Annotated in this window: 181 protein-coding genes, 4 tRNA genes, 1 other RNA gene and 6 pseudogenes (2 of these 192 only partly in view); 107 read left to right on the top strand and 85 right to left on the bottom strand. The window is 73.2% G+C overall.

Features of this window, described 5'->3' with window-relative positions; all coding sequences use genetic code 11:
* Nucleotides 1-205, bottom strand: partial view of an NADPH-dependent F420 reductase gene (gene npdG, locus ABZ261_RS05745; protein WP_356855662.1) — the beginning only. Its footprint begins 500 nt before the window's first position; only the first 205 of its 705 coding nucleotides appear in the window; it begins with the start codon at nt 203-205; its stop codon lies beyond the left edge, outside the window.
* Nucleotides 206-261: 56 nt separating this feature from the next.
* Nucleotides 262-1,335 carry a sialidase family protein gene (locus tag ABZ261_RS05750; protein WP_356855664.1) on the bottom strand — a complete coding sequence of 358 codons (1,074 nt, stop codon included), beginning with the start codon at nt 1,333-1,335 and terminating at the stop codon, nt 262-264.
* A gap of 103 nt (nt 1,336-1,438) precedes the next feature.
* Here ABZ261_RS05750 and ABZ261_RS05755 point away from each other — a divergent pair, with 103 nt between their 5' ends.
* Entirely contained in the window at nt 1,439-2,035 is a 597-nt protein-coding gene (locus tag ABZ261_RS05755) for a hypothetical protein (protein WP_356855666.1), read from the top strand.
* A gap of 95 nt (nt 2,036-2,130) precedes the next feature.
* On the opposite strand, the gene ABZ261_RS05760 is transcribed toward ABZ261_RS05755, so the two are convergent.
* On the bottom strand, nt 2,131-2,364 hold the full coding sequence (locus ABZ261_RS05760) for a hypothetical protein (RefSeq protein ID WP_356855668.1): 234 nt from the start codon (nt 2,362-2,364) through the stop codon (nt 2,131-2,133).
* Nucleotides 2,365-2,422: 58 nt separating this feature from the next.
* On the opposite strand from ABZ261_RS05760, the gene map reads away from it, so the two are divergent.
* Nucleotides 2,423-3,280, top strand: coding sequence for a type I methionyl aminopeptidase (gene map / locus ABZ261_RS05765; protein ID WP_356855670.1), 858 nt, complete (start codon nt 2,423-2,425; stop codon nt 3,278-3,280).
* A gap of 30 nt (nt 3,281-3,310) precedes the next feature.
* Here map and ABZ261_RS05770 read toward each other — a convergent pair whose 3' ends face one another.
* On the bottom strand, nt 3,311-3,955 hold the full coding sequence (locus ABZ261_RS05770; RefSeq protein WP_356855672.1) for a PhzF family phenazine biosynthesis protein: 645 nt from the start codon (nt 3,953-3,955) through the stop codon (nt 3,311-3,313).
* Nucleotides 3,956-4,157: 202 nt separating this feature from the next.
* Between ABZ261_RS05770 and efeO the strand changes: the two genes are divergently transcribed.
* The 4 genes from efeO to ABZ261_RS05790 are packed head-to-tail and all read left to right on the top strand — an operon-like array spanning nt 4,158 to nt 8,391.
* Complete coding sequence (gene efeO, locus ABZ261_RS05775; RefSeq protein ID WP_356855674.1) at nt 4,158-5,294, top strand: iron uptake system protein EfeO; 1,137 nt, start codon at nt 4,158-4,160, stop codon at nt 5,292-5,294.
* A gap of 18 nt (nt 5,295-5,312) precedes the next feature.
* Nucleotides 5,313-6,563, top strand: a complete 1,251-nt coding sequence (efeB, locus tag ABZ261_RS05780; RefSeq protein WP_356855676.1) for an iron uptake transporter deferrochelatase/peroxidase subunit — start codon at nt 5,313-5,315, stop codon at nt 6,561-6,563.
* A 3-nt stretch (nt 6,564-6,566) separates the two neighbouring features.
* A complete protein-coding gene (efeU, locus tag ABZ261_RS05785; RefSeq protein WP_356855678.1) occupies nt 6,567-7,439 on the top strand; it encodes an iron uptake transporter permease EfeU in 873 nt (290 codons plus the stop codon).
* The gene (locus ABZ261_RS05790; RefSeq protein ID WP_356855680.1) at nt 7,399-8,391 is read left to right on the top strand and encodes a hypothetical protein; all 993 of its coding nucleotides are present in this window, start codon (nt 7,399-7,401) and stop codon (nt 8,389-8,391) included. Before efeU ends, ABZ261_RS05790 begins: the two co-directional genes overlap by 41 nt.
* 64 nt (nt 8,392-8,455) lie before the next feature.
* On the opposite strand, the gene ABZ261_RS05795 is transcribed toward ABZ261_RS05790, so the two are convergent.
* The 4 genes from ABZ261_RS05795 to ABZ261_RS05810 form a co-directional block, all read right to left on the bottom strand.
* Nucleotides 8,456-9,196, bottom strand: a complete 741-nt coding sequence (locus tag ABZ261_RS05795) for a bifunctional DNA primase/polymerase (protein WP_356855682.1) — start codon at nt 9,194-9,196, stop codon at nt 8,456-8,458.
* Nucleotides 9,197-9,461: 265 nt separating this feature from the next.
* Nucleotides 9,462-10,457 (bottom strand): small ribosomal subunit Rsm22 family protein, encoded by a 996-nt coding sequence (locus ABZ261_RS05800; RefSeq protein ID WP_356855684.1) that lies wholly within the window; start codon nt 10,455-10,457, stop codon nt 9,462-9,464.
* A 100-nt stretch (nt 10,458-10,557) separates the two neighbouring features.
* Nucleotides 10,558-11,739, bottom strand: a complete 1,182-nt coding sequence (locus ABZ261_RS05805) for a serine hydrolase domain-containing protein (RefSeq protein WP_356855686.1) — start codon at nt 11,737-11,739, stop codon at nt 10,558-10,560.
* Complete coding sequence (locus tag ABZ261_RS05810; protein WP_356855688.1) at nt 11,679-12,986, bottom strand: multidrug effflux MFS transporter; 1,308 nt, start codon at nt 12,984-12,986, stop codon at nt 11,679-11,681. The genes ABZ261_RS05805 and ABZ261_RS05810 overlap by 61 nt, the downstream gene beginning before the upstream one ends.
* A gap of 222 nt (nt 12,987-13,208) precedes the next feature.
* Between ABZ261_RS05810 and ABZ261_RS05815 the strand changes: the two genes are divergently transcribed.
* Nucleotides 13,209-14,267 (top strand): Gfo/Idh/MocA family oxidoreductase, encoded by a 1,059-nt coding sequence (locus ABZ261_RS05815; protein WP_356855690.1) that lies wholly within the window; start codon nt 13,209-13,211, stop codon nt 14,265-14,267.
* On the opposite strand, the gene ABZ261_RS05820 is transcribed toward ABZ261_RS05815, so the two are convergent.
* From ABZ261_RS05820 to ABZ261_RS05830, 3 genes and pseudogenes are all read right to left on the bottom strand, one after another.
* The gene (locus ABZ261_RS05820; protein ID WP_356855692.1) at nt 14,254-15,894 is read right to left on the bottom strand and encodes an alkaline phosphatase D family protein; all 1,641 of its coding nucleotides are present in this window, start codon (nt 15,892-15,894) and stop codon (nt 14,254-14,256) included. The two genes, ABZ261_RS05815 and ABZ261_RS05820, sit on opposite strands and share 14 nt — an antisense overlap.
* 1,046 nt (nt 15,895-16,940) lie before the next feature.
* Nucleotides 16,941-18,164, bottom strand: a complete 1,224-nt coding sequence (locus ABZ261_RS05825; RefSeq protein WP_356855694.1) for a serine hydrolase — start codon at nt 18,162-18,164, stop codon at nt 16,941-16,943.
* Nucleotides 18,165-18,403: 239 nt separating this feature from the next.
* Nucleotides 18,404-18,596 (bottom strand): annotated as a pseudogene (locus ABZ261_RS05830) (hypothetical protein).
* Nucleotides 18,597-18,732: 136 nt separating this feature from the next.
* On the opposite strand from ABZ261_RS05830, the gene ABZ261_RS05835 reads away from it, so the two are divergent.
* From ABZ261_RS05835 to ABZ261_RS05855, 5 genes are all read left to right on the top strand, one after another.
* On the top strand, nt 18,733-19,278 hold the full coding sequence (locus ABZ261_RS05835) for a DoxX family membrane protein (protein ID WP_356855696.1): 546 nt from the start codon (nt 18,733-18,735) through the stop codon (nt 19,276-19,278).
* Between the two features lie 349 nt (nt 19,279-19,627).
* Nucleotides 19,628-20,092: a hypothetical protein gene (locus tag ABZ261_RS05840; RefSeq protein ID WP_356855698.1), complete on the top strand. Its 465-nt coding sequence runs from the start codon at nt 19,628-19,630 to the stop codon at nt 20,090-20,092.
* A 7-nt stretch (nt 20,093-20,099) separates the two neighbouring features.
* Nucleotides 20,100-20,354, top strand: coding sequence for a hypothetical protein (locus tag ABZ261_RS05845; protein ID WP_356855700.1), 255 nt, complete (start codon nt 20,100-20,102; stop codon nt 20,352-20,354).
* Between the two features lie 379 nt (nt 20,355-20,733).
* A complete protein-coding gene (locus ABZ261_RS05850) occupies nt 20,734-23,172 on the top strand; it encodes a SpoIIE family protein phosphatase (protein WP_356855702.1) in 2,439 nt (812 codons plus the stop codon).
* A gap of 250 nt (nt 23,173-23,422) precedes the next feature.
* On the top strand, nt 23,423-25,453 hold the full coding sequence (locus tag ABZ261_RS05855) for an N-6 DNA methylase (RefSeq protein WP_356855704.1): 2,031 nt from the start codon (nt 23,423-23,425) through the stop codon (nt 25,451-25,453).
* Between the two features lie 5 nt (nt 25,454-25,458).
* On the opposite strand, the gene ABZ261_RS05860 is transcribed toward ABZ261_RS05855, so the two are convergent.
* Nucleotides 25,459-26,937: a serine/threonine-protein kinase gene (locus ABZ261_RS05860; protein WP_356855705.1), complete on the bottom strand. Its 1,479-nt coding sequence runs from the start codon at nt 26,935-26,937 to the stop codon at nt 25,459-25,461.
* Nucleotides 26,938-27,088: 151 nt separating this feature from the next.
* Between ABZ261_RS05860 and ABZ261_RS05865 the strand changes: the two genes are divergently transcribed.
* From ABZ261_RS05865 to ABZ261_RS05915, 11 genes are all read left to right on the top strand, one after another.
* The gene (locus ABZ261_RS05865) at nt 27,089-28,732 is read left to right on the top strand and encodes a PD-(D/E)XK nuclease family protein (RefSeq protein WP_356855706.1); all 1,644 of its coding nucleotides are present in this window, start codon (nt 27,089-27,091) and stop codon (nt 28,730-28,732) included.
* Nucleotides 28,729-29,904: a hypothetical protein gene (locus ABZ261_RS05870; protein WP_356855707.1), complete on the top strand. Its 1,176-nt coding sequence runs from the start codon at nt 28,729-28,731 to the stop codon at nt 29,902-29,904. Before ABZ261_RS05865 ends, ABZ261_RS05870 begins: the two co-directional genes overlap by 4 nt.
* Nucleotides 29,897-33,502, top strand: a complete 3,606-nt coding sequence (locus tag ABZ261_RS05875) for a hypothetical protein (RefSeq protein ID WP_356855709.1) — start codon at nt 29,897-29,899, stop codon at nt 33,500-33,502. Before ABZ261_RS05870 ends, ABZ261_RS05875 begins: the two co-directional genes overlap by 8 nt.
* Before the next feature lie 24 nt (nt 33,503-33,526).
* Nucleotides 33,527-36,496: a DUF3962 domain-containing protein gene (locus tag ABZ261_RS05880; RefSeq protein WP_356855711.1), complete on the top strand. Its 2,970-nt coding sequence runs from the start codon at nt 33,527-33,529 to the stop codon at nt 36,494-36,496.
* 327 nt (nt 36,497-36,823) lie between these two features.
* On the top strand, nt 36,824-37,756 hold the full coding sequence (locus tag ABZ261_RS05885; RefSeq protein WP_356855713.1) for a serine/threonine-protein kinase: 933 nt from the start codon (nt 36,824-36,826) through the stop codon (nt 37,754-37,756).
* Nucleotides 37,757-37,767: 11 nt separating this feature from the next.
* Entirely contained in the window at nt 37,768-39,414 is a 1,647-nt protein-coding gene (locus ABZ261_RS05890) for a serine/threonine-protein kinase (RefSeq protein WP_356855715.1), read from the top strand.
* A gap of 124 nt (nt 39,415-39,538) precedes the next feature.
* Nucleotides 39,539-42,784, top strand: coding sequence for a DISARM system SNF2-like helicase DrmD (gene drmD, locus ABZ261_RS05895; protein ID WP_356855717.1), 3,246 nt, complete (start codon nt 39,539-39,541; stop codon nt 42,782-42,784).
* On the top strand, nt 42,784-47,208 hold the full coding sequence (locus ABZ261_RS05900; RefSeq protein WP_356855719.1) for a hypothetical protein: 4,425 nt from the start codon (nt 42,784-42,786) through the stop codon (nt 47,206-47,208). Before drmD ends, ABZ261_RS05900 begins: the two co-directional genes overlap by 1 nt.
* 107 nt (nt 47,209-47,315) lie before the next feature.
* The gene (locus tag ABZ261_RS05905; protein ID WP_356855721.1) at nt 47,316-48,683 is read left to right on the top strand and encodes a competence protein CoiA family protein; all 1,368 of its coding nucleotides are present in this window, start codon (nt 47,316-47,318) and stop codon (nt 48,681-48,683) included.
* A gap of 17 nt (nt 48,684-48,700) precedes the next feature.
* Complete coding sequence (locus ABZ261_RS05910; protein ID WP_356855723.1) at nt 48,701-49,405, top strand: hypothetical protein; 705 nt, start codon at nt 48,701-48,703, stop codon at nt 49,403-49,405.
* 76 nt (nt 49,406-49,481) lie between these two features.
* The gene (locus tag ABZ261_RS05915) at nt 49,482-50,039 is read left to right on the top strand and encodes an ATP-binding protein (RefSeq protein ID WP_356856138.1); all 558 of its coding nucleotides are present in this window, start codon (nt 49,482-49,484) and stop codon (nt 50,037-50,039) included.
* Between the two features lie 21 nt (nt 50,040-50,060).
* Here ABZ261_RS05915 and ABZ261_RS05920 read toward each other — a convergent pair whose 3' ends face one another.
* Nucleotides 50,061-51,632, bottom strand: a complete 1,572-nt coding sequence (locus ABZ261_RS05920; RefSeq protein WP_356855725.1) for a hypothetical protein — start codon at nt 51,630-51,632, stop codon at nt 50,061-50,063.
* 223 nt (nt 51,633-51,855) lie between these two features.
* Here ABZ261_RS05920 and drmA point away from each other — a divergent pair, with 223 nt between their 5' ends.
* From drmA to ABZ261_RS05945, 5 genes are all read left to right on the top strand, one after another.
* Nucleotides 51,856-55,695, top strand: coding sequence for a DISARM system helicase DrmA (gene drmA, locus ABZ261_RS05925; RefSeq protein WP_356855727.1), 3,840 nt, complete (start codon nt 51,856-51,858; stop codon nt 55,693-55,695).
* Nucleotides 55,692-57,623: a DUF1998 domain-containing protein gene (locus ABZ261_RS05930; RefSeq protein WP_356855729.1), complete on the top strand. Its 1,932-nt coding sequence runs from the start codon at nt 55,692-55,694 to the stop codon at nt 57,621-57,623. Before drmA ends, ABZ261_RS05930 begins: the two co-directional genes overlap by 4 nt.
* A gap of 12 nt (nt 57,624-57,635) precedes the next feature.
* On the top strand, nt 57,636-58,406 hold the full coding sequence (gene drmC / locus ABZ261_RS05935) for a DISARM system phospholipase D-like protein DrmC (RefSeq protein ID WP_356855731.1): 771 nt from the start codon (nt 57,636-57,638) through the stop codon (nt 58,404-58,406).
* A gap of 144 nt (nt 58,407-58,550) precedes the next feature.
* A complete protein-coding gene (locus tag ABZ261_RS05940; RefSeq protein WP_356855733.1) occupies nt 58,551-59,903 on the top strand; it encodes a hypothetical protein in 1,353 nt (450 codons plus the stop codon).
* 129 nt (nt 59,904-60,032) lie between these two features.
* The gene (locus ABZ261_RS05945) at nt 60,033-62,183 is read left to right on the top strand and encodes a UvrD-helicase domain-containing protein (protein WP_356855735.1); all 2,151 of its coding nucleotides are present in this window, start codon (nt 60,033-60,035) and stop codon (nt 62,181-62,183) included.
* 88 nt (nt 62,184-62,271) lie between these two features.
* Here ABZ261_RS05945 and ABZ261_RS05950 read toward each other — a convergent pair whose 3' ends face one another.
* The 4 genes and pseudogenes from ABZ261_RS05950 to ABZ261_RS05965 all read right to left on the bottom strand — a co-directional run bounded on the left by ABZ261_RS05950 (nt 62,272) and on the right by ABZ261_RS05965 (nt 66,713).
* Nucleotides 62,272-64,854, bottom strand: coding sequence for a DUF262 domain-containing protein (locus tag ABZ261_RS05950; protein ID WP_356855737.1), 2,583 nt, complete (start codon nt 64,852-64,854; stop codon nt 62,272-62,274).
* A gap of 320 nt (nt 64,855-65,174) precedes the next feature.
* A pseudogene (locus tag ABZ261_RS05955) lies at nt 65,175-65,976 on the bottom strand (IS5 family transposase).
* Nucleotides 65,977-66,088: 112 nt separating this feature from the next.
* An RNA gene (rnpB, locus tag ABZ261_RS05960) (RNase P RNA component class A) lies at nt 66,089-66,490 on the bottom strand.
* 82 nt (nt 66,491-66,572) lie between these two features.
* Nucleotides 66,573-66,713: a hypothetical protein gene (locus tag ABZ261_RS05965; RefSeq protein WP_356855739.1), complete on the bottom strand. Its 141-nt coding sequence runs from the start codon at nt 66,711-66,713 to the stop codon at nt 66,573-66,575.
* A 202-nt stretch (nt 66,714-66,915) separates the two neighbouring features.
* Between ABZ261_RS05965 and ABZ261_RS05970 the strand changes: the two are divergent.
* A pseudogene (locus tag ABZ261_RS05970) lies at nt 66,916-67,510 on the top strand (MerR family transcriptional regulator); the annotation flags it as partial.
* 1 nt (nt 67,511) lies between these two features.
* On the opposite strand, the gene ABZ261_RS05975 reads toward ABZ261_RS05970, so the two are convergent.
* Nucleotides 67,512-68,963, bottom strand: coding sequence for an RNB domain-containing ribonuclease (locus tag ABZ261_RS05975; protein WP_356855741.1), 1,452 nt, complete (start codon nt 68,961-68,963; stop codon nt 67,512-67,514).
* Nucleotides 68,964-69,037: 74 nt separating this feature from the next.
* Here ABZ261_RS05975 and yaaA point away from each other — a divergent pair, with 74 nt between their 5' ends.
* Both yaaA and eda read left to right on the top strand, forming a co-directional pair.
* Nucleotides 69,038-69,820 (top strand): peroxide stress protein YaaA, encoded by a 783-nt coding sequence (gene yaaA / locus ABZ261_RS05980; RefSeq protein WP_356856140.1) that lies wholly within the window; start codon nt 69,038-69,040, stop codon nt 69,818-69,820.
* Nucleotides 69,821-69,900: 80 nt separating this feature from the next.
* Nucleotides 69,901-70,563: a bifunctional 4-hydroxy-2-oxoglutarate aldolase/2-dehydro-3-deoxy-phosphogluconate aldolase gene (eda, locus tag ABZ261_RS05985; RefSeq protein WP_356855743.1), complete on the top strand. Its 663-nt coding sequence runs from the start codon at nt 69,901-69,903 to the stop codon at nt 70,561-70,563.
* On the opposite strand, the gene ABZ261_RS05990 is transcribed toward eda, so the two are convergent.
* From ABZ261_RS05990 to ABZ261_RS06000, 3 genes are read right to left on the bottom strand one after another with little or no spacing between them, the layout of a single operon-like run.
* The gene (locus tag ABZ261_RS05990; protein WP_356855745.1) at nt 70,535-72,181 is read right to left on the bottom strand and encodes a bifunctional RNase H/acid phosphatase; all 1,647 of its coding nucleotides are present in this window, start codon (nt 72,179-72,181) and stop codon (nt 70,535-70,537) included. The genes eda and ABZ261_RS05990 overlap by 29 nt on opposite strands.
* A 16-nt stretch (nt 72,182-72,197) precedes the next feature.
* Nucleotides 72,198-72,941, bottom strand: coding sequence for a C4-type zinc ribbon domain-containing protein (locus ABZ261_RS05995; protein WP_356856142.1), 744 nt, complete (start codon nt 72,939-72,941; stop codon nt 72,198-72,200).
* Nucleotides 72,942-72,954: 13 nt separating this feature from the next.
* Complete coding sequence (locus ABZ261_RS06000; protein ID WP_356855747.1) at nt 72,955-73,794, bottom strand: Nif3-like dinuclear metal center hexameric protein; 840 nt, start codon at nt 73,792-73,794, stop codon at nt 72,955-72,957.
* Nucleotides 73,795-73,981: 187 nt separating this feature from the next.
* Here ABZ261_RS06000 and ABZ261_RS06005 point away from each other — a divergent pair, with 187 nt between their 5' ends.
* On the top strand, nt 73,982-75,229 hold the full coding sequence (locus ABZ261_RS06005; protein WP_356855749.1) for a hypothetical protein: 1,248 nt from the start codon (nt 73,982-73,984) through the stop codon (nt 75,227-75,229).
* Nucleotides 75,230-75,326: 97 nt separating this feature from the next.
* Nucleotides 75,327-75,491: a hypothetical protein gene (locus ABZ261_RS06010; RefSeq protein WP_356855751.1), complete on the top strand. Its 165-nt coding sequence runs from the start codon at nt 75,327-75,329 to the stop codon at nt 75,489-75,491.
* Nucleotides 75,492-76,397: 906 nt separating this feature from the next.
* Here ABZ261_RS06010 and ABZ261_RS06015 read toward each other — a convergent pair.
* Nucleotides 76,398-77,321, bottom strand: coding sequence for a MaoC/PaaZ C-terminal domain-containing protein (locus ABZ261_RS06015; RefSeq protein WP_356855753.1), 924 nt, complete (start codon nt 77,319-77,321; stop codon nt 76,398-76,400).
* Nucleotides 77,322-77,718: 397 nt separating this feature from the next.
* On the opposite strand from ABZ261_RS06015, the gene ABZ261_RS06020 reads away from it, so the two are divergent.
* The 6 genes from ABZ261_RS06020 (at nt 77,719) to ABZ261_RS06045 (ending at nt 84,405) form a co-directional block, all read left to right on the top strand.
* The gene (locus tag ABZ261_RS06020; RefSeq protein ID WP_356855755.1) at nt 77,719-79,224 is read left to right on the top strand and encodes a histidine kinase; all 1,506 of its coding nucleotides are present in this window, start codon (nt 77,719-77,721) and stop codon (nt 79,222-79,224) included.
* A 5-nt stretch (nt 79,225-79,229) separates the two neighbouring features.
* Complete coding sequence (locus ABZ261_RS06025; RefSeq protein ID WP_356856144.1) at nt 79,230-79,862, top strand: response regulator transcription factor; 633 nt, start codon at nt 79,230-79,232, stop codon at nt 79,860-79,862.
* A gap of 145 nt (nt 79,863-80,007) precedes the next feature.
* Nucleotides 80,008-81,753: an MFS transporter gene (locus tag ABZ261_RS06030; protein ID WP_356855757.1), complete on the top strand. Its 1,746-nt coding sequence runs from the start codon at nt 80,008-80,010 to the stop codon at nt 81,751-81,753.
* A 117-nt stretch (nt 81,754-81,870) separates the two neighbouring features.
* Nucleotides 81,871-82,521 carry a class I SAM-dependent methyltransferase gene (locus ABZ261_RS06035; RefSeq protein WP_356855759.1) on the top strand — a complete coding sequence of 217 codons (651 nt, stop codon included), beginning with the start codon at nt 81,871-81,873 and terminating at the stop codon, nt 82,519-82,521.
* A 22-nt stretch (nt 82,522-82,543) separates the two neighbouring features.
* On the top strand, nt 82,544-83,536 hold the full coding sequence (locus tag ABZ261_RS06040) for an N-acetylmuramoyl-L-alanine amidase (protein WP_356855761.1): 993 nt from the start codon (nt 82,544-82,546) through the stop codon (nt 83,534-83,536).
* A gap of 83 nt (nt 83,537-83,619) precedes the next feature.
* Nucleotides 83,620-84,405 carry a DUF5336 domain-containing protein gene (locus ABZ261_RS06045; protein ID WP_356855763.1) on the top strand — a complete coding sequence of 262 codons (786 nt, stop codon included), beginning with the start codon at nt 83,620-83,622 and terminating at the stop codon, nt 84,403-84,405.
* An 89-nt stretch (nt 84,406-84,494) separates the two neighbouring features.
* Here ABZ261_RS06045 and ABZ261_RS06050 read toward each other — a convergent pair whose 3' ends face one another.
* The gene (locus tag ABZ261_RS06050; RefSeq protein ID WP_356855765.1) at nt 84,495-85,064 is read right to left on the bottom strand and encodes a hypothetical protein; all 570 of its coding nucleotides are present in this window, start codon (nt 85,062-85,064) and stop codon (nt 84,495-84,497) included.
* A gap of 154 nt (nt 85,065-85,218) precedes the next feature.
* Here ABZ261_RS06050 and ABZ261_RS06055 point away from each other — a divergent pair, with 154 nt between their 5' ends.
* Nucleotides 85,219-85,509: a hypothetical protein gene (locus ABZ261_RS06055; RefSeq protein WP_356855767.1), complete on the top strand. Its 291-nt coding sequence runs from the start codon at nt 85,219-85,221 to the stop codon at nt 85,507-85,509.
* Between the two features lie 44 nt (nt 85,510-85,553).
* On the opposite strand, the gene ABZ261_RS06060 is transcribed toward ABZ261_RS06055, so the two are convergent.
* The 7 genes from ABZ261_RS06060 to ABZ261_RS06090 form a co-directional block, all read right to left on the bottom strand.
* Nucleotides 85,554-86,624 (bottom strand): prenyltransferase/squalene oxidase repeat-containing protein, encoded by a 1,071-nt coding sequence (locus ABZ261_RS06060; RefSeq protein WP_356855769.1) that lies wholly within the window; start codon nt 86,622-86,624, stop codon nt 85,554-85,556.
* Entirely contained in the window at nt 86,621-87,373 is a 753-nt protein-coding gene (locus ABZ261_RS06065) for a class I SAM-dependent methyltransferase (protein WP_356855771.1), read from the bottom strand. The genes ABZ261_RS06060 and ABZ261_RS06065 overlap by 4 nt, the downstream gene beginning before the upstream one ends.
* Nucleotides 87,367-88,788: a glycosyltransferase family 4 protein gene (locus ABZ261_RS06070; protein WP_356855773.1), complete on the bottom strand. Its 1,422-nt coding sequence runs from the start codon at nt 88,786-88,788 to the stop codon at nt 87,367-87,369. Before ABZ261_RS06070 ends, ABZ261_RS06065 begins: the two co-directional genes overlap by 7 nt.
* A gap of 1,130 nt (nt 88,789-89,918) precedes the next feature.
* Nucleotides 89,919-91,331 carry an FAD-dependent monooxygenase gene (locus ABZ261_RS06075; protein ID WP_356855775.1) on the bottom strand — a complete coding sequence of 471 codons (1,413 nt, stop codon included), beginning with the start codon at nt 91,329-91,331 and terminating at the stop codon, nt 89,919-89,921.
* Nucleotides 91,324-92,529 carry an MAB_1171c family putative transporter gene (locus ABZ261_RS06080; RefSeq protein WP_356855777.1) on the bottom strand — a complete coding sequence of 402 codons (1,206 nt, stop codon included), beginning with the start codon at nt 92,527-92,529 and terminating at the stop codon, nt 91,324-91,326. The genes ABZ261_RS06075 and ABZ261_RS06080 overlap by 8 nt, the downstream gene beginning before the upstream one ends.
* Complete coding sequence (locus tag ABZ261_RS06085) at nt 92,529-93,158, bottom strand: hypothetical protein (RefSeq protein WP_356855779.1); 630 nt, start codon at nt 93,156-93,158, stop codon at nt 92,529-92,531. Before ABZ261_RS06085 ends, ABZ261_RS06080 begins: the two co-directional genes overlap by 1 nt.
* Entirely contained in the window at nt 93,151-93,744 is a 594-nt protein-coding gene (locus ABZ261_RS06090; protein WP_356855781.1) for an XRE family transcriptional regulator, read from the bottom strand. The genes ABZ261_RS06085 and ABZ261_RS06090 overlap by 8 nt, the downstream gene beginning before the upstream one ends.
* A gap of 248 nt (nt 93,745-93,992) precedes the next feature.
* On the opposite strand from ABZ261_RS06090, the gene ABZ261_RS06095 reads away from it, so the two are divergent.
* From ABZ261_RS06095 to ABZ261_RS06125, 7 genes and pseudogenes are all read left to right on the top strand, one after another.
* A complete protein-coding gene (locus tag ABZ261_RS06095; RefSeq protein ID WP_356855783.1) occupies nt 93,993-95,036 on the top strand; it encodes a hypothetical protein in 1,044 nt (347 codons plus the stop codon).
* A 722-nt stretch (nt 95,037-95,758) separates the two neighbouring features.
* Nucleotides 95,759-96,976: a prenyltransferase/squalene oxidase repeat-containing protein gene (locus ABZ261_RS06100; RefSeq protein ID WP_356855785.1), complete on the top strand. Its 1,218-nt coding sequence runs from the start codon at nt 95,759-95,761 to the stop codon at nt 96,974-96,976.
* A pseudogene (locus ABZ261_RS06105) lies at nt 96,973-97,611 on the top strand (SCO2322 family protein); the annotation flags it as partial. The gene ABZ261_RS06100 and the pseudogene ABZ261_RS06105, both read left to right, overlap by 4 nt.
* A gap of 121 nt (nt 97,612-97,732) precedes the next feature.
* The gene (locus tag ABZ261_RS06110) at nt 97,733-98,839 is read left to right on the top strand and encodes a CbiQ family ECF transporter T component (protein ID WP_356855787.1); all 1,107 of its coding nucleotides are present in this window, start codon (nt 97,733-97,735) and stop codon (nt 98,837-98,839) included.
* On the top strand, nt 98,836-100,653 hold the full coding sequence (locus ABZ261_RS06115; protein WP_356855789.1) for an ATP-binding cassette domain-containing protein: 1,818 nt from the start codon (nt 98,836-98,838) through the stop codon (nt 100,651-100,653). Before ABZ261_RS06110 ends, ABZ261_RS06115 begins: the two co-directional genes overlap by 4 nt.
* Nucleotides 100,650-101,474 carry an ECF transporter S component gene (locus ABZ261_RS06120; RefSeq protein WP_356855791.1) on the top strand — a complete coding sequence of 275 codons (825 nt, stop codon included), beginning with the start codon at nt 100,650-100,652 and terminating at the stop codon, nt 101,472-101,474. Before ABZ261_RS06115 ends, ABZ261_RS06120 begins: the two co-directional genes overlap by 4 nt.
* Before the next feature lie 364 nt (nt 101,475-101,838).
* On the top strand, nt 101,839-102,252 hold the full coding sequence (locus ABZ261_RS06125; RefSeq protein WP_356855793.1) for a transglycosylase SLT domain-containing protein: 414 nt from the start codon (nt 101,839-101,841) through the stop codon (nt 102,250-102,252).
* Between the two features lie 128 nt (nt 102,253-102,380).
* Here ABZ261_RS06125 and ABZ261_RS06130 read toward each other — a convergent pair whose 3' ends face one another.
* Nucleotides 102,381-104,414, bottom strand: coding sequence for a bifunctional glycosyltransferase 87/phosphatase PAP2 family protein (locus ABZ261_RS06130; RefSeq protein WP_356855795.1), 2,034 nt, complete (start codon nt 104,412-104,414; stop codon nt 102,381-102,383).
* A 393-nt stretch (nt 104,415-104,807) separates the two neighbouring features.
* Here ABZ261_RS06130 and proP point away from each other — a divergent pair, with 393 nt between their 5' ends.
* Nucleotides 104,808-106,211 (top strand): glycine betaine/L-proline transporter ProP, encoded by a 1,404-nt coding sequence (gene proP / locus ABZ261_RS06135; RefSeq protein ID WP_356855797.1) that lies wholly within the window; start codon nt 104,808-104,810, stop codon nt 106,209-106,211.
* Between the two features lie 234 nt (nt 106,212-106,445).
* Nucleotides 106,446-107,117: an O-methyltransferase gene (locus ABZ261_RS06140; RefSeq protein WP_356855799.1), complete on the top strand. Its 672-nt coding sequence runs from the start codon at nt 106,446-106,448 to the stop codon at nt 107,115-107,117.
* A gap of 15 nt (nt 107,118-107,132) precedes the next feature.
* Here ABZ261_RS06140 and ABZ261_RS06145 read toward each other — a convergent pair whose 3' ends face one another.
* Nucleotides 107,133-107,525: a hypothetical protein gene (locus tag ABZ261_RS06145; protein ID WP_356855801.1), complete on the bottom strand. Its 393-nt coding sequence runs from the start codon at nt 107,523-107,525 to the stop codon at nt 107,133-107,135.
* Between the two features lie 100 nt (nt 107,526-107,625).
* On the opposite strand from ABZ261_RS06145, the gene ABZ261_RS06150 reads away from it, so the two are divergent.
* Nucleotides 107,626-108,060 carry a DUF1992 domain-containing protein gene (locus ABZ261_RS06150; RefSeq protein WP_356855803.1) on the top strand — a complete coding sequence of 145 codons (435 nt, stop codon included), beginning with the start codon at nt 107,626-107,628 and terminating at the stop codon, nt 108,058-108,060.
* Here the strand turns inward: ABZ261_RS06150 and ABZ261_RS06155 are convergent.
* Nucleotides 108,049-108,813 (bottom strand): hypothetical protein, encoded by a 765-nt coding sequence (locus ABZ261_RS06155; protein ID WP_356855805.1) that lies wholly within the window; start codon nt 108,811-108,813, stop codon nt 108,049-108,051. The two genes, ABZ261_RS06150 and ABZ261_RS06155, sit on opposite strands and share 12 nt — an antisense overlap.
* 5 nt (nt 108,814-108,818) lie before the next feature.
* A complete protein-coding gene (locus tag ABZ261_RS06160) occupies nt 108,819-109,472 on the bottom strand; it encodes a hypothetical protein (RefSeq protein WP_356855807.1) in 654 nt (217 codons plus the stop codon).
* 129 nt (nt 109,473-109,601) lie between these two features.
* Between ABZ261_RS06160 and ABZ261_RS06165 the strand changes: the two genes are divergently transcribed.
* Nucleotides 109,602-110,111 (top strand): GNAT family N-acetyltransferase, encoded by a 510-nt coding sequence (locus ABZ261_RS06165; protein ID WP_356855809.1) that lies wholly within the window; start codon nt 109,602-109,604, stop codon nt 110,109-110,111.
* On the opposite strand, the gene ABZ261_RS06170 is transcribed toward ABZ261_RS06165, so the two are convergent.
* From ABZ261_RS06170 to ABZ261_RS06180, 3 genes are all read right to left on the bottom strand, one after another.
* Nucleotides 110,104-112,143, bottom strand: a complete 2,040-nt coding sequence (locus ABZ261_RS06170) for an MFS transporter (RefSeq protein ID WP_356855811.1) — start codon at nt 112,141-112,143, stop codon at nt 110,104-110,106. The genes ABZ261_RS06165 and ABZ261_RS06170 overlap by 8 nt on opposite strands.
* 325 nt (nt 112,144-112,468) lie before the next feature.
* On the bottom strand, nt 112,469-113,137 hold the full coding sequence (locus ABZ261_RS06175) for an HAD-IA family hydrolase (protein WP_356855813.1): 669 nt from the start codon (nt 113,135-113,137) through the stop codon (nt 112,469-112,471).
* Nucleotides 113,138-113,294: 157 nt separating this feature from the next.
* Nucleotides 113,295-113,876 (bottom strand): TMEM165/GDT1 family protein, encoded by a 582-nt coding sequence (locus ABZ261_RS06180; protein ID WP_356855815.1) that lies wholly within the window; start codon nt 113,874-113,876, stop codon nt 113,295-113,297.
* Nucleotides 113,877-114,262: 386 nt separating this feature from the next.
* On the opposite strand from ABZ261_RS06180, the gene ABZ261_RS06185 reads away from it, so the two are divergent.
* The gene (locus ABZ261_RS06185) at nt 114,263-114,907 is read left to right on the top strand and encodes an HNH endonuclease family protein (protein WP_356855817.1); all 645 of its coding nucleotides are present in this window, start codon (nt 114,263-114,265) and stop codon (nt 114,905-114,907) included.
* Nucleotides 114,908-114,955: 48 nt separating this feature from the next.
* Here the strand turns inward: ABZ261_RS06185 and ABZ261_RS06190 are convergent, their stop codons facing one another.
* The 3 genes from ABZ261_RS06190 to ABZ261_RS06200 form a co-directional block, all read right to left on the bottom strand.
* Complete coding sequence (locus ABZ261_RS06190; protein ID WP_356855819.1) at nt 114,956-115,570, bottom strand: VTT domain-containing protein; 615 nt, start codon at nt 115,568-115,570, stop codon at nt 114,956-114,958.
* 134 nt (nt 115,571-115,704) lie between these two features.
* Entirely contained in the window at nt 115,705-116,148 is a 444-nt protein-coding gene (locus ABZ261_RS06195) for a DoxX family protein (RefSeq protein WP_356855821.1), read from the bottom strand.
* Between the two features lie 332 nt (nt 116,149-116,480).
* Entirely contained in the window at nt 116,481-116,711 is a 231-nt protein-coding gene (locus tag ABZ261_RS06200) for a DUF2277 domain-containing protein (protein ID WP_356855823.1), read from the bottom strand.
* Between the two features lie 70 nt (nt 116,712-116,781).
* Between ABZ261_RS06200 and ABZ261_RS06205 the strand changes: the two genes are divergently transcribed.
* Complete coding sequence (locus tag ABZ261_RS06205; RefSeq protein ID WP_356855825.1) at nt 116,782-117,126, top strand: hypothetical protein; 345 nt, start codon at nt 116,782-116,784, stop codon at nt 117,124-117,126.
* Nucleotides 117,127-117,185: 59 nt separating this feature from the next.
* Here the strand turns inward: ABZ261_RS06205 and ABZ261_RS06210 are convergent.
* Nucleotides 117,186-117,257: transfer RNA gene (locus ABZ261_RS06210), tRNA-Val, on the bottom strand.
* Between the two features lie 259 nt (nt 117,258-117,516).
* Here ABZ261_RS06210 and ABZ261_RS06215 point away from each other — a divergent pair.
* Together ABZ261_RS06215 and ABZ261_RS06220 are read left to right on the top strand one after the other, a co-directional pair.
* Complete coding sequence (locus tag ABZ261_RS06215; protein ID WP_356855827.1) at nt 117,517-118,923, top strand: hypothetical protein; 1,407 nt, start codon at nt 117,517-117,519, stop codon at nt 118,921-118,923.
* 89 nt (nt 118,924-119,012) lie between these two features.
* Nucleotides 119,013-119,606, top strand: coding sequence for a DUF4383 domain-containing protein (locus tag ABZ261_RS06220; RefSeq protein ID WP_356855829.1), 594 nt, complete (start codon nt 119,013-119,015; stop codon nt 119,604-119,606).
* On the opposite strand, the gene ABZ261_RS06225 is transcribed toward ABZ261_RS06220, so the two are convergent.
* The 3 genes from ABZ261_RS06225 to ABZ261_RS06235 form a co-directional block, all read right to left on the bottom strand.
* On the bottom strand, nt 119,594-120,697 hold the full coding sequence (locus ABZ261_RS06225; protein WP_356856146.1) for an amidase domain-containing protein: 1,104 nt from the start codon (nt 120,695-120,697) through the stop codon (nt 119,594-119,596). The two genes, ABZ261_RS06220 and ABZ261_RS06225, sit on opposite strands and share 13 nt — an antisense overlap.
* Before the next feature lie 187 nt (nt 120,698-120,884).
* Nucleotides 120,885-122,180, bottom strand: coding sequence for a hypothetical protein (locus ABZ261_RS06230; RefSeq protein WP_356855831.1), 1,296 nt, complete (start codon nt 122,178-122,180; stop codon nt 120,885-120,887).
* Between the two features lie 43 nt (nt 122,181-122,223).
* Nucleotides 122,224-124,422, bottom strand: coding sequence for a transglycosylase domain-containing protein (locus ABZ261_RS06235; RefSeq protein WP_356856148.1), 2,199 nt, complete (start codon nt 124,420-124,422; stop codon nt 122,224-122,226).
* Between the two features lie 211 nt (nt 124,423-124,633).
* On the opposite strand from ABZ261_RS06235, the gene ABZ261_RS06240 reads away from it, so the two are divergent.
* The gene (locus ABZ261_RS06240; protein WP_356855833.1) at nt 124,634-124,858 is read left to right on the top strand and encodes a zinc ribbon domain-containing protein; all 225 of its coding nucleotides are present in this window, start codon (nt 124,634-124,636) and stop codon (nt 124,856-124,858) included.
* A gap of 104 nt (nt 124,859-124,962) precedes the next feature.
* On the opposite strand, the gene ABZ261_RS06245 is transcribed toward ABZ261_RS06240, so the two are convergent.
* Genes ABZ261_RS06245 through ABZ261_RS06255 form a run of 3 tightly spaced genes read right to left on the bottom strand, consistent with a single transcriptional unit; the run spans nt 124,963 to nt 129,507 of the window.
* Nucleotides 124,963-125,829, bottom strand: a complete 867-nt coding sequence (locus ABZ261_RS06245) for an HAD family hydrolase (RefSeq protein WP_356855835.1) — start codon at nt 125,827-125,829, stop codon at nt 124,963-124,965.
* Entirely contained in the window at nt 125,829-128,315 is a 2,487-nt protein-coding gene (locus tag ABZ261_RS06250; RefSeq protein WP_356855837.1) for a phosphoribosyltransferase, read from the bottom strand. The genes ABZ261_RS06245 and ABZ261_RS06250 overlap by 1 nt, the downstream gene beginning before the upstream one ends.
* 25 nt (nt 128,316-128,340) lie before the next feature.
* A complete protein-coding gene (locus ABZ261_RS06255) occupies nt 128,341-129,507 on the bottom strand; it encodes an HpcH/HpaI aldolase/citrate lyase family protein (RefSeq protein ID WP_356855839.1) in 1,167 nt (388 codons plus the stop codon).
* A gap of 176 nt (nt 129,508-129,683) precedes the next feature.
* Here ABZ261_RS06255 and ABZ261_RS06260 point away from each other — a divergent pair, with 176 nt between their 5' ends.
* Nucleotides 129,684-130,541: a TerD family protein gene (locus ABZ261_RS06260; RefSeq protein WP_356855841.1), complete on the top strand. Its 858-nt coding sequence runs from the start codon at nt 129,684-129,686 to the stop codon at nt 130,539-130,541.
* A gap of 40 nt (nt 130,542-130,581) precedes the next feature.
* Here ABZ261_RS06260 and ABZ261_RS06265 read toward each other — a convergent pair whose 3' ends face one another.
* From ABZ261_RS06265 to ABZ261_RS06290, 6 genes are all read right to left on the bottom strand, one after another.
* Nucleotides 130,582-131,319 carry a Tellurium resistance gene (locus ABZ261_RS06265; RefSeq protein ID WP_356855843.1) on the bottom strand — a complete coding sequence of 246 codons (738 nt, stop codon included), beginning with the start codon at nt 131,317-131,319 and terminating at the stop codon, nt 130,582-130,584.
* A 152-nt stretch (nt 131,320-131,471) separates the two neighbouring features.
* Complete coding sequence (locus tag ABZ261_RS06270; RefSeq protein ID WP_356855845.1) at nt 131,472-132,617, bottom strand: DUF475 domain-containing protein; 1,146 nt, start codon at nt 132,615-132,617, stop codon at nt 131,472-131,474.
* Between the two features lie 76 nt (nt 132,618-132,693).
* Nucleotides 132,694-133,272: a TerD family protein gene (locus ABZ261_RS06275; protein ID WP_356855847.1), complete on the bottom strand. Its 579-nt coding sequence runs from the start codon at nt 133,270-133,272 to the stop codon at nt 132,694-132,696.
* Nucleotides 133,273-133,364: 92 nt separating this feature from the next.
* The gene (locus tag ABZ261_RS06280) at nt 133,365-133,940 is read right to left on the bottom strand and encodes a TerD family protein (RefSeq protein WP_356855849.1); all 576 of its coding nucleotides are present in this window, start codon (nt 133,938-133,940) and stop codon (nt 133,365-133,367) included.
* A gap of 142 nt (nt 133,941-134,082) precedes the next feature.
* Entirely contained in the window at nt 134,083-134,541 is a 459-nt protein-coding gene (locus ABZ261_RS06285; RefSeq protein ID WP_356855851.1) for a peroxiredoxin, read from the bottom strand.
* A 126-nt stretch (nt 134,542-134,667) separates the two neighbouring features.
* Nucleotides 134,668-135,105 carry a DUF3052 domain-containing protein gene (locus ABZ261_RS06290; RefSeq protein WP_356855853.1) on the bottom strand — a complete coding sequence of 146 codons (438 nt, stop codon included), beginning with the start codon at nt 135,103-135,105 and terminating at the stop codon, nt 134,668-134,670.
* Between the two features lie 414 nt (nt 135,106-135,519).
* Here ABZ261_RS06290 and aceE point away from each other — a divergent pair, with 414 nt between their 5' ends.
* Both aceE and ABZ261_RS06300 read left to right on the top strand, forming a co-directional pair.
* Nucleotides 135,520-138,267: a pyruvate dehydrogenase (acetyl-transferring), homodimeric type gene (aceE, locus tag ABZ261_RS06295; RefSeq protein WP_356855855.1), complete on the top strand. Its 2,748-nt coding sequence runs from the start codon at nt 135,520-135,522 to the stop codon at nt 138,265-138,267.
* Between the two features lie 134 nt (nt 138,268-138,401).
* Entirely contained in the window at nt 138,402-139,142 is a 741-nt protein-coding gene (locus tag ABZ261_RS06300; RefSeq protein ID WP_356855856.1) for a potassium channel family protein, read from the top strand.
* A gap of 113 nt (nt 139,143-139,255) precedes the next feature.
* Here ABZ261_RS06300 and ABZ261_RS06305 read toward each other — a convergent pair whose 3' ends face one another.
* A complete protein-coding gene (locus ABZ261_RS06305; RefSeq protein ID WP_356855858.1) occupies nt 139,256-139,561 on the bottom strand; it encodes a small hydrophobic protein in 306 nt (101 codons plus the stop codon).
* Between the two features lie 230 nt (nt 139,562-139,791).
* A complete protein-coding gene (locus ABZ261_RS06310) occupies nt 139,792-141,396 on the bottom strand; it encodes an MFS transporter (protein ID WP_356855860.1) in 1,605 nt (534 codons plus the stop codon).
* Between the two features lie 132 nt (nt 141,397-141,528).
* Between ABZ261_RS06310 and ABZ261_RS06315 the strand changes: the two genes are divergently transcribed.
* The 3 genes from ABZ261_RS06315 (at nt 141,529) to ABZ261_RS06325 (ending at nt 144,408) form a co-directional block, all read left to right on the top strand.
* Entirely contained in the window at nt 141,529-142,155 is a 627-nt protein-coding gene (locus ABZ261_RS06315) for a TetR family transcriptional regulator (protein ID WP_356855862.1), read from the top strand.
* A 120-nt stretch (nt 142,156-142,275) separates the two neighbouring features.
* Nucleotides 142,276-143,493, top strand: a complete 1,218-nt coding sequence (locus ABZ261_RS06320; RefSeq protein WP_356855864.1) for an alpha/beta hydrolase — start codon at nt 142,276-142,278, stop codon at nt 143,491-143,493.
* A 66-nt stretch (nt 143,494-143,559) separates the two neighbouring features.
* Entirely contained in the window at nt 143,560-144,408 is an 849-nt protein-coding gene (locus ABZ261_RS06325) for a DUF4429 domain-containing protein (protein WP_356855866.1), read from the top strand.
* Nucleotides 144,409-144,430: 22 nt separating this feature from the next.
* Here the strand turns inward: ABZ261_RS06325 and ABZ261_RS06330 are convergent, their stop codons facing one another.
* Nucleotides 144,431-144,886 carry a MerR family transcriptional regulator gene (locus ABZ261_RS06330; protein ID WP_356855868.1) on the bottom strand — a complete coding sequence of 152 codons (456 nt, stop codon included), beginning with the start codon at nt 144,884-144,886 and terminating at the stop codon, nt 144,431-144,433.
* A 133-nt stretch (nt 144,887-145,019) separates the two neighbouring features.
* Here ABZ261_RS06330 and ABZ261_RS06335 point away from each other — a divergent pair, with 133 nt between their 5' ends.
* Nucleotides 145,020-145,841, top strand: a complete 822-nt coding sequence (locus ABZ261_RS06335; RefSeq protein ID WP_356855870.1) for a serine hydrolase domain-containing protein — start codon at nt 145,020-145,022, stop codon at nt 145,839-145,841.
* 65 nt (nt 145,842-145,906) lie between these two features.
* On the opposite strand, the gene ABZ261_RS06340 is transcribed toward ABZ261_RS06335, so the two are convergent.
* The gene (locus tag ABZ261_RS06340) at nt 145,907-146,560 is read right to left on the bottom strand and encodes a pirin family protein (protein WP_356856150.1); all 654 of its coding nucleotides are present in this window, start codon (nt 146,558-146,560) and stop codon (nt 145,907-145,909) included.
* 98 nt (nt 146,561-146,658) lie between these two features.
* Here ABZ261_RS06340 and fasR point away from each other — a divergent pair, with 98 nt between their 5' ends.
* From fasR to fabF, 5 genes are all read left to right on the top strand, one after another.
* Nucleotides 146,659-147,864 carry a fatty acid biosynthesis transcriptional regulator FasR gene (gene fasR / locus ABZ261_RS06345; RefSeq protein WP_356855872.1) on the top strand — a complete coding sequence of 402 codons (1,206 nt, stop codon included), beginning with the start codon at nt 146,659-146,661 and terminating at the stop codon, nt 147,862-147,864.
* 89 nt (nt 147,865-147,953) lie between these two features.
* Complete coding sequence (locus ABZ261_RS06350; RefSeq protein ID WP_356855874.1) at nt 147,954-148,880, top strand: ACP S-malonyltransferase; 927 nt, start codon at nt 147,954-147,956, stop codon at nt 148,878-148,880.
* 10 nt (nt 148,881-148,890) lie between these two features.
* Nucleotides 148,891-149,922, top strand: a complete 1,032-nt coding sequence (locus ABZ261_RS06355; RefSeq protein ID WP_356855876.1) for a ketoacyl-ACP synthase III — start codon at nt 148,891-148,893, stop codon at nt 149,920-149,922.
* Nucleotides 149,923-150,002: 80 nt separating this feature from the next.
* Nucleotides 150,003-150,251: an acyl carrier protein gene (locus ABZ261_RS06360; RefSeq protein ID WP_014672482.1), complete on the top strand. Its 249-nt coding sequence runs from the start codon at nt 150,003-150,005 to the stop codon at nt 150,249-150,251.
* An 81-nt stretch (nt 150,252-150,332) separates the two neighbouring features.
* Nucleotides 150,333-151,595 carry a beta-ketoacyl-ACP synthase II gene (gene fabF, locus ABZ261_RS06365; protein ID WP_356855878.1) on the top strand — a complete coding sequence of 421 codons (1,263 nt, stop codon included), beginning with the start codon at nt 150,333-150,335 and terminating at the stop codon, nt 151,593-151,595.
* Between the two features lie 101 nt (nt 151,596-151,696).
* Here fabF and ABZ261_RS06370 read toward each other — a convergent pair whose 3' ends face one another.
* Complete coding sequence (locus tag ABZ261_RS06370) at nt 151,697-152,191, bottom strand: DUF3145 domain-containing protein (RefSeq protein WP_356855880.1); 495 nt, start codon at nt 152,189-152,191, stop codon at nt 151,697-151,699.
* A gap of 253 nt (nt 152,192-152,444) precedes the next feature.
* Between ABZ261_RS06370 and ABZ261_RS06375 the strand changes: the two genes are divergently transcribed.
* Nucleotides 152,445-153,326 (top strand): SGNH/GDSL hydrolase family protein, encoded by an 882-nt coding sequence (locus ABZ261_RS06375; protein ID WP_356855882.1) that lies wholly within the window; start codon nt 152,445-152,447, stop codon nt 153,324-153,326.
* Between the two features lie 389 nt (nt 153,327-153,715).
* Nucleotides 153,716-154,975, top strand: coding sequence for a pyroglutamyl peptidase (locus ABZ261_RS06380; RefSeq protein WP_356855884.1), 1,260 nt, complete (start codon nt 153,716-153,718; stop codon nt 154,973-154,975).
* 51 nt (nt 154,976-155,026) lie between these two features.
* Here ABZ261_RS06380 and ABZ261_RS06385 read toward each other — a convergent pair whose 3' ends face one another.
* Nucleotides 155,027-155,830, bottom strand: a complete 804-nt coding sequence (locus tag ABZ261_RS06385) for an EI24 domain-containing protein (RefSeq protein ID WP_356855886.1) — start codon at nt 155,828-155,830, stop codon at nt 155,027-155,029.
* Nucleotides 155,831-155,868: 38 nt separating this feature from the next.
* The gene (locus ABZ261_RS06390) at nt 155,869-156,306 is read right to left on the bottom strand and encodes a MarR family transcriptional regulator (protein ID WP_356855888.1); all 438 of its coding nucleotides are present in this window, start codon (nt 156,304-156,306) and stop codon (nt 155,869-155,871) included.
* An 88-nt stretch (nt 156,307-156,394) separates the two neighbouring features.
* Between ABZ261_RS06390 and ABZ261_RS06395 the strand changes: the two genes are divergently transcribed.
* Complete coding sequence (locus ABZ261_RS06395) at nt 156,395-157,429, top strand: NADP-dependent oxidoreductase (RefSeq protein ID WP_356855890.1); 1,035 nt, start codon at nt 156,395-156,397, stop codon at nt 157,427-157,429.
* Nucleotides 157,430-157,588: 159 nt separating this feature from the next.
* Here ABZ261_RS06395 and ABZ261_RS06400 read toward each other — a convergent pair whose 3' ends face one another.
* Complete coding sequence (locus ABZ261_RS06400) at nt 157,589-158,491, bottom strand: hypothetical protein (protein ID WP_356855892.1); 903 nt, start codon at nt 158,489-158,491, stop codon at nt 157,589-157,591.
* Between the two features lie 202 nt (nt 158,492-158,693).
* Between ABZ261_RS06400 and ABZ261_RS06405 the strand changes: the two genes are divergently transcribed.
* The 7 genes from ABZ261_RS06405 (at nt 158,694) to ABZ261_RS06435 (ending at nt 167,737) form a co-directional block, all read left to right on the top strand.
* The gene (locus ABZ261_RS06405; protein WP_356855894.1) at nt 158,694-159,851 is read left to right on the top strand and encodes a mandelate racemase/muconate lactonizing enzyme family protein; all 1,158 of its coding nucleotides are present in this window, start codon (nt 158,694-158,696) and stop codon (nt 159,849-159,851) included.
* Complete coding sequence (locus ABZ261_RS06410; RefSeq protein ID WP_356855896.1) at nt 159,848-160,852, top strand: alcohol dehydrogenase catalytic domain-containing protein; 1,005 nt, start codon at nt 159,848-159,850, stop codon at nt 160,850-160,852. Before ABZ261_RS06405 ends, ABZ261_RS06410 begins: the two co-directional genes overlap by 4 nt.
* Before the next feature lie 110 nt (nt 160,853-160,962).
* Entirely contained in the window at nt 160,963-161,940 is a 978-nt protein-coding gene (locus ABZ261_RS06415) for a hypothetical protein (RefSeq protein ID WP_356855898.1), read from the top strand.
* A 104-nt stretch (nt 161,941-162,044) separates the two neighbouring features.
* Complete coding sequence (gene chvE / locus ABZ261_RS06420) at nt 162,045-163,154, top strand: multiple monosaccharide ABC transporter substrate-binding protein (protein WP_356856152.1); 1,110 nt, start codon at nt 162,045-162,047, stop codon at nt 163,152-163,154.
* Between the two features lie 37 nt (nt 163,155-163,191).
* On the top strand, nt 163,192-164,751 hold the full coding sequence (gene mmsA, locus ABZ261_RS06425) for a multiple monosaccharide ABC transporter ATP-binding protein (RefSeq protein WP_356855900.1): 1,560 nt from the start codon (nt 163,192-163,194) through the stop codon (nt 164,749-164,751).
* On the top strand, nt 164,748-165,992 hold the full coding sequence (gene mmsB / locus ABZ261_RS06430) for a multiple monosaccharide ABC transporter permease (RefSeq protein ID WP_356855902.1): 1,245 nt from the start codon (nt 164,748-164,750) through the stop codon (nt 165,990-165,992). The genes mmsA and mmsB overlap by 4 nt, the downstream gene beginning before the upstream one ends.
* 119 nt (nt 165,993-166,111) lie before the next feature.
* Nucleotides 166,112-167,737, top strand: a complete 1,626-nt coding sequence (locus ABZ261_RS06435; RefSeq protein ID WP_356855904.1) for a histidinol-phosphate transaminase — start codon at nt 166,112-166,114, stop codon at nt 167,735-167,737.
* A 21-nt stretch (nt 167,738-167,758) separates the two neighbouring features.
* Here the strand turns inward: ABZ261_RS06435 and ABZ261_RS06440 are convergent, their stop codons facing one another.
* The gene (locus tag ABZ261_RS06440) at nt 167,759-168,220 is read right to left on the bottom strand and encodes an ATP-binding protein (protein ID WP_356855906.1); all 462 of its coding nucleotides are present in this window, start codon (nt 168,218-168,220) and stop codon (nt 167,759-167,761) included.
* A 122-nt stretch (nt 168,221-168,342) separates the two neighbouring features.
* Here ABZ261_RS06440 and ABZ261_RS06445 point away from each other — a divergent pair, with 122 nt between their 5' ends.
* Together ABZ261_RS06445 and ABZ261_RS06450 are read left to right on the top strand one after the other, a co-directional pair.
* A complete protein-coding gene (locus ABZ261_RS06445) occupies nt 168,343-169,173 on the top strand; it encodes a helix-turn-helix transcriptional regulator (protein WP_356855908.1) in 831 nt (276 codons plus the stop codon).
* Nucleotides 169,170-169,352: a DUF397 domain-containing protein gene (locus tag ABZ261_RS06450; RefSeq protein ID WP_356855910.1), complete on the top strand. Its 183-nt coding sequence runs from the start codon at nt 169,170-169,172 to the stop codon at nt 169,350-169,352. Before ABZ261_RS06445 ends, ABZ261_RS06450 begins: the two co-directional genes overlap by 4 nt.
* A gap of 35 nt (nt 169,353-169,387) precedes the next feature.
* Here the strand turns inward: ABZ261_RS06450 and ABZ261_RS06455 are convergent, their stop codons facing one another.
* Nucleotides 169,388-170,038, bottom strand: coding sequence for a DUF4360 domain-containing protein (locus tag ABZ261_RS06455; protein WP_356855912.1), 651 nt, complete (start codon nt 170,036-170,038; stop codon nt 169,388-169,390).
* A gap of 165 nt (nt 170,039-170,203) precedes the next feature.
* Nucleotides 170,204-170,662, bottom strand: coding sequence for an Rrf2 family transcriptional regulator (locus ABZ261_RS06460; RefSeq protein WP_356855914.1), 459 nt, complete (start codon nt 170,660-170,662; stop codon nt 170,204-170,206).
* Nucleotides 170,663-170,736: 74 nt separating this feature from the next.
* Between ABZ261_RS06460 and ABZ261_RS06465 the strand changes: the two genes are divergently transcribed.
* From ABZ261_RS06465 to ABZ261_RS06480, 4 genes are all read left to right on the top strand, one after another.
* Nucleotides 170,737-173,691, top strand: a complete 2,955-nt coding sequence (locus ABZ261_RS06465) for a beta-galactosidase (protein ID WP_356855916.1) — start codon at nt 170,737-170,739, stop codon at nt 173,689-173,691.
* 130 nt (nt 173,692-173,821) lie between these two features.
* Entirely contained in the window at nt 173,822-174,451 is a 630-nt protein-coding gene (locus ABZ261_RS06470) for a toxin-antitoxin system, toxin component family protein (protein WP_356855918.1), read from the top strand.
* Complete coding sequence (locus ABZ261_RS06475) at nt 174,448-175,677, top strand: MAB_1171c family putative transporter (protein ID WP_356855920.1); 1,230 nt, start codon at nt 174,448-174,450, stop codon at nt 175,675-175,677. The genes ABZ261_RS06470 and ABZ261_RS06475 overlap by 4 nt, the downstream gene beginning before the upstream one ends.
* Nucleotides 175,670-177,064 carry an FAD-dependent oxidoreductase gene (locus ABZ261_RS06480; protein WP_356855922.1) on the top strand — a complete coding sequence of 465 codons (1,395 nt, stop codon included), beginning with the start codon at nt 175,670-175,672 and terminating at the stop codon, nt 177,062-177,064. The genes ABZ261_RS06475 and ABZ261_RS06480 overlap by 8 nt, the downstream gene beginning before the upstream one ends.
* Before the next feature lie 953 nt (nt 177,065-178,017).
* Here ABZ261_RS06480 and ABZ261_RS06485 read toward each other — a convergent pair.
* Together ABZ261_RS06485 and ABZ261_RS06490 are read right to left on the bottom strand one after the other, a co-directional pair.
* Nucleotides 178,018-178,863, bottom strand: a complete 846-nt coding sequence (locus tag ABZ261_RS06485) for an SMP-30/gluconolactonase/LRE family protein (protein ID WP_356855924.1) — start codon at nt 178,861-178,863, stop codon at nt 178,018-178,020.
* Nucleotides 178,860-179,633 carry an IclR family transcriptional regulator gene (locus tag ABZ261_RS06490; RefSeq protein ID WP_356855926.1) on the bottom strand — a complete coding sequence of 258 codons (774 nt, stop codon included), beginning with the start codon at nt 179,631-179,633 and terminating at the stop codon, nt 178,860-178,862. Before ABZ261_RS06490 ends, ABZ261_RS06485 begins: the two co-directional genes overlap by 4 nt.
* A gap of 181 nt (nt 179,634-179,814) precedes the next feature.
* Between ABZ261_RS06490 and ABZ261_RS06495 the strand changes: the two genes are divergently transcribed.
* Nucleotides 179,815-180,372: a hypothetical protein gene (locus tag ABZ261_RS06495; protein ID WP_356855928.1), complete on the top strand. Its 558-nt coding sequence runs from the start codon at nt 179,815-179,817 to the stop codon at nt 180,370-180,372.
* 19 nt (nt 180,373-180,391) lie between these two features.
* On the opposite strand, the gene ABZ261_RS06500 is transcribed toward ABZ261_RS06495, so the two are convergent.
* Together ABZ261_RS06500 and ABZ261_RS06505 are read right to left on the bottom strand one after the other, a co-directional pair.
* The gene (locus tag ABZ261_RS06500; protein WP_356855930.1) at nt 180,392-181,225 is read right to left on the bottom strand and encodes an oxidoreductase; all 834 of its coding nucleotides are present in this window, start codon (nt 181,223-181,225) and stop codon (nt 180,392-180,394) included.
* 94 nt (nt 181,226-181,319) lie between these two features.
* Complete coding sequence (locus ABZ261_RS06505) at nt 181,320-182,195, bottom strand: hypothetical protein (RefSeq protein ID WP_356855932.1); 876 nt, start codon at nt 182,193-182,195, stop codon at nt 181,320-181,322.
* Nucleotides 182,196-182,412: 217 nt separating this feature from the next.
* On the opposite strand from ABZ261_RS06505, the gene ABZ261_RS06510 reads away from it, so the two are divergent.
* The 3 genes from ABZ261_RS06510 to ABZ261_RS06520 all read left to right on the top strand — a co-directional run bounded on the left by ABZ261_RS06510 (nt 182,413) and on the right by ABZ261_RS06520 (nt 186,028).
* Nucleotides 182,413-183,906 (top strand): acyl-CoA synthetase, encoded by a 1,494-nt coding sequence (locus ABZ261_RS06510; protein ID WP_356855934.1) that lies wholly within the window; start codon nt 182,413-182,415, stop codon nt 183,904-183,906.
* 494 nt (nt 183,907-184,400) lie between these two features.
* Nucleotides 184,401-184,844 (top strand): CU044_2847 family protein, encoded by a 444-nt coding sequence (locus tag ABZ261_RS06515; RefSeq protein WP_356855936.1) that lies wholly within the window; start codon nt 184,401-184,403, stop codon nt 184,842-184,844.
* Nucleotides 184,845-184,990: 146 nt separating this feature from the next.
* Nucleotides 184,991-186,028, top strand: a complete 1,038-nt coding sequence (locus tag ABZ261_RS06520) for a rod shape-determining protein (RefSeq protein WP_356855938.1) — start codon at nt 184,991-184,993, stop codon at nt 186,026-186,028.
* Between the two features lie 26 nt (nt 186,029-186,054).
* Here the strand turns inward: ABZ261_RS06520 and ABZ261_RS06525 are convergent, their stop codons facing one another.
* The 6 genes from ABZ261_RS06525 to ABZ261_RS06550 form a co-directional block, all read right to left on the bottom strand.
* On the bottom strand, nt 186,055-187,008 hold the full coding sequence (locus ABZ261_RS06525) for an anti-sigma factor RsbA family regulatory protein (protein ID WP_356855940.1): 954 nt from the start codon (nt 187,006-187,008) through the stop codon (nt 186,055-186,057).
* Nucleotides 187,005-187,373 carry an STAS domain-containing protein gene (locus ABZ261_RS06530; RefSeq protein ID WP_356855942.1) on the bottom strand — a complete coding sequence of 123 codons (369 nt, stop codon included), beginning with the start codon at nt 187,371-187,373 and terminating at the stop codon, nt 187,005-187,007. The genes ABZ261_RS06525 and ABZ261_RS06530 overlap by 4 nt, the downstream gene beginning before the upstream one ends.
* Nucleotides 187,374-187,890: 517 nt before the next feature.
* Complete coding sequence (locus ABZ261_RS06535; RefSeq protein ID WP_356855944.1) at nt 187,891-189,183, bottom strand: serine/threonine-protein kinase; 1,293 nt, start codon at nt 189,181-189,183, stop codon at nt 187,891-187,893.
* A 99-nt stretch (nt 189,184-189,282) separates the two neighbouring features.
* Nucleotides 189,283-189,359 (bottom strand) — tRNA-Ile (locus ABZ261_RS06540).
* A 178-nt stretch (nt 189,360-189,537) separates the two neighbouring features.
* Nucleotides 189,538-189,610, bottom strand: a tRNA-Asn gene (locus ABZ261_RS06545).
* A gap of 6 nt (nt 189,611-189,616) precedes the next feature.
* A tRNA-Asn gene (locus ABZ261_RS06550) sits at nt 189,617-189,689 on the bottom strand.
* A gap of 159 nt (nt 189,690-189,848) precedes the next feature.
* Between ABZ261_RS06550 and ABZ261_RS06555 the strand changes: the two genes are divergently transcribed.
* From ABZ261_RS06555 to ABZ261_RS06580, 6 genes and pseudogenes are all read left to right on the top strand, one after another.
* Nucleotides 189,849-190,154 carry a YtxH domain-containing protein gene (locus ABZ261_RS06555; RefSeq protein ID WP_356855946.1) on the top strand — a complete coding sequence of 102 codons (306 nt, stop codon included), beginning with the start codon at nt 189,849-189,851 and terminating at the stop codon, nt 190,152-190,154.
* A gap of 85 nt (nt 190,155-190,239) precedes the next feature.
* Nucleotides 190,240-191,697 (top strand): FGGY family carbohydrate kinase, encoded by a 1,458-nt coding sequence (locus ABZ261_RS06560; protein ID WP_356855948.1) that lies wholly within the window; start codon nt 190,240-190,242, stop codon nt 191,695-191,697.
* Nucleotides 191,698-191,826: 129 nt separating this feature from the next.
* The gene (locus ABZ261_RS06565) at nt 191,827-193,560 is read left to right on the top strand and encodes an ABC transporter ATP-binding protein (RefSeq protein WP_356855950.1); all 1,734 of its coding nucleotides are present in this window, start codon (nt 191,827-191,829) and stop codon (nt 193,558-193,560) included.
* A complete protein-coding gene (locus ABZ261_RS06570; protein ID WP_356855952.1) occupies nt 193,560-195,488 on the top strand; it encodes an ABC transporter ATP-binding protein in 1,929 nt (642 codons plus the stop codon). Before ABZ261_RS06565 ends, ABZ261_RS06570 begins: the two co-directional genes overlap by 1 nt.
* Nucleotides 195,489-195,525: 37 nt before the next feature.
* A pseudogene (locus ABZ261_RS06575) lies at nt 195,526-195,664 on the top strand (IS5/IS1182 family transposase); the annotation flags it as partial.
* A gap of 81 nt (nt 195,665-195,745) precedes the next feature.
* Nucleotides 195,746-195,909 (top strand): annotated as a pseudogene (locus ABZ261_RS06580) (TetR/AcrR family transcriptional regulator); the annotation flags it as partial.
* A gap of 186 nt (nt 195,910-196,095) precedes the next feature.
* Here the strand turns inward: ABZ261_RS06580 and ABZ261_RS06585 are convergent.
* Nucleotides 196,096-196,947, bottom strand: coding sequence for a helix-turn-helix transcriptional regulator (locus tag ABZ261_RS06585; RefSeq protein WP_356855954.1), 852 nt, complete (start codon nt 196,945-196,947; stop codon nt 196,096-196,098).
* Between the two features lie 87 nt (nt 196,948-197,034).
* Between ABZ261_RS06585 and ABZ261_RS06590 the strand changes: the two genes are divergently transcribed.
* Nucleotides 197,035-197,826: a glucose 1-dehydrogenase gene (locus ABZ261_RS06590; protein WP_356855956.1), complete on the top strand. Its 792-nt coding sequence runs from the start codon at nt 197,035-197,037 to the stop codon at nt 197,824-197,826.
* Nucleotides 197,827-198,095: 269 nt separating this feature from the next.
* Here the strand turns inward: ABZ261_RS06590 and ABZ261_RS06595 are convergent, their stop codons facing one another.
* The 5 genes from ABZ261_RS06595 to ABZ261_RS06615 all read right to left on the bottom strand — a co-directional run bounded on the left by ABZ261_RS06595 (nt 198,096) and on the right by ABZ261_RS06615 (nt 205,342).
* A complete protein-coding gene (locus ABZ261_RS06595; RefSeq protein ID WP_356856154.1) occupies nt 198,096-199,199 on the bottom strand; it encodes an RNA polymerase sigma factor in 1,104 nt (367 codons plus the stop codon).
* A gap of 594 nt (nt 199,200-199,793) precedes the next feature.
* Nucleotides 199,794-201,689, bottom strand: coding sequence for a DNA primase (gene dnaG, locus ABZ261_RS06600; RefSeq protein WP_356855958.1), 1,896 nt, complete (start codon nt 201,687-201,689; stop codon nt 199,794-199,796).
* Nucleotides 201,690-201,744: 55 nt separating this feature from the next.
* Entirely contained in the window at nt 201,745-203,010 is a 1,266-nt protein-coding gene (locus ABZ261_RS06605; RefSeq protein WP_356855960.1) for an FAD-dependent oxidoreductase, read from the bottom strand.
* A gap of 104 nt (nt 203,011-203,114) precedes the next feature.
* Nucleotides 203,115-204,416, bottom strand: a complete 1,302-nt coding sequence (locus ABZ261_RS06610) for a deoxyguanosinetriphosphate triphosphohydrolase (protein WP_356855962.1) — start codon at nt 204,414-204,416, stop codon at nt 203,115-203,117.
* A 128-nt stretch (nt 204,417-204,544) separates the two neighbouring features.
* On the bottom strand, nt 204,545-205,342 hold the full coding sequence (locus tag ABZ261_RS06615; protein WP_356855964.1) for a sirohydrochlorin chelatase: 798 nt from the start codon (nt 205,340-205,342) through the stop codon (nt 204,545-204,547).
* Nucleotides 205,343-205,637: 295 nt separating this feature from the next.
* Between ABZ261_RS06615 and ABZ261_RS06620 the strand changes: the two genes are divergently transcribed.
* The 8 genes from ABZ261_RS06620 (at nt 205,638) to nirD (ending at nt 216,094) form a co-directional block, all read left to right on the top strand.
* Nucleotides 205,638-206,318: an ElyC/SanA/YdcF family protein gene (locus ABZ261_RS06620; RefSeq protein WP_356855966.1), complete on the top strand. Its 681-nt coding sequence runs from the start codon at nt 205,638-205,640 to the stop codon at nt 206,316-206,318.
* 155 nt (nt 206,319-206,473) lie between these two features.
* Nucleotides 206,474-208,942 carry a molybdopterin-dependent oxidoreductase gene (locus tag ABZ261_RS06625; RefSeq protein WP_356855968.1) on the top strand — a complete coding sequence of 823 codons (2,469 nt, stop codon included), beginning with the start codon at nt 206,474-206,476 and terminating at the stop codon, nt 208,940-208,942.
* Nucleotides 208,943-209,000: 58 nt separating this feature from the next.
* Nucleotides 209,001-209,834: an arylamine N-acetyltransferase gene (locus ABZ261_RS06630; RefSeq protein ID WP_356855970.1), complete on the top strand. Its 834-nt coding sequence runs from the start codon at nt 209,001-209,003 to the stop codon at nt 209,832-209,834.
* A gap of 483 nt (nt 209,835-210,317) precedes the next feature.
* A complete protein-coding gene (locus ABZ261_RS06635) occupies nt 210,318-210,878 on the top strand; it encodes a hypothetical protein (RefSeq protein WP_356855972.1) in 561 nt (186 codons plus the stop codon).
* Nucleotides 210,879-211,026: 148 nt separating this feature from the next.
* Complete coding sequence (locus ABZ261_RS06640) at nt 211,027-211,653, top strand: class F sortase (protein ID WP_356855974.1); 627 nt, start codon at nt 211,027-211,029, stop codon at nt 211,651-211,653.
* A gap of 162 nt (nt 211,654-211,815) precedes the next feature.
* The gene (locus tag ABZ261_RS06645) at nt 211,816-213,126 is read left to right on the top strand and encodes an FAD-dependent oxidoreductase (protein ID WP_356855976.1); all 1,311 of its coding nucleotides are present in this window, start codon (nt 211,816-211,818) and stop codon (nt 213,124-213,126) included.
* Nucleotides 213,123-215,747, top strand: a complete 2,625-nt coding sequence (gene nirB / locus ABZ261_RS06650; RefSeq protein WP_356855978.1) for a nitrite reductase large subunit NirB — start codon at nt 213,123-213,125, stop codon at nt 215,745-215,747. Before ABZ261_RS06645 ends, nirB begins: the two co-directional genes overlap by 4 nt.
* Nucleotides 215,744-216,094, top strand: coding sequence for a nitrite reductase small subunit NirD (nirD, locus tag ABZ261_RS06655; protein WP_356855980.1), 351 nt, complete (start codon nt 215,744-215,746; stop codon nt 216,092-216,094). Before nirB ends, nirD begins: the two co-directional genes overlap by 4 nt.
* Before the next feature lie 45 nt (nt 216,095-216,139).
* Here the strand turns inward: nirD and ABZ261_RS06660 are convergent, their stop codons facing one another.
* The 4 genes from ABZ261_RS06660 to ppdK form a co-directional block, all read right to left on the bottom strand.
* Nucleotides 216,140-216,973, bottom strand: coding sequence for a carbohydrate ABC transporter permease (locus tag ABZ261_RS06660; RefSeq protein WP_356855982.1), 834 nt, complete (start codon nt 216,971-216,973; stop codon nt 216,140-216,142).
* Entirely contained in the window at nt 216,966-217,868 is a 903-nt protein-coding gene (locus ABZ261_RS06665; protein WP_356855984.1) for a sugar ABC transporter permease, read from the bottom strand. The genes ABZ261_RS06660 and ABZ261_RS06665 overlap by 8 nt, the downstream gene beginning before the upstream one ends.
* On the bottom strand, nt 217,865-219,112 hold the full coding sequence (locus ABZ261_RS06670) for a sugar ABC transporter substrate-binding protein (RefSeq protein WP_356855986.1): 1,248 nt from the start codon (nt 219,110-219,112) through the stop codon (nt 217,865-217,867). The genes ABZ261_RS06665 and ABZ261_RS06670 overlap by 4 nt, the downstream gene beginning before the upstream one ends.
* A 283-nt stretch (nt 219,113-219,395) precedes the next feature.
* Nucleotides 219,396-222,116 carry a pyruvate, phosphate dikinase gene (gene ppdK, locus ABZ261_RS06675; protein WP_356855988.1) on the bottom strand — a complete coding sequence of 907 codons (2,721 nt, stop codon included), beginning with the start codon at nt 222,114-222,116 and terminating at the stop codon, nt 219,396-219,398.
* A gap of 862 nt (nt 222,117-222,978) precedes the next feature.
* Here ppdK and ABZ261_RS06680 point away from each other — a divergent pair.
* Nucleotides 222,979-224,547 carry a CDP-alcohol phosphatidyltransferase gene (locus ABZ261_RS06680; protein ID WP_356856156.1) on the top strand — a complete coding sequence of 523 codons (1,569 nt, stop codon included), beginning with the start codon at nt 222,979-222,981 and terminating at the stop codon, nt 224,545-224,547.
* Here ABZ261_RS06680 and dusB read toward each other — a convergent pair whose 3' ends face one another.
* Nucleotides 224,548-225,681 carry a tRNA dihydrouridine synthase DusB gene (gene dusB / locus ABZ261_RS06685; RefSeq protein WP_356855990.1) on the bottom strand — a complete coding sequence of 378 codons (1,134 nt, stop codon included), beginning with the start codon at nt 225,679-225,681 and terminating at the stop codon, nt 224,548-224,550.
* A 161-nt stretch (nt 225,682-225,842) separates the two neighbouring features.
* Here dusB and ABZ261_RS06690 point away from each other — a divergent pair, with 161 nt between their 5' ends.
* The 3 genes from ABZ261_RS06690 to hemA form a co-directional block, all read left to right on the top strand.
* A complete protein-coding gene (locus tag ABZ261_RS06690) occupies nt 225,843-227,294 on the top strand; it encodes an MFS transporter (RefSeq protein ID WP_356855992.1) in 1,452 nt (483 codons plus the stop codon).
* A 1,297-nt stretch (nt 227,295-228,591) separates the two neighbouring features.
* Nucleotides 228,592-230,106 carry a 3-hydroxyacyl-CoA dehydrogenase gene (locus ABZ261_RS06695; protein WP_356856158.1) on the top strand — a complete coding sequence of 505 codons (1,515 nt, stop codon included), beginning with the start codon at nt 228,592-228,594 and terminating at the stop codon, nt 230,104-230,106.
* 30 nt (nt 230,107-230,136) lie between these two features.
* Nucleotides 230,137-230,686 carry the 5' portion of a 5-aminolevulinate synthase gene (gene hemA, locus ABZ261_RS06700; RefSeq protein ID WP_356855994.1) on the top strand. It continues 662 nt past the right edge of the window, so the window shows 550 of its 1,212 coding nt (coding positions 1-550); its start codon is at nt 230,137-230,139; the stop codon falls past the right edge of the window.

Consider the following 230,686-nt stretch of genomic DNA (forward strand, 5'->3'; position numbering starts at 1 on the left):
GGCCGAGCTCCCCGGCGGCGGCCCGGGCGCGCTCGGCGGACCGGGAGCCGATGATCACCTTCTGGCCGGCCCGGGCGAACCGGTAGGCGAGGCCCTTGCCCTGCGGGCCGGTGCCGCCGAGCACGCCGACGACGTACCCGGAGACGTCGGGCAGGTCCCAGGGGTCCTTGGCGGGGGCCTTCTGTGCGCTGTCGGTAGAGGTCATGGCCCGACTCTACGTCCGCCGCCGCCGGGCCCGCCGCCCGGCGCCCGCGCACCGGCTCAGGTCAGCCGGTGCACCGGCACCCGGCGGAAGGAGATCGTCTCGTAGGCCCCGAAGTCACCCGTCTCGTACAGCAGTCCGACCGTGCGGCGGTCGACGCGGACCAGGTCCGAGTAGGCGGCGGGCAGCCCGTCGACGGTGAAGGCGGTGCGCCAGGTGGTGCCGCCGTCGGCGGAGGCGCGGACCGTCATCAGGGCGCGGGCGGCGGGGTCGCCGGGGCCGGAGAAGAGGAGCAGGTCGGGGTCGCGGAGCTGGAGGACGGAGCCCTCGCAGACGGGGGCGGTCAGGCCGGCCTGGGGCCGGAAGGGCTTCACCAGGGTCCGCCCGCCGTCCGCGGAGTGGGCGTCGGCGCGGTTGCCGGGCGAGGGCGAGTCGTTGCGGGTGTTGAGGTAGACGCGGCCGTCGGGCAGTTCGGCGGCGGTGGTCTCGTTGACGTTGACGTAGCCGTCGGTGTTCTCGTCCAGGTAACCGAGGTACCAGGTCGCGCCGCGGTCGTCGCTGAGCAGGCAGTGCCCGCTGTTGTACTTCGCCTCCGCGCCGGTGTCGGCGCCGGTGGGCGGCAGGGTGTGGTTGGCGGGGACGAGGACGCGGCCGGCGCTCAGCTGGAGGGCGTGCCCGGGCGTGGTCGCGTACCAGCGCCAGCCGGGCCTCTTCACCTGCGCGGTGATCTCCTCGGGCGCGGACCAGGTGACGCCGTCGTCGTCGCTGTGCCGCACCCACACCCTGCGCCCGTCGGCGTCCGTGACCTGGCCGCGCACGATGGCGGCCTCGGTGGCGGAGGCGGCGGCGCGGATGTGCACGAGCAGGACCCGGCCGGTGTCCAGGACCACCGGGGCGGGGTTGCCGGCGAGGCCGCCGCCGTTGCTCGCGGCGACCTGCAGCGGCCCCCAGGTGCGGCCTCCGTCGGCCGAGCGCTTGAGCACGACGTCGATGTGCCCGTGGTCGGCGGCGGAGTCGGCGCGGCCCTCGCAGAAGGCGAGCAGCGTGCCGCGGTGCGTGGCGACGACCGCCGGGATGCGGAAGGCGGCGTACCCCTCCTGGCCCGCGCGGAAGGGGACGGTGGTGTCGGTCATGGCGGCTCCTCACGGCCGGGGCGGGCCGTCACCCTCCCCAGGACGGGCGAATTCCGGGTGAACCGCGCGTGACGGGTGGCCGGTTGCGGCAGGATGCGGGCGCATGGACGCCGTACGGGTCGCGTTGCTGCGGGAAGTGCTCGCCGGGACCGAGTGGGTGGGGGCCACCCGCAGGTTCGCGGGGGTGCTGCGCGGGTCGGTGGTGGCGCACGGGGGCGGGCTGCTGCTGGTGGGGACGCCGGAGTACGAGCCCTGGCACCTGGCCGCGCATCTGGTGGACGAGGCCGCGTGGTCGGGCACGCCCGAGCTGGCCCCGACGCTGGTACGCCATCACGCGCGCCCCACCGACCCCGCGCACCTGGCCGTCGGAATGGGCCGGATCGCGGCGGCGCGGCGCGGGGAGACGCTGCTGGTGGTGGCCCCGGACGAGCCCGCGCCGCTGCTGGAGCGGGTGTGCGACGCCCGGCGGGCCGGGGTGACGGTGCTGGCGCTGGGCGCGGGCGGCGAGCTGGCCGCGCTGGCGCACGACGCGCTGGCCGTGCCCGAGGGGGCGGAACTGGACCTGGACTGCGTGCAGCACCTGGTCAGCGCCGCCGCCGGGGAGAACGCGGGGGTGCCCGCGCGGGGGCGGCGCGGCTTCCGGGACCGGCTGGCGAGGCTGACGGATGCGCTGACGGCGCCGCCGCCCGCCCCCTGGTGACGCCGGGCCCGCCCCCTGGTGACGCCGGGCCCGGCCCCGCCTGCCCGCCCGCCCGGACGGGCGGGCGGGCGGGCGGGACGGGCGGGGCCGGGCGGTCAGCTCTCGTCGGTCCGGCCGCCCGCGGGGGCGTCGTGCCAGCGCGGGTCGTTCTCCCACTCCAGGTTGCGCTCGCGGGCGGTCTCCATCGCGTGCCGGGCCTCCTCGGGGGAGGCGTACGGCCCGAAGCGGTCCTTGCCGGGGCAGTCCGGCCCCTCCTCGACCGTGCGGTGCTCGAGGCAGTAGTACCACTCACCCGGCTTGCCGGCGGTGCGCTTCTTGAACAAGGCCATGGACAGCTCCTCTCGCCACCCACATGTTCCCCCGTGCCCGCTGGTTAGACTCGCTGGCATGTCTGGCCAGTCGCTGCTCGTACCAGGGGAGCTGTCTCCCACCCGTCCGGTTCCCGGCAACATCCGCCGCCCCGAGTACGTCGGCAAGCCCGCGCCGGCGCCGTACACCGGGCCGGAGGTGCAGACCCCCGAGACCATCGAGGCGATGCGGACCGCCGGCCGCATCGCCGCGCGGGCGATGGCAGAGGCCGCGAAGATCATCGCGCCCGGGGTGACCACCGACCAGCTCGACAAGGTCGCCCACGAGTACCTGTGCGACCACGGTGCCTACCCGTCCACGCTCGGCTACCGCGGCTTCCCGAAGTCGCTGTGCACCTCCGTCAACGAGGTCATCTGCCACGGCATCCCGGACTCGACGGTGCTCAGGGACGGCGACATCGTCAACCTGGACGTGACGGCGTACATCGGCGGGGTGCACGGCGACAACAACGCCACCTACCTGGTCGGGGACGTGGACGAGGAGTCGCGGCTGCTGGTGGAGCGCACCCGCGAGGCGCTCGACCGCGCGATCAGGGCGGTCAAGCCGGGCCGGCAGATCAACGTCATCGGACGGGTCATCGAGTCCTACGCCAAGCGCTTCGGCTACGGCGTCGTCCGTGACTTCACCGGCCACGGCATCAACTCCGCGTTCCACTCCGGCCTGATCATCCCGCACTACGACAGCCCGCACGCGACGACCGTCATGCGGCCGGGGATGACCTTCACCATCGAGCCGATGCTGACGCTGGGCACCCACGAGTACGACATGTGGGACGACGGCTGGACGGTCGTGACCAAGGACCGCAGGCGCAGCGCGCAGTTCGAGCACACGCTGGTGGTCACGGAGACGGGCGCGGACATCCTGACCCTGCCGTAGCGCGGGGCCGGCCCGGGCCGGCCCCGCGGATCAGCGTTCGAGGCGGACCCGGCCCCCGACCTCGGTCCACCCGGCGGGCTGCGGCGCGGTCAGGATCTGCGAACCCCTGCCCTGGACGATGTTCAGCGCGCGGCCGAGCCGCTCGGTCAGCAGCAGGGCGGCCGCGCCGGTCGCCTCGTCCTCCTCGACGCCGTCGCCCCGGCCGGGGAAGGCGCGGGCCCGCACCCGCCCGGCCGCCTCGTCCTCCCACGCCCAGGCGTACAGCCACTCCCCCGGCGGCGGGACGTCGAGCGCGTCCACCTCGGCGGCGGTGGCGTACCGGCGCAGGGTGCGCGGCGGCGCCCACTCGGCCCGGGCCTCGATCCAGCTGAACTCGCCGTCGAGGCGGACCCCGACGACTCCGGCGGGGGTCACCAGCTCGGGCACGTCGAGCAGCCAGGCCGTGCCGACGCAGGGGTGCCCGGCGAAGGGCAGGCGCAGGGTGGGCGTGTAGATGTCGATCAGCCCGCGCTCGGGGTCGTCCACGAACACGGTCTCGCTGAAGCCGAGCTTCGCCGCGAGGGCCTGCCGCTCGTCCCGCTCCGGCAGCCGCGAGCCGTCGCGGACGACGGCCAGCTCGTTGCCGTAGCCGCCGTCCGGCCCGCAGAAGACGCGGAGCACGTCGTAGTCAGTCACCAGGGCATTGAAGCATCGCGGGAACCCGAGCCGTCCTTGACCGGCCCTTTACCGTTTTGTGGCGTCTCTTCTCAGCCATCGGGATCGAGCCACGTCGGTGATCTTCCTGTGAGAGGTGAATCACGATCCGCCCGGGTATCGGCGAAGTGTGGCTCAGGTAAGTTAGGTGAGCCTCACCAGACCAGATCCGCTTGGAGCCTGCATGCGAGCCGTCCGACTGACCGTCACCGCCGCCGCCACCGCGGCCGCTCTGACCGCCCTCTCGGCCTGCACCGCGAAGAGCGATGCCAAGGACGGCGACGCGATCCGGGTCACCGCCGCCGACACGACGTGCGACACCTCCGCCACGTCCGTCCCGGCCGGCCAGGTCACCCTGAAGATAGAGAACAAGGGCTCCAAGGCGACCGAGGTCGAGATCCTCTTCCCGGACGACCGGATCGTCTCCGAGAAGGAGAACATCGGCCCCGGGACCAAGTACACGCTCACCGCCGAGGTGAAGGCCGGATCGTACGAGATCGCCTGCCGCCCCGGCATGAAGGGCCACGGCGTCCGCCAGAAGCTCACCGTCACCGGCGGCGGCGGCACCGCGAAGCGCGACCCGAAGCTGGACGGGGCCGTCGCCGAGTACCGCCGGTACGCCCAGGACCAGGCGGACGAGACGCTGCCGCGGGTCGAGACCTTCGCGAAGGCCGTCCAGGACGGCGACCTGGACGCCGCGAAGAAGGCCTACGCCCTCTCCCGCCTCGGCTGGGAGCGCACCGAGCCGGTCGCCGAGTCCTTCGGCGACATCGACCCGAAGGTCGACGTCCGCGAGGACGGCCTGGAGGACGGCCAGAAGTGGACCGGCTGGCACCGGCTGGAGAAGGCCCTCTGGAAGGACAAGAAGATCGGCGCCGAGGAGAAGGCCCTCGCCGGCCGGCTGGTGCGGGACCTGAAGGACTGGCAGGGCCGGGTCGGCAAGGCCGAGATCACCCCGACCTCCATGGCCAACGGCGCCAAGGAACTGCTGGACGAGGTCGCCACCGGCAAGGTCACCGGCGAGGAGGACCGCTACGCGCACACCGACCTGGTCGACTTCAAGGGCAACGTCGAGGGCGCGCAGAAGGCGTACGAGCTGCTGAAGCCGGTCGCCGCGAAGAACGACCCGGCGCTGGCCGAGGAACTCGACAAGCAGTTCGCGGCGCTGAACACCCTGCTGGACAAGTACCGCAAGGACAAGACGTCCTACGACTTCGTCTCCTACGACAAGGTCACCGGGGACCAGCGCAAGGAGCTGTCGGACGCGGTGAACGCGCTCGCCGAGCCGCTGTCCAAGCTGGCCGCCGCGGTCGTGAAGTAAGCGAGGGGGGCGAGGGCGATGAGCGAGACCCAGGGGACCAATCCGTCGCGGCGCGCGCTGATCGGCTGGGGCGGGGCCGGGCTCGCGCTCGGCGCGGCCGCGGCCGGCGGCGCCGTGGCCATGACCCGGGCGGGCGACGACGTGGACCCGGTGGCCGCCGAGACGGGCGGCGCGGTGGAGTTCCACGGCGTCCACCAGGCCGGCATCGCCACCCCCGTGCAGGACCGGCTGCACTTCGCCGCGTTCGACGTCAAGACCGACGACCGCGACGCGTTCGTCCGGATGCTGAAGGACTGGACGGAGGCGGCCCGGCGGATGACCGCCGGGAAGCCGGTCGGCGAGGGCGCGTACGGCGGGCTCGCCGAGGCCCCGCCGGACGACACCGGCGAGGCTCTCGGGCTCAAGCCGTCCCGGCTGACCCTGACCATCGGCTTCGGGCCGTCGCTGTTCGACCGGTTCGGACTGCGGGACCGGCGGCCCGACGCCCTCGTCGACCTGCCGAAGTTCCCCGGCGACAACCTGGACCGGGCCCGCACCGGTGGCGACCTGTGCATCCAGGCGTGCGCCGACGACCCGCAGGTCGCCGTGCACGCCGTCCGCAACCTCGCCCGCATCGGCTTCGGCAAGGTGGCCGTGCGCTGGTCCCAGCTCGGCTTCGGCAAGACCTCCTCCACCACCCCCGACGCGCAGACCCCGCGCAACCTCTTCGGGTTCAAGGACGGCACCCGCAACATCGCGGGCACCGAGACCGAACGGCTGAAGAAGTTCGTGTGGGTCGGCGACGGCGACGGACCGGACTGGATGACCGGAGGGTCGTACCTGGTCGCCCGGCGCATCCGCATGAACATCGAGACCTGGGACCGCACCTCGCTGCAGGAGCAGGAGGACGTGTTCGGCCGGGACAAGCGCGAGGGCGCCCCCGTCGGCAAGGCCGGGGAGCACGACGAGCCGTTCCTGAAGGCGATGAAACCGGACGCGCACGTGCGGCTCGCCCACCCGGACTCCAACAACGGCATCACCATCCTGCGCCGCGGCTACTCCTTCACCGACGGCACCGACGGCCTCGGCCGCCTCGACGCGGGCCTGTTCTTCCTCGCCTACCAGCGGGACGTGCGCAAGGGCTTCATCCCGCTGCAGCGCAACCTCGCGGCCCACGACGCGCTCAACGAGTACATCCAGCACGTGGGTTCGGCGGTCTTCGCGATCCCGCCGGGCGTCCGGGACTCCGGCGACTGGTGGGGCCGCACGCTGTTCTCGAAGGAGGCGTAGCCCGTGTTCTCCAACTACCTGATCGGCCTGCGGGAGGGTCTGGAGGCGTCCCTCGTCGTCTGCATCCTCATCGCCTACCTGGTCAAGACCGGCCGCAGGGACGCCCTGAAGCCGATCTGGACGGGCATCGGCATCGCCGTCGCCATCGCCATGGGCTTCGGCTGCGCCCTGGAGTTCGGCTCGCAGGAGCTGACCTTCCAGGCGCAGGAGGCGCTCGGCGGCACCCTGTCGGTCGTCGCCGTGGCCCTGGTGACCTGGATGGTGTTCTGGATGCGGCGCACCGCCCGGCACCTGAGGTCGGAGCTGCACGGCAGGCTGGACACGGCCCTCTCCCTGGGCACGGGCGCACTCGTCGCCACCGCGTTCCTCGCGGTGGGCCGCGAGGGCCTGGAGACCGCGCTGTTCGTGTGGGCGTCGGTGCACGCGGCCTCCGACGGCACCCCGCGCCCGCTGCTCGGCGTCGCCCTCGGCCTCGCCACGGCCGTCCTGCTGGGCTGGCTGTTCTACCGCGGCGCTCTGAAGATCAACCTGGCGAAGTTCTTCACCTGGACCGGCGGCATGCTGGTCGTGGTCGCGGCGGGCGTGCTGGCCTACGGCTTCCACGACCTGCAGGAGGCCGACTGGATCCCCGGCATCAACGACCTGGCCTTCGACATCAGCGGCGCCGTCCCGCCGGACAGCTGGTACGGCACCCTGCTCAAGGGCGTCTTCAACTTCCAGCCGGACCCGACGGTCGTCCAGGTCACGGTGTGGGCGCTGTACCTGGTCCCGGTGCTCGCCCTGTTCCTCTCCCCGGTAGGGTTCGCCTCCGGAAAGGGGAAGGTGAAGCAGCCCGATGACCAGGGAACGCAGCCGTCGACGGCTTCCAAGGCGTGACCGGAACGCAGCTCTGGCGGCCTCGCTGACCGCTCTGTCGCTGACGGTGAGCGGCTGCGTGGTGGTGCACGGGGAACGCGTGGTGCTCCCCGCCGCCACCCGCGCCGAGGCCGCCGCGGCGCTCACGGCGTTCACGGACGCCTACAACCGGGCCGACAAGGCCTACGACAGCTCCCTGGACGCGCCCTACGTCACCGGCGCCCTCGCCGACATCGACTCCGCCCGGCTGCGGGCCGGACACACCAACAGCCCGTCCGGCAACCCGAACCACACCCCGCTGACGCTGACGGACGCGAAGTTCACCATCCCGGCGAAGGCCGGCTGGCCGCGCTGGTTCGTCGCCGACGCCCGGGGCAGCAGAGGCGGGGACGCCCGCTGGGTGCTGGTGTTCACCCGCAACGGCATGGGCGAGCGGTGGCAGGTGGCGTATCTGACGCTCATGGCGCCCGGGACCGTGCCCGAGTTCCGCAAGGACAAGGACGGCTGGGCCGAGGCCGTGCCCGCGGACACCACCCGGCTCGCCGTCCGCCCGGACGAGTTGAGCACCTCGTACGCGGCCTACCTGAAGGACGGCGGGAAGACCTTCGCGGACGGCCGCGACACCAGCCGGCTGCGCGCGGACCGCAGGAAGCTGGCCGAGAAGCCGGGCCTGGTCCGGCAGTACGTCGACGAACCGCTCACCCACGGCGACTACGCGCCGCTCGCGCTGCGCACGGCGGACGGCGGGGCGCTGGTGTTCTTCGCCACGCGCCACTTCGAGAAGCAGACCGCCGCCGCGGGCGCCACCGTGCCCGTCGCCAACAGGGACGTGCAGGCCCTCATCAAGGGCGAGGTGAAGCAGTCCCTGACCCTGCAGTCGATCGCCAACGAGGCCGTGCTGGACCCGGCGGGCACCGGCCCGGTGCGGATGCTCGGGCGGATCCAGGGACTGACCTCCGCGCAGGGCGAGTAGACCGCGGGGAACAGGCCGGAGGCGCAGGCGGGGGGCGCAGGCGGGGTGACCGGGGGGCCGGTCGTCAGTGGCGCAGGGGCCAGGCCGCGTCCTGGTGTCCGGCGTCCGCGCCCGGGTGCCGGGCGCAGGCGTCGGTGAGCGCCTCCAGCAGGCTCAGCGGATCCGGCAGCGCGTGCTCCGGGCCGCGCACCCAGCGCACCCGCCGGTCCTCGTCACCGGGCAGCCGGGCGGGCGGCACCAGGACGTAGGAGCCGCGGCAGTGCCAGCGCAGGCCGGGGTGCTCGTCCATCGTCTCCGGGTGGCAGTCCAGCTCGCACGGCCACCACTCGTCCTCGTCCTCGGGGGTGCCGCGGGTGAGGGTGAAGAACAGCATGCGGCCGTCGTCGCTCTCGGCGACCGGCCCGACCTCGACGCCGGAGGCGAGCAGCCGCTCCAGCGCCTCCCGGCCGGCCTCCAGGGGCACGTCCAGGACGTCGTGGACCATGCCGGTGGCGGTGATGAAGTTGGCCTGCGGCTGGTGCCGGGCCCAGCGCTCGATCTGGGCGCGGTCGGTGGTGGACTGCGTCTGCCAGGCGAACGACACCGGGTGCCGGGCCGGGGTGGGGCAGCCGACCCGGTCGCAGGAACAGCGGTAGCCGGGGGCGGGGTGCGCGGCGGGGGCCAGCGGCAGTCCCGCACCGGCGGCGGCGAGCAGCAGGGCCTCACGGCCGTCGGCGTCCGCCGCGGCCTCCTTCGGGCGGCGTCCGAGGAGCCACCGGGAGAGTTTGCCCTGCAGGCCGCTCCGGCCGCCGAACGTCTCGCTCATCTGTCCCCTCGGTCGGTGGTCGCCTCGCTGGTGTGCGGACAGCATGCCCTATCGTCCCATCTTCCTGCGCTTCGGGGGGCCGCGGGACGGTTCGGCCGGTACCGGACGTAACGAGCCTCACAGCCCGGCGGCGCCCCGGCGGGCCGCGAGCCCGTGCAGTGCGTACGCGACCGGCGTGTCGGTGTACTCGACTCGCACGGGATCGGCCCGGTCCGTCGCAGCCGGCGGTGCGCGAGCGGGGGGACGAACAGCCGCGGGCGGCGGGCTACGACCCGGACCCGGGCGGCGGCCAGGCGTCGCCCCAGTCGGCGTCCCGGGCCGCCTTGTACAGGTCGCCGTGGCGTTTGGTGACCGTCGTACGGCGCAGCCGCTCGTCGCTCCCGCACAGGTCGAGCAGCACCTGGCCCTTGCGGATCTGCGGGCGCCGGACCACGCGGGCCGGGGCCGGCCCGGCGGGCAGCCGGGTCGCGGCGACGTAGGCGAACTTCTCGTCCTCGTAGGCCAGCGAACCGCCCTTGACCTGGCGGTGCAGGGAGGAGCGGCCGACCCGGGCGGAGAAGTGGCACCAGTCGGCGCCGGGCGCGATCGGGCAGGCGGCGCTGTGCGGGCAGGGCGCGGCGATCCGGAAGCCGGCCCGGACCAGCCGGTCGCGGGCCTCGACGACCCGGCCGTAACCGGCCGGGGTGCCGGCCTCCACGATCACGACGGCCTGCGCGGCGCTCGCGGCGGCGTCGACGAGAGCGGCGCGGCCGTTCTCGGACAGCTCGTTGAGGACGTACGACACCGTGACCAGGTCGACGCCGTCCAGGGCGAGGTCCGCGCCGATCCGGGCGCGCTGCCAGCGGGCGTCTCGCAGGGCGGGGTTCGCGGCGGCCAGCTCCCGGCCGAGGGCCAGCGCGGGCTCGGCCCAGTCCAGCACGGTCACCGGCCGGGTCCCCTCCCAGGTGGCGGTCACCGCCCAGGTCGCGGCGCCGGTGCCGCCGCCCACGTCCACGTGGCCGGCGGGCGTCCAGCCGGGCACGGCGTCGGCGAAGGCGGCCAGCGCCGAGCGGACCGCCTCGAAGGTGGCCGGCATCCGGTAGGCGGCGTACGCGGCGACGTCGGCGCGGTCGCGGAGGATCGGGGCGTCGGTGGGGGTGTCGCCGCGGTAGTGGCCGATCAGCCGGTCCACGGCTGCGGCGACCTGGGTGGGCGGCAGCCCGGCGAGCAGCTCGGCGAGGCTCCTGCGGAGGGCTTCGGCCGGGGATACGGGGTCGTTCACCCGCCGATTCTAGATTCCCCCGGCCCACCCCACGCGCCCGCCCGGACGCCCGCGGACGGGCACGGGCGAAGCGGCCGCGGGTCGTGGGCCGGGGTCGGGGTCAGATCACTGCTCTGGCCAGGTGGGTGGCGAGTCTCGCCCTCGGCCGGCTGTCGGGTGGGCGGCGTCGGGGGTGGACGGTGTTGGCCAGCAGGACGAGGAAGGTGTCGGTCGCCGGGTCGAGGACCAGCGACGTGCCGGTGAAGCCGGTGTGGCCCGCCGCGCCGCGGCCCGCCAGCTCGCCCATGAACCAGGGCTGGTCCAGGGCGAAGCCCAGTCCCGGCGGGGTGAACAGCAGCTCCACGAAGTCGGGGCCGAGGATGCGCGCGGGGCCGTAGGCGCCGCCGGCGAGCAGGGCGCGGCAGAAGACGGCCAGGTCGGGCGCGGTGGAGAAGAGGCCCGCGTGCCCGGCGACCCCGCCGAGCGCCCAGGCGTTCTCGTCGTGGACCACGCCGCGCAGCATCCCCCGGTCAGCCTTGGCCCACGGCCGCCGCTGGTCCTCGGTGGCCGCGGCGCCGGGACAGGGCCCGAAGGCGGTGGAGGTCATGCCGAGCGGCCGGGTGATGCCGTCCTGGACGAGGACGTCGAGGGTGCGGCCGGTGATGCGCTCCAGCACGAACTGGAGCAGGAGCATGTTCAGGTCGGAGTACCGGTGGACGCCCGGCTCGGAGGTCGGCGCCTCGGCCCGCAGCAGCTCCAGCCGGGCCCGGTCGTCCGGGCAGTCGTGGAGCGGGAGGTCGGGGCGCAGCCCGGAGGTGTGGGTGAGCAGCTGCCGTACGGTGACGCCGTACGCGGCGGCGGCGCCGAATTCCGGCAGGTAGTCGCCGACGCGGGCGTCGATGCCGAGGGTGCCGCGCTCGATCTGCTGCACGGCGGCGACGGAGGTGAACAGTTTGGTGAGGGAGGCCAGGTCGAAGGGGGTGTCGACGGTGGCCGGGACCCGCGCGGCGGGCGGCAGTTCGACGCCGGCCCCGGTGTCGGGGTCGCAGGAGGCGTAGCGGACCGCCCAGCCCGAGGCCTCGGCCACGGCGATCACGGGGCCGCGTCCGGCCAGCACGACGGCGCCGGCCGCCCAGGGGCGGTCGCCGGCGGTGAGGGCGTGCAGCTCGCCGACCAGCCGTCCGAGCTCGACGGGGTCGAGCCCGGCCCGTTCCGGTGCGTCGGCGCGCAGTCTGGGTGCGCTCAGTTCTCGTCTCCCTCCGACCCCGCACGGGTGGCGGCCCGTGCGGTCCAGGGACGGCACATTCCCACGAAGCAGGCCGCCGCGACCAGCGCTCCCGCCAGCTGGACGACGGCCATGGGCACGGCGGTGCGCTCCCCCGCGATCCCGACGAGCGGGGAGGCGACCGCGCCGACGAGGAAGGAGCAGGTGCCGAGCAGCGCGGAGGCGGAGCCGGCGGCGTGCCGGGTGCGCAGCAGGGCGAGGGACTGGGCGTTGGGGAGCGTGATGCCCATCGCGGACATGAGGACGAACAGCGCGGCGGCGACGGGCACGAGGCCCGTCTCGCCGAGGACGCCGGACGCCATCAGCAGCAGCGCGGTCGCGGCGAGCACGATCACCGCGAGGCCCGTGCCGAGCACCTTGTCCAGGCTGACCCGGCCGACCAGCAGCCTGCCGTTGACCTGCCCGGCGGCCACCAGGCCGACGGAGTTGAGCCCGAACAGCAGGCTGAAGGTCTGCGGGGAGGCGCCGTAGATCTCCTGGACGACGAAGGGCGAGGCGCTGACGTAGGCGAACAGCGCGGCGAAGGCGAAGCCGCCGGCGAGCATGTAGCCGGTGAAGGGCGGGTCGGCGAGGAGGCCGCGCATGGCGCGCAGGGCCTCGCCCACTCCCCCGGCGCGGCGGCCGGCGGGCGGCAGGGTCTCCGGCAGCCGCAGCCAGACCAGGGCGGTGAGGAGCGCGCCGACGACGGTGAGGACGACGAAGACGCCCCGCCAGTCCGTGACCCGGAGGATCTGGCCGCCGACGAGCGGCGCGACGATGGGGGCGGCCCCGGAGATCAGCATCAGGGTGGAGAAGAAGCGGGCCATGGCGACCCCGTCGTACAGGTCGCGTACGACGGCCCGCGCGATGACCACGCCGGCCGCGCCCGCGAGGCCCTGCACCAGCCGGCAGGCGATCAGAGTCTGCGCGGTGGGCGCGACGGCGCACAGGGCGGTGGCCGCGAGGTACACGGCGAGTCCGGTGAGCAGCGGGCGGCGCCGGCCCCAGCGGTCGCTCATGGGCCCGATGACGAGCTGCCCGAGGGCCAGCCCCGCCATGCAGGCGGTGAGGGTGAGCTGGACGGTGACGGCGGGGGCGTGCAGCGAGCGGGTGACCTGCGGCAGGGAGGGGAGGTACATGTCCATCGCGAGCGGGGTCGTCGCGGTGAGAGCGCCGAGGAGGAAGGTGACGAGGGATCCGGTGCGGCGCGGGACGGGGGCCGGCGACGCCGCGCAGGCGCCCCGCTGGTCCTGTTCCGGCGTCGGTGCCGCCGCGTGCTCCGGCATGTGTCCCTCCCTGGCTGTTCCGGCTGTTCCAGCCGTCCGGCCGTCCTCGCTCCCTGACCGCGCCGACCGCCCCGAGCGGCCCGAGCGGCCCAAGTGTCCTTGGATGTCCCGAACACCCTGGTTCTCCGGCCGGCTGACATCGGTGTCACCGACGTGACCGGCACCTATGCTCTCAGCTCGTACACACTGCTGAAGCACACGTGAGCGAGGGCGGGGCGGGGAATGGCGGAGCGGCGCGTGCGGTGGGGGATCCTGGCGACCGGCGGGATCGCGGCGGCGTTCGCGGCGGATCTGGTGGATCTGCCCGACGCGGAGATCGTGGCGGTGGCCTCGCGCCGCCGGGAGTCGGCCCGGGCGTTCGCCGAGCGGTTCGGGGTGGAACGGGCCTACGGCGACTGGGAGTCGCTGGCCGCGGACGCGGACGTCGACGTCGTGTACGTCGCCGCTCCGCACGCGGTGCACCGGGCGGCGGCGGGGCTGTGCCTGGAGGCGGGCCGCAACGTGCTGTGCGAGAAGCCGTTCACGCTGAACCTGCGGGAGGCGGAGGAACTCGTCGCGCTGGCACGGGAGCACGACCGCTTCCTGATGGAAGCCATGTGGATGTACTGCAATCCGCTGGTGCGGCGGCTGAAGGCGCTGGTGGACGACGGCGCGATCGGCGAGGTGCGCACGGTGCAGGCGGACTTCGGGCTGGCCGGCCCCTTCCCGGCCGCGCACCGGCTGCGGGACCCCGCGCTGGGCGGCGGGGCGCTGCTCGATCTGGGCGTGTACCCGGTGTCGTTCGCGCACCTGCTGCTGGGCGAGCCGGACGGGATCGCCGCGAGCGCGGTGCTGTCGGCGGAGGGCGTCGACCTCCAGACGGGCGCCGTGCTCTCCTGGGAGAGCGGCGCGCTCGCCGCCCTGCACTGCTCCATCACCGGCGGCACGGCGGTCACCGCCTCGGTGACCGGCTCGCGCGGCCGGATCGACGTCCCGTCCGGTTTCTTCCACCCCGACCGGTTCGTGCTGCACCGCGACGGCCGCGAGCCCGAGGAGTTCGCCGCCGATCCGGCGGACGGGCCGCGGACCAGCCTGCGGCACGAGGCGCGGGAGGTCATGCGGGCGTTGCGGGCGGGTGAGAAGGAGTCCGGGCTGGTGCCGCTGGAGGGCACGCTCGCGGTGATGCGCACGCTGGACGCGATCCGGGACCGCGTCGGCGTGCGCTATCCCGGCGAGGCGGGACGCACCGGGGCAGCTCCCGCCGGTGGCGCGGCCCCCGGTACGGGGCTCACGCCGGTGTGAGGCCCGGCTTTCCGGCCTCCGTGACGAAGGAGGCGGCGGTCGCGACGGGCGCGCCCGGCCGGGTCACGTACGGCACGGTCCGGAAGTCGGCGCGGGCGTGCTCCCGGCCGAGCGTGACGGTGACGTAGCCGCGCCGCCCGTTGTAGAACCTCATGTGCGGATTGGCCGTCATGTACGTGTTCCAGTTGGCGGGCTTCTCGGCGCCGTCCTTGCCGCTGGAGACGGACGTGGCCACAATCTCCGTGCCCAGGGTGCGGGAGGCCGGGTCGTCGAAGTCCTCCTTGACGTCGAAGGCGTAGGCGACGTGCACGTCGCCGGTGAGGACCATGAAGTTGTCGATGCCGGTGGAGCGCACCGCGTCGAGGATGCGGCGGCGGGAGGCGCGGTAGCCGTCCCAGGCGTCCATGGACAGCTTGGCGACCGGGTTGAGGTCGAGCTTGCGCTGGGAGAAGGCGACCTGCTGCGGAACGACGTTCCACAGCGCCCGCGAGCGGCGCCAGCCGTCGGTCAGCCAGCGCTCCTGCGCCTCGCCGGTCATCGTGCGGGCCGGGTCGTCGATGTCGGGGCCGGGCAGCTGGGCTCCGTCGCCGTAGGCCTGGTCGGAGCGGTACTGACGGGTGTCCAGGACGTCGAACTGGGCGAGCCGGCCCCAGTGCAGGCGCCGGTACATCCGCATGTCGGGGCCGGAGGGCCGCTGCGGGCGGCGCAGGGGCTGGTTCTCCCAGTAGGCGCGGTAGGCGGAGGCGCGGCGCAGCAGGAACTCCTCGGAGGGGCCGCCGTCCTCCGGCACGTCGTCGGCGTAGTTGTTCTCGGTCTCGTGGTCGTCCCAGGTGACGACGAATGGGTGCGCGGCGTGCGCGGCCATCAGGTCCGGGTCGGACTTGAACAGGGCGTAGCGCAGCCGGTAGTCCTCCAGCGTCACCGTCTCGCGGTTGTAGTGGGCGGGGAGGGTGCGGTCGGTGTAGCCGCGGGCGTTGCCGGTGGCGTCGACGGCGTACTCGTACAGGTAGTCGCCGAGGTGGAAGACGACGTCCACGTCGTCCTCGGCGAGGTGGCGGTGGGCGGTGTAGTAACCGTCCGCGTAGGCCTGGCAGGAGACGGCGGCCACGGTGAGCGCGGCGGGGCGGCTGCCGGGCGGCGGGGCGGTGCGGGTGCGGCCGGTGGGGCTGACCCAGTCGCCGGCGCGGAAGCGGTAGTGGAAGACGCGGTCGGCGGGCAGGTGCGGCACCTCCACGTGGACGCTGTGGTTCAGCTCGGGGTGGGCGTGGGCGGTGCCGCGTCTGACGATCCGGCGGAAGCCCTCGTCGTGGGCGAGTTCCCAGTGCACGGTGACGCGTTGCGCGGGCAGCCCGCCGTCGGGCTGGTACGGCTGCGGGGCCAGCCGCGTCCACAGCAGCACCGAGCCGGGCAGCGGGTCGCCGGAGGCCACGCCCAGGGTGAAGGGGTCGTCGGCGATCCTCCGGGCGTCGAACTCGGCGGCGGCCGCGGCGCCGGCGGCGGGCAGGTTCACGGCGAAGGCGAGCGCGGCGGCGGCCCCGGTGGCGGTCAGGAAGCGGCGCCGGCCGATGTGGCGGGCGGCGGCGCGGAGTTCTGGGGCGTGCTGGGACGGGTGTGCTGCGGGTGTCATCCGGTCCTCCCCTGTCGCGATGGATCCAGGGGGTAGTTGACAGGCCCATAACAACCTCGACGGGGCAGCCGCCTGGCGGGGGCGTGACGTTCGGGTGGCGGAATGACGGGTTCCGGCAGTCGCGCGCCGACGGGGCGCACGGATGCGGTGCGCGGTGTGCGGTGCGGTGTGCGGTGTGGGTGCGGTGTGCGGCGGGCGGTGCGGTGCCCGGCGGGCCCCTGGACACGGGTGCGGCATCGCCTTCTTCGGCTGCGGGCGCTCGGCTGCATGCTTGGGCCGGGGGTGCTCGGCTGCGGGCGCTCGGCTCAGGCTTTGACTACGGCCGCTCGACTGCGGGAGTTCGATTGCGGGCGCGGGGGCGCCGGGTTGCCCCGGAGCCGGTGACGGGTGCGACCGAGGCGGCGCGGGACTGGTGCGGCGCGGAGCCGAGTTGCCGCCGGAGGCGGACGCGCAGCCGGCGCCGGTGACGGCGCTGCGAGGCCGCGTATCGGACCGGCCCGCGACCGGCTTCGCGCCCGCACAAGTGGAATTTGACCGTCCGCGGTATTGCGGCCGCTCGCGCGAGTGTGCTCAACTCTTCTTCATCAGAGCTTCACAGTTGACACACGGGAGTTCCGCAGCCACTCCGAGGGGGGCGGCGGCGGTCGTTCCGCCGAACCGGAGTCAGGGGTGGGCCCCGCGGCGATCGCGGGGTGCGCACCGGTGGGCGGAACGACCGCCGCGCACATCGGGCGACGGAACCCGCGTCGGACGGACGGCGTCGCACCGAGGGCTCGCGATGCGGGCCCGGCGGGTGCCGGGGGCCGCGCGTGCCGTCGGCTCGCCTTGAGGTTGGAACACCGCCCGATCCGACCCGATCCGACCCAATCCGCCACGGACGGCTCCCCGTGTTCGACGGCCGCTGCGGCGGTCGCACGCATCGTCCGGTCATCCAGGTCCCGTGGGCGGGCGGCCGGCTGCCGGATGCTCGGCTCGCCGCCCGGCCCGCCCAGCTTCCGCGGACGGACAGCCGGCAGGCGCCGGGGCCGGGCGATCGGCCGGGCTTTTCAGCTCCCCTGGCTGTCCCCGCTGTCCGGGACGGTGTCGCGCGCCGTGCCCCGCGCGGTCTCCCGCCGGGCGCCCCCGGAGTCGGCCGCCGCTCGGGCCCGGCGTCGGCGCACGGCCCAGACGCCGGCGCCCAGCAGGGCCGCCGCCCCGGCCGCACCCCCCGCCAGGTACCGCGCCGAGCCGCCGCCGGACCCCACGCCGGGCGCGCCGGCCGCCGCATGCACCGACTTCCGGGTGGGCGCCGGAGCCACGCTCGCCCCGCCCTCGCTGAGCGGATCGACCAGCGTGCCCACGGGCCGTGCCGAACTCCCCTGCGTGAAACCCCAGTCCAGCAGCGCGGCGGTCTGCTCGTAGACGGCGTTGCCGCCGGCGTCGGGGTGCATCACGGTGACCAGGAGGGTGCGCCCGCCGCGGGTGGCCGCGCCGGTGAAGGTGTTGCCCGCGTGGCTGGTGTAGCCGTTCTTGACGCCGATGAGACCCTCGTACGTCTTCAGGCCCCACGCCCCGGTCAGCAGGCGGTCGGTGTTCTGGATCTGGAAGGTCTTCTTGCCGCCCGCCGGGAAGTCGGCGGTCCGGGTGCCGCAGTACCGGCGGAAGTCGGCGTCCTGAAGGCCGTGGCGGGCGAAGAGGGTGAGGTCGTACGCCGAGGAGATCTGACCCTTGTGGTCGAAGCCGTCGGGGCTGACCACATGGGTGTCCAGGGCCTGCAGGTCCACCGCCCTGGCCTGCATCTCGGCGACCGTGCGGGCGATGCCGCCGTTCATGCGGGAGAGCACGTGCACGGCGTCGTTGCCGGAGCGCAGGAACACGCCCTGCCACAACTGCTCGACCGTGTAGGTGATGCCGGGCTTGATGCCGACGAGGCTGGAGCCGGCCGGGACGTCGGCGAGGTCGGCGTCCCGGACGGTGTAGCGCCGGGTGCGGTCGAACTTCTTCAGCAGGGTGTCCGCGAACAGCATCTTCAGCGTGGACGCGGGGGCCAGCCGCCGGTGGGCGTTGAACGAGGCGAGCACCTCGCCGCTCGTGCAGTCGGCGACCAGCCACGCGCGGGCGGTGAGCTTCTCGGGCAGTCCGGAGGCACGGCTCACCTGCACTCCGGGGCGGGCGAGGCGCTCGCCGCCGATGACCGTGGTCGCGGAGGCCTCGTGGGCCGTGGACAGGGGCAGGGCGGCGGCCGTCAGCCCGAGGACGGCACGCCGGCTGAGCCGGGAACTTTCACGCACTCGGGGACCGTACACCGCGCCGAACTGGCGTTCCTACGCAGGAGGGTGGACAGGCCAAGGACTTTGCCGCTTCATGAAAATACGCTGGTGCGCACCGGCGTCCCGACGTCCGCCGCTGGGGCGGCGGGGACTTACCACCGCCGGGACGACGGCCGTTGACACGGCCGCCGTGCGCCTCCCGGGGCGCGGTCGGCACGCCGCCGTGGCTCCCGCGCGTTTCCCCTCCTTGTGCGCCGTGGTCACGCCTGCCCGGTCTCGAACCGGGAGATGAGCCCGTCGTCCCCGGCGGTGAAGGCCCACTCGGTGCGCGTCTCGCCCCAGGCGTCGTTGCGGGAGCGGGAACGCCATGAAGCGGGCGCGGTCTTGGGAGTCGGCGGCGTTCACGAGGGCCCGGACCGCCGGCTCACGGAGCCTGGCCGGCTGGATCGTCATGGCGCACGTTCGAACCGGCTCCCCGGCTCCCCCGCACCCGCCACCCGAACGGCGACGAGGACAGGCCGGCCGGGGTCACCGGTGCGAGGGTGAGGACACGGAAGGGACCTGTACGCCTGCCTGCCGGGGAGTCACCGTGAGCTGTTACGACCGACGCGATCTGGGCCTGCTGCTGCTCCGTCTGGGCACCGGCGGGGTCCTGGCCGCGCACGGCGCCCAGAAGCTGTTCGGCTGGTTCGGCGGGCACGGCCTGGAGGGCACCGGCCGGTTCATGGAGTCCGTGGGCTACGCCCCCGGCAAGGCCAGCGCCACGGCGGCGGGCCTGGCGGAGGCGGGCGGCGGCACCCTGCTGGCACTGGGCCTCGCCACCCCGGCGGCGGGCGCGGCGGCGGCCGGGGCGATGGCGGGCGCGGCGGCGGTCCACCTGCCCAACGGCTTCTTCGCCCAGGAGGGCGGCTACGAGTACGCGGCCAGCCTGGGCCTGGCCGCGGCCGGCCTCGCCGTCACCGGCCCGGGCCGCCTCTCCCTCGACCACGCCCTCGGTCACCTCTTCGACCGGGGCTGGATGGTCCCGGCGGCACTCGGCGTGACGGCGGCGGCGACGGCGGTCGTCATCGGCGCCCGCACCCGACGCGTCCGCGCGAGGAGGGAAGGCGAACAGGAGCCGCTGTTCGAGGAGTGACGGAGGGCACGCTGCCGGTGGGGTCCCGCGAGCGGGAGTGCGCCCGGCAGGGCTGTCGAGGCGACCGAGATCGCGGCTCGACGGCACGGCAGGCAGCGGCGATCCCCGGTCCGCGCAAGGGTCTGTGGCGACATCCCGCGCACTCACCGTCGGGTGAGGCATGAAGGCGTCGAAGACACGCCGCTCCCAGTCACCGTCGCCACCGGCAGCGGCGTCTCAGCCACCTTTCTGCCGGTCAGCGGCCGCGCCTCTGATCACTCGATGGCGGCCGATCACGGCGCAGCCGACAACCGAACGCCGATCGACCGGGTTGTCCCAGGTACTCATCAGGAGACCACCGGCGGAACCCTTGGCCAGTCACCACGTCACGCGCCTCATCACCACGCTGGCCGCGGCAGGCGCCCTCGTCGTCACCGCGCCCACCGGCGCGCACGCCACCGCGATCGGGTCGACCCCTGTCCGCACCTTCCAGTACAGCGTCGGCGGCATGACGATGAAGGTGCCGACGGGCTGCATGTTCACGCACGTCATCCGCGGTGACGGCAGGAAGATCACTTACCAGAACGCCGGCGTCGACTGTGCCTTCGTCGCAGCCCTCGGCAGCGGCTTCTGCAACTGGCGCATCGACTTCACCTACGCCGACACCGGCAACCGGACATACCGCACGTCGCGCGGGAGGACGCACGACGAGTGCAAGATCGACCCGATGCGCAACAATTCCCCGCAGACACTGCCCCGGCACGGCAAGGCGTGCGCGCTTCTGTACGTCAACGGGGTGCGCCGGGTCGATCAGTGCCACCACGTCACGAAGTGAGGCCCCCATGGTCGAGCAGCAGCAGCGGACCGGCCCGGAGGAGGCACGGGAGGCACGGGAGGCACGGCGGCGTCGTGCCGGGATCGCGGCGCTCCTCGGGGGCCTCGTCGCCACGCTGGCCTTCTTCGCGTTCTGCCCCGGCCTGCCGCACGTCATCGACTGGGGAGCGATCCTCACCGCCGTCGCCGCGGGGCTGCTCGCCCGGTGGGCCTGCCGGTCCCGGATGGCCGGGTCGGCGGGCGGGCGGCGCGGGGGCGGGTGAGCGCACGGGGACGGGGCGACGTCGCCGCCGTACTCGGCGCGATCAGCGGCGGCCCGCGCCGCGTACTCCTCGGTCGGGGCGGGAACGCGTTCCGGTGCTCTCCGCCCGGCCGTGCTCTCGCAGGACCGGCCGCGGTGAGCCGGGGCGGGCAGCGCACGGGGCCCGCGTCGCCGGAGATGGCGGGCCGGTGCCGCGCAGTGCGTGACGGCCCGGTCTCGGCCGAACGCCGTCCCGGTGAGCCGCCCCGTGCGCGGAGCTGCCGCACGCCGCCGGACGCCGTCGCCCTTCCCGTCCGCCGGGGCCGTCGGCGCCGGAGGTTCGCGTGGGCCGTCGGTGTGAGAACCTGAGGGCGGGGCCCGCCTGCAGAGGGGACCAGCCGATGAGCACGTTCGGCTTGCTGAACGGCGACGGCATGCCGGATCCGTTCGACCTCGAGAGGGCCGCGCTCGTGACGGTGGACGCGGCTGGAGTGATCGAGTGCTGGAGCCGTGAGGCCGAGCACCTGCTCGGCCATGCCCCGGCGGACGTGGCCGGTAAGCCGGTGACGGCCGTGTTCCAGGGCCGGGACGGACTCGTGGGCATGATCGAGGGGCGGCTGCCGGCCGGCTACTGGGAGGGCCTGACCTGGGCGGGTCACCACGACGGCCGCCAGGTGGAACTGGGGTGCCGCGTGCGTCCCCTGCCGACGCCCGAGGGAAGCGGCGGCTGGCTCGTGGCCCTGTGCACCGCCACCGCGCTGAAGCGGTGGGAACTGGGCCGGGCGGCGCTGGACGGGCTGCTGAGCCGGTCTCCGGTGGGTGTCGCCCTGTTCGACACCGACCTGCGGTGCGAATGGCGCAACAAGCTGCTGGCCGCCCTGGACGCCTCGCCCGACGCCGCCCCGGCCCCGCATCCGGGGCCGCCGCAGGCCGGCGAGCGGCAGGCAGGGCAAGCTCTGGCGGCGGGGGAGGTCGTCTCGTCCGTCGAGCACATGGCGCCCCTGCCCGGCACGCCCAGCCAGTCGATCACGGAGCAGCGGCTGAGACTGCGCATGTCCCTCCCGCTGCGGGCGCCGACCGGCACGCCCCTCGGGGTCTGCCAGGCCGTCGTCGACATCACCGATCACGACCAGAGGCGCCGGCGGCTGGTGCTGCTGAACGAGGCCGGTGAGCGCATCGGCACCACCCTCGATCTGGAACGCACGGTCGGGGAACTGGCCGAGGTCCTGGTGCCGCAGGTCGCGGACTTCGTGGCGGTGGACCTGCTCGACGACGCGGGGGCGCCCGACGAGGTCGCCGCGGGCTCCCGCGGCGCTCACGGCGCGCTCTACCGCGCCGCCCACCTGTCGATCCACGTCGACCACCCCGAGGTGATCGTCGAGGTCGGCACGCCCGCCCGGTACCCCGCGCAGTCGCCGCAGAGCCGCTGCCTGGCCACGGGCCAGACCGTGCGCGACGCGGTCGTCACCGCGTCGACGAAATGGCTCGCCGCGGATCCGCTCCGCCGGGACACGCTGATCCGGATCGGTGTCCACTCGCACATGGTCGTGCCCCTGCGTGCACGGGGCGTCACCGCCGGCGTGGTGACGCTGCTGCGCTGGGAGCATCCGGACGCCTTCGACGACGACGACCAGCTGCTCGTCGAGGAGCTGGCCGCACGGGCGGCCGTGTGCGTCGACAACGCCCGGCGCTTCGCCCGCGAGCACAACGCGGCCCTCGCCCTCCAGACCAGCCTGCTGCCCCCCGTGCTGCCGGAACTGAGCGCCGTCGAGGTCGCCTACCGCTACCTGCCCGCCGACGCGCAGGCCGGCGTGGGCGGCGACTGGTTCGACGTCATCCCCCTGTCCGGGACACGTGTCGCACTGGTGGTGGGGGACGTGGTGGGACACGGCCTGCACGCGGCCGCGAGCATGGGGCGGCTGCGCGCCGCGGTGCAGACGCTCGCCGACATGGACCTGCCGCCGGAGGAACTGCTGACCCACGTCGACGACCTGGTCCTGCGCCTCGCCCATGAGGCGGAGATGGCCTCGGACAGCCCGGTCGTCGTCGGCGCGACCTGCGTCTACGCCGTGTACGACCCGATCGCGCGCAAGCTCTGCGTCGCCCGCGCCGGCCATCCCAGTCCGGGTCTGGCCCATCTGAGCGAGCCCGTCGAGATCCTCGACGTGCCACCGGGGCCGCCCCTCGGACTCGGCGGTTTCCCGTTCGAGCCGGCCGAGTTCGACGTGGAGGAGGGAAGTGTCATCGCCCTGTTCACCGACGGGCTGATCGAGGCGTCCGACCAGGACGTCGACACCGGGATGGAGCGCCTGTGCTTCGCCCTGGCACACCCGGACCGGCCGCTGGAGGAGATCTGCGACACGATGGTCCGTACACTGCTCCCCGACCGCCCCCGCGACGACGTGGCGTTCCTGGTGGTCCGCACCCGCGGCGTGCCGGGCGACCGGGTCGCCTCGTGGGACGTGCCGTCGGCCCCCGCGGCGGTCGCGCAGGTCCGCGGCGACGTGATGGCACAGCTCGGCCGGTGGGACCTCGGGGACATCGCGTTCACCACGGAGCTGATCGTCAGCGAGCTGGTGACGAACGCGATCAGGCATGCGCACGGACCGGTGACCCTGCGGCTGATCCACGACCGCAGCCTGATCTGCGAGGTGACCGACGGCAGCAACACCTCCCCGCGGCTGCGGCGCGCCCACTCCTCCGACGAGGGCGGCCGGGGCCTGTTCCTCGTCGCCCAGCTCGCCACCCGCTGGGGCACCCGCTACACCCCGCACGGCAAGACCATCTGGACGGAACAGCAACTCCCCGGCTACGACCCGTACTTCTCGACACCGCGCTGAACCCGGCGCCGGCGTCCCGCAACACCTACGCCGCCCGAACACCGCCAGTGAGCAGTGACCCCTGGCCGGTGGTGGCGACCAACCGACCCGCGAAGGCGTCGGCCTGCGTGCGCTGCAGCAGGCACGACCAAGCGGGCCCAGGCTCCAGACATGCGTCATGTGCGTAAACTCAGTCAACAATGCGCCCAGCACGCACCGGCGATCACGGATCCATGCGGGGCGTGAGGCCGCGACGAGCTCCGGAGGAGTCATGTCCACGACCGAAGGGTCGCACCCGGTTGTCGTCACCTTGGCGGAGATCGCGCGCATCGCGGGGGTCGGGCGCGCCGCCGTCAGCAACTGGCGACGACGGTACGAGAACTTCCCCTCTCCTGTCGGCGGCACCGACACGAGCCCACAGTTCTCACTGCCGCAGATCGAGGAGTGGCTCAGGCGCGAGAACAAACTGAAGACGGCGCTCAATCCCCTCGACCGGCTCTGGCCCGAGTACGAGGCCTTGGGCGACCGGGACACGACCGGCCTGCTGGTGGCACAGCTAGGACTCCGGCAGAGCGGCGTCAGTACAGGCAGATCGAGGGCGGAGCCGCGCCTTGATCAGCTTCACGGCCGCCTTCTGGAACGCACTCTCGAGCTGGCAGCGCAGGACGAGGAGCGTAAAACCTTCGATCTTCTTCTGGAGCGTTGGCTCCGGACGCACGTGCGCCAGATCACGACGACTCCGGTGCAACTGGCCGAACTCATGGCCAGAGCCGCAGCACAGAAGCATCCAGGCCCTGTGCGGAGCGTGCTCGATCCTGCGTGCGGGGCAGGAACGCTGCTTCTCGCAGCCGGAAAGCAGTGGGGCACTGACCATGCGGCGGCGCGATTGCACTACCTGGGCCAGGACAGCGACGCGGTTCTTGTCGAACTGGCCAGGGCCCGCCTGTCGATGGGGAGGTTCGCCGAGCCTGACCTGTCCAACGTCTCGCTGGCAGCGGGTGACACCTTGCGGGCCGATGCACACGCTGATGCGCAGGTTGACGTTGTCCTCTGCGACCCGCCCTCGAACGAGCGCGACTGGGGTCACGCGGAGCTCGCCACAGACCCGCGTTGGGTGTACGGGCAGCCTCCGCGCACCGAGCCGGAACTCGCCTGGGTTCAACATGCCGTGGCAGCTCTGGCTCCAGGTGGCGTCGCGGTTCTGGTGCTGCCACCCGCTGTGGCGGCGCGCCGCGCGGGCCGCCGGATCCGGGCAGGTCTCCTGCGGTCCGGCGTGCTCCGGGCAGTGATCGCTCTGCCGCCCGGGGCCGCCCCGCCCTACGGTGTCGGGCTGCATCTGTGGATCCTGTGCGCGGACGGCGCCGCCGGCCGGGGCGGAGCGGACCGCACGGAGGTCACGTTCGTGGACACCACACACGCCGCTCCTCCGGTGTCCGTCGACAGAGGCGGCATCGACTGGCCCGCCGTGACGGCGCAGATCATGGATGTCCTCAGCGGCGCCGGAACGCAGGGAAGTGTCTCGGTGCCCGTGATCGACCTGTTGGACGAGCAGGTGGACCTCACACCGGCACGGCGTGTTCCGCGGACACAGGCCGCCACCATCGTCGACCTCCGGCGCCTGTGGTCGCGGTTCGACGCTCATACGAGGGAACTGCGAGACACCGCCGACGCCCTGTCCGCACTCGTCCCCGCGGATGGCGACGAGACGGTCCCGCTCATCAGCGTCGGCGAGCTCGAACGAGCCGGAGCCCTGGAGATCCGGCCCGGGCAGAGCCTGCCGGAGTCGCTGGTGCGTCGTGGGGAACGTCAGAAGGACGAGGCGCGTGTCCTCACGGGTGCTCCGCTGGGCGGGCAGGCGCAACTGTGGCTTCCCGTGTCGGCCGCCGCGGCGGGTGAGCAGGACGGCTCGCTCACGGTCACAGCATCGCAGGACGTCGTCGTCTCGGTGCTGGCCCGGGACTTCGACGTACGGGTCGACACCGACGCCCCGTCCGTCCTGGGGCCCCAGCTCGTGGCGCTCCGGACGAATCCCGCGGTCCTCGACCCGTGGTTCCTGTCCGGCTGCTTGCGTGCCCCGGCCAATGTACACAGGGCCGGCACCCACGCGTCCACCACGTCACGCGTCGACGTGCGGCGTCTGCACATTCCAAGGCTTTCGCTGGAGGAGCAGAGGCGGTACGGGGAGATCCACCGGAAGATCACCGTCTTCGAACGTGAACTGTCCGATATGAAAAACGTGGGCGGGGAGCTGAGCCGGGCACTGGGGGACCTGCTGGCCGCGGGTCAGCTTCCCCGAACCTGACCCGACTACAGCTCGGGCAGCCGGGTGAGGAGGTCGGTCACCTCGGCTTCGTAGCCTGATTCGGCCAGTTCGACAGCGACCTCGCGGCAGCGGCTCGCCAACCGGTCGCGATCCGGTACGGCGACGAGAGCCAGACTGTGGACCACCGCACGCCAGCCGCTGAACGCCCCGGCGAAGTCCCCCTCGGGCATCAGGCACTCGGCAATCCCGAGTCGGGCCTCCAGCACGAGAGGATCCGAGGGGTCTCCGCCCTCGGCCACGTACTGGTAGTGCTCCTTCGCCTCACCCGTACGACCGTCCAGCCGGGCGGCGTCGGCGCACACCAGCCGCCCCTCGAGGACGATGGGCTCACGGGCACCCCAGTCCGACACCGCCTTGGGCAGCAGGCCGATGAGCTCGGCGCAGCAGTCGCCAGGGCCATCGACAAGCAGTTCCGCCCTGGCCTGAGCGATTCGTCCCGCGAACTGGCTGCGTCCCAGCCACCCGCCACGACGGCGGACCGGGCGTCGCGCTGCGCCACGCGGGGCGGACCGCGTGTCCGCCACCGACTTCTCCCGCAGGCGGTAGCGAGCGGTCGGGTCCGGATCCAATTCCGGGTCCGGCGCCGGGTCGCCCGGCTTCGGCAGGAAGTCGCGCAGGACGTCGAGTACTTCGCCGATGGCCTGGGGACGGTCCGCCGGGCTCTTGGCGAGGAGGTCCCAGACCAGGTCGTCCAGTTCCTCAGGGATGCCGACGTTGATGCTGCGCAGGCGGGGCGGCAGGTCCTCGAGGTGCTGGGTGCTCTTGTTCCGATCCGGCTTGTCCTCGAACGGTCGTTCGCCGGTGAGGAGCTCGAACAGTACGCAGCCGAACGCGTAGAGGTCCACCGAGGCGGAGATGTCCTGCTGACCTCGCAGTTGCTCCGGGGCCATGTATCCGGCGCTGCCCGGGGTCGCACCGAGCGCGGTGTAACGGGTCGCATCGGGGTCGGTGAGGTAGGCGATACCGAAGTCGAGCAGTTTGACCGCTCCGTTCGCGAAGGCGATCACCACGTTGCCCGGTTTCAGGTCCCGGTGCACCACGCCGTTCGCGTGCGCGCGCCCCAGCGCCTCGGCGATCTGGACCGCGACGGCGACAGCGGCGTCGAACGGGAACGGCCTGCGCATGTCCAGGAACTCGCGCAGACTGACCCCCTCGACGTACTCCATGACGAGGTAGGGCTCCTCGCCCAGGTAGCCACGGTGCAGCAGGCGCGGGATGCTCGGGTGCTTCAGTTCTTGGAGGATGACACCCTCGCGTTCGAACCGCTTCAGCAGCTCGACCCGGCGTCGCGCGCGCTCCGCCGGAGTGAATCGACCCTGTGTGTAGGCGTCGAGCCGCAGCACCTTGACGGCGACCAACTGCCCGGTTCCCAGATCGGTGGCCGTCCAGATGGTGCCCATGCCGCCCTGGTCGAGCGCCTCGTCGACCCGGTAGCGGCCGTCGAGGATTGCCCCCGCTTCCACGCCTCACCCCCGGCTGTCCATGACACGGTGTCAGCCACACTGTAGCGGTTCACGGATCACATCAACTGAATCTCTTGACTGAGTTCACAAACATACGCTTACCTGGTGTGCGTTGGCACTCTCTTCCCACCACGCCCGTAAGGGGTGCATCGTGTCACTCCGCCTGCCTCCGCCCGGTACGAACGGAGACATCCGGCTCATCCGCACGTCGCTGCCGCTCCTGCGCGAGGACCCTCAGGACTGTCCGCGCGGCAACGCCCTGCGCGCCAGGGCGCTGCTCGGCCAGGTTCCGCCGCGCCCTCGGGACAAGCCCCTGGAGGACTTCGCCCTCGGGCCGGTCATGCGGGTCCTGGATGCGGTCGAGTACGACGGACAAGATGTCGACAGTGCCCTGAAGCGGCTTTTGAAGAATCAGAAGTACCACGCAGGGCATGCACATTGGGCGAAATCAGCCGTCCGTTCCTACCTGCTGGCGCGCACGGCGCGCGAAGCGCAGCGGCATGCGCTCGGGCGCCCGCCGACCCTGCCGGTCCGTGCCCAGTGGACGGCCATCACCCAGAGCGAGGCTCCGGATGCCCGCGGGGCGACCCGCTACGAGCGCACGGCGTGGGGACGGCGGTACGCGTCCGCCGACGGATCGGAGCGCGAGCTCTGGCTGCTGTCCGTGAATGACGTCAAGGAGGACCGGCCGCCCGCCGAGATCGCGGAGGCGGCGGCCGTGGCAGCGACGGGCATCCCCTCCAAGTCGGCCTTCCGGGACATCCACCGTCCGGCGCCCGGCAGTACCGTCCGCCCGCAGCGCGTCCGGATCGTAGGCGTCGGCTGTGGCAGCGGCGATCACGACGTGCTGGCCGACTGGGATCTCGACGAGATCGAGCGGCGGTTCACCGAGCAGGCCAAGCCCGTGCTGCGCCGGGTGGTCGACGACGACCGGCTCAACCCCGGCTCCGGCTGCACGCGCTGCGAAGGTCTGGTTGCCTGCGACCAGCCGCCCCGGGCTCCCGGTGTTCTCGGCGTTCGCGGGCCGCGCCGTCCTCGTGTCCGCCGCTCCGTGTCCGCGAGCGACCTGCGCGTCCATGCACGCTGCCCGGCGCAGTTCCACCTCACCCGCGTCCTGCATCTGAAGTCGGGAGCCCCGGAGAGCGAGCCGATCCGCAGGGGCCGCGCGGTCGATGAGTGGCTCAACCTCCGTCACGCCGAAGGATGCTGCCGCACGGTCCGTCTCCCGGACGCCCTTCCCGGCCTCTCCTCCGCCGAGCTGCCGACCGCCCTCTCCCTGCTCGCCGAACACCAGCGGGCCTGCCCTCTCGACGGCCTGCCGTCCGACGAGGTCGTACGGGTACAGCCACGCCTGACCGCGTACGACCCCGATCTGGACGTCGTTCTGATCGCCGACCCCGACCTCCTCTACACCCGCTCCGGAGGCTGGATCTGGCACGAAACGAAGACGGCTGCGAAACCCCTTTGGGAGGGACGAGCGTTGATGGAGACGTACCCGCAGCTCGCCTTCGCGGTGCTGATGATGTCCGCCGGAGTGCCCGGTGGTAATCCGCGTCGGTCGCTGATCGAGCTGGAGGTGCTGTACCTGGACGCGGAAGGGACCGGGAAGTCGCGCTGCGAGGAGATCGATCCCGGCGATCCCGACACCCAGGCCGAAGCACGCCGCATCATCTCCGGACTCGCCGGCCCCTGGGCGGTGGACGAGACGTACGCGCCGGCGCCCGGCGACCACTGCGACGGCTGCGACGTGCTCACGCACTGCGCGGCCGGCCGCGCACACCTGGAGGCACGGTGAGCGCAACGACCGGCAACGGCGTGCCGCTCCATGACGCCGACTGGTCCGCCCATCGCGGCATCCCCTTGATGCGCACGCTCGCCACCGCGCTCACGGTGCTCGACGCGGCCACCGGCCCCGAGGCCTTCTCCCTGCCCTACCCGCACGAGGTTCAGCGCGCCCTCGACCGGACGGTGCTGGCCTGCCTGGAACGCGGGGCCGAGCCTCCGGTGAGCCTGCCGGACCTGCTGTCGTGGTGCCGCGAGCGGCCGGTGGCGGACTGGCCGGTGGACCTGCCGCCCGAGGCGGCCGGACCGGACGACCTGCTGCTGGACCCTGAGTCCTCGCGCCCCACCGAGCTCTGCTACGAGTGGGCGGAGCAGTTCTCGGACAGCGCGCTGGTCCTCTACGACCGTGAGATCATCCGTGCCGCGCTGCGGTTGTGCCGCGAGTACGGCGAGGAGGACGCGTACACCGAGTTCCGGCGATTGCTGGTCACCCGGCCCGTCCTCACCTCCGCCGAGGAGTGGGCCGTGTCGATGGACCACGTGCTCGACCCGGTGAAGGAGCTCCTGAGCCGCATCTACCGCCCCGTCCCGGACAGCTATCTGCGCGGCGACGTCTACGCGACCTGCGGCCGGTGCCTCACCCTGCTGACGCCGCTGCACGACGGCGACTGGTGGTGCGAGCGGGACCGCTGCCGCCACCGGGGCCGTCCCCCGGTGGGGCGTCGCATCCCCAAGGAAGAAGCCGGCGAACTGCTCCAACTGGTCAGGCCGTTGCGTCAATTCGTCACCGGCCCCGGGCGAGCGGAGGTGCAGCTCGAAAGGCGGCTCACCGCACTCGGGTTGAAGGTGCGGATGTGGCCGGCGTATGACGCGTACGACGTGCACGTCACCTTCCCCGACGGCTGGGTGTGGGCGGTGGACGTGAAGGATTGGGCGCATCCGGCGTTCCTGGGGCGGGTCGCCCGGCCGGTTCCGCAGGAGCCCCGGTACGACGAGGCGTTCTGGGTCGTGCCGCAGGACCGTGTCGATGACCGGCCGGGCTACATCGCCACGTACGAGCGCAACCGCCCGGCCGCCGCTCGCCGTGTTCCGTTGCTCACCGACACTCAACTGCTCGCCCGCGCCGAGGACCGGCTCGCGCGCGTCGGTGGAGCCACGCACAAGGAGGAGCCCGGCGATGCGTGACCGCGACAGCTGGCACCATCCGGTCAGCAGGGATCTCGCCCGCTTGTGGGACGAGGTGCCCGACGAACTCGGCGACGTGAAACCCAGCCTGCTGTGCCAGGCAGAACTGGCCCTGCGGATCCTGGAGCACATTGCGCCGCACGAACCCGCCCGCGGTGCCTACGTCCTGTTCGGCGGCTACGGGTTCGCCGGCGCGCGGGGATACGTGTCCTCCCCCGAACACGAGGTCATGCTCCTCGCGGGCCGCCATCTGCTGTGGCACCTGCGCCGCGGCCGCGCATGGGAGCGCACGCTGGAGACCTACTGCGGCCTGCCGGACCGGCTGCGGGCCTATGAGGTCCTCGCGCTCGACCGGCCGGCCCGGCGGCGCGAGCCGGCCGTCGCCTCGGACCGTTTCGCCGTGTACGACGCCGCCCTCGCGGCACTGCCTCCGCTGGCCCGCAAGGCTCTGCCCCTCGCACCGGCCGGCCGCGCCACCTTCGTGGACCGGCGCCGTCCCACCTCCGTGACGCTGCCCGAGGAGCTGCGTCCCGCCCCCGTTCCCGGTCATGACCCGGAGGCGGGACGGCCGGGGAAGGGTGAGCCGCTCACGATCAGCCGGGCCGAACTCGTCGAGACCGCCCGCTGGATGGATGCGACGGAGCGGTCGAACGAGGTGGAGAACCCCGGCCACTGGGAGAGCCGCCTCACTGAACTGCACATCTTCCCGCGCGACGCGGACGGGCTGGGCTTCTCGCAAGAGGGCGATCTCCGGCTCGACGGGCTGCTGCACCTGGCCGGCATGGTAGGCGCCGGCAAGTCGACCCTGATGACGCTGCTCGCGGTCTGGGGGGCTCGCCGGACTCCGGCGCTGCGCACCACGCTCGTCGTGGGCGACGTGGCCGAGCAGTTGCGTCTGACGGCTCTGTTCCGCGATCTGGGGCTGACCGCCACACCGGTGCTGGGGCTGACCACACGGGAGACCCATGTGCAGCGGCTGCACCGACGGCTCGCCTCCCGCGGCGTGCACAATCTGCTGGACCACGACGACCCTGGCTTCGACCACCTGAGCACGGTGTGCGTGGTGGACGCCCTGCGCGGCACCGAGGCGGCGCAGCCCCTGCGGTTCGCGGACGCGCCGTGCACCTCGCTCTACCCGGAGAAGAAGCGCACGCAGGACGAGAACGCGGACACCGCCGAACTGCCCGAGCCCTACCGGCCGGGGCAGCGGCGGTCCCCGTCCGAGGACGACCGCTCGGTTGAGGTGAAGGGGACCCCGCACGGGTGCCCCCTGTGGTATGCGTGCCCGCGTCACCGTGCGGCCCGGGAACTGGTCGACTCCCTGATCTGGGTTGCCAACCCGGCAAGCCTCGTGCAGTCGGCCGTGCCGCGCCACCTGGGCGACGAGCGGCTGCGCCATCTGGAACTGGCCTGCCTGCGCAGCGACGTCATCGTCGTGGACGAGGCCGACTCGGTGCAGATGAAGCTGGACGAGATTTTCGCGCCGTCGGCGACGCTGGTCTCTCCCGGCCCCGAGTCCTGGCTGGATCAGGTGCAGACGCACCGGATCGAGGAGCTGTCGCGGCAAGGCCGGCTGCCGCTCACCGACCAGGAGGTCGAGCGTTGGTCCGCCTCGCTGACGGTGGTCCACGCCGCCACGGACCGCCTGTACAAGCTGCTGATCTCCGACGCGGACCTGCGCGAGTGGGCCGACATCGAGTACTTCAGCCCCTGGACGCTTCAGGAGAAGCTGCTCGGCTCCTGGTTCGCTCAGGGTGCCGAGGCCGGCACTCCGGACGGCGTGTCCGACGAATCGGAGTTGTACGAGGCGTACGAGGACGACTCTCCGGAGCCCGAGTCGGCCGGGCCGGAGGCGGATGCCCGCCGCGCCGGACTGACCGAATTGTTCGACGACTTCCGTGACGATCCCCTGGGGGGACGAGGCCCGTACGGCAACCTGACGGACGAACTGGTGCGCCTGTCCCAGGACCTGCTGACCACGCTGTCCTCAGCCGACACGCGCGAGCGGGCCCTCGCCGTGCTGCGCCCGCTGCTCGAGAACACCCCCGCGTCCGTCCGGGCCCAGGACGAGGCCTGGCTCGAGCTGACCGCTCGGCGCCTGGAATTCATGCTGCTGCTCAGCGCCCTGCACCAGCGTCTCGACCGACTGGTCTTCCTCTGGCCCCAGGTCGAGGCGGCCCTGCACCTGGACTCGACCGGCAACGAGCTGTCCCGCCGTCCACCGCTCGACTACGCCCCGCTGGTCCCGGAGGCGCCGATGGGCAACGTCCTGGGGTTCCAATACCTGCCTGACGAGCGGGAACGCGATGTCGAGGGGCGGCGCAGCGGTACCTTGCGCTTCTTCCGGTGCGCGGGCGTGGGCCGCGAACTCCTGCTCTCCCTGTCCGAGGTGGGAGCCGACCCGGGCCGTGGGCGCAGGGGACCGCACGTCGTGCTGATGTCCGGTACCAGTTGGGCGGGCACCTCGACACGCGCCCATGTGGTCGCCCCGGTGGGCGCGGTGCTCACGCCCTCGCCACGGTCCCTCAAGGCCGTGAGCGAGTCGGAGTTCAGCACGCACTTCCTGTACGACGACGAGGGGCGCCCCCTGAGTCTGTCGGGCACCGAGCCGAAGGCCCGGCCCGCCGCCTGCCGGGCGATGGTCAGCAAGCTCGGCTCCCCCGGCCGGGGCGGTGCCCCGAGTCCGCTGGAGCAGGAACTGGCCAGGGTCGCCGACAGCCGCCGGCGCCGGGCGATCCTCCTGGTCGGCAGTTACAAGGAGGCGCACACCGCGGCGGAGGTCCTGCACGGGATGGAGCGCTGGCACGGCCGCGTCCGTGTGCTGACCGCCGACGACGCCGACCTCGAGCAGGCCGTACGCGGCTCGGCACCGCCCCGGTCGGAAGCGGACCGGGTCACGGCGCTGCGCCGGGGTGACCTCGCCATGTTCGCCGAGGACCCCACGGCGGAGATCCTCGTGGCCCCGCTGATGGCGGTGGAGCGCGGGCACAACATCCTCAACGCCCAGCGCAACGCAGCCTTCGGCACGGCACTGTTCCTCGCCCGGCCGCACCCGCGCCCGGACGACCTCGCCCTGGCCGTGTTCGCGGTCAACGACTGGGCGACCCGGTTCGCCCGCGACGAGCCCGGGCTGCAGCAGGGCACGTTCGGCAAGCTGGTCACGGCCGCGGCGGACCTGAACGCGGCCGGGCTGGCCTTCCGGCGCGTGGCACGCGCCGAATGGCGCCGGCTGCTGTCCCGGCGCTACATCTACTCCCGCCTGTCCGACCATGAGAAGACGTCCTTCACATGGGACCAGCTGGTGACGATCTGGCAGGTCATCGGCCGTCTGGTGCGGGGCGGGGTGCCCGCCCGCGTGGTCTTCGTGGACGCCCGGTTCGCGCCGCGTACGGCCCGGTTGCTGTCACCCGGCGCCGCTGCTGCTCCGCTTCCGCAGGAGGACGGCCTGCTGACCGGCCTGCGGGACGTGCTCGCCCCCTACTTCGCGGAGGGCGCCCCGCCGCCCGACTGCCCCGATCCGGCGGACCCCGCGGTCGCCCGGCTGCTGTACGCGCCGCTGTACAAGGCGCTGCGCGCCATCGAACACCACACGTCCTGACCCTCACCAGAGAGGAGCCTGTCCATGGCTCGCCGCTACGGCTCCATCCGCATCGCCGCCGCGCGTCCCGTCTCCCCGGACACCTCGGTGGTCGAGCGGTACCGCGCGCTGCCCTTCCCCGAGGAATGGACCGGGGCCCTGCTGGCCCTGTGCAGCGCGGGCCGTGACAAGCCGCTGGAGACCGTGCCCACGTTCCGAATGGACCAGGTCGTGCAGGCGCTCGCTCCTGACGTCCTGGTGCGGCCCCGCCCCAACCGCCGCCGCGGGGAGGGCCCGGACTTCTGGCTGTACGCCCCCGAGGACGTACCCGATCCGCTGCCCGAGGCGGCGCTCAGGGGACTCCTCGGCGCCTGGCTGAAGGACCTGCGTCCGGAGCCCGAGTTCCGTTCGCTGCTGTCCGAGACCCGCTCCGCGCTGCTGGGGAACCCTCCCCGGTGGCAGGAGGGCGTGCGGGTGGAGCTGCTGCGCCACGGGCGGCCCACCGACGGTGGCACTGCCGCTCCGGAGCCGCGTCAGTTCCAGCTTTCCACCGACTGGCTGGCCCGGCGGATCCTCGCCCTGGAGCCGTACGACTTCGCAGGCGGCCGGCTGCGTTTCCGGGCGATGCCGCGCGGCCCGATGGACCGGGGCGCCGAGCTCGTTTCGCAGGCGCTGGAGTTCGAGGGGAGCCGAGGTCCCGAGTGGTACTCCGTGGTCCTGAACATCACGCTGCAGACGGTGCCCTTCGACCCGCTGCCCCGCTTCCACGTGCACAGCCACATCCGCCGGTACGCGACCCGCGTGAGCGCGAGGACGGGGCGGCTGTACCTGCCGTTCGGCCGTCGCACCACGGTGTTGCTGCGCCCGAGGGTGCCGTGGCTGCCCGGAGCCCCGGCGAGCGACCGGTTCGCGGTGGCGCGGCTGGCCTGGAGCCGGGGCGGCTACGACTGGGTCGGGGGCGGGCCCGCCGGGATGCTCCGGAGCATGTCCCTCACGGAGTCGTTCCCGGACGCCGACGCCGTCCTCGCCGACCCGGCCGGCTGGCTGACGGACGACATGCGCGCGGCCGTCCTCTACAGCACGGCCATGGGGTCGCACGAGGTCGGCGCCGGCCTGATGACGGACCAACGGTCGAAGATCGTGGAGTGGGCCCTGCAGGCCCTTCCCGAACAGCTGGAGCCGGTGCCCGCGCTGGCCCGCACCCGCCTGTCGGGCAGCACGCCCGGCAATCTCCGCCAGGAGCCCTCCGCGGAGCCGGCGAAGACCGAGGAGGAGCGCCGGCGCGCGGAGGCCCGGCGGCGCGGTACGGCGTTCGCGCTGCGCGGGCTGCTCTTGAACCTCTCTCCGGGGGAACTTCCCACCCTGGATGCGCGCCTGCTCTGGCAGACCCCGGTGATGCGGGACACCGCGATCAGCGCCCTCGTCGCGCACCTGGGTCTGAAGGGCGACGGTGGCGCCCCGACGACAGAGGCGGCCTACGACGGCACGGTCGTCCTGGAATGGCAGTCACCCGAACTCACCGTGCGGCTGCGCTGCCGCAGGCTCTCCCGCTCGCTCGGCCAGGACCTCGCCCTGCCGGAAGGCACCCGGCACTCGCGGGCCGCGGTCACCACCGCGATCGGTGACCGCCGCAGGGAGATGGCGGCCTTCCTCACCGAGGAGGGTGTCTCCTCGCCCGCACCCGCGCTCGCCCTGGTGGAGATCGACCGGGCCAAGGACTTCTCGTCCCCCGACCACGACGCGAAGTTCGCGCTGCGGCTGGGCTGCGCGGACGCCGGCGTGCTCACACAGTTCATGGCCGTGCCGAAGAAGGCCAAGGGCTACAACAGTGAGAAGAACAAAGAGTTCCGCGCGGCGAAGGCCTGGGACGACGGACTGCGGCAGCTGGGTGTGCGGGTCCACCCCGAACACAGCCTCGGTGAGCGTCTGCCCGTCGGCATGCGGTACGCGGCGGTGTGGATGGTACGCAAGAACCTGCGCAGCCGTACCCGCTGGGCGGGGCACGTACCCGTTGCCGTGCTGGTCACCCCGGACCCGTCCGGTGAAGGGCTGGCCCGGGTGGAGGGCTGGGACGACGAGGCGCGCGCCTGGGTGCCGTACCCGGTGATGCTGCTGAAACTGACCAGGCAGTGCGAGGTGCCGAAGGACCTCGTTCCCGCGTCGCGCGACGGCGAGGCCCCGGCGGCCCGGCCGTCCTGGTGGGCGGACATGGCTCAGCAGCGGCGGGACACCGAGGAGTGGCTCCAGCGGGTGCGCCGCACGCTGCGCGGCACGCCGACGATGTTGCTGGCCCACGGGCAGAACATGCGCTCGCACTGGACGTGGCTCCAGGACGGCACCGTGGTGGCGGACAAGATCCGCGACGGTCACGCCCCATCACGCCGCCTGGACCCGGACCTGCGGCTGGTACGGGTGCGTACGGCACGCAACCGGGAAACCGCCCAGTGGTGGGGCGTGAACCCGGACGGCCCCAACGGCCTGGCCGCCCACCTGTGGACGGATCCGACCGCGGACCCCGACAAGGCCCGCGTCTTCTGGTCCACGACGCCCAAGGCACGCACCTTCAAGCTGTCGGTCGCCGCCGACAAGCTGGCACCCCGCGTCAACACCAAAGGCAAGGTGACGATCGACACGGACAAGGCCGCCTGGAACCCCGGGTTGGTGGAGATCGCCGTTCTGGGGTGCCACACCGGCGACGGCGACGTCCCGGAAGCGCTCGCGCTGGCCGTGCACCAGCTCCGGCAAGCCCCCGACCTGCCGGACGCGCTGAGTCTGCCGCTGCCCCTGCACCTGGCGGGCCTCGCCCAGGAGTACGTACTGCCGACCCAGAGCGAGGGCGGCGACGACGAGGGCGAGGCCACCGACTCGGTCTCCGACGCCGACCCGGACACGGGGGCGGCCCCGGGTGTCGAAACGGCTCCCGAGCCGGAGGAGACGGACTGGGAGCAGCTCGCCTTTGCGATCCCGGCGCAGTCCACGTCTGTGGAGAAGGTGCAGGAGAGCGAGCCGCGCTGAGGCCTGCTACCGCGTTCCGCCCGCCTCCCTGGCCCACTGGCGGACGGGACGCGCTTCCAGGCCATGGGGTGTGAACGGGTGAGACAGCGGCCTCAAATTGCAGCCGAATCTCGGGTCGGTCGCCCGTTCCCTACCCCTAACTAGGTCATGGCACGCGTTCCCTGCCCGGCTGTCTTGCCTTCCGCCCCATGTGCCCTTGAGCTGACCTAGGATCGTCAACGGTTATTTACGCGCAGTGACAGCGCGGGATGTACGGGTTATGGAAGAGCTTGGGGGGCCGAACAAGTGCCTCGGGGTGAGCGGATCGCCGATCGCTATCAGCTGCTGGTGCCGATCGGTCATGGAGCCATGGGCGAAGTGTGGGAGTGCACCGACCTGCGCCTGCGGCGACCGGTCGCCCTCAAGTTCATCCGTCCGGCGCTGCTCGACTCACACGACGAACGGCAGCGCGTCGTCCGGCGCTTCCGACGTGAGGCCGCCGCACTCGCCGGAGTCGACCACCCCCATGTCGCGACTGTGTACGACGCCGGTGAGTGGAAGGCGATGCAGTATCTCGTGATGCAGCTCGTCCCAGGCATGGCGACTCTGGCGGATCTGGTGTCGGAGCGCGGTCCGCTCACTGTGGACGCAGCCGCCGCCGCGGGCGCACAGATCGCTGCCGGGCTGTCCGCCGTACACGCAGCAGGTCTCGTGCACAGGGATCTCAAACCGCAGAACGTCATGGTCGCTCCCGATGGCGCCTTGAAGATCATCGACTTCGGTTTGGTCACCGCACCCGGTGCCGCCCCCACACGGTTGACTGTCCCTGGGGAGGACATCGGCGCACCGGACTACCGGGCCCCGGAGCAGGCAGGTGGCCCCCATTCCCGCGTCGACCACCGGGCCGATCTCTACTCGCTCGGCTGCCTGCTGCACTTCATGCTGGCCGAGAAACCCCCGTTCACCGCCCCGACACCGGCGCTTGTCGTGCTGGCGCACCGGGACAGCGTGCCCCCGGCACTCACCGCTTTCCGCCCCGACATCCCACCGGAATTCGAGGAACTGGTCCTTCGGCTCCTCGCGAAGGACCCGGACGAGCGCCCCACCGACGCCGCCTCGGTGTACTCGCTCCTGGCAGCCCATGTCCCTCCGTCCGCACCCGACGCCTCGTGGGATTCCGCCCCGCGCGCAGGTATGGACGTCACGCGGCCGTTCCGGTACCCGGCCTCTCCGCGACCGCTGTTGGCCCAGGTCCACGGCGGAATGCGGGAGGAGCGATGAGGGATCCCCGCATGACGACGGGTGAGTTGATCGGCGGCCGCTACGAGCTGGCGGAGCTGCTCGGCAGAGGCGGCATGGGCGAGGTGTGGGCCGCGTACGATCAGCGGCTCGACCGGTCCGTGGCGGTGAAGCTGCTGACGCCGCCGACGACCGTCTCCGGGGTGCCGCGCCGACTCGATCCACAGGATCCTGCCGTGATCCGTTTCACCCGGGAAGCCCGGTTGATGGCCAAGCTGGAGCATCCGTATGTACCGGTCATCCATGATGCGGGCACCCATCGGGCGAGCCGCCTCTATCTGGTGATGCAGCGCGTGTACGGGCACACCCTGGACCGGCTGGTGCTTCAGCGCGGGCGCTTTCCCGTGGAGTGGGCCGCAGCGGTGGGCGCCCAGGTATGCTCCGTGCTCGTACAGGCCCACGGGCGTGGCTTCGTGCACCGGGACCTCACGCCACGTAACGTAATGCTCACGGCGGACGGCACGGTTCGCGTTCTCGACTTCGGAATCGCCACAGCTCTGCAAAGCCCGGACGGGCCACGGTTGACCGGCGCCGGCACCGTGGCCGGAACCCCGGGCTTCATCTCGCCCGAGCAGGGCAAGGGCCAGGCGGCGACACCCCTCAGTGATTTGTACGCGCTGGGATGCGTGCTGTACGAAATCCTGGGCGGCCGGCCACCGTTCACCGCCGACGAGCCACTGGCCCTGGTGGTCCAGCACATCGCCGACGACCCGGTCCCACTGGACCGGCTGCGCGAGGACGTACCGACCGAGCTGTGCGATCTGATCTCCCGCCTGCTCGCGAAGCGTCCGGAGGACCGCCCGGCGAACGCGGCCGAGGTCCGGGAGGTCCTCGCACCGTGGGCCGAGCAAGCGGTGCCCAAGGCCGCCCGCGCAGCGGCTCCGGGGCCCGGCACAACCACCATGGGTGTTCCGCGGGGCGGGGCGGGCCTTCCGGGCAAGCCTTTTCCGGGTCAGGAGCAAGCCCCCTCCCCGGAGCAGACGCCGGCTCCTCCCCCGTCAGCACAGTCTCCCGCCCAGCCGCGGCGATCGTCTTCTCCCTCCGGCACCGGCTCACCCGCGCCCGCGGACTCGGGTGACCTGCGGGTGCGCGCGCGAGGCCTTGCCGCGGAGGGACGGTTGTCCCAAGCGCTGGAATTGCTGAGCAGGGATCTCGACGCGGCGCTGCCTCGTTTCGGTCCCTCCGATCCGGAGGTCGTCTCCCGCCGACTCGGCATCCTGCGGCTGCAGTTCCAGGTCCAGGAGTTGCAAGCCGTGCGCGACGGTTGTCTGGAGCTCGCGGACACCCTCGCGTCGGCCCGTTCCGTGCCAGATGCGGACCTCGCGGCGTGCCGGGTGATGGCTGCCCGCTGCCTTGGCCGACTCGGACACAACTCCGATGCCCTTCGGGAGCTTCGCGAGGCGCTCGATCTCCAGAAGACAGTGCTTTCTCCGCTGCATCCGGAGGTATTGGAGACCCGGCGGGAGATCGCCACTTTGCTGGCCGGTTCGGGCTCGCCCGGTGAAGCCCTCAAGGCTCTGCGCTCTCTCGCCGACGATCAACGAACCGCGCTGCCTCCGGACCATCCCGCCCATGCCGAGGTGGAGCGGCTGATCAGCCGTCTGAGCCGCCTGATCCGCACCCTCCCTCTCCCACGGTAGACCGACAGCCATCCGTCACAACCGAAAGAAAAAGTCTACGTGAACTCAGTCAACAAACAAACCGTTCGCTAGTATGAGCATCCCGGTAGGCGCCGATGTTTTACCGATAGTGGAGGATGTCTGCATGCCCGGTACCGCCCGTACTTCCGAAGCCTCCACAATCGTCGCACCTCCCAAGGAAAACGATCTTGTCCAGGTGCGAGGCCAGAAGTGGGTGGTGTCCGGCGTCGAGGCCGCCCCCGCCGGCGATGCCACGGTGGTGCATCTGCAGTCAGTCGCCGACGGCCGCTACGGCGACACCCTTTCGGTGATATGGGAAGTGGAGCCGGGACGCCGCGTGCTCCCCGCCGGCTCCCTCCCCGACGCCTCCGCGGGAGGGTTCGACCCGCCCGAGCAGCTGGCCGCCTTCCTCGACGCCGTCCGCTGGTCCGCCGTCGCCTCCGCCGACGTCAAGACGCTCCAGGCTCCCTTCCGGTCCGGGGTGGCCATCGAGCCGTACCAGCTGGAGCCGGTCGCCCGCGCCGTCGGCGCCCCCCGTGTCAATCTGCTGCTCGCCGACGACGTCGGTCTCGGCAAGACCGTGGAGGCCGGCCTGGTCGCCGAGGAGCTGCGACTGCGCGGCCGAGCCCACCGCATCATGATCGTCTGTCCTGCCGGGCTCACCCTCAAGTGGCGCGACGAGATGGCGGACAAGTTCGGCCTGGAGTTCACCGTGGTCGACTCGGCGTGCTGCGCGGAGCTGCGCCGGACGCACAGCAGCGCCGCCAACCCGTTCCGGGTGTTCCCGATGACCATCGTCAGCCTCCCCTGGCTGCGTACGCCCAAAGCGCAGCGGCTCATCGACGAAGTGCTGCCGCCGGGTGGATCAACGGAACTGCCGGGCCGCCCCGGCCGCCGTACCTTCGATCTGCTGATCCTGGACGAGGCGCACCATGTCGCCCCGAGCGCCCCCAAGCAGGTCTACGCCGTCGACTCCCAGCAGACCAAGCTGATCCGGCGCCTCGCTCCCCACTTCGAACACCGGCTCTTCCTGTCCGCCACCCCGCACAACGGCTACCAGGAGTCGTACACGGCGCTGCTGGAACTCATCGACAACCAGCGCTTCTTCCGCGGCGTCGAACCCGACAAGGACGCCCTCGTCGACACCGTCGTACGACGTCTGAAGACCTCCGTGACGGACGAGGAGGGCAACCCGCGCTTCCATACCCGGGAGTCGAAGGCGCTGCCCGTCGAGTATCCGGAGACGGAACGCGAGATCCACGTCCTGGTGACCCGTTACGCGGAGCTGCGCAAGAAGCGTGTCGCCCCCGACCGGCGCGGCGGCCGCAAAGCCGTCGACCTGGTCACCCTGCTGCTGAAGAAGCGGCTGTTCTCCTCCCCCGCCGCCTTCGCGCACACGGTCGGCGTCCATCTGGAGTCGGTGCGTGCCAAGGCCAAGTCCGGCGGGGCCAAGGACATCCAGGTTCCGGTCGAGACACCGCTGTGGATCACGCAGTACGAGGACTACGCCGCCGAACTCGACGACGAGGAGTTGTCCGAGGCCGAGGACGACGCGATCACCCGCGCCGCCACCGTCACCCCGGGATCCTCCGAAGACGAGGTCGAGCTGCTGGAGCGGATGGCCCGCTGGGGCCAGGCCCACCAGGCCTCCCCCGACGCCAAGGCCAAGGAACTCATCAAGACCCTGAAGGCCATCTGTCTCACCGGCGGGACGTGGGGCAACGAGCGGGTCGTCGTGTTCACCGAGTACCGCGACACCCAGGACTGGCTACTGACCCTGCTCCAGCAGGAGGGGCTCGCGCAGGAAGGCCGCGTCCTGACCCTCCACGGCGGGAAGAGCGCCGAGGAACGGGAGCAGATCCGGCTCGCCTTCCAGGAACCGCCCCACACCCCCGAGGGCAAGGTCCGCATCCTCATCGCCACCGACGCCGCCAGCGAGGGCATCGACCTCCAGGACCACTGCCGCCACCTGATCAACTACGACATCCCGTTCAACCCCAACAAGCTGGAACAGCGCATCGGCCGTATCGACCGCTACGGCCAGCGCCACAAACCGCAGATCATGCACTTCGTCGGCGCCTCCTGGGACAAGGCCAGGACCGATGTGTACGAGGCGGACCTGGAGTTCCTCGCGCGTATCGCGAGGAAGGTCGCGCAGATGGAGGAGGACCTCGGCGAGGTGAACGCCGTCCTCGCCGAGAAGGTGCAGCTGCGGATGACCGGGCAGCTCAGCGACTTCGACATCGAGCACGCCCGTGCGAAGAAGATCAAGGGCCGCCCCACCGGCGGCAAGGTGGACGCCGAACAGAACGTCACCGAGCAGGTGCGGCGGCTCAGCGCCCAGCTGAAGCAGACCACCGCCGAACTCGGCATTACCCCGGACCGGATCGCGCGCGTCGTCAACACGGCGCTCAATCTGGCGAGGCAGCAGCCCCTCGTGCCCTGCCTGGACGAGAATGCGCCGTCCGAGGACGACTTCCGGCAGGGCTTGTTCACCGTGCCGCCGCTGACCGGCTCCTGGGAGCGGGCCACCCGCGGCCTGCCCGACAAGCTCCGCCCCGAGGTCCTGCGCCCGGTGACCTTCGACGCGAAGGCCGCCTCGGGACGCCCCGACATCGTCCTGGCCCACCTGAACCACCCACTGGTCGCCATGTCGACCCGGCTGCTGCGCGCGGCAGTGTGGAACGCGGACAACGTCGACCTGCGCCGCATCACGGCCGTCGTCAGCGACGATCCCGCCCTGGAGACCACATTCGTCGGCGCGTACGCCCGTTTCGTGCTCGTCGGCACGGACGGGCAGCGCCTCCATGAGGAGATCCTGCACGCGGGCGGCTGGATGGGCGAGAACGGCTGGCAGCGCCGGCTGCGCGGGGTGGAGGCGGTCGGTTCGATCCTGGACCGCGCGCTCACTGAGGGCCGCCCCGCCCGAGACCGTCTCCTCCACCGCCTCCAGCAGAGCTGGCCGAAGACGTACGAGGGCCTCACCCAGTCCATCGAGGCACGCGGCAAGGAGCGCAAGGCCTCCCTGATCGACCGGCTGGCCGAACGCCAGGCCGACGAGGAGAAGCGCATCAACGCCACCCTGGACCGCCTCCAGCGCACGCTGCGGAACCGGCTCGGCGAGACCTCCCCCGGCACCGTCTCCCCCGCGGGCGCGACGGATGCGCTGTTCGGCTTGGACGAGCTGAAGGACCCCGACGAGCGCCGCCAGCTCGCCGACGACCGCAAACGCTGGCGGGCCCGGCTCGACGGCTTGGAGGACGAGCGCAAACGCGAGCTCGCCGCGATCGCCGCCCGCTACCGCGACCCGCAGGACCACCTCTTCCCGGTCGCCGTCGTCTTCGTCATCCCCGCCAAGGAGGCCTACTGATGAGCCCCGTGCCCCGCTCCGGAGGCCGCCGCCCCTCCGCCGCCGCGATCCGCGCCGCCAAAGCGTCCGACGGCAAGCAGCAGCACTTGGACTGGCTGAACCTCGTCGAGGTCTCCGGCCCCTTCCTCACCCTGCCCGTCCTCTTGCGCACCTGGCCGCAGTTGGAGGGCGTTCCCAAGGAGCGCCGCGCCGACATCCGCCTCCACCACGGCATCTGGCAGGACGACCGCAAGGGCGCCGGCCGCCTGGGCTGGATCGACTTCCAGCTGCGCACCTTGCTGGAGTGGGGCGACGCCCTGCACCTGCGGGAGGGTGCCGGGCTCTTCGGCGACAGCGGCGAGAGCCTCGCCGAGGACGACGCCCTGCTCGACCGGTTCGCCGTCAGCCCGCCCGGGTCCGACACCACCGTCCGCCCCGACTTCGCGCTCGTCCGCCCCGGAACCGACCCCGCCGCCGAACCGGACACCGCCGCTCTCACCCGCCACGTACCGATCCTCGGCCTGGTCCTGCCGCCCGACACCGTGCCGACCCGGCGCATCAAGGGCGACTCCTGGTCGGCGAGCGGAGTCGACCGGCTCGCCCACGTCCTGCGCCACCACGGCGTCGAGCTGGGTATGGTCACCGACGGCCGCTGGTGGTCCCTGGTCTGGGCGCCGCCCGGCGGCGTCACGACCAGCGCCACGTTCGACACCATCACCTGGAACGAGTCCGCGGACCTGGTGGCGGTCCGCGCCTGGGTGTCCCTGCTGCGGCGCGGCCGGTTCTTCGGACGCCCCGAGGACGAACTCCTCCCCGCGCTGCTGCGCGAGAGCCTGGACGGCCAGGAAGACGTCACCGAGGCCCTCGGCATCCAGGTCCGCCAGGCAGTCGAACTCCTCGTGGACTCCATCGGTCGCGCCGAGGCCAAGATGGTAAAGCGCGGCGGCAAGGGACTGTCGGGCGTACCCGCGAGCGAGGTCTACCGGGGTGCCGTCGCGGTCATGATGCGCGTCGTCTTCCTGCTCTTCGCGGAGGAACGGGGCCTGCTACCCGCCGACAATGAGCTGTACGCGGAGGCGTACTCGGCCGGGCGGCTGTACGAGACGCTGGACGAGCGCCGCCGCGCGGACGGCGAGGACTCGCTGGAGCACACCACGGCCGCCTGGCACCGGCTGATCGCCCTCTTCCACGCCGTGCACGGCGGAGTGAACCACCCGCTGCTCACACTGCCCGCGTACGACGGCTCCATCTTCGACCCCAAGCGCTTCCCCTGGCTGGAGGCGGTCCCGGAGGGCGCGGACAGCACGGACGCCGACGCCACGCGCGCCGCCGACGGCCACACCTCCCTCCTCCCGATCGACGACCGCACCGTCCTGCACGTCCTCGACTCGGTGCAGTTCGTCGTCGTCAACAAGGAACGCCGCCGGCTCACCTTCCGCGCCCTGGACGTCGAGCAGATCGGCTACGTGTACGAGGGCCTGCTCTCCTACGACGGCAAGCGCGCCCAGGACACCGTGCTGGGGCTCATCGGCAAGCCCGGCCTGGAACACGAGGTGGGCCTGACCGAACTGGAGGAACTGGCGGCGCCGTTCGGCGTGGGCGCGCGCGCCGTCCCCGGCCGGAAGCCCGACCTGTCCGGCCTCGCGAAGAAGCTGTATGAGCGCTTCAAGGACCCCAAGCCGCCGGCCACGGCGTCGAAGATGGAGAAGCTGCTCGCCCCCGGCGACGAACAGGCGCGGGGCAAGGCCCTTCACCGCCTGCTCGCGGTGACCGAGAACGACCGCGAACTCGCCGAGCGCATCCTCCCCTTCCACGGTCTGCTCCGCGAGGACCTGCGCGGCCTGCCCGTGGTGATCCCGGAGGACGGCCTGTACGTCACGGAGTCCCGCCTCCGCAAGAACACCGGCACCCACTACACGCCGCGCGCCCTGGCCCAGCAGGTCGCCGAGGGAGCGCTGGAGCCGCTGGTCTACCGTCCGGGCCCGCTGCAGACGGCGGACAAGAAACAGTGGAAGCTCGTCAAGGCGAACGAGATCCTCAAGCTCAAGGTCGCGGACATCGCGATGGGGTCGGCGGCGTTCCTGGTCGCCGCCTGCCGCTACCTCGCGGACAAGCTGATCGACGCCTGGGTCGAGGAGGAGGACGAGGAGGCCCTGGCCTTCCGCGGCAGCCACCGCGACCAGGCCGGCGCGGTCACAGCGGCGGACGCGGAGAGCGACCCGGTCGTGATCCGCGCGCGGCGCCTGATCATCGAGCACTGCCTCTACGGGGTGGACATCAACCCGATGGCCGTGGAGATGGCCAAGTTGTCGCTGTGGCTGATCTCCATGGACCCGGAGCGGCCCTTCACGTTCCTGGACGACCGGCTGGTGGCGGGCGACTCACTGCTGGGCATCACGTCCCTGGAGCAGCTGGAGGTCATGGACCTCGACGCCCGGCGGGGCCGCGAGCGACACAAGCGGGGCGTCATCGACTTCACTGCGGGCGTGCGCGAGCTGGTCCACGAACTCGCCGAGGACCGCAAGCGGATCGGTGACATGCCGGGCGAGACACTGAAGGACATCGCGGACAAGCGGACGATACTGGCGGACGTCCAGGAGCGGGCGGAGCGCGTCAACCTTCTCGCTGACCTAACGGTGGGGGCTGCTCTGGCCTCGCACGGCAGTGGTCCGCTGCCGGCTCGGGAGTCCCTGAAGAAGGAGATGGCCCGGCACGGCTGGTCTCTGAAGCGGTCCGAGGCTCCCATGGCCGCGGCTGGCATGGGTTTCGCCGTGGCGAAGGGGCTTGAGGGGGCCACGGAGGAGGCCCGCTCGCTGGCACGGGAGTGGCTGGCCACGGATCTGCCGGAGGGCGGGTTCGAGAGGGAGCCGGTGCATTGGCCGTTGGTGTTTCCGGAGGTGTTCGAGGGGGGTGGGTTTGATGCGGTGATTGGGAATCCGCCTTTCTTGGGCGGGACAAAAATCTCCGCCCCCATGGGCATTGCTTACCGGCGCTACCTGGCAGATTCGATCGCCGGATTCGAAACGGATCGAGCAGATCTAGCTGCATTCTTCACCCGCCGAGCCGCGACGATCACGAATGCCAGCGGAAAGATCGGCCTAGTGACGACGCAGGGCGTAGCTCAAGGCACTAGCATGGAGGTAAGCCTCGGTAACCTGACCAGCGCAGGATGGGTCATTTACAAGGCTATCCCTAGGCATCCGTGGCCGAGCCGTAGCGCATCCGTGTACATCATTCAATTCCACCTGAGTTCCGATCAGTGGCTCGGGGCAGTAACCCTAGGGGGGGCAAAAGTTCCCAGGATTACGCCGACTCTCACGCCCGCCAGCCGCTCAGATTGGAAACCCGTTCAGCTAGCCGAGAACAGCAACCGCGGCCTACAGGGAAGCAAACCGTCAGCTAAAGGATTCATCCTCGATACTGCGACCGCACAGATGCTCATTGCTTCCAACCCGAGGAATGCCGAGGTAGTCAGGCCTTACTTGACTGGCAGTGACCTTTACGGCACCCCAGATCAGAGTGCGCGGCGGAGCATCATCAATTTTCAAGACTGGCATGAAGAGCAGGCCAAGACATATATCGAACCTTTTTCTTACCTCCACAAAAGAATCCCACTCGAACGAGTTGGTTCCTCAGAGGAAGACAATCCGAATTGGTGGCAATTTGGCCGTCCAGCAGTTGAGCTGTACAGGCGAATTAGCGAACTAGACTCTGTCATCGCCTTCGCGTACACGAGCAAAACTATGACGCCCGTGAAGGTGCCGGTCGGCCCAACATTTGGCGATAGCGTTGTCATACTTCCCTTTTCCGACTACGGCACATTCGCCACACTGGCGAGCTTCGCCCATTACTGGTGGGCCATCACCAACGGCACATCCATGAAGAACGATCCTCGGTACCAAGTGCCGAGATGCTTCGAGAATTACCCCCTCCCCCTTCCGGGTCGCCGTGCTCTGCTACAAGAGGTCGGCAAGGAACTGCATTATTCACGACGCGACGTAACCCGCCAACGGAACATCGGACTTACTGATCTATATAACCTCATTCATAACCCTGATTGCCACGATGGCGATATCAATAAAATCCGCGCCATTCAATGTCTCATCGACGAATCAACAGTCCGCGCGTACGGCTGGGACGACCTCCTAGAGACCCCTGAAGGGCTAGGCCACACTTTCCAGGAAACCGAACAAGGAACGCGCTACACGGTTGACTTGACGGTCCGTACCGAAATCATCGATCGCCTCCGCGAGTTGAACCATGAGCGATATGCTGCCGAGGTCGCTGCTGGGCTTCACAAGGGCAAGGTCGGCAGTAAGGGAAAGCGGGGGCAGGGCGCGGCCAAGAAGGCGCAGCGAGAGGAAATCCCCGGCACCGAGGAGGGCGACCCAGTCCAGAGTTTTGACGACAACGGGCTTTTTCCGCCTCAGGACGCCCTCTTCTAATCCGAGCACGACCCGGGTCGCCGCCACCCACAACACCGGGCGGCGACCCGCCCTTCCCCCACGCGCAACACCCAGACCTCGTTCACTCCCGCCCAGTGGAGCGCGTCATGGCTGTCGTCGACACCCGGCTCGTTCAGACTGCCGTCATCGGCACAGAGGACGCGGACCAGCCCGTCATCCTGCCCGAAGAGCCGCACAATCTCGATCGGTTCCGCCGGCACTTCCACGGCAAGCGCTTTTGGTGCGGCACGCTGCTCGGCGGTTGTGGCGGGGAGCTGATGGCCAAGCGGTATGAGACCAAGGTCTGCCACTTCGCCCATTACCCGGACCACACCGGCACTGCTCCCGTGTGTGATCGCGTCGCGAACGGCGCCGACAGCGCCGACCACCTCTTCATCAAGAGGGACCTGACAGCCTGGCTGAGGGCACAGGGAATTCGGGTTCAAGCCGAGCTTCGCAACCTCGGAACCAGTCCCGGTGATGCGGTGGACTTGTGGCTCCCCAAGACCCGTCAACGGATTCGCTTCCAGCTCTGCCCCCAGGACTACCGCACCTGGTACCGGGCCGAACAGCAACTCAGCACGTCCTCTGAGCAGATGGACTGGATCTTCGGAGCCGAGGGGCCGATCTCCGCCAACATGGTGCAACGGCAGGGTTACGCACTCCGCGTGAAATGTGAGACGCACGGCTCGGACCGACGCGTCCTGATCGGGGTCGAACGTGCCGATCGGCCTGTCGTCTGGTCAGCTCTCGACGATTGCCGACTCACTCCTGACGGGCTGGTCACGCCAGTACTGGAGGAGTTACTCAGCGACGACAGTGCGATTCAGCGCGGCAAAGGTGCCTGGCTCCGGCCCGCAACGTTCCCCCTCCGGGCCGACCAGATCGTTTTTGCCATCGACGCCAAAGCGCCGACACCCAAGCACTCCCCACTCGCAGCCGAGGGCCGCTACATCATCACCGCGGACGTGAAGCCCGCTGGCAGCAGGATCATCCGAGCGCACGTGTCCCTTCCGGATGATGTCCCTATGCCGACCGAGCAGTATGTGTACCGGCTGTACGGAGTGGCTCGTCTCCTCCTCACCGATCCCGATCCGCGAGAGGGCGTGCAGTGGGCGGTGCGGGCCGATGGCGTCGTTCAGCTCGGCGGCATCGAGGCGGAGCGCACCGGTTTGTGGCGCCCCGGCATCGCTCTTCCCCAACGAGTGGGGAGAGCGTCAGACGTTCCTGTCCCCGCCCAGCGCACCGCCACGGAGGAGGCCACTGCCGTATACGGCCGAGTCGGCTCAACGCAATCGTCGAGTGGTGCTGCTCCCACCAGGCCGGATCCATGGGCAGGAGTTGTTGCCTGTGACAAACGGCCCCGATCACACGAGGTTAACCAAGGCCATGAAGAAAGCCAGGGCACGCCTCGATGCTCACTACACCGCAAAGGCCAAGGGGACAACTCACGTCGACCAGTTGTGGTTCGCTGAGTCACCATGCTCAGCTCTTGCTGCGGGCCATCAGGACAACGGAGGACCACTTCACCCCCGAGCTGGTTCCCAAGACAGAGACGCCCGAGCCTGTACAACCGGCTTCACCGCCTGTCGCCGCCGAGCCTGCGCCCTCGGCGCACGTACACAAGTCACCCAAGGATGTGGCCGCCGAACAGTTCGAGTCGCTGGTCGAGCAGTTCAGGGAGGCACAGCGCGTGCTCGACGTCGACCGGGCGGAAGAGATCTACCGCATGGCCGGTCCCCTCCACGGAACGCAACTGTCTCCCGCAGCCCAGCACCGGAACCAGGCGATCGTCGCGGAGATGAGGACGTGGGTAGGCGTGCAGCAACCCGACCGTTCCTCGGCGCTTCTCAAGCGCTGCCGTCGTCTGATCCACCAGATGCGGGAAGAGAAGGACACCATCGGCACCGACGGCCTGGCGGCCCTGCTTGCGGAAGCGGAGGCATTGAGCGAACGCGTCACGCTGTCCGACTCCGCGCGCAAGGATCTCGCCAGATGGCAGCACCACCTCCAGGCGCGACGCGAGGCGGAGCAGCTCGCTTCAGGCAACGATCCGTCCAAGGGCGAGCCCATAGCCGAAGGGCGGCTCTCCCGGTCACAGATTCTCCATCTTGCCTCCGTCGTGCGCCCTGTGCTAAAGCAGACCGCACGGGGTCAGTCCCTGACAACGTGGAGTGACCTACGACGGCGGCTCTGAGAGAGTGTTCTTCCTCGCCTTCACCCTGGTGATCAAGGCGAAGTCCTCGTCGCTGTCGACCGTGACACTTCGGCCGATGAGCCCCTGTTGTCGAGTTGCATCGTCGTGGGCCTTTCGAGTTACCCCCCTCGGGCCTGACAGTCCCGCCCGGACCTTCACCCAGCAGTTCAGCTCCACCCGACGTGGCGCGCGGCTGGCCCGTCTTCTCGCGGTGAACCAGTTCGATTCCTGGGGCTGGCCGCACGGCACGGAGCTCTCGCAGACCGGTGCGCTGCTCGTCGCCGAGCTGGCGTCGAACGCGGTACTGCACGGGCTGGTGCCCGGCCGGGGTTTCCGGCTGCGGCTCACGGTGGACGAGGCCCCGGCCGATCGACAGGGCGAGCGGTCTCCCGCACTCCGGATCGAGGTGACCGATCCGCGCGGTGAGTGCCTGCCGCAGCCGCCCGCGAGGGCCCGGACATACGCCGATCCGTGCAACGGCCTCGCCGCCGCGCAGTCCGAGGGCGGGCACGGGCTGCTGCTCGTCCAGGCGCTCGCCACCCGCTGGGGCGTCGAGCCGTACCCGCCCTCGGGCAAGACGGTCTGGTGCGAGCTGGACGTCGATCGTCGTCCGTCCCCGACAGGGCGGTCCTGAACCCCGGAGTCGGCCACGCGATCAGAACAGTGTGTCGTCGCGCTGGAACAGTCCCCCGTCGAAGACCGCCGAAGCCCGCTCCTGCTCGGTCAGCGGGGCCTCGTAGGGCGAGGGGCCGTCCCCTTCTCGTCCGTCCAGCCGCAGCCCGGCACCACGCCACTCCTGCCCCGCCGCCGCGGACTCCGCCCCGGGCTCGTCCGCCATCTCGCTCAGCCGCTTCAGTCTGGCGTACGCGTACTCCCCGCACAGCTCCCTCAGCGGCTCGGGTACGTCCACCCTGATCGTGCGCAACGTCCGGAGTCCGCCCGCCTGTCTGGCGGCCAGGATGTCGAGTCGGGCCCATCCGGTCGTGGCCAGCATCAGCAGCCGGGACAGGTCGTCGGGGTCGTCCTCGTCGTACCGGAAGCGCAGGTGGTGGAGGAAGCTCTCCGGTTCGTCGTCCGGGAGGCCGATGAGCAGGTCTCCCGGCCGTTCCTTGCCCACCTCGAACTGGATCCGGCCGTCGTGGCCGAGCCTGGCCGCCATGCGTTCCTCGGGGCCGGGGCGCACCGCGCAGAACCACCAGGGGGTGTGGCCGGGGAGCGAGTGCCAGGTGAAGTTCTTCGATGTCGCGCCCCGGGCATCCGCGCGCAGCTCGACCACGGCCGTCATCCAGCCCGGTGCCGGCGCCTGCGAGCCCGGCAGGAGGGGTCTCGGGTGGGGGCCGGCGTCGGCGTCCCGTACGAGGTAGGTCTCCAGCATCAGCTCCTGGTCCCGCTTCCGGTCGTCGTGCGCCGCCCGGAGCAGTTCCTGCTCGTAGGTCGTGAGGCCCTCACGCACCCGTTCGCAGACTTGGGCGTAGTCCGCCGCCGCTGCCGCCACGTCCCTCCAGAGGCCGCCGCCCGTGCCGGAGCTCAACTCGTCGGCCCGGTGGCGGACGTGTTCCGCGGCCTGCGCCTCACTGCCGAGTGCGACGAGGTGCCGGGCCTCTCCGAGGTACTCCCCGAGCCACTGGGCCGAACTGCTCAGGTGCCGGGCGACAGCGGCTCGGTCCAGCAGTCCGAGGGCGGCTCCCGTGACGTTGTCCCGCTGGGTGGTGCGCAGGTAGGAGGCGAAGGACTGCCACCGGGCTCCCGGGTCCAAGGGCCGGTCCAAGGATCCGTCGCTCATCGCACGCGGGTCGAGCATCCAGCGTTCGTCCAGTTCGCGCGCTGTGCGCAGGGCGCCGACGGCTGCCGCCCGTCGTGCGGCGTACAACTGGAGGAGGCCGGTCCACAGGTCGGACGTGCGCCAGGAGCGCAGCAGCGGGAGCGCGTGCTCGTGCAGGTGGCGGAGGAGGCGTGCGACCAGGTCGGCGCAGTCCTCCAGGGGCGGTTCCCGGTCCGGCCAGAGCGAGTAGAGCTCGTCGGCGATGTCGGTGGCCGCTGTCACCCGCTGGTCGCGCAACGCCGTGCGGACCATCAGCATGGCCTGTACGAGGGTGAGGTCTCCCAGGTCTTCGGGGAGGAATCGTTCCGTCCCCGGGCAGGCGGAGTCCAGTTCGTACGCCAGTTCCTGGATGATGCCCTCCCACCACTCGGCTCCGGCGTCGGAGAACTCCCTGCCGTTGTCCACTTCCCACCCCTCAACAACTGCGCTTACCGACACCATGGTTGATTATGTGTCAGTTGGTGCCTTCCAGCCCGCACCCTACGCGAGACAACAGAAGAAGTCACTTGTGAACCCAGTACACAAGTGACATTCTTGGCGTGCGCAGTTTGTGCGGGCACCGCTCTGTCGGTGGGCCGCCCTATCGTTGTTCGCGGGTGCCCATCGGTGCCCAGGGAGGGAAACGCGCATGCCGTCACCACAGAACGCCGCCGCTCCGACGCCCGGCGTTCCGCACCCCGTTGACGAGGTCCCCCAGACCTTCCGGCCCGGCTCGTCGTACGACGTCCGCGAGGAACTCGGCAAGCTGATCTCATGGGACCTCCTGGGGCCGTGGGCGGGCGACGAGACCGAAACGCTGCCGCCCAACAGTGCGGGCCCCCGCGACCGCTACCTCGTCGGGCTGCTCGGGCCCCGCCCCGCGCCGACCGACCAGCCGGTGAAGGTCGCGGCCGGCCAGGCGGAGACCGAGGTCGGCGGGGAGGGCGACGGGCAGGACTCCGAGCTCACGGACCGGCTCACCCCTCAGGCGGCCGGACGGCTGTGGGCGTCGTCCATGGGCCTGAGCTTCCTGGTGCCCGCCGACGTCGGCATGCTCAGTGTGGTCGCCTCCTGGGGACGGTACCGGCAGAGCGACGGCAGGACCGACGACGGCCGCACGGTCCGCACATGGTCGCGGGAGCCGGTCCGGCACGAGGTGGACATTCCCGTCGACGCACCGGGCACCCTCCGCAAGGTCCTGGAGGGCGCCGATGAGAGCGATCCGAACCTTCCCTGCATCCGGCTCGACGTGCACGTACGGGAGCGGCCCGGCACGGTCGACGGTGCGGACAACCTGCGCTTCGTCGACGTGTCGCTGATCAACGCGCTGAAGGAATCGCGCGAGCAGCGGGACGGACAGTGGCTGTTCCAGACGAAGCTCGAGGTCACCTCCTTCGACGGGCAGTCCAGCGTCTTCCTGCCGATCGACGACCCGCTGTCCGACGAACCCGGACGGCTCCAGGAGAGCCCCGAGGAGCAGCATCTGCGGCTGCTGTACCGGCAGGAACTGAAGCACGCGCACGGGCGGAACGTCGCCGTGCACGCGCAGGTCCTGCCGAAGGGGCGCCGTGCGGTCAAGCTGGAGACGACCTGGCTGCCGGTGAAGGACGTACCCGCCACGGTCGCGCCGAGCACGGCGCAGCAGCCGCTCCTCGCGGGACTCGAAGTGAGCATGGACAAGCTCGCAGAACTGGCTGTGTGGGAGCGCCGCGACGAGCTCCTGAAGGTCCTGCAGCCGCTGGCCGACGGCTACGACGGCTGGCTGCAGCAGCAGGCCGCCAAGGCGCAGTCGCTCTCCGGCGAGCTGCGCACCACCGCGCTGCGGGCGGTCGAGGAGGCGCGCGACGCGTGCGCCAGGATCGCACTCGGCATCGACCTGCTGCACGCCGACCGTGACGCGCTGCGCGCGTTCCGTTTCGCCAACCGGGCGATGGCCATGCAGCGGCGGGCCACGGCGACGGCCGCACTGCGGGCCGAGGGCGGCGAGAACCCGCCCACGTACGCGGCGGCGTACGCCGAGGTCTGCGGCCGCGGCGCCGCGGCCGCGAGCTGGTATCCCTTCCAGCTGGCGTTCGTGCTGCTCAACCTGTGCTCGCTCACCGACCCCGCGCACAAGGAGCGCCGGGCGGACAGCACCGCCACGGTCGACCTGCTGTTCTTCCCGACCGGTGGCGGCAAGACAGAGGCCTACCTGGGCCTGGCGGCCTACACGTTCGCCATCCGCCGGCTGCAGAAGGTCGTCGGGGAAGGGGAGGACGCCCGCGAGGGACGTGACGGTGTGGCCGCACTGATGCGCTACACCCTGCGGCTGCTGACGGCCCAGCAGTTCCAGCGGGCATCGGCCCTGGTCTGCGCGGCGGAGGTGCTGCGCAGAGAGGACGAGGCCGTCTGGGGCAGCCGGCCGTTCCGCATCGGGCTGTGGGTCGGCGCCGGTGTGTCGCCGAACTGGTACGGCGACGCGGCACAGCAGATCGCCGAGGCCACCGAGTCCGCCTCGGGACGGCACGCGAACGTGCTGCAGGTGCTGTCCTGCCCGTGGTGCGGCGAGGAACTGCGGGCGTGGCGGGATGTGAGGCCGGACGATGTACGGCGCCGGATCCTGGTGTACTGTCCGCGCGGTGAGGACGCGGAGCCCTGTCCGTTCTCCCGGGTGCTGTCACCCGGCGAGGGGCTGCCGATCCTCACGGTCGACGAGGAGATCTACCGGCTGGTGCCGAGCCTGCTGATCGCGACCGTGGACAAGCTCGCGCAGCTGCCGTGGCGCGGCTACGCGGGGTTGCTGTTCGGGCGCGTGACCGAGTACTGCGAGCGGCACGGCTACCGCCACGACGACCTGGACGAGGAGATCGGCTGCGGCTCCCGGCACAACGCCAAGGACAAGCACAAAGCCGTGACCAGCCGGCCGATGCCGCGACGCCTGCGGCCACCGGACCTCATCATCCAGGACGAGCTGCACCTGATCTCCGGGGCGCTGGGCACCACCGTGGGACTGTTCGAGTCGGCCGTCGACCAGCTGTGCACCTGGCGGGTGAAGGACGCGCGCGGGGAACTCCGGGAGACCGGGCCGAAGATCGTCGCGTCGACGGCAACGACGCGCAACGCCCGTGCCCAGGTGCTGGGGGTCTTCGCCCGGGACTTGGCCATCTTCCCGCCGCAGGTGGTGGACGTCGGGGACACCTTCTTCTCCCAGCAGGTGGACGTCACCCGCGAGAACCCGGGACGGCGGTACTACGGGGTGTGCGCGCACGGCGTGCGCATGAAGGCCGCAGAGATCCGCGTCGCGGAGATCCTGCTGCTGGCCGGGCAGCACCTGTTCGACCTCTACGGTGCGCCCGCCGATCCGTACATGACGGTGGTCGGGTACTTCAACGCGACCAAGGAGCTCGCCGGTATGCGGCGGGTCCTCGACGACGACGTGCCGAGCCGGCTGCGGGCCAACGGGCGCCGCCGGGGTATCGCCGACCGGCTGCTGCGCGACACCGACATGCTCAACCTCCAGGAGCTGACCTCCCGCATTTCATCGGCCGACATCAGTGCCACCCTGAAGCGGCTGGAGATCGGCTTCAACCCGGAGCACGACACGTCGGTGCGCAAGCAGGCGATCATCGACGAGTTCCGGGACGCGGGGAAGGCGCGCCAGCCGAGGGTCCTGCCCGCCCTGCCGCACCGCAGGCCGGTCGACTACGTGCTGGCCACGTCGATGCTGCAGGTGGGGGTGGACGTCTCCCGCTTCGGGTTGATGGTCGTCACCGGGCAGCCGAAGAACACCGCCGAATACATCCAGGCCTCGTCGCGTGTCGGACGTCAGGCCAAGCGGCCCGGGATCGTGATCACGCTCTACAACTGGGCACGCCCCCGGGACCTCGCCCACTTCGAGGACTTCGAGCACTACCACGCCACCTTCTACCGGCAGGTCGAGGCGCTGTCGGTGACCCCCTTCACACGGCGGGCGCTCGACCGGGGCACCACCGCCACGTACATCTCGGCCGTTCGGCAGGCCTGCGACGAGTTCTCCGACAACGCGGACGCGGGGGAAGTGGACCTCGACGACCCGCGGGTGCGGGAGGTCGAGCGGCGGCTGCTGGCACGTGCCGAGTCGGTGGACGGAGAGCGCGCCCGCGAGTACCTCGCCGAGCGCATCGACACCCTGCGCGATGCCTGGCTGGCAAAGAAGGGCGAGCAGGGCAGGCTCGGCTACCGGGGCCAGACCCGGAAGAAGCAGACGCTTCTGGGGCTGTTGAGCAACGCGGACGGCAGCGGCTGGGACGTCCTCACCGTTCCCCAGTCGATGCGCGAGACGGAGAACGAGATCAACATGCTGTTGCCCGCCGACACGGTGCTGACGGCCCCGTCCGGCAAGGCATGGGAGTTCGGGCCGCCGACCGGGACCGGAGACGGCGACAGCGCGGACACGGTGGGCGGCGACGAGTTCGGCGAGGTGCCGGACTCCGACGGCAACGGCACGGGGGCCAGGGGGCAGCGATCATGAGCGGTGGATACTTCAGGCGGGTGGGTGCCGTACGGCCGAGCCACCTCATGTTCACCGGCGGCGTCGGCGCGCTCGTCGACCTGCCCAACTTCTCCGTCATGGTGAAGGGCCTCGACCACTGGAGCTACGCGGGTGTGCCCGATCCGGTGATCGAGGAGCCCCGGCTGCGCCGGGCCGTCAACCGGGCGCTGCGCCGCTACGGCCCGAACCAGGTGACCGAACTGCGCAGTGCGCCGTGGATTCCCGGAACCGACACCGACCCGAAGGGGTACGCGGCAAGGATCGGGGTGCCCGTGACCCCCTTTCCGCAGTGGCTGCGCTGCACCGCGTGCAATGAGCTGGCCTCCCTGGGCTCGGGCAAGTGGGGGTTCGAGAACAACAACCCCCGGCGCCCCGACGAGGCACGCTTCTACCACGAGAACTGCTACCGGAAGAAGAAGGGCCGCAAGCCCCTCGCCGTCGCCGCCCGCTTCGCGCTGGCCTGCACCAGGGGGCACCTCGACGAGTTCCCGTACACGGAGTTCGTCCACGAGGGCCGGGGCTGCCCTGACACGACATACCCGACGCTGCGTATGCGCGACAGGGGCGGCAACCTCGCGGCGAACGTCTCCCTCGAATGCCTGGTCTGCAAGAAGGCCAAGCGCAACATCCGGGACGCGATGGGCGACAAGGGCCGGGAGAACCTGCCTCGCTGCCGCGGTCGGCACCCGCAGTTCGACGGCGTCTACGACCACTGTGACGAGCAGCCCTATCTGCTGGTCGTGGGGGCGTCCAACCAGTGGTTCCCGGCGACGCTCAGCGCGTTGGCGCTGCCCGACACCGGGACCGACTCGCTGCGCAAGCTCGTCGAGGAACGCTGGCCGGACCTGGAGGACTTCGAGGACGAGCATGAGATCGCCATGTTCGCCAAGAAGTCCAAACACCATCGCTATCTGCGGGACTACGAGCCAGGACAGGTGTGGCAGGCCATTTCCGCCTACCGGGCGGCCCTTTCGGGTGAGGAGGGCGAGGCCGAGCAGCCGCCGGGTCCTCCTGATCTGCTGACCCCGGAGTGGCAGGTGCTGTCCGCGGCGAAGACCGCCGACCCGACCGAGGACTTCGCCCTGACGGACGCCTCCCTCAGCGAGCCTCTGTCCTCCGTCTTCTCCCAGGTGCGGCAGGTGGAACGGTTGCGCGAGGTGCGGGCGCTGATCGGCTTCACCCGGCTCGACGCGCCCGACCCGGAGGACCCGGGCCTGGTCACCCGGGTCGAGCTGGGACGGCGCGAACGCGGCTGGGTACCGGCCAGCGAGGTTCGCGGCGAGGGGTTGTTCCTGCGGGTGGACGATCAGTTGATCGAGCACTGGGAGAAGCGCGTGGCATCGAGCGAGGCGCTCGCCGCTCACGCGGCGGCGTTCCGCCGGTTCCGTGAACACCGCAAGTCCGAACGCGTCCAGGACAGTTCCGACCCGATGCATGGCTGGCCGGGCAGCCGCTACATCGCGCTGCACACGCTCTCCCACCTCCTCATCCGGACCATCGCAATGGAGTGCGGCTACAACTCTGCGAGCCTGGCCGAGCGGATCTACAGCGGCGACGCCGAGGAGCGGCGGACCGGCATCCTCATCTACACGGCGGTCCCGGATGCCGAGGGCACCCTCGGCGGCCTGGTGTCCCTCGCCGATCAGGACCCGAGCACCGGGGAGAGCCGGCTGACGAGGATCGTGCGCACGGCACTGCACAAGGCGGGGCGGTGCTCCTCGGACCCGCTGTGCGGCGAGCGGCTTCCCCAGGCGCCGGAGGACTTCCTGCACGGCGCGGCCTGCCACTCCTGCCTGTTCGTGTCCGAGACCACATGTGAGCGCGGTAACCGTTTCCTGGACCGGCGGTTCATCACCCCGCTGCCTGGTGACACGGAATCACTGGCGCTCATACCGGATTTCAGGTGAGCGGATGAGCACGTGAGTCGCAAGCGCTTCGAGGCGGCGGCCGCCACGGCCGCCGCCTCGCTCGGACCGACACGGACGAAGACCCTGGCCACGCTTCTCGCCCAGGGGCGTTCCCCCGCGTACGTCCTCGGTAAGTTTCCGACATCGGCCGCGCTGGAGGCCATCTCCTCCTTGCTGGTCTCGATCAAGGAGGACGGCGTGCCACCGGCTGAGGCCGCGGCGTATCTGCGTGGATACGCGGCGGCCTGGACCCGACGGCGCGAGGACACCGAGGTCCGAGCCGTGTGGAGCGGTCCCTCCACGCCGGGGACGCCGGTCCGTGCCACCGCTCAAGTACTCACGGAGGTGGTCGGCGCCGCGGAACACCGGATCGTCGCTGTGACCTACTCGGCCCGCTCGTATGCGCCGCTGACCGCGGCGCTCTTCGAGGCTGTAGCCCGTGGCGTCACGGTCGACATCGTCGTCGAGACGCTGGAAGGCGCGGGCGGACTCCTCTCCGGAGGCGAGCCGGCCGACGCCTTCTCCGGCATACCCGGGCTGCGACTCTGGCACTGGCCGAATTCCCGACGCGCCGCTCCCGGCTGTCGGTTGCACGCGAAGTTGGCGGTGGCCGACGACCGGATCCTCTTCCTCACCAGCGCCAACCTCACGGCGTCGGGCGCTGAGCGAAACATCGAAGCGGGAGTGCTGTTGAAGGGCGGCCCTATGCCAGGCCGGATGGCGGACCACATACGGGAACTGCAGCGCCGAGGGGTTCTGGCGCGATGGCAGGCCACTCCCTGACGCCGCCCGCACCGACGCCTCGTCGACGTCATCACCGTCGAATCAACGCCATTCACGTGGCCGGTTGTCAGCTACTCCGCTCTGATGGCCGGGACCTGCCCAACAATGTGGGCCTCCAGTCCCACAAAATGCAGGAGGTAACAGATGGTCGCTGTCGCTCTCGTACACAGCACTGCGCTGATGATGGAGCGGCTACCCGAGAAACCTCCGAAGTGGCTGACCCGGGGCGAGCGAACCTTCGCGTACCCGCATAAAGACTGGAGAAAGCCGCGCGTGTGGTGTCTCGCCTTCTTCACGGACGGCCACGAACGCTACGGGCAGCGCAAAATCATCGGAGTGGGCAGCGTCTTCCCCGGCAGGCGGTCGGGCACCTACGAGCGGTCTCTGATCACGCGTGACTTCACGGCACTCCAGTGGCCCCTGCCGCTCGTCGATCTCGAGGACGCTATGGGAGCCGGCCGGAGATTTCTCCGCGACGACGGCCGTATGTCCCCTGCTGCCGGCGACAATCTGCTCAACGGTGTCCGGCAGCTGCGGCCAGAATTGAACAAGATGCTGGACGATCTGCAGAACAGTCTCGGAGCCAATCCTCCGACAGGGGAGGTGGGGGAACGGCTGAGCCTCGAGAAGGACGCTGTGGGCACTCTCCTCGAGGCATTCGGTGCGGACCGCGATCCGCTCGAAGCGTGGCAGCCGCCGTACGGTGGGAACGATCCCCATCCCCGATCCGTCCCCTTCCTCGAAGGGTTGCCCGATCTCCGGCAGATCGAGGATCAGCAGATCGTCCATGACTACATGCGCTTTCCCGGCATGCAGGGAGACGATGCCGTACAGGTCGGCTGGCGGATCTACCGCCGCAACTCCGAATCCCCTCACCGGCTGTTCGTGTACAACGCCAACCGCACGCGTGCCGAGACCGCCATGGGCGTCGACATGATCTATGTGAACGAGCACACGCGCAGCGTGGCCACGGTCCAGTACAAGCGCATGCGTCAGAGCGGACGCAGCTGGGTCTACTGGCACGACAGCACCGGTGAGCGGGAGCTGAAGCGGATGGAAGCCGTGGACGAGGAATGCAGGGCCCAGGACGAATGGGCTCGTACGAGTCACCAGGGCTCCGGGCCACTGGGAGATCCACGCCTGGTCACCACGCCGAGCATGGTCAAGCTGTGCCGGACCGTTCCCTTCATGATGAACTCGGCCGCCCTCATCCCCGGCATGTACCTCACCCGGGAGCACTTCTGGGAGCTGCTCCAGCGCCCCGAGTCCGGTGGACCGTCCGGTGGGACACGCATCGTCGAGGAGTCGGTTCCCCGGTATTTGAACAACACCACCTTCACCACGTTGCTCAGGGACGGTTGGATCGGCACGCGCGGCACCAGCTGGGATTACGTCATCGCCCTGATACGCAGGAGTCTGTCCGTCGGAGGACCGGGCTCCGTCGTCGTCGGGATGCACCGGAGCGAGGTTCCGCCCGGCAATCGCCGAGTCAACTGACGCGCACCGCTCCAAGCAGGCGGCGGATCACTCCGTCCGTGCCCACGAAAGCACGGACCTGCGTCCCGCACCGCAGCCGGTCAGTAAGGTGAGGGTGTTTTCTTGAGGGGCCGGCCGGAGGGGGCGCTGATGGCGACGCTGGGGATGCACCGGGACTTCCTGCTGGAGTTCGCAGCGCTGGAGAAACCTGTCCAGAAGCGCGTCTTCGAGGTGTTCGAGAAGTTCGCGGCGGCCACACACGCAGGGCTGCACCTGGAGAAGCTGACGCACCAGAGGGATCCGCGCCTGCGGACCATCCGCATCACCGACTTCTGGCGAGGCGTCGTCCTCAAGGCCGAGACCGGGGGCAGTTATCTGCTGCTGAAGGTCCTTCCCCACGACAAGGCCAACGACTGGGCCGCCAAGCACCGCGTGTCGGTGAACGAGGCGACGCACGGCATCGAGATACGCAATGACGTGGCCCTGGAGCGGGTCACGGCCGGGCTGCGGGCGCTGGCCGCCGAGGAGTCGCCCCGTCTGTTTCCCACCTCCAAGTATCCGGACAAGATGCTGCGCAGCCTCGGCGTGGACGAGGAGATCCTGCCGATCATCCGGCTGATCCCGGACGAGGATCATCTGGAGGCGTTGCACAAGGTGCTCCCGGAGCATCAGTACGACGTGCTGCTGGGGCTCGCGACCGGCATGACGCCGGAAGCGATCGACCGGGAGCTGGTGCAGGCGTACGCCCGGACCGCCGCGCAAGCTCCCGCGGCCGACGACGCTGATGAGCTGGGAGCCGCGATGGCCCGTTCCCGCGGCCGGGTCGCTCTTGTGTCGGGCCCCGTGGAACTGCAGGGGATTCTGGAGCGCCCGTTCGACGCCTGGCGGGTCTTCCTGCATCCGAGCCAGTACCGCGTCGCGTACTACGAGGGCTACGCCGGGCCGGCTCGCGTCACCGGCGGACCCGGCACCGGAAAGACCGTGGTCGCCCTGCACAGGGCGTACCACCTGGCGCGGCGGCTGCCCGCCGACGCCCCCGACGGGTGCGTCCTGCTCACCACATACACCAAGGACCTCGCCGCGGAACTGGAACGCTGCCTGGCACTACTGGTCGAGGAGAAGGACGTCCGGGCGAAGATACGGGTGGTCAACGTCGACGCCCTGGCCAACGAGATCGTACGGGCGGAGCGTGGCGGCACCCCGCTGAAGCTGGTCTTCGACCGGAAGGAGATCACCGCCCGCTGGGCTCGGATCGCGCGGCGGCTGGGGATCGACTTCACCGACGTCTTCCTTGACCAGGAGTGGCGTCAAGTCGTCCTGGCGCAGGCGCTGACGGAACCGGAGGAGTACCTGAAGGTGCCGCGCACCGGTCGTGGCACCGCGCTCCCGCCGCTGAAACGGCTTCAGGTGTGGCGGGCAGTCTCCGCCTTCGAGGAGCAGCTGCGTCAGGCGGGAGAGTGGACATTCCTACAGGTGTGCGCGGAGGCGGCACGTATCCTGGACGGCCGGAGGGAGAGGGCGTACCGCCATGTCGTGATAGACGAGGCACAGGATCTGCACCCCGCACAGTGGCGATTCCTGCGGGCCCTGGTAGCCACCGGCCAGGACGATCTCTTCCTTGCCGGCGACACCCACCAGCGGATCTACGGGAACCGGGTTTCGCTGCGCTCACTCGGCATCCCGGTCGTCGGGCGCTCGCACCGGCTGCGGATCAACTACCGCACCACGCAGCAGATCCTGGCCTGGTCTTCCTCACTGCTGACTGGCGAGGAACCCGACGACATGGACGACGGCAACGAGACACTGGCTGGGTACCGCTCCACGATGCACGGTGAGCGGCCGGAGACGGTCGGGTACGCCACCAAGTCCGAGGAAATCGAGGCACTGGTCGCCCGGGTGCGGGACTGGATCGGCGCGGGAGTGGACGCGGAGGACATCGGGGTGGCGGTGCGCTTCATCCAGCTGGGACGGGACATCGCGCAAGCCCTGGAGCGAGCCGGCATCAGGGCATGTGTGCTCGGCGCTGGCCGCGGCGGCCCCGGCGTGCGGATCGGGACCATGCACCGGATGAAGGGGCTGGAATTCCGCTGCGTCGCCGTGACAGGCGTCAATGATGGCACCGTACCGATGAAGTCGGCCGTCACCGCCGCCGACATCGACGCTCAGCAGCACCAGGAGGATCTGAACAGCGAACTGAGTCTGCTGTTCGTGGCGTGTACGAGGGCTCGGGAGGCACTGCGGGTGTCCTGGCACGGTGTGCCGAGCCCGTTCCTGCCACCGGTCACCGCGCCACGCCCGTAGCGCCGCGTCCCGCACGCGCGGCGTGCGGGACGCGGCTCGGCACATGTGGGGCTCGAAGTTCCTATGCCCCACACTTCACCTGGTGTTATCAGAGGGTGTCGGGGTTCTCGTCCATCATGCGGCGGGCCTCCGCGAGCGCAGCTGTGTGCGCGAACCACTCCAGCACTCCGCAGATTTCCTCACTGTGCTCGGCGAAGACCTCCAGCGGAAAGGACGGGCGCAGGTCCAGTTTGGCCTCGGCCAAGTCGATGCCCTGGATCCCGTTCAGCCGGGTCATCAGCTCTCGCCGCAGCGGCTCGTCGTCGAACGGGGGACGCCGCTTCAGATACTGGAAGACGACCTCGACCGTGCCGGAGATCGGATAGAGCGCCAGTGGCCACAGTGCTCGGGAGTCGGGGGCACTGCCGAAACGCGCCGTGGGGAAGCAACTGGTTTCGTTTGCCCGCCCGTAGGTGAGATGACCGCCTTGTCGCTCCCAGAAGCGCAGGACGTTCAGGACACCGTCGACGGTTTCCCCGGTCTGGTTGTCCCGCAGTTGCTTTTCGAACCGGCTGGCCGCCGATTGCTGCTCGTCGTCGGCTTGTGGTGACGGCTCGGCGTCCTCGGCGATGTCCTTGCCCAGTAGGGCTGCCAGGTCGGCGGTGGTCAACCGGTGAGATCGGCGAGCCCGGCCCGCCTCGTCGAAGGGGACGCCCTCCGCTTCCAGGCGGGTCCGTACGTCTCCCGTCTCCTGGCCGTCCGGCCAGCGGAAGCCCGCCGACACGCGGCCGTCCGCCGTCAGCACCCGGTAGGCGCCGTGCACATTCGCCCTGGACGCCAGGTGCTGGCCGACCGGGACGGCGTGGGTACCGATGAGCGCCGCGACATCGCCGTACGTCGTCCATGTTCCGGCCGGCATGGCGAGGAGCGCGGCCCGCAGCTCCTTCCAGCCGGACCACTCGTCGTCCACGGGGACGGTGCCCGCTACGGGGCCAGGCCACAGCCGGACCGCCCGGTCGGCGAGGTCGGCGGCGCGGTCGAGGATCTCCGCCTTCCCCCACCGCTCCCACCCGGCGATCTCCTGGTTCATGCGCAGGGCACTGAAGTCCAGGATCTCTTGCTTACGACGGAAGGGATGATTCGACAGCTTTGCGTTGTCCGCGGAAAGGGTCAGGTTGCCCAGTGTGTGGACCAGGGCGGCGTGAAGTTCCTCCGGGCTCTGTCCGTCCTCGGTTTCCTCTGCGAGCAGGTCCAGCCACTGCTGAGCGGGGCTCTGCGGCAGCACGTGCTCGACGGTCAGCCGCGCCTTGGCAAAGTCGACCGGTTCGCTCGCTCCGTAGCTCTCCTCCAGCCTGCGCAATACCTGGAATCGCTGATTGCTGCGACCCGCCTTGTAGAAGGGCCGGGTACGGATCGCCTCGCGGACGGCGTCGTCGTCGGGCCAGACGCGGGCGCCCGTCTGGCTCTTGGACAGGAAGCGACGTACAGCCTCGGCCGGGTCGCCGTCCTTCTCGATCTCCTTGGGCATCTCCATGAACACCCGGTTGCTACCCGTGGTGGAATACCCGGTGAAGAGACGCCGCACCATGTAGCTCTCGGCATACACCAGCGCCTGAGCAGCTTGGTGGGGTGTGGCCTGGCCATCGTCCACCCGGTCGAGCAAGTGGAGCGCCAGTGGGTAGTGAGTCTGGCCGCCCCACCGGGAGAGCCTTTCCAGCACTTCGCGAAGTTCCGGATCGGGTTCCCTCTCGGGTTCCAGGATCCTCATCAGGCGTTCCGCCCTGCGGGCCAGGGAGGCGATCTCGGCTTCCAGAGCCGCCTCGTCGGAGCTCACGGGCTCCAGGCGCTTCTTCTGGTCCCGATAGATCTCGCTCTGCTTGGCGCGGCTGTTGCCAGCCACCACCAGATCGAGCCAGACGAGGAGTTCGAGGTTGGTGGGGCCCAGCCGATCCTGCATTGGTAGCCAAAGGCTGCGGTAGACGGCCTCGCCGCGAGTCGGCAGACACATAAAGAGGTAGTTGCGCAGCAAGTCGCTCTGGCTGAGTCCAACACCGGTGTTGTTGATCGACTCGAAGATCCGATAGACGTTGTCACCCTCCGCTGCGGTGATCTCCACGATCGACAACAGACCGCTGAGCACGGTTTCCACCGCGTCCGTCCATGCCTCACCACCGCTCTCCTCACCCTCGGTGAGGGCACCCAGGAAGAACCGGTAGGCAGCACCCACGTTGCCGGGGCCTCCGGCCCGGGGTGACCTCTCGATGCAGGCGGTGAAAGCATCGCGGTCCGCCTGCGTCGGTAGAAGGCGGTAGCGGTCGTCGCCGCTTCGGTACTTATTGACGAGCACGAGGTCATGGATGCGCTCGGCCTTCTGCTCCGCGCCGCGTTCCCGATGGCGGTCGCGCAGGGCAGTGAAGGCAAGCATAAGAGTGGTGAGCCGCTGTTGACCGTCGACGACGAGCCAGCGCTGCATGCCGCCCGCGGTGATTCGATCGGGTGCCAGCACTACGGAGCCCAGGAAGTGCGCCGCAGGGGTTCGGCCCTCTAAACGCTCTTCGACCAGCTCCAACACGTCAACCCAAAGCTGCTGCAGCTCGTCCCGCTGCCAACTGTACGTGCGTTGGTAAAGCGGTACCTGGAACTGCTTCTCGCCCTGGACGAGCTCGCTGAAAGTCGTTTCCTGAGCGTGCATGCCAAACTGCTCCCCCAAGGTGGTCGGACCGGACCATGATCCTGCCATCATGGACGTAGCCCCGTGTCCAGTTCGGCTTTCTTCCTTACCCGGTTCCTCCCATCTTCTCGCTGCCAGTGGGCAATGGCGTGTGGTCGATCGTGTGCGGTGACATGAGGCCTCAGCCCAGTAGGCGGAGCTCCTTCCCTCCAGGAAAGAAGCTCGGAGCTGGCAGGGCAGGACAGCGATCTGGTACTCGTCTCGCTGACGAGAGCACGTAAGGCCATCGCGGGGCGCACTCAACCTCACCGAAGCTGGCGATGGAAGAGTCATAACAACGGCTAACACAATGAGCCGAGCTGTCGGTGGGTGATCAAGCAGCAGGCAAGCTTCAGGAACGCTTCGTGGATGTCGGTTCGTCGTTCCCAGCGGATCCGCAGGCGCCGGAAGCCATGGAGCCAGGCGAAGGTTCGCTCGATCCCCCAGCGGTAGGTGCCGAGCCCTGTGCCGTGGCGGGTACCGCGGCGGGCGATGGCGGGCACGATGCCTCGGGCGCGGACCTGGTGGCGGTAGATGTCGTGGGCGTAGCCGCGGTCGGCGAACAGCGAGTCCGGCTTGCGACGGGGGCGGCCGATGCGGCCGCGTACCGGCGGGATCGCGTCGAGGAGTGGCAGCAGCTGCGTGACGTCGTTGCGGTTTCCACCGGTCAGCAGGACCGCGAGCGGAGTGCCGTGCCCGTCGGTGATCAGGTGGTGTTTCGAGTCGGCCCGGCCGCGATCGACCGGCGACGGGCCTGTGTGCTGCCCGCTTTCAAGGCCCTGACGTGCGAGGAGTCGACCACACAGCGGGACAGATCCAGCCGTGAGGCGGCGTTCAGCTCAGCCAACAGCACCTCGTGCAGACGCTGCCAGACGCCGGCCTCGTTCCAGTCCCGCAGCCGGCGCCAGCAGGTCATGCCTGAGCCGAAGCCCAGCTCCTTGGGCAGGTACTCCACTGGATTCCGGTGTGCAGCACGTACAGGATCCCGCACAGCACCTCGCGGTCCGGCAACGGCTTGCGCCCTGGGTACCGGAAGCGCCGCGTGCGCTGCGGCAGCAGCGGCTTTAGGCGGTTCCACAGCTCGTCCGACACGATCCACGGCACACTTTCCACACCCGGACCGAACGCTCAACCGTCGTACCAGACACGGGAACCAGGGCGGATCCACCTCATTGTGTTAGCCGTTGTAAGACCGCAACCGGTATGGAAATTGAGGCAGACGAGTCGGGCTGTACGCCGGGTTCTGTTCCCGGGGTTCCTCGCGGAGCCCCGGGCGACGGCCATCCATCTAGGGCCGGCGTTGCCGCCGGCCTCGTGCGGTCTACCCGCGGACTCGGGCGGGCAGCCCTCGAACGTCCGCGCAGAAGCACCGGAGTGCTTCCTCTTGACCTTGCTCCGGGTGGGGTTTACCTAGCTGCCCAGGTCACCCTGGGCACTGGTGGTCTCTTACACCACCGTTTCACCCTTACCGAGGACCGAGGTCCCCGGCGGTCTGCTTTCTGTGGCACTGTCCCGCGGGTCACCCCGGGTGGCTGTTGGCCACCACCCTGCCCTGTGGAGCCCGGACGTTCCTCGGGAAGCCCCCTAGGGGACTCCACGCGGCCGTCCGCCCGGCTCGTCTGCCGTGCCGACCATGGTACCGGGCGCGCGCCGTCTCGTAGACCGGCAGCCGTCGCGGGGACGGTGCCCGCCCAGGACGGCTACCAGCTGCCACCGTGGTCCTCTCCGGGCAGGGCACCGGCGACGACCGCGCCCCAGCCCTCCACGATCACGCCCCGGTCGAACGCCAGACCGTGCGGGGCCCGGGGCGAGTCACCGGAGCAGCCGCGCGTCGGCAGCACGGCACCCGGCCCAGCGGCGTGGGGCGGCCCGGTGCCACGGTCTGCGCGCGGCCCGGAGCGGAAGGGGCCGTGTGCCCGACCGGGCTGGGTAGGTGGCCGTGTGCCCGGCCGGGCGAGGGTGTGCCGCCCCGCGGCCGGTGGCCGGGAGTCGCGGCCGGGGGACACTTGACCATGCCATGACGTCAACGTCTGTACTGGCCCCATGCGTTTCGGAGGACTCGCCGCCGTCGGCGTCACCGCGCCGGCCGTGCGGCACTACCACCACCTGGGTCTGCTGCCCGAGCCCGGGCGCCTCGCCTGGGGTCACCGGGACTACACGCTCCGGCACGCCGTCGTCCTGGCCCGGGCCCGGCGGCTCACCGAGCTGGGACGGGGCCTCACTGAGGTGCGAGACGTGCTCGCGGACGACGCGGGCAACGACCTCGCCGAGGTGCTCACCGAGCTGGACTTGGACCTGGCCCGGCAGGAGGCGGGAATCCGGGAGCGGCGTGAGCGGCTGCGGGCGCTGCTGGACGCCGGCGGGCTGCCCGCCGAGGGCCGATGTCGCCCGGGCTGGCCGGGCTGCTGGCGCGGCTGATCTGCGGCGCCCCCCATCGCCGCCGAAAACCGCGAGCTCCTCGCCTTGATCGACACCGCGGCGCCAGACGAGGACTGGGGAGCGGCTGCTGTCGGCGCTGCGTGGCTTCCTGGACGATCCGGACGCGGTGGCACCGGCCCAACGGGCGTACGCGCTGATCGACGCGCTGGCGGACGCCGCGCCGGACGACCCGCGGGTGGAGGAGGCCGCGCGTGCTGTTCTCACACCGCGGTGAAGAGGATCTTCGCCGAAGCCGGGTCGGCCCGGGTGAGCCGTACCCGCAGGCGTTCGCCGAGCGGCAGCCGCTCGCCCTCGACCCGGCCGATGACCGCCGGGGACGTCACCTGCACGGTCCCCACGGTCGGCCGGCGCTCGTCCACGTCGACCACGCAGCCGTCGAACTCCTCCCCGACGCGGTCCTTGAGCAGGGCCGCCTCCACGAGGTCGACGCACTCCCGCTCCACCGTGCCCGCCCGGCGGGAGCCCTCGGCCATCCGTCCGGGCAGTGCCTCCAGCGCGGCGAGGACCCACTCGGGCGGGTCCTGTCCGGCGACGGCGGCGAGGCAGATCTCCGCGGCGTACCGGTCGGCGAGGCGGCGCAGCGGGGCCGTGCAGTGGGCGTACGGGGCGGCGACGGCCGCGTGCGTGGTGAGCGGGGGCAGGCGGCCGTCCCGGAAGACGGTGTAGCCGGCGCCGCGCAGCAGGGTCGTGCACTCCTGCAGGAAGGCCGCGTGGTGCGGGTTCCGCGGGTCCAGGGTGCGCAGCAGGGCCGCGTACGACATGTGGTGCGGCCAGTCGATGTGCAGCGCGGTCGCGGTGCGGCGCAGCCGGGCCACGGCGCCGTCCGGGGCGGCCGGGAGGGTGCGCAGGATGCCGGTGCCGTGCGCGAGCATCAGGTCGGCCGCGGCCATGCCGGTGAGCAGGGAGAGCTGGGCGTTCCAGCCCTCGGCGGGCAGCGGGGCGCGGTAGGACAGCTCGTAGGTGCGGGCGCCGTCCCCGCCGGCGGTGTCCTCCGTGATCTCCTGCTCGGGCACGTCCAGGGAGATGCCGCCGCGTTCGGCTTCGAGACGCTGCCGGACCTGCCCGATCTCCTTCAGCAGCGCGACCGGTTCCTCGGCCGTTCCCGCGTCGACGGCCCGCTGCACGCCCGCGTAGTCGAGCTTGGCGCGGCTGCGCACCAGGGCCCGGCGCACGTCGACGGCGACCGTGCGGCCCTCCGCGTCCAGGTCGGCGGTCCACAGCACGGCCGGCCGGGTCCGCCCCGGCAGCAGGCTGGCGGCGTCCTCGCCGAGGACGGCCGGGTGCAGCGGGACCTTTCCGTCCGGGAAGTACAGAGTGGTCACCCGCCGGTGCGTCTCGGCGTCCAGCGGTCCGCCGGGCGCGACGAAGGCGGCGACGTCGGCGATGGCGTACCGGACGCGGTAGCCGGTGCCGCGCCGGGACAGGTGGGCCGCCTGGTCGAGGTCCGTGGAGGCGGGCGGGTCGACGGTGAAGAAGGGGATGCCGGTGGCGTCGTACGACGGCGGGGCGGGGGCCCGCGCCGCGCGCTCGGCCTCCTGCAGGACCTCGGGCGGGAAGGCGTCCGGGATGCCGAGTCCGGCGCGCAGGGCGGCGAGCGCGGCCCGCAGGGGGGCTTCCGGGGCGCCGGTGACGTGGATCTTGCGGCGGGGCATACAGCGAGCGTAGGCCGCGGCCGTGCGGCGGGCACGCCGTACCCTGGCGCCGAGGTCTACGTGAGGAGTACGTGTTGCTGGTCCTGCTGCCGCCCTCGGAAGGCAAGGCGAACGGGGGCGAGGGCGCCCCGCTGGAGCTGCGGTCGCTGTCCCTGCCGGGGCTGACCGCCGCGCGGGAGGCCGTGCTCGGCGAGCTGGTCGAACTGTGCGCCGGCGACGAGGAGAAGGCGCGCGAGGTGCTCGGGCTCAGCGAGGGGCTGCGCGGGGAGGTCGCGAAGAACGCCGGGCTGCGCACGGCCGGCGCCCGCCCCGCCGGGGAGATCTACACCGGTGTCCTCTACGACGCCCTCGGCCTGGCCACGCTGGACGCGGCGGCGCAGCGGCGCGCGGCGGACTCGCTGCTGGTGTTCTCGGGGCTGTGGGGCGCGGTGCGGGTGACCGACCGGATCCCCTCCTACCGCTGTTCGATGGGCGTGAAGCTGCCGGGGCTCGGCGCGCTGGCCGCGCACTGGCGGGCGCCGATGGCCGAGGCGCTGCCGGAGGCGGCCGGGGAGGGGCTGGTGCTCGACCTGCGCTCCGCCGCGTACGCCGCGGCCTGGAAGCCGAAGGGCGAGGTGGCGGGGCGTACGGCGACGGTACGGGTGCTGCACGCGCCGACCCGGAAGGTCGTCAGCCACTTCAACAAGGCGACGAAGGGCCGGATCGTCCGCAGCCTGCTGTCCGCCGGGGCGGCGCCAGCGAACCCCGCCGAGCTGGTGGAGGCGCTGCGGGCGCTGGGGTACGCCGTCGAGGCGGAGCCGCCCGCGCGGGCGGGGAAGGCGTGGTCGCTGGACGTGCTGGTGGATGAGGTGCGCTGAGGCGGACACCGGTCAACAGGGCTGTTGCGTGAGGTGCAACGGTCGTTGCGGGTGGTGCAGCTCCTGGGCACGATGTGGGCATGATCTCGCCGCCGCCCGCCTTCCCGGGCTCCTCCGTCCTCGACATCGCGCCCGTCGTGCCCGTCGTGGTGCTCTCCGACGCCGCCGACGCCGTGCCCCTGGCCCGTGCGCTGGTGGCGGGCGGGCTGCCCGTCATCGAGGTGACGCTGCGCACCCCGGCCGCGGCGGCCGCCATCCGGGCGATCGCCGACAAGGTCCCCGAGGCCGTCGTCGGGGCGGGCACCGTGATCGCGCCGGACCAGGTGGACGTGTGCGCGGCGGCCGGGGCGCGGTTCCTGGTGAGCCCCGGCTGGACGGAGGCGCTGCTCGCCGCGATGCGCGGGTCCGGGCTGCCGTTCCTGCCCGGGGTGTCGACCACCTCGGAGGTCGTCGCGCTGCTGGAGCGCGGAGTGCGGGAGATGAAGTTCTTCCCGGCGCAGGCCGCGGGCGGTACGGCCTATCTGCGCTCGCTGGCCGGGCCGTTGCCGCAGGCACGCTTCTGCCCGACCGGCGGCATCGGGGAGGCGACCGCACCCGAGTATCTGGCCCTGCCCAACGTCGGCTGTGTTGGGGGCAGTTGGATGGTCCCCGCGGACGCGGTGGCCGCCGGGGACTGGGACCGGATCGAGGAGCTGGCGCGGGCCGCTGCCGGGCTCAGGCCCGCAGGTGGGACGTGTCGTTGAAGAGCCGTACGCTCGCGTTGCCGTCCGCGTAGTACGCCACCGCCGACAGCGAGGCCGCCGACAGCTCCATGCGGAACAGCGACTCGGGCGGGGCGCCGAGGGCGAGCCGGATCAGGGTCTTGATCGGGGTGACGTGCGTGACCAGCAGGACCGTGCGGCCCGCGTGGGCGGCGACCAGCTTGTCCCGGGTGGCGGCGATCCGGACGGCCGTCTCGGCGAAGCTCTCGCCGCCGCCGGTGGGACGGGCCTCCGGGTCGGCCAGCCAGGCGTTCAGGTCGTCCGGGTAGCGCTCCCGGACCTCGCCGAAGGTCAAGCCCTCCCAGGCGCCGAAGTCGGTCTCGCGCAGACCCTCGTCGATCGTCACGTCCAGGCCGAGGCGGCCGGCGACGACGGCGGCGGTCTCGCGCGTGCGGGCGAGGGGCGAGGCGACGACCGCCTGGACGGTGCCGCGCCGTGCCAGGGCCTCCGCGACGCGGCGGGCCTGTTCCCGGCCGGCGTCGGAGAGGGAGGGGTCGGCGCCGCCACTGCCCGAGAAGCGCTTCTGCGGGGTCAGCGGGGTCTCGCCGTGGCGGAGGAGGACGAAGGTGGCGGGGGCGCCGAGGTCCGGGGCGGCACCCCAGCCGGGGCGCTGCTCGCGGGAGGTGGCCGGGGCTTCCCCACCGGGTGCGCTCGCGCGCGACTGGCGGGAAGCGGGTACCTGTCCCGCCCCGGGCCCGGAAGCCCGCCGCTCGCGGGGAGCGGGTGCCTGCTCGTCACCGGAAGCGGCAGCGAGCGACTCACCGGAGACCGGGACCTGCTCGCCGCCGGAGGCGGTGACGCGCTGCTCGGAGGCGGGCGCCTCTTCCCCGCCGGGACCGGAAGCCCACCGGTCGCCGAGGGCGGGTGCCTGCTGCTCGTCGGAGCCGGAAGCTCGCCGCTCACCAGGGACGGACAACTGACCCGCACCGGGACCGGAAGTCTGCCGCTCGCCAGGTGCCGGCGGTCGGCCCGCACCCGAATCGGAAGCCCGCCGCTCACCAGCGACGGGCGGGCGGTGCTCGTCCACAGGTGCCGGTGCGGCCGCGGCGGGGGCGGTGTCGCGGGTCCGGGTCAGGGCCGCGCGGGCCCTCGCGGCGCCCGCCTTCGCGTCGCCCGGCGGGCCCGCGGGCTCCGGGACGGCGGGCGGGGCGGCCGACGCGGCGCGGGGCCCCGGCGGCGACCACGGTTCGCCCTTCGCGCCCGCGTCCATCGCCTCGTTGGCCAGGCGGTCGGCGTGCTTGTTCCGCTCGCGCGGGATCCACTCGTAGGTGACCCGGTCCGGCGGGAAGACGGAGCGTGCCTGTGCGGCCAGCGGCTTCATGTCGGGGTGCTTGATCTTCCAGCGGCCCGACATCTGCTCGACCACGAGCTTGGAGTCCATCCGGACGTGCACCGCCGCGGACGGGTCGAGGGCGTGGGCGGCGCGCAGGCCGGCCAGCAGGCCGCGGTACTCGGCGACGTTGTTGGTGGCGACGCCGATGTACTCCGCCGTCTCGGCCAGCGTGTCCCCCGTCGCCGCGTCGCGCACCACGGCGCCGTAGCCCGCGGGGCCGGGGTTGCCCCGCGACCCGCCGTCGGCCTCGACGATGAACTCCCGCACGGGCCCGCCCCCTTGACTACAGTCCGGACTCGGCCGTGCGCACCAGGATGCGGCGGCAGTTCTCGCAGCGGACCACGGTGTCCGGCGCCGCGGAGCGGATCTCGTTCAGCTCGGTGATCGCCAGCTCCTGCCGGCAGCCCTGGCAGGTGCGGGCGTACAGCTTCGCCGCGCCGATGCCGCCCTGCTGCTGGCGCAGCTTGTCGTACAGCTTGAGCAGGTCCGCGGGGACGGAGGCCGCCACGACCTCCCGCTCCTTCGTCACCGAGGCGGCCTCGCCGTCGATCTCCTCGAAGGCCGCGTCGCGGCGCGCGGTCGCGTCGTCGATCTTGGACTGCACCGAGGCGACCCGCTCGGTCAGCTCGTTCACCCGCTCCTGCGCGGCCTCGCGGCGCTCCATGACCTCCAGGACCACGTCCTCCAGGTCGCCCTGCCGCTTGGCGAGGGAGGCGATCTCGTGCTGGAGGTTGGACAGGTCCTTGGGCGAGGTGACCGCGCCGGAGTCCAGGCGCTGCTGGTCGCGGGCGGCGCGCCGGCGCACCTGGTCCACGTCCTGCTCGGCCTTGGTCTGCTCGCGGGCGCAGTCGCTCTCCTCGGTCTGCGCGGCCACGAGCAGGTCGCGCAGCTGCGTGAGGTCCTTCGTCAGCGACTCGATCTCGGCGTGCTCCGGCAGCGACCTCCGCTTGTGCGCGAGCTGCTGCAGGCGGACGTCGAGGTCCTGGACGTCGAGGAGTCGGATCTGGTCGGCGGGCGCGGCGTTCAGTTGGGGGCTCCCGTTAGCTAGAGGTGGTGGTGGACGCCGCGTGGGCGGTCCAGGGGTCGGTGACCGTCTTCGAGACGTGGACGCGCAGGTCCCAGCCGTGGCGGTCGGAGATCTCGTCGAGCTGGCTCGCGGCCAGCTCGCACCAGGGCCACTCGGTGGCCCAGTGCGCCGCGTCGAGCAGCGCGAGGGGACTGTGGGCCACCGCCTCGGACGCCGGGTGGTGGCGCAGGTCGGCGGTGAGGAAGGCGTCGACGCCTGCCGCGCGGACCTGGTCGAAGAGGCTGTCGCCGGAGCCGCCGCTGACGGCGACGGTGCGGACGACGGCCTCGGGGTCGCCGGCCACCCGGATGCCCTGCGCGGTGGCGGGCAGCCGCTCGGCGGCGCGGGCGGCCAGCTCGCGCACGGTGAGCGGGTGGTCCAGCTCGCAGACGCGGCCGAGGCCCCGCCGGCCGTGCGGGTCGCTGGGGTCCGGGACGAGGGGGCGCAGGACGCGCAGGTCCAGGGCGCCGGCGAGGGCGTCGGAGACACCGGGGTCGGCGGTGTCGGCGTTGGTGTGGGCGACGTGCAGCGCGATGTCGTTCTTGATCAGCGTGTGCACGACCCGGCCCTTGAAGTGGCCGGCCGCGACGGTGGTCGTGCCGCGGAGGTAGAGCGGGTGGTGGGTGACCAGCAGGTCGGCGCCGAGCCGCACCGCCTCGTCGACGATCTCCTGCACGGGATCGACGGCGAACAGGACCCGGGTGACCTCCTGGCCGGGTTCGCCCACGACCGTGCCGACCGCGTCCCAGGACTCGGCCCGCTCGGCGGGCCACAGGTTCTCCAGCGCGGCGATGACTTCAGACAGACGGGGCACGAAGGAAAGGCTACCTGGCTGTCCTGCGCGTCCGTACCGCATCCGGCCGGTCCGGTCCGGTCAGCACAACCACCCTCGTCACCTCAGAAGAATCGCTTCTGCGCCACCCGTACGTGTGAAGCAGGAGCCGGCACCTCCCCCGCCTTTGCGTGCGAAAACTAGCTTCGTCGCCGGAGGTGACCGGACGATGACGGCCTGTGCGATCGAACCCCCGTCCACGGACGGGGGCGGCGGTGCGCCGGAGGCGGGGTGCGCGATCACGGCGGACGGCGCGTACGCCGCCCGGCTGGCGCGGGCCGGTGACTGCTGGTTCCCCGAGCGGTGGACCCTGGACGGCCCGGAGCCGTACGCGGTGCCGCTGCCCGGCGGCCAGCCCGAGGAGGCCGGCACCGAGGTGCAGCCGCTGGGCGACGGCCGGGTGCTGATCCACCGTCTGATCGAGCGGCGGCACGTCTTCTCGCTGCTGTACCCGACCGGGCCCGGCACCGGCGAGCTGCCGCTGGGCGCCGTGGAGTGCCCGGAGCCCGGCGCCCGGCTCGCCCTGCTGCCGCCCGCACCGGGAGGCGCGCGGGCGTACGCCCTCGCCGCCGGGCCGCGCGCGGGGGTGGTGTGGCTGGTGGCGGGCGGCGCGCACGGACCGCAGCGGCTCGCCGAGGTGCCGGGGCGCTGCTCGGGCGGGGTGTGGCTGGACCGCACCGGGCGGCTGCTGGCCCTCGACCGGGAGCTGGGCGGGCGCACCAAGACGGTCGTGGTGGACCTGGAGCGCGGCGGCGAGGTCTCGCCGCTGCTGCAGATCGCGGAGGGCAGCGACGACCGGCTGCTGCTCGCCGACCCCGACAGCGGGCTGCTGATGATCTCCTCCGACGCGCCGTCACCCGGGCGGGAACGGCTGGGCTGGGGGGTGCTCGGCAGCGCCCTGCCGGTGCGCTTCCCGGAGTGCCTGCGGATGCCGGAGTGCGGGGTGACGCCGTTCGCGATGCAGCCGGGGCAGGCGCTGATGCCGGAGAACTGCGCGGTGGGCCTGCGCATCGACGCCACGTCCGGCACCTGGGTGGCCGCCTGGCGGCCGGCCGAACGGCGGGTGCGTCATCTCGCGGCGCCGCGGGGATGGCTGGCGGGAGCCGGGCTGTGGACGCGGGACGGGGTGCTGCGGCTGCCGTACGCCACCCGGGAGACGCCGTGCGGGGTGGCGGAACTGACCGTGCCCTGGGGGGAGGCGGGGCCGGCGGAGGCCGCGGCGGGCGGGGGCGGCGCAACGCCGGCCGACGCGGGGGATGCGGGGGACGCGGGGGACGCGGGTGACGCGGCCGGGGACGGTGCCGCCGGGGAGTCCGAGGAGCGCCCCACAGCACCGGAAGCGGACCCTCCGCACCCGGTCCCGGCCCGGCCCGTGCCGCTCCAGCAGGCGCCTCTGGGACGCCTTGTAACGAACTAGTGCCGGTTGGTGTGTACGCATGGATTCGGCCCGCGGTGCGCCGGTTAGACTCGCCCGGCTGTACGAAAGATCATTGTTGACGGGGTGAATTCTTCCGATGAGTGACACCAGCACGATGGAGCACCTGTCTGCCGGTTCGCAGGAGACGGCCGGCCACGGCCGGCACCGGGGCCCGGTGGCGGCCCAGGAGTCCGAGACGACTCCGCACGGCCGGCACCGCAAGCCGGTCCAGGAGACGGCCGAGGCCGTCGCCTGGCGGTAGGTGAACGCGAAGGGGGCGCTCGTTGCGGCGAGCGCCCCCTTTCGTCTTGCCCGTACGTCTTGCCCGTTCGTCTTGCCCCGGAGTCCTGAGCTGCCGCACGCGCCTCCGACGGCCGGGGCGTGGCACCCCACCTCCGCCGTCGCGCGGCGGGACACGGTGACACCGACGGGTGGGGGCGTCGGGCGTCGGGCGGCATGGACGGCCGCCGGACTCGCCCCGGCGCAGGGGCGTCGCGGACGGGTGGCGTCGACTCCGCCCCTGCGTACGGGCATTCGAGGGGAAGCCGGCACGGACGCCGCCCGGACTCCGGCCCCCGCCCCGCCCGCCGCGCACCGGCGGCATCGACAGCTCCCGGACGCGGCCCCTGCGAGGGCCTCGCGGGACGGGCTGCGTGGACAGCGGACCGACTCCGCCCGCGCGCACCCGCGGTCGTTGACGGCGGACGTGCCGCCGCGGACGGCGGGCGGCCGGGTCGCACCCCGGCACGGGCGTCGCACCCCGCACGGGCATCCTCGGACGGACGGCATGCGCAGGACCGCGACCGCGCCCGCGCGCACCGGAACGAGAGGACGGGCGGCCCCTGAACGGCCGCCGGACTCAGCTTGCGGGCCGGGTCTCACCGACGGCCTGCCGGACCACCGGAGGGCCTTCGCCACCGCACGCGGGCTCGCGGGCAGGCGGCACCGGGTGGGAGACGGTATGGGCGCAGAGACGGTGCCGACAGCCGCCGAACCGCCCGGCGCACGCGCTCTCGCGGACCAACCGCCCGGGCACTCCCCGGCCCTCGCCCCGCGCAGCGGCGTCGCAGCGCAGGCGGCAGCGGCTGCCACCGGACCGGATCCCCGCTCGCGGGCCTCCACGGGCCTGAACGCGCGAGGCGGGTGGCGGCACGGCCGTACGGCGGGGTCAGGTGTGCCGGACGACGGTGTCGCTCAGCACGGGAGCGTCGCCCCGCTCGACGGCGCCCACCGTGACCCGCACCCGGCCCTCCTCCCGCCACATGCGGATGCGCAGGGTCTCCCCCGGGTACACCACCCCGGCGAACCGGGCGTCGTAGGCGCGCACCCTGGTCACGTCGCCGCCGAGCAGCGTGTCCACGACCGCCTTCAGCGTGATGCCGTAGGTGCACAGGCCGTGCAGGATCGGCCGGTCGAAGCCGGCGCGCCGGGCGAACGCGGGGTCGGCGTGCAGGGGGTTGCGGTCCCCGGAGAGGCGGTAGAGGAGCGCCTGGTCGGGGCGGACCGGACGCTCGACGGTGCGGTCGGGAGCGCCGGCGGGCGGTCCGGCCGGGGCCGTGCCGTGCGGGCAGGCCGGAGCCGTGCCGTGCGGTCCGGGCAGGGCGCCGGGCCCGCGGTCGCCGCCCCAGCCGCCCTCGCCGCGGACGAAGATGCGGGCCTCGGTGGTCCACAACGGGCCGTCGGCGTCGGCGACTTCGGTGCGCATCACGAGGACGGCGGCCGTGCCCTTGTCGTACACGGCGGCGATGCGGCCGCCGGCGGTGGCGGTGCCCGCGGTGGGGACCGGCCGGTGCAGCGTCAGGCCCTGGCCGGCGTGCAGCACCCTGGCCAGGTCGACGTCGACGCCCGGCATGGACAGTCCGCCGATCACTCCGGGCGGCCCGCCCCCGGCGACGGTCGCGAAGCTCGGCAGGACGTGCAGCCGGGACTCCAGGGTGTAGCGCAGCTCGTCCGGGTCGGTGGCGGGACGGTCCTTGTCCGGGTCGGCCCCGGCGCCGATGCCCAGGTGGTACAGCAGGACGTCCTGGGCTCGCCAGGTGATCTCCTCGCAGCGGGGTGCGGCGGCTAGGGCCAGGGCCGCGTCGATGGGCATGGGACTCCTGACGTGACGGCTGTCGGGGCGGCCGGACCGGTGCGCTCGTCCTCGCCGCGCTGCCGCCGGCCGATCCGGGCCGGCGCGCGTCCGCACGAGCCGCCCGTCGGCACGGGCGCCCGTCCGCACGGGCCGCCCGTCGCACCGCGGCGGCCGCCGGCCGCCGGGGGCGCCGTCGCCCGGTCCGGCGCGTGGTCGCGTCCGGCGCCCTCTGTATAACCCAGCGCTCCCCGCCTGTGAAGGGTCCCGCGGGCGCGCCGCGGCAGGGACCGTGACATATGTCCTGCCGGAAGCCGTACGGGTGCCCCTGCCGTCGGCCGGAACCGGTTCCGTACCGTTCGCTCGTACGTTGTGCCCTCCTCCCGGCGAGGCGGGCGCCAGGGAGCCGGGGGCAGAGATGACGTGGTGGCAAAGACCGCGGGGCGCGGCGGCGGCGCCGCGGGCGGAACGGCTCGGGTGGCGGACCGGGCACGAGCGCTTCCGGGCGGCGCGACGGTCCGCCGCGCCCGGCGGCGGCGACCTGGACGCCGGCCACCCGGGGCCGCCGCTCACCGGCTTCACCCTGCTGCCCTGGCTGCTGATGGGGACGGGCTCCGTCACCGGCCTGCTGCGGGGCGAGACCCCGCACCCGTGGATCGCCGGTCCGGGCCTGCTGGCCTTCGGCTTCCTCTACGTCCACGTCGTCTTCCGCGCCTTCGACCGCGCCGGGCGGGAGGCGGTGTCCACCCGGGTCGCGCTCGGCCTGATGGGCCTGGTCACCACCGGTCTGGCGCTCGGCTACGGCGGCCCCTGGCTGATGCTGTTCCCGCTGCTGGGACTCGCGGTCGGCGCGTGCCTGCGCGGCCGGCGGCTGGGGCGGGCCGCCGTGCCGCTCGCGGTGGGCGCGGCCGCCGTCTCCTGGGTCCACGGCGGCTGGAGCGAGGCGACGGGCATCGGGTACGCCACCTTCATCTCCGGCATGGTGACCGCCGCGGTCCTGGGCCTGTCGGAGGCCGTACGGGAACTGCGGGCCGCCCGCGAGGAACTGGCCCGGCGCGCGGTGGAGCAGGAGCGGCTGCGGTTCTCCCGTGATCTGCACGACCTGCTCGGGCACACCATGTCGGTGATCGTGGTGAAGTCGGAGGCGGCCCGGCGGCTGGCCCCGCGCGATCTGGACGCGGCGCTGGCGCAGATCACGGACATCGAGTCGGTGGGCCGGCAGGCGCTCACGGAGATCCGCGAGGCGGTGACCGGCTACCGGGAGGGCAGCCTGGCCACCGAACTGGCCCGGGCCCGCTCCGCGTTGTCCGCGGCGGGTGTGGAGGCGGCGGTCCGCCGGTCCGGCACACCGCTCACCCCGCAGGCCGAGGCGCTGCTGGGGTGGGTGGTGCGCGAGGCGGTCACCAACGTCGTCCGGCACAGCGACGCCGGCCGCTGCGAGATCACCGTGGAGGGCGGCGCCGGACGGGCCCGGCTGACCGTCACCGACGACGGCACCACCACCGGCGAGGGCACCGCCACCGGCGACGGCGCCTCCACCGGCGAGGGCACCGCCACCGGCGACGGCACCGGGTCCGGCGAGAGCACCGGCACCGGGTCCGGCGGAAGCACCGGCTACGGCACCGGCACCGGCTACGGCACCGGCGAGGCGGCGGGCCGGCCGCGCGAGGGCCGGGGCGGTACGGGTCTGAAGGGGCTGACCGAGCGCCTCGCGGCGGCGGGCGGCTCGCTGACGGCCGGCCCGGCGCCGCGCGGCGGGTTCACGGTGAGCGCGGAACTGCCCCTGGGCGCGGACGAGTCGGCGCCGCCGGCGGGTACGGCGCCGGGTACGGCCGGCCACCCGGCCGGCGTCGGCACGCGCCCCGGGGACGGGGAGGGAACCCGCCGCTGGGGGCGTCGGCCCCGCCGTAGTCTGGGCGCGTGAACGAGATGCCCCGGGATCGCCTCCCCGCCCCATGCATCCGGGTCCTGCTCGCCGAGGACCAGGGCATGATGCGCGGCGCCCTCGCCCTGCTGCTCGGCATGGAGGAGGACATCGAGGTCGTCGCCCAGCTGTCCTCGGGCGACGCCGTCGTGGACGGCGTGCTCGCCCACCGGCCGGACGTGGCCCTGCTGGACATCGAACTGCCCGGCGCCAGCGGGCTGGACGCGGCGGCCGAACTGCGCGAGCGGGCGCCCGACTGCCGGGTGCTGATCCTGACCACCTTCGGCAGGCCCGGATATCTGCGCCGGGCCATGGAGGCCGGAGCGGCCGGCTTCCTCGTCAAGGACGGGCCGGTGGAGGAGCTGGCCGCGGCGATCCGGCGCGTGCTCGCCGGGGAGACGGTGTTCGATCCCGCCCTGGCGGCCGCCGCGCTGAGCGCCGGGCCGAATCCGCTGACGCCGCGTGAGCGCGAGGTGCTGGCGGCGTCGGCGGACGGGGCGACGGTCGCCGACGTCGCCGGCCGGCTGCACCTGTCCGAGTCCACGGTCCGCAACTACCTCTCGTCGGCGATCGGCAAGACCGGCACCCGGAACCGTGCGGAGGCGGTGCGGGAGGCCCGGCACCAGGGCTGGCTCTGACCGGCGTCTGCGCCCCTCGGCCCCCTGACGCCGCGTCAGGGACCCATGAATCGGTCAAGAAGTCGTTAGAGGCCCGAAGCAACGGAATAGTTGCCCGCGCATACGAGGTTTACCCGGCACCATGCCACCCGGAAGGCCTCATCCCATGACAGACACGACGACCGACCGGCCCACCCGGAGAGCGGGCGGGACCGTCGTCCCGGTGCTCGCCTTCGCGGGCATCGTGGTCGCGGTGATGCAGACCCTGCTCGTGCCGGTCGTCAAGGACCTGCCGCAGCTGCTGGACACCGCCCCCAGCAACGCCACCTGGGTGCTCACCTCGACCCTGCTGTCCGGCGCCGTCGCCACCCCGATCATGGGCCGCCTCGGCGACCTGTACGGCAAGCGCCGGATGCTGATCCTCAGCCTCGCCGTGATGGTGGCCGGCGCCCTGGTCAGCGCGCTCACCAGCCAGCTGCTCACCATGATCGCGGGCCGGGCCCTGCAGGGCTTCGCCATGGGCGCGATCCCCCTCGGCATCGGCCTGATGCGGGACATGCTGCCGCGCGAGAGGCTCGGCTCGGCCATGGCCCTGATGAGCTCCTCGATCGGCGTCGGGGGCGGCCTCGCCCTGCCCGCCGCGGCCCTGGTCGCGCAGCACACCGACTGGCACGTCCTGTTCTACGGCGCCGCCGGCCTCGGTGTGCTCGCCATCGCCCTCACCCTGCTCGCCGTGCCCGAGTCCCCGGTGCGCGCCGGGGGGACCTTCGACCTGCCGGGCGCCCTGGGCCTGTCCACCGGTCTGGTGCTGCTGCTGCTCCCCGTCACCAAGGGCGGCGACTGGGGCTGGTCCTCCGGCACGACGCTCGGCCTGTTCGCCGGGTCCGTCGCCGTGCTCGTCCTGTGGGGGGTGTACGAGCTGCGCGTCCCGGCGCCCCTGGTGGACCTGCGCACCACCGCCCGCCGCGAGGTGCTGCTCACCAACCTCGCCTCGATCATGGTCGGCGTCAGCTTCTACGTCGTCTCGCTCGTCCTGCCCCAGCTGCTCCAGCTGCCCGCCGCCACCGGCCACGGCCTCGGCCGGTCCATGGTGGTCGCCGGCCTGTGCGTGGCCCCGCTGGGCCTGACCATGATGTTCACGGCGCCGGTCTACGCCCGCCTGTCCGCCCGCCACGGCCCCAAGGTCACGCTCATCACCGGCATGCTGATCATCGCGATCGGCTACGGCGGCGGGCTCGGCCTGATGGACGCCGCCTGGCAGACCGTCGTCACCTCCGTGGTGCTCGGCGCGGGCATCGGCCTGGCCTACTCCTCGCTGCCCGCGCTGATCGTCGGCGCGGTGCCCGCCTCGGAGACCGGCGCGGCCAACGGCCTCAACACCCTGATGCGGTCCATCGGCACGTCGGTGTCGAGCGCCGTCATCGGCATGGTGCTGGCCGACACCGCGGACACCGTGGACGGCGTGGAGATCCCGACCATGCACGGCTTCCGGGTCTCCTTCCTGATCGCCGCGGCCGCCGTCGCGGTGGGCCTGCTGTTCGCGCTGCTGCTGCCGAAGACGCCCCGCCCGGCCGCGCGGCACACGCGACCGCGGGCGAGCAGCGAGCAGGACGCCGCCCTGGAACGCGCCGAGGAGGTCCTGCGGGGCTTTCGCGGCCGGGTGCTGGGCGCCGACGGCGCCCCGGTCGCCCGGGCCAGGGTCACCCTGATCGACCGCCGGGGCCGCCAGGCCGGCGCGACCGTCTCCGCGGCGGACGGCGCCTACATGCTCGCCGTGCCCGCCCGGGGCGCGTACGTGCTCGCCGCGAAGGCCCCCGGGCACGGGCCGCTCGCCTCGGCCGCGACGCACTCCGGGGAGGAGCGCGCGGTCGAGCTGGACCTGTCGCTGCCGGGGGAGACGGTCAGCGCGTAGAGCGTCCCGCCGGGGGGTGCGCCACCGGGGGCGCCGCTCCCCCACCCCCGGTCGGCCGGCCGGCAGGGGGTGCGGCAGCATGGTCGCCCAGACAGCCGTACGACCGGAAGGCCGCCCATGCCCGCCGCACCCAAGCCCGAGATCCTCGCCGCGTTCGAGGCGGCGAAGGGGTTCATGCCCGTGGACGAGGGGCTGGCGCTGTACGCGGCGGCGGTGGAGGCCGGGCGGCTCGGACTGCCGCTGCTGGAGGTCGGCACGTACTGCGGGCGCTCCACCGTCCTGCTGGCCGACGCGGCGCGCGCGGCCGGGGTCACCGCGCTGACGGTCGATCACCACCGGGGCAGCGAGGAGCAGCAGCCGGGCTGGGAGTACCACGACCCCGAGACGGTCGATCCGGAGACCGGCCTGATGGACACCCTCCCGGTCTTCCGCCGCACCCTGTTCCGGGCGGGCCTGGAGGAGCACGTGGTCGCCCTCGTGGGCCGCTCCCCGCAGATCGCCGCCGTCTGGAACTCCCCGCTCGCCCTCGTCTTCGTCGACGGCGGCCACACCGACGAGCACGCCACGGCCGACTACGAGGGCTGGGCGCCGCACGTGGCCGACGGCGGGCTGCTGGCCATCCACGACGTGTTCCCCGACCCGGAGGACGAGTTCACCGGCCAGGCGCCCTACCGGATCTACCTGCGGGCGCTGGAGTCGGGTGCGTTCACGCAGGTGTCGGCGACCGGGTCGCTGCGCGTCCTGCGGCGAACGGGCGCGGGCGTCTGAGCCCCCGGTTAGAGTCGCAGACGTGTCGTACGCAGGCCCGGACCTCGATCCCCCGCAGCCCCGCCGCCCCCGGCGGGGCCCGCTGACCGTGGCGCTGGCCGCGCTGGTGCCCGGCGCGCTGCTCGGCTGGCTGGTGTACGAGGCGGTGGGCGCCGGCGGGCCCGGCGGCCAGGACCGTGCCGCCTCGCCCACGCCCGCCCCGCGCAGCTCCGCGGCGTCCGCGGCGCCGACCGCCTCGCCCGGCGGCGGCACGGCGGACGGCGGGGCGGCGGACGGCGGGACGGGGCACGACGGCAAGGCGTCCGCCTCCTCCACCTCGCGGCCGGACGCCTCCGGCCCGCTCACGGGCAAGGTCGTCGTCATCGACCCGGGGCACAACCCCGGCAACTTCCGGCACACCGCCGAGATCGGCCGCCGGGTCGACATCGGCACGCACCGCAAGGAGTGCGACACCACGGGGACGTCGACCGACGACGGCTACCCGGAGGCGCGGTTCACCCTCGACCTGGCGCACCGGCTGCGGACGCTGCTGGAGCGGCAGGGCGCCACGGTGCGGCTCACCCACGACGGGGACGACCCGGCCTGGGGGCCGTGCGTGGACGAGCGGGCCCGGATCGGCAACACCGCGCGCGCGGACGCGGCCGTCTCCCTGCACGCCGACGGCTCCGCCCCCGGCAACCGCGGCTTCCACGTCATCCTGCCGGGAGCCGTGCACGCCGGCGCGGCGGACACCCGCCCCATCGTCGGCCCCTCCCGCGACCTCGGGGTGCGCATCGCGGGCAACTTCCTGCGCGAGACCGGGGAACCGCCCTCCAACTACCTGGGCGACGGCACCGGGATCGTCACGCGCACGGACCTGGGCGGTCTCAATCTGTCAACGGTTCCCAAGGTGTTCCTCGAGTGCGGCAACATGCGCGATAGCAAGGACGCGGCACTGCTGACCAGCGGCGCCTGGCGGCAGAAGGCGGCGCAGGGGATCTCTGAGGGAATCGTGAGTTTCCTGCACCGGTCCTGACCTGCGGGCGGAACCGGCCGGACAGCCGGATCGCGCGGGCGATAGTGTCTACGGACGTCGAGACGACCTACGAAGGACCTGAAGTGAATATCCGCTCCCTCACTAGAGGCGACGGCGTGGTGATCGGAGCAGCGGTGGTGCTGTTCATCGCGTCGTTCCTCGACATCTACACCCTCTCCGGCTACGGCGACGCCTACCACCGGAGCGCGTGGGACAACCTGGGCCTGGGCCTGGGCATCTACATGGGCGCGGTGATCGGTGCCGTTCTCATCGTCGTCAACCGCTGCCTGCCCCAGCCGCGCAAGGTGGCCGGGCTCGACCTGGGCACCGTGGGCGCCGCGTTCTCGGTCCTGGCGGCCTGGACGCTGCTGTGGACGCTGATCGACACCGAGAACCTGGACGCCGGCGCCGGCCTGATCCTCGGGTTCATCGCCGCTCTCGTCCTGGCGGGCGCCGCCATCGCGACCCCCCTCGTCCCCGCCCTGCAGGGCGCCCTGCTCCCGGCCCCCAGGCCGGTCGCCCCCCAGCCCTACGGCGCCCAGCCGCCCGCCGGTTACGGCTACCCGGGCGCCCAGCCGCAGCAGCCGTACGGCGCGCAGCCGCAGCCCGGCCAGCCGTTCGGGCAGCAGCCGGCCGCGCAGACCGCCCCGGCGCCGCAGGCTCCGGCCGGGGACTTCTCGCCGTTCTGGTTCGCCGTGCCGGTGACCCGTCCGCTGTTCGCGGAGGACGGCTCGCCGAGCCAGATCGCCGAACTGGCCCCGGGCACCTGGTACCTGGCCGTCGAGCAGCGCGGGGCGGCGCTGGTCGCGCAGACCCAGGACGGCCGCCGCGGCGTGCTCCAGGACACCTCGGGCATCCAGCGCGGCTGAGCCCCGCCGACCGCCGCGACGGCCCCCGCCCGCTCGGGCGGGGGCCGTCGCCGCGTGTGCGTCACATGCCGTCAACCGGCGTGAGCGGCCTAGCCCTTGGACAGCTGGGAGGCCGAGGGCACCTTGTCCTTGACGGGGGCGCCGGCGCTCTTGCCCGCGTCCTTGACCTTGTTGATGACGTCGTCGTAGGTGTCGGCCGCCTTGCCGTCGCCCTTGCGGAGCTTGGACGGCAGGCTCTTCAGCGATTCGATGCCCGCGGTCAGCGGCGCGAGCGCCTTGGAGAGGGTCGGGTCGGCCTTGGCGTTCTTCTGGGCCGCCTTGAGCCGGTTGTAGGCGAAGGCGCCGGCGAGGGCGGCCTTCACCAGGGCCAGCTTGCGGCCCTTGGCGCCCTTCTTGAACTTGCCCGCCTTCCAGGGCTTCACGATCCACTGGTAGGTGGCGCCGGCGGCCAGGCCCGCGTCCACCACGAACCGCGTCTTCGCGAACTTGCGCCGCTCCGCGGACGTGGTCGGGCTGGGCGAGTCGACGGCGGGTACGGCCGTGACCGCGGCGGTGTCCTTCGTGGAACTGCTCTTCTCGCTGCCGCAGGCGGTGGAACCGGCCAGCAGGGCGCAGCACAGGGTGAGCGCCATGACGAGGCGCCGCATCGGTACAGGCACGGGGTCCTCCGGAAGTGTCTCCCCGAGCGGTCTGCTTCCTCCGGCAGCCTCACCCGGGGGCGGTCCGGCCCGCCACTCGGTTACTCCGTCCGGGTGAACAGGAACGGCCGTGCGCCCTCTGTTTCACCCTGCGGGTAGCGGCAATCCGAAAGGCATGTCTCGATATCGCAGTGGCGCGAATCAGGCCGGCACGGTCATCGCGGCCGTCGCCGACATCATGGCCCTCATCCTCGGCCTGTGGATCTTGATGTACCTGTTGGACGCGAACCGTGGCAACAGCCTGGTCCAGTTCGTCCATGACGCGGCCGCCTGGCTGGCAGGCTGGTCGCACGACCTGTTCACGTTCGACGAGGCCTGGGCCCGGGTCGTCGCCGGCTACGGCCTCGCCGCCGTCGTCTACCTGTTCCTCGGCCACGCCATCGCCAACCGCATGCACCGTCACTGACCCCTCCCGGCGGCACGGGCGCAGCGGTGCCGCCGGGGGCCCGGTCAGGGGCAGCAGTCCGGGGGGAGCCCGGCGGGCAGGTGCTCCCCTCCGAACACCGCGCACGTGGCCTCGTGGCCGCCCAGCGCGGCCACGGCGAGCAGGAGGGAGCCCGCCGTCCAGCTGGTCAGCTCGCGGGGCCAGATCGTGTCGTCGTCGAAGACGTACCCGGTCCAGTACAGGCCGCTCTCCGCGTCCCGCAGGTGCTGGATGGACTGCAGGATCTCCAGGGCGCGGTCCGACTCGCCCATCGCCCACAGGGCCAGGGCGAGTTCGCTGGACTCACCGCCGGTCACCCACGGGTTGGGGACCACGCAGCGCACGCCGAGGCCGGGCACGACGAACCGGTCCCAGGACTCCTCGATGCGGGCCTTGGCCTCCGCCCCGGTGAGGGCGCCGCCGAGGACCGGGTAGTACCAGTCCATGGAGTAGCGGTCCTTGTCCAGGAAGCGCTCGGGGTGGCGGCGGATCGCGTGCCGCAGCGCCCCGACCGCCAGCTCCCAGTCCGGCTGCGCCTCTTCGCGCTGGTCGGCGATGGCCAGGGCGCACCGCAGCGCATGGTGGACCGAGGAGCTTCCGGTGAGCAGCGCGTCGGCGGCGGGCGTCCCGTCGTCCTCGCGGCGCCAGCCGATCTGCCCGCCCGGCTGCTGCAGCCGCAGCACCCATTCGACGGCCGCGTAGACGGTCGGCCACATCCGGTCCAGGAACGTGTCGTCGCCGGTGGACAGGTAGTGGTGCCAGACGCCGACGGCTATGTACGCCACGAAGTTGGACTCGCGGGCGCGGTCGGTGACGTCGTCGTGGGCGCCGTCGGCGTAGGCGGCGTACCAGGAGCCGTCCTCGTTCTGGTGCCGGGCGAGCCAGTCGTAGGCCCGTTCGGCGGCCTCGTGCTCGCCGGCCGCGTCCAGCGCCATGGCGGCCTCGGTGTGGTCCCACGGGTCGAGGTGGTGCCCGCGGAACCACGGGATCGCACCGTCCTCCCGCTGCACCGCGAGGATGCCGCGGACGGTCGCGGCGGCCTGCTCGGCGGTGAGGACCCCGGGCAGGACGAGGTGTTCCGTCCGGGGGGTGGTCACGTGGCGGCCGCCTCGGCGGTCCCGTCCACCCGCGGCAGGTGCGGCTTGGTCGCGTAGACGACGAAGCTCTTGCCGATCAGCGGGTTCAGCGCCCGCTCGGCGAGCCGCGTGGCCAGCGGTTTCTTCATGATGTCCCAGACCAGCAGCTTGTGGTACGCCCGCACGGGCAGCGCCTTGTCGTTGTCGACGCCGAACGCGCACTTCAGCCACCAGTACGGCGAGTGCAGCGCGTGCGCGTGGTGGGCGCCGTAGGGCCGCAGACCGGCCTCGCGGATCTTCGCGGCCAGTTCGTCCGCCTTGTAGATGCGGATGTGGCCGCCCTCGACCTCGTGGTAGGCGTCGGACAGCGCCCAGCACACCTTCTCGGGGCCGTAGCGGGGCACGGTCACCGCGATCCGGCCGCCGGGCCTGAGCACGCGGACCATCTCGGCGAGGACGCCCTTGTCGTCGGGGATGTGCTCCATCACCTCGGAGATGATGACGACGTCGAAGGACTCGTCCGGGAACGGCAGGGCGAGGGCGTCGCCCTCCATGGCGGTGGCGGTGGCGCCCTCCGGCGCCTCGCCGGCCTCCTTCATCGCCGCGAACCACTTGGCGACCTCGCGGATCTCCTCGCGGTTGCGGTCCAGGGCGACGACCCGGGCGCCGCGCCGGTAGCACTCGAAGGCGTGCCGGCCGGCCCCGCAGCCGAGGTCCAGGACACGGTCGCCGGGGGCGAGCGGGAACCGGGAGAAGTCGACGGTCAGCACGTGGCCCTGCTTTCGGTGTAGACGCCGGTGGTGGCCGTGGGGCGGCCCGGGTTCTGCGGTCGGGGGCGCGGGCCGCCGGAGGCGGCGATGGCCTCGCGGTAGCGGGCCACGGTGCCCTCGGCCGCCTTGGCCCAGGTGAAGTGCCGGAGCACCCGCTCGCGGCCGGCGGCGCCGAGCCGCGCCCGCAGGTCCGGGTCGCCGAGCAGCCGGCCGAGCCCCGCGGCCAGGGCGCCGGGGTCGCCGGGCGGCACGGCCAGGCAGGTCTCGCCGTCGCGGCCGGCGACCTCGGGGATGGCGCCGCCGGTGGTGGCGACCAGCGGGGTGCCGCTGGCCATGGCCTCGGCGGCGGGCAGCGAGAAACCCTCGTACAGGGAGGGCACGCAGGCGACCTGCGCGGAGCGGATCAGGTCGACCAGTTCGGCGTCGGAGATGCCCTTGACGAACTCGACGGCGCCTTCGAGGCCGTACCGCTCGACGGCCTGGGCGACCGGGCCCTCGGCCGGGCGTTTGCCGACGACCACCAGATGGGCGTGCGGGTGCTCGGTGCGCACCTTGGCGAGCGCTTCCACGAGGAACACCAGCCCCTTCAGGGGCACATCGGCGCTGGAGGTGGTGACGATCCGGCCCGGCACCTCGGGGACGGCCGGGTCCGGTGCGAACAGGTCGGTGTCGGCGCCGATGGGGACGACGTGCACCCGGTCGCCGCGGACGCCGAGGTGGTCCACGATCTCCTGCCGGGAGCTGCCGGAGACGGTGAGGATCGAGGGCAGCCGGCGGGCGACGCGCTTCTGCATGCGGGTGAAGGCGTACCAGCGGCGCACCGCGTAGCGGCGCTGCCAGGTGCCGGCCGCGTCCAGCTCCAACTGCCGGTCCACGGTGATGGGGTGGTGGACGGTGGTCACCAGGGGCGCGCCGACGTCGCCCAGGAGCCCGTACCCCAGCGTCTGGTTGTCGTGGACGACGTCGAACTCGCCGCGGCGGGCGCGCAGATGGCGGCGGGCGCGCAGCGAGAAGGTCAGCGGCTCGGGGAAGCCGCCGGTCCACATGGTGGCCACTTCCAGGGCGTCGATCCAGTCCCGGTACTCGTCCCGCTTCGGGGTGCGGAAGGGGTCGGGCTGCCGGTAGAGGTCCAGGCTGGGCAGCTCGGTGAGGGTGAGGCCGGGCCAGCCCTCGTCGAGGACGGGGTACGGCTGGGAGCCGATGACCTCCACGCGGTGCCCGAGCCGGGCCAGCTCGCGCGAGAGGTGCCGGACGTAGACGCCCTGCCCCCCGCAGAAAGGGTTCCCCTTGTAGGTGAGGAGCGCGATGGAGAGCGGTCGCTCGCCGTCGGGCGCTCCTCCCCGTGCATGCGGAGCCGGAAGCTGGGGGGACGCGGGCTGCCGGCCGGCACCCGCTTCCCGGGCCTCAGCGGTCACTCCGTGCCCCCTTCTGCCTGCGCCGCCCCGCGAGACTACGACGGGACGATCATCTGGAACAAGTTTCGGACTTGATCGTCGGAGGCTCTGAATCTACCCGCAGGTAGGGGCGCAGTGAGCGGCGGACCAGGTGATTCGCGCCACGGCGCGGGCGCCCCCACCCCCCGCCACGGGACGCGGCCCGTACCTGGAAGCCGGCGCCTCGCGGCCGTCCCCCGCGCCCGGCCTCGCCGGAGCAGGGGGTGGAGACCCGGCGCCGCCCCGGGCCGAGCGGCGGGAGGCACGCCGCCGCGCGATCCTGCGGGCCGGCGCCCGACCGGCCGGCCGGGGCGGAGAGGGCCCGGCACCCCCCACCGGGGCCCGGCCGGCCCCGGCGCTGCTCAGGCACGCCGGACGCTCCGCCGTGCGCATGCAGGAGGCCACCGGGTGCTCCCGGTGGCCCTCGGCGCGCCGCACCGCTGCTTCCCGTCCCGGGCGCACGCGCAGGTCGCCGCGATGCGGCACCGGCCGGACCGCCCCCAGGGCACGCTGCGCCCCGATGCGGGCCTTGCGGGCACTGCGGCGCGGGCCGCATCTCGCCGACGCGACGGTCCGCGCGCTCACCCTCGCCGACCGCAGCGTCCCGTCCGGGGTGGGCCGCGGGTCGGCCAGGTCTCCGGGCACGCGGTTCGGGCAGCCGAGCACACCCGGCATGCGGCCCGCCTCGCGGTGGCTCGCCGGCCGCGCCTCCGCCGACCAGGTGCGGACCGGCGCAGATGCGGACCGACGGCGAGCGGGCGCCCCGCCGACCGGCCCGACGGACCCGGCGTGAACGTGCGTGGGCGCAGAGAAGGACCTACGAGACGGGTTCCCTTCGCCGGTATGACCCGGATCAGGTACTGGGGGTCGCCGTCCGGCGTGACCGCCTTCCGGCCTCTCAGTCCTACCGTCGCTGTCGGCCTCGGCGGATGTCTGCACGTCTCGCCGAAGTCGGCTACTCCGGTCGGGCTCCCTCACTCGTCCCGTAGGCCGCTTTCAGTATAGAACGGGAACAGGCCGACGGAACCCGCCATTTCGCACCATTTCGGCACGCATCCCCCACGCCGACTCCCCATGACCGACCGCCCCTCTCGGCGGCACCCGCCGGGCGGTCAGGTGAGGCCGGCTGCCTGGCGTTCGGACGGGGTCAGGGGCGGGCCGGGGAGCGGGGGCTTGCGGGGGCCGAAGGCGATGTGCCAGAGCATGTCCGGGGCGAAGAGGCGGGCCGGCGGGGTCTTCAGGCTCATCACGTCCAGCAGGCCGCGCAGCGCGTGCGGGTTCGCGGAGCCGGCGGCCACGGCCTTGTCGACATAGGCGGTGAGGAGGCGTTCGACGGCGGTCGGCGGCTGGGGCGCGGCCCCGGGGTAGTAGGCGTCCTGGCCGACCGCGAGGTTCCACGCGTTGCCGACCGGGCGGGCCACGGCGCGCTGGACGCGGCGGGCGGCGCCCGGGGCGGTGGGGCCGTGGCGGTCCAGGGCGCGGCCGAGGGCGAGCGCGCTCTGCGCGGCGACGGTCAGGCCGTGGCCGTAGACGGGATTGTAGCCGGCGACGGCGTCGCCGAGGACGGCGAACCCCTCCGGCCAGGACGCGGCCTTCTCGTAGTAGCGGCGGCGGTTGGCCGTGCTGCGGGTGGTCACCGGGTCGGTCAGCGGCTTCGCCCGGGCCAGGAGCCGGCCGATGACCGGGTCCTTCAGGCCGGTGAGCGCGAAGTGCTCGAACGCGTCGGGGTCGGCGGTCGGCCGGCCGCCGCGGGTGCCGGAGAGGGTGACCAGCCAGCGGTCGTCCTCGATCGGCACGACGACCCCGCCGCGGCCGGGCGCGTCCCGCGGGTCGGCCTGCACGTTCACCACCGGGTAGCGCGGGGCGGCCGTGCCGCCGGGGGCCGCGTAGATCCGGCTCGCGTAGGCCACGCCCGCGTCGACCACCCGTTCCTCGACGGGGGCGAGGCCGAGCTCCTGGAGCCACCGGGGCGCCTGGGAGCCGCGGCCGCTCGCGTCGATCACCAGGTCCGCGTGCAGGGTGGTGCGCCGCCCGCCGGCGCCGTGGTCCACGTGGACGCCGGTCACCCGGCGCCGGTCGCCGGCCAGGCCCGCCACCCGCGTCCCGTCGAGCAGCGTGATCCGGCGCCGGGCGAGGACGTCGGCGCGGATCACCGCGTCCAGCAGGTCCCGGCTGCACACGATCATGTGGTGCCGGGAGTCGGCGAACCGCCGGAACCACTGCCCGGAGGGCGCCTTGCTGACCAGGTCGGCCATCACGCCGATGAGTCCGGCGCCCCGGTCGGTCAGCTCCCCGGTGACGCCCGGCAGCAGCTCCTCCAGGGCGGCCACCCCGCCGGACCACAGCAGATGGGCGTGCCGGGCCTGGGGCAGGCCCTTGCGCGGCTCGGGGCCCGCCGGCAGCCGGTCGGCCTCCACGACCGTCACCTCGTGGAAGCGGCCCGCGAGCACGGACGCGGCGAGCATGCCGGCCGTGCTGCCGCCGATGACGAGCGCGGTGCGGCGGGCGGTGGGTATGTCAGGCATGTGCGGTGAGACCTTCCGTGGCGGCCGCCTCCCGGCGGAACCTGTCGATGGCGGCTGCGTGGAACCGCAACGCGTGGGCGACGCCCTCCAGTTCGTCCGGATCGCCAATGAACCCGGAGTGCCCGGCCGGCAGCGCGCCGCTCCGGCCGCCGGGCGCGTGCAGGACGTCGGTGGCCACGAGGATGTCCACCGCCCCCGCGATGCCCCGCGCGACGCACTCCGGGTGGCCGGCCGCCCTCGCCGCCCGCCGGACGCGTTCGCGCCGGACCCCGCTGAGGTGCGGGGCCAGCTTGAGGAGGCCGTCGTTGATGGCGGCCCGGCGCAGTTCCAGGCGGAGGGCGGCGCCGCTGACCCGGCCGGTCGCCGGGGCCGCCGGGGCGGTGACGGTCAGCATCGTCTGCCACAGCGGCATCAGCCGCCGGTACGTGCGCACCAGCCGCCGGCGCTCCGCCACCAGCGGTCCGGCCTGCCCGGCGATGAAACCCCCGGCCACCAGGGCGGCCTCGGCGATGGCGAAGGGCGGGGCGGCGTACGTGGACAGCCAGTCCGCGTTCCGGCCGCTCCACCGGGCGCCGATCGCGGCGAGCTTCGCGAGGTCGAAGACCAGCCCGAGGGCGTAGGCGACCTGGAGGCAGATCACCGCCCGGCGCAGCCAGGCGTCCCCGACCTCCCGGAACCAGGCCCACAGCATGCCGGCCGCGACCAGTGCGGACACCAGGTGGGCGCAGAGGTAGAGCAGCACGAACTCGCGCATCCAGGGCGTGCCGGCGTAGTAGGTGTCGAGGTCGCGCAGCCGCTCCACCCGGTGGTCGCCCAGCAGGAACGTCGTCCACAGGCCGACGATGATGACGGTGTACGTCATCCAGACCAGCCGGGTGCGGCGGCGCCGGGCCGCGGACGGCGGCTCGCGCCAGGTGATGATGAGCCACAGGCAGGCGCCGCAGTAGGCGGTCAGCAGCGAATACACCCACAGGCCGGCGAAGTTGGGGACGCCGGAGAGGGCGTTGATGCGGTGCAGGTTGGCCGGCGGCAGCGAGGCGAAGACGAGCGCGCCGATGCCGAGCAGCAGGGCGGTGGCCCGCAGGATCGGGTCCTGCCAGGCGCGCCGCAGCAGCGGCAGTTTGATCACGAAGGCCACCGCGAAGAGGGCCGCCGGGACGGCGTAGGCGGCGAAGAAGCCGGCGATGTCCCAGCGCATCAGGGCCCGCCGATGTTGCCCAGGGAGGACGACAGCCGGTCGGTGAGGGTGTCCTGGGTCATCCGGCCGGCCGCGCCGGGGCCGACGACCTTGGAGAACTTGGCCGCGAGGCGCAGCCCGCACTCCTCGGCCTCCCACTCGGCCTCGGCCGCCGTGGCGGCGGGGGAACGGGTGGCCATGGCGAGCACCCGCTCCCAGGGGATGTCGTCCTCGGGCCGGGACAGCAGCCGGCGGGCGGCGGCGGGCAGCCCGGTGGGGTGGTGCACGTCCAGGGTGCCGTAGTGGAGGTGGCCGATCTCGTGCCCGGCGATGACGAACTTGTGCGGGTCCGGGGCGCGTTCCTCGACCACGACGATGTAGTCCTCGTCCCGGGCGAGGGTGATCCCGGAGACGTCCAGGCCGGGCGGGAAGGCGACGAACCGCAGCCGGACCGGGCGGTCCAGCTGCGGGCTGAGCGTGGCGCACAGGGCGTGCAGGAACGCCTTCGGCCCGGTCGGCGGGGTGAGTGTCCGCACGGTGTCGCGCACCAGCCGGTCGAGGAAGCGCCGCGGGGACCTGGAGTGCCTGGCGCGCGCCGCAGGCCGGGGCGGCGCCGGCGTCCCGGGGGGCCCGGCGGTCGGCTCAGGCACGCCCGGGGTCCTTCGCCCGCTCCGACGAGATGATCATCTCGGCCAGGTCGGCGAGGGTGGCGAGCTGGCGGGCGTTCATCTGCGGGGCGCGGGCGGCCAGCCGGACCAGTCCGCTCTCGCGCAGCCGCAGCAGCGGGTCGGCCTCGGCCTCCAGGCTCTGCAGCACCGGTTGCAGCGCCTCGTGCAGCGCCTCCGGCTCGTCCGCGGTGAAGAAGCCCGCGGGCAGGCCGAAGAACCGGCGCAGCCGGTCGGTGTGCTCCAGGCTCGGCATGCCGCTCTTGCGCCACTCGCTCAGCCACTGCCGGCTGGTTCCGGCGATCCGGGCGAGCTCGTCCAGCGAGTACCGCTTGCCGTCCGGCCTGCGCCGGGTCTCCCGGATGAAGTCGAGCCGCTGGCGCACCCGTTGGGCCAGGCCGGTCTCGGGGGCCCGGCCCCCGGAGAGCAGTTCGACGACGGTGCCGACGGGAACACCGGTGCGGTGGGAGAGGCCGGCCACGTCGAGGACCTCCGGCAGCCGGCCGGGACGGCCGGTCAACTCGCCGAGCCGGTTCAGGACTTCGGCCAGCGAGGCGTACGCGTCACTCACCGAGGTCCCCCCTGGGCGTGTCGTCCGTTCGGCGGCTGACGGACGCGAGGCTACCCGTTCGCCCGTGCGCCGACCAGACGTGACAACGCTCCCTGCCCCATTACGCAGTAATCGTTGACAGTCGAGGGCGCGGTGGGTGAGGATCGCTGCACAGAGAGCAAGATCCGACCCGCCCCGGGTGCCGCCTATGGGGGAGCGGCATCCGGGGTGTTCCTCGTCCGCCCTCACGCGAGGAAGGTCAGGCACCCATGGCGCAGCCCGTCCTGCTCCTCGGGGCCGGACCCAGGGGCACCTGCGGCGAGTTCCCGCTGGCGCGGATCGCCGCGGTCCACCCCGTGATCCTGGTCGACCGGGAATCGCCCGCCTGGGCGCGCCCCTATCTGGCCGGCCGTCTGGCGGCCGACCCGGACCGGGAGGAGACGGCCGAGGCGGTGGCGCGGCACGCGGCCGGGAACCCGGTCGGCGGCGTGCTCACCTGGTCCGCGGAGCATCTGCCCGCCGCCGCGCGGATCGCCGCCCGGCTGGGGTCGCCGGGCCTGCCCTACGAGACGGCCGCGGCCTGCGCCGACCCCGCGGCGGTACGGGCGCTGCTGCTGCGGCACCGGGTGGCGCCGGCCGGGCCGGAGGACGCGGAGGGCCCGCTGGTCTCCGCCGAGACCGTCGTCCTGGACGACGAGGTGCGCATCGTGGCGCTCACCCGCACGGCACCGGGCCCGCCGCCCGCCCGCCGCGCGCTGCGGCACTGCGTCCACGCCCACGACGGGCTCCTGCACAACCGGTTCCTGCGCCAGTGCGTCGAGCGGACCGTACGCGCCCTCGGGCTCGCCCACACGGTCGTGCACGTCACGCTGCGGCTGACCGCTCGCGGCCCCCGCGTCGCGGACGTGGCCCCGCACCTGCCCGGCGACCTCGTCCCGCTGCTGGTGGAGCGGGCCACCGGCGTCGACCTCGCGCGGGCCGCCGCCGCGCTGGCCACCGGCCGGCCGCCGGAGCTGACCCCGACCCGCCAGCGCGCCGCCGCCGTCCAGTTCGCCTACCCGGCCGCCACCGGCCGCCTCGCCCACCTGGCCCTCGGCCCCGGCGCAGCGCACGAACCGTGCGCCGAGCGCATGGTCCTCACCCGGGAGGCCGGCGACCCGGTGACGGCGGCCCCGCACGCGGACGCCGCCGACCGGCTGGCCCACTGGGTGGTGACGGGCGAGGACGCCGCGGAGTGCGAGGAGGCCCTGCGCCGCATGGCCCGCCACCTGAGCGCGACGGTGCTCCCGACGGCGGGCACCTACGCGGCCTAGACGCGCCGCGCACGCGCCGCGCACGCCCTCTGCACGCCCGCCGCGGCGGCCGGGCACCGCGAGCGGTGGCGAGCGTGCGCGCCGGGAGGCGCCGTGGACGGCCCGAGCACCGCACCCCGGCCGGCCCCCGCGGGGCACGCCCCGGGGGCGGCGCGTGCCGGGCGGGGTGTCCGGGCCGGGGGCCGGGGGCCGGTCGTGCCCGGCACCCGGCCGTGCCCCGACGAAGACGCGCCGCAGCCCCCGGGCGCCCCCGCGCCCGGGGGTGGGGGCCGGTGCCGTCCGCCGCGCGTGCCGTACCGGGGAGTCCCGCCCGTGGCCCGAGGCGCGCCGCCCGCGCGGGAGCCGGGCCGGGTCCGGGGGTTCGCCGAGCCGGTGCCGCGGCCGGGGGCCCCGGCGCCGGATCCGGGGGCCGGTGGCCGCTCCTCGGCGGGTGCGGGGCGGCCGGTACAGTGGCGGGGTCGTCAACACCCGTACGGGGGAAAGCCGGTGCAAACCCGGCGGCGGCCCGCCCCGCGTTCTCGACTCCGTCCGGGCAGGGGACGCCCCTGTCCGCGATCCCCCGCAGGCGGTGGGCCGGAACGCCCGCCCCGCACGGGACGTTGACCGGCTCACGTGCGCCGGCGCCCCGCCGCGCACGGCACCGTCGAGGTCCACGGAGCCGGGGCCGCCGGGGGTGTCCCCCGTGCGCCGCCGGCTCCCCGCAGGAGAGGCAGTCGCCGACCATGAACGTCCGCCGCAGTGCCGCGGCTCTCGCCGCCGCAGGCGTGCTGGCCGCCGCCGCGCCCGCCACGGCCGCCGGCCCGTCCCCGTCCGCCCCCGGGGCGCAGGCGGCGGCCCGGCACGGCCTGTACGGCAAGGGGGACCCGACGTACGACGGCGTGTGGCGGCAGTCGCTGACGCTGCTCGCCCAGCGCACCCTCGGCTACCGGCCGGCCGCCCCGGCCGTGGACTGGCTCACCCGCCAGCAGTGCGCGAACGGCGGCTTCGCCGCCTTCCGCGCCGCCCCCGGCACGCCCTGCGACGGCAAGGCCGAACCCGACACCAACAGCACGGCCGCCGCCGCGCAGGCCCTGGCCGCGGTCGGCGGGCACGGCAAGGCCGTCGGCGAGGCCGTCCACTGGCTGAAGTCCGTGCAGAACAAGGACGGCGGCTGGGGCTACTTCCCGGGCGACCCCAGCGACACCAACTCCACCTCCGTCGTCATCGGCGCGCTGACCGCGGCCGGCGCCGACCCGGCCGGCGTCCGCACGGCGGGCCGGAGCCCCTACGACGCGCTGCCCGCCTGGTCCATCCCCTGCGACCGGAAGGGCGGCGGCGCGCTCGTCCACCAGGCGGCCGCCAAGGGCGAGCCGCAGCCCAACGCCGACGCGACCGCCGCCGGTCTGCTGGGCGCGCTGGGCAAGGGGTTCGTGGCCGAGGCCGGGGCGTCCCCCGCGAAGGACACCTGCACCGGGGCCGGCCGCCCCACCCGGGCGCAGATCGCCGACAACGCCGGCGCCTACCTGGCCGCGGCCGTCGCGAAGACCGGCCACCTGCGGTCCACCCTGCCCGGCGCCAAGGACCAGCCCGACTTCGGCAACACCGCGGACGCCGTCGTCGCGCTGGCCGCCGACGGCCGGATGGGGCCCGCGAAGAAGGCGTACGCCTGGCTGGAGAAGAACGCCGGGCAGTGGGCGGTGCGCAGCGGCCCGGCCGCCTACGCCCAGCTCATCCTCGCCGCGCACGCGGTCGGGGAGCAGCCGGGCGACTTCGGCGGCACCAGCCTGGTCCGCTCCCTCAACGCGCTCGGCCCGGCCCCGCACATGGACTCCGCCGCGCACGAGAAGGCGCCGGACGAGGAGGAGTCCGGAATCGGCGCCGGGTGGATCGTCGGCGCCGGCCTCGTCGCGAGCATCGGCGCCGGTCTCCTGCTCGGCGGCCGGAAGAAGCGTCAGCCGTGACCGCCGTCCGCCGCGCCGCGCCCTTGCTCGCCGCCGCGCTGCTGTTCGGCTCCGCCGGGCGCGCGGACGCCGTCGGCTACCGCTACTGGTCGTTCTGGGAGCGCACCGGCGGCCACTGGACGTACGCCACGCAGGGACCGGCCTCCGTCCGCCCCGGCGACGGCGCCGTCCAGGGCTTCCGGTTCGCGGTCGGCGCGGACTCCGCGGACGCGAGCCGGCCGCGCGGCGCGGCGGATTTCGACGCGATCTGCGCGGGCACCGCCGCGACGTCCGGTACGAAGCGGGTGGCCCTGGTCCTGGACTTCGGCACCCGGTCGGACGCGCCGTCCGGCGAGACGCCGCCGGCGCGCCGCACGGCGTGCGCGCGGGTGTCGCCGGACGCGACGACCGCCGACGCGCTCGCCGCCGTGGCCAAGCCGCTCCGGTACGACACCCGTGCCCTGCTGTGCGGGATCGCCGGGTATCCGGAGCGGGGGTGCGGCGAGCAGGTCTCCGGGGAGGGCGCCGCGCCGGCGGACGGCGGCGCCAAGGCGGAGGGCGGTTCCGGCGGCGGTCCCGCGGTGGGTCTGCCGGTCGGTGCGGGAGTGGTCGCGCTGCTGGCGGGCGCGGCGGCCTGGCGGGCCCGGCGGCGACGCGGCGAGGCCGTACGCCACGGCGGCGTACGCGACGGTGGCGTACGCGGTGACGGTGTACGCGGTGACGGCGTAAGCGGTGACGTCATACGCGGCGGATCCGCACGCGACGGCTCTCCACGCGATGACTCCGCATGAGCGCGGGCGGTCCGCCGGCCCCGCCCGGCGGACCGGAAGCACCCTGCACCCCGGCGCCTGGTGGCTGTGGGCCCTCGGCCTCGGCACCGCCGCCACCCGCACCACCAACCCGCTGCTGCTCGCCCTCCTCCTGGCCGCCTCCGCCCACGTCGTGGCGACGCACCGCTCCTCCGCCCCCTGGTCCCGCTCCTACGCCGCCTTCGCCAGGCTCGCCCTCGCCGTGCTGCTCGTCCGTGTCCTGTTCGCGGTGGCCCTGGGCTCCCCGGTCCCGGGCACGCACACCCTGCTCACCCTCCCCGAGATCCCGCTGCCGCACTGGGCGCAGGGCATCCGGCTGGGCGGCAGGGTCACCGCCGAGGCGGTCGTCTTCGCGGTCTACGACGGCCTGAGGCTCGCCACGCTCCTGGTCTGCGTCGGGGCCGCGAACGCCCTCGCCAGTCCGGCCCGCCTGCTGAAGTCCCTGCCGGGCGCGCTGTACGAGACGGGCGTCGCCGTGGTCGTCGCGCTCACCTTCGCGCCGCACCTCGTCGCCGACGTCCAGCGGCTGCGTGCCGCCCGCCGGCTGCGCGGCCGCCCCGACCGGGGTCTGCGGGGCCTGCTGCAGGTCGGACTGCCGGTCCTGGAAGGGGCGTTGGAGCGCTCGGTCGCGCTCGCCGCCGCGATGGAGTCCCGCGGCTACGGCCGTGCCGCCGAGGTACCGGCGTCCGTGCGCCGTACGACGGCCGCGCTCACCCTCGGCGGTCTGCTCGGCGTGTGCGCCGGGACGTACGGGCTGCTGACGGCGGAGGGCGGGACGTACGGCGTCCCGGTGCTGCTCGCGGGAGCGGCCGCCGCGCTCGCCGGGCTGCGGCTGGGCGGCCGGCGTTCCCTGCGCACCCGGTACCGGCCGGACCCGTGGGGGCTGCACGCCTGGCTGACGGCGGGCTCCGGCGCCGCGGCGGCCGCGCTGCTGACGCTCGCCTCCGTCCGCGATCCGCAGGCGCTGCACCCCGGGGTCGTCCCCCTCATCGCGCCCACCCTCCCGCTGTGGCCCGCCGCGGCCGTCCTGCCGGCCGTGCTGCCGGCCTTCGCCGTTCCCGGGGAGCCGTCGTGATCCGTTTCGAGAACGTCAGTGTGACCTACGACGGTGCGGCCGAACCCACCGTCGCCGGAGTCGACTTCGAGGTGCCCGAGGGTGAACTGGTGCTGCTCGCCGGGCCGTCCGGGGTCGGCAAGTCCACCGTGCTGGGCGCGGTCAGCGGGCTGGTCCCGCACTTCACCGGCGGCACCCTGCGCGGACGCGTGACGGTGGCCGGCCGGGACACCCGCACCCACCGGCCGCGGGAACTCGCCGACGTGGTCGGCGCCGTGGGCCAGGACCCGCTCGCCCACTTCGTGACCGACACCGTGGAGGACGAACTCGCCTACGGCATGGAGTCGCTGGGGCTCGCCCCGGAGGTGATGCGGCGCCGGGTGGAGGAGACCCTCGACCTGCTGGGGCTCGCCGGGCTGCGGGACCGGCCGATCGGCACGCTGTCCGGCGGGCAGCGGCAGCGGGTCGCGATCGGCTCGGTCCTCACCCCGCACCCGCGGGTGCTGGTCCTGGACGAGCCGACCTCGGCGCTGGACCCCGCCGCCGCGGAGGAGGTGCTGGCCGTGCTGCAACGGCTGGTGCACGACCTCGGCACGACGGTGGTGATGGCCGAGCACCGGCTGGAGCGGGTGATCCAGTACGCCGACCGGGTCGTCCTGCTGCCCGCGCCGGGCGCCGCCCCGGTCACCGGCGCCCCGGCCGAGGTGATGGCCGTCTCCCCGGTGTGCCCGCCGGTGGTGGAGCTGGGCCGGCTGGCCGGCTGGTCCCCGCTGCCGCTGACGGTCCGCGACGCCCGCCGCCGCGCCGGGGCGCTGCGGGACCGCCTGGCCTCCCGCCGTCCCCACCGCGACGGCGCCCCGCACCGGCCGCCGTCCGGCCGGCGGCGCCCCGACCGGGAACCGCCGGCCGCCACCCCCGTGTCCGGCGGCCCGCACCCCGGGCGGCCGTCCGCCGGCCGGGCGGGCGGGCCGGCGCCGGTGGCGGCGGCTGCGCGCGTGCCCCTCCGCGCCCGGCTGCTGCGTCGCGCCTCCCCCGCGGCGGCCCCCGCCCCGGTCTCCGCCCCGGTCTCCGCCGCGGTCTCCGCCGCGGTCGCCGAGGTGCGCGGGCTGACCGTGCGCCGGGGCCGGGTCACGGCGTTGCGGCAGGCCGGGCTGAGCGTGGCGGCCGGTGAGACGGTCGCCCTGATGGGGCGCAACGGCGCCGGGAAGTCGACACTGCTCGGCTCCCTGGCCGGTCTGGTGGAACCGGCCTCGGGGAGCGTCCTCGTCGGGGGCGCCGCACCCCACCGCCTCCCGCCCCGGGACCTCGTGCGCCGGGTCGGGCTCGTCCCGCAGGACCCTCGGGACCTGCTGTACGCGGACACGGTGGCGGCCGAGTGCGCGGCGGCCGACCGGGACGCGGGCGCCGCGCCCGGCGCCTGCCGGGCCCTGCTGTCCGGGCTGCTGCCGGACATCGCGGACGGCGCCCACCCCCGCGACCTGTCGGAGGGCCAGTGCCTGGCGCTCGCCCTGGCCGTCGTGCTGACCGCCCGCCCGCCGCTGCTCCTGCTGGACGAGCCGACGCGGGGACTGGACTACGCGGCCAAGGCCCGGCTGGTGGCCGTGCTGCGCGCCCTTGCCGCCGAGGGTCACGCCGTCGTGCTGGCCACCCACGACGTGGAACTGGCCGCCGAACTGGCGCACCGGGTGGTGCTGCTGGCCGAGGGCGAGGTGATCGCCGACGGCCCGACGGCCGAGATCGTGGTGTCGTCCCCGTCCTTCGCCCCGCAGGTGACGAAGATCCTGGCCCCGCAGCCGTGGCTGACGGTGTCCGAGGTGCGGGAGGCGCTGCGGTGAGCCGCCCGCCACGGGTCCGCGCCGTCCGGCTCGGCCCCCGCTCCCTCGCCGCGCTGGCGCTGACCGGCGCGGTCGGGGCGGTCGCCTTCTGCTGGCCCTTCCTCGCCCCGCCCACCTCGCGGCTGAGCGCCCACGCCCAGGACGCGCCCTGGCTCTTCGCGGGCCTGCTGGTGCTGCTGGTGGCCGTGGTGGCGGCGGCGATCTCCGAGTCCGGTCTCGGGCCGAAGGCCGTGGCGATGCTGGGCGTGCTGGCCGCGACCGGGGCGGCCCTGCGCCCGATCGGCGCGGGCACGGCGGGGATCGAGCCGATGTTCTTCCTGATGGTGCTCAGCGGGCGGGTGCTCGGCCCCGGCTTCGGGTACGCGCTGGGCTCGGTGACGATGTTCGCGTCGGCGCTGCTCACGGGCGGAGTCGGGCCGTGGCTGCCGTTCCAGATGCTGGCCATGGGCTGGTTCACGGCGGGCGCGGGTCTGCTGCCGGGGCCGGTGCGGCTGCGCGGCCGTGCCGAGCTGCTGATGCTCGCCGCCTACGGCTTCCTGGCGGCCTTCGCCTACGGCACGCTCATGAATCTGGCCGGCTGGCCCTTCCTGGGGGCCGGGGCCCCGGCCGTCTCCTTCCACGCCGGTGCGCCCGTCGCGGCGAACCTGGCCCGTTTCCTCGCCTACTGCCTGGCCACCTCGCTCGGCTGGGACCTGGGCCGGGCGGTGTGCACGGCGGTGCTGACCGCCGCGCTGGGCCCGGCGGTGCTGCGCGCCCTGCGCCGGGCGACGCGGCGGGCCGCGTTCGAGGCGCCCGTCGCCTTCGACGGCCCGGACGCGTGACGCGCCGCACACGCGGCCGCGCCGGTGGGTGAGGCGCCGCATCCGCGCGGTGAGCGGGAGGGTGAAGCACCCCACATGACCCACATCACCTACGACCCGGGGCAGTAGTCCCAATTGTCCGATACGCCCCCTCCCCCCTTTACCCTGACCTGCACTTTCGCGCCGGCACCGCAAGGTCGGCGTATCCCCCGCTTCCGGCCACAACTAGTAAAAGGGGTCATTGCGGACGGGAGGTGCGCCTGTTTCTCTGGACGGCGTCGCCGGCGCCACGGGCCTCCAGGGCCGCGGCGCCGAGGCATGCGGCCACAGCGCGTGGTCCCTCCCGTGCCGAGCGATCCCCCGTCCCCGACGCAAGAGGTTCTCCGTGTCCGTCTCCTTCATCCGCCGCATCGCTTCCCCGAGGAAGGCCCTCACCACCGCCGCCGTGGCCGCCGCCACCGCCGGCCTGGCCCTGACCGCGGCGCCCGCCCAGAGCGCCACCACCTCGGCCTCCTCCGCCCGGGCGATCGCGCACAAGATGATCCCGGACGCCGCGCAGTACGACGCGTTCAGCAAGATCGTCGAACACGAGAGCGGCTGGAACGTCACCGCCACCAACAGCTCCTCCGGCGCCTACGGCCTGGTCCAGGCCCTGCCGGCCGCGAAGATGGCCTCGGCCGGACCGGACTGGAAGACCAACCCGGCCACCCAGATCAAGTGGGGTCTGGACTACATGAACTCCCGCTACGGCAGCCCCGTGAAGGCCTGGAACTTCTGGCAGGCCAACGGCTGGTACTGACCGGCGACCGGCACTGAGCCGCCGCGCGCCCCGCCGCCCCGCACCCTCGCCCCGCCCGGCGAGGGTGCGCCCGCATGCGCTGGCCGTGCAGGCGACCGCATGCGCGGGGCGCGGAGGCGACCGCCGGGTCAGGTGCGGCCGGCGGTGACGTGCGGCGTCCGCGCGGCGTCCGCCGCCGCCCGCACCTCCTGGGCCCGCGGCCCCTGGAACAGGTACGACAGCCCGAAGCCCGCGCCCACCACGACCGCCCCGCCGACCGCGTCCAGCACCCAGTGGTTGCCGGTGGCGACGATGGCGGAGACGGTGAACAAGGGGTGCAGCAGTCCGAGGGCCTTCATCCACGGCCTCGGGGCGATGACGGCGATGACGATGCCGCACCACAGGGACCAGCCGAAGTGCAGCGACGGCATGGCCGCGTACTGGTTGGTGAGGGCCGTCAGGGTGCCGTAGTCCGGCTTGGAGAAGTCCTGGACGCCGTGGACCGTGTCGATGATGCCGAGCGTGGGCATCAGGCGCGGCGGGGCCAGCGGGAACAGCCAGAAGCCGACCAGCGCGAGCAGGGTGGCGAAGCCAAGGGTGGCCCGGGCCCAGCGGTAGTCGACGGGGCGGCGCCAGTACAGGACGCCGAGGACGGTCAGCGGGACGACGAAGTGGAAGGACTCGTAGTAGAAGTCGAAGAAGTCCCGCAGCCAGCCGATCCGCACGACGGCGTGGTTGACCGCGTACTCGATGTCGAGGTGGAGGAACCGCTCGGCGTCCAGGATCAGCCGGCCGTGGTGCTCGGCCGTGCCCCGGCCCTCGGCGTTGCTGCCGCCGGTGGCGGCGAGGCGCACCTGCTGGTAGGCCGCGTAGGTGACGCGGATCAGCAGCAGTTCCAGGAGCAGGTTGGGGCGGGTGAGGACCCGGCGCAGGAACGGCAGCAGGGGGACGTGGCGGAAGCGGGCCGGGGTCTGGGGGGCGTACTCGGTGGGGACCGGGTCCCGGTAGTACGGCGAGGTGCGGGAGAGGAAGGGGACGGCCGTGGCGGCGGCGAGGGCCGCGAGCAGCACGAGGTTGTCCCGCAGCGGGTACACCACCGGCATGTTCGGCAGCATCATCTTCGCCGGCAGTGTCATGACCAGGACGACGGCCACCGGCCAGACGTAGCGGTCCGAGGCCCGGCTGCCGACCCGGCCGGCCACCGCGAGCAGCACCCACAGCAGCTGGTGCTGCCAGGCGGTGGGCGAGACGGCGACCGCGGCGCAGCCGGTGATCGCCACGGCGAGCAGGAGCTGGCCGTCGCGGGCGTAGCGGACGGCGCGGCGCAGGGCGAGGGCCGCGACGGCGGCGCCGAGCAGCAGGAAGAGGGCGATCTCCGCAGGGCCGGTCAGGCCGAGGCGCAGCAGGGCGCCGTGCAGGGACTGGTTGGCGAGGGCGTCGGCCTTGCCGCCGAGCCCCACGCCGGCCATGTGGTGCACCCAGTAGGTGTACGAGTCGTGCGGCAGGGCCGCCCAGGCGAGCGCGGTGCCGGCGGCGAAGGCGCCGGCGGTGGTGAGCGCGGCCCGGCGGCGGCCGGTGAACCACAGCAGCGGGGCGAAGAGCAGCACGGTCGGCTGGAGGGCGGCGGCCAGGCCCATGCACAGGCCGCTCCGGCGCTCCCCGCGCACGGCGAAGCAGCCGAGCAGGACGAGCAGGACCGGGATGACGCTGGTCTGGCCGAGCCACAGGGTGTTGCGCACCGGCAGGGACAGCATCAGGAGGCTGACGGCGACCGGGGCGGCCAGCAGGGAGGTGCGCCGGCTGACCGGCTGGGGCAGCGCGCGGGCGGCCACCAGGCCGAGGGCGACGACCAGCAGCAGGGTGCCGAAGGTCCAGCCCCAGCCGAGGGCGGCTTCCGCCGAACGGGTGAGCGGTTTGAGGACGAGGCCGGCGAAGGGGGTGCCGGTGAACCGGGTCGACGCGTAGATCGAGCCGTTCACGTGCAGGACGCCGTCGGCGCCGACCCAGGTCTCCAGGTCGGTGAGCCGTTCGCCGCTCGGGGTGGTCAGGACGGCGGCCACCTGCCGGACGGCGAGGACCGCCGCCACCGCCCACAGCGCGAGCCGGGCCGCGTGCAGTCGGGCTCCGACCACCGCCGTGCCGAAGGCCTCCGCCGGTCGCCCGCTGTGCTCCACGTTCGCCACGCCTGTCGGCCTCCCGCCCCGTCGTCCCGGGCGGCCCTGTGCGCCCGGGTTCCCTCTGCGCCGCCCCCCTGAGGCTCGCAGACCCCCGGAGAAGGACGCCGGCAAGCCCTGCTTCACCTGACGTCCGTTCTCCTTTTGTCCGGAAGACCTTAGTCCCGGCGGTGGGCGGTCGCGCGACGGGGGCGCGACAAGGATCACAGTGACCAACTGGAATGACTGCGTCCGGATGGGCAGACGTACCTGCGTATCGAGCATTCAGCTGCACTCTGCACCTAACCGCGTACGGGACGTAAGGTGCAGAACTCCGCCTATGGTCGATTTTCGGCCCGCCGGACGTCACCGCCGCCGCCCGGGCCCGTCCCCGTCCCCGTCGAAAGGTAGGCGAGCCCCGTTTTGGCCACCGCCACAGCCGTCACCCCCCGTCCCGCGCGCGCCGGCCAGGCCCGCGACGCCACCGTCATCGACCCCGCGCTCGTCAGGCGCGCCGTCAAGGCGGCGGCGCTCGGCAACGCGATGGAGTGGTTCGACTTCGGTGTCTACAGCTACATCGCGGTCACCCTGGGCAAGGTCTTCTTCCCGTCCGGGAACGCGACCGCGCAGCTGCTGTCGACGTTCGGCGCCTTCGCGGCCGCCTTCCTGGTCCGCCCGCTCGGCGGCCTGGTCTTCGGCCCGCTGGGCGACCGCGTCGGGCGGCAGAAGATCCTCGCCCTCACGATGATCATGATGGCGGCCGGCACGTTCGCGATCGGCCTGATCCCCTCGTACGCGGCGATCGACGTCGGCGCACCGCTGCTGCTGCTGGCCGCGCGGCTGGTGCAGGGCTTCTCCACCGGCGGCGAGTACGCGGGCGCGTCCACGTTCATCGCCGAGTACGCACCGGACGAGAAGCGGGGCTTCTTCGGCAGCTGGCTCGAGTTCGGCACGCTCGCCGGCTACATCGGCGGCGCGGGCCTGGTCACCCTGATGACGGCCCTGCTCTCCGAGGACGACCTGCTCTCCTGGGGCTGGCGCGTCCCGTTCCTGATCGCGGGCCCGATGGGCGTCGTCGGGCTGTACCTGCGGATGCGGCTGGAGGAGACCCCCGCGTTCGCCGCCCAGGTCGAGAAGGCCGAGGCCGCCCGCCCGAAGGTGCCGCTGCGCGACATGGTCGTCGGGCAGTGGAAGCCGCTGCTGCTGTGCATGGGCCTGGTCCTCGTATTCAACGTCACTGACTACATGCTGCTGTCGTACATGCCGAGCTACCTCACCAGTGAGCTGAAGTACGACGAGACGCACGGTCTGCTGGTGGTGCTCGGCGTGATGGTCCTGATGATGATCGTCCAGCCGTTCGCGGGCGCCCTGACCGACCGCGTGGGCCGCCGGCCGGTCATCGCGGCGGGCTGCGCGGGCTTCCTGCTCCTGTCCGTCCCCGCGCTGCTGCTGATCCGCGAGGGCAGCCTGGCCGCCGTGGCCCTGGGCATGGGGGCGCTGGGCCTGCTCCTGGTCTGCTTCACGGCCGCCATGCCGGCCGCGCTGCCCGCCCTCTTCCCGACCCGGGTCCGCTACGGGTCCCTGTCCATCGGCTTCAACGTGTCCGTGTCGCTGTTCGGCGGGACGACCCCGCTGGTCGTGACCGCGCTGATCGGGGCGACGGGGAACATGATGATGCCCGCGTACTACATGATGGCCGCGGCCGTGGTGGGCGGGTTCGCCGTCTGGCGGATGGCCGAGTCCGCGGGACGTCCGCTGCCGGGGTCCGCGCCTTGCCGTGCGGGGCTCCCTTCGGGGGGCTGCGGGGGGTCCGGGGGGCGGAGCTGAACGGTGGGCCCTGGCCCGGGCTGAGTGCGCGGTTCCCCGCGCCCCTGCTTCCTGGGCCGGGGCTGGGGGGTGGGCCCTCGCCTGCGGCTGAGTGCGCGGTTCCCCGCGCCCCTGACTCCTGGGCCGGGGCTGGGGGTGGGGGCATGCCGGCGGCGCGTCGGGGGGGTCGGGCTGGGATCATCGAGGTGGGGTGGGCCAGGCCGTCGCAGGACACTCGGGAAAGGCAGCAGGCGCATGAGCGGGTCGCAGCTCTGGGACGACGTCGACGACTACTTCATCAGCCACCTCGCACCGGACGACGAGGCGCTGCGGGCGGCCCTGCGGGACAGCGAGGCCGCCGGGCTGCCGCCCATCGGCGTGACGGCCGCGCAGGGCAAGCTCCTGCAGCTGCTCGCCCAGCTCCAGGGTGCCCGGAACATCCTGGAGATCGGCACGCTCGGCGGGTACAGCACGATCTGGCTGGCCCGCGCCCTGCCCGAGGACGGCAGGCTGGTGTCGCTGGAGTACAGCGCCAAGCACGCCGACGTGGCCACCCGGAACATCGCCCGCGCGGGCCTGGACCGGATCGCCGAGGTGCGGGTCGGCCCGGCGCTGGAGTCGCTGCCCAAGCTCGCCGACGAGAACCCGGCCCCCTTCGACCTGGTGTTCATCGACGCGGACAAGGCCAACAACGGCCACTACGTGGAGTGGGCGCTCCGGCTCACCCGCGCGGGCAGCGTGATCGTCGTCGACAACGTGGTGCGCGGCGGCCGGGTGACCGACGCGAGCAGCACCGAGCCGGACGTGGTCGGCACCCGCGCCGCGATCGACCTGATCGCCACGCACCCGAGGCTGAGCGGCACCGCGATCCAGACGGTCGGCGGCAAGGGCTACGACGGCTTCGCGCTGGCCCGCGTCCTCGGCTGAGCGGCGGGCCCGGCCTCAGACCTCGTGGAAGAAGCCCACGTTCACGCTGCGCGGCGCGGTGCGGTCCTGGACGACGATCTCGCCGGACCGGCCGCAGGGCAGCGGCACGGTGGCTCCGTAACCGACCGGCTGCGCGTACTCCCCCACGATCAGCCGGACCTCGGACGCCGGGTCGGGCTGTGAGCCGCGCCGCCAGGTCAGCCGCCAGGCGCCGTCGGGGCCGCACAGGAACTCGAGGTGGACCCGGGAGACGAACAGCCAGTCCTCGGGGGTGACCAGCCGGCACAGGGCCGCGTCACGGCCGACCCGCAGGAGGGCGCCGGGCTCGCTGGGCGCCTCGGCCGTCGTCATGCCGGCCGTCGCGCCCGCGTCCGCCCCGGAGACGGTGGCCATGGTGAGTTCGAGCACGAGCGTTTCCCCCTGGGACGTCCTGGCGCGGTGGGCGGATCGCCGTGCCGCCGCCGAATGATAAAACGCCCGGTGGGGTCATGTCCGGCACAATGGGTCCATGACCGAGCGAAAGCCACCGGGTGTGCCGTTCGACTCGTGGGTGGACAAGCAGATCCGCGACGCGCAGGAGCGCGGCGAGTTCGACCGGCTGCCGGGGGCGGGGGAGCCGCTGCCCGCGGAGGTCGACTCCACGTACGACGAACTGTGGTGGGTCAGGCGGAAGCTGGCGCGCGAGGGGCTGGCCGTGCTGCCGCCCGCGCTCGCGTTGCGCAAGGAGGCGGAGGACGCGCTGGCGGCGGCGTACGCGGCGCCCTCGGAGCGGATCGCGCGGAAGATCATCGAGGACGTCAACGTCAAGATCCGCGACATGATGTTCAAGCCGCCGCCCGGTCCGCCGCTGGGGAAGAAGCCGTACGACGTCGAGGCGGTCGTACGCGAACGGCGGCAGCGCAGGGCTGCCGCCGGGGGGGACGGTCCGGGCTCAGCCGTGTAGCAGGCGCCCGGCCAGCTCCCGGTAGTCGCGCAGGGCGAGCCGCAGACGCTCGGTGTCCGATCCGGCGCCGAGACCGTCGTCCCCGGCGTCCTCCCAGGAGCCGCGCAGGGCGCGGCGCCGCCTGGTCACGGCCTCGCTGAACCGCACGGCGATCTCCTCCAGCGCCCGGTCGGCCTCCTCGACGGCCTTCCTGGGCTCGTCCACGAAGCCGGCGGCCACCTCCCGCATCAGCCGCTCCCACCGCTCGGCCTCCTCGTGCGGCAGCAGCGGGTCGGCGGACGAGGCGGTGCCGGGGGCGTGGGCGCCGGTGCCGGTCGTCCCGGTCTCGCGTCCGGCGTCACCGGCGTGCGGTGCGCCGGGCCCGTCCGGCGGCACCCGGCCCTCCTCCCGCCCCGGGGTCCGGTCTCCGCGTATGCCGTCCGCGTCGGCGGTCCCGTCGTCCCGGCCGCCCGTCGCCGGCCCGGCGTGCGGGGCCGGCCGGTCGTCGCCGGCCGGTGCGCCGGGCGTCTCCCGACCCGTGGCCTCCGCGCCGGGCCGCTGGCCCTCCGAGTGGCGCGGCGTGTCCTGAAGCGTGCGGCCGTCGCCCGCCGGGCCTTCCCGACCGGGGCCGGCCGTGCTCCCAGCCGGCGCCGGCTCGCCGGGCAGCCGCTCCTCCGGCCGCGGCTCCCTCGGCGTCCGGGCGCCCGGCACCCATTCGTCGCCCTGGGTGGAGCGTCCCGTGGGGTCCCGCTCGTCGCTCGTCCTGTCCGGCATGGCGTTCAGCTCTCCTTCGGTCGGCTCCGGTGGAGGGCCCACGGCTTGTCGGAGCGGGCGGGGGCGGGGCCCGTCCCCGAGGAGGCGCGGGGCCCGCGCGGCTCGATGGTGGTCAGGTCGTCGAAGAGTGCGCGGGCCTCCAGGAGCGCCGCCCGCATCTCCTCGGTCCCGGCGCCCTTCCCGTCCGCTCCGGCGGCACCCGCGCGGGCCGCCCGGTGCACCCGCCGGTAGCCGTCGACGTGCTCGGCGTGGTGCACGGACAGCGCGGCGAGCTGCTCCTCGTACCGGCCGCCGTCCGGGTAGCCGCGCACCGCGGCGAGTTCCGCGAGGAGCCGGTCGGCCTCGGCCACCGCCTCCCGCGGGGAGTCGACGAAGCGTTCCTGTACGGCCGCCCAGCGGTCCGCGTACCGCTGCCCCTCACCGGGGTCGAGGGGCAGCTCGCGCAGGCTGCCGTGGCGTTCGAGCCGCTCGGTCAGCTCTCGTTCGGCGGCCTCGGCGTCCCCGTGGTGCAGGGCGACGGTCCGCTCGTACTCGGGCCCGAAGCGCCGCTTCAGGTCGGGCCCGCCGTGCCGTGCGCGGTTCCGCAGGATCAGGGCGGCCGCCCCGACGACCACGACCGCCACGATCACGGCCAACGCGATGATCATGCCAGTGGACATGGTTGCCTTCCGCTCCGACCGGCCCCGCTGGCCGGCTTTTCCTCCGTGTGACCCGTAACCCGGGCCACAAACGACGGCCCCCGCAATCCGGTTGCCGAGTGCGCCCGGTGTCTGCGGACAATGCTCGGCATGACGTGGACGATCGCTCCGGAGCCGTACGACTCCCCGGCCGCCGCCGCGCTGTGGCGGGCGTACTACACGGAGGTCAGCGACCGCTGGTACCTGCTGCACGAGGGGCGCCGCACCGACCCGGACGAGCTGGAGCGGGAGATCGCGGCCCGCAGCGGTGCGGAACTCGCGCCACCGCGCGGGCGGCTGCTCGTCGGACGGTACGACGGCACGCCGGCCGGGTCGGCGGGCGTACGGCTGCTGGATGCGGACACGGCCGAGCTGACCCGGGTGTTCCTGCTCCCGGAGCTGCGCGGACGGGGCGGGGCCGGGCTCCTCGTGGCCGCCGCCGAGGAGGCCGCCCGGGCCCTCGGGGCCCGGCGGATCGTCCTCGACACCCGCGGCGACCTGGTCGAGGCGCGCGCCCTGTACGCCCGCCTCGGCTACACGGAGACCGGCCCGCACAACACCGACCCGTACGCGGAACACTGGTTCCGCAAGGAGCTGCCGCCGGTGGAGGCCCTCAACTGACTTTCGCTGCCGTGCCGTTGTGCGGGCGTTCGCGTTCGGCGCCGCACAGTTCGCCGGTGAGGTCGTGGACCAGTCGCGTCAGGTCGGTGCTACGGCCGGGCTGCCACCAGTCGCCGAGCAGTTCGGCCAGGGACTCCTCGCGGGCCGTCGTGAGCCGTTCGGCGACCGTGCGCCCGGCGTCGGTCAGCACCAGGTCCAGGCCCCGGCGTTCGGCGAGCCGCCGTTCCTCGACCTGACGGGCGGCGGCCATGATCACATGGAGGGGGACGGGGCTCCGCTCGGCGAGTACGGCCGGTTCCACGGAGCCGTACCGGTGGACGCGCAGCAGCAGCCAGCTGGCGGCGGGCAGCAGGTCGTAGCCGGCCTCTTCGGTGATCCTCCGGTAGATCTCGCGGCGGCCCTCGCGGGAGCCGAGCACGGACAGGGCCCGGCACACCTCGTCGTAGGAGGAGCGCTCGACCGGGTTGGGCGCGATGGTCTCGGAGGCCTCCGGCGCGGTGACCGAGCCGCGCAGCCGGTCCTCCTTCAGGAACCAGGCGAGCAGGAAGCCGAGGGCGGCGACCGGCGCCGCGTACAGGAAGACGTCGGTGATGGCGGACGCGTAGGCGTGCAGGGCCGCCGGGCGCAACGCGGGCGGCAGGGCGGCGATGCCCCGCGGGTCGGCTTGCAGCGCGTCGGCGGTGACGCCGGGCGGCAGACGGACGCCGCGGAAGGCGCCGGCGAGCTTGTCGGCGAGGCCGCCGGCGAAGACCGCGCCGAAGACGGCCACGCCGAAGGAGGCCCCGATGGAGCGGAAGAAGGTGGCGCCGGAGGTGGCGACGCCGAGGTCGGCGTAGGAGACGGCGTTCTGCACGATGAGCACCAGCACCTGCATGACCAGGCCCAGTCCGAGGCCGAAGACGAAGAAGCAGGCGCTCATCGCGGCGGTGGAGCTGTGCTCGTCGAGCCGGTGCAGCAGGAGCAGTCCCAGGGTGGTGACGGCCGTTCCGGCCAGCGGGAACACCTTCCAGCGGCCGGTGCGGCTGACGATCTGCCCGGAGACCGTGGACGACAGCAGCAGGCCGAACACCATCGGCAGCATGTGCACGCCGGACAGCGTCGGGGAGATGCCGTGCACGACCTGCAGGAAGGTCGGCAGGAAGGTCAGCGCGCCGAACATGGCGAAGCCGACGATGAAGCCGATGACGGCGGCCAGGCTGAAGGTGCGGACGCCGAACAGCTTCAGCGGCAGGACGGGTTCGGCGGCCCGGCGCTCCACGGCGACGAACGCCGCGGTGAGGACGACGCCCAGCACGGCCAGCCCGATGATCTGCGCCGACGCCCAGCTCCAGGTCGTACCGCCCAGCGAGGCCACCAGCACCAGGCAGGTGGCGACGGCGGCGATCAGGAAGGTGCCCAGGTAGTCGACGACGTGGCGGGCGGTGCGGCGCGGGATGCGCAGGACGGCGGCGATCACGGCGAGCGCGACGACGCCGACGGGCAGATTGACGTAGAACACCCAGCGCCAGCTCAGGTGCTCGGTGAACAGCCCGCCGAGCAGCGGCCCGAGCACGCTGGTCGCGCCGAACACGGCGCCGAACAGGCCCTGGTAACGCCCCCGTTCGCGCGGGGGGACCAGGTCTCCGACGATCGCCATGGACAGCACGATCAGCCCGCCGCCGCCCAGTCCCTGCACCGCCCGGAACGCGATCAGCTGGGGCATGTCCTGCGCGGCCCCGCACAGCGCCGAGCCGATCAGGAAGATCACGACGGCCGTCTGGAAGAGCCGTTTGCGCCCGTACTGATCGCCGAGCTTGCCCCACAGCGGGGTGGCGGCGGTCGAGGCCAGGAGGTAGGCGGTGACCACCCAGGAGAGGTGTTCGAGACCGCCGAGGTCGCTGACGATCGTCGGCAGCGCGGTCGCCACGATGGTCTGGTCGAGGGCGGCGAGCAGCAGGCCGAGCAGCAGGGCGCCGATCGGCACCAGGACGCTGCCGGGAACGTGTTCGCCGCCGCTCACGTCCTTCGCCGCGCCGTGCGTGTCCAGGGCCATGGAGACCTCCCGGAGCTAGGGTGCACCCCTTCCATCGTGATCGGTGTCCCCCCTCACGGCCTGTCGAGCCGACCGTCAGCCCCGAGCCTGTCAGCGCTCCAGGGGCACGGGCACCGCACCGCCCCGATCAGCCCCCCAGGGGCGCGAGGAACCGCGCGCCCAACCCCCACACCCGCACCCGGCAACCCCGATCAGCACCCCAGGGGCGCGAGGAACCGCGCGCTCAACCCCGACACACCCGCACCCGGCAACGGCCAGAACCGACCCGCCCGATCAGCGAACGCGCACCCGCACCCGGCAATCCCCACAGCACCGGCCCGCCCGATCAGCGGACGCGCACCCGCAGGGTGCCGTCGCTCAGCGCCTCCACCCGTACCCGTGTGAGGTCGGGCACGACCACGTCCGGCCCGTGGGAGCCGGCCCGCGGCCCGACCCCCACGACCCGCATCCCCGCGGCGCGCCCCGCCGCGATGCCCGCGCCGGAGTCCTCGAAGACGATGCAGTCGGCCGGGTCGACGCCCAGTTCGGCGGCGCCCTTGAGGAAGCCCTCGGGGTCGGGCTTGCTGGCGCCCACCGACTCGGCGGTGACGCGCACCGGGGGCAGGGGCAGCCCGGCGGCGTTCATGCGGGCGGTGGACAGGGCGACGTCCGCGGAGGTGACCAGGGCGTGCGGGAGTCCGCGCAGGGCGGCGAGGAAGGCGCTCGCGCCGGGGATCTCGACCACGCCGTCGGTGTCGGCGGTCTCCTCGGCGAGCATGCGGGCGTTGTCGGCGAGGTTCTGCTCCAGGGGCCGGCCGGGCAGCAGCAGGGCCATGGAGGCGTGGCCCTGCCGGCCGTGCACGACCTTCATCACCTCGTCGCCGTCCAGCCCGTGCCGGTCGGCCCAGCGCCGCCAGATGCGCTCGACCACGGCGTCGGAGTTGACGAGGGTGCCGTCCATGTCGAGCAGGAGGGCGCGGGCGGTGAGGACGGTGGGCGTGGTGGTGGCCGGCATCGGCAGCTCCAGGAACGGAAAGACCCCGGTGGGGAGGGACAAGGCGGCCCCGCCCGCCGGTCAGGGAAAACGGGCGGGAGCCACTTTGTTCCTCCACGGTACAAAACCTGCCCCCGATCCCGCCACCACCCCCGCGGACGTTCACCCCGCGTTCAGCTCAGCCGGTCACGGCCTCCCACAGGCTCCACACCCCGAGCGCCAGCATCAGCAGCGCCGCGACCTGCGTGATCAGCCGCAGCGGCACCCGCTTCATCAGCGCTTTCCCGCCGACGATGCCGAGCCCGGCGACGGCCCACAGGGCGAGCACCGCACCCAGGCCGACGGAGACCGGGTCGTCGTAGCGGGCGGCGAGGTTGGCGGTCATGATCTGCGTGAGATCGCCGAACTCGGCCACGAGGATGAGCATGAAGCCGGTCCCGGCCACCTTCCAGAAGGACTGGTCGGCGGGTTTCCTGATCTCCTCCTCGTCCTCGTCCTTCTTCATCAGCAGCATCGCGGCGCCGCCGAGGAAGAGGACGCCGGTGAGGGCGTGCACGATCTGCCGCGGCAGCAGGGTGAGCACACTGCCCGCGGCGACGGCGAGCACGACGTGCAGCAGGAAGGCGGCGGCGACGCCCGCGAAGACGTACGAGGCGCGGTAGCGGGTGCCGAGGACGAGGCCGGCGAGCGCGGTCTTGTCCGGCAGTTCGGCGAGGAAGACGACGCCGAAGACGAGTGCCGTCACGGTGATGCTGATCAAGGGTCCTCGATCGGTCGGGGCTGCCCCGCCGAGAGTGCGGTACGTCGCGCGATGACACCTCGGCACGGCAGCGCGTTCGGCGTCCGCGCCGGGAGACGCGGACGTGCACTGCTTGCCGAAGGTCTCGCTGGCGGACCCCGATGGAACGAGGCGGTCCGCCTCCGGGCGCCGGCTCAGGCTCGCTGAGCAGTGTGTCGACGGTCCGGCGAAGAGCTACTCCCCTTCTGCGCTCCCCATCGTACGGGATGTGAAAGTTGCGCCCCGCACCTTGTCGTGACATGCCCACGTCACTACCTTGCTACCGGGCGCTCACCTCACGGCAACACTGCCCCGCGAGCATTCCCTCGCTCGCGCTCAACACCCTTACCCCGCAACGGAGTTCACGCATGCCCACGTTCTACGCGCGTCGACGGCTGAGCATACTCGCCGCCCTCACCGGCGTCATAGCCTCCGCCGCCCTGGTCAACTCCCCGAGCGCCTCCGCCGCCCTCCCCACACCGGTCAGCGCCGCCACCGCCCGCGGCTACCTCTCCCAGCTCACCGTGGCCGCCGAGAACCGCACCGGCTACGACCGCGACCTGTTCCCGCACTGGATCACCGTCAGCGGCGCCTGCAACACCCGCGAGACGGTGCTCAAGCGGGACGGCACGAACGTCGTCACCGACTCCTCCTGCGCCGCCACCAGCGGCAGCTGGTACTCCCCGTACGACGGCGCCACCTGGACCGCCGCGTCGGACCTCGACATCGACCACCTCGTCCCGCTGGCCGAGGCATGGGACTCCGGCGCGAGCAAGTGGACCACCGCCCAGCGGCAGGCCTTCGCCAACGACCTGACCCGGCCCCAGCTGATCGCCGTCACCGACGACGTCAACCAGGCCAAGGGCGACCAGGACCCGGCCACCTGGGTGCCGTCGCAGTCCGGGTACGTCTGCACGTACGTCCGTGCCTGGGTCCAGGTGAAGTACTACTACGACCTCTCGGTCGACTCGGCCGAGAAGAACGCGCTGACGAACCGGCTGGCGAGCTGCTGAACCGGCGCGCCGGGCGTTCCGGCCGGGCCGGCCGGGGCGCCCGGCGCGTCAGGAGGCGCGGCCGCGGCGCACCAGGAACCCGGCCGCGGCCCCGGCCCCGAACAGGGCGGCCACCGACACGCCGGCGGCCAGCCAGGTCGCGCCCAGCCACTGGGCGCCGTAGTAGCCGAGGGCCACGCTGTACGCCGCCCAGGACAGGCCCGCCAGGGCCGACCAGGGAAGGAAGTCGCGGGCGCGGCGGTGGGCCGCGCCCGCGCAGAAGGAGACGGCCGAGCGGCCGGCCGGGGCGAAGCGCGCGAGCACGACCAGCGCGCCGCCGCCCCGGGCCAGCGCGTCGCCGAGACGTTCCTGCGCGCTGGTGAGCCGCCGGGAGCGGGCTATCGCGCGGTCCAGGCGCTCCCCGCCCCGCCAGGCGAGGCGGTAGGCGACGAGGTCGCCGAGGAGCGAGGCGGTCGCCGCGGACAGGATCAGGGCCAGGATGTCCGGCACGTCGTGCGGGACCCGGCCCGCCGCCGCCCCGGTACCGGCCGCCGCCGCGGTGCCCGCCGTGATGACGAGCACACCGCTCGGCAGGACCGGCAGGAACACGTCAAGCAATACGGACAGGGCCACCACGGCGTAGATCCATGGTCCGGCCGCCAGCGACCCCACGCTCTCGAACACGACGACTCCCGTCACTCCCCCGTTTGACAGCCATACAGCGTACGCCTGGGGTGTGACAGGAGGTTCGCCAGGGGCGCCCGGGATGATCACAGGTTGTTCACGAACGGGCGCCGTGCCGGACACCGCCGGGCGGCTCAGGCGGCGAGCGGAGTGGGCTCGCCGCCCGCCGCCGCACGCCGGGCGAGGACCCGGTCGAGGCTGAAGGCGCCGGGGCCGGTGAAGACCAGCAGGAAGAACACCCAGCAGAACAGGGCCGCCGGCTCGCCGCCGTTCTGGATCGGCCACAGCGCGGCCTGCTGGTGGACGTCGAAGTAGGCGAACGCCATCGAGCCCGAGGCGATCAGGGCGGCGCCGCGGGTGCCGAGGCCGAGCAGCACCAGGCCGCCGGAGACCAGCTGGATCACGGCCGCGTACCAGCCGGGCCAGGCGCCGGCGCCGACCGTGCCGCCGTCGGTGCCGGCGGCGCCGCCGAGGACGCCGAAGAGGGACGCGGCGCCGTGCGCGGCGAAGAGCAGGCCGACGACGACGCGGAAGAGCGCGATCACGTAGGGCTGGGCGGAATCGAGACGAGTGGACACGGGACTTCTCCTCGTTCGGCGCCGGTCGCGCCTGCCGGGGGCCGGGCAGACCGGTCGCGGGGACGGGGGACGGGAGTGAGTCCCAGGTTAGGCACGCCTAAGCGATGCTTGCAAGTTCAACATCTAGCCATCGTCCCGCTTCCGCTTGCCGTTCCGCTTGCGGCCTGCGCCGTGGTCACCGCTCCGCTCCCGCGTGCGCAACCGGAAGTGGTTCGCCCGGAATGGGCCTTGACGGGCCCTCAGCCGGCACGGGCGTCTCGTCGGCCGTGCGCCGAAGGCGCGCCCGGACGGCCGTCCCGCTCCGGTCGCCCGCCGCTGCGGCCCGTCCGCCGTCAGCCGGCGCCGCGTGCGGACCGGCCGCGCACCTCCAGCCCGCCGAGCAGGTCCGCGGTGGCCCGGGCCACGGCGTCCACCGCCCGGTCGAAGGCCTCGCGGTTGTGGGCGGCGGGGGCCCGGAACCCCGACACCTTCCGTACGTACTGCAACGCGGCGGCGTGGATGTCCTCGTCCGTGGCCTCACCGGGCAGGGCGGGCGGACGCAGGGTCTTGATGCTCCGGCACATGCCCCCAGTCTCGTCGGAAACCTCACGTTCGACATCGCCACACGAAATCGAACAGGCGTAGCATTGTCGTGTGGCAACGACCTATGAATTCCCCAGTGACCTCCTCGCCGGTCAGGAGGAGCTGCATCAGGTCCGGGCCGAGCTGTCGGCCCTGCTCAAGCGGCTGCCCTGGTCGGTCGAGCCGATGGACGGCTTCAGCGACGACACCGGCTGGCGCAAGGTGGAGCGGCCCGCGTCCCCCGGCTGGACGGCGGACGAGCAGGCCGAGGTGGAGAAGCTGCGGCGGCGCGAGCACGAGCTCGCGGTCTTCGTCAGCACCCACCGCTTCTGGGACGAGGTCGCCGTGGCGGACCGGGTGGACGCCCGCACCCGGCTGAAGCACGCCCGCGAGGAGCCGGCGCAGGGGCAGGAGTAGGGCGGCCGGGGCCGGGCAGCGCAACGGCCCCCCGGAGACTGCTCCGAGGGGCCGGCCGGTGGGCGCGGACGGTTTCGAACCGCCGACATCCTGCTTGTAAGGCAGGCGCTCTACCCCTGAGCTACGCACCCGGGACAGCACGACAGCCTACATGGCCCGGACGGCCGCGCCGAAACCGGACACCGGGCCCCTTTGGGAAGACCTCTCACGTCCGGTTCCGCTTCCGTCCGCGGCACCGCTCGGGCCGGCTCGCCGGCGCTCCCGCCGGCGCCGGCGTGCGGCGAACCGGGAGGACACGGCGTGCACCGCGAACTGATCGGCCCGTGTGTTCGTCCTCGACGGGTGGGAGAATGACACCACCCAGGGCGAACCACAGCGCGGGAGAGGGATGTGACGGCGACACCGGGCACGCCAGCGACGCGGCCGTACCCGCCGCCGTCCCGCCCACGGGTCCGGAGCGGGCCTCCCCGGCTGCGGGGCGCCCTGCGCGACGCCCTCGCCCTGATGGGCCTGCCCGTGCTGGCCGCGCTCGCGCTGCCCGCCGCGTTCGCCGGGGGCGGCACGCGGCGCTGGTTCGGCGGGCGTGCGGAGAGCCAGCGGGCCGAGGCGCAGGCCGCCAAGGACGCCGCGGCGGCCGCGTTCTACGAACTCGACACCGCGCAGCGGGACCTGCGGATCTCGATCGAGACCATCGCGGCGGTGGACGACTCCCCCGCCGCCCGGCGTTCCGTCGCCGGCTTCGAGGCGCTCGGCCACCGGATCGACGAGGTGAGCCGGCAGTACATCGAGGCGGTCGACGCCCATGACCTGGACCGGGACGGCCTGGAGGCCTCCGTCGCCGCCCGTGCGCGCACCGAGCTGACCGCGGCCAGGGACGAGCTGGTGCGGGTCCGGCAGGAGCTGGAACGGTTCGCCGCGTCGCTCGGGCCGCTGCTGGGCAAGGCGGAGACCCAGCTGGCCCGGCTGGCGCCGGCCGTGGAGCGGGCCCGGCAGTCGCTGCTGGCCGCGAGCAACGCCCTGGACGCCGCACGGGAGAAGGGGCTGCGGGCCGACGGCCCGGCCGCGCGGCTGGCGGCGCTGTCCCCGGAGCTGACCAAGCTCAACCAGGGCGCGGCGCAGCACGGGGTGCAGCAGACGCTGGAGCGGGCCGAGCGGGTGCAGCGGGAGGCCGGGGCGATCCGGGCGGAGGCGGAGCGACTGCCGGAGCAGGCGGCCGAGATCGACCACCGGCTGGTGTCGCTGCGGACCAGGGCGCAGGCGCTGACCACGCGTGCCGGGCAGGTGGAGCCGGTGCTGAGCGAGCTGCGGCGCCGGTTCGCCGCCGCCTGCTGGCAGGACCTGCAGCACGTGCCCGAACTGGCCGCGGAGAACGTGCGGCAGGCCGAGCTGAAGCTCCGCGAGGCGCAGGCGGCGCGGGACGCCCAGCGCTGGCCGGACGCCACCGCGCTGCTGTCGACGGTACGGGCCCTGCTGAACGCCACCGACGACGCCGTCTCCGCCGCCGGTGACCGGCTGACCAGGCTGAACGCCGTGCAGAAGGACCCTCGGGCGGAGATCGAGCGGACCCGGTTCGCGATCCGGGACGCCCAGCGGCTGGCCATGACGGGCCGTACCACCCCGGACCCGCGGCACGCCCGGCCGCTGGACGACGCGGTGGCCCGGCTGGAGCGGGCGGTCGGCACGCTGGAGGGGCGGCACCCGGACTACTGGCACTTCCTGGCCGAGACGGAGGCGGTGCGGCGGGCCGCGGCCCGGGTGGTGGCGCAGATCCGCGAGGAGCGCGGCACCGGGCACTGAGCCGCGGGCCGCGCGTGTTGCCGGGTGGGGCGGGGCAGGCGGATATTGAAGTGGACGCTTGGCCTCCGCTAGCGCCCTAGGAGGCGGACATGGCCGCACACGCACTGCCCACGAGGAAGGCCGGGGAACGGCGGCGGACGCAGCTGGACGACCACCTGCCCGTCGATCACCGGCTGAACAGGGTCTACCGGATCGGCGCGGGCCTGATCGGTCTGTTCCTCGTCGTCTTCGGCGTCCTGGGCCTGATCGACCACATCGGCTACTTCAACACCGGCGGTGACACGGTCGCCGGGCTGAACACCAACGGCGCGCTCAGTGTGCTGTCGATCTGCATCGGTGCGCTGCTGCTGGTCGGGATGGTGATCGGCGGGAACGCGGCCTCGACCCTGAACATGATCCTCGGCGTGCTGTTCCTGCTGAACGGCTTCCTGTTCCTCGGCCTGCTGGACACCGGCGCCAACTTCCTGGCGTTCAAGATCCAGAACGTGTTCTTCAGCTTCGTCGTGGGGCTGCTGCTGATGACCTTCGGCATGTACGGCCGGGTCGGCTCCTCCCTGCCGCACGACAACCCGTACTGGCGGGCCCGCCACCCGGAGCCCTCCCCGCACGAGCAGCAGGAGCCGCACGAGCGGGAAGGGCAGCGGCGGAAGGTCCCGCAGCCGGACCCGGGTCAGGTCCTGTAGGCGTAGAACGCCGCGGTCGGGTAGGAGGCGACGAGGCTGGCCACCGACCGGTTGTAGGTGTTGGTGGAGTGGTACGACACGTACGGCACCCCACGGCGGTCACGGTTCGTGACGATCATCGAGTGATCCTTGGAGCCGTCCCGGTTGAAGTCCATCTGCAGCACGTCGCCGATGTCCATCTGGTAGACGTTGGCGAGGCTGGTGGCCCGCTTCGAGGACAGGGCGAACCAGGAGAACTCGTTGACCCCGACGAACGAGTCCGACTGGATCTCGGAGTTGCCGAACCACTTGTGGAAGTCGTTCGTGTACCCCGGGACGTGCTTCCAGCCGCCCGCCTTCAGGGCCTGGCTGACGAAGTTGGTGCAGTCGCCGCCGGCGCCCTGCCCGTTGAAGTCCGGGTAGGCGGGGTTGTAGGTGTTCCAGTACTTGGCCGCGTACGCCGCCATGGCCTTGTAGTCGTAGCCGCTCGCGGAGAAGTTCTTCGCGTTGGCCGGTGCGGGCCAGGTGGTGGCCGCGCGGGCCGCGCTCGGCGGGCCGTCGTCCTCGCCGGCGGTCTTCACCTGGGCGACCTGCGGCCTGGCGACCTGGTTCACCGCGAGGTAGCCGTCGTCGGTGTCCCGGATGCCGGTGAGCTGCCAGGTGCCGTGGCGGTCGGCCTTGAAGGTCAGCTCGTGGTGCGCCTGGAAGCCGGTGGACTTCGGGGTCCTGGCGGTGGCCTTCTCGTAGGTCAGCGTCGTGGTCTCGGTGACGGCGACCTTGGCGTGCCGGCCCTTCACACGGGTCGCGTCGAGCGTGACCTTCGTGCTGCCCGCGCGGTACGTCTCGCCCAGCCGGGCCAGGCGTCCGCGCCGGTCGCGCAGCTCGTCCAGTGCGGACCTCTGCTGGCGCGTCTGCCCGCCGGACAGGCGCACGGACCCCGAGAAACCGGACGCGTGGCGGGTGTCCGCCTTCCCGGCGCCGTCCACGAGGGCCTGGGTGCGGTCGGTGAAGACCGCGTCGGCCAGTCGCTGGAAGGTCGCCTTGGTGGCCGCGTCCACCGTCGGGTCGTCGGTCACCGCCGCGCCCGCGCTCCAGTTGGGCACCAGGGCCACACCGGCGACCACCGAGGCGGCGGCGGCGGTGACTATGGCCGTACGGCGCCGCCCACGGCTCAGTCTTCTAGATTTCAATGATGTTCCCCTCTACGCCGGTACACCTACCGGGCGAGGGGCATCTTGCCACGGCCGGGGCGTCGGTTGTGAAGGGGGTCGCACAAGTGGAACCCCTCGCCCGTTTCCGTCACTTGACGACCGCGGACCAGTCCGGCGACTGGGCGGGGTCGAGGGTGCGCAGCGCCGCCAGGGTCTGCGGCTTCTGCGCGTCGAGCCAGTCGGCGAGCTCCTTGAAGGAGACGCACTTGACGCCCTTCTTGGTGCAGACGTTCTTGACCACCTGGTCGATGGCCTTCATGTAGATGCCGCCGTTCCAGTCCTCGAAGTGGTTGCCGACGAACAGCGGCGCCCGGCTGCCGTAGTACACGCGGTTGAAACCGGCCATGTAGGAGTCGACGGTCTGCTGCTCCCACTCGGGGTACTTGGCCGGGTCGCCGTGGGTCTCGCCCTGGGACTGGTTGTAGAGGAAGTTGAAGTCCATGGACAGGCCCTGGTACTTGCCGCTCTCGTACGGGAGCATCTGCAGCGGGAAGTCCCACACGCCGTTCTTTTTCGACGGCCATATCTGGAAGTCGCCCGGCGAACTGGCGTCGTAGCGCCAGCCGTAGTCCTTGACGGCCTCCAGCAGGTTCTTCTGGCCCTCCAGGCAGGGCGCCCGGCCGCCGACGACCTCCTTCTTGACGTCGAAGGGCAGCGCGGGGACATCGGTGAAACCGGTGTTGGTCTTCCAGCGCCGCACGAACGAGTAGAACTGGTCGATCTCGCTCTTCCACTCCTCGACGCTCCAGTCGCCGCCGCCCTTGGCGCCGCAGAAGTGGCCGTTGAAGTGGGTGCCGATCTCGTTGCCGTCCTGGTACGCCTTGCTCAGCTGCTCCAGCGTGGTGCGGATGTGGTCGTCGGTGGCGTAGTCGATCGCGGCGTCGCCGGGCGAGTGCATGGGGCCGTGGTAGAGCGCCTTCTTGCTCTTGGGCAGCAGGTAGATGCCCGTGAGGAAGAAGGTCATGTGGGCGTCGTACTCCTTGGCCAGCTCCCGGTAGTGCGAGAACAGGTGGTCGCTGCCCTCCAGCGCGCCGTCCCAGGAGAAGACGACGAACTGGGGCGGCTTCTCCCCCGGCTTCAGCGGAACCGCCTTCAACTGCCCCTTCTGCGGCCCGGTGTAGGAGGTGGACCCGTCGCCGATGACCCTGGTCCTGCCGTCCCACCGCGCGGTCGGGGTGGCCTTGGGCCCGGCCTTGGGCTTCTTGCCGGCGGAGGCCGTCGGCGTGCCGTCGTCGCCGCCGCCGGACAGCGCCAGGAACCCGGCCACCAGCGAGGCCACGACGAGGAGGGCGGCCAGCGTCAGGACCTGCGGCCGCGTGGCACGGGGTGCGCTGCGGCGGCGAGGGGCTCGGCGGCGGCCTGTCGACGAAGTATTGCGGGGCATGCGCGGCTCATTCTGGGGAAGGGGAAGGCGGGCGGGTCTCGGCTCAGCCGAGGCCCGTCGCGGCGGACCATAGGTCGTACGGGACGCTGTGGGCCGTACCGGCCAGTCCCTCGAGCGGCAGGGGCTCCAGGGACTTGGACAGGTCGATCCGGTAGACGACGATCGCGGTGGACACCGAGTCGGCCGTGCCGACGTACCAGGCGGCGGTGTCCTTGTCGGTGGTGCCGGCCTTCCCCGCGACCCGGGTCCGGCCGGCCGCCGCCTCGGGGTGGGCGGTGCGGAAGGAGTCGGTGAGCGCCGCGGTGACCTCCTCGGCCACCTTGCCGCCGACCGCGCGCCGCGGGTGCGGGGTGGTCAGGGCGATCGGGGCGCCGTTGCGGGTGATGCGGCGCACCGAGTACGGCTCGGTGTGCGTGCCGCCGGCCGCGAAGGTGGCGTATCCGCTGGCCATCCGGATGGCGCTGGGGGTGGAGTTGCCCATCGACAGCGCGGGCACCCGCGGGCCGATGCTGGAGGCGAGCAGCCCGGAGTCCACGGCGGTCCGGCGCACCATGTCCAGGCCGGTGTCCATGCCGAGCTGCATGAACGGGGTGTTCACCGACCGGGCCATCGCCTCGTGCAGGGTGATCCGCCCGTACGACTTCCCGCCGTCGTTGTGCGCGGCGACCTTCTTGCCGCTGCGGTCCCAGTACGGGCCCTCGGGCGTGGTGACGGGCACGCCGTCGTCGCCGTCGTAGACGCTCTGCGGGGTGACGGGGGTGGCGGGGCCGCTGCGGGTCTTGCGGACGCCGTGCTCCAGTCCGGCGGCGTAGACGAACGGCGTGAACGCGGTGCCGGCCGGGACGGTGGTGGCGTTGGACTCGTTGTAGCCCTGCTTGCGGTGGTCCGGGCCGCCGTAGACGGCGAGGATCCGTCCGTCCGCGGCGACCGAGGCGGCGCCGTAGTGCCCGTTCTTCGCCGCCTCGGGGTTGTCCTCGCGGGCCTCCTTGCGGGCCCGGGCGACGGCGTCGGTGAGGGCCCGCTCCCGCTTGCGGTCGAACGTCGTGTAGATCTGGTAACCGCCGAGGTCGAACTGCTTGTCCGTGAGGTGCCCGGCCTTCTTGGCGTACTGGGACGCCAGCTCCACCAGGTAGTCGCTCTGCTCGCCGGTGTCGTACAGCGGGTTGCTCTTCAGCGGCTCCGGGAACTTCTTGTAGGTCGCCCGTTCCCGCTGCGACAGCTTCCCGATCTCGACCATGCGGTCCAGGGTCCAGGACCAGCGCTCGACGGCGCGCGCGTGGTTGGCCTTGCTGAGCGTCGGGTCGTACAGGCCGGCGCCCTTGAGCAGGGCGGCGAGCATGGCCGCTTCGGAGGCGTTGAGCTTGTCGACGTCCTTGCCGTAGTAGGCCTGGGCGGCGCGCTGGATGCCGTAGGTGCCGCGGCCGAACCAGCTGGTGTTGAGGTAGCCCTCCAGGATCTGGTCCTTGCTCATCTTGTTGTCGAGCTTGAGGGCGATCATCGCCTCGGTGAATTTACGGCTGATCGTCTGGTTCTGCGTCAGGTAGACGTTCTTGACGTACTGCTGGGTGATGGTCGATCCGCCCTCGGTGTCCCCCTGGCCGAGCGTGCGGAACACGGCCCGCGTGATGCCCTTGGCGGATATGCCCGGGTCCGAGTAGAAGCTCTCGTTCTCCGCCGCGAGCACCGCCCAGCGGACGTCCTCGGGTATGTCCTCCAGGGGCATCGCCTGCCGCTGCACCCAGCCGGTGCGGGCCATCGGCGTGCCGTCGGACCAGAAGTAGACGTTGTCCTGCTGGGTCGCGTACGAGTTCAGGTTGTTCGGTATGTCCGTCATCGCGTACGCGGTGACGAGGAACGCGCCGAGCAGTCCGAACGAGGCCAGGGTGGCGCCGGCCCACTGGCGCCAGGAGGGTATCCAGCGGCGCCAGCCGGTCCGCCCCGGGCGCGGGTAGACCGGCTTCAGGCGGCGCGCGTAGGGGGCCGCACGGCGCGCGTAGGGGGCCAGGGGGGCGAAGGCGCGGCCGACCGCCGCGGCGACCCGCTCACGCCCGCCGGACAGCGCGGTGGTGCGCCCCGAGGAGCGCGCGCTGCGCCGGCGCTCCGCCCGGCCGCCGTCCGGAGCGGACGGCTTGGGCGGCGGGGCGACGCGCAACTGCATCGTCTCGTCCGCCCTCAGGGCGTCCACCCTCAGATGCAGGGTCTCGTCGGCGTCCACCGGCTTCTCGCCACGGCCACCGCCCATGGGGCCGTCCTCCCCCTGCGACGCATTGGTCACGCCTGCGTCTCCCTCCGCACTCGGTCTTGCTCGCGCGGGTTGAGCTGAGCATCCTCGCCACGGCGTTCACAAATTATCAGTAACGTTTTCGAATGCCCCGCACATACGCCGGATGCAAAGCAACACTCATCGAACTTCACGACGCCGACGCTCGGGGCTCGACGACTAACCTGGGGCCATGCCTCGCTACGAGTACCGCTGCCGGACCTGCGGCGACACCTTCGAAATGAACCGTCCGATGGCGCAGTCCGCCGCTCCCGCCAGCTGCCCCGCGGGCCACGACGACACGGTCAAGCTGTTGTCGACGGTCTCCGTGGGCGGCATTTCTCACACTTCCGCGCCGGCCCCGGCCCCCCGGGCCGGCGGGGGCGGGGGGTGCTGCGGCGGAGGGTGCTGCGGCTGAGCGGACGCCGCAGCGGCCCGCGGAACGCCCGCCGGCGGCCGTGGGCCCGCACCCGCCGGCCCGCGCCGTCCGCCCGCCCCGCGGCCCCGCCATGGTGGCGCACCTCATGGGCCCGCGCCCGCCGGCCCGGCGGATTCGGCCGGAAGCCGTCGGCCCGGGCCCGCCGGCCCCCGGGCCGCCCGCAGGAACTCCCGCACGATCCGTTCCCCGGCCAGCACCCCGCGCTCCGGCAGCGCGCTGATCCGCGGCGCCGTCCAGCCGGTGTCGGCCAGTTCGCCGTGCCCGGGGCGCCAGCCCCGGTCGGCGGCCAGCAGCAGGTCGGCGTCGAGCAGGGAGTCCCCGGCGGCCAGCGTCAGCTCCGCCCCGGCGCGGCGCGCGACCTCGCGGACGGCCGCGCTCTTGGTGAGGGGCTTCGGCACGGCGTAGATCTTGCGGCCCTGCAGCGAGACCGTCCAGCCGCGCTCGTCCGCCCACACCGCCAGCTCCTTCACCCAGTCGTCGGGCAGCAGCTCGCGCTCGACCACCAGATAGGCGAACAGGTCCTCGGCGACCCGGTGCTTGCGCACCCAGACCGGGTCGGCGGCCCGCAGCAGATGCTCGCGGACCTCCTCCAGCGGAGCGCACTCGTCGGCGAGCCGCGCCTGCACGCCCGCGTGCCAGTCGCCGTCGGTGACGCCGTCGACCAGCAGATGGCCGCCGTTGGCGCAGATGGCGTACTTCGGCGGCGGTCCGGGCAGGTTGATGCGCTGGTACTGCTTGCGGGTCCGGGTGGTGGCCGGCACGAAGACGGCCGTGTCGCCGAGCTCGGTGAGCAGCCGGGCCGCGGTCTCGGTCAGGTAGGACAGCGGCCTGGCCTCGTGCACCTCCACGCACAGCAGCCGGGGCGCCCGCGGGTCCGGCATGGTCAGGGCCAGGGCCGCGGAGGAGTAGATCAGCGTGCGGTCGAGGTCGCTCGCCACCAGCACCGGCATCACGCGTTCACCGCCCTGCCGTCGGCGCCGGTGGCCCCGCGCGTGTACCGCGGGTGGATCAGCCCGACGCAGCGGTACGGCAGCTCCCCGACCTCCTCGACCGGCACCCCGCGCTGCTCGGCGAGCAGCCGCACGTGGTCCAGGTCGGCCCCGGCGCCCGCCCGCGCGAGGATCTTCCACGGCACCCGGCGCAGCAGCACCCGGGTGGTCTCGCCGACGCCCGGCTTGACGAGGTTCACGTCGTGGATGCCGTACTCCTCGCTGATCCGCTCCACGGCCCGCCAGCCCGCCCAGGTGGGCGAGCGGTCCTCGGTCAGCAGTTCCTTGACCTCGGTGCCGACCGTGTCCGCGACCTCCGGGAAGCGGGCGGAGACGGCGTCCAGGAAAGCGACGGAGCAGTCGGCGCCGGCGAGCTCGCGGTAGAACTTGGCGCCGTGGTAGTCGTGCGGGCCGACCAGGTCCGCGCGCAGGACCGTGCGCGAGATCAGACCGGAGACGGTGGAGTTCAGGCAGGCGGAGGGGATGAGGAAGTCCTCGCGGGTGCCGTAGGTGCGCACACAGGAGCCGGGGTCGGCGAGGACGGCGATCTCCGGGTCGAAGCCCGTGATGCCGGTTCGCTCCTCGAACGCCGCGAGGGCTTCGGCGAGTTCGCGGGTGATGGCGCCCTTGCCGGTCCAGCCGTCGACGAAGACCACGTCCCGGGGGTCGTGGTGGGCGGCGAGCCAGCGCAGCGCGTTGGCGTCGATGCCCCGGCCGCGCACGATGGAGACGGCGTAGTGCGGCAGGTCCAGGCCGTGCCGGAACCGCGCCCAGCGGCGCATCAGGATGCCGACCGGGGTGCCCGCGCGGGCGAGGGAGACCAGGACCGGGCGCGGGGAGCGCTCGGTCAGCACCAGGTCGGTCACGGCGCCGACCGCCCGCGCGATGCGCGCGGCCGAGGCGTCCAGCGCCGCGTGGAACAGCTCCTGGTAGCGCTCGCTGGGCTGGTACTCCACCGGCAGCGACTCGGCGTAGTGCGCGCCGCCGCTCTGGATGGCCTCCTCCCGCTCCTCGGTCGGCGCCTCCAGGGTGACGTCGGAGAGGTCCTGCAGCAGCCAGCCGACCTCCTCGGGCGCGTAGGAGGAGAAAGCGGGGCCGCGGAGGGGCTCGGGCAGCATGGCCGGCCTTTCGGGAGCGTGCGGGACGTACGACGGGACGACCGCGAGCAGGACGTGCGGCACGTGCGCGGCGAGGCGGGCGAGCAGGCCGTCGGGTGCGTGCAGGGCGGGGGTGTCGGCGACGGAGTCGACGACCGCGACGACGGCGTCGAAGCCGCCGCCGGCCACGTTGTAGGCGTAGCGCTCGCCGGGGCCGTCGGCCGGGTCGTCGTGGGCGGGGAACACCAGGCGGCTGCGGATGGCGTACCCGGGGTCGTCGACCGCGAGCACCGGCGACCGGGTGGTGGTGGAGAACCGCACCTCGGCCGGTGTCCGCTCCTCCAGCGCGCGGGCGAGCCGCAGCGGGGCGTACATCAGCTCCTCGCAGCCGAGCACGAGCACGCGGCGGGCGCCGGCGGGCAGGGCGGCGGCCGTCCGGGCGGCCATCCCGGGGAGCGCGGCCTCCAGCCGGGCCCGGTGGGCGGGGGTGAAGCCGTGCCGTCCGCCGTCGGGGAGGCCGGGGGGCCAGCGCAGGTCGACGCGGACGGCCTGCGCTCCGTGGGGGGCGCGGGCCGGGGCGCGGTCCGGCTCCGCCGTGCGGGCGCGGCCGGCCGGCCCGGACCCGTGCCCGGCCGCCTCGCAGCGCTCGACCAGTTCCCGTCCCTTCTCCAGCACGTCCGGCGGCAGACGCACCGTCCCGGACGCGGTGGCGACCAGGTCCACCCGCGCCCCGATCTCCCCGGCGAACCGTTTCATCCGGGCGAAGTCGTCGGCGGAGCGCATGTCGACCAGCGCGACCACGACGTACCGCCGCCGCGGGTACCGCTCGTGCAGGTCGCGGATGGTGTTGAGGACCGTGTTGCCGGTGGAGAACTCGTCGTCGACCAGCACCAGCGGCCCGTCACCGGCCAGCAGAGCGGGGTCTTCGGGCAGCAGCAGGTGGGTCGTGGCGTGGGAGTGCGCCTCCTCGAACCCGCCCGCGGGGGCGACCCCGGCCACCGGCCGCCGTGTGGAGTGCAGATACGGCACCTGTCCGAGCCCGTCGGCGACCGCGTGGCCGAGCCCCGTCGCGGTCTCCGCGTAGCCGAGGACGACGGCGGTGGCCGCCTCGGTCCCGAGCAGCGCGGCGACCCGGCGGCCGAGCCGGAGACCGTGGCCGTGGACCACGGACGGCGACTGGGGGACGTGCTTGCCGAGGACGTTCGAGACCAGCAGGTGGGCCCGCTTGGGGTTGCGGCGCAGGGCGAGCCCGAGCAGGGCCGGCAGCCCGTCGTCGCCCACGAGTTCGACCCCGAGTCGCTCGGCGACCCAGCGGCCGGACCAGACCCCGTCGTTCACTGCGTTCTTCATGCGTTCCTTGGAGAGGTGGGGAGGGTCAGCCGGGTATTCCGGCGGCGAGCAGTTCCACGAAGCCGACGTCCTCGTGGGCGACGCCGAACACCTCGGCGCGCAGCAGGGTCCGCTCGGCCCAGGCGCGGTGCGGTTTCACTTCGTTCATCTTGTTCGTGTAGGACGAGCGGAGTACACCCCCGCCGCCGCGTTCCGGCCGCAGGATGTCCTGGGCGTCGCTGTACTCCTCGTGGCTGACCACCGAGAGCGCGTGGACGGGCAGGACGTGGGAGGGGTGGATGCAGGTCTTGCCGAGCAGGCCGTTGGCCTGGTCGAGGGAGATCTCCCGGAGCAGGCCGTCCATGGCGTGTTCGATGAGCTTCTCGCGCAGCTCGACCGCCTGCACCTCCAGGAAGGGGCTCTGCCGGAGCTGCGGTTTGAACATGCGCTCGGAGGCGCGGAAGTACTCCCAGACGGGACCGGTGACGGTGAAGCCGGTGCCGTCGGCCCGGCCGAGCATGTTCACGACGTCGGCGATCACCGAGGCCACGATCTGCACGTCGTAGGCGGTCATGTCGGGGGCGCGGCGCAGGCCGTAGGAGGAGCAGAAGTCGGTCACGCCGAGGCGGAGGGCCAGGACCCGCTCGCGGTACTTGTCGACCGCCCGGAAGACGCCTTCGAGGGTCTCCACGCGGGACTCCAGGTAGAGCAGCTCGGGGGACTCCAGGACCGGCATGGCGAAGAGGCGCCGGCCGGCCGTGCCCTCGGCCGCGGACAGGGCCTCCAGGAAGGGTATGCCGCGTTCCTCGGTGAACTTGGGCAGCACGAATCCGGACAGCAGCCGCACGGACGGGCCGAGCCGGCGGACCAGGTCGGGGATCTGCCCGGGGGCGCGCACCCGGATGAACAGCAGCGGCGGCTCCACGCCGGGCCGGGCGGCGAGGTCGGCGAACTGGCGGACCAGGTTCTCCTCGGCGGCCACCACGTCCGCGTCGCCGATCGAGTCCTCCAGGCACAGCACCATCGAGACCACGCCGTTTCCGGCCTGCCGGACGATGTCGTCGGCGAGCCTCGGCCGGGTGGCCGGGCTGTACAGCGTGGCGCCCAGCGCGGCGGAGAGCAGCCGGGCCGGCGAGTCGGCGGTGAACGCGCACGGCTCCCGGTGGAAGAGGCGCTGCCGCACCTCGGGGGCGATGTGCCCGAAATGACGCATGGGACTCCCTCAGGATGCGCGCCCGGTCTGCGGGGTCGGTAAAGGGTGGCCGGTAATAGTACGTAGGGAGCCGTGTCCGGGGTTCCCGGCGGACGTGAATTCACGGTGACCCGCCGGTGTCGGCGGCCCTGCCCCCCGCATTGTCGTGACCAGGACCGAGAAGGCAGGATGACCGCATGACGCACGCGATGCTGAAGGGGTCGAACGTCCCGCTGGAGGCCACCACGGTCCGCGCCGTGCTGCGCTGGACGCCCGGGCAGGGGGTCCCGGACGTGGACGCCTCGGCGCTGCTGCTGGGCCCCGACGGCCGTGTGCGCTCCGACGAGGACTTCGTCTTCTACAACCAGCCCAGGCACCCCTCCGGGACGGTGTGGCGGCTGGGGAAGAAGCGGGTCTCCGAGGGGCTGACCGACACCATCCAGACAGACCTGACCGCCGTCGAGCCGGGCGTGGGCCGGGTCCTGCTGGTCGCCTCGGCGGACGGGGTCCCCTTCGACCGGGTGCCGTCGCTGTGCATCCTGCTGTACGACGCGGCGGCCGCCGGCGGGGAACCGCTGGCCCGGTTCGACGTCAAGCCGGAGACCGGCGCGGAGACGGCGCTGATCTGCGGTGAGCTGTACCGGCGCGGGGAGGGCTGGAAGTTCCGGGCGCTGGGCGAGGGCTATTCCAACGGGCTGAAGGGGCTCGCCACGGACTTCGGCATCTCGGTGGACGAGTCGGAGGCGGCGGAGGAGAGGCCGCCGGCCGGGCCGGCCTCGCGGCCGCTGCCTCCGGAGCTGCCGACGTCCGCGCTCCCCGCACAGCCGACGTCCGGGATGCCCGCGCAGCCGGCGTCCGCGCTTCCCGCGCAGCCGACGTCCGGGGTCCCCGCGCAGCCGGCGTCCGCGGTCCCGTCGCAGCCGGGGTACGGATATCCGCAGGCGACCTCGGGGCAGCCGGCGTACGGGTATCCGCCGCCGCCTCAGCCGGTGGCCGCGGGGCCGGACCCCGACTTCCGGCTGCCGCCGCAGGGGCCGCAGTTCCTCGGCCGGTGACCCGGCCCCGGCCGCCGGCGGGGCGCCGGGGCGCGCGGCGTCACCTGTCCACCTTGGTCTTGTAACCGCGGCCCCACTGCAGTCCCCACCCGTAGAGGCGGTCGAGTTCGCCCTGGAAGCCGTAGACGAACTTGACCTCCCGGCGGACGATCAGTTCGTCCTTGACGTTCTCGATCATCACCACGGCGCAGGAGCGGGCCTGGGGGTGGCGTTCGTCCAGGCCGATCTCGACGCGGGGGCCGTTGCTCGGATAGAGGGTGACGACGGCGTGGGTACGGTCGAAGGCGGGTGTCTGGTCGTAGATGTAGACGAAGACCAGCAGCCGTTTGATGGCGTCCCGGTGGTCGAGGTTGACGTACATCGTCTCGCCGGATCCCGAGCCGAACCGGTCGTCGCCGCTGAGTTTGATGTACGGCGGCGCGTTGACGTCGCCCAGGTAGCCGCCGAGCGGCTGGACGACCCCCTTGGTGCCGTCGGCCAGCTCGTACAGGCAGCCGAGGTCGAGGTCGACGTTGACCATGCTCTGCCCGTGGCCGAGGATCTCCGGCGGCTTCAGCGCCCGCAGCGGGTGCCGGAGCAGACTGGCGCGCCGGATGCCGTCGTAGTCGGAGGTCCGCATCCGCCAGGTGAGGTTGATCCGCAGGTGGCCGGTGGCCGCGTCCTGCTTGGTGAGCGACACCGCCTGGTGCCGCCTGGTGAGCTCGATGGCGTTGGTCGAGGCGTTGCCCGAGTCGAAGTCGGCGGCGCGCCCGCCCAGCAGCCCGTCCAAGAAACCCATTCCCGCCCCCAGGTGCCCGGTACTCGTCTAGACGCCGTCGGGGCGGCCGAGCGCGTCGGCCGCCCCGATCGAAGCGTTCCTCACCGGAAGGGGCGTCACACCCCGTCCCGTCCCTGATCCTGCCCGTAGGGGGGAGCAGGGGCCCTGCGGGGTCAGACTCCGGACGAGATCTCGGCCTTGTCGTCGGAGCCGGCCTTCCCCTCCGCGTCCGCCAGGGCGCGGTTGCGGCGGACGGAGGACCAGAACGACCAGGCGATCAGGACGACGCCGACCAGGCCGGTGACGACCTCGTTGATCTGGTACTGGATGGTGACCATGAGGATCACGGCGAGGGCGCCGATGGCGTAGTGGGCGCCGTGCTCCAGGTAGACGTAGTCGTCGAGGGTGCCCTGGCGGACCAGGTAGACGGTCAGCGACCGGACGTACATCGCGCCGATGCCGAGGCCGAGGGCCATCAGGACGATGTCGTTGGTGATGGCGAAGGCGCCGATGACGCCGTCGAAGGAGAAGGACGCGTCCAGGACCTCGAGGTAGAGGAACATGAAGAACGCGGCCTGGCCGGCCAGGACGACCGCCGAGCGCTGCTTGCCGGTGCGGGCGGCCTCTTCCTCCTCCTCGTGCTCGCGCTCCTCCTCTTCCTCCAGCTTGTCCTCGAAGTAGCCGGAGAGGCCGCCGACGACCATGTAGGTGATGAGGCCGGCGACACCGGCGATCAGCACCGTCTGGGCCTTGTCGGCGTGGGCGCCGCCGTGCTGGTGGGCGTGGGTGGCGAAGGTGAAGGACGTGATCAGCAGGACGATCAGGGAGATGCAGACCGACAGCATGTCGACCTTGCCGAGCTTGGCCAGGGGCCGCTCCAGCCAGGCGAGCCACTTGATGTCCCGGTCCTCGAAGATGAAGTCCAGGAAGATCATCAGCAGGAACATCCCGCCGAAGGCGGCGATCGCCGGGTGGGCGTCGGTGACCAGCTGCTGGTACCGGTCCTTGTTGTTGAGCGCGAGGTCGACCGCCTCGATCGGGCCCATCTTGGCGCTGACCGCGACGATGACGACGGGGAAGACCAGCCGCATGCCGAACACGGCGATGAGGACGCCGACCGTGAGGAAGATCTTCTGCCAGAAGGCGGACATCTTCTTCAGGATCCCGGCGTTGACCACCGCGTTGTCGAAGGACAGCGAGATCTCCAGGACGGCGAGGATCGCCACGATGCCGAAGGCGGTCCACCCCCCGTAGAACGCCGCCGCGACCAGGCCGAGCGCGGTGACCGCGAACGACCAGCCGAAGGTTTTGAGAAGCACTGGCTACCCCATCATCTGTCGGGGGTCCCTCCCACACCGTGTGTGGGGGAGGATCTCCCCCGCGCCGTACGCACTTTTACGAAACGTTGACTCCGAAGTCTAGAGCGATGCCCCGCAGACCCGACGCGTACCCCTGACCCACCGCCCGGAACTTCCACTCGCCCTGGTAGCGGTACAGCTCGCCGAAGATCATGGCGGTCTCGGTGGACGCGTCCTCGCTGAGGTCGTACCGGGCCAGTTCCCGGCCGTCGGCCTGGTCGACCACACGGATGAAGGCGTTGGAGACCTGGCCGAAGGTCTGGCCGCGCTCGTCGGCCAGGTGGATGGAGACGGGAAAGATGATCTTCTCGCACTGCGGAGGCACCTTGGCGAGGTCCACCAGCAGGGACTCGTCGTCGCCCTCGCCCTCACCGGTGAGGTTGTCGCCGGTGTGCTCGACCGAGCCGTCGGGGCTGGTGAGCTGGTTGTAGAAGACGAACCACTCGTCGCCCAGCACCCGGTTCCCGGAGCCGCACAGCAGGGCGCTGGCGTCCAGGTCGAAGGGGGCGCCGGTGGTGGACCGCGCGTCCCAGCCGAGCCCGATCATGACGTTGGTGAGGTTCGGTGCGGCCTTGGAGAGGGAGACGTTGCCCCCCTTGGCGAGTGTGACGCCCATGCTGGTCCTCCCCTGGTGGTGCTTCCCTGGTTGTCCTGCGCGTCCGGCGCCGCCCGTAAACGGTGCGGCGCCGGACCGGAGGCGATCCGGCGTCAGACGTTGACGCCGAAGTCCTGGGCGATGCCGCGCAGGCCCGAGGCGTAGCCCTGGCCGATGGCCCGGAACTTCCACTCCGCGCCGTGCCGGTACAGCTCGCCGAAGACCATGGCGGTCTCGGTGGAGGCGTCCTCGCTCAGGTCGTACCGGGCGATCTCCTGCCCGTTGGCCTGGTTCACGACGCGGATGAAGGCGTTGCGGACCTGGCCGAAGGACTGCTGGCGGTTCTCGGCGTCGTAGATCGACACCGGGAAGACGATCTTCTCCACGTCGGCCGGGACACCGGCCAGGTCGACCTTGATCTGTTCGTCGTCGCCCTCGCCCTCACCGGTGAGGTTGTCGCCGGTGTGCTCGACCGACCCGTCGGGGCTCTTGAGGTTGTTGAAGAAGACGAAGTGCTGGTCGCTCGCGACCTTGCCGGAGTTGTCGAGCAGCAGCGCGCTGGCGTCGAGGTCGAAGTCCGTGCCGGTGGTGGTGCGCACGTCCCAGCCCAGACCGACGATGACGGCGGTCAGGCCCGGGGCCTCCTTCGTCAGCGATACGTTGCCGCCCTTGCTGAGGCTGACTCCCACGGGTCCTCCATGTGGTGTCCTGGGGCGGGGAGCCCCGTCGTGCTTCGGATAGGGGATCAACGTGCCGATCCTAGTGACGGGTTCCCGCCCGCCGCAGGCCCCGCACCCGGCAAGTCGCACCGGTGCCGGGCCGCCGGCCGGCTCAGAGGGTGTCGAGCGCCTGGATGTAGTCGTTCAGGTCGCGGGCGTCCGGCAGGCCGTTCACCACGGTCCACCGCACGACGCCCTCCTTGTCGATGATGAAGGTGCCCCGGACGGCACAGCCCTTGTCCTCGTCGAAGACGCCGTAGGCGCGCGAGACGTTGCCGTGCGGCCAGAAGTCGCTCAGCAGGGGGTACTCCAGGCCCTCCTGCTCGGCGAAGACACGCAGGGTGGGGACGGAGTCGTTGGACACGGCGAGCAGCTGGGTGTCGCGGTCCGTGAACCGCGGCAGGTTGTCGCGCAGCTCGCACAGCTCGCCGGTGCACACGCCGGTGAAGGCGAAGGGGTAGAAGAGCAGGACCACGTTCTTCTCGCCGCGGAGGTCCGAGAGCCTCACGGTGCGGCCGTGGTTGTCCTTGAGCTCGAAGTCGGGCGCCTTGTCGCCGACCTGGATCGCCATCGTCGTGCATCCCTTCGGTGGGCTGTTCGGGTGGAGGGGCGCAGCACACGCCGGGGTCCACCCTACGCAGCGGTCACCGGGGCGCCGGACGGGCGGGCGTGCCCGGCCCGTCCGGCGGCGGGACGGTCACCTCTTGGACTTGGCCGCCTTCGGCGTCGCCAGCCGGCTGCCGCTCCAGTCCTTGCCGACGCTGACGCTCTTGGAGGCGGTCAGGCCGGCCGTGGTGGCGGCGTCCTGGATGTCGCTCGGCTCCACGTACCCCGCACGGCCGGTCTTCGGCGTGAGGAGCAGGATCGCGCCGCCCTCTTCGATGTACGTGGTGGCATCCACCAGCGCATCCGTCAGGTCGCCGTCGTCGTCACGGAACCACAGCACAACGGCGTCGGCCACGTCGTCGTAGTCCTCGTCCATGAGGTCGCCCTCGATGGCTTCCTCGATGGCCTCGCGGAGCTCCTGATCGACGTCGTCGTCGTAGCCGATCTCCTGGACCACCTGCCCGGGCTGGAACCCCAGCCTGGCGGCAGGGTTCGTCCGCTCCTCCGCGTGGTCCGCGGTCGCGCTCACGGGTTGCCTCCTGATCATGTCTTTGAATGGGGGTGCCCCCTGCTCCTGTGAGCTCGGGGGAATCTCAGCCACGCGCGTGCGCGAAGCATTGGCCGTAGTCCACACGGGCGGGACGGATCGCGCAAGTACCCGGCCCCCGGGACCGCCGAAACGGTGACGATCCCGACCGTGTCGCCGCAACTCCTGGCACCGTATCCCGGCTCGACGTGGCCCGCATCACTGCGATGTGCCCGGTTTGCACCGTTCGGAATCATCCACCCTTACGCAGCTCGAACAACTTTGCCAAGCGCGTCACACCCCGGGCGTATCGTTGCGTTTTGACCGGTGCAGGTGACGTACGCCGTCCTGAGGTACACGATGGGGAACGGTGTAGGCAGGTGCAGAAACAAGGCCCTCTGACAGGTAAGGAACAGCGTGGCTTCCGGATCCGATCGCAATCCGATCATCATTGGCGGCCTTCCGAGTCAGGTTCCTGACTTCGATCCCGAGGAGACCCAGGAGTGGCTCGACTCCCTCGACGCCGCCGTCGACGAGCGCGGCCGGGAGCGGGCCCGCTATCTCATGCTCCGCCTGATCGAGCGGGCGCGCGAGAAGCGCGTGGCCGTGCCCGAGATGCGCAGCACGGACTACGTCAACACGATCCCCACCAAGAGCGAGCCGTTCTTCCCGGGCAACGAGGAGATCGAGCGCAGGATCCTCAACGCGACCCGCTGGAACGCGGCCGTGATGGTCTCCCGGGCCCAGCGCCCGGGCATCGGCGTCGGCGGGCACATCGCCACCTTCGCCTCCTCCGCGTCCCTGTACGACGTCGGCTTCAACCACTTCTTCCGCGGCAAGGACGAGGGCGACGGCGGCGACCAGGTCTTCTTCCAGGGCCACGCCTCCCCGGGCATCTACGCCCGCGCGTACCTGCTCGACCGGCTCACCGAGGACCAGCTCGACGGGTTCCGCCAGGAGAAGTCGAAGTACCCGGACGGCCTGTCCAGCTACCCGCACCCGCGCTCGATGCCGGACTTCTGGGAGTTCCCGACCGTCTCCATGGGCCTCGGCCCGCTCGGCGCCATCTACCAGGCGCGGATGAACCGCTACATGGAGGCGCGCGGCATCGCCGACACCTCCAGGTCGCACGTGTGGGCGTTCCTCGGCGACGGCGAGATGGACGAGCCGGAGTCGCTCGGCCAGCTCTCCCTGGCCGCCCGGGAGGGCCTGGACAACCTGACCTTCGTCGTCAACTGCAACCTGCAGCGGCTGGACGGCCCGGTGCGCGGCAACGGCAAGATCATCCAGGAGCTGGAGTCGGTCTTCCGGGGCGCCGGCTGGAACGTGATCAAGCTGATCTGGGACCGCTCCTGGGACCCGCTGCTCGCGCAGGACCGCGACGGCGTCCTGGTCAACAAGATGAACACGACCCCGGACGGGCAGTTCCAGACGTACGCCACCGAGTCCGGCGCCTACATCCGCGAGCACTTCTTCGGCGACGACCACCGGCTGCGCGCGATGGTCGAGAACATGAGCGACCACCAGATCCTGATGCTGGGCCGCGGCGGTCACGACCACCGGAAGATCTACGCGGCCTACAAGGCGGCCCTGGAGCACAAGGGCCAGCCGACGGTCATCCTGGCCAAGACGGTCAAGGGCTGGACGCTCGGCCCGAACTTCGAGGGCCGCAACGCCACGCACCAGATGAAGAAGCTGACGGTCGACGACCTCAAGCGCTTCCGGGACCGCCTGCACCTGCCGATCTCCGACAAGGAGCTGGAGTCCGGCCCGCCGCCGTACTTCCACCCGGGCCGGGATTCGGAGGAGATCCAGTACATGCACGACCGCCGCAGGTCGCTCGGCGGTTACGTGCCGACCCGCGTCGTGCGCTCCAAGGCGCTGGCCCTGCCGGACGACAAGGCGTACGCGACCGTGAAGAAGGGCTCGGGCCAGCAGTCCATCGCGACGACCATGGCCTTTGTGCGCCTCCTCAAGGACCTCATGCGGGACAAGGAGATCGGCAAGCGGTTCGTGCTGATCGCGCCGGACGAGTACCGCACGTTCGGCATGGACTCCTTCTTCCCGAGCGCGAAGATCTACAACCCGCTCGGCCAGCAGTACGAGGCGGTGGACCGGGACCTGCTCCTGGCCTACAAGGAGTCGCCGACCGGCCAGATGCTGCACGACGGCATCTCCGAGGCGGGCTGCACGGCCTCGCTGATCGCGGCGGGCTCGGCGTACGCCACGCACGGCGAGCCGCTGATCCCGGTGTACGTCTTCTACTCGATGTTCGGTTTCCAGCGCACCGGCGACCAGTTCTGGCAGATGGCCGACCAGCTGGCGCGCGGTTTCGTACTGGGCGCGACCGCGGGCCGCACCACGCTGACCGGCGAGGGCCTGCAGCACGCGGACGGCCACTCGCAGCTGCTGGCCTCCACGAACCCCGCGTGCGTGGCGTACGACCCGGCGTACGGCTACGAGATCGCGCACATCGTCCAGGACGGCCTGCGCCGGATGTACGGCAGCTCCCCCGAGCACCCGCACGGCGAGGACGTCTTCTACTACCTGACCGTGTACAACGAGCCCATCCAGCACCCCGCGGAGCCTGCGGACGTGGACGTCGAGGGCATCCTCAAGGGCGTCCACAAGATCAGTGAGGGCGCCGGCGGCTCGGTCCCGGCGCAGATCATGGCCTCCGGTGTCGCGGTGCCGTGGGCGCTCCAGGCGCAGCGGCTGCTCGCCGAGGAGTGGAACGTCAGGGCGGACGTGTGGTCCGCGACCTCCTGGAACGAGCTGCGCCGCGAGGCGGTGGAGTGCGAGGAGCACAATCTGCTCCATCCGGAGGAGGAGCAGCGCGTGCCGTACGTGACGCGCAAGCTCAGCGGGTCCGAGGGTCCGTTCGTGGCCGTGTCCGACTGGATGCGGGCGGTTCCGGACCAGATCGCGCGGTGGGTGCCGGGCACCTACCAGTCGCTGGGCGCGGACGGCTTCGGCTTCGCCGACACCCGCGGCGCGGCGCGGCGCTTCTTCCACATCGACGCGCAGTCGATCGTGGTCGCGGTGCTGACCGAGCTGGCCCGGGAGGGCAAGGTCGACCGGTCCGTGCTCAAGCAGGCCGTCGACCGGTACCGGCTGCTGGACGTCTCGGCGGCCGATCCGGGGACCGCGGGCGGCGACGCGTAACCGCCGCGCCGGCCTGAGGCCGCGGCGGGGCAGGGGGATCCGCGGGTCCGGGCGGGGCCGGGCGCGCGGATCCCGTCGCGCGGTTCCCCGCGCCCCTTCGGGCGCTGCCCTTACGGTTTCTTTACGATGCCGTCATGGAGCAACTGTCGGCGCAGGCGCGGTGGGAGCGGCGCACCGAACGGCCGCTGTTGGCGCTCGCGGTGGCCTTCGCCGCCGCCTACGCGGTGCCGATCGTGGACGTGTCCGCAGGTCACTTCCTGACGGCCGTCTGCACGGCCGTGGAGTGGGTGGTGTGGGGGGCGTTCGCCGTCGACTACCTGGTGCGGCTCGCCCTCGCCCCGCGGCGCCGGGAGTTCGTCAAGCGGCACTGGCCCGACCTGTGCGCGGTCGTGCTGCCGATGCTGCAGCCGCTGCGGCTGCTCCGGCTGGTGTCCACGCTGATGCTGGTGGGGCGGCGGGCGCGGATGGCTCCGCAGATCCGGCTGACCACGTACGTCGTCGGGTCCGTGGTGGGATTGCTGATGTTCGGCTCGCTGGCGGTGCTGTCGGTCGAGCGGGGATCGCCGCGCGGGAACATCCGGACCCTGGGCGACGCGGTGTGGTGGTCGTTCACCACGATGACGACCGTGGGGTACGGGGACCACGCGCCGACCACGGGGCTGGGGCGGGTGATCGCGGTCGGGCTGATGCTGTCCGGGATCGCGCTGCTGGGCGTGGTCACCGCGAACATCGCCGCGTGGTTCATCTCGCGCTTCGAGATGGACGACGTGGAGGAGCGGCGGCAGACAGAGGCGATCGCCTCCCTGGCGGAGGAGGTGCGGCTGCTGCGGGCGGAGGTGGCGCGGCTGACGGAGGAGCAGAGGGAACGGCGCTGACGCGGCGCCCGGGGACGGCGCCCCGGGAACCGCACGGCCGGCCCCCGCCGCGGCCGCGCGGTGCGTCCGCGTCCGCGCGGTGCGCCCGCGGCGCGACGGGGAGCGGCCGCCCGCTACACCAGGCCGTGGCCCCAGGTCGCCGCGCCCGCCAGGGCGACGATGGCGAGCAGCGTGTCGATGGCGCCCAGGATCAGGGCGACCAGGGCGGGGACGTTGCCGTCGTTGGACCACTTGCGGCCCATCGACTGCCAGCCGCAGAACATCGCCGTCGGGCCGAGGACGATGCCCAGTGCGAAGAAGCCGGCCACCGCGCAGATCGTGCCGATGATCCCGAGCGTCGCACGGTCCGGCCCGGTCCGCCGCCACGTCCGGCCGCGTGACCGGGGGTACCCGCGCGTTCCCTGCCCGAAGCCCGCCATCATCAACTCCCTGAGGTGCAGTGCCAGTTCGGCTTCGATGGGCGGGTACCCCGGTTCGGCTCCGGCAGACCTGCGCGCGCTGCCCCCCTCCAGCAGCGCGCGCCGCGGCCCGGCGGTCCTCCCGTCCCCTGCGGAGGAGTTGACCCACTGTGACCTGCGGCGCGCGCCGGGGGCGAGGGATCTTTAGCGCAGTCACCCTGATAGGCGAACCCCGCCGGCCCCGACCGGCTTTAGATGTGGCCCACGCCCGCGCCCGCCTCCGCGTTGGCGCCCCGCTTGGTGAGCAGCGCGACCAGCACGGCGACCGCCGCCACGCCGGCCGCGACCAGGGAGGCGAGGCCCATGCCGGAGACGAAGGTGTCGTGGGCGACGGCGGCGATCTTCGCGGCGATCGGCCCCGGCGTGCCCTTCGGCACCGGGGCCACCCCCACCTGGACCGCCTCGGCGGCCTGGTCGAGCTGGTGCGGGGTCAGCTTCGGCAGCCCGGCCCGCGCCCAGTTGCCCGGCAGGTCGTTGTCGACCTTGGAGGCCATCACCGCGCCGAGGACCGCCGTGCCGAGGCTGCCGCCGATCTGCATGGCCGCCTGCTGGAGTCCGCCCGCGACACCGGACAGCTCCATGGGGGCGTTGCCGACGATGACCTCGGTGGCGCCGACCATGACCGGCGCGAGGCCGAGGCCGAGGAGCGCGAACCAGACGGACATCACACCGCTGCCGGTGTCGGCCTCGAGCGTCGACATGCCGTACATGGCGACGGCGGTGGCGGCCATGCCGCCGGCCAGCGGGATGCGCGGCCCGAGCTTGGTGATGAGCGCGCCGGCGAGCGGTGAGCCGACGATCATCATGCCGGTGAGCGGCAGCAGGTGCAGTCCGGCGTCGATCGGGCTCATGCCGTGGACGTTCTGGAGGTAGAAGGTCACGAAGAACAGGCCGCCCATGAAGGCGATCGCCATGAGGACCATCAGGACCACGCCGGCCGACAGCGGGACGGAGCGGAACAGGCCGAGCGGGATCAGCGGTTCGGCGACCTTCGTCTCCCAGAACGAGAACAGGCCGAAGAGCAGGACGGACGCGACGATGAACGCCCACGTCCGGCCGTCGCCCCAGCCCCAGGCCGGCGCCTTGATGAGCGCCCACACCAGGCAGAACATCGCGCCGGACAGCAGGGCGATGCCGAGCAGGTCGAAGGAGCGGGGGGCGTTCTCGGCGCGGTGGTCGAGCAGGATCAGCGCGCCCAGGACCAGGGCGAGCACACCGACCGGCACGTTGATGAAGAACACGGACTGCCAGTTGACGTGCTCGACCAGGACGCCGCCGAGGATCGGGCCGCCCGCGGTGGAGGCGCCGATGACCATGCCCCAGATGCCGATGGCCATGTTCAGCTTCTCGGCCGGGAAGGTGGCCCGCAGCAGGCCGAGCGCGGCGGGCATCAGCAGCGCGCCGAACAGACCCTGGAAGACGCGGAAGGCGACGACCGCGGCGATGCTGTCGGACAGGCCGATGGCGCCGGAGGCGGCGGCGAAGCCGGTGACGCCGACCAGGAAGGTCTGCCGGTGGCCGAAGCGGTCGCCGAGCTTGCCCGCGGTGATCAGGGTGACCGCGAGGGCGAGGAAGTAGGCGTTGGTGATCCACTGCACGTCGGCGAAGGTGGCGTGCAGGTCGTCCCGGATGGCCGGGTTGGCGATGGCCACGATGGTGCCGTCGAGGGCCACCATCATGACCCCTACGGCGACGGTGAGGAGGGTGAGCCAGGGATGGCCGCGCAGGCCGGCGGCGGGAGCCGGGGCCGCCCCGTCCCCCGGCCCCGTCGCGTCGATGGCGGTCTGACTAGTCATACTTCGAGGCTAGTGACAGCCGCTGACAGTTGACAATCCAATTCACTAGTCGGTAACTGACACCACCCGGCGCGTTCAGGCCGGGCCGGAAGGACAGGGGGCGACGAGACGCACAGGCGGGGAAGAGAGGCCATGGAGACGCTGCGCGAACGCAAGAAGCGGCGTACCCGGGAGGCGCTGCTGCGGGCCGCTCTCGAACTGTTCACCACCCAGGGGTACGAGCGGACGACCGTCGACGAGATCGCCGCGGCCGTCGACGTCTCGCAGCGCACCTTCTTCCGCTACTTCGCGGGCAAGGAGGACGCCGCCTTCGCGGTCCAGGACATGACGGAGGCCGTGTTCGTGGCGGCCGTGCGGGCGCGTCCGCCGCACGAGGCGCCGATGACGGCGCTGCGGCAGGCGTTCCTGGAGGGCTGGGAGACGTTCCGCGAGACCGTGGAGTCGGCCGTCCCGGTCGAGCTGTACCTGCGGATGTACCGCACGATCGACACCACGCCCGCGCTGCTCGCCGCCCATCTGCGCCGGTCGGCGGCGACGGAGGAGACCGTCGCGCGGGTGCTGGCCGAGCGGGAGGGCGTGGACGTGGACGCCGATCCGCGGCCACGGCTGGCGGTGGCCGTGTTCAGCGGCGTGCTCAGGGTCTCCGAGCGGCAGTGGTCCGCCGGCCGGGACGGCGGTCTGGAGGCGATCCGCGCGCTCACCGCGTCGTACCTCGATCAGGTGGGTTCGGCTCTGACCGGGCACTGGCGCGCCTCCTGAGACCGCCGGCGGACCGGCGCACCCGCGAGACACCCGGAAAGCGGAAAGCGCACGCCGAAACCGTGATCCCTGTCACTCGGTTACCCCGAGACCCTCTCGTTCTCCTAGTGTGTCCTTCCAGTGACTTCCTTCGACACCTCCCCGCGACTCGACGTCTGGCGTGCGCTGCCGGCCCTGGCCGTGGTGTTCGTGATGCTCGCGACCACCGGCTGGACCGCCCTGCGCAGTCACCGGGAGTCGACCTCTCTGCAGGCCTCGCTCGCCGCGTGGGAGCACGGCAGCATCCACGGCCGCCGTCTGCCGGACCCCGCGGCGGCCCCGGCGCGCCTCGCCCGCTTCTTCACCTCCCTCACCCCGCGCGAGCGCGACCGCCTCGCCCACCGCTACCCGCTGGCGGTCGGCAACATGAACGGCGCCCCCGCCCCGCTGCGCTACCAGGCCAACCGCATCGCCATCGACCAGGCGCGCAGGGCCGAGAAGAAGCGCATGCACGACGACCGGCTCAGCACCGCGGGGCAGCAGGACGCGGGCCGGCGGATGGACCGTTACCGGTCCTTGCTGCGCCCCGGCCGGCACATCCTGGCCTTCGACCCCGAGGGCTCGGGCCGGGTCGCGGAGGTGTTCGGGGACCTCACCACGGCCCAGCGGGTCTCCGTCGTGGTCCCCGGCGTCGACACCGACCTGCTGACCTTCCAGCGGACCTACCGCCGCTACAGCGCCCCGGTCGGCATGGCCGAGGCCCTCTACGCGGCCGAGCAGGCGGCCGGCCCCACCATCCGCACGGCGGTGATCGCCTGGGCCGACTACACCTCCCCCGACGGCCTGGGCGTGGACGCGGCCACCGGTCTGCGCGCCCAGGAGGGCGCCCTGCGGCTGAACGCGCTGCTGCGCGCCCTGCCCGGCCGGTCCACGGTGTCGATGTTCTGCCACAGCTACGGCTCGGTGGTCTGCGGGGTCGCCGCGCCCGGCATGCCCCGCCGGGTGGCCGACATAGCCGTGGCCGCGAGTCCCGGCATGCGCGTCACCCGGGCCGCCCACCTGCGCACGAAGGCCCGGGTGTGGGCCATGCGGGACGCCACCGACTGGGTGCAGGACGTGCCGTACCTGGAGCTCGGCGGCCTCGGGCACGGCGCGGACCCGGTGTCCTCGGCGTTCGGGGCGCGGGTGCTGTCGGCGCGGGACGCCCGGGGCCACGGCGGCTACTTCGAACCGGGCACGGACAGCCTGCGCAACCTCGCCGACATCGGCGTGGGCGCGTACGGCGCGGTGACGTGCGCGCGACAGGACGAGGCGTGCCGGTCCGGCCTGTCCGGCGCGACGACGGCCGGACGCGCGTAGAGACAGCAGGAAGTGCGGTCCGCGCGGGTGGCGACTCAGGGGCACGTGCCGCATACGATGAGCCGCATGGGTGACGTACTGGCGGGGTTTCATGCCGTCTGGGAGTTCGAGTCCGACTCCGTGCTCATCCGCTACGAACGGGGGATACGGACACCGAAGCTGTTCCAGGCGCTCGGCGAGCGGCGCATCCCGCTGTCCGCGGTCGAGGCGGTGGGTCTCGCACCGGGCAAGCGCGGCACGGTCGTGCTGCGGCTGCGGCCCCGTCCCGGCGCGGACCCGCTGATGGACGCGGCCGACGGCCAGCTGAAGGAGGGCTCCGACCCCTACCGGCTGGTGCTGCCCGCCGAGCGGGAGGCCCTCGCCGAGTACTACGCCGACGAGCTGAAGGGCCTGCTGACCGAGTCCGGGCCGGCCGAACGGCACCTGGTGGCGGCCCCCGAGGCGCCGCTGCAGTTCAAGGCGTACGACGGGAAGGCAACCTTCGACGGGACGTCGGTGCAGTTCCGCTGGTCCTGGACGGGGGCGTCCTCGGCGAAGTGGAAGGCCGGCGACCAGAGCTTCCCGGTGAGCGGGCTGAGCGGGGTGGAGTGGCGCTCGCCGGAGATCTTCGAGGGGCATCTGCGGCTGCTCCCCCGCGACCCGGGCGCCGGGCGGCCCGCCCAGCCGGACCAGGATCCGGCGTCGGTGGTCTTCGGGCTGGGGTACGGGCCGGTGCACGAGTCGCTGCCGTTCGCCGCGGCCGTGCTGGCGGCGGTGCGGGCCCGCGGGCCGGCGCCCGCGGCGCCGGCCCCGTCGCGGCGCGACCCCGCGGACGTCGCCGAGCGGATCCGGCACCTCGGGGAGCTGCACCGGGCCGGGCTGGTCACCGACGAGGAGTTCGCCGGCAAGAAGGCGGAGCTGCTGGCCGAGCTGTAGCGACCGCGGCAGGTCCGCGCGCCTACGCCTCCGCCGCGTAGAAGCTGATCTTGCGGTCGAGGACGGCGAGCGTGTCCTGCAGTTCCGCGATCCGGCCCAGGACGTCCCGGCGGGTGGCCTCCAGCAGCGCCCGCCGCTGCGGGTAGGTGCCCTCGCCCTCGCGCACCAGCTCCGCGTAGCGGACCATGTCCGCCACCGGCATGCCGGTCAGCCGAAGCTTGGCCACGAAGTCCAGCCAGTCCAGGTCGCGGTTGGTGTAGCGGCGCTGGCCGGTGTGCGAGCGGTCGATGTGCGGCATCAGACCGATGCGCTCGTACCAGCGCAGGGTGTGCGCGGTCAGACCGGTCAGGGCGACGACCTCGCTGATCGTGTAGCGGTCCCGGCCGTCGGGGCGAGGAGGGCGGCGCGGCGGGCCGGAGCAGCTGTCGGCGAAAGTGGCCTGCTCGGTCGCCGCTGGCGTGGTCTGCATCACCGTCATGGGCTCCACGCTATGACCTTCGAGTGGACTTCAAGCAAGCGGATAAGGGGGATTTCGGCAGGACGGGGAGCCGGTGACCGGGGAGCCGGTGACCGGCATGCGGCCGCCGCGGCGCGCCGCATAGGCTCGGCGCATGTCGTTGCAGAGCCTGACGCTGATCGAGAACTGGCCCGTCCCCTCCGCCGCGGCGGGCGTCGTACGAGCCGACGGGACCGTCCTCGGGACGCACGGCCCCGCCGGGCGCCGCTTCCCGCTCGCCTCCGTCACCAAGCCGCTCGCGGCCTACGCGGCGCTCGTCGCCTACGAGGAGGGCGCGGTCGAGCTGGACGAGCCGGCCGGCCCGCCCGGGTCGACGGTCCGTCACCTGCTCGCGCACACCTCCGGGCTGGCCTTCGACGAGCACCGGGCGACGGCGCCGGCCGGGGAGCGGCGGCTGTACTCCAACGCCGGGTTCGAGCAGCTCGGGGACCACATCGCCAAGGCGACGGACATTCCGTTCGCCGAGTACCTGCGGCAGGCCGTCCTGGAGCCGCTCGGGATGACGTCGACGTCGCTGGAGGGGTCGCCGGCGAAGGACGGGGTGTCGACCGTGCAGGACCTGCTGCGGTTCGCGGCCGAGGTGCAGGCGCCGCGGCTGCTCGATCCGCGGACGGTCGCGGAGGCGATGACGGTGCAGTACCCGGGCCGCAAGGGCGTGCTGCCGGGGTACGGGCACCAGAACCCGAACGACTGGGGGCTGGGCTTCGAGATCCGGGACGGCAAGTCGCCGCACTGGACGGGCGGCTCCTCCTCGCCCCGGACCTTCGGGCATTTCGGGCAGTCCGGTACGTTCCTGTGGATCGACCCCGACGCGGGCGTGGCCTGCGCCGCGCTGACGGACCGGGCGTTCGGCCCCTGGGCGATCGAGGCGTGGCCGGCGTTCACGGACGCGGTGCTGGCGGAGCTGCGGGGCTGACGCCGGCCGGGAGCGGGCCGCGGGGGCGCGCGGGACGCCGCGCGGGCCCGCCGGGCGAGACCCCCCTACGGCTCCATCTCCCACAGCAGCAGTTCCGCGGCGGTCACCCCCACCGCCCCGAGACCCTTCTCCGCCGTGATCCGCGCCGCGTCGCCGGCGCCGAGCCGCTCCTCCCCCAGCAGCACCTCGCCCCGCACCACGTGCGCGTACACGTACGCCGCGTCCGGCACGGCGGTCCGCTCCCCCGGCTGCAGGCGCCGGACGTGCAGCACCGCGCCCGCCGCCGGCACCGGGCAGGGCTCGGTGCCGGCGAGGCCGCGCACGATCCGGTACGACGGCGCGCCGACCGGCTCCCGCGGCGTCAGCCACATCTGCAGGAAGGTCAGCGGTGCGGCGCCGTCGTTGCGTTCGGCGTGGCGGACGCCCGCCGCCGCGCTGAGGTGCTGGACGTCTCCGGGGCGGACCGTCGTCTCACGGCCCGTGGAGTCGCGGTGGGTCAGCTCGCCCTCGACCACCCAGGTGACGATCTCGGTGTGGCTGTGCGGGTGTTCGCCGAACCCGGCGCCCGGCGCGAGCCGCTCCTCGTTGCAGGCGATCAGCGCGCCGAAGCGCAGATTGCCCGGGTCGTAGTGCGGGCCGAAGGAGAAGGCGTGGCGGGTGTCCACACCGGCCTGCGGATCCCCTCCGCGGTAGCGCTCGCCGGCGCGCCGTACGTCCATCACGGGCACCACGTTAGCCCCGCCGGGCGCCCCGGCCGGGACGCAGGGCGCGGACCCGGCGGAACACGCGCCGGCGGCGATGAGGCAGTCTTGTCCCCGTGCCCGAACCCGAATCCCACCCCAGCGACCCCGCAGCACGCCCCGTCCACCCGCACTCCGCGACCCTGAGGCGGCTGGAGAAGTCCTCCGGGAGTCTCGCCGCGCAGGCCATCGCGCGGATGGACGAGACCCTGCCGTGGTACCGGGCCATGCCGCCGGAGAACCGTTCCTGGATCGGGCTGGTCGCCCAGGCGGGCATCGCGGCCTTCACCGAGTGGTTCCGGCGCCCGGACGCGCCGCAGGCGATCTCCACGGACGTCTTCGGGACCGCGCCGCGCGAACTGACCCGTGCCATCACGTTGCGGCAGACCGTGGAGATGGTGCGCACCACGATCGAGGTGATGGAGAGCGCCATCGACGAGGTGGCGGCGCCGGGGGACGAGGCCGTCCTGCGGGAGGCGCTGCTGGTGTACGCCCGCGAGATCGCCTTCGCCACCGCCCAGGTGTACGCCCAGGCCGCCGAGGCACGCGGTGCCTGGGACGCGCGCCTGGAGTCGCTCGTGGTGAACGCCGTGCTGAGCGGGGAGGCGGACGAGGGCGCCGTCAGCCGGGCCGCCGCCCTCGGCTGGAACTCGCCGGAGCATGTGTGCGTCGTGCTCGGGACCGCCCCGGACGGGGACAGCGAGCTGACCGTGGAGGCGATCCGGCGGGCCGCCCGCCACGCCAAGCTGCAGGTGCTCACCGGGGTGCTCGGGGACCGGCTCGTCGTGGTCGCCGGGGGCAGCGACAATCCGCTCGCCGTGGCCAGGTCGCTGATCGGGCCGTTCGCGGCCGGGCCGGTGGTCGCGGGCCCCGTGGTGCCCGATCTGCTGGCCGCCACCCGGTCCGCGCAGGCCGCCGCCGCCGGCCTGAAGGCGTGCTCCGCCTGGCAGGACGCGCCGCGTCCGGTCCTGGCGGACGACCTGCTGCCGGAGCGCGCGATCGCCGGCGATCCGAGCGCGCGCGAGCAACTGGTGGAGGAGATCTACAGACCGCTGGAGCAGGCGGGCTCGGCGCTCCTGGAGACCCTGAGTGTGTACCTGGAGCAGGCGAGCAGCCTGGAAGGCGCGGCGAGGATGCTTTTCGTTCACCCGAATACCGTGCGCTACCGGCTTCGACGTGTGACTGACGTCACCGGGTGGTCGCCCTCCGATGTACGATCCGCGTTCACACTGCGGATCGCGCTCATCCTGGGGCGTCTGGCCGACGGTGATCCTCAGGCATAGGGTTTTGTCGGGGGCCCACAAAAGCCCCTCGTGTTCTTCGTCCCTGTCCCCACGGGCGGCCGTGCCCGTCACCAAGAGAGAGTGTGAGAGTGCTCGTACTCGTCGCTCCCGGCCAGGGCGCCCAGACGCCCGGCTTCCTGACTCCCTGGCTCGAACTGCCCGGCGCCGCGGACCGCGTGGCCGCGTGGTCGGACGCCATCGGCCTGGACCTCATCCACTACGGCACCCAGGCCGACGCCGACGCCATCCGTGACACCGCCGTGGCCCAGCCGCTGCTCGTGGCGGCCGGCATCCTGTCCGCCGCGGCACTCGGTGACATCGTCGACCTCGCGCCCGGCGCGGTCGCGGGCCACAGCGTCGGCGAGATCACCGCCGCCGCCTTCGCCGGGGTGCTGGACGACACGGCCGCCCTCGGTCTGGTCCGCAAGCGGGGTCTGGCGATGGCCGACGCCGCCGCGGTCACGCGCACCGGCATGGCGGCGCTGCTCGGCGGCGACCCCGAGGTGACCGTCCCGCACCTGAAGAAGCTGGGCCTGACCCCGGCGAACATCAACGGCGCGGGCCAGATCGTCGCCGCCGGCACGCTGGAGCAGCTCGCCGCGCTGGAGGAGGACAAGCCGGAGGGCGTCCGCAAGGTCGTCGCCCTGAAGGTCGCCGGCGCCTTCCACACGCAGCACATGGCCCCCGCGGTCGACGCGCTGGCCGAGGCCGCGGCGAGGCTCACGCCCGCCGACCCCAAGGTCGCCTACGTCTCCAACAAGGACGGCGCGACCGTCGCCTCCGGCGCCGAGGTGCTGCAGCGGCTGGTCGGCCAGGTCGCCAACCCCGTGCGCTGGGACCTGTGCATGGAGACCTTCAAGGAGCTGGGCGTCACCGCGCTCATCGAGGTGTGCCCCGGCGGCACGCTGACCGGTCTGGCCAAGCGTGCCCTGCCGGGTGTCGCGACGCTCGCCCTGAAGACCCCCGACGACCTCGACGCGGCCCGCGCGCTCGCCTCCGAGCACGCCCGCGCCTAAGGAGCCGTACATGGCGAAGATCAAGCCCGCCAAGGGCGCCCCGTACGCGCGCATCCTCGGGGTCGGCGGCTACCGCCCGACCCGGGTGGTGCCCAACGAGGTGATCCTGGAGCGGATCGATTCCTCCGACGAGTGGATCCGCTCGCGCTCCGGCATCGAGACCCGGCACTGGGCGGGCCCCGAGGAGACCGTGGCCGCGATGGCGATCGAGGCCTCCGGCAAGGCGATCGCGGACGCCGGCATCGACGCCGGGCAGATCGGCGCGGTGGTCGTCTCCACGGTGTCGCACTTCAGCCAGACCCCGGCCGTCGCCACCGAGATCGCCGACCGCCTCGGCACCGGCAAGGCCGCCGCCTTCGACATCTCCGCCGGCTGCGCGGGCTTCGGCTACGGCCTGACGCTCGCCAAGGGCATGGTGGTGGAAGGTTCCGCCGAGCATGTGCTCGTCATCGGCGTGGAGCGGCTGAGCGACCTGACCGACCTGGAGGACCGCGCGACCGCGTTCCTGTTCGGCGACGGCGCGGGCGCGGTCGTGGTCGGGCCCTCGCAGGAGCCGGCGATCGGACCCACCGTGTGGGGCTCCGAGGGCGACAAGGCCGAGACGATCAAGCAGACCGTCCCCTGGGACCGGTTCCGGCTCGGCGACCTGTCCGAGCTGCCGCTCGACAGCAAGGGCAACATCAAGTTCCCTGCGATCACGCAGGAGGGCCAGGCGGTGTTCCGCTGGGCCGTGTTCGAGATGGCGAAGGTCGCCCAGCAGGCGCTGGACGCGGCCGGGATCACCCCGGACGAACTGGACGTCTTCATCCCGCACCAGGCCAATGTGCGGATCATCGACTCGATGGTGAAGACGCTGAAGCTGCCGGAGCACGTCACGGTCGCCCGTGACATCCGCACCACCGGCAACACCTCGGCCGCCTCGATCCCGCTCGCGATGGAGCGGCTCCTGGCGACCGGGGAGGCGAAGAGCGGCGACACCGCGCTCGTCATCGGATTCGGGGCGGGTCTCGTCTACGCCGCAACGGTCGTTACCCTCCCCTAGGCACTCCGTGCCGGATCATGCGGTCCGGAGCGGAGACAATGCCGTAAACCCGTCTGGATATGGAAGAAGGAGCGCCTGACATGGCCGCCACTCAGGAAGAGATCGTCGCCGGTCTCGCCGAGATCGTGAACGAGATCGCCGGGATCCCCACCGAGGACGTCCAGCTGGACAAGTCCTTCACCGACGACCTGGACGTCGACTCGCTGTCCATGGTCGAGGTCGTCGTCGCCGCCGAGGAGCGCTTCGACGTGAAGATCCCGGACGAGGACGTCAAGAACCTCAAGACCGTCGGCGACGCGACCGAATACATCCTCAAGCACCAGGCCTGAGTCACCGCTCGGGCAGGCTGCTAGGCCCCGCCACCCGGCGGTGGCGCCGTACATCCCGCATCCGTTGGAGAAAGAATCCCCGTGAGCCCGACCAATCGCACCGTGGTCGTCACCGGTATCGGCGCAACCACACCGCTGGGTGGCGACGCAGCCTCGACCTGGGAGGCCCTCGTCGCCGGCAAGTCCGGCGTCGGCTTCCTGCAGCAGGAGTGGGCGGCCGAGCTGCCGGTGAAGATCGCCGCGCAGATCGCCGTCGAACCCGGCGAGATCATCCCCCGCCCGCAGGCCCGCAAGCTGGACCGGTCCGCGCAGTTCGCGCTGATCGCCGCTCAGGAGGCCTGGAAGGACGCCGGTTTCACCGCCAGGGCCGGTGAGGACGCGTCCGTGAACCCCGACCGCCTGGGCGCGGTCATCGCCTCCGGCATCGGCGGTGTGACGACCCTCCTGGACCAGTACGACGTCCTCAAGGAGAGGGGCGTACGCCGCGTCTCCCCGCACACCGTGCCGATGCTGATGCCCAACTCCCCGGCGGCCAACGTCGGCATCGAGCTGGGCGCCCGCGCCGGCGTGCACACCCCGGTCTCGGCCTGCGCCTCGGGCGCGGAGGCCATCGGGTACGCGATCGAGATGATCCGCACCGGGCGTGCGGACGTGGTCGTGGCCGGTGGCACCGAGGCCGCCATCCACCCGCTTCCCATCGCCGCGTTCGGCAACATGATGGCGATGTCCAAGAACAACGACGACCCCCAGGCCGCCTCCCGGCCGTTCGACGCGGCCCGTGACGGCTTCGTGCTCGGCGAGGGGGCCGGCGTGATCGTCCTGGAGTCCGAGGAGCACGCGAAGGCCCGCGGCGCCCGGATCTACGCGGAGGCCGTCGGCCAGGGCATCTCCGCCGACGCCCACCACATCACCCAGCCGGAGCCGTCCGGCAACGGCATCGCGCACGCGCTGCAGAACCTGCTGGACAGCACGGATCTGAAGCCGGCCGAGATCGTGCACGTCAACGCGCACGCCACGTCCACCCCGCAGGGCGACGTCGCCGAGATCAAGGCGCTGCGGAAGGTCTTCGGCGACGACGTCGACCACATGGCGATCTCCGCGACCAAGTCGATGACCGGTCACCTGCTGGGCGGCGCCGGCGGTGTGGAGACCGTCGCGTCGATCCTGGCGCTGGTGAACCGCACGGCGCCGCCGACCGTCAACGTGGAGAACCTGGACCCCGAGGTCAACGCGGACGTCGTCGTCGGCGAGGCGCGGGCGCTGCCCGAGGGGCGGATCGCCGCGCTGAACGACTCGTTCGGCTTCGGCGGGCACAACGTGGTCCTGGCGTTCCGGACCCTCTGAGCACGCGCGGAAGGGCCCTCACCGGCTGGTGAGGGCCCTTCCGCCGTACGGGGGGAGTCCGAGGCGCGTCACGCCTGTCACACCGGCTGCCACACCGACGGTCACACCACCTGGTGCAGCCAGCGCACCGGCGCGCCCTCCCCGGCGTAGCGGAACGGCTCCAGTTCGTCGTCCCACGGCTTGCCCAGGAGCTTGGCCAGCTCGGCCTCCAGGTCGGTCTCCCCGCGCTTGCTGCGCTGCAGGGCCGCGCGCAGCCGGTCCTCGGGGATGAGGATGTCGCCGTGCAGGCCGGTGACCGCGTGGAAGATGCCGAGGTCGGGGGTGCAGCTGTAGCGCTCGCCCTCGGCGGTGGCGCAGGGCTCGGCGGTGACCTCGAAGCGGAGCAGGTGCCAGCCGCGCAGCGCGGAGGCCAGCTTGGAGGCGGTACCGGCCTCGCCCTGCCAGGAGAACTCCGAGCGCCAGGTGCCGGGAGCGGCGGGCTGCCGGATCCAGTCGAGGCTGACGCGTGTGCCGAGCACCCCGGCGACGGCCCACTCGACGTGCGGGCACAGCGCGCGCGGCGCGGAGTGCACGTACAGAACTCCACGTGTCGTCACCGGAACCTCCGGGCAGAGCGGGACATCTTGCGGACTGGCTGGGCGGCAGTGGCACGACGGCCGCGTTGATGGCGAGGCTACCCTGCGGCGGGCCGGGGAGTGTGACGTACCGTCGGTCCCGCTGCCAGGAAAACACCGCCATTCACCCAGGGGGACGCTTGTGCGGTGGTACGCCGTTCCCGGGCGCCCGGCCGGGAACTCCCGCACGTTGTCATGGGAGGGAAGGCCGGACCGAGCGAGGGGAACAGCAGCGATGCGGAAGCGAAGCCACCGTGTGCGGTCCGCCCTCGCCGTCGTGGCGGCCGTGCTGGTGGGCGCCGCCGGGTGCGACGCCGGCGGGGCCCCGGCCGCGCCGCGGGCCGCGAAGGCGCATGCGGCCCGGCCGCCGGTGTGGGACCGCAGCCCGGACTCGATCGCCGCGGTGGGCGACTCCATCACCCGCGGCTTCGACGCGTGCACGGTGCTGTCGGACTGCCCGGAGGCGTCGTGGGCGACGGGCGGTGACTCCAGGGTGGACAGCCTGGCGGTGCGGCTGCTGGGCGCGACGGGGGCGGCGCGGCGCAGCTGGAACTACGCGGTGACCGGCGCCCGCATGGCCGATCTGCCGGCGCAGATGGCGCGGGCGGCCGCGCGCCGCCCGGAGCTGGTGACGGTGCTGGTCGGCGCGAACGACGCCTGCCGGCCGTCGGCGTCGGCGATGACCCCGGTGTCCGAGTTCCGCGCGGACTTCGTCAGGGCGATGGGCGTCCTGCGCTCGGCGCTGCCGAGGACGCAGGTGTACGTGGCGAGCGTGCCGAACCTGAAGCGGCTGTGGTCCGAGGGCCGGACCAGCCCGCTGGGCAAGGAGGTGTGGAAGCTCGGCGTCTGCCCGTCGATGCTGGGCGACGCGGACGACCTGACCGGCGCGGCGATGCTGCGGCGGGACACCGTGGAGCAGCGGGTGGTGGCCTACAACAAGGTGCTGAGGGACGTCTGCGCCGAGGACCGCCGCTGCCGCTTCGACGGCAACGCGGTGCACGACTACCGCTTCGGCACCGGTCAGCTCAGTCACTGGGACTGGTTCCACCCCAGCAGGGACGGCCAGGCGCGGCTGGCGGAGATCGCCTACCGGACGGTCACGGCGGAGAAGCCGTGACCGGGGCGCGGCCGGCGGAGGTTCCGCCGCGTGCCGGACGAGGGCGTGACGGGGGAGGCGAGCCCCGGTCCAGGGGTCAGGTCCCGGACCGGGGCTGTTCGAGGGGGACGGGTCCCCGGTCGCGTGGGGGACTTGTCCCGATCAGACGTTAATCGGCTCGGTCGGCCCGCGGCCGCGCCTGGGCCGTCCGGCGGCGATCCCGTACGAACCCTTCACACACGCCCACGCTTTCGCCGTCCCGCCCCGGGCCCGCCCACGGCGAGGCGCGCGAACCGGGCGCCCTGCCGCCGCCGGCCCGCAGCCGAGTACGGTGGGCGGCGTTCACGGCGCCGGCCCGCGAAGCGGCCCGCACCACGCGCCCCGCAGCGACGGAAGGACATTGAACTCCCGTGATCGGTTTACGTGTTCGCCTCGGTGTGCTCGGCCTGGCCCTGCTGACCGGGGTGTCCGTCCCCACCGCTGCGGCGTCCGCCGCCCCGGCGGCCGGCTCGCCCACCGTCGAGGAGCGGCGGCTGGACGGGGCCGTGCCGCAGGAGATCCTGCGGCGCTCCGGGTTCGACGCCGTGGCCTCCGGGTTCCGTCGCGATCTGGGGCGGGCGCAGTCCTGCGCCCAGGCCCGCCGGATCGTCGGGCGCGAGGGGTCCGCGCTGTGGCGGCGGGCCGTGGAGCGGGCGCAGGGGCGGGGCCCGGCGGGCGGTGATCTGTCCCGGGACGACGACCGGCCGCTGTACTGGGCGCGGCTGGCGATGACCCGCCGGCTGCGCACCTGGGAACCGTCGTTCGGGCTCACCAGCCGGCAGCGCCAGGACCTGCTGGACCGGTTGGAGCGGACCTCGCGCGGTCAGGGCGACCTCCGCTTCCCGGGGAGGCGAGGGCTGCGCCGGGTGCTGCTGACCGGCTTCGACCCCTTCACCCTGGACCGGGACGTCCGCATCTCCAACCCGTCGGGGGCGAGCGCGCTCGCGCTGGACGGCACGGTGATCGAGACGGAGCGGGGGCCGGCGCGCGTCGAGGCGGCCGTGTTCCCGGTGCGCTGGCGGGACTTCGACGAGGGCACGGTGGAGCGGACGCTGCGGCCGTACCTGCCGCGGGCGGACCTGTTCGCGACGGTGAGCCAGGGCCGCGTCGGGCGGTTCGACGTGGAGCGCACCAACGGCGCCTGGCGGGGCGGCTTCCCGGACAACGACGGGGTCTCGCGGACCGGCCCCGTCCCGGTCGCCGACCCGGCGACCCGGCCCCAGTGGACGGGCACCACCCTGCCGTACGCGGCCATCGCGGCGGCGCGGACGGGACCGTTCCCCGTCCACGACCACACGGAGGTGACCGAGATCCCGGCGGGAGCGGTCGATCCCGTCGTACGGCCGGACGGGCCGACCCCCGGCTCCACCGCCCGCGCCGGGGCCGGCGGTGACTACCTGTCCAACGAGATCGCCTACCGGGCCACCCTGCTGCGGGACCGGCTCGGGCTGCACGGCCTGCCCGGCGGGCATGTGCACACGCCCGTCCTGCAGTTCGGGGCCGGCAACACGGACCCGGCGACCGGCGCGGTCACCGATCCGGAGTTCGTGCGCAACCGCCTCGGCATCATCGGCCAGGTGCGGTCGATCGTGGCGGTGGCGCTCGGTGCGGCCGGGCGCGGGCGCGGCTGAGGCCGCGCCCGGCCGGGGCCGGTCACCGCGTGGCGGCGCCGGGGGCCCGGGTCACCGGGCGGTCTGCCGGGTGCCGGGCTTGTCCCCGGCGGGGTCGCCGTCTTCGGCGTTCTCCTCGCCCAGCAGGTCGCGGGCGAGGAGCGTGGCGCCCGCGACCGCGCCCGGCATCAGGAACACCGCGGCGAACGGGACCAGGAAGGCGAGGCCCAGGGGGGTGCCGAAGCCCCAGACCAGGGTCTTGCGGGCGCGCAGCAGGGTCAGGCGGGCGCGCAGGTCGACGCCCCGGCGCTGCAGGGCCACGGCGGCGAGTTCCTCGGTGAGGAAGAAGCCGGTGACGAAGAAACCGATCACGGGGACGACGGTCTGCCCGACGCCCGGCAGGAAGCCGAGGGCGAAGAGCAGCACGCCCCACAGACCGGCCCGGACCAGGACGCGCAGGCTGTCGCGGGCCGAGACCCACAGCTCGCGCCAGAGCGGCAGGCCCGAGTACGGGACGGCGCCGTCGGGCGAGACGTCGGCGTCGACGCGCTCCGAGAGGTTCTCGTAGAAGGGCTGGCCGACCAGCAGGGTGACGGCGGTGAACGTCAGCACGCACAGCAGCAGGCCGAGGGCGAAGAGGACGGCCGTCAGGAAGCCGCGGAACAGGCCCTGCCAGGGGCTCGCCCAGTCGTCGGCGAACGGGGTCGCCCAGGTGACCGCGTCCGCGCCCCACAGGGCGAGCGCGACCAGCGCGGCGGCGTACAGCACCAGCGTGATCAGCCCCGGCAGCAGCCCGAAGCCGTACTGCCGGCCGTGCCGGGCCACCCAGCGCTGGCCCTTCAGCAGATAACCGAAACCCACCCCGAGATCGCGCATGCCGAGGACTCTACTGGCTCGCCGGCCGGGCGGGTCCGTCAGTCGTCCAGCATGCGGCGGAGCAGGTCCCGCAGTGAGCGGCGTTCCTCCTCGGAGAGGCCGGCGAGGGGTTCGCGGGCGAAGTGGAGGCCCTCGCGCAGGTCCCGGGCCACCCGCCGGCCCTCCTCGGTGGCGGCGGCCACCTTCACCCGGCGGTCGGCCGGGTCGGGGCGGCGCTCGACCAGGCCGCGGGACTCCAGGCGGTCCACGATCCCGGTCACGTTCGACGGCTCGCACTTCAGCCTCTGCGCCAGCTTGCGCATGGGCAGCGGCTCCAGCGAGAGCAGGCTGAGCAGCCGGGCCTGCGGTCCGGTCAGCGCGTGCTCGCCCGCCGCCTCCTCGTAGTCCGCGTAGAAGCGGGCCACGACGTCACCGATCAGCTCGACGACCTCCAGGGTGAGCGGGTCGGGGCGGTGGGTCCTCGATGGAGTGGGCATGCCGACCAGGATACCCGGTTACTTGACACCCTGAAATATTCAGGAGCATGGTTGTTTCAGGTACTGAAGTAACAGGAGAGGCCCCATCATGATCAACCGCGAGTGGCACCTGCTCAGCCGTCCCGTCGGCTGGCCGAAGCCCGAGGACTTCGCCCTGGTCGAGGCGCCGGTCCCGGCCCCGGGCGAGGGTCAGGTGCTGGTGCGGAACACCTATCTCTCCGTGGACCCGTACATGCGCGGCCGGATGAGCGCCGCGAAGTCGTACGTGGCCCCCTTCGAGCTGGGCGCGGTCATGCAGGGCGGCGCCGTCGGCGAGGTGGTCGAGTCCCGCGCCGAGGGCATCTCGGCCGGCGACCACGTCCTGCACTTCCTCGGCTGGCGGGAGTACGCGGTGGTGGACGCCCGGCACGCCGTCAAGGTGGGCCCGACGGCCGTCCCCGCCGTCCCGGTCGACGCCGGCGCATGGGACGTGCCCCTGTCGGCGTACCTCGGCGTGCTCGGCATGACCGGCCTGACCGCCTACGCCGGCCTGCTGCGGACCGCCTCCTTCCGGGAGGGCGACGCCGTGTTCGTCTCCGGCGCGGCGGGCGCCGTCGGCAGCCAGGTCGGGCAGCTCGCCCGGCTCAAGGGCGCCTCACGGGTCGTCGGCTCGGCCGGGTCCGACGAGAAGGTCGAGCTGCTGGTGGAGGAGTACGGGTTCGACGCCGCGTTCAACTACCGCAACGGGCGCGTCAGCGAGCAGTTGCGGCGGGCCGCGCCCGACGGCATCGACGTCTACTTCGACAATGTCGGCGGGGAGCACCTGGAGGCCGCCATCGGCTCCCTGAACAAGGGCGGCCGGATCGCCGTCTGCGGCATGATCTCGGTGTACAACGACACCGAGCCCGCCCCGGGCCCGAAGAACCTCGCCCGGCTGATCCAGACCCGCGGCCGCATCGAGGGCTTCCTGGTCGGCGACCACTACGACCTGCAGCCGCAGTTCGTCCAGGAGGTCGGCCCGTGGGTGGCCTCGGGCGCGCTGAAGTACCGCGAGACCGTGGTCGAGGGGATCGAGAACACCCTGGAGGCGTTCCTCGGGGTCCTGCGCGGCGACAACATCGGCAAGATGGTCGTCCGGCTCTGACACCCGGCCGGGGCGCCCGCGCGAGGGGCGCCGCGCGGGGGGCGCGGGGAGCGCACGCGTGACGCCTGCCCGTCCCGGTCGTTGCGCACGACGGCAGCCGCACCCTTGGACGTGGGGTGCGGCTGCGTCGTCACAGGATGCGCGGGCGGCCGGCGGGGGTCAGGTGCACCACCACAGGACGCGGTCGCAGGTCCTGCCGGGCGACGGCCGGGGGCTGGGGGCGGCGGTGGTGGGCGTCGCGGTGGGACTCGCGGCGGGTGCGGTGGGGGCCGGTGCGGCGGGGCTGGCGCCGGGCGCCCCGGAACCCGTGCCGGCCGACTGCCGCTCCCTGCGGGACTTCCCGGCGGAGGGGGAAGCGGCACCCTTGTCCTGGTCCTTGCCCTCCTTGCCCTCCTCCTTGTCCTTCGGGGACGCGGAGGCCGACGCGGAGGCGGAGCCGTCGGGGGAGGCGGAGGCGTCCGCGTCCGGGGAGGCGCCGGAGACGGCGTCGACCGGGACGGCGGTGACGTCCGGCGCGGGGGAGGCCGCGCCGCCGTCCGGCGTGGCGTCCCCGGCGGAGCCGGGCGCGTCGTGGGAGAACGGCGAGAAGGGCACGTCCGTGCCGAGTTCGGCGAGGCTGAGCACGCCCGCCGCGAGCACGAAGCCGGCCGCGACCAGCACGGTGCGGCGACGGCGGCGCCGGTGCGCGGCGGCCTTCCGGTCCCGCCGGCTCCCGTCGTCGCCCGGTCGCCGGCCGGCGGAGGCGGCGGGGTCCTCACCGGCGGCATCGAAGCCGTCGCCCTCGCCGGCCGCGCCGGTCTCCTCCGGCTGCCCGTGCTCCGCGGCCCCGGCCGCGCCCAGGCCGGGGTACGGCTCCTCGGGCGCGTGTCCTTCGTACCCGTGCCCCTCGTCCGCAGGGCCCGGCTGCGCCCCGGCCGGCGGCTGGGCCTGCGCGGGCCCGTGCCCCGTCGTCCGGGCGACCGGCACGCCCGCGGGCACGGCGAGCCGCTCGGCCGGTGTTCCGCACCCCGGGCAGGCCAGGGCGCCGTTGAGGTGCCGTCGGCACGGGAGGCAGAAGTCCATGACGCGGGAAGACTAGAGTCCGAAAACGCTCGGCTTCCAGGTGTGACTGTGAAGGTTCCGTGTGGAATCGGAACGGTTTTCGAAGTCCGCGCCCCAACCGCCACCCGTTCGACCCATTGACACCCCCCTCGCCCCCTCCTTACTGTCACGCCAACATTTCGAACGCGTGACGAAATATCGAACAGGCTGAGGGGCAACTGCCGTGCGCATCACCGGAATCAGCACGCACGTGGTCGGCACACCGTGGCGGAACCTGACCTACGTCCAGGTGCACACCGACGAGGGCATCACGGGGGTCGGCGAGACCCGGATGCTCGGCCGCACCGACGCGCTGCTCGGCTACCTCCGGGAGGCCGAGGCCAACCACATCCTCGGCGCGGACCCGTTCGCCGTCGAGGACCTGGTGCGCCGCATGAAGTACGGCGACTACGGCCGCGCCGGGGAGATCGTGATGTCCGGCATCGCGGTCGTCGAGACGGCGTGCTGGGACATCAAGGGCAAGGCCCTCGGCGTGCCGGTCTGGCAGCTGCTCGGCGGCAGGGTCACCGACCGGGTCAAGGCGTACGCCAACGGCTGGTACACGACCGAACGGACCCCGGAGGCCTACCACGAGGCCGCGCAGCGGGTCGTGGAGCGCGGTTACAAGGCGCTGAAGATCGACCCGTTCGGCACCGGGCGCTTCGAGCTGGACCGCCGGGAGACCCTGTACGCCGTCTCGCTCATCGAGGCCGTACGGGACGCCGTCGGCCCGGACACCGAGCTGATGCTGGAGATGCACGGCCGCTTCTCCCCCGCCACCGCCGTCCGGCTGGCCGGGGAGATGGCCCCGTTCGAGCCGGCCTGGCTGGAGGAGCCGGTGCCGCCGGAGAACCTGAAGGCGCTGCGGAAGGTCGCCGGGAAGGTGGACCTGCCGGTCGCCACCGGTGAGCGCATCCACGACCGGATCGAGTTCCGCGAGCTGTTCGAGGACCAGGCCGTGGACATCGTCCAGCCCGACGTCGGACACATCGGCGGCATCTGGGAGACCCGGAAGCTCGCCGCGACCGCCGAGGCCCACTACATGCTGGTGGCCCCGCACAACGTGGGCGGCTCCGTGCTCACCGCCGCCTCCCTCCAGATCGGCTTCACCACCCCGAACTTCAAGATCCTGGAGCACTTCAACGACTTCGCGGACGCGGAGATCAAGCAGGTGGTCAAGGGGGCGCCGCAGGTCGTGGACGGGTACTTCCACCTGTCCGACGCACCCGGCCTCGGCGTCGAGCTGGACGTCGACGCGGCGGCCGAGTTCCCGCAGCAGCAGGCCCGGTTCGACCTGTGGGCCGAGGGCTGGGAGCAGCGCAGGCCGAAGGGCTCCCGGTGAGTTCCCAGGTCGTGGTCGAGGCGCCCGGCGTGCACCGGGTCGAGGCCCACACGCCCCGCGAGCCGGGGCCGGGCGAGGCGCTGGTGGCCGTGCACGCGGTCGGCGTCTGCGGCAGCGACCGCGAGGTCTACCGGGGCGGCCGGCCCAAGGGGTACGTGCGGTATCCGCTCACGCCCGGGCACGAGTGGTCCGGGACCGTGCGGGCCGTGGGCGCCGGGGCGCCGGCGGACCTCGTCGGCCGCGGGGTCGTCGGCGAGGGCTTCCGCAACTGCCAGGTCTGCGACCGCTGCCACGCGGGCGAGACCACGCTGTGCACGGCCGGGTACGAGGAGACCGGCTTCACCCGGCCCGGCGCCATGGCGGCCACGCTGACCCTGCCCGCCCGGCTGCTGCACGTCCTGCCGGACGGGGCCGACCTCACCGCCGCGGCGCTGCTGGAGCCGGCCGCCTGCGTCGCCGCCGCGGTGCTGAAGGCCGACGTCCGGCCGGGCGAGCGGGTCGCGGTGGTCGGCACGGGCACGCTCGGCATGCTCGCCGTGCAGTTCCTGAGGGCCGTCTCGCCGGCGGAGCTGCTGGTGGTGGGCCTCCGCGACGACCGGGAAGCGCTGTCCAGGCGGTTCGGCGCCACCGGCTTCCGGCTCGGCGGCCGGCGGCTGCCCGGTGACTTCGACGTGGTGGTCGAGGCGGCCGGGTCGGCGTCCGCCGCCCGCTCCGGCGCCGCCCTGCTCCGGCGCGGGGGGCGCCTGGTCCTCACCGGGATCCCGGCGCCGGGCGCGGACGGGCTGGACCCCACCGACCTCGTCGTACGGCAGGTGGAGGTGCGCACGGTGTTCGGTGCGCCGCCGGGCGCCTGGGCGCACGCGGTGCGGGTGTTCGGCGCAGGGCTGCTGGAGCCGCTGCCGCTGGTCACGCACGAGCTGCCGCTGGCCGACTTCCCGCGGGCCATGGAGCTGGTCGGGGCCGGTGATCCGGGCGTGGGCAAGGTGCTGCTGCGCCCCTAGCGACGCCGGCCGGGGCGCGACCTGACGGCGTCCCGGCCGGCGACCCCCCTCGCTCTCCTCCGCCCGTCTTCCCGAACTCCGTCCGACATACCGAACACGAAGGAGGGCTTGTGACCGACGCCTCCGCCCCGGCGGCCCGCCGGCCCGGCGAGCAGGTGCTCGCCGCGCTCGGCCTGGGCGCGCCCGCCCCCGACCCCGCCGACGCCTCCCCCCACACGTTGCCGGGCGGCGGCCGCTGGCGCACCGAGATCCCCTCGTGCGAGGGTCCCGAAGCGCTGGCGGCCGTCCTGGAGGAGGCCGCGCGCCTCGACGTGCCGGTCCACCGGATCAGCCAGGGCAGCGGCGTGTGGATGCTCACCGACGCCGAGATCACCGAGATGGTCGAGGCGACCGGCGCACGCGACATCGAACTGTGCCTGTTCACCGGCCCGCGCGGCACCTGGGACATCGGCGGCTCGGCGCGCTCCGACTCGCGGGGGGCCGGACCGCGCGCCCGGGGCCACGACGCCGTCGCCGGCTGCGTCGAGGACGCCGTCCGGGCCACCGAACTGGGCGTCAGGTGCCTGCTGGTGGCGGACGAAGGCGTGCTGTGGACGCTGCACCGGGCCCGGCAGCGGGGCATCCTGCCGGCCGACACCACGCTGAAGGTCTCGGCGCTCATCGGTCCGGTCAACCCGGCCTCGTACGCGGTGTACGAGCGGCTCGGCGCCGACTCCGTCAACGTGCCCAGCGACCTGACGCTCGATCACGTCACTGAGATCCGCCGGGTGTCCGGCGCCCCCATGGACATGTACATCGAGGCCCCCGACGACCTCGGCGGCTATGTGCGGATGTACGAGGTCGCCGAGCTGATCCGGCGCGGCGCACCGCTCTACCTGAAGTTCGGCCTGTCCAGGGCCCCCGGCATCTACCCGTGGGGCGCCCACCTGCGGGACGTGACCCTGGACACCGCCCGGGAGCGGGTGCGGCGCGGCCGGCTCGCCCTGGACCTGCTCGCCCGGCACGGCGCGGACGGCGACATGGCGCCGCTCGGCTCCCGGCTGCCGGGCCCGCTGCACCGGTTCCCCACCGAAGGCGCCGCCGGATGACCGGCCGGTGCCGCGGGCCGCGCAGTTCCCCGCGCCCCCCTCAGGGCGCTTCCACCGCATTCCCCCCGAACACCTCGACGGAGAGAAGGACAGGGACGATGACCATGCGCACGCGCAGAGGCGCCCTCGCCGCGACAGCCGGAGCGGCCTCGCTCGCCCTCGTCCTCACCGCCTGCGGCCGGAGCGGCGACGGCGGCAGCGAGGAGAAGCCGGGCGACACCAAGGGCGCCACCATCGGCATCGCCATGCCGACCAAGTCCTCCGAGCGCTGGATCTCCGACGGCGCCAACGTCGTGAAGGACCTGCGCGCCAAGGGGTACAGGACCAAGCTGGTCTACGGCGAGGACGACCCGGACACCCAGGTGGCGCAGCTGGAGAACCTCATCACACAGGGCGTCAAGGGCCTGATCGTCGCGGCGATCGACAACAAGTCGCTCGCCAACGTCCTGCAGGAGGCCGCCGACGCGCACATCCCGGTCATCGCCTACGACCGTCTCATCCTCGGCACCCCGAACGTCGACTACTACGCCTCCTTCGACAACGAGAAGGTCGGCACGCTCCAGGGCCGGTACATCGTGCACAGGCTCGGGCTGGACAAGGGCCGCAAGGGCCCGTTCAGCATCGAGCTGTTCGCCGGTTCGAACGACGACAACAACACCAAGTACTTCTTCTCCGGCGCGATGAAGGTGCTCCGGCCCTACCTCGACGACAAGCGGCTGGTGGTCAGGTCCGGGCAGACCGCGCTCAACCAGGTCACCACCCTGCGCTGGGACGGCACCACCGCGCAGAAGCGCATGGAGGACATCCTCACCTCCTCCTACAGGTCCGGCAGGGTCGACGCGGTCCTCTCGCCGTACGACGGCATCTCCATCGGCGTCCTGTCCGCGCTGAAGTCCGACGGCTACGGCTCGGCGGCCAAGCCGCTGCCGGTCGTCACGGGCCAGGACGCCGAGCTGGCCTCGGTGAAGTCGATCATCGCCGGGCAGCAGACGCAGACCGTCTACAAGGACCTCCGCAAGCTCGCCGACGTCGCCGCGACGATGCTGGACGACTCCCTGAAGGGCAAGAAGCCGCAGGTCAACGACACCAAGACGTACGACAACGGCGTCAAGGTCGTGCCCGCCCACCTGCTCCAGCCGGTCAGCGTCGACAAGTCCAACTACCGCGAGGTCCTGGTCGGCGGCGGCTACTACACCGAGTCCGAGCTGAAGTGACCCGCTCCTGTCCCCTCTTCGATCGGAAGGTACGGCCATGGCGGGACCCGTCCTGGAAATGCGCTCGATCGTCAAGACCTTCCCCGGTGTCACGGCCCTGTCGGACGTCACCCTGAGCGTCCGGCGGGGCGAGGTCCACGCCGTCTGCGGGGAGAACGGCGCCGGCAAGTCCACGCTGATGAAGGTGCTCTCCGGCGTCCACCCGCACGGCAGCTACGGGGGCGACATCCTCTTCGAGGGGGAGGTCTGCCGGTTCAGGGACATCCGGGCGAGCGAGCGGCGCGGCATCGTCATCATCCACCAGGAGCTGGCGCTGGTGCCGCACCTGTCCCTCGCGGAGAACCTCTTCCTCGGCAACGAGCACGCCCGGCGCGGCATCGTCGACTGGCGGGAGACCCTGCGCCACGCCACCGAACTGCTGCGCCGGGTCGGCCTCGACGAGCACCCGGAGACCCGGGTCGCCGACGTCGGCGTGGGCAAACAGCAGCTCGTGGAGATAGCCAAGGCGCTGTCCAAGCGGGTGCGGCTGCTGATCCTGGACGAGCCGACGGCGGCCCTGAACGACGAGGACAGCGGCAAGCTGCTCGACCTGATCCTGGAGCTGAAGAACCAGGGCATCACCTCGATCGTCATCTCCCACAAGCTGAACGAGATCCGCCGGGTCGCCGACTCGGTGACGATCCTCCGGGACGGCCGGTCCGTCGAGACCCTCGACGTGAGGGCGCCGGAGACCACCGAGGAGCGGATCATCGCCGGCATGGTCGGCCGCGACCTCGACCACCGCTTCCCCGAGCGCACCCCGCACCGGCCGGAGCAGGGGGCGGCACCGGCGCTGGAGATCCGCGGCTGGACCGTGTTCCACCCGATCGACCAGCGGCGCAAGGTCGTCGACGACGTGTCGCTGCACGTCGGCCGCGGGGAGATCGTCGGCATCGCCGGCCTGATGGGCGCCGGCCGCACGGAACTGGCGATGAGCGTGTTCGGCCGGACGTACGGCCGGTACGGGGGCGGCACGGTCTGGAAGGACGGCAGGCGGATCCGGACGAGGACGGTGGCGGAGGCGATCGGGCACGGCATCGCCTACGTCACCGAGGACCGCAAGCACTACGGCCTCAACCTCATCGACACCGTCGCCCGGAACGTGACGCTGACCGCGCTGGACAAGGTCGCGCACCGGGGCGTGGTGGACGAGTACCGGGAGCGGCAGGTCGCCGAAGGCTTCCGGACCGCCATGAACATCAAGGCGCCCACGGTGTTCGAGCCGGTGGGCAAGCTGTCCGGCGGCAACCAGCAGAAGGTCGTGCTCAGCAAGTGGATCTTCGCCGAACCCGATGTGCTGATCCTGGACGAGCCGACCCGCGGCATCGACGTGGGCGCCAAGTACGAGATCTACACGGTCGTCGACCAGCTCGCGGCCCAGGGCAAGGCGGTCCTGCTCATCTCCTCCGAACTGCCCGAACTGCTCGGCATGTGCGACCGCATCTACACGATGGCCGCCGGGCGGCTGACCGGTGAGGTGCCGCGGGCCGAGGCCACGCAGGAAGCGCTGATGCGCCGTATGACCAAGGACACGCAGGACGAAGAGGTGAGGCGATGAGCACGGACGTGACCGCCGGGGCCCCGGCCCCCGCGCCGCCGGACGGGAGCGGACCGGCCGCCGGCGGCGGACTGCTGCGGCTGATGCTGACCGGCCTGCGCCGCAACATGCGCCAGTACGGCATGCTCATCGCGCTCGGCCTGATCGTGGCGCTCTTCGCGGTCTGGACCGACGGCGACCTGCTGCTGCCGCGCAACGTCTCCAACCTGGTGCTGCAGAACAGCTACATCCTGATCCTCGCGATCGGCATGATGCTCGTGATCATCGCCGGGCACATCGACCTGTCGGTCGGCTCGCTCACGGCGTTCACCGGCGCCTTCGCGGCCGTGCTCACCGTCCAGCACGGGGTGTCCTGGCCCATCGCGCTGGTGCTGTGCCTGCTGGCCGGCGCGGCCGCCGGGGCGGTGCAGGGCGCTCTGATCGCCTATCTCGGCATCCCGTCGTTCATCGTCACCCTCGCCGGGATGCTGCTCTTCCGCGGCCTGACGGAGATCCTGCTCAAGGGCCAGACCCTCGGCCCGTACCCCGGCGGGATGCAGAAGCTCGGCAACGGCTTCCTGCCCGAGGCCGGCCCGGACACCGACTACCACAACCTCACCCTGCTGCTCGGGCTCGTCCTGATCGCCGCCGTGGTGCGGCAGGAGTTCCGGGACCGCCGCCGCCAGCAGGAGTTCTCCCTCCGGGTCCTGCCCGCCCGGCTGTTCCTGCTCAAGCTGACCGCCCTGGTCGCCGCGGTCCTCGTCCTCACCCTGCTGCTCGCCAGCTACAAGGGCGCCCCCGTCGTGCTGATCGTCCTGGGCGCGCTGGTCGCCGGGTACGGCTACGTCATGCGCAACGCGGTCTTCGGCCGCCACGTCTACGCCATCGGCGGCAACCTGCCGGCGGCCAAGCTGTCCGGGGTGAAGGACAGGAAGGTCACCTTCCTGGTCTTCCTGAACATGGGCGTGCTCGCCGCCCTCGCGGGCCTGGTGGTCGCCGCCCGGCTGAACGCGGCCTCGCCGAAGGCCGGCGTCAACTTCGAACTGGAGGCCATCGCCTCCTCGTTCATCGGCGGCGCGTCCATGAGCGGCGGGGTCGGCACCGTCCTCGGCGCCATCATCGGCGGCCTCGTCCTCGGCGTGCTCAACAACGGCATGAACCTCCTCAGCGTCGGCACCGACTGGCAGCAGGTCATCAAGGGCGCGGCCCTGCTGGTGGCGGTCGGGTTCGACGTGTGGAACAAGCGCAGGTCCGGCGCGTAGGCCGGCGCCCGGCGTGTGAACCCGTTCACATCGCGGGCGAGTTGAACGCCACAACCGCCCCCTCCGTATCCAAGGACGGCCCGCGCTCCCCGCCCGGGCCGCCCCGAACGGAGGTCCCCTTGGCCGGCAACGTCACCTCGTTGTTCCGCGGCACCGCCGCGCACAGCCCCTCCATGGCGGCGCTGACGCGGGAGGGCGGCGACGCGGCCGGACCGGTGGACTTCTGCATCCCCTGCAACCCGTACTTCCCGACGCCGGCCATGTTCGAGGAGATGGCGGCCCGGCTGCGCGACATCATCACGTACTACCCGAGCGGCGCCGACACCATCACCGGCGAACTGTGCGGGCTCCTCCAGCTGCCGCCGCAGTGCGTGGCGATGGGCAACGGCTCCACCGAGCTGATCACGTGGATCGACCACCTCCTCGTCCGCGAGTCCCTGGCGGTCCCCGTCCCGACCTTCGGCCGCTGGACCGACCAGCCCATGGAGACCGGCAAGCGCGTCGACATGTTCCCGCTCCAGGAGGCGAACGGCTTCGCCCTGGACCTCGACCGGTACGCCGAGTTCATCCGCGCCCGCGGCACCCGGGTGGCGGTGATCTGCAACCCCAACAACCCCGACGGCGGCTACCTGCGCAAGCAGCAGGTCGTGCAGTTCATGGACGCCATGGCCGGCCTGGACCTGGTGGTGATCGACGAGTCCTTCCTGGAGTTCGCCGACGCGGAGGCGGAACCGAGCGTCGTCCAGGAGGCCATGCTCCGCCCCAATGTGATCGTGCTGCGCAGCCTCGGCAAGAACTTCGGCCTGCACGGCATACGCTTCGGCTACCTCGTCGCCAACCCGGCGCTCGCCGGCAAGGTCCGCTCGATGCTGCCGAAGTGGAACCTCAACTCCTTCGCCGAGCACGTGGTGTTCATGCTGAAGGAGCACGGCGCCGAGTACGCGCAGAGCCTCCAGCAGGTCCGCCGCGACCGGCTGGAGATGGCCGCGCAGCTCTCCGCGCTCCCCGGTCTCACCGTCTACCCCTCCCAGGGCAACTTCCTCTTCGTGCGCCTGCCCGTCGGCGCCGAGGGCACCGTGGTCCGCGACCGGATGCTCACCGAGCACCGGATCCTGGTCCGCGAGTGCGGCAACAAGATCGGTTCCTCCAGCCGCTTCCTGCGGCTCGTGGTGCGCCCCCAGGTCGACGTGCGTCGCCTGGTGTCCGGCCTGGAACAGGTGCTCTACGGGTCCGGGAGGGAGGCCGCCGTACCCGAGCAGGGCACCGAGACCGGCTACAGCTCGGGTACGGCGGCCGTCGACCGGCTGATCAGCGAGACCAACGGGGCCGGCCTGCCGTTCGCCGCCCCCGCTCCGGCCGCCGGCACCGGCATGCCGCTCCCCGCCGCCGTGACCCCGGCCGGCGGGATGCCGATGCCGGCGGCAGCCCAGCCCGCACCCGCCCCGGTCCCGCAGCCGGTCCCCGCCCCGGTCCCGCAGCCGACGTTCACACCGCCGCCCGCGCCCGTCCCGGCGCCGCCCGCGCCCGTCGCCCCTCCCCCTCCCCCGGCGCCCGCGCCCGTCGCGCCTGCCGCGGCCGTCGCGCCCACCCCGCCCGGTGTTCCGGCGCGCGGCGGGCTCACCGCGGCCCAGGTGCGCGGGATGACGGCCCCGGCCCCCGCCCAGGGCCTGACCCCGGCCCCGGCGACGGGCTGGCCGAACGCCCAGAGCTGGCCCGACGCGGCCGGGGGCCAGGCGGCCGGCTGACCGCGGCCGGGCGCCCCGCCCTCAGCCCCGCGGTCCCCGACCGCCGGGCCGCCGGCCGGGCAGGTCGACCTCGGCGCGCACGGTCTTCCCCGGCGGATCGCGGTCGACCACCTCCCACCGGTCGGCCAGCGCGTCCACCAGCACCAGCCCGCGTCCCGCCTCCGCCAGGGGCACAGGCTCACGTACGTCCTGCGGGGCGGGCGGGCGGCGCTCGGCGAGGGTGTTGCTGACCTCGATCCGCACACTCCCGGTGACGAGAGCGACCCGCAGTTCGAAGTCACGCCCCGGCACCCGCCCGTGGGTCACGGCGTTGGCGGCGAGTTCGGCGACGATCACGGCGACGGCCTCGGCCGTCCGGGAGCCGGGCGGAATGCCCCAGTCGTCGAGCTGGGCGAGCGCGAGCCGTCTGGCCAGGCGAGCGCCGCGGGGCGTGGAGCTGAGCCGCTGCGTGAGCACGGCCGCGCGGACGGGTGGTGCTGTCATGGGGCCCAATGTGGCCGCTGGGACGCCCCCTTCACCAGGTCCGACCCGCGTACGCCGCGCGAGCGTACGCGGTTACGCGCTGGACAGTACCGATTACGGCACGTGACCATGGGGGCCGGGAGGTGGCCGAGGTGGTCGTAGTATGTGAGCCTGAGCCGTCCGACAGCTTGCGGACGTTCGGGGCGGTGGTGCAGGCGCTGCGGGAGTATCACCGGCTGAGCCGGGAGGAGCTGGGGCGGCACGTGGGCTACTCCAAGCACACCGTTGCGTCGGTGGAACTGGGCAGGCGCATGCCGGACACCGTCTTCGTCGAGGCGGCGGAGAGCGTGCTGGGGAACACGGGCGCGTTACGGAAGGCAGCGGGGCACCTGGTGCGGCAGCCGGGACTGGCCTCCTGGTTCCAGCGGTGGGCCACACTGGAGAAGACCGCCATCCACCTGTTCAACTACGAGTGCAGGATGATTCCCGGCCTGCTGCAGACGGAGGCGTACGCACGGCAGCTGTTCGCCGATGAGCTGCCGCCGCTGACCGACGCCCAGATCGAGGCCACGTGGGCCGCCCGTGCGGCGCGGCAGCGCCTGCTGCGCGAAAGGCCGAACACCGCGTTCAACTTCATCATCGAGGAGCACGCGTTCCTCCGCCGCACAGGCGGTGCGGAGGTCACCCGTGAGGTGATCGACCACATCCTCGACCTCGCGCGATCACGCAACGTGGAAGTACAGATCATGCCGCTTCTCCAGCGGTCGCACGCCGGGCTGCACGGGCCGATCGCTCTGCTGGAGACCCCCGCCCACAAGTGGTTCGCGTACAGCGAGGGGCAGGAAAGCGGTCAGTTCATCTCCGACGCGAAGGTGATCAGCACACTCCAGAGCCGGTATGCCAGGATTCGTTCGCAGGCTCTCACCATCGCGGACTCCGTGAGCCTGCTGCAACGGATTCGAGGAGACCTATGAGCAACCCTGAACTGGCGTGGTTCAAGAGCAGCTACAGCAGCGGATCCGGTGACAACTGCATCGAGGTCGCCCGCACTCCCACCGCCGTCCACGTCCGCGACTCCAAGGCCCAGGACGGCCCCCGGCTGACCCTCTCCCCCGCCTCCTGGTCGGCTTTCGTGGGGCACGCCGGGAAGTGATAGGAGGGGGCGCGGCGCGCCCCCTCCGTGGGCGGTCAGGACGGCGGGCAGGTCTTCCACGCCATGTGGTACACCGTGCTGATGTCCCCGTCCGTCGAGTCCATCGTCATGAAGCTGACCTTGTCGGGGGCCGCCGTCCCGGCGTTCACGCGCAGCTCCGTGTTGATGTTGAAGTTGCGCAGCACTCCGCAGGGAGCCCACACCAGTTGCGCCCAGTCGGTGGAGTCGGTGGCCTGCCAGTCGTCGTTGTAGGGGCCGTTGAGCGGGTGGGACCGGGGCACGGTGCTGGAGGAGCCCTGGAAGTAGTACGACGCCTTCTGCAGGGCCGTGGCGCCCTGCTGGAGCGAGGCGAAGCCGCGGTAGTCGGCGCTGGCGACCGCGTAGGTGAAGCCCTGGGGGACGTGCACCACCAGGTTGAGCTGGCAGTTCTTGCGGAAGGCCGTGGGGTCGGAGTCGCCGCCGGCCTGGGCCAGGTAGGCGCTGTAGGTCACGGTGAAGGCGGTGTTGTCGGGGGACACGGCGACGGCCGCGGTGCCCGCGGGACAGCCCGAGCCGTTCACGGTGGCCACATCGATGACGATCTTGTCCGGGGGCGGGTCGTCGAAGACGGAGGACGGGTTCTGGGCGGGTAGCGCGGTGGTGAGCAGAGCGGCGACGGCGCCGCTCAGGAGGAGTCCGCCAGCCATGGTTTCTCCCGGTCGTCGGGGTGGGGGGTGCGCCTTCGGTCCGTCCGCCTCGGCGGAAACCGTGCTTCTTCCGTGAAGGAACGGGGGAGGCGTGGGCAGCGTAGGGAGCCCCGTCCGCGGCGGGGAGTGCGAACTCCGGCCATTCACACCGGTGTTTTCACGTCCCTAGGGGTTCTCCCAGGCCGCCGGTTCCGCCGCCAGCGCCCGGACCGGTTCCGGGAGCGCGTCCGCCGCGAGGTCGGCGAGGGTGACGCCCTCCAGGATCCTGCGGACGTTGGCGCGCAGGGCGATCCACAGGGGCAGCAGCGGCCGGGCGGTGCCGGTGTAGGCCAGGTGCGTGGGGCGTTCGCCGCGTACCGACACGATCGGGCCGTCCACCGCGCGGACGACGTCCGCCACGGTGATCGCCGCCGCGTCGCCCGCCAGCCGGTAGCCGCCGCCCCCGCCGCGCCGGCTGTCGACGATCCCGGCGCGCCGCAGGTCGCCCAGGATGCCCTCCAGGAACTTGTGCGGGATGCTCTGCACGGCGGCGATCTCCTCCGCCTTCACCGGGCCGTCACCCTGCCGTACGGCCAGCTCCAGTGCCGCCCGTACCGCGTAATCCGCCCGTGCCGAGATCCTCATGCGTCCATTGTGGGGCCCGCCTGCGTGGAGAATGGCCGCATCCGCGCCCCGCAAGATCGCCCGGAGGATCCACCTTGGCGCTCAGCAGACGTTCCTTCAGTGCCCTGGCAGGCTCCGCCGCCCTCGGGCTCGCCCTCGGCGGCAGCGGCGGCCCCGGAGCGCCCTCGGCGTACGCGGCACGCACCGTGCCGACCGGTCCGGCGCCCGCCCCGCCGGGCGCGGACGGCGAGCGGCACACCATCGGGTACGACCGCTACTCGCTGATCGTGGACGGGCGGCGGCTGGTCGTGTGGTCCGGCGAGATGCACCCCTTCCGGCTGCCGAGCCCGTCCCTGTGGCGGGACGTGCTGCAGAAGATGCGGGCGCACGGCTACAACGCCGTCAGCGTCTACGTGGCCTGGAACTACCACTCCCCCGCGCCCGGCGAGTACGACTTCACCGGTGTCCGGGACCTGGACCTGTTCCTGCGGACGGCCGCGGAGACCGGGCTGTACGTCATCCTGCGGCCCGGCCCGTACATCAACGCCGAGGTCGACGGCGGCGGCTTCCCCGGCTGGCTGACGGTGACGAAGGGCGCCGCCCGGACCGACGACCCGGTCTATCTGGCGTATGTGGACGAGTGGCTGACGCAGGTGAACCGGATCGCCCGCAGGCACCTGTTCACGCAGGGCGCCGGCACGATCCTGCTGTACCAGATCGAGAACGAGTACGACGCCCATGTGAACGAGGCGACCGGCCGGAACTACATGGCCCACCTGTACCGGAAGGTGCGCTCCGACGGCATCGACGTCCCGCTGTTCCACAACGACAAGGGGCGCAACGGCCACTGGGTCCCCGGGGCGTTCGACACCGGCGGCGAGCGGGGCGGCTGGCTGTACGGCTTCGACGGGTACCCGTCGCCGTCGCAGACCCCGCCCGACTGGGGGTCCTACGGTCCCGGCGGGCCGAAGGGCGGGGCCACCGCCTCGCCGTCGACGCCCGGGTTCGTGCCCGAGTTCGGGGGCGGCTGGTTCGATCCGTGGGGCGGGGCCTGGTTCGGCGGCAAGGGGTACGCCGAGGCACGGCGGACCCGGGACGCGGCCTACGAGCGCCGCTTCTACCTCACCAACCTCGCCAACGGGCTCACCCTGCACAACGTGTACATGACGTTCGGCGGGACCTCGTGGGGCTGGCTGCCCGCGCCGGTCGTCTACACGTCGTACGACTACGGCGCCGCGATCGACGAGGCCCGCAACGTCACCGGCAAGATCGCCCCGATGCACCAGCTCGGGCACCTGCTCCAGCGCGTGCCCGACTTCGCCAAGCTGGACCGGGCGGCCGAGGTGAGGGCCGACGGGCTGAAGGTCTACCACCTCACCAACCAGGACACCGGCGCCCACGTGTACGTCGCCCGCAACGACGGCGCCGACGACGTCACCACCGACCTGCCGACCGACGCCGGGCCGGTGCGGATCACCGTGCCCGGCAAGGACGCCAAGCTGCTCGCCACCGGGCTGCCGCTGGGCAGGCGGACCCTGAAGTACTGCACCGCCGCGCCGGTGATGCGCCTGACCACGGGCCGGCTGGACATCGCCGTGTTCGCGGGCCGGCGCGGCGAGATGGCCGAACTGGTGCTGAAGTGCCCGGTCGAACCGTGGGTGCAGCGGCTGGACCCGGAGGCCGCCTGGGTCTACGACCGGGGCGAACTCCATGTGAACGCCCCCCTCGGGCAGGGGGGCCTGACCCGGGTGCTGGTGCAGAAGGGCGAGTCCGACACGCCGCTGCTGCTGCTCTTCGCCGACGACGACACCTCCGTCCGCGTCTTCCCGTACGACACCCCGTCCGGGAGCCTGCTGGTCTACGGCCCGGCGCTGCTGCGGCACGCCGAGGTGCGCGGCTCCGAGGTGCACCTGACGGGCGACGTCACCGAGACGACCAGCCTGGAGGTGTGGGGGCCGCGCGGGATCGACACCCTGGTGTGGAACGGGCGCCGGCTGTCCACCCGGGTCACCCTCTCCGGCAGCCTGATGACCACCGGGCTGCTGCCGGCCGTCCCCGAGGTGCGGCTGCCCGAACTGGGCGGCTGGCGGATGCGCAGGGAGAACCCGGAGGCGGGCCCGGGCTTCGACGACTCGTCGTGGCGGGTGGCCGACAGGACCACGTCGCACAGCACGACGGCCGTCCCCGACGGCGGGCCGGTGCTGTTCGCCGACGACTACGGCTTCCACTACGGGGACGTCTGGTACCGGGGCACGTTCACCGACGCCACCGGTCTCGAGGAGGTCTCGCTCGCGTACAGCACCGGCACGCAGGGCCTGCTGATGGCCTGGCTGGACGGTGAGCCGCTGGGCACGCACCGCATGCCGGTGCCGGACAAGGACGTCACCATCCGCAAGGGCACCTGGGCCGACACGGCGGTCTTCCCGGTGCGCGAGCGGCTGCGCTCGGCCGGTCGGCACGTGCTGTCCGTCCTCGTCCGGCGCATGCAGCACGACCAGGACGGCAAGGCGCTCGACACGCACAAGGCGGCCCGGGGGCTGACGGCGGTCACGTTCAAGGGCGGCTCGCCGAAGGTGACCTGGCGCATCCAGGGCGAGGGCCCCGCCGACCCCGTGCGCGGGCCGATGAACAACGGCGGCCTGTACGGCGAGCGCGAGGGCTGGCACCTGCCCGGCTTCCGCGACCGGGACTGGGAGGAGGTGGCCTTCCCGCGCGCCGAGCGCTACCAGGGCGTCACGTGGTACCGCACCGCCTTCCGGCTGTCGGTGCCGGCCGACATCGACGCCTCGGTGGGGCTGGTGCTCCAGGACGACCCGTACCGCGCCTACCGCGCCCAGATCTTCCTCAACGGCTGGAACCTGGGCCAGTACATCAACGACGTCGGCCCGCAGCACACCTTCGTCCTGCCGAACGGCATCCTGCGCACCCGGGGCGCCAACACCCTCGCGCTGGCGGTCCTCTCGGAGTTCACCACGCTGTCCGGGCCCGGGACGGTCCGTCTGGCCCTGCTCGGCCGGGCGGCCGGCGGTGTCCCGGTCAGGCCCGTCTGACCGCACCGCGGGCGCCGCCCGCGCCCGCGGGTGGTTCGCCCGCCGACGGCGGTCGCCGTATCACATGACGCGGACACATCCGGACGCGTACGCTCGGACCGGCCGCACACCGCGGGGAGAAGGGAGACCGATGAGCTTCACGGGCGCGCGCGAACGGGCGGAACGCCTGGCCGCACGCCTGCGCCGCTCCCGGCCGGGCACGGCGATGCGCTCCCTGGCCGGCGAGCTCGCCGCGGCCGTCCGCGCCCGGCCCGAGCCGCCGGACGGCGTACGGGAGTTGTGCCGGGCCCTGTGCGAGGAGATGAGCGCGCTGCGCGGCGGGCGGCCGGTGGAGCTGCGGTTCGAGCGGTTCCCGGACGAGATCGAAGTCACCGGGCTGTGGGTGGAGTTCGCCGACTTCGACCTGATCATCGTGGAGGAGCGGGCCGAAGCCCTGCAGCAACTGGTCATCCTCGGCCACGAACTGTGGCACCTGCACGCCGGGCACCGGCACCACCACCTGGCCGGGGCCGCCGCGGCCCGGGCCCTCGCCGACACGCCCGGCTGGCGGGAGGCCGCCCTCACGGTGGCCGCCCGCAACGGGTCCCGGGAGGCCGACGAGGCCGAGGCCGACGACTTCGGGCACCGCCTGGCCACCCAGTTCCGGTGCCGGCTCACCGGGGCGCTCGACACCCCCCTCGACCCGGTCCAGCGTTCCCTCGGCTACCGCGGACGCGAGCAGCCGGACCGGGCGTCCGGGAAACGGGGAGCCGGGCGGTGACCCCGCTGGCGCTGAACCCCTCCGGGTTCCTCAGCGACTTCTACATCTCCTTCTGGATCCCCACGGCGGTGCTCACCGCCGCCCTGGTCATCAAGCTGCCCACGATCATCCGGCTGTGGCGGGACCCGCTGCTGCGCGCGGTCGGCGGACTGCTGCTGCTGGCCTGCGCGGTGTTCGTGTTCTGCACGCCGTCCACCATCGCGCGGGTCAACCGGCTCACCGGCGTGCCCAACATCTCGGCGCCCTGGTGCTACTCGCTGATCACCGCGTTCTGCGGCTCCTGCCTGCTGCTCATCATCACCTGGCGCAACGGCCTGTCCGACCGCTCGGCCGCCACCCGCCGCGCGATGCGCTGGGTGATCTCGGTGTACTCGGGGGTGATCGTCGCGCTGTGGGTGCTGTTCCTGCTGGCCGACGCCCCCGTGGAGCGGCTGCGGGACCTTGACACCTATTACGCCACCACGCCGTTCATGCGCGAGGAGATCCTGCTCTACCTCGTCGCGCACGCCGTGGCCTGCCTGATCACCTCGCGGCTGATCTGGAACTGGGTGCGCACCGAGGGCCTGGACGCCTGGCTGCGCTGGGGCCTGAAACTGCTCGGCGCGGGCTACGTCCTCAACCTCATCTTCGACGCGAGCAAGCTGACCGCCGTCGCCGCGCGCTGGTGCGGCCTGCGCCTGGACTGGCTGAGCACCGATCTCGCCCCGCCGGTCGCCGCCCTGTCCGCCATCCTGATCGCGGTCGGCTTCATCCTGCCGCACGCCGGCCAGTACCTGCACGACCGCTGGCGGGTCCGGCTCGCCCACCGCGAACTGCGGCCGCTGTACCAGCTCATGCGCACGGCGAGCGGCGAGGGCGTGCCGTTCGTGCTGCGGGCCACGCCGGAACTGCGGCTCACCCGGCGGGAGACGTTCATCCGGGACGTGCTGCTGCCGCTGGCCCGGCACATCGACACCGACCTGGGCAGGCGGTCCTACGAGGCCGCCCTCGGGCTCGGGCATCCGGCGGAGCGGGCCCGCGCGCTGGCGGCCGCGGTGACCATCCTGGACGCCGTCGGCGCCAGGGCCCGTACCCCGGAAGGGGCCGAGCCGGCCGCCGGGCCCGACATCACCAGCCTGCTCAAGGAGATCGGAGCCGTCTCCCGGGCCCTGCGCCGTACCGACGACATCGAGGCGGTCCGCGCGCGTGCGACCGCCCCCGCAGAGAGCTATGCCGCACATGAGTGATCACAGACCCGTGGCCGTCGTCCTCGGCGGTTCCCTCGCCGGCCTGCTCGCGGCCGGCGCCCTCAGCCGCGCCGGAGCCCGGGTCACCCTGGTCGAGCGGGACGTGCTGCCCGACGGGCCCGAGCCGCGCAGGGGGCTGCCGCAGGCCCGGCACGTGCACCAGCTGTGGTCGGGCGGGGCGCGGGCGCTGGAGGAGGTGCTGCCCGGGGCGATCGGGCGGCTGCGGGCGGCCGGGGTGAGCCGGGTGCCGATGACCACGGAGATGGTGGCGCTGTCCCCGTACGGCTGGTACCGGCGCTGGGCCGAGTCCGCGTTCATGCTGCCCGCCAGCCGGGACCTGCTGGACTGGGTGGTGCGGCGGCTCGTCCTGGACGACGGGCGGATCGAGCTGGTGGAGGGGGCCGAGGCGACCGGGCTCACCGGCACGGCCGCCGCGGTGACCGGCGTCCGCGTCCGCGCCCGCGGCCGCGGCGAGCGCACGCTGACGGCCGGCCTGGTCGTGGACGCCACCGGCCGCGGCTCGCGGGCCGCGCAGTGGCTGGCCTGCCTGGGGCTGCCCGCGGTCGAACGGCGGGAGGTGGACTCCGGGCTGGCGTACGCGAGCCGGCTGTTCCGGGCGCCGGAGCCGGCGAGGGAGGGTTTCCCGGTCGTCAACATCGAGCCGGACCCGCGGGGCACGGGGAGCGGCCGCGGCGGCGTGCTGATGCCGGTGGAGGACGGCAAGTGGATCGTCACGCTGTTCGGCGGCCGGGGCGACGGACTGCCCACCCGCCCCGACGACTTCGCCCGGTACGCCCGCGAGGAGCTGCGCCATCCCCTGATCGGCGAGCTGCTGGCCCGCGCGGAGCCGCTGACGGAGGGCGTCGCGGTGACCCGGACCACCGCGAACCGGCGGCACTACTTCGAGCGGATGCCGGTGTGGCCGGAGAACTTCGCCGTCCTCGGGGACGCGGTGTGCGCGCTGAACCCGGTGTACGGCCACGGCATGGCCGTGGCCGCCCGCTCGGCTCTGGCCCTGCGGGACGGGGTGCGGCGCCGCGGGCTGGGCGGCCCGGGGCTGGCCCGGGAGGTGCAGCGGGCGGTCGGGCGCACGGTCCGACCCGCGTGGGAGCTGGCGGTCGGCGCGGACGTGTTCTACCCCGGCGCGACCGAGGGCGGGCCGACGCTGCGGGACCGGTTGACGGCCGCGTACGTCGGCCGGCTGCTGCACACGGCGACGGGCAACGGCCGCATCGCCCGCCGGGTCACCGATGTGACGGCCCTGCAACGGGGGCCGGAGGCGCTGCTGGCGCCGAGCGTGCTGGTCGCCGCGCTGGCGGGGCCGTTGAGGCCTCCGCTCGCGGTCCCGCCGCTGACCGCCGAGGAGAGGAAGGCGGCGGGACTGTAGGGGCGGGCGACCCCGCCGGCTGCGGCTGCGTCCGGGGAGCGCACGGCCGGCGGCGAGGCCACCGGCCGAGACTCCGCCGGGACCGCCCGCGCGAACGGGGGCGGGGTCGCCGGCCGCGGCTCCGCCGGGACCGCCCGCGCGGGGGCGGAGGCGCCGGCCGCGGCTCGGCCGGGGCCGCCCGCGCAGGGCCCCGCGCGCCCGGGCGGCCGGCTCGGCCGGGTGAACGCCGGACGCGGCGGGGGCAGCGGCACGCGCAGGGGTGATGCTGCCGACCACCGGTCCGCCGGGACCGCCCGCGCGGTGCCCCACGTGCCTGGGCGGCCGGGCTCGGCCGGGTGAACGCCGGACGACGGCGGGGGCAGCGGCACGCGCAGCGGTGACGCCGCCGACCACCGGTCCGCCGGGACCGCCCGCGCAGTGCCCCGCGCGCCCGGGCGGCCGGGCTCGGCCGGTGAACGCCGGACGACGGCGGGGGGGCAGCGGCACGCGCAGCGGTGACGCCGCCGACCACCGGTCCGCCGGGACCGCCCGCGCAGTGCCCCGCGCGCCTGGGCGGCCGGGCTCGGCCGGGTGAACCCCGGTCCGCCGGGATCGCCCGCGCGGTTCCGCGCGTGCAGAAACGCACGGGGCGACGGCACGCCGGCCCCGGCTCCGCCGGGCCGCCCGCGCGGTGCCCCCCGCGCCCGGGCTCGGCCGGGTGAACGCCGGACGCGGCGGGGGGGCAGCGGCACGCGCAGCGGTGACGCCGCCGACCACCGGTCCGCCGGGACCGCCCGCGCGGGGGCGGAGGCGCCGGCCGCGGCTCCGCCTGGGCCGCCCGCGCAGTGCCCCGCGCGCCTGGCGGCCGGGCTCGGCCGCCGGACGCGGCGGGGGGCTCGGCACGCGCAGGGGTGATGCTGCCGACCACCGGTCCGGCGGGGCCGCCCGCGGGGCACCGTGCCGCGGCAGCCCGTTCAGCCGGTGAACGCCGGTTGCGGCGAGCCCTTCCCGGCGCCGGGCACCACCAGCAGCGAGCCCGACAGGGGATGCGGCGCGGACAGCCCGGTGCGCGCCGTCGTGACGTACAGGTCGGTCAGTCCCGCGCCGCCGAACGCGCAGGCCGTCGTGCGCGGCGTCGGGAAGGTGAGCACCCGGTCGAGCTCACCGGCCGGCGTGTACCGGCGCACCGCTCCCCCGTCCCACAGCGCCACCCACACGCATCCCTCCGCGTCGACCGTGAGGCCGTCCGGGAAGCCCGCGCCCTCCTCGATCCGCACCAGCGGGCGGCGGTCGTGGAGGCCCCCGGCGTCGTGGTCGAAGACGTCCACGCGGCGGGTCGGGGTGTCGACGTAGTACATGAGGCTGCCGTCCGGGCTCCAGCCCGTGCCGTTGCTGACGGTGACGCCGGTGAGGACGGTCCGCGCCGTCCCGTCCCCGGTCACCCGGGACAGCGTGCCGCCGCCCGCCGCCTCGTCGTACCGCATGGTGCCCGCCCAGAGGGAGCCGTCGGGGGCCACCGCCGCGTCGTTCGCACGGCGGCCGGCGACCGGTTCGCGGTGCAGCCAGCGGAAACCGCCGCCGGGGTCCAGCAGGCCCACGCCGTCCCGCAGGTTCAGCACGAGGCCACCGCCCGCGCGGGGCTTGGCCGCGCCGACGTGCTGCTCCGTCGTGCGGACCGTGCGGCGGCCGGTCACCGGGTCGTAGGCGTGCACCCGCATGCCGAGGACGTCGACCCAGATCAGCCGGCCCGCCGCCGGGTCCCAGGTCGGTCCCTCGCCGAGCGCGGCCCCCGCCCGGACGGCGACCTCGTACGCCGTCATGCCGCGCCCCGGTGGCCCAGCCGCTCCGACAGCTCCGCCGCGCCCTTCACCGCGAGCCGCTCCAGCTCGGCCCGCCGCTCCTCGCTCCAGCGGATCATGGGCACCGAGATGGACAGCGCGGCCACGACCTCGCCGGTGCGGTCGCGGACCGGCGCGGCCACGCAGGAGACGTCCGGGTTGGACTCGCGGCTCTCCACCGCGGTCCCGCGCTGCCGTACGTCCGCCAGTTCCGCGCGCAGGGCGGCCGGTTCGGTGATGCTGTCGGGGGTCATCGCGGCCAGTTCGGCGCCGTCCGGGATCCGCGCGGCCAGCTCCTGCTCCGGCAGCGAGGCCAGCAGCATCTTGCCGACCGAGGTGCAGTGGGCGGGGAGCCGGCGGCCCGCGGCGGAGACCATGCGGACGGCGTGCGTGGAGTCGACCTTGGCGATGTAGATGACGTCGGTGCCCTCCAGGATGGCCACGTGGACGGTCTCGTCGCAGGTCTCGGCGACCGAGCGGGCCACCTGCTGGCCCTCGGCGGCGAGGTCGAGCTGCTCGGCGTAGCGGCTGCCGAGCTGGTAGGGGCGTACGCCGAGCCAGTACCGTCCGGGCTGTCCCGGCACCGGCACGATGTAGGAGCGTGCGGCGAGGGTGGTGACCAGCTCGTGCACGGTGGTGCGCGGCAGCTGGAGCCTGCGCACGATCTCGGGGGCGGACAGCGTCCCGTCCCCGTCGAGGAACAGCTCCAGGATGTCGAGAGCCCGGGTCACGGCGGGCACGAGGCGTCCCACGTGCGGCCCCCTCCCTTGGTTCGTGTGGTTCTTGGCGCCGCTGCGTTCGAGATTTCAACGGACGATCGGCATGACGAACACAGGCTAGTCATGCGGGGACGCCCGGACAATGGCCCGGGACCGGGGAGACCGGCGGCCGGCGGTGCGCTCCCCCGCCCCCTCGCCCGGGCACCATGGGGGCATGGAGCTCGACTTCCAGCTGGTACTGCTGCGCCGCATGGCCGACCACAATCCCGGCCTGGTCGAGGACGCCCGGCGGCGGCTGGGCGCCTCGATCGCCGACATGCGAGAGGCCAACAAGCGCTGGCAGGCCCTGGTGCGTTCGCCCAGGTCCCGGGGCGCCGCCGCGCGGTACCGGTCCGTCCTCGGCCCGCCCGAGTCGGTGCAACCGCGCCGCCTGGGCGACGTCGACTGCGAGGCCCGGCGGTGGGCCCTGCCGCTCTGGCCCGACCTGCGCTTCGAAGTGCTGGTCGGGCCCGGCGGCGGGGTCTGGAACGAGTGGCTGGTGCGGGCTCCCGGCGCCCCCTCGCCGCGGCTTCGCACCCTCGACGACCTCACCCCCTGGTCCTGCACCGTGGACGAGGCCGCCCGCGCCTTCGCCCCGGCCCGCCCGCTGGAGGGCACGGCGCCCACCCGGTGGGGGCTCGCCTTCACGGCGCCCGGCGGGGACGGCACGGCGCACGAGGTCGTCGCAGAGTTCACCTGGGGCCTGCTCCAACGGACGGCGGTCGTCACCTGATCCCAGGGGCGCGGGCGTGCTACGGGGCGTCGAAGCCCGTGGCGCGTGTCCGGTCCTCCCAGGCCGTGACCTCCGCGCGGACGTCGTCGAGATGGGCGAGGACGGCGCTCACCGCGTCGTCGCCGAGCGGCAGCCGCAGCGGGGTGCGCTCGGCCTCCAGCGCGGCCAGGATCACGGCCGCCGCCTTCGCCGGGTCGCCGGGCTGGGAGCCGTCGCCGCCGGACACGAACGCGCGGGTCTCGCCCACCTTGGCGTACGCCCCGCTGTCGGTGCTCAGCCCGGCCCGGCCGGTGCCGAACAGCGACGTGCGGAACGCGCCCGGCTCCACGATCAGCACCTTGACGCCGTACTCGGCCACCTCGTCGGCGAGCGCCTCGGAGGCGCCCTCCAGCGCGAACTTGGTCGCGCTGTACGCCCCGAAGCCCGCGAAGGACATCTGCCCGCCCATGCTGCTCATCTGCACGATCGCGCCGGAGCGCCGTTCGCGCATGTGCGGCAGCACCGCCCGCACCAGCGCCAGCGGCCCGAACACGTGCACCTCGAACAGGTCCCGCAGTTCGGCGTCGGTGGTCTCCTCGACCGCGCCGACGTGGGTGCGGCCCGCGTTGTTGACCAGCACGTCGATCCGTCCGTGCCGGGCCACCACGTCCCGCACCGCGGCGCCGACCGCGTCCGGGTCGGTCACGTCCAGGCGCAGCGGCTCCACCCGGCCGGGGTGGGCGGCCACCAGTTCGTCCAGGGACTCCGGGCGGCGGGCCGCGCCGATCACCACATCGCCGGCGGCGACGGCCGCCTCGGTGATCGCGCGCCCGAAACCGCTGCTCGCCCCGGTCACCAGCCATACCTTGCGCACGCCAATACCCCCGTGATGCATCGTCAGAAGTGTGTCCCTGCAACCTACTGCACCCTCTCCGCGCCGCGCGGCCGCCCGTCCGGGGCCGACAGGATCAAGCGGGGCCGGCCGCCCGCAGGATCGCCTCCGTCACCGGCGGCAGCGAGCCGGGGTGCAGCCACAGGAACAGGTTCGGCTCGACCAGCTCCAGTTCCATCAGGCGGGGTTCGCCGTCGTCGCCGTCCACCAGGTCCACGCGCGCGTACAGCAGCCCGGACGTGCCGGGCACGGCCGCCAGCGCCTTCTCGGCCACGGCGATCTCGGCGTCCGTGGGCTGCCAGGGCTCCAGGCCGGGGTGGGCGACCTTGTCGGCGTCGTACGGGGTGCCGGGCGACAGCACGGCCGCCTTCCGGCTGGCGTGCAGCAGCCGGCCGCCGAAGAACTGCAGCGCCCGCTCCCCGTTCACGTCGATGCCGGGCAGGTACGGCTGCACCATCGCCGTCAGGCCCTCCGCGTGCATCCGCGCGAGCTGCCGCAGCGCCGTGTCCCGCTCGGCGGGCGTGTACCGGGCGGCGTACCGGGCTCCCGCCCCCGAGGTCGGCTTGATCACGAACTCGCGGTCCGCGGGCAGGACGGCCGGCTCGCCGGGCGCCACGTACCGGGTGTCGACGGTGGGCACACCGGCCGCGGCCAGCTCCCCCAGGTAGCGCTTGTCGGTGTTCCAGCGCACCACGGGGACCGGGTTGGCCAGCCGGGTCAGCGCCCCGGCCCGCTCCACCCAGGCGGCGAACTCCGCGGCCCGCCAGCTGTAGTCCCAGGTCGAGCGGATGACGACGAGGTCGTACCCGCCCCAGTCCACCGCCGGGTCGTCCCAGTACCGGGACTCCGCCTCGGCGCCGGCGTCCCCGAGCGCCCGCACCAGCACCGGCAGATCGGTGTCGTGGCTCGGCTCGGCTCCGGGGTCGTACGTGGCGAGGGCGATACGGGGCACGGCGGGCTCCCTGTCGTACGGAGGTTCGATGGAGGGGGTGCGGCAGCGAGGCTAACAAGCGCAGCGAGCCGGGACAGCCCGATCGGCCCTCCCCCCGGGGCGGGCCCCGGTTCGCGGGCGGCTCGGCCGAGCACGCTCGTCGGGACGGGGCACCTGGTGTAGGAAGGGTGCTGCCGTCCCCGGTGGCCGGCACCGCCGACAGTCAGGAGTGCGCCGCGTGTCCTCTCTCTTCCCCGCCCTGGCGGACGGCCCGGCCGAGCGGGTCGCCCTGCGGTTCGGCTCGCGGAGTCTGACGTACGGCGAGCTCGCGGGCGCCGCCGGCGCCCTCGCGGCCCGGCTCCGCGGCGCGGGGATCGCCCCGGCCCCGGCGGGTGCGGGAGCCGGGGGCAGGGTCGCCGTGTGGGCCACCCCCGAGCTGGAGACCGCCGTCGCCGTGACCGGGGTGCTGCTCGCCGGGGCGGCCGCGGTGCCGCTCAACCCGAAGTCGGGCGAGAGGGAGCTGGCGCACATCCTCTCCGACAGCGCGCCGTCCCTGGTGCTCACCGCGCCCGGCGCCGAACTGCCGCCCGTCCTCGGCGCGTCGCGGCGGATCGACGTCGACGCGTCGGCCGCCGGCGCCGCCCCCGCGGAGGAGGCCGTGGAGGAGGCCGCGGACGGCGATCCGGCACTGGTCGTCTACACCTCCGGCACCACCGGCCCGCCCAAGGGCGCGGTGCTCCCGCGCCGGGCCGTCGCCGCCACCCTGGACGCGCTCGCCGACGCCTGGCAGTGGACCGGGGACGACGTCCTGGTGCACGGGCTGCCGCTGTTCCATGTGCACGGGCTGGTGCTGGGCGTCCTCGGGCCGCTGCGGCGCGGCGGGTCGGTCCGCCACCTGGGCCGGTTCAGCACCGCCGGCGTGGCCCGCGAGCTGAACGACGGCGCCACCATGCTGTTCGGGGTGCCGACGATGTACCACCGCATCGCCGAGGCCCTCACGGACGACCCGGAACTGGCCGGCGCCCTCGGCCGGGCCCGGCTGCTGGTGTCGGGCTCTGCCGCGCTGCCCGTCCACGACCACGAGCGGATCACGGCGGCGACCGGCCGCCGGGTGATCGAGCGGTACGGCATGACCGAGACGCTGATGAACACCAGCGTGCGGGCCGACGGCCCGGCCCGGCCCGGCACGGTCGGAGTGCCGCTGCCCGGAGTGGAGCTGCGCCTGGTGGAGGAGGACGGCACGCAGATCACGGCGTCCGACGGGGAGAGCGTCGGCGAGATCCAGGTGCGCGGCCCGAACCTGTTCACCGCGTACCTGAACCGGCCCGACGCCACCGCCGCCGCCTTCACCGCCGACGGCTGGTTCCGCACCGGGGACATGGCCGTGCGCGAGGCCGACGGCCACATCCGCATCGTCGGCCGCAAGGCCACCGACCTGATCAAGAGCGGCGGCCACAAGATCGGGGCGGGTGAGATCGAGAACGCGCTGCTGGAGCATCCGGGGGTGCTCGAGGCCGCGGTCACCGGTGAGCCGGACGCCGACCTCGGTGAGCGGATCGTGGCCTGGATCGTCTCCGCCGACCCTCGGCGGCGGCCCGCCGCCGAGGAGCTGGCGGACCATGTGGCCCGGCGCCTGGCCCCGCACAAGCGCCCGCGCGTCGTCCGCTATCTGGACGCGCTGCCCCGCAACGACATGGGGAAGATCATGAAGCGGGCGCTGGCCGATGGCTGAGCGGCTGTCGGCGCGGGAGGTCCTGGCACTCGTCACCGACGCCGGCAGCTTCACCGAACTCGCGTACGCGCCGCGGGAGTCGGCGCCGGACGGCCCGCTCGGCCGGCCGGGCTACGACGCCGCGCGCGCCCGCGCCGCCGACCGCACCGGCGAACGCGAGTCGGCGGTCTGCGGCACCGCGAGCGTCGAGGGCTCCCGGGCGGTGCTGATCGCCATACTCAAGCGGCCGCCGGAGGAGGTGGAGGCGACCGCGGACCGGTTGCGTCTGCGGCCGCAGGACCTGGTGGAGCTGGGAGTGGTCCGGGGCGTCGTCGGCCGGCGCGGACCGGACGCCGCCTCCCCGCCGCCGCCCGGCCGACCCCGGTCGCCCGGACCGCCGCCGCCCGGCCGACCCCGGTCGCCCGGACCGCCGCCCGCGTCGTGCTGCGGAAGGGCCCCACGGCGGCACCGTCCTTCCGCCACAATGGCGTGGGTCGAGCACACGGGGGGGCGTCATGCACAGGCTGCTGGAGTTCACCACGGAGGACGGCGCCGTGGTCGTCGTGGAGAGCCCGGACGGCGCGGCCGGCACCCGGCTGGTCTCGCGCGGGGACGGCGCGGCGGCACAGGCGTCCCGCACGTTCGAGGGCGCCCTGGACGGGGTCCGCGCGGCGGCGCACTCCGCGCTGCGGGTCTTCCGGGACGGCGCCCTGCGCCCCGACTCGGTGGAACTGGAGTTCGGTGTGAAGCTGACCGCGGAGGCCGGCGCGGTCATCGCCAAGGGCACGGCGGAGGGGCAGCTGGTGGTGCGGCTGAGCTGGACCGCCCCCGGCACGGCGCCGCGGCCGGAGGCCCCGGCGCCCGGACGCGCCTCCGCCCCCACGGTCGCGGCGACCGCCCCGGCGCCCGGACCGCCGTCCGCCCCGAGTGCGGATCACGGGCCGCCGTCCACCACCTGACGGCGAGCCGCGCCGGGGACCGCCCGTTCGGCCGCGCCCCGCCCGGCCCCCTCCAGCGGGCGCCCGCTCCCGCGCCCCGCGCAAGATGCCAGTGGGCCCGCCGAACGGGCGGCACCGCATGGCCCGCGCACTCGGGAGGATCCGCCGTGACCGTCAGCCTGGAGCACTTGCGCCGCTGCCACTTCGCCGTCGACCTGGGCGCGGCCCGCACCCGGGTGTACGTCAAGGGCGCCGGCCTCGTCGTCGACCAGCCGTCGGTCGCGGCGGTGAACACCCGGAGCGGCGCGCTCATCGCGGTCGGCGAGTTCGCGGAGCGGATGACCGGGCGGACGCCCGGCTACATCCGGGTGGTCCGGCCCGTCTCCGGCGGCACGGTGGTCGACATCGAGATGGCCCAGCGGATGCTGCGGCACCTGCTCGGCGACAGGTGCCGCCGGGCGCTGCGCCGCAAGCCCCGGCTGCGCGCGGCGGCCTGCACCCCGTACGACGCCGATCCGCTGGCCCGGCGGGCGACGATCGAGACGCTGGTGGGGCTGGGGGCCAGGAAGGTGGTGCTGGTGGACACCCTGATCGCCGCCGCCGTGGGGTGCGGGCTGCCCGTGGCGCGGCCCGAGGCCAGCATGATCATGGTGTGCGGGGCGGCTGCCACCCAGGTCGCGGTGCTGTCGCTGGGCTCCATCGTCACCGCCGAGCGGATCCCGGTGGGCGGCGAGGCCGTGGACCACGCGATCGTGCAGCATCTGCGGCACGCGCACCGGCTGATGCTGCCCACCCAGTCGGTACGGCCGCTGCAGCTCGCCCTGTCCGGCGCCGGACTCACCCCGCACGGCCCGAAGTCGACCGAGATCCACGGCCGGGACGTGGTGACCGGGCTCCCCCGCAGCATCCGCGTCGACACCGCCTCCGTGCGCGACGCCATCCGGACGCCGCTGACGTCCGTCCTGGACGGCATCGGCAAGGTGCTGCGGGACTGCCCGCCCGACCTGGTGGCCGACCTCGCCGACCGCGGGATCACGATGGTCGGCGGTTCGGCGCTGCTGCCCGGCTTCGACCAGCTGCTGCGGCAGGCCACCGGGATGCCGGTGCACATCGCCGAGCGGCCCGACGTGTGCGCGGCCGAGGGGCTGGGCGCGATGCTGGAGGGCCGGATCGAACCGCTGCTCCTGGCCCCGCTGGCCGCCTGACCCGGCGCCGGGGGCGGGCGGCGGCCTCAGCGGGCCAGATAGGCGCGGACGGTCGTGCCCTCCGGGCCGGTGTGGAGGCGTACCAGGTCGGAGATCAGGTTGACGAGCAGCAGCCCGCGTCCGCCGCGCTGGTCGCGCACGGCGGGACGGCGCCCGGCCAGCGGGTCGGTGAAGCGCCCCCGGTCGCGGACCTCGCACAGCACGTGCCCGTCCTCGGCCCACACCGTCAGCACGCCCCTGCCGCCGCCGTGCACCACGCTGTTGGTGGTCAGTTCCGCGGTGATCAGCGCCAGGTTCTCCAGGGCGAGGCCGCTCAGGCCCAGCCGGGCGCCGTGGCCGGTGGCCAGGTGGCGGACCGCGGACAGCGTGTCCTCGCCGAAGCCGACGGACAGCACGTCCGCACCGGCGCCGGGGGCGGGCGGCAGCGGCTCGTTGTAGCGGGCGACCACGCCGTCGGGGTCGTAGGCCTCGCTGGTCCGCCCCGCGCCGGAACCGGCCGGGATGACGACCGGGTGGGTGGCGTGCGCGTCGGCGAGCGCCCGCTCGTCCAGGCGGGCGGTGTCGTACGGGCACAGGATGGTGACCTCGCGGCCCCGGAACGCCGCGTTGATCAGCGCCTCGTGCTGGGCGCAGGCCGGGTACTCGGCCGGGCTGCGGCCCGCCCAGACCGGCTCGCCGATGATCCGGACCCGCCGGCCGGGCGGCTGGGCGTCGGCGAAGGCGCGCAGGACGCCGGGGATGATGCGGCCGGGGTTGCGTCCCACCTCGCGCATGTCCAGGAACCGCACGCCGTCGCCGTCGGCGCCCAGCTCGCCCCGGATCAGCCGCAGCCTCTCGCCGGGCACGGCGACCGCCACCGGCTCCTCCGCCGCCAGCGCCGCGCGGACGAAGGGCACGGTGCCGGCGAGGTACTCCTGCGTGTCGCCGTAGAACAGCGCGGGATGCACGAACGGGTCGACGCCCTCGGCAGTCGTGGTCATGACGTCGACACCTCGATCCCCGGGAGTCCGGGCCACAGCAGTTCCAGTATCCGGGGCAGGGCGGCCGGGGGCCGGTCCAGCACCAGCCGCCGCCGCTCGCCGCGCCGGCGGGCGGCGTCCACCAGCGCGCCGGCCCCCGCGACGTCCACGAAGGTCAGCGCGGAGAGCTCCAGGCAGTACACGTCCCCGCCCTCGCGAACGGCCCGCTCCAGCGCACGCTCCCAGATGCCGCGCGTGGGCAGGCTCACCTCGCCCGCCGCCCGGAACCCGGTCCGTCCGGGCAGCGGGTGCACGTCGAGCCGCGGCGCCGCGGGCGCCGGCGCGGCGCCGGCCCCCGGGGGCCACGTCGGCTCAGGTCCGCTCACGCCTTCTCCCCGCTGCACAGGTACATGAAGTGCCCAGTATGGCCCCTGGCCCGCGTCCGGCCGGGTGCGGGTGCGGACGGGAGGGCGACCACGCACGGCGGACCGGGACGAAAGACCCGATCCGGGCACGGCCGCGCCGGGCGTGCCGGCGGCGGGCCCGGAGCCCGGCCCGCCGCGGCGGGTGGCGGCGGCCACGGCGGGGGCGGCCCCCGGCGGCCCGGCACCGCCGAAGCCGCCGCGGACCGCCCGGACCGCACGGACCGTCCCGGCCGCACGGCCGCCCGCCGTTAGTACGGCAGGACACGCCCCGACGGGGTACGGCGGTCGATCTCCTGCCCGCGCGGCGCGGCGGGCCGCCGGCTGACGCGTACCCGGATGCGACGGTCCATGACGCCCTCCTCCTGCCGGCACCGCCCGGCGCCGGACACCGGTAGGAGGTCCGTGCCCAGGACATGACCGTTTCAAGCCTCGGGGGCGTCAAGTCGTGCGGAGGGCGCGATCGTTGGCCACCGGTGCGCTACCGGGTCAGGTACCGGCCGAGAACCGGGTCGAGTTGGGCCAGCCAGGCGGTGAGCCGGGCCCTCCGGCGGGCGTTGATCTCGCAGGAGTACACGGCGCCGTCCCACAGCCGCACGGTGATCGTGAGGCGGTTGCCCCGCCAGGTGCGCTCGACGCGCGCGATCTCGTCCCACGGGAAGTCCGCGCCGGCGCCCCGCACTTCGAGGAGGACCCCGGCGGCGTTGACGACCGCGCCGGCCTCCGCGTCGGCGAGCACCACCTCCGGACTGCCGAACGGCACCGGCGGCCCGAACCCGTAGGGGGCGGGCGGCGGTCCGGCGGGCGGCACGGGCAGGTGCGGGGGCGGCAAAGGCGCGAGGAACCCCTGCGGGGGCGCGGCCGGCACGGGCGGCGGCGCTCCGAACTCCGGCGCGGGGGCGGTGAACCCGGGCGGCGACGCGGTGAACTCCGGCGCGGGGGGTGCGGGCGGCGCGGGAGGGGGCGGGGCCGGCGGTGTCCGCGGGCCGGGCGGCTGCGGGGCCGGGTCCGTCAGCCGGTCCAGCAGCGCGGTGGGCGTGGGCCGGGCCGCCGGGTCCTTGGCCAGGCACGCGGCGACCAGGTCCACCAGCCCGGCGGGCACGGCGGACACGTCCGGCGGCTCGTGAACGGAGCGGTACATCAGGCCCATCGGCGTGCCCTCGCCCCACGCGCTGCCCCCGGCGGCGGCGACCAGGACGGCGCCGAGCGCGAACACGTCGGCGGCGCCGGTCACATCGTGGCCGAGGGCCTGCTCGGGGGCGAGGAAGCCGGGCGTGCCGAAGGCGGTGCCGGTGGCGGTGAGACGGGTGGACTCCACGGCCCGCGCGATGCCGAAGTCGATCACGCGCGGCCCGTCGACGGCCATGATGATGTTCCCGGGCTTCAGGTCGCGGTGCACCAGGCCGCAGGAGTGGATGGACTCCAGCGCCTCGGCGAGCGCGGCGGCCAGCGCCCGCAGCCGGGGTTCGTCCATGGCGCCCTCGGCGGCGAGCCGGGCCGCGAGGGTCGGCCCGGGGATGTAGGCGGTGGCCAGCCAGAGCGGGTCGCCGTCGACGTCGGCGTCCACCACCGGCGCCGTGTGGAAGCCGCCCACCGCGCGGGCCGCCTCGGCCTCGCTGCGGAACCGGTCCCGGAAGACGGGGTCGGCGGCGAGTTCGGGTCTGGCCACCTTCAGCGCGACGGCCCGGCCGCCCCGCGTCCGTGCGAGATACACGGTCCCCATGCCGCCCTCGCCGAGCCGGCGCTCGACGAGGTACCCCCCTATGCGCTCCATGGGCACAGTATGAACACCGCGGGCGCCGCGGGACCCGACGGCCCGGGAAGCGACCGCTTCTGTCCGCGCAGGTCCCATCGTTTCTGCACCTGCGGTGCCTGGTGGGGCGGGTGGGACTCGAACCCACGGCCGACGGATTATGAGTCCGCTGCTCTAACCGGCTGAGCTACCGCCCCATAGCGGCGTGTCGCGTACATGTGTGCGCGCCGTCTGCCGCAGCATAGCCGCTCATACGATCTCCTGCTTCGGATGGTCGGCTTCCGCGCTGCTCATGCCCCTGAGGACATCCCCGCAGGCGCGGCGGTTCCCGCGGACATGAAAAAGGACCCCTGCGGGGTCCTCGTTCAGCGCGTGCTCCCCCGACTGGACTCGAACCAGTAACCTGCCGGTTAACAGCCGGCTGCTCTGCCAATTGAGCTACGGAGGACCGAAGCTCCCCCGACTGGACTCGAACCAGTAACCTGCCGGTTAACAGCCGGCTGCTCTGCCAATTGAGCTACGGAGGATCGCCTCGATTGCATCGAACGCGCCTACCTGGGTATTCGCCAGGGGGCGCGCGCTCGCTGCGACACATACATTAGCGCAAGCAGGGGGGTGCTTCGCCAATCGGTATCCCTCGGCGCCAGCGCCGCACCAGAGACCTACACACGGGAAGGGTGGCAGCCATGCGCTACCGGCTCACGTTCCTCACGGGACTGGCCCTCGGTTACGTACTCGGCACGAGGGCCGGACGCGAGCGTTATGAGCAGCTGAAGAAGTCGGCCCGGCAGATCGCGCAGAACCCCGCCGTGCGCAACACCGCGGAGACGGCCGTCCACCAGGGCCGCGTCTACGCGGGCAAGGCGTTCCACACGGTCAGCGACAAGGTCGGCGACCGGGTCCCGGAGTCCGTGGCCCAGCGGGTGCGGTCGCTGCGGGACCGCAACGGCGCCACCACGGCGGGGGACGACTGGGGCACGTCCACCGTGTGAAGGCTCCGCTGCCGCGGCCGCGGCCGGGCGCCCCGCCCCCGGCGCCCGGCCGGAGCAGCGGCGGCGGTACGGCAAAATCTTCGGTATGGGGATAGTCGCCGGCTTGGACAGCTCGCCCGATTTCACGCGCATCGTGGTCTGTGACACGGACACCGGTGCCGTGCTGCGCCAGGGGTACGCCCCGCACCCGGTCGAGCCGCCCGCAGGCGGTGGGGGCCGCCCCAGCGACGTCGACCCGCAGGCCTGGCTGCTGTCCCTGGGCGAGGCCGCGGGCGGCGGTCTGCTGGAGGGCGTGCAGGCCATCGGCGTCTCCGCGCAGCAGAACGCGTTGGTCCCGCTGGACGCCCAGGGCAACACCGTCCGCCCGGCGCTGGTCGGCGGCGACAAGCGCGCACAGGTCGCGGCGGCCGATCTCGTGGACGCGCTCGGCGGCCGGGAGGCCTGGGCGCTGGCGGTCGGGAGCGTGCCGCAGGCCGCCCACCCGGTCACCAAGCTGCGCTGGCTGGCGAAGAACGAACCCGAGAGCGCGCTGCGGACGGCGGCCCTCCTCCAGGCCCATGACTGGCTCGTCTGGCAGCTGCTGGGGCGGCCGGTCCGCCGCACCACCGACCGCGGCGGGGCCTCCGGCACCGGGTACTGGTCGGCGGCGACCGGCGCCTACCGCCCCGACCTGGTCGAGCTGGCCCTCGGGCACCACGCGGTGCTGCCGGAGGTGATCGGCCCGGCGGAAGCGGCCGGCACGACCCCGGAGGGGCTGCTGATCTCGGCCGGCACCGGGGAGACCATGGCCGCCGCCTTCGGGCTCGGGCTGGGGCTGGGCGACGCCGTCGTGTCGCTCGGGGCGTCCGGCTCCGTGACGGCCGTGCACACGGAGGCGCTCACCGACCGGTCCGGCATGATCACCTCGCTCGCCGACGCCACCGGCATGCACCTGCCGGTCGTCACCACCCTGAACGCCGTGCGCACCCTGCGCGGCACCGCCGAACTCCTCGGGCTGCCGGACCTGGAGAGCCTGTCCGACCTGGCGATGAAGTCGACGCCGGGGGCGCACGGGCTGGTGCTGCTGCCCTATCTGGAGGGCGAGCGCACGCCGAACCTGCCGCACACCGCGGGCACCCTCGCGGGGCTGCGGCGCGAGTCGATGCGGCCGGAGCACCTGGCGCGGGCCGCCTTCGAGGGGATGCTGTGCGGGCTCGCCGACGCGCTGGACGTGCTGCGCGGGCGCGGCGTGGACGTGCGCCGGGTCTTCCTGCTCGGCCCGGCCGCGGAACTGCCCGCCGTGCAGGCCTCGGCGCCCTCGCTGTTCGCCGCGCAGGTCGTCGTGCCGCAGCCCGCGGACTACGCGGCGATCGGCGCGGCCCGGCAGGCGGCCTGGGCGCTCGGCGTGTCGCAGGGCGCCCTCGACCCGCGGACCCCGCCGGCCTGGCAGGGCGCCGCGGCGCAGGTGCTGGAGCCGGGCGAGGAGCTGGCCGTCGGGCAGGCGGTGCGGCAGCAGTTCACGGCGGTGCGGGAGCAGACCCATCCGGGGGCGTTCGGGCTGTGACCGCGGGTCGGCGGCGCGGCGCACCGGACCGGTCGGGTTAATCGGTTGAGGTAACGCGGGTGGAGTGTCCGACGATAGGGGCCAGGGGCAACCGACCAGCCCCCTGTCGCCGACTCCGAGAGACCTAGCGTGCTCATACGACTTCTTCGGGCGTATCTCAGGCCCTACAAGAGACCCATCGCACTTCTGGTGCTGCTCCAGTTCCTGCAGACCTGCGCCACCCTCTACCTGCCCACCCTGAACGCCGACATCATCGACAACGGTGTCGTGAAGGGTGACACGGGGTACATCGTGTCCTTCGGCGCGCTGATGATCGGCATCTCACTGGTGCAGGTGGTGTGCAACGTCGGGGCCGTGTTCTACGGCGCCCGGACCGCCGCCGCGCTCGGCCGGGACGTGCGCGGCGCCGTCTTCGACCGGGTGCAGTCCTTCTCCGCGCGGGAGGTGGGGCGTTTCGGGGCGCCCTCCCTCATCACCCGTACGACCAACGACGTACAGCAGATCCAGATGCTGGCCGTGATGTCGTTCACCCTGCTGGTGTCGGCGCCCATCATGTGCGTGGGCGGGATCGTGCTGGCGCTCGGCCTGGACGTGCCGCTGTCGGCGGTGCTGGTCGCGGTCGTGCCCGTGCTCGGCGTCTGCGTGACGCTGATCGTGCGCCGGCTGCGCCCGCTGTTCCGGTCGATGCAGGTCCGCCTGGACACGGTCAACCGGGTGCTGCGCGAGCAGATCACCGGCAACCGGGTGATCCGCGCCTTCGTCCGGGACGAGTACGAGCAGCGCCGGTTCGGGACCGCGAACGCCGAACTGACCGAGATGCAGCTGGCCACCGGCCGGACGCTCGCCCTGATGTTCCCGGTCGTCATGACGGTGGTGAACGTGTCGTCCATCGCGGTGGTGTGGTTCGGCGCGCACCGGATCGACAGCGGCGGGATGGCGATCGGCGACCTGACCGCGTTCCTCGCCTATCTGATGCAGATCGTCATGTCCGTGATGATGGCCACCTTCATGTTCATGATGGTGCCGCGCGCGGAGGTGTGCGCCGAGCGCATCCAGGAGGTCCTGGACACCGAGTCGAGCGTGGTGCCCCCGGCGGCGCCCGTCACCGAGCTGCGCGGGCACGGGCACCTGGAGCTGCGGGGCGCGGGCTTCCGCTATCCGGGCGCCGAGGAGCCGGTGCTGAAGGCCGTCGACCTGGTGGCCCGGCCCGGTGAGACCACCGCCGTGATCGGCTCCACCGGCAGCGGCAAGTCGACGCTGCTCGGACTCGTCCCCCGGCTGTTCGACGCCACCGAGGGCGAGGTCCTGGTCAACGGCGTGGACGTCCGTCAGGTCGATCCGCGGCTGCTCGCGCGGACCGTCGGACTGGTGCCGCAGAAGCCGTACCTGTTCGCGGGCACGGTCGCCACCAACCTCCGCTACGGCAACCCGGACGCCACCGACGAGGAGCTGTGGCACGCGCTGGAGGTGGCGCAGGCCAAGGACTTCGTGCAGCGGCTGGAGGGCGGGCTGGACGCGCCCATCGCGCAGGGCGGCGGCAACGTCTCCGGCGGTCAGCGCCAGCGTCTCGCCATCGCCCGCACGCTGGTGCAGCGCCCGGAGATCTACCTCTTCGACGACTCCTTCTCCGCGCTCGACTACGCGACCGACGCGGCCCTGCGCGCCGCGCTCGCCCGGGAGACCGCGGAGGCGACCGTCGTCATCGTCGCCCAGCGGGTGGCGACCATCCGGGACGCCGACCGGATCATCGTCATGGACGAGGGCCGGGTGGTCGGCTCCGGCCGGCACGCCGAACTGATGGCGACCAACGAGACCTACCGGGAGATCGTGCTCTCCCAGCTGACGGAAGCGGAGGCCGCCTGATGGCCGGGCCCATGGGACGCATGATGACCGGGGGCGGCCCCGACCAGCGCTCGATGGACTTCAAGGGGTCGGGCAAACGGCTCGTCGCCCAGTTCCGACCGGAACGCCTCACGATCTACGGCCTGCTGCTGTGCGTGGTCGTCAGCGTGGGCCTGAGCGTGATCGGCCCGAAGATCCTCGGCCGGGCCACCGACCTGGTCTTCGCCGGCCTCGTCGGCCGGCGGATGCCCGAGGGGGCCACCAAGGAGCAGGTGCTCGCTTCCATGCGCGAGCGCGGCCAGGACCGGGTCGCGGACATGCTCCAGGGCACCGACTTCACCCCCGGCCAGGGCATCGACTTCACCGCCGTCGGGCACGTCCTGCTGCTCGCGCTCGGCACGTTCCTGGTCGCCGGCCTGCTGATGGCGGTGGCGACCCGGCTGGTGAACCGGGCCGTGAACCGCACGATGTACCGGCTGCGGGAGGCCGTGCAGGGCAAGCTGTCGCGGCTGCCGCTGTCGTACTTCGACAAGCGGCAGCGCGGCGAGGTGCTGTCCCGGGCGACGAACGACATCGACAACATCGGGCAGACGCTGCAGCAGTCGATGGGGCAGCTGATCAACTCGGTGCTGACCGTCGTCGGCGTCCTCGCGATGATGTTCTGGGTCTCCTGGATCCTGGCGCTGGTCGCGCTGGTCACCGTCCCGCTGTCGTTCGTGGTCGCCACCCGGGTCGGCAAGCGCTCGCAGCCGCACTTCGTGCAGCAGTGGCGCTCCACGGGCAAGCTGAACGCGCACATCGAGGAGATGTACACCGGGCACGCCCTGGTGAAGGTGTTCGGGCGGCAGGACGAGTCGGCGCAGCAGTTCGCCGAGCAGAACGAGGCGCTGTACGAGGCCGCGTTCCGCTCGCAGTTCAACAGCGGCGTCATGCAGCCGCTGATGATGTTCGTGTCCAACCTGAACTACGTGCTGGTGGCGGTCGTCGGCGGTCTGCGGGTCGCCTCGGGCGCGCTCTCCATCGGCGACGTGCAGGCGTTCATCCAGTACTCCCGGCAGTTCTCGATGCCGCTGACGCAGATCGCGTCGATGGCGAACCTGGTGCAGTCCGGCGTCGCCTCGGCCGAGCGGGTCTTCGAACTCCTGGACGCGGAGGAGCAGGAGGCGGACCCGGTGCCGGGCGAGCGGCCGGCGGAACTGCGCGGGCGGGTGCGGCTGGAGCACGTGTCGTTCCGGTACGACCCCGACAAGCCGCTGATCGAGGATCTGTCGCTCACGGTCGAGCCGGGGCACACGGTGGCGATCGTCGGCCCGACCGGCGCGGGCAAGACCACGCTGGTCAACCTGCTGATGCGGTTCTACGACGTCTCCGGCGGCCGGATCACCCTGGACGGGGTCGACATCCGAACGATGACGCGGGACGAACTGCGCGCCGGCATCGGCATGGTGCTCCAGGACACCTGGCTGTTCGGGGGCACCATCGCGGAGAACATCGCCTACGGCGCCTCGCGCGAGGTCACCCGCGGCGAGATCGAGGAGGCGGCGCGGGCGGCGCACGCGGACCGGTTCATCCGCACCCTCCCCGACGGCTACGACACCGTGATCGACGACGAGGGCACCGGTGTCAGCGCCGGTGAGAAGCAGCTGATCACCATCGCGCGGGCGTTCCTGTCCGACCCGGTGATCCTGGTGCTGGACGAGGCGACGAGTTCCGTGGACACCCGGACCGAGGTGCTGATCCAGAAGGCGATGGCCAAACTGGCCGCCGGCCGGACGTCGTTCGTGATCGCGCACCGGCTGTCGACGATCCGGGACGCGGACACGATCCTCGTCATGGAGAACGGGTCGATCGTGGAACAGGGCGCGCACGCCGAGCTGCTGGCGGCGGACGGGGCCTACGCCCGGCTGTACAAGGCGCAGTTCGCGCAGGCGGTCGCCGAGGTGGACTAGGCCGTGTGTCTTTGATGGGTTGGTCGGTTGACCGGATGTGTCCGTCCGGTCAGTGATCACCGATGCGGTGTGGACCGGATCGAGCCGCTGATGCCGGCCGATCCGGTCCGCGTGCGGCGACGGGCCGACCACCGCGGCCCGCTCGAGGCCTGTCGGCGCGGGCGCGGAGCTGCTCGGCGTGAAGATCAGTGCGCACCATGTTGCCGCAGCCGGCGCAGCGGTCCAGGGCCGGGACGTGGCGGCTGGTGGTGCGTTCGATGGCGACATCCGCTCTGTGGTTTGTCGAGCAGATCGTCGATGGCCTGGTCGAATGCGGCCTGACCCCCGAGCGGGCAGTACACGGTTACCGCGCGGTCTCGACCCGGGCGACCTACCCCGTTCGGCACAGGTAGCGGGCCACTGGTCGTCACTGACCGCCGAGGTCAGCCAGACCGGCAGTATGTGGGCCGTGGCGCCTACGGCGACGGGCTCCGCGTGGAAACCGCCGACGCGGTGAGAGTTCGACGAGGCCCGCCCGGCGGACGCGGCGCTGATCGAGGCGAAAGGCTGGACGGCCTCAGCCGGCTGAGCGACGGCCCCGCCAGGCCCCGGGCGGTGGGAGGCCGCCTCAGCCGGGTACGTCCATCCGCTGAGTGCCGATGACCGACAGCAGCCGCAGCGCCTCCTCCGACGGTGAGCCGGGCGTGGCGGTGTAGATAACGACCCGCTGGTCCCGGTCGGTGATGTCCAGGACGTCGCAGTCGACGGAGACGGGACCGACGAGGGGGTGGTCGAAGGTCTTGCAGAGGGTGGGCCGTGCGGTCACCTCGTGCTCGGCCCACAGCCGGGCGAACTCCTCGCTGCCCGCGAGAAGTTCCGCGACAAGTCCACTCACCTCAGGGGAGTCCGGGTAGCGGGCCGCCGCGGCGCGCAAGTGCTGGGCGGCGGTCCGGGCGAACTCGCCCGCGCCCGACACGCTGTACAGCCGCCGGCCGTCCCGGGACGGCTCAAGGAAGGCCCGCCGCAGCAGGTTGCGGTCACGGGGCGGCAGCGCGGAGAAGTCTTCCATCAGGGCGGCGGCCAGATCGTTCCAGGCGATGACCTCGTAGGTCGCGGACAGTACGATCGCCGCGGCCTGCGGCAGGCGGTGCAGCAGGGCGGTGATGCTGTCCCGCACCTCCCGGCAGGGCCCGGACGGCGGGCCGGGAGGGGTTCCGGCCAGGTGGTGCAGGTGGTCGCGTTCGGCGTCGGTCAGGCGCAGCGCGCGCGCCAGCTGGGCCAGCACCTCGCGGGACGGGCGGGGGCCGCGGGCCTGCTCCAGGCGTGTGTAGTACTCGGTGGAGATGTACGCCAACTGCGCCACCTCCTCGCGTCGCAGCCCCGGGGTCCGGCGGCGCGACCCGGCGGGCAGTCCCACGTCGGCGGGTGTGATGCGTTCACGTCGGTTGCGCAGGAAGGCGCCCAGTGCTCGTCGGTCCACCGGTCCAGTGTGCGCGGCCCGCGAAGAGTCCAGCCAGGTACTCGCGGTGCCTGGATGAGCGCAGCGGCCGGGCACAGGCTCGACGGCATGAACGACACACCGAACTCGACCCTCGTCCGCACCGGCCTGCTCGACGGCAAGGTCGCTCTCGTCACCGGCGCCAGCCGCGGCATCGGCGCCGCCGCGGCACGCCTGTTCGCCCGGGAGGGCGCCCGCGTGCTGCTGGCGGCGCGCACCGAGCACCGGCTGGCGGCGGTGGCCGAGGAGATCCGGGCTGCCGGCGGCACCGCCGACCACGTCCGCTGCGACCTGGCCGACGCCGTCAGTGTCCGCGCCGCCGTGGGCCGTGCCGTGGAGCTGTACGGCCGGCTCGACGTCGCCTTCAACAACGGTGCGACGGGCCAGACTCCGGGCCCGCTGGACGCGATGACCGAGGACGACTTCGACCGCATCTGCACCGTGAACCTCAAGGGTCCGTGGCTCGCCATGAAGGCCGAGGTAGCCGCCATCCGGGCCACCGCCGGACGCGGCGCGATCGTCAACACCTCCAGCGTCGGCAGCCTCATGGGCAACCCCTGGCTGCCCGCGTACGGGGCGGCGAAGCGGGCGCTGAACAGCCTGACCGCGTCGGCGGCGGTGACGTACGGCCCGGAGGGCATCCGGGTCAACGCCGTCGCGCCCGGCACCACGCTCACCGAGATGCTCGGGGAATGGGAGGCGGACTCTCCCGGTGTCGTCGACCGGCTCAACGCGCAGACGCCGCTGGGCCGGGCCGCCGAGCCGGAGGAGATCGCCGAAGCCGCCGCCTGGCTGCTGAGCGACCGGGCCTCCTATGTCACGGGCGAGGTGCTGCGGGTGGACGGCGGCATGCGGGCGTGAGCCCGGCGGGGGCCTCCGCAGGTCGTCAAGGTGCGGCCGATCTCGTCGCCCGCCCTGTCCGCAGCACCTGCCCGACTAGATGTTCCCTGTCCGTTGGGCAGCTCATGCCCTTGACGGCCTTCCGCGGAGCGGTGGGGCCGAGGTCAGCCACGGCAGCCCCCCGCGCATCAACCTCGCAGGCATCCTCATCCGGGCACAGCGCTGACCGGAGAGGCAGAACCCAGGACGTCGCGTCCGGCCGCGAGGGGGGCCGCCGTGCGGCGGTCCCCTCAGTCCAGGTAGCCGCGCAGCTGTTCCGCGAAGGTGTGGTCCCTGAGCTTGTTCAGGGTCTTGGACTCGATCTGGCGTATCCGCTCCCGGGTCACGCCGAAGAGGCGGCCGATCTCCTCCAGGGTGCGCGGGCGGCCGTCGACCAGGCCGTAGCGGAGCTGGACGACCTTGCGTTCGCGTTCGCCGAGCGTGGACAGCACGGCGTCCAGGTGCTGGCGCAGCAGCAGGAACGCCGCCGACTCGACGGGGCTCGCCGCGTCGCCGTCCTCGATGAGGTCGCCGAGGGCGACCTCGTCCTCCTCGCCGACCGGGGCGTGCAGCGACACCGGTTCCTGGGCCAGGCGCAGCACCTCGCCGACCCGCTCGGGCGTCAGGTCCAGCTGGGCGGCGACCTCCTCGGGCGTCGGCTCGCAGCCGCGCTCCTGGAGCAGCCGCCGCTGCACGCGGACGACCCGGTTGATCAGCTCCACCACGTGGACCGGGACGCGGATGGTGCGGGCCTGGTCGGCCAGGGCGCGGGACATGGCCTGGCGGATCCACCAGGTGGCGTAGGTGGAGAACTTGTAGCCGCGCGCGTAGTCGAACTTCTCCACGGCGCGGATGAGCCCGAGGTTGCCCTCCTGGACCAGGTCGAGCATGGTCAGGCCGCGGCCGACGTACCGCTTGGCGACGGACACCACCAGCCGCAGGTTGGCCTCGATGAGCCGCCGCTTGGCCATCCGGCCCATGACCACCAGCCGGTCCAGGTCCAGCGCCAGCCGGCTGTCCAGGTCGGGGGTGCTGCTCAGCTTCTCCTCCGCGAACAGGCCGGCCTCCACGCGGCGGGCCAGCTCCACCTCCTCGGCCGCGGTCAGGAGCGGAACACGGCCGATCTCGCGCAGGTACTGGCGGAACAGGTCGGCGGAGGGGCCGCCGGTCTCGGCCCGGGCGGCGGGGACCTCGACCGGCTCCACCGGCTCCACCGGCTCCACGAGTTCCCGCTCCGCGAGCTCCACGGGCTCCACCAGGTCGGCCGGTCCCACGGGCTCCACCAGCTCCGCCAGATCCACTGGCTCGGCCAGGTCCGCCGGCTCCCCGGACTCCGCCAGGTTCACGGGCTCCACCAGGTCCGCCCTCCCCGCGGGCTCGGCCAGGTCCGCCGGCTCCGCGAGATCCACGGGGCCGGCAGGCCCGGCGGCTTCGGCAGACCCGGCCGGCTCGGCGGCTCCGGCGGCTCCGGCGGCTCCGGCAGGCCCGGCAGGCCCGGCAGGCCCGGCCAGCTCGGCAGGCTCGGCCGGCTCGGCCGGCTCGGGTAACTCGGCGGGCTCCTCGATCTGCCCGGTCTGCTCGGTCTCCGCGGACACCCCGGTCGCGTCCGACTCGGCGGCGGGCGGTTCCGCCGGGTGGCGGGTGCCCTGCGGGGGCACGGCCGTCAGGGCGTTCGACTCCGCGTCCTGCTCGTCCGCGGTGGTGCCGGTGGCGCTGGTGCTGCTGTCGGTCTGGGCGAGGGTCTGGGTCTGCACGGGGGCGACCTCCAGGATGTTCGCTGCTGAAGGAGGGCGGCAGCGCTGCTTCGGGAGCGGGAGCGGAGAATCGACGGCCTGGGACTCGGGCACCGCCCCCCAGTGTGGGGTACGACGCAACCCCGCCACGAGGGGCGTGCGGTGACTTTTTGCGTCCGCTCCGTGACGGGGTGCTGACCCCCGCGGCCCCGGCTCCTACAGAGCGGACGGACCCTCGTCCTGCAGCGCCCTGTCGTACCTGGTGAGGATCATCATCTCGTTCTGCACGGCGGCCGACTGCGCCGGATCCGAGTGCCCGAGCCGGGTCAGCGTGCTCTGGAGGTCGGTCAGCCGGCGGGCGACCGCGCGGCGGCGTACGGTCACGAGCTGTTCGCCCGCGTAGGTCTCGTCGACCGTGCGCCGCAGGATCGCCTCCACCGCCAGCTCCGTCACCATGGCGCGGACGGTGTCGTCGGGGGCCGCCTCGCGGACGCGGACCAGGTACTCCTGCGGGTCCTGGACGCCGAACCCGGTGCCGCCCGCCTCCGCGATCGCCTGGCGCACGGCGGCGTACGGCGGGGCGGTGAACTCGTCGACGCCGTACGCGTCGAAGGCCGGGGAGACCAGCTCGGGCCGCTGCAGGGCGAGTTTCAGCAGTTCCCGTTCGGTGGCGTAGACGGGGTTGCGCAGGGTGAGCGCCGGTCCCGAGGGAGCGGGGCGGGGGCCGGCCTCCCACTGCTGCTGCTGCGCGGGGCGCGGCCGCTGCGGGCCCTTGCCGTCACGGGCCCAGCGGGCGAGCTGGGCGACCCGGCGGACCACGAACTGGGTGTCGAGGATGCCGAGCATGCCGGCCAGTTCCACGGCCACCTCGTGCTGGGCGCCGGTGTTCTTGATCCGGGCGACGACCGGCGCGGCCTCGTCCAGGGCCGCGGCGCGGCCGGCCGGAGTGTCCAGGTCGTAGCGGCCGACGATCTGGCGGAGGGCGAACTCGAAGAGCGGGGTGCGGGGTTCGACCAGGTCGGCGACCGCCTCGTCGCCCTTGGCGAGACGCAGGTCGCAGGGGTCCATGCCGTCGGGCGCGATGGCGATGTACGTCTCGGCGGCGAACTTCTGGTCGTCCTCGAAGGCGCGCAGGGCGGCCTTCTGGCCGGCCGCGTCGCCGTCGAAGGTGAAGATGACGCGCGCGCTGCCGTTGTCCATCAGCAGCCGGCGCAGGATCTTGATGTGCTCCCCGCCGAAGGCCGTGCCGCAGGTGGCGATGGCCGTCCGCACCCCGGCGAGGTGGCAGGCCATGACGTCGGTGTAGCCCTCGACCACGACGGCCCGGCTGGTCTTGGCGATCTCCTTCTTCGCCAGGTCGATGCCGTACAGCACCTGGCTCTTGCGGTAGATCGCCGTCTCGGGGGTGTTGAGGTACTTCGGGCCGGTGTCCTGCTCGTACAGCTTGCGGGCGCCGAAGCCGACGACCTCGCCGCTGATGTCCCGGATCGGCCACATCAGGCGGCCCCGGAACCGGTCGATGGGGCCCCGGCGGCCCTCCTGCGCCAGGCCGGACAGGAGCAGTTCCTTGTCGGTGAAGCCCTTTCCGCGCAGGTAGCGCGTGAGGTGGTCCCAGCCCTGGGGGCTGTAGCCGACGCCGAAGTGCTCCGCGGCGGCCTGGTCGAAGCCGCGCTCGGCGAGGAACTTCCGGCCGGTCTCGGCCTCGGGGCCGGTGGCGAGCTGCTCCGCGTACCACTGGGCGGCGATCTTGTGGGCCTCGACCAGGCGGATGCGCTCGCCGCGCTGGTGGGCCGGGTTGTACCCGCCCTCCTCGTACCGCAGGGTGATGCCGGCCTGGGCGGCGAGCCGCTCGACCGCCTCGGAGAAGGAGAGGTGGTCCACCTTCATCACGAAGGTGATGGTGTCGCCGCCCTCCTGGCAGCCGAAGCAGTGGAAGAGTCCCTTGCTGGGGCTGACCTGGAAGGACGGCGACTTCTCGTCGTGGAACGGGCACAGGCCCTTGAGGTTGCCGCCGCCCGCGTTGCGCAGCTGGAGGTACTCGGAGACGACGGCGTCGATCGGGACCGCGTCCCGTACCGCCTTCACGTCCTCGTCGTTGATCCGTCCTGCCACGCGTGAATTCTACGGGGGTGCTGTGACAGCGCCGGGCCTCCGTGAGCGGCGGGGGTCAGGGGACGAGGCCCTCCAGGGGGACGTGCGGGTCGGCGAGGGCATCGGTGTCCACGCGGGCCCGGGCGCGGATCAGCTCCTGGATCGGCCCTGTGACGTCCCACACGTTCACGTTCATCCCGGCCAGCACCCGTCCCTCCTTCACCCAGAAGGCGATGAACTGCCGTTTCCCGGCGTCGCCGCGGATCACCACCTCGTCGTACGACCCCGGCGGGGCCCACCCGCTGTACTCCATGCCGAGGTCGTACTGGTCGGTGAAGAAGTACGGCACCCGGTCGTACGTCACGTCCCGGCCGAGCATGGCGCGGGCCGCCGCGGGACCGCCGTGCAGGGCGTTGGCCCAGTGCTCGACCCGGACGCGGGCGCCGGAGGGGGCGAGCGGGAAGGCGGCCACGTCACCGGCCGCGTGGATGTCCGGGTCGGAGGTCCGCAGCCGCGCGTCGACCAGGACGCCGCCCCCGTGCGCCGGGTCGGCCAGCTCCAGGCCCGCGGCTTCGGCCAGGCCCGTGCGCGGCACCGCCCCGATCGCGGCGAGCACGTCGTGCGCCGGGTGTTCCTCGCCGTCGTCGGTGCGGGCCGCGAGGACCATGCCGTCCTGGCCGATGATCTCCGTCAGCCGCACCCCGAAGTGGAAGCGGACGCCGTGCTCGCGGTGCAGTTCGGCGAAGACGGCGCCCAGCTCGGGGCCGAGGGCGCCGTACAGCGGGGTGGGCGCCGGTTCGATCACCGTGACCTCCGCGCCGTACCCGCGGGCCGCCGCCGCGACCTCCAGGCCGATCCAGCCGCCGCCGGCGATCACGATGTGCCCGTTGTCCCGGCCGAGCGCGGCCAGCATGCCCCTGAGCCGGTCGGCGTGGGCGAGCCGGCGCAGGTGGTGCACGCCGGCCAGGCCGGTGCCGGGGACGTCGAGGCGGCGGGGTTCGGCGCCGGTGGCCAGGAGCAGCTTGTCGTAGCGGACGAAGGTGCCGTCGTCGCCGAAGTGGACCGTCTTCGCCGTGCGGTCGATCCGGTCGACGGTCTGGCCGAGGTGCAGCTCGACGTCGTTGCGCGCGTACCAGGCGGGCTCGTGCACGAAGAGGCCGTCGCGTTCCTCCCGGCCGAGCAGATAGCCCTTGGACAGCGCGGGGCGCTCGTAGGGGTGGTCGCGTTCGTCGCAGATCAGTATCACGCGGCCGGTGAAGCCCTCCGCCCGGAGCGTCTCGGCCGCCTTCGCGCCGGCGAGACCGCCTCCGACGATGACGAATGTCTGATCCGCGTCGACCACTTGTTGCCTCCTCGTCGGACTGCCGCCACATGCGAGCGTCCCGCACGCGGCGTGGTGCGGGAAGAGGGAGTGACCCGATCAGGCCAGCGGGGGTCACGTTCCTCTCACCTGTGCCCCGTCAGTCTCGCGTGCAGCGACAGGGCGGAGGCGTCGGTGAGGGAGGCGATCTGGTCCACGATCACCCGCTTGCGCGCGCGGTCGTCGGCCGCCGCGTCGAACAGCGCCCGGAACTGAGGGTCCAGGCCGTACGGCGCCCGGGCGGTCAGCGCCTGCGCGAGCTCCGCGACGATGACCCGCTGGTCGGCGCGGAGCCGCTCCTGCTCGGCGCGCTGCATCACGTACCGGTCGGCGACCGCCTTCAGCACCGCGCACTCCATGCGGGTCTCGCGGGGCACGACGAGTTCGGCGCCGTAGCGGGCGAGCCGGCCGCCGCCTCCCGCGTCCGGGCGGCCCGGGCGGTGTCCCCACGCGGCGCGGGTGGCGCCCTCGGCGGCCAGGCAGAACCGGCCGATGAGCTGGCTGGTGGCGTCCTTGAGGCGGGCCTGCGCCAGCGCCGTGCCGTCGTAGCCGTGGGGCCACCACTCCTGGTCCTGGAGGCGGTCGAGGGCCTCGGCGAGTTCGGCCGGGTCGGCGCCGGGCGCGTACCGGCGGACGGCGACGTCGAAGACCGCCTGCCGTTCCGGCCCGGAGTGCAGGCAGGCGGGGTCGATGTGGCCGGCGTGCAGGCCGTCCTCGATGTCGTGCACCGAGTAGGCGACGTCGTCCGACCAGTCCATGACCTGGGCCTCGAAGCAGGTGCGCAGACCGGGGGCGTGCCGCCGGACCCAGTCGAACACCGGGCGGTCGTCCTCGTAGACCCCGAACTTCCGCGATGCCGGGTCGGTGGGGTGGCCGCCGCGCGGCCAGGGGTACTTGGTGGCGGCGTCGAGGGTGGCGCGGGTGAGGTTGAGGCCGACGGAGCCCTCCGGGGTGAACCGCTTGGGCTCGATGCGGGTGAGCAGCCGCAGGGACTGGGCGTTGCCCTCGAAGCCGCCGCAGTCGTCGGCGAACTCGTGCAGCGCGCTCTCGCCGTTGTGGCCGAAGGGAGGGTGGCCCAGGTCGTGCGCGAGGCAGGCCGCCTCGACCAGATCGGGGTCGCAGCCGAGGGCCGCGCCCAGTTCCCGGCCGACCTGGGCGCACTCCAGGGAGTGGGTGAGGCGGGTGCGGGGACTGGCGTCCCACGCCATGCTGCGGGCTCCCGGGGTGACGACCTGGGTCTTGCCGGCGAGGCGGCGCAGGGCGGCGGAGTGCAGGATCCGGGCGCGGTCGCGCTGGAAGGCGGTGCGGCCGGGGCGTTTGTCGGGTTCCGGGGCCCATCGTTCGACGGACGCGGGGTCGTATGCCGTGGTGAGTGCGGTGCCTTCCATGATCTGACAGTAAGCGCCCGCGGTGACGAGCGGGGGCCGCCGGCGCCCACCCGTCCGGCCTGTCCGCGTGCCGGGGGGCGGCGGGCGGGCGAACGGCTCTCCGCTTCTCCGGCCGCCGTCCCCCGCTGCTACGCCGAGGCGAGCTCCGCCACCGTCGCCCCGCGAGCCTGGTCGTAGCGGTGCAGCACCAGGCGGGCCATGTCCTCGTGGGCTCCGAGGGGAGCCGCGGCGATCCAGGGGGCGGCCTCGGCGCACTGGGCCGCGAAGCGGCCGGGCGCCGTGAAGTACGAGGCGATCGCCACCCGGCGCCTGCCGCGTGCGGCGAGGGCCCGCAGGGCCGCCGGGACGTCCGGCGCCGCCGCCGAGGCGTAGGCCGGGACGACGGGGACGCCCAGGCGGCCGGCGAGGAGACGGGCGGTGCGGCGGGTGTCGGTCGCGGAGTCGGGGTCGCGGGAGCCGGCCGCGGCGAGGACCACTGCGCCGGTGCGGCGGCCGGCCTCGTCCATGGCCGCGGGCCAGCCGGCCTCCAGCAGGCGGTCGTGCAGGGTCCTCGCCAGGAGGGGGTGCGGGCCGAGGGGGGCGGCCAGGCTGGTGCGGGCCGCCGCGGCGGCGGCCGCCTCGGGGATGTCCCGCCCGACGTGGTGGCCCCGGCCCAGGAGGAGCGGGACGAGGACGGCGGGCGTGTCGCCGAGGGCGGCGAGGGTGTCGGGGAGCAGGGGCTCGTTCAGTTCGATGTGGCCCAGGTGGACGGCGAGGGCGGGACGCAGTGCGCGCACCCGGTGCTGCAGCGCCCGCACGGTGGTGAGCGCGCGGGGGTCGCGGCTGCCGTGGGCGACCAGGACGAGGGCGGGCGGTGCCGGGCGGCTGCGGCCGGGCGGCGGGACGAGCCGGAGCCGTCCGGTGAGCCGGTCGCCGGTGGCGTGCATGCGGTGCGCCGTTCTGTCGGGGCGGGTGCGGGGGGCCGTCCCGCCGGGGCTGGTGCGGTGCGCCGTCCCGCCGGGGCTGGTGCGTGCGCCGGTCTGCCGGGGCGGGTGCGGGGCTCGTCGCCGTGCGGGTTCGACGCCGTCATGGAAGGAGTGTCGCGGCCGGAGGTTGCGCCGCCGTTGCCGGGCGGTCACGGGTGTTTTCCGCGGCTTCACGGCGGACGGACGCACCGCGTGAGGTGAACCGGACCGGCGCCGGTGACGTCCTCCCGGTCGGAAGCGATCACTGGGGGGCCGTATGAGGATCCACCGACCGCGGCTGCCGCGCACCCGCACCGGGCAGCGGCGGCTCGCGCAGGCCGTGGCGGCCGCGTGCGTGCTGGCCCTGCTGCCCGCCACCTGGCTGCGCCTGTCCACGGCGGACCGGCTGCGCACGACGGCGGACGTGCCCCGCACCGAGGTCGCGGTCGTGTTCGGGGCCGGGCTGTGGAAGAAGGGGCAGCCGTCGCCGTACCTCGCGCACCGGCTGGACGCGGCGGCCGAGCTGTACCGGAAGGGACGCGTCGAGGTCGTCCTCGTCACCGGCGACAACAGCCGGGAGGACTACGACGAGCCGGACGCGATGCGCGCCTACCTGACCCGGCACGGCGTGCCGGACCGGCGGATCGTCAGCGACTACGCCGGCTTCGACACCTGGGACTCCTGCGTCCGGGCCCGGAAGATCTTCGGGGTGGACCGGGCGGTGCTGATCAGCCAGAGCTTCCACGTCCGGCGGGCGGTCGCGCTGTGCCGGGCCGCGGGCGTGGAGTCGTACGGGGTCGGGGTGTCCGCCGTGCACGACGCGACCTGGTACTACGGCGGCACGCGCGAGGTGTTCGCGGCGGGCAAGGCGGTGCTGGACGCGGTGTTCCGGCCGGATCCGCGGTTCCTGGGTCCGAAGGAGCCCGGGGTGGCGCGGGCGCTGGCCTCGGGGCGGTGACCGCGGCCGCCCGGCGCGCGGTGGCTCCCTGACCGCGGCGCGGACGGGACGGGCGCGGCCTCACGGCGCGCCGGGGGGCGCGGGGAGGCGGCCGTGCCGGGCGTGTAACCGGATGCGACCAGGGGCCGTAACACGCCCGGCGCAGGCTGGGCGGCATGGAGAACGCCCCGACGCCCACCCACTGCCCGTACTGCGCCCTGCAGTGCGGGATGAACGTCACGCCCCTGCCCCAGGGGGGCGTCGAGGTCACCGAGCGCCCGGACTTCCCCGTCAACCGGGGCGCCCTGTGCGGCAAGGGCCGCACCGCAGCGCAGGTGCTGTCCCCCGCGGTGCGGCTGACCGCGCCGCTGGTGCGGTCGGGCGGCCGGCTGGTGGAGGCGGGCTGGGCGCAGGCGCTGGACCTGGTCGCCGAGCGGCTCGGGGCGACGCGGGAGCGGTACGGCCCGGACGCGCTCGGGGTGTTCGGCGGGGGCGGGCTGACCAACGAGAAGGCGTACGCGCTCGGGAAGTTCGCGCGGGTGGTGCTGGGCACCTCGCAGATCGACTACAACGGCCGTTTCTGCATGTCGTCGGCAGCGGCCGCCGGCACGAAGGCGTTCGGCCTCGACCGGGGGCTGCCGTTCCCGCTGGAGGACGTCCCGAGGACGGGCTGCGTCGTCCTGGTCGGCTCCAACCTCGCCGAGACCATGCCGCCCTCCCTGCGCTTCTTCACCGAACTGCGGGCCAACGGCGGCACGCTCATCGTCGTCGACCCGCGCCGGACGAGGACCGCCGAGCAGGCCGACCTGCACCTGGCGCCCCGCCCGGGAACCGATCTGGCCCTCGCCCTGGGTTTGCTGCACCTGGTGGTGGCCGAGGGCCGCACCGACGAGGAGTACATCCGGCGGCGGACGTCCGGCTGGGAGGCCGCCCGGGCCGAGGCGCTGGCGCATTGGCCGGAGTACGTGGAGCGGATCACGGGGGTGTCCGTTCCCGAACTCCGGCAGGCCGTGCGGATGTTCTGCGAACCGGAGGCGGCGATGGTGCTCACCGCGCGGGGGCCGGAGCAGCAGTCCAAGGGCACGGACACCGTCGGCGCGTGGATCAACCTGTGCCTGGCGACCGGCCGGGCGGGCCGCCCGCTGTCCGGGTACGGGTGTCTGACCGGGCAGGGCAACGGGCAGGGCGGGCGCGAACACGGTCAGAAGGCCGACCAGCTGCCCGGCTACCGCAGGCTGGACGACCCGGCGGCGCGGCGGCACGTGGCCGGGGTGTGGGGCGTGGACCCGGACAGTCTGCCGGGCCCCGGGCGCAGTGCGTACGAGCTGCTGGACGCGCTGGGCACGGACGTCAGAAGCCTGCTGCTGATGGGCTCCAACCCGGTGGTGTCCGCTCCGCGCGCCGCCCACGTCGAGGAGCGGCTGCGGTCGCTGGACTTCCTGGCGGTGGCCGACGTCGTGCTGTCGGAGACGGCGGAGCTGGCGGACGTGGTGCTGCCGGTCACCCAGTGGGCGGAGGAGACCGGGACGACGACCAGCCTGGAGGGCAGGGTGCTGCTGCGCCGCCGGGCCGTAGCTCCCCCGCCCGGCGTCCGCAGCGACCTGTACGTCCTGCACGAGCTGGCCGCCCGGCTCGGCGTGGAGAAGGGCTTCCCGACCGACCCCGAGGAGGTCTTCGAGGAACTCCGCCGCGCCAGCGCGGGCGGCCCCGCGGACTACTCCGGCATCACCTACCGCCGCCTGGCCGAGGAGGACGGCGTCTTCTGGCCCTGCCCCGACACACCGGCCGAGGGGGCGGCCGGGCGCCCGGGCGCGCCGGAGGGCACGGCCACGGGTCGGGCGGCCGCCCCGGCAGGGACGCGGCGCACCCCGGCCCCCGGCCGCAACGGCGGCACGGCACCCGAACCCGCGGGCCCCACGGCGCCGGGACTCGCGGGCCCCACCACCGCCGCCCCCGCCCTCCCCGGCCGCAACGGCGGCACGGCGCCGGGACCGGCGGGCGATGCGGTGGCCGACGGGGAGGACGCCGCCCTGGACGCCCTGCCCGACGACCCGACGGCCGACGCCCCGAGCGGCAGCTCCGCGCCGTGCGCCGCAGCCACCCCGCCCGGCCGGTGCGCGACGGACGGCACGGCCGCACCGGCGGACGGCGGGTGGGCGCACGGGGGCGGGCGGCATCCCGGCACCCCGCGGCTCTTCCTCGACCGTTTCGCCACCCCGGACGGCCGGGCCCGGTTCGTTCCCGTCGCCCACCGGCCGACCGCCGAGGAGCCGGACGCCGAGTACCCGCTGCTGCTCACCACCGGCCGGGTGGTGTCGCAGTACCAGTCGGGGGCGCAGACCCGGCGCGTGGCGGAGCTGAACGCGGCGGCGCCGGGGCCGTTCGTGGAGCTGCACCCGCGGCTCGCGGCCCGGCTGGGGGCGGCCGACGGCGACCCGGTCGCGGTGGTCTCCCGGCGGGGCCGGGCCGTCGCACCGGCCCGGATCACCGGCGCGATCCGCCCGGACACCGTCTTCATGCCCTTCCACTGGCCGGGCGAGGGCCGCGCCAACACCCTCACCAACCCGGCCCTGGACCCGACCTCCCGGATGCCGGAGTTCAAGTCGTGCGCGGTGCGGGTGGAGGTCGTACGTCCACCGGAGTAGGGCACGTCCGGTCCCGGGGAGGGGGCGGCGCGGGCGGGGCCCGCAGTAGGTTCGGGGCATGTCCGACAGCGAGCAGCAGTACGACCTCGACGCCTACCTCGACCGCATCGGATGGAAGGGCGCACGGCGGGCCGATCTCGCCACGCTGCGCGGCGTGCACCTGGCGCACGCGCTGTCCCTGCCCTTCGAGAACCTGGACGCGGTGCGTGGCCGGGCCCCCTCCCTCGCGCCCGCCGACCTGACGGCCAAGATGATCCACGGCCGGCGCGGCGGCTACTGCTACGAGCACAACACCCTGCTGTGGCGGGCTCTGGAGGCGCTGGGCTTCCGGGTGACCCCGCTGGCCGGCCGGGTGGTGGTGGGCGCGGAGACACCGGGGAGCCGGCCCCGGACGCACGCGATGCTCGAGGTCGAGGTGGCGGGTGAACCGCAGCCGTACCTGGCCGACGTGGGCTTCGGCGCGCCCGGTGCGCTGCTGCTGCCGGTGCCGTTGGTGACCGGCGCGGTGTTCGAGGGCGGCGGGCGCCGGCACCGGCTGGTGCGGCTGCCGGACGACGGGCCGCTGGAGCTGTGGGAGTTGCAGGCGTACGACGTGCAGGGCGGGGGCTGGGCCGGCCAGTACGCGTTCACGCGGGAGCCGTTCACCGCGAGTGACTTCGAGGTGTTCAACTGGTACGTCGCCACCAGCCCGCGCTCCCCGTTCACCCGCCGCCCGTATCTGCAGCGGACCACGGCGGAGCGTCATCTCGCGCTGGACGGCGCGCTGGTGACCGAGACGCGCGCCGACGGCACGGTGTCGGTGCGGACGTTGACGGAGGAGGCCGAGGCCAGGCGGGTGGTGGCGGAGGAGTTCGGCATCGAGGCGCCCGAGGGCCTGACCCTGCTGGGCTGACCGGCCGAGGCCGCTCCTGCCGGGCCGACCGGGCCGGGCCGCTCCTGCCGCTCCTGCCGGGCCTGCCGCTCCTGCCGGGCCGGGCCGGCGGCGGGCGAGCCGGTCGCTCCGCCTGCGGTCGCTCCGCCTGCGGTCGCTCCGCCTGCGGCCGGCCCGCCCGCGGCCGCAGCCGGGCGGCGACCGGCGGGGCGGCCAGGTACGCCCGGACGCGGGCGGCGCCGCCCCGGCCCGCCGGCCGCCGGTCCCCGGGCGGGGATGCGGCCGGCAGGTGGAGGGCCGATCGTGTGCTTTTCGCACCCGGCCCCCCACACGGCCGTGACCTGCCGGAACCCTCCCCCGGCTGGGCCGTGTGGGGGGCCGTGCGCGCCACCCGTTCACCGCATCGACGCCGGCTGCCCGGCAAGCGGATCTCCCCGACTGCGACTTACCTCGGTAGGGCAGGGGCGCACCCCTGGACGAGTCGGACAAGCTCTGGGGAGCACCATGCGACGCACCGCCCGTCTGCTGACCGGTACCGCGCTCGCCGTGGTCGCCGCGGCGCCCGCCCACGCCGGCGACGCCGGGCACACGGCGGCCCACCCGCGGGGCGCCCGGGCCGGCGCCGAGAGCGCCGGCCGGCTGGACGTGTACCCGTCGACGGTGGCGCCCGGCGGCGAGGTCACGGTGAACACCGCCGCGTGCGGCGCCGAGGGCTCCGCCACCGGGGACGCGGGCGCGATCGGCGCCGGGGTCTTCCCGCTGGCGCCCGGCGCGCCCGAGGGCGAGGCGACCGGCGGGTTCCGGGTGCCGCCGAGCGCCCAGCCGGGCACGTACGAGATCGTCGCCCGGTGCGCCGAGGGCGACCGGCTGGCCAGGGGCGACCTGGTGGTGGCGCTGAGCGCGGGGCACGAGCAGGTGCAGCCGCGGGGAAGCGTGAAGACGGGGGTCGGCGGCGGACTGGGCCCCGACCCCGTGCAGACCGCGGCGGGAGTGGCGGCGCTGGCCGTCGCCGCCGCGGGCGGTACCTGGCTCCTGCATCGCCGGGCGAGAGGCGACGGGTTCTGACGGACACCCTCCGCTGTCCGTCGGCCGGTACCGCACGTCCCGCCCCCTCCGGGTCCGACGCCCCTCGCGGCCCGGAGGGGGAGGGGGCCGGCCCGGACGCCGGTCCCCCAGGTCCCGTCCGGGACGCGCCCAGGGAGGAGGGGTCGGTATGCGCAGGCTCGCCCGGCTCGGCGACACCGCCATAGCCGCGGTCACCGTCGTCGCGCTCGGTTCGGGCGTCTGGCTGCTCGGCGGCGCCGGCACGCACGCGCCCCCGCAGCCGCCGGCCGCCGAGGGCCGCCCCGACCCCGGCGCCGAGCGGCTCGCGGCCCCCGCGCTCGCGCCGTCCCCGCCGGTCCGCATCCGCATCCCGGCGATCCGGGTGGACGCCCCGCTGACCGGCCTGGCCCTCACCCCTTCCGGCAGCCTTGAGGCGCCGCCCGCCGGGCGGAAGAACCTGGCCGGCTGGTACGAGGCCGGCACCGTCCCCGGCGAGACGGGCACCGCGATCGTCGCCGGCCACGTCGACGACGCCGACGGCCCCGCCGTGTTCTACGACCTCGGCGCGCTGAAGCGGGGCGCCGCCGTGGAGGTGGACCGCCGCGACGGCAGCGTGGCCGTCTTCACCGTGGACGCGGTCGAGGTGTACTCGGCCCGCGCCTTCCCCGACGACAAGGTCTACGGCGCCGCGTCCCGCCCGGAACTGCGCGTCATCACCTGCGGCGGCGGCTACTCCCGGACGACCGGCTACCAGGGCAACGTGGTGGTCTTCGCCCACCTGACGGGAAGCCGCTGACCGGGTGCGCGCGCCGGCGCGTCGCGGACCCGCGGCCGTACCGGCGCCGCCGCGGGCCGGCCGGGCCCTCACACGCGCCGCCCGCTCCGGCTGAGGGCAGCGTTCCTCGCGGGTAACAGAGGTGATGCCGCCGGGTAACGTCCACGTCGCACGCTCGGGGACATGACCTCGAACTCGCGCGTGGTGGTGATCGGCGCCGGCCTCGCGGGCGTACGGCTCGCCCGACGGCTCGGCGAGCTGGGCACGCCCGCGCTGCTGGTCGGCGAGGAGGAGCACCCGCCGTACAACCGGGTCCTGCTGGCCGAGGTGCTGGCCGGCCGGTACGCCCCGGAGGTGATCGCCCTCCCGCCGCCCGCCGGGCTGCTGCGCGCCCGGGTCACCGGCGTCGACCGGGCCGCCCGCACCGTCACCTGCGCCGACGGCACCTCGCTCGGCTACGACACGCTGGTCCTCGCCACCGGCTCCAACCCGGTGCTGCCGCCGCTGCGCGGCCTGTTCCCGGACGCGTGGCCCGCGTCCGCGCACCGGGCGGCCGGGCCCCGCGCGTCCGGCCGGGGGTCCTTGGCCGGCCGCCCGCCGGGGCGGCACGGCGCCCCGGACCACCGGCTCCCCGACGGCGTCCACGCCTTCCGCACGCTGGACGACTGCCTGGGGCTGGCCGCGGCGGTCCGGCCCGGCGTGCGCGCGGTCGTCGTCGGCGGCGGGCTGCTGGGGGTCTCCGCGGCCCGCGCGCTCGCCGTGCGCGGCGCCCAGGTGGTCCTCGTGCAGCAGGCCGAGCGGCTGATGGAGCGCCAGCTCGACCCGGAGGCCTCCCGGCTGGTGCTGCGGCACCTCACCGGTCTCGGCGTCGAGGTGCACACCGAGTGCCGGGTGCGGGACGTGCGCTGCGTCGCGGGCGCGGTCCGCTCGGTGGAGCTGGCCGACGGGTACGCCCTGGACGCCGACCTGGTGGTGCTCGCCTGCGGGGTCCGTCCGCGCACCGGCCTCGCCGAACAGGCCGGGCTCACCGTCGGCAGGGGCGTCGTCGTCGACGACCGGCTGCGCACCTCCGACCCGCACATCCGGGCCGTCGGCGACTGCGCCCAGCACGACGGCACGGTCTACGGCCTGGCCGCCCCCGCGCTGGAACAGGCCGAGGCGCTCGCCGCGTCGCTCGCCGGCGACCCCGGCGCCCGCTACCGCGGCACCCGTTCCCTGACCCGGCTGACGCTCACCGGCCCGGGCTCCCCCCTCGACCTCGCCGCGTTCGGCGAGACCGATCCCCTGCCCGGCGACGACGTGGTGCGGCTCGCCGACGCCACCCGGGGCACCTACCGCAAGGTCGTCGTCCGCGACGACCGCCTGGTCGGCGGGGTCCTCGTCGGCGCGCTCGGCACCGTCGGCGCGCTCGCCCGCGCCTGGGAGGGGGCTGAGCCGCTCCCCGGCGACGGCCCTCTTCTCCACCTGCTCACCAACGACGGAGGCTCCTCATGACCGCCACCTCGGGGGCCACCCCCACGATCGTGCTCGTCGGCCACGGCATGGTCGGCCAGCGCTTCCTCGAGGCGCTCGCCGAACGCGGCCTGACCGCCACGCACCGCGTGGTCGTGCTGTGCGAGGAACCGCGCCCCGCGTACGACCGTGTGCAGCTGACCTCGTACTTCTCCGGCAGGACGCCGGAGGACCTCTCCCTGACCGACCGGACGTTCCTCACGGACCACGGCATCGAACTGCATCTGGGCGACCCGGCCGAGACCGTCGACCGCGCCGCCCGCAGGGTCACCGCACGCTCCGGGCTGACCGTCGACTACGACGTCCTCGTCCTCGCCACCGGCTCCTACCCGTTCGTGCCGCCGGTCCCCGGCAAGGACGCCGCCGGCTGCTTCGTGTACCGGACCGTCGAGGACGTGCTGGCCATCGAGGAGTGCGCGAAGACGCGGCGGACGGGCGCCGTGGTCGGCGGCGGACTGCTCGGGCTGGAGGCGGCGGGCGCCCTCAAGGGCCTCGGACTCGACACCCACATCGTGGAGTTCGCGCCGCGCCTGATGCCGGTGCAGGTGGACGAGGGCGGTGGCGCGGCGCTGCTGCGGACCGTCGAGGGCATGGGCCTGACCGTGCACACCGGCACGGGCACCCAGGAGATCGTGACCGGTCCGGACGGCGCGGTCACCGGGATGAGGCTGTCCGACGGTTCCGAACTCGCCGTGGACATGGTGGTGTTCAGCGCCGGTGTCCGTCCGCGCGACCAGCTGGCCCGGGACTGCGGACTGGCGGTCGGCGAGCGCGGCGGCATCGCCGTGGACGAGCGGTGCCGCACGGTGACGGACCCGCGCGTGTACGCGATCGGCGAGTGCGCGCTGGCGGCGGACGGCCGGGTGTACGGTCTGGTCGCGCCCGGGTACGAGCAGGCGGAGACGGCGGCGGCGGCGATCGCGGCGGACCGGGCCGGCGAGGCCGGCGCACGGGCGTTCACCGGCGCCGACCTGTCCACCAAGCTGAAGCTGCTCGGCGTGGACGTGGCGTCCTTCGGCGACGCCCACGGGACCACCGAGGGCTGCGTGGACGTCGTCTACGCCGACTCCCGCGCGGGCCTGTACAAGAAGCTCGTCATCGGCCGGGACGGGACGCTGCTCGGCGGCGTCCTCGTCGGCGACGCCGAGGCGTACGGCACCCTGCGCGCGCTCACCGGCTCGGTGCCGCCCGTCCCCCCCGAGTCGCTGGTCCTGCCCGCCGCAGCCGGCCCGGGGGACCGGCTCGGCCCGTCAGCGCTGCCGGACGCGGCGATCGTGTGCTCCTGCCACAACGTCAGCAAGGGCGCGATCCGCGGCGCGGTCGGCGAGCACGGGTGCACCACCGTGCCCGAGGTGAAGAAGTGCACCAGGGCGGGCACCGGCTGCGGCAGCTGCGTGAAGGTGCTGGAGCAGCTGGTCGCCGCCGAGCTGGAGGCGTCGGGCGTCGCGGTCGACAAGGGCCTGTGCGGCTGCTTCTCCCGGACCCGCCAGGAGCTGTACGAGATCGTCCTGGCCCTGCGCATCGCCTCGTACCAGGAGCTGCTGGACCGCTACGGCCGCGAGGGCGCCCGGGGCGGTGACGGCTGCGAGGTGTGCAAGCCGGCCGTCGGCTCGATCATCGCCTCCCTCGCCCCGGCGATCGGCGCGAGCGGCTACGTCCTGGACGGCGAGCAGGCGGCCCTGCAGGACACCAACGACCACTTCCTCGCCAACCTGCAGAGGAACGGCTCGTACTCGGTCGTGCCGCGCATCCCCGGCGGGGAGATCGCCCCGGAGAAGCTGATCGTGATCGGTGAGATCGCGCAGGACTTCGGCCTCTACACGAAGATCACCGGAGGCCAGCGGATCGACATGTTCGGCGCGCGGGTCGAACAGCTTCCGCTGATCTGGGCGCGGCTGGTGGACGCCGGCTTCGAGTCCGGCCACGCGTACGGCAAGGCGCTGCGCACGGTGAAGTCCTGTGTGGGCTCCACCTGGTGCCGCTACGGGGTGCAGGACTCGGTCCGGATGGCGATCGACCTGGAGCTGCGCTACCGGGGACTGCGGTCCCCGCACAAGCTGAAGTCCGCCGTGTCCGGGTGCGCGCGCGAGTGCGCGGAGGCCCGGTCGAAGGACTTCGGGGTGATCGCCACCTCGAACGGCTGGAACCTGTACGTCGGCGGCAACGGCGGCGCCACCCCGCGCCACGCGGACCTGCTGGCCCAGGACCTGTCCGACGCCGAACTGGTCCGGCTCATCGACCGGTTCCTGATGTTCTACATCCGCACGGCCGAACCGCTGGAGCGCACCAGCACCTGGCTGGAGCGCCTTCCGGGCGGCCTGGAGCACGTGCGGGACGTGGTGGTGCACGACGCGCTCGGCATCTGCGACGAGCTGGAGGAGCTCATGCGGGCGCACGTCGCGCACTACCGCGACGAGTGGGCCGAGACCGTGAACGACCCCGGGAAGCTGGCCCGGTTCGTGTCCTTCGTGAACGCCCCGGACACCCCGGACCCGGTCGTCTCCTTCGTCCCCGAACGTGACCAGATCAAGCCCGACCTGCCGTGGCCGGCCGTCGGCCCGCGGCCCGCCGACGACATCCTGGAAGGAAGCGCCCAGCGATGACCCTGACCCTCGCGACGACCGACCTGAAGGTGCAGCTCCAGCTGGCGGACGGCTGGTTCACCGTCTGCGACCTGAGCATGCTGGTGCCGGGCCGCGGGGTGGCCGCGCTGCTGCCGGACGGCCGTCAGGCGGCCGTCTTCCGCGACCGCGCGGACCGGCTGTACGCCGTCGACAACCGCGACCCCTTCACCGGTGCGGCCGTCCTCTCCCGCGGTCTGACCGGCAGCCACCGGGGCCGCCCGTACGTGGCCTCCCCGCTGCTGAAGCAGCGCTTCGACCTGGCCGGCGGGCAGTGCCTGGACGACGAGGCGGTGCGGGTGGCGGTGTACGAGGTCCGGGCCCGGTGACACACGGGACCGGTCACCCTCGGCGGCACCACGCTCCGACCCCGGTCAGTCGATCCCGGACCGTTCCACCCCCGCCACGATCCACCGCTGGAAGCACAGGAACACCAGCAGCAGCGGCAGGACCGACACGGCGGCCGCGAGGAACAGCTCGTGCAGCCGCACGACCTGGGACGTGGTGAACGACGACAGCGCCACCTGCACCGTCCAGGCGCTCTGGTCCTGCCCGATCACCAGCGGCCACAGGAAGGAGTTCCAGGCGCCCAGGAACACGATCGTCCCGACGGCCGCGAACACCGGCCGGGCGCCCGGCACGACGACGAGCCAGTACGTCCGCCAGTACCCGAGCCCGTCCACCTGCGCCGCGTCCTCCAGCTCCCGCGGGAAGCCGAGGAAGTACTGCCGGAAGACGAAGCAGGCGAACGCCGGGAACAGCGTCGGGACGATCAGCCCCCGCAGTGTGGAGATCCAGCCCAGCGACGACACCAGCACGAAGCTCGGCACGAAGGTGACGGCCGCCGGGACCAGCAGGGTGCCCAGGATGCCGTGGAACACCTTGTCGGCGTGCCGGTACGGGATGCGGGCGAGGCCGTATCCCGCGAGGGAGGCGAACAGCAGCGTCCCGAGGGTCGTGGCGACGGCGATCAGCGCGGAGTTGAGGAGGGACCGGGCGAAGGGCACGGCAGGGTCGCCGAACAGCTCGCCGACGTTGTCCCACCGCACCCGGTGCGGGAAGAACGTCCAGCCGGGCGAGGTGATGTCCCGCTCGCCGGCCAGGCCGTTGCGCACCAGCAGGTAGAAGGGGATCAGGAAGAGCAGCGCGAGCACGATCAGCAGCACCAGCCGCAGCGCCCGCCCGGCCCGCACCAGCGCGTCATCCATCGCGGCCCGCCCTTCCCGGCCCCAGCCAGCGCGCCTGGCCCACCGCGACGACGGCGATCACCAGCGCGAGGATCACCGCGCCCGCGCTGCCGAGCCCCAGGTCCTGCCCCTGCCCGAGCGCGGTGTAGTAGAGGTACACCAGCGGCGGGCGGGCGTAGGGCGGGTAGCCCCTGGCGTCGGACAGCAGGTTGTAGAACTCGTCGAAGGCCTGGAAGGCGTTGACGACGAGCAGCAGCACCACCGCCACCGAGGTGGCCCGCAGCTGGGGCAGGGTGATGTGCCGCAGCACGGTCCAGCCGGGCCGGGCCCCGTCCACGGCCGCCGCCTCGTACAGCACGGGGTCGATCCGCTGCAGCCCGGCGAGGAACAGGATCATGTAGAAACCGGCCTGCAGCCACAGCCGTACGGTCACCACGACCAGCCAGTACCAGGGCGGATCGGGTGCGGACAGCCAGGCGACCGGATCCGCGCCGAACCATCCCAGCACGGTGTTCGCCAGCCCGAACCGCACCCCGCTGAAGATCGACATCTTCCAGACGAGCGCCGCCACCACATAACTGCACGCGGCCGGCAGGAAGAACACCGACCGGAAGAAGGCCTGGGCGCGGCCGACCCGGTTGACCATCAGGGCCAGGCCGAGGGAGCACCCGTAGGTGACGGGAACGATGAAGGCGGTGAAGACGAGGAAGGTCCACAGGCTGTCGGTGAACGCGTCGTCCCGCAGCATCGCCGTGTAGTTGGCCAGGCCGACGAAGTGCGTGGGCGTGACGGTGTTGCGCGCGTCGAAGAAGCTGAGCGCCAGGCTCCACAGCAGCGGCACGTAGGTGAACAGGGCGAGCCCGAGCGCGAACGGCCCGACGAACACCCAGAACCACAAGGCCCCGCCGCGCCTCACGGCTTCTTCTTCACGCGGTCGAGCTCCGCCGACACCTTCCGTACCACGGCCCGCAGTTCGCGCTCCGGACGGGCGCCGTTTCTGATGATCCGGCTGAGCGCGTCCTGGTAGGCGCTCTGGCCGGCCGGGGTCCACAGCAGCGGCTGGGCGTACCCGTGGTCGGTGGCGTACCGGACGGCGTCGGCGGCCGGACCCTTGCGCAGCGCGGTGGCCTTGCGGGCGAGGGAGAGCCGGGCCGGGATGTGGAATCCGTAGGACAGGGCGAAGTCCTGCTGGAGGTCGGTGCGCTCCACCCACAGCCACTTCACGTACTCCTTCGCGGCCCGCCGGTTACGGCTGCGTGTGCTGACGGCGGCCGCGTAGGCGCCGACGGGCACGGCGGGCCGGCCCTCGCTGCCGTCCGCGGGGAAGGGCAGCACCCCGAAGTCGTCGCCGAGTTCCTCGCGCACCCGGGGCAGCGCCCACAGCCCCGACCACTGCATCGCGGTCAGCCCCTGGAGGAACGCCGACGGGTCGGACCAGTCGGCGGGGGCGCCGAGGAGCAGGGACCCGTCGGCGTACAGCCGGTGCAGCTTGCCGAGGGTGCGGGCGGCCGCGGGATCGTCGAAGCCGACCTTCCCGTCGTCGGTGACGAGCGGGAGTCCGGCCGCGTACAAGGGGGTTGCGCCGAGGACGCCGGCTCCGCCGTCGTTGCCCAGGAACAGCCCCTTGACCTTGCCGCCGGTCAGCTCCCTCGCCGCGTCGACCAGGGCGTCCAGGGTGGTGGGCGGTGCCACGCCGGCGTCGGCGAGCAGGCTCTTGCGGTAGTAGAGCAGCTGTGTGTCGATCGTCTGGGGGATGCCCCAGACCCGCCCGTCGTACGTCTTCGGTGTGAGCACCGCCGGGTCGAAGTCGTCCCTCACCCCCTCCACCAGGTCGGTGAGGTCCGCCACCTGGCCGCCCCGGATCTGGTCGAGCGTGGGCCCGTTGACCTCGAAGACGTCGGGCCCGGAGTCGGTGAGCAGGGCGGCGGCGGTCTGCTGGTCGTAGTTCCCGGGCCGCCACTCCACCGTCACGTGCGCCTTCCGGTAGGCGCGGGCGTAGCGCCGGACCGCCTGCTGGGCGCCGGCCTCGCCGTACTGGTGGTACCAGTGGGACAGCGACGGCCCGGAACCGCCGCCCCCGCGCCCGGTGTTCGACCCGCACGCCGTGAGCAGTCCCGCGCCCGCGCCCGCGGCCAGCAGGGTCCTGCGGCTGATCGTCATCCTGTGCCCCCTGACGTCCGTCATCGATGCACGGCCCAACGATCAACCATGCACGCCGATTACGAAAGGGGTGTTGCACGGACGTGTCGCGGTCGGTGCGCCGCTCCCGCCAGGACGACCAGCAGACCGGCCGGCCCCCTGCCGGAACCGGCCGGGCACGCCGAAGGGGCGGCGTCCCCCGCACGGGACGCCGCCCCTTCTCTTTCGTGCACCGGAGCCGCCGCCGATCGGTCTGAGGGTCGGGGACCGACGACGGCTCCGGGGTCCGCGTGGCCGCGTGGGCCTACCGGTGGTCGCTGCCCTCCGACTGGGTGGCGGCGCGGCCGGCCTCCAGGCGGGCGACCGGGATGCGGAACGGGGAGCAGGAGACGTAGTCCAGGCCGGCCTCGTGGAAGAAGTGCACCGACTCCGGGTCGCCGCCGTGCTCGCCGCAGACGCCGAGCTTGAGGTCGGGGCGGGTGCGCCGGCCCGCCTCCGCCGCCGCCCTCACGAGGGAGCCGACGCCGTCCTTGTCGATCGTCTCGAAGGGGCTGACCCCGAAGATGCCCTTCTCCAGGTAGGCGGTGAAGAAGCTCGCCTCGACGTCGTCGCGGCTGAAGCCCCACACCGTCTGGGTCAGGTCGTTGGTGCCGAAGGAGAAGAACTCCGCCGCCTCCGCGATCTGGCCCGCCGTCAGCGCCGCCCGCGGCAGCTCGATCATCGTGCCGATCGCCAGGTCCAGCTCGGCGCCGGTCGCCGCCTGCACCTCGGCGATCACCTTGTCGGCCTCCTCGCGGACGATCTCCAGCTCCTGGACCGTGCCGACGAGCGGGATCATGATCTCCGCGCGCGGGTCGCCCTTGGCCGCCTTGCGCTCGGCCGCCGCCTCGGCGATCGCGCGGACCTGCATGGTGAACAGGCCCGGGATCACCAGGCCCAGGCGCACACCGCGCAGGCCCAGCATCGGGTTCTGCTCGTGCAGGCGGTGCACCGCCTGGAGCAGGCGCAGGTCGTTCTCGTGCGGCTCCTGGCGGGACTCGGCGAGGGCCACGCGGACCGACAGCTCCGTGATGTCCGGGAGGAACTCGTGGAGCGGCGGGTCCAGGAGGCGGACCGTGACGGGCAGGCCGTCCATCGCCTCGAAGAGTTCCACGAAGTCCTTCTTCTGCAGGGGCAGCAGCGCCTGCAGCGCCTCCTCGCGCTCCTCCTCCGTGTCCGCGAGGATCAGCCGCTCGACCAGCTCGCGGCGGTCGCCGAGGAACATGTGCTCGGTGCGGCACAGGCCGATGCCCTGCGCGCCGAAGCGACGCGCCCGCAGGGCGTCCTCGGCGTTGTCGGCGTTGGCGCGGACCCGCAGCCGGCGCTTGCGGTCGGCGAAGGCCATCATGCGGTGGACCGCCTCGACCAGTTCGTCCGCGTCGTCGGCGCCCGGGTGCATCCGGCCCTCGAAGTACTCCACGACCGGGGAGGGCACGACCGGCACCTCGCCCAGGTAGACCTTGCCGGAGGAGCCGTCGATGGAGATGAGGTCGCCCTCCTCCACCACGTGCCCGCCGGGGACCGTCATCCGGCGGCGCTTGGTGTCGACCTCCAGCTCCTCCGCGCCGCAGACGCAGGTCTTGCCCATGCCGCGGGCGACGACGGCCGCGTGGGAGGTCTTTCCGCCGCGCGAGGTCAGGATGCCCTCGGCGGCGATCATGCCGTCCAGGTCGTCGGGGTTGGTCTCGCGGCGGACGAGGATCACCTTCTCGCCGGAGCGGGACCACTTCACCGCCGTGTACGAGTCGAAGACCGCCTTGCCGACCGCCGCACCCGGCGAGGCCGCGATGCCGCGCGCGACCTGGGCGACCTTGGCCTTCTCGTCGAACCGCGGGAACATCAGCTGGGCGAGCTGGGCGCCGGTGACCCGCTGCAGGGCTTCCGTCTCGTCGATGAGCCCCTGGTCCACCAGCTGGGTGGCGATGCGGAAGGCCGCGCCCGCCGTGCGCTTGCCGACGCGGGTCTGGAGCATCCACAGCCGGCCGCGCTCGATGGTGAACTCGATGTCGCAGAGATCCTTGTAGTGGTTCTCCAGGATCTCCATGATCTGCATGAGCTGGTCGTACGACTTCTTGTCGATCTGCTCCAGCTCCGCGAGCGGGACGGTGTTGCGGATGCCCGCGACCACGTCCTCGCCCTGGGCGTTCTGCAGGTAGTCGCCGTAGACGCCCTGGTGGCCGGAGGCGGGGTCGCGGGTGAACGCGACGCCGGTGCCGGAGTCGGGGCCCAGGTTGCCGAAGACCATGGAGCAGACGTTGACGGCGGTGCCGAGGTCGTGCGGGATGCGCTCCTGGCGGCGGTACAGCTTGGCGCGCTCACCGTTCCAGGAGTCGAAGACCGCCTTGATGGCGAGGTCCATCTGCTCGCGCGGGTCCTGCGGGAAGTCCCGGCCGGCCTCCGTCTCGACGATCTCCTTGAACCGGGCGACCAGCTTCTTCAGGTCGGCCGCGTCCAGTTCGGTGTCGACCGCGACGCCCTTGGCCTCCTTGGCCTTGTCGAGGGCCTCCTCGAAGAGGTCGCCGTCGACGCCGAGGACGGTCTTGCCGAACATCTGGATGAGCCGGCGGTAGGAGTCCCAGGCGAACCGCTCGTCGCCGGCCTGCTGGGCGAGCCCCTGCACCGACGCGTCCGACAGGCCGATGTTCAGGACCGTGTCCATCATGCCGGGCATGGAGAACTTGGCGCCGGAGCGGACGGACACCAGCAGCGGGTTGTCGGGCTGGCCGAGCTTCTTGCCCATCCTGGCCTCGAGCGCTTCGAGGTGCGCACTCACCTCGTCACGCAGTGCCGGGGGCTCCTGGCCGCTCTCCAGGTAGACCTTGCAGGCCTCGGTGGTGATGGTGAAGCCAGGAGGCACCGGGAGACCCAGGTTGGTCATCTCGGCGAGGTTGGCGCCCTTGCCACCGAGGAGGTCCTTGAGGTCCTTGTTGCCCTCGGTGAAGTCGTAAACGAACTTCGCTACGTGGGGTTCTTTGTTTTCCGACACGGGACTCGACTCCTTGAGGCCACGGTGGCTGCCCTGACGGCGAGGAACATACCCAGATCGAAGGTCTGTGGGTATGTGCACTTGCGGGTCATACGGCTGTAACCACCCGTCCGCCAGCGGATCGAAAGTCACGGCTTGGCAATCGAAGCCGCGACCGTGTGTTCACTTCTTGAAGACATGCGCGCCCACCGGTGCAGTTTTCCGCTCAGATGAGCGGATGGCGGCGCGGACTGACTTCGGTCGGTGAACGCTCAGGGGGTGGCACCCAGTGCCACTCCTTGGAGAAGTGCAGCCGCGGCCGAACCGCTCATCTGAGCGGAACCCTTATCAAGGGTGGCGAGAATCACGCTGCCACAGCATGCGCCGTTTCACCATGCGGACCCCGCGGCGGACTCCTCCCGGGCCTCCGGGCGGACCCCGCGGCGGACTCCCCGGCGGACCCCTCGGCGGACGTCTCGGCGGCTCGCGCACAGGGAGCCGGGTACCCCCGTGCGGACGGCCGCCGGCGGTGTTGACCAGGTGTTTGCCCGGCGGGCGTGAACGCCGCCGGCCGGCCGGCCGTACCGGAGCGCGCAAGGGTCTCGCAGGGAAGGACGCCGGGGTGCCTCAGGACATGAGCACGCGTCAGTCGGTCGAAGCGGCAGCGGCAGCGGAGGAGAGCGGGCAGGAGGAGGCCGCCGCCCCCGAGGCGGCCGGGCCCCCCGCCCGCCGCCCCTGGGCGGTCCGGACGGCGTGGACGGCGTGGACGGGGCGGTGGTCGGCGTGGACGCGGCGCCGGCGGGAGGAGCACCCCGCCGCGGCCCGGGCCCTGTCCGTCGCCGTCACGGTGCTCGCCGCGGCCCTCGTCGTCGCCGCGCTGGTGATGCCCGACTCGGTCGTCCGGCTGGAACCCGCGGCGTTCCTGCGGATCCCGGCGGAGGCCGTGGTGGGGGCCGCCGTGCTGCTCGCGCTGCCGCGCCGGCCCCGGGTGGCGCTGGCGGCGGCTTCGGGGGTCCTGCTCGGGGCGGTGACGGTGGTGAACGCCCTGGACATGGGGTTCAACCAGTACCTGGGCCGCGGCTTCAACGTCGTGCTGGACTGGAGTCTGCTGGGCGACGCGGAGTCGTACCTGGAGGACTCCCTCGGCCGCGCGGCCACCCTCGCCGCGGTCGGCGCGGTGATCGTGCTCGTGCTGCTGCTCTTCGTGCTGCTGGCCCTGTCCGTGGTCCGGCTGAGCAACGTCCTGGCCCGTCACCCCGGCGCCGCGACCCGCGGCACCCTCGTCGCCGGCGTCACCTGGATCACCTGCTCCTCGCTCGGGCTGCAGGTGTCCGGGGTGCCGATCGCCGCCGACCGCACCACCACGGCCCTGCAGACGCAGACCCGCCGGATCTCGGACACGCTGAAGGACGAGGCGGAGTTCCGGAAGGTGGCGCGGGTCGACGCGTTCGGCAACACCCCGGGCGATCAGCTGGTGCCCGATCTGCGCGGCAAGGACGTGATCTTCACGTTCATCGAGAGCTACGGCCGCAGCGCGATCGAGGACCCGATCATGGCGCCGGGTGTGGACCGCACCCTCGACGCCCGCACCGAGGCCCTGGCCGAGGCGGGCTTCCACGCCAAGAGCGGCTGGCTGACCTCGGCGACGTACGGCGGCAGCAGCTGGCTGGGCCACTCCACGACCATGTCGGGCCTGTGGATCAGCAACCAGCAGCGCTACCGCACGGTCATGGCCAGCGACCACCTCAGCCTGACCGAGGCGTTCCGCAGGACGGGCGCGTGGGACACGGTCGGGGTGATGCCCGGCGTGCAGAAGGGGTGGCCCGAGCAGAAGTGGTACGGCCTGGACAAGGTCTACAACGCCTTCGAACTCGGCTACCGGGGGCCGAAGTTCAGCTGGTCCACCATGCCGGACCAGTACGCGCTGCAGCAGTACCAGGAGCGGGTGCACGGCCGGAAGCGGGCCGACGGCAAGCCGCTGATGTCCCTGCTGATCCTCACCTCGAGCCACCAGCCCTGGGCGCCGATCCCCGAGATGGTCGGCTGGGACGAGCTGGGCGACGGCTCGGTCTTCAAGGCCGTGCAGGCGGCGGGCAACAAGCCGGCCGACGTCATCGCCGACACCAGCAGGTCCCGCGAGGAGTACGGCAAGTCGATCCAGTACTCGGTGACCGCGCTGACCGAGTGGCTGGAGCGCTACGGCACCAAGGACACCGTCCTGGTCTTCCTCGGCGACCACCAGCCCATCGCCCGCGTCAGCGGCAACCACGCCAGCCGTGACGTCCCGGTGGCGGTCGTCGCCAAGGACCCCGCGGTGCTGGACAGGATCGCCGACTGGAACTGGACGGACGGCCTGCGCCCCGCCCACGACGCCCCGGTCTGGAAGATGAGCGCCTTCCGGGACCGCTTCCTGCGGGCGTACGGCTCGACTCCGCACCCCAGGCGGGGCTGATCAGCCACCCGAGGTGTCGAGTTCCGCCTCGTCGCTCACGCCCGCGCAGTCGTACGGGTCCTTCAGCCAGCCGTCCGGCAGCACCACCCGGTTGTTGCCGGACGTACGGCCGCGCGGGCCGTCCGCGCCGGCCGGCCACGGCTGGTCGAGGTCCAGCTCGTCCAGTCCGGCCCGCAGCTCCTCCAGGGACGAGGTGACCGCGAGCCGCCTGCGCATCTCGGAGCCGACCGCGAACCCCTTCAGGTACCAGGCGACGTGCTTGCGGAAGTCGACGACGCCCTTGGACTCGTCGCCGATCCACTCGCCGAGCAGCCGGGCGTGCCGGACCATGACGTCGGCCACCTCCCGCAGCGAGGGGCGCGCGACCTCCTGCGGCCGCCCCTCGAACGCCGCGACCAGGTCCGCGAACAGCCACGGCCGCCCCAGGCACCCGCGTCCCACCACGACACCGTCGCAGCCGGTCTGCCGCACCATGCGCAGCGCGTCCTCGGCCGACCAGATGTCGCCGTTGCCGAGCACGGGGATCTCCGGCACGTGCTCCTTCAGCCGGGCGATGGCGTCCCAGTCGGCGGTGCCGCCGTAGTGCTGGGCGGCGGTGCGGCCGTGCAGCGCGATCGCCGTGACGCCCTCCTCGACGGCGATGCGGCCGGCGTCGAGGTAGGTGATGTGGTCGTCGTCGATGCCCTTGCGCATCTTCATCGTCACCGGCAGGTCGCCGGCGCCGGCGACCGCCTCGCGCAGGATCGCCCGCAGCAGGTTCCGCTTGTACGGCAGGGCCGACCCGCCGCCCTTCCTGGTCACCTTCGGCACCGGGCAGCCGAAGTTCAGGTCGATGTGGTCGGCCAGGCCCTCCTCCGCGATCATGCGGACGGCCTTGCCGACGGTCGCGGGGTCGACGCCGTAGAGCTGGATCGAGCGCGGCTGCTCGCTGGCGTCGAACCGGATCAGCTGCATGGTCTTCTCGTTGCGCTCGACCAGCGCCCGTGTCGTGATCATCTCGCTGACGAACAGTCCCTTGCCGCCGCTGAACTCCCGGCACAGCGTGCGGAAGGGCGCGTTGGTGATTCCCGCCATGGGTGCGAGCACGACGGGGGGCGTCACGGCGTGCGGGCCGATGGCAAGCGGGTGGGTCATCAGACGACTCCGGGCGGACGTACGGCACTACGACAGAGGACGAGGACCCATTGTCCCTCACCCGGCCGAGGGCCGGGGCGCCGCGGGTGCGGAACCCGGGGTGAGACCGTGTATCACTCATTAGTTAGACGCACTATCGAAGTCGGCGTACGATGGAGCGCATGCCCGAATCGAGCGCCCGGCGACGCATGCTCGTGCTCGCCATCTGCTGCATGAGCCTGCTGATCGTGAGCCTGGACAACACCGTGCTGAACGTGGCGCTGCCCTCCATGCAGCGCGATCTGCACACCGGCACCTCCGGCCTGCAGTGGACGATCGACGCCTACACCCTCGTCCTGGCGTCGCTGCTGATGCTCGCGGGCTCCACGGCCGACCGGATCGGCCGCAAGCGCGTCTTCCTGGCCGGGCTGGTGGTGTTCTCCGCCGGATCGCTGCTGTGCTCCCTCGCCCCGAACCTGGAACTCCTCGTGGTGTTCCGCATGGTCCAGGCGGTGGGCGGCTCGATGCTCAACCCGGTGGCCATGTCGATCATCACCAACACCTTCACCGACGCCCGGGAGCGCGCCCGCGCGATCGGCGTCTGGGGCGCGGTGGTCGGCATCTCCATGGCGGCGGGCCCCCTGGTCGGCGGACTGCTGGTGCAGTCGGTGGGCTGGCGGGCGATCTTCTGGATCAACCTCCCGGTCGGCCTCGCCGCCGTGCTGCTCACCCTCCGCTTCGTGCCCGAGTCCCGCGCGCCCAGGGCCCGCCGGCCCGACCCGGCCGGCCAGCTGCTGGTGATCGCCCTGTTCGGCTCGCTGACCTACGCGATCATCGAGGCGCCGGACGCGGGCGCCGGGACCGTGGCGCCGTTCGCCGTGATCGCGGCGGCGGCCCTGGCGGCCCTGCTGTGGTACGAGCCCCGGCGTGAGGAACCCCTCATCGACCTGCGCTTCTTCCGCTCGGCTCCGTTCAGCGGCGCCACGGCCATCGCGATCAGCGCGTTCGCGGCGCTCGGCGGCTTCCTGTTCCTGTCCACCCTGTACCTGCAGAACGTGCGCGGCCTCGACGCCCTGCACGCGGGCCTGTGGATGCTGCCCATGGCCGCGCCGACCTTCCTGTGCGCGCCCCTGTCCGGCCGGCTGGTCGGCAGCCGCGGCCCCCGCCTCCCCCTCCTGGTGGCGGGCACGGCGATGAGCGCGAGCGGCATCCTGTTCGCCGTGTTCGAGGCGGAGACCGCCGACGCCACCCTGCTGCTCGGCTACGTCCTCTTCGGCATCGGTTTCGGCTTCGTGAACGCGCCGATCACCAACACGGCGGTCTCGGGCATGCCCCGGGCGCAGGCCGGCGTCGCCGCGGCCGTCGCCTCCACGAGCCGGCAGCTGGGCCAGACACTCGGCGTCGCGGTGGTCGGCGCGGTCCTCGCGGCCGGGATCGGCGCGTCGCCGTACCGGCACGCCTTCGTCGCGGCCGCCCGTCCGGGCTGGTGGATCCTCACCGGGTGCGGTCTGGCCGTCCTGCTCCTCGGCCTGCTGACGAGCGGCCCCTGGGCCCGCCGGACCGCCGAGCGGACCGCCGAGATGCTGCAGACCGCGGAGGTACGGCAGGCGGTGGGGGCCCCGGAGCGGACCTAGGTGCGCTGTCCCGGGACGTCGGTGACACGCGTGCCGGACGCCTCGAACCGATGAGGGGCTTCTGGGTTCGGTGTGGATTGCGACATCCACCGCCGACCGCCAGGAGGCCCTCGTGTCCCACCGTGATGCCCCGCCGGCCCCGGCGGGGCGACTGCGTCTGGCCCGGTGCGTCGAGGCCAGAGATCTTGCAGGACAGGCCGCCGCGCGACCGCCGAGTGCCCAGCGCCCGTTGCCGGGGCCCGGCCGCGTGCCGGTGGGCGCCGCACGATCGTGGAGTCGACCGACACCAGCCAGTCGATGTCCCCGTCCGCGTCCGCCCCGGCCTGCGCTGCCTGCAGCATCCGCTCGAACGTGCCGTCCTTGGCCGCGGGTGTGCAGCGCGGCCCACGGGCCGTACCGCTCGTGCACGCCTCACAGGACCACCCCGGCCCGGAACGTCCACACGATCCCGTTCAGGATCCGGCGGTCGCCCAGCCGACTGCGCCCCCGGCGCGGCCGGGGCAGCAACGGACGGATGGACTCCCACTCCGCCTCGGTCGGTTCATGACGACGAACCACCCGACCATGGGGCAAGACCCGCCCCTGTTCGACGACCCTTCCGACCGGGGGCAGCGCCGAGGGCCCCGCAGCCGATGCTGCCGGAGTCCTCGCCGTCCGGGACGAGCCCGGTCGATCCGCCCTGACACACGCGTACGGAAAGCCACGAGGCCGGCCGGAGCACCCGGCACGTGAACGACGCGCCGGGCTCGAATCCCGTGACTCCACGAGCCCGGCGTGACGCAGAACACTCCCTGCTGTTCCCGGGCATACCGACGGGCCCCCGCGGACTGCGGAAATCCGGCCACCGGCGGCGCGCCGCCTCGCGGCCGGCTGGTTGCGTCACCCAAGGAACCGGCCCCTCCGAACGGCCGCCCCACCGCTATTCCACCGGAAAGAACACGCCACGAAAAATATCGACCGGCTGACCGGTTTCTCTGCCGAAGACACCATTCGGCATTGCCTCTCTCCCCTTGCTCGCGGAGATCGCCCTTGCGCCCCGCCCGAGGCATCGCATAGCCTTTACGGCCGACCGATGGGCGATTCCCACCACGTCGCAAGATAATCGACTATTCCTCATGGACCCCCTGCGCACTTCCTTCGACAAACCTTCCATGAACGGCATGTCGCACACCCCGGCCGTGACCGAGCGGGTGCATTGCATTGGTTGAAGGTGCTGCCGCAGCAGGTCGGACGCCACAGCGTAGAAGCCTATCCCCCGAGGAATTCCGTGAAGTTGTACAAGCAACCGGACGACCTTGTGGCCGTCGTCGGAGCCGGTGCCATGGGAACCGGGATATCCCAGGTCGCGCTCCTCGCCGGCCACCCGGTGCTCCTGCTGACCCGCCGCGCGGAGAGCTCCCGCCGAGGCCGGGAGCTCATTGAGAGCCGCATCCTCCGGCTGGTCGACAAGGGACGGCTGGGTAAAGAGGAAGCGCTCGCCGCCCTGGACCGGCTGACCACCTCGGAAGAATTATCGGAAGCGGCATCGGCCAGCCTCGTCATAGAGTCCGTGCACGAGGACATGGCGGTCAAGTCCGCACTTCTGGCGGACATCGAGAAGCATGTGGGCGAGGAAACCGTCATCGCCACCAACACTTCTTCCCTGTCCGTGACCGCTCTCGCGGCCGGCCTGGAAAACCCGGCCCGGTTCGCGGGACTGCACTTCTTCAATCCGGCTCCCCTGATGGCGCTGGTCGAGGTGGTCTCCGCGCCGTCCACGGCCGAGCGCACCACCCGTTTCCTGCACAGGACCGCAGAACGCTGGGGAAAGACCCCGGTGCTCTCCGCCGACCTGCCCGGATTCATCGTCAACCGGGTGGCACGCCCTTACTACGGGGAAGCGCTGCGCACCCGGGAGCACCGGGCGGCGTCACCGGCCACCATCGACGCGGTCCTCACGGGCTCGGGGGGCTTCGCCATGGGCCCCTGCGCGCTGATGGACCTCATCGGCCACGACGTCAACGAAGCGGTCACCCGGGGGGTGTGGAGCGCCTTCCACCACGACGCGCGCTTCGCCCCCTCCCTCGTCCAGCGCAAGCTGGTGGAGGCCGGGTACCTCGGGTGCAAGGCGGGCCGAGGGTTCTACGACCACGCACCCGGCGCCGCCCGGCCCGCTCCCGACACCTGCGCCCCGGTGTCCGTACCGCCACCGCGTCTGGTGCGTCTGCACGGTGACGCCGGGCCCGCCGGAGGACTCGTGGACGTGCTCGTCGCGGCGGGGATCCCCGTCGAGCGGGTGCCGGCGGCCGCCGGCAGTGCGCTGGACGGGATGTTCGAGCTGCCCGACGGGACGCTGCTGCGTCTGACCGACGGGCGTACGGCCGACCGGCACGCCCGGCGTACGGGACGCCCGGTCGTCCTGTTCGACCTGAGCCTGGACTTCGCCACCTCCTCCCGTACCGCCCTGGCGGTGAGCGGCGGGGCGTCCGACGCCTCGCGGGACGCCGCGGTGGGCCTGTTCCAGCTGCTGGGCAAAGACGTCAGCGTGGTGGACGACATCCCGGGGCTGCTGGTGTTTCGCACTGTCGCCATGCTCGTCAACATCGCGCTGGACGCGGTGGCCGGCGGCCTGGCGAGCGCCCCCGACGTCGACACCGCCATGCGTCTGGGCACCAACTACCCGCTGGGGCCGATCGCCTGGGGCGAGCGGATCGGGCTGCCCTCGGTCCTGGCCTTGCTGGAGAACCTCGACGACGAACACCGGGACGGGCACTACCGCCCCTCCCCCGCGCTGCGCCGCGGCGCGCTGCGCACCGGCCCGCTCGCGGCCTGACCCCCCATGCCAGAAAGGGAAGCACCACCCATGCAGGCTCTGTCACACCTCGCCCAGGACGTCGCGTCGGCCAAGGAGCAGGGGCGCTACCGGACGTACCTGAATCTGGAGCGCCGCGCCGAGACGGCACCGCGGGCCGTGCTCCACGCCGCCGACGGTCCGCGCGAGATCACCGTCTGGTGCTCCAACGACTACCTCTCACTGAGCCACCACCCGACGGTCATCGACGCGGTCGCCGACGCGGTGCGCGGCGTGGGCCTGGGCACCGGCGGCGCGCGCAGCATCTCGGGCACCAGCACCTTCCACGAGGAGCTGGAGGCCGAGCTCGCCTCGCTCTACCGCAAGGAGCGGGCGCTGCTGTTCAGCACCGGCTTCGCGGCCAACGACGCCACCCTGTCGGTGCTGGGACGGCGCATACCCGGGCTGGTGATCTTCTCCGACGAGCTGAACCACGCGTCGATCATCCAGGGCATCCGCAACAGCGGCGCGCAGAAGAGGATCTTCCGGCACAACGACACGGGCCACCTGCGCAAGCTGCTCGAGGAGACGGACCCGGACGCGCCCAAGCTGGTCGCCTTCG

It is taken from the genome of Streptomyces sp. NPDC006193, assembly GCF_040613915.1.
In the GTDB taxonomy this organism is placed as follows: domain Bacteria; phylum Actinomycetota; class Actinomycetes; order Streptomycetales; family Streptomycetaceae; genus Streptomyces.

Excerpts from the sequence above, each read along its gene's own strand:
- ABZ261_RS06220 (WP_356855829.1), top strand. The coding sequence starts at position 119,013 with ATGGCCGCACACGCACTGCCCACGAGGAAGGCCGGGGAACGGCGGCGG.
- ABZ261_RS06165 (WP_356855809.1), top strand. The coding sequence starts at position 109,602 with ATGACGTGGACGATCGCTCCGGAGCCGTACGACTCCCCGGCCGCCGCC.
- ABZ261_RS06175 (WP_356855813.1), bottom strand. The coding sequence starts at position 113,137 with ATGCCGGCCACCACCACGCCCACCGTCCTCACCGCCCGCGCCCTCCTG.
- ABZ261_RS06240 (WP_356855833.1), top strand. The coding sequence starts at position 124,634 with ATGCCTCGCTACGAGTACCGCTGCCGGACCTGCGGCGACACCTTCGAA.
- eda (WP_356855743.1), top strand. The coding sequence starts at position 69,901 with ATGATCTCGCCGCCGCCCGCCTTCCCGGGCTCCTCCGTCCTCGACATC.
- ABZ261_RS06235 (WP_356856148.1), bottom strand. The coding sequence starts at position 124,422 with ATGGGCGGTGGCCGTGGCGAGAAGCCGGTGGACGCCGACGAGACCCTG.
- ABZ261_RS06260 (WP_356855841.1), top strand. The coding sequence starts at position 129,684 with ATGACGCACGCGATGCTGAAGGGGTCGAACGTCCCGCTGGAGGCCACC.
- ABZ261_RS06615 (WP_356855964.1), bottom strand. The coding sequence starts at position 205,342 with ATGCACGCCACCGGCGACCGGCTCACCGGACGGCTCCGGCTCGTCCCG.
- ABZ261_RS06080 (WP_356855777.1), bottom strand. The coding sequence starts at position 92,529 with ATGCGCTGGGACATCGCCGGCTTCTTCGCCGCCTACGCCGTCCCGGCG.
- ABZ261_RS06250 (WP_356855837.1), bottom strand. The coding sequence starts at position 128,315 with ATGAAGAACGCAGTGAACGACGGGGTCTGGTCCGGCCGCTGGGTCGCC.
- ABZ261_RS06625 (WP_356855968.1), top strand. The coding sequence starts at position 206,474 with ATGGAGAACGCCCCGACGCCCACCCACTGCCCGTACTGCGCCCTGCAG.
- ABZ261_RS06275 (WP_356855847.1), bottom strand. The coding sequence starts at position 133,272 with ATGGGCGTCACACTCGCCAAGGGGGGCAACGTCTCCCTCTCCAAGGCC.
- ABZ261_RS05915 (WP_356856138.1), top strand. The coding sequence starts at position 49,482 with ATGAGCCCCTGTTGTCGAGTTGCATCGTCGTGGGCCTTTCGAGTTACC.
- ABZ261_RS06160 (WP_356855807.1), bottom strand. The coding sequence starts at position 109,472 with ATGTCCACTGGCATGATCATCGCGTTGGCCGTGATCGTGGCGGTCGTG.
- ABZ261_RS06255 (WP_356855839.1), bottom strand. The coding sequence starts at position 129,507 with ATGCGTCATTTCGGGCACATCGCCCCCGAGGTGCGGCAGCGCCTCTTC.
- ABZ261_RS06075 (WP_356855775.1), bottom strand. The coding sequence starts at position 91,331 with ATGCCTGACATACCCACCGCCCGCCGCACCGCGCTCGTCATCGGCGGC.
- ABZ261_RS06315 (WP_356855862.1), top strand. The coding sequence starts at position 141,529 with ATGGAGACGCTGCGCGAACGCAAGAAGCGGCGTACCCGGGAGGCGCTG.
- ABZ261_RS06630 (WP_356855970.1), top strand. The coding sequence starts at position 209,001 with ATGTCCGACAGCGAGCAGCAGTACGACCTCGACGCCTACCTCGACCGC.
- ABZ261_RS06440 (WP_356855906.1), bottom strand. The coding sequence starts at position 168,220 with ATGACAGCACCACCCGTCCGCGCGGCCGTGCTCACGCAGCGGCTCAGC.
- ABZ261_RS06640 (WP_356855974.1), top strand. The coding sequence starts at position 211,027 with ATGCGCAGGCTCGCCCGGCTCGGCGACACCGCCATAGCCGCGGTCACC.
- ABZ261_RS06480 (WP_356855922.1), top strand. The coding sequence starts at position 175,670 with ATGAGTGATCACAGACCCGTGGCCGTCGTCCTCGGCGGTTCCCTCGCC.
- ABZ261_RS06390 (WP_356855888.1), bottom strand. The coding sequence starts at position 156,306 with ATGCCCACTCCATCGAGGACCCACCGCCCCGACCCGCTCACCCTGGAG.
- ABZ261_RS06055 (WP_356855767.1), top strand. The coding sequence starts at position 85,219 with ATGTCTCGATATCGCAGTGGCGCGAATCAGGCCGGCACGGTCATCGCG.
- ABZ261_RS06660 (WP_356855982.1), bottom strand. The coding sequence starts at position 216,973 with ATGGATGACGCGCTGGTGCGGGCCGGGCGGGCGCTGCGGCTGGTGCTG.
- ABZ261_RS06470 (WP_356855918.1), top strand. The coding sequence starts at position 173,822 with ATGAGCTTCACGGGCGCGCGCGAACGGGCGGAACGCCTGGCCGCACGC.
- drmA (WP_356855727.1), top strand. The coding sequence starts at position 51,856 with ATGCCGTCACCACAGAACGCCGCCGCTCCGACGCCCGGCGTTCCGCAC.
- ABZ261_RS06095 (WP_356855783.1), top strand. The coding sequence starts at position 93,993 with ATGGCGCAGCCCGTCCTGCTCCTCGGGGCCGGACCCAGGGGCACCTGC.
- ABZ261_RS06570 (WP_356855952.1), top strand. The coding sequence starts at position 193,560 with ATGGCCGGGCCCATGGGACGCATGATGACCGGGGGCGGCCCCGACCAG.
- ABZ261_RS06560 (WP_356855948.1), top strand. The coding sequence starts at position 190,240 with ATGGGGATAGTCGCCGGCTTGGACAGCTCGCCCGATTTCACGCGCATC.
- ABZ261_RS06645 (WP_356855976.1), top strand. The coding sequence starts at position 211,816 with ATGACCTCGAACTCGCGCGTGGTGGTGATCGGCGCCGGCCTCGCGGGC.
- chvE (WP_356856152.1), top strand. The coding sequence starts at position 162,045 with ATGCGCACGCGCAGAGGCGCCCTCGCCGCGACAGCCGGAGCGGCCTCG.
- ABZ261_RS06185 (WP_356855817.1), top strand. The coding sequence starts at position 114,263 with ATGCCCACGTTCTACGCGCGTCGACGGCTGAGCATACTCGCCGCCCTC.
- ABZ261_RS06110 (WP_356855787.1), top strand. The coding sequence starts at position 97,733 with ATGACTCCGCATGAGCGCGGGCGGTCCGCCGGCCCCGCCCGGCGGACC.
- ABZ261_RS06285 (WP_356855851.1), bottom strand. The coding sequence starts at position 134,541 with ATGGCGATCCAGGTCGGCGACAAGGCGCCCGACTTCGAGCTCAAGGAC.
- ABZ261_RS05760 (WP_356855668.1), bottom strand. The coding sequence starts at position 2,364 with ATGGCCTTGTTCAAGAAGCGCACCGCCGGCAAGCCGGGTGAGTGGTAC.
- ABZ261_RS06230 (WP_356855831.1), bottom strand. The coding sequence starts at position 122,180 with ATGCCCCGCAATACTTCGTCGACAGGCCGCCGCCGAGCCCCTCGCCGC.
- ABZ261_RS06035 (WP_356855759.1), top strand. The coding sequence starts at position 81,871 with ATGCCCGCCGCACCCAAGCCCGAGATCCTCGCCGCGTTCGAGGCGGCG.
- ABZ261_RS05815 (WP_356855690.1), top strand. The coding sequence starts at position 13,209 with ATGGCGGAGCGGCGCGTGCGGTGGGGGATCCTGGCGACCGGCGGGATC.
- ABZ261_RS06005 (WP_356855749.1), top strand. The coding sequence starts at position 73,982 with ATGACGGCCTGTGCGATCGAACCCCCGTCCACGGACGGGGGCGGCGGT.
- ABZ261_RS06010 (WP_356855751.1), top strand. The coding sequence starts at position 75,327 with ATGAGTGACACCAGCACGATGGAGCACCTGTCTGCCGGTTCGCAGGAG.
- ABZ261_RS05940 (WP_356855733.1), top strand. The coding sequence starts at position 58,551 with ATGGTCGCTGTCGCTCTCGTACACAGCACTGCGCTGATGATGGAGCGG.
- ABZ261_RS06140 (WP_356855799.1), top strand. The coding sequence starts at position 106,446 with ATGAGCGGGTCGCAGCTCTGGGACGACGTCGACGACTACTTCATCAGC.
- ABZ261_RS05750 (WP_356855664.1), bottom strand. The coding sequence starts at position 1,335 with ATGACCGACACCACCGTCCCCTTCCGCGCGGGCCAGGAGGGGTACGCC.
- ABZ261_RS06245 (WP_356855835.1), bottom strand. The coding sequence starts at position 125,829 with ATGCCGGTGCTGGTGGCGAGCGACCTCGACCGCACGCTGATCTACTCC.
- drmD (WP_356855717.1), top strand. The coding sequence starts at position 39,539 with ATGCCCGGTACCGCCCGTACTTCCGAAGCCTCCACAATCGTCGCACCT.
- ABZ261_RS06590 (WP_356855956.1), top strand. The coding sequence starts at position 197,035 with ATGAACGACACACCGAACTCGACCCTCGTCCGCACCGGCCTGCTCGAC.
- ABZ261_RS06015 (WP_356855753.1), bottom strand. The coding sequence starts at position 77,321 with ATGCCCATCGACGCGGCCCTGGCCCTAGCCGCCGCACCCCGCTGCGAG.
- ABZ261_RS05875 (WP_356855709.1), top strand. The coding sequence starts at position 29,897 with ATGCGTGACCGCGACAGCTGGCACCATCCGGTCAGCAGGGATCTCGCC.
- ABZ261_RS05755 (WP_356855666.1), top strand. The coding sequence starts at position 1,439 with ATGGACGCCGTACGGGTCGCGTTGCTGCGGGAAGTGCTCGCCGGGACC.
- ABZ261_RS06620 (WP_356855966.1), top strand. The coding sequence starts at position 205,638 with ATGAGGATCCACCGACCGCGGCTGCCGCGCACCCGCACCGGGCAGCGG.
- dusB (WP_356855990.1), bottom strand. The coding sequence starts at position 225,681 with ATGACCCACCCGCTTGCCATCGGCCCGCACGCCGTGACGCCCCCCGTC.
- ABZ261_RS05820 (WP_356855692.1), bottom strand. The coding sequence starts at position 15,894 with ATGACACCCGCAGCACACCCGTCCCAGCACGCCCCAGAACTCCGCGCC.
- ABZ261_RS06450 (WP_356855910.1), top strand. The coding sequence starts at position 169,170 with ATGAGCAACCCTGAACTGGCGTGGTTCAAGAGCAGCTACAGCAGCGGA.
- ABZ261_RS06555 (WP_356855946.1), top strand. The coding sequence starts at position 189,849 with ATGCGCTACCGGCTCACGTTCCTCACGGGACTGGCCCTCGGTTACGTA.
- ABZ261_RS06335 (WP_356855870.1), top strand. The coding sequence starts at position 145,020 with ATGTCGTTGCAGAGCCTGACGCTGATCGAGAACTGGCCCGTCCCCTCC.
- ABZ261_RS06030 (WP_356855757.1), top strand. The coding sequence starts at position 80,008 with ATGACAGACACGACGACCGACCGGCCCACCCGGAGAGCGGGCGGGACC.
- ABZ261_RS06355 (WP_356855876.1), top strand. The coding sequence starts at position 148,891 with ATGGCGAAGATCAAGCCCGCCAAGGGCGCCCCGTACGCGCGCATCCTC.
- ABZ261_RS06305 (WP_356855858.1), bottom strand. The coding sequence starts at position 139,561 with ATGGCGGGCTTCGGGCAGGGAACGCGCGGGTACCCCCGGTCACGCGGC.
- ABZ261_RS06310 (WP_356855860.1), bottom strand. The coding sequence starts at position 141,396 with ATGACTAGTCAGACCGCCATCGACGCGACGGGGCCGGGGGACGGGGCG.
- ABZ261_RS06340 (WP_356856150.1), bottom strand. The coding sequence starts at position 146,560 with ATGGACGTACGGCGCGCCGGCGAGCGCTACCGCGGAGGGGATCCGCAG.
- ABZ261_RS05850 (WP_356855702.1), top strand. The coding sequence starts at position 20,734 with ATGAGCACGTTCGGCTTGCTGAACGGCGACGGCATGCCGGATCCGTTC.
- ABZ261_RS06690 (WP_356855992.1), top strand. The coding sequence starts at position 225,843 with ATGCCCGAATCGAGCGCCCGGCGACGCATGCTCGTGCTCGCCATCTGC.
- ABZ261_RS06360 (WP_014672482.1), top strand. The coding sequence starts at position 150,003 with ATGGCCGCCACTCAGGAAGAGATCGTCGCCGGTCTCGCCGAGATCGTG.
- nirD (WP_356855980.1), top strand. The coding sequence starts at position 215,744 with ATGACCCTGACCCTCGCGACGACCGACCTGAAGGTGCAGCTCCAGCTG.
- ABZ261_RS06395 (WP_356855890.1), top strand. The coding sequence starts at position 156,395 with ATGATCAACCGCGAGTGGCACCTGCTCAGCCGTCCCGTCGGCTGGCCG.
- ABZ261_RS06150 (WP_356855803.1), top strand. The coding sequence starts at position 107,626 with ATGACCGAGCGAAAGCCACCGGGTGTGCCGTTCGACTCGTGGGTGGAC.
- ABZ261_RS05975 (WP_356855741.1), bottom strand. The coding sequence starts at position 68,963 with ATGCCCCGCCGCAAGATCCACGTCACCGGCGCCCCGGAAGCCCCCCTG.
- ABZ261_RS05890 (WP_356855715.1), top strand. The coding sequence starts at position 37,768 with ATGACGACGGGTGAGTTGATCGGCGGCCGCTACGAGCTGGCGGAGCTG.
- ABZ261_RS06610 (WP_356855962.1), bottom strand. The coding sequence starts at position 204,416 with ATGGAAGGCACCGCACTCACCACGGCATACGACCCCGCGTCCGTCGAA.
- mmsA (WP_356855900.1), top strand. The coding sequence starts at position 163,192 with ATGGCGGGACCCGTCCTGGAAATGCGCTCGATCGTCAAGACCTTCCCC.
- ABZ261_RS06495 (WP_356855928.1), top strand. The coding sequence starts at position 179,815 with ATGGAGCTCGACTTCCAGCTGGTACTGCTGCGCCGCATGGCCGACCAC.
- ABZ261_RS05950 (WP_356855737.1), bottom strand. The coding sequence starts at position 64,854 with ATGCACGCTCAGGAAACGACTTTCAGCGAGCTCGTCCAGGGCGAGAAG.
- efeB (WP_356855676.1), top strand. The coding sequence starts at position 5,313 with ATGAGCGAGACCCAGGGGACCAATCCGTCGCGGCGCGCGCTGATCGGC.
- efeO (WP_356855674.1), top strand. The coding sequence starts at position 4,158 with ATGCGAGCCGTCCGACTGACCGTCACCGCCGCCGCCACCGCGGCCGCT.
- ABZ261_RS05930 (WP_356855729.1), top strand. The coding sequence starts at position 55,692 with ATGAGCGGTGGATACTTCAGGCGGGTGGGTGCCGTACGGCCGAGCCAC.
- ABZ261_RS05845 (WP_356855700.1), top strand. The coding sequence starts at position 20,100 with ATGGTCGAGCAGCAGCAGCGGACCGGCCCGGAGGAGGCACGGGAGGCA.
- ABZ261_RS06535 (WP_356855944.1), bottom strand. The coding sequence starts at position 189,183 with ATGGAGCGCATAGGGGGGTACCTCGTCGAGCGCCGGCTCGGCGAGGGC.
- ABZ261_RS06525 (WP_356855940.1), bottom strand. The coding sequence starts at position 187,008 with ATGACCACGACTGCCGAGGGCGTCGACCCGTTCGTGCATCCCGCGCTG.
- ABZ261_RS05880 (WP_356855711.1), top strand. The coding sequence starts at position 33,527 with ATGGCTCGCCGCTACGGCTCCATCCGCATCGCCGCCGCGCGTCCCGTC.
- ABZ261_RS05855 (WP_356855704.1), top strand. The coding sequence starts at position 23,423 with ATGTCCACGACCGAAGGGTCGCACCCGGTTGTCGTCACCTTGGCGGAG.
- ABZ261_RS06155 (WP_356855805.1), bottom strand. The coding sequence starts at position 108,813 with ATGCCGGACAGGACGAGCGACGAGCGGGACCCCACGGGACGCTCCACC.
- ABZ261_RS06375 (WP_356855882.1), top strand. The coding sequence starts at position 152,445 with ATGCGGAAGCGAAGCCACCGTGTGCGGTCCGCCCTCGCCGTCGTGGCG.
- ABZ261_RS06100 (WP_356855785.1), top strand. The coding sequence starts at position 95,759 with ATGAACGTCCGCCGCAGTGCCGCGGCTCTCGCCGCCGCAGGCGTGCTG.
- ABZ261_RS06020 (WP_356855755.1), top strand. The coding sequence starts at position 77,719 with ATGACGTGGTGGCAAAGACCGCGGGGCGCGGCGGCGGCGCCGCGGGCG.
- ABZ261_RS06265 (WP_356855843.1), bottom strand. The coding sequence starts at position 131,319 with ATGGGTTTCTTGGACGGGCTGCTGGGCGGGCGCGCCGCCGACTTCGAC.
- ABZ261_RS06400 (WP_356855892.1), bottom strand. The coding sequence starts at position 158,491 with ATGGACTTCTGCCTCCCGTGCCGACGGCACCTCAACGGCGCCCTGGCC.
- ABZ261_RS05810 (WP_356855688.1), bottom strand. The coding sequence starts at position 12,986 with ATGCCGGAGCACGCGGCGGCACCGACGCCGGAACAGGACCAGCGGGGC.
- ABZ261_RS06025 (WP_356856144.1), top strand. The coding sequence starts at position 79,230 with ATGCCCCGGGATCGCCTCCCCGCCCCATGCATCCGGGTCCTGCTCGCC.
- ABZ261_RS06460 (WP_356855914.1), bottom strand. The coding sequence starts at position 170,662 with ATGAGGATCTCGGCACGGGCGGATTACGCGGTACGGGCGGCACTGGAG.
- ABZ261_RS06200 (WP_356855823.1), bottom strand. The coding sequence starts at position 116,711 with ATGTGCCGGAGCATCAAGACCCTGCGTCCGCCCGCCCTGCCCGGTGAG.
- ABZ261_RS06455 (WP_356855912.1), bottom strand. The coding sequence starts at position 170,038 with ATGGCTGGCGGACTCCTCCTGAGCGGCGCCGTCGCCGCTCTGCTCACC.
- ABZ261_RS06330 (WP_356855868.1), bottom strand. The coding sequence starts at position 144,886 with ATGACGGTGATGCAGACCACGCCAGCGGCGACCGAGCAGGCCACTTTC.
- ABZ261_RS05900 (WP_356855719.1), top strand. The coding sequence starts at position 42,784 with ATGAGCCCCGTGCCCCGCTCCGGAGGCCGCCGCCCCTCCGCCGCCGCG.
- ABZ261_RS06485 (WP_356855924.1), bottom strand. The coding sequence starts at position 178,863 with ATGACGGCGTACGAGGTCGCCGTCCGGGCGGGGGCCGCGCTCGGCGAG.
- ABZ261_RS06325 (WP_356855866.1), top strand. The coding sequence starts at position 143,560 with ATGGGTGACGTACTGGCGGGGTTTCATGCCGTCTGGGAGTTCGAGTCC.
- ABZ261_RS06170 (WP_356855811.1), bottom strand. The coding sequence starts at position 112,143 with ATGGCCCTGGACACGCACGGCGCGGCGAAGGACGTGAGCGGCGGCGAA.
- mmsB (WP_356855902.1), top strand. The coding sequence starts at position 164,748 with ATGAGCACGGACGTGACCGCCGGGGCCCCGGCCCCCGCGCCGCCGGAC.
- nirB (WP_356855978.1), top strand. The coding sequence starts at position 213,123 with ATGACCGCCACCTCGGGGGCCACCCCCACGATCGTGCTCGTCGGCCAC.
- ABZ261_RS05945 (WP_356855735.1), top strand. The coding sequence starts at position 60,033 with ATGGCGACGCTGGGGATGCACCGGGACTTCCTGCTGGAGTTCGCAGCG.
- ABZ261_RS06670 (WP_356855986.1), bottom strand. The coding sequence starts at position 219,112 with ATGACGATCAGCCGCAGGACCCTGCTGGCCGCGGGCGCGGGCGCGGGA.
- ABZ261_RS06385 (WP_356855886.1), bottom strand. The coding sequence starts at position 155,830 with ATGCGCGATCTCGGGGTGGGTTTCGGTTATCTGCTGAAGGGCCAGCGC.
- ABZ261_RS05790 (WP_356855680.1), top strand. The coding sequence starts at position 7,399 with ATGACCAGGGAACGCAGCCGTCGACGGCTTCCAAGGCGTGACCGGAAC.
- ABZ261_RS06635 (WP_356855972.1), top strand. The coding sequence starts at position 210,318 with ATGCGACGCACCGCCCGTCTGCTGACCGGTACCGCGCTCGCCGTGGTC.
- ABZ261_RS05905 (WP_356855721.1), top strand. The coding sequence starts at position 47,316 with ATGGCTGTCGTCGACACCCGGCTCGTTCAGACTGCCGTCATCGGCACA.
- ABZ261_RS06680 (WP_356856156.1), top strand. The coding sequence starts at position 222,979 with ATGCCCGACTCGGTCGTCCGGCTGGAACCCGCGGCGTTCCTGCGGATC.
- map (WP_356855670.1), top strand. The coding sequence starts at position 2,423 with ATGTCTGGCCAGTCGCTGCTCGTACCAGGGGAGCTGTCTCCCACCCGT.
- ABZ261_RS06515 (WP_356855936.1), top strand. The coding sequence starts at position 184,401 with ATGCACAGGCTGCTGGAGTTCACCACGGAGGACGGCGCCGTGGTCGTC.
- ABZ261_RS05795 (WP_356855682.1), bottom strand. The coding sequence starts at position 9,196 with ATGAGCGAGACGTTCGGCGGCCGGAGCGGCCTGCAGGGCAAACTCTCC.
- ABZ261_RS06300 (WP_356855856.1), top strand. The coding sequence starts at position 138,402 with ATGGAGCAACTGTCGGCGCAGGCGCGGTGGGAGCGGCGCACCGAACGG.